Source organism: Parabacteroides chongii (assembly GCF_029581355.1).
Taxonomy (GTDB): Bacteria; Bacteroidota; Bacteroidia; order Bacteroidales; family Tannerellaceae; genus Parabacteroides; species Parabacteroides chongii.
Genome location: NZ_CP120849.1, coordinates 3374763 through 3605448, shown reverse-complemented (window position 1 = coordinate 3605448; position 230686 = coordinate 3374763). Strand labels below are relative to the sequence as shown.

The 230686-nt window shown below is 43.9% G+C and carries 186 protein-coding genes, 2 tRNA genes, 3 rRNA genes, 1 other RNA gene and 2 pseudogenes; 88 read left to right on the top strand and 106 right to left on the bottom strand.

What is annotated here, in order from left to right:
* Positions 1-430: 430 nt before the first annotated feature.
* The 7 genes from P3L47_RS13430 to P3L47_RS13400 all read left to right on the top strand — a co-directional run bounded on the left by P3L47_RS13430 (position 431) and on the right by P3L47_RS13400 (position 11093).
* Positions 431-4792, top strand: a complete 4362-nt coding sequence (locus P3L47_RS13430) for a T9SS type A sorting domain-containing protein (protein WP_277781100.1) — start codon at positions 431-433, stop codon at positions 4790-4792.
* Between the two features lie 11 nt (positions 4793-4803).
* Entirely contained in the window at positions 4804-5880 is a 1077-nt protein-coding gene (locus tag P3L47_RS13425; RefSeq protein ID WP_122362657.1) for an outer membrane beta-barrel protein, read from the top strand.
* Between the two features lie 143 nt (positions 5881-6023).
* Complete coding sequence (locus P3L47_RS13420; protein ID WP_122362658.1) at positions 6024-6950, top strand: hydrogen peroxide-inducible genes activator; 927 nt, start codon at positions 6024-6026, stop codon at positions 6948-6950.
* Positions 6951-7213: 263 nt separating this feature from the next.
* Entirely contained in the window at positions 7214-8059 is an 846-nt protein-coding gene (locus tag P3L47_RS13415; RefSeq protein WP_122362659.1) for a prephenate dehydratase, read from the top strand.
* Positions 8034-9224, top strand: coding sequence for a pyridoxal phosphate-dependent aminotransferase (locus P3L47_RS13410; RefSeq protein ID WP_277781099.1), 1191 nt, complete (start codon positions 8034-8036; stop codon positions 9222-9224). Before P3L47_RS13415 ends, P3L47_RS13410 begins: the two co-directional genes overlap by 26 nt.
* Positions 9225-9236: 12 nt before the next feature.
* Positions 9237-10304 carry a bifunctional 3-deoxy-7-phosphoheptulonate synthase/chorismate mutase type II gene (locus tag P3L47_RS13405; RefSeq protein ID WP_199715716.1) on the top strand — a complete coding sequence of 356 codons (1068 nt, stop codon included), beginning with the start codon at positions 9237-9239 and terminating at the stop codon, positions 10302-10304.
* A 15-nt stretch (positions 10305-10319) separates the two neighbouring features.
* Positions 10320-11093 carry a prephenate dehydrogenase gene (locus P3L47_RS13400; RefSeq protein WP_122362661.1) on the top strand — a complete coding sequence of 258 codons (774 nt, stop codon included), beginning with the start codon at positions 10320-10322 and terminating at the stop codon, positions 11091-11093.
* Between the two features lie 132 nt (positions 11094-11225).
* Here the strand turns inward: P3L47_RS13400 and P3L47_RS13395 are convergent, their stop codons facing one another.
* The 3 genes from P3L47_RS13395 to P3L47_RS13385 all read right to left on the bottom strand — a co-directional run bounded on the left by P3L47_RS13395 (position 11226) and on the right by P3L47_RS13385 (position 16849).
* On the bottom strand, positions 11226-13733 hold the full coding sequence (locus P3L47_RS13395) for a carboxylesterase family protein (protein ID WP_277781098.1): 2508 nt from the start codon (positions 13731-13733) through the stop codon (positions 11226-11228).
* Between the two features lie 104 nt (positions 13734-13837).
* On the bottom strand, positions 13838-15421 hold the full coding sequence (locus P3L47_RS13390) for a sulfatase family protein (RefSeq protein WP_277781097.1): 1584 nt from the start codon (positions 15419-15421) through the stop codon (positions 13838-13840).
* 18 nt (positions 15422-15439) lie between these two features.
* Positions 15440-16849 (bottom strand): sulfatase family protein, encoded by a 1410-nt coding sequence (locus P3L47_RS13385; RefSeq protein WP_122362663.1) that lies wholly within the window; start codon positions 16847-16849, stop codon positions 15440-15442.
* 156 nt (positions 16850-17005) lie between these two features.
* Between P3L47_RS13385 and P3L47_RS13380 the strand changes: the two genes are divergently transcribed.
* Complete coding sequence (locus P3L47_RS13380; RefSeq protein WP_277781096.1) at positions 17006-19069, top strand: DNA topoisomerase 3; 2064 nt, start codon at positions 17006-17008, stop codon at positions 19067-19069.
* Between the two features lie 8 nt (positions 19070-19077).
* On the opposite strand, the gene P3L47_RS13375 is transcribed toward P3L47_RS13380, so the two are convergent.
* Positions 19078-19356: a Txe/YoeB family addiction module toxin gene (locus tag P3L47_RS13375; RefSeq protein WP_277781095.1), complete on the bottom strand. Its 279-nt coding sequence runs from the start codon at positions 19354-19356 to the stop codon at positions 19078-19080.
* The gene (locus tag P3L47_RS13370) at positions 19353-19601 is read right to left on the bottom strand and encodes a hypothetical protein (protein WP_075556660.1); all 249 of its coding nucleotides are present in this window, start codon (positions 19599-19601) and stop codon (positions 19353-19355) included. Before P3L47_RS13370 ends, P3L47_RS13375 begins: the two co-directional genes overlap by 4 nt.
* A gap of 101 nt (positions 19602-19702) precedes the next feature.
* On the opposite strand from P3L47_RS13370, the gene P3L47_RS13365 reads away from it, so the two are divergent.
* Complete coding sequence (locus P3L47_RS13365; RefSeq protein ID WP_277781094.1) at positions 19703-20194, top strand: NUDIX hydrolase; 492 nt, start codon at positions 19703-19705, stop codon at positions 20192-20194.
* A gap of 339 nt (positions 20195-20533) precedes the next feature.
* Here the strand turns inward: P3L47_RS13365 and P3L47_RS13360 are convergent, their stop codons facing one another.
* The 11 genes from P3L47_RS13360 to P3L47_RS13310 all read right to left on the bottom strand — a co-directional run bounded on the left by P3L47_RS13360 (position 20534) and on the right by P3L47_RS13310 (position 32946).
* Positions 20534-22594, bottom strand: coding sequence for a VapE domain-containing protein (locus P3L47_RS13360; protein ID WP_277781093.1), 2061 nt, complete (start codon positions 22592-22594; stop codon positions 20534-20536).
* Between the two features lies 1 nt (position 22595).
* A complete protein-coding gene (locus tag P3L47_RS13355; protein WP_122362668.1) occupies positions 22596-23207 on the bottom strand; it encodes an HU family DNA-binding protein in 612 nt (203 codons plus the stop codon).
* A gap of 424 nt (positions 23208-23631) precedes the next feature.
* Positions 23632-25020 (bottom strand): phosphoglucosamine mutase, encoded by a 1389-nt coding sequence (gene glmM / locus P3L47_RS13350; RefSeq protein ID WP_277781092.1) that lies wholly within the window; start codon positions 25018-25020, stop codon positions 23632-23634.
* 12 nt (positions 25021-25032) lie between these two features.
* Positions 25033-25617 (bottom strand): BamK family beta-barrel-assembly machinery protein, encoded by a 585-nt coding sequence (gene bamK, locus P3L47_RS13345; RefSeq protein ID WP_122362670.1) that lies wholly within the window; start codon positions 25615-25617, stop codon positions 25033-25035.
* Between the two features lie 55 nt (positions 25618-25672).
* The gene (locus P3L47_RS13340; RefSeq protein ID WP_277781091.1) at positions 25673-26722 is read right to left on the bottom strand and encodes a DHH family phosphoesterase; all 1050 of its coding nucleotides are present in this window, start codon (positions 26720-26722) and stop codon (positions 25673-25675) included.
* Positions 26723-26766: 44 nt separating this feature from the next.
* Entirely contained in the window at positions 26767-28041 is a 1275-nt protein-coding gene (locus P3L47_RS13335) for a ComEC/Rec2 family competence protein (protein ID WP_345799076.1), read from the bottom strand.
* Between the two features lie 36 nt (positions 28042-28077).
* Positions 28078-28728, bottom strand: coding sequence for a ribulose-phosphate 3-epimerase (rpe, locus tag P3L47_RS13330; RefSeq protein ID WP_277781089.1), 651 nt, complete (start codon positions 28726-28728; stop codon positions 28078-28080).
* Positions 28729-28804: 76 nt separating this feature from the next.
* Positions 28805-28981 carry a hypothetical protein gene (locus tag P3L47_RS13325; protein WP_199715718.1) on the bottom strand — a complete coding sequence of 59 codons (177 nt, stop codon included), beginning with the start codon at positions 28979-28981 and terminating at the stop codon, positions 28805-28807.
* 119 nt (positions 28982-29100) lie between these two features.
* Positions 29101-29694, bottom strand: coding sequence for an RNA polymerase sigma factor (locus P3L47_RS13320; protein WP_122362674.1), 594 nt, complete (start codon positions 29692-29694; stop codon positions 29101-29103).
* Positions 29695-29896: 202 nt separating this feature from the next.
* Positions 29897-31504, bottom strand: a complete 1608-nt coding sequence (locus P3L47_RS13315; RefSeq protein WP_277781088.1) for an OmpP1/FadL family transporter — start codon at positions 31502-31504, stop codon at positions 29897-29899.
* An 89-nt stretch (positions 31505-31593) separates the two neighbouring features.
* Positions 31594-32946 carry a hypothetical protein gene (locus tag P3L47_RS13310; RefSeq protein WP_122362676.1) on the bottom strand — a complete coding sequence of 451 codons (1353 nt, stop codon included), beginning with the start codon at positions 32944-32946 and terminating at the stop codon, positions 31594-31596.
* Positions 32947-33318: 372 nt separating this feature from the next.
* On the opposite strand from P3L47_RS13310, the gene P3L47_RS13305 reads away from it, so the two are divergent.
* The 9 genes from P3L47_RS13305 (at position 33319) to P3L47_RS13265 (ending at position 42919) form a co-directional block, all read left to right on the top strand.
* Positions 33319-34512 (top strand): saccharopine dehydrogenase family protein, encoded by a 1194-nt coding sequence (locus P3L47_RS13305; protein ID WP_122362677.1) that lies wholly within the window; start codon positions 33319-33321, stop codon positions 34510-34512.
* Positions 34513-34517: 5 nt separating this feature from the next.
* On the top strand, positions 34518-35531 hold the full coding sequence (locus P3L47_RS13300) for a radical SAM protein (protein ID WP_233577200.1): 1014 nt from the start codon (positions 34518-34520) through the stop codon (positions 35529-35531).
* Positions 35532-35541: 10 nt separating this feature from the next.
* Positions 35542-36000 carry a thioredoxin-dependent thiol peroxidase gene (gene bcp, locus P3L47_RS13295; protein ID WP_122362679.1) on the top strand — a complete coding sequence of 153 codons (459 nt, stop codon included), beginning with the start codon at positions 35542-35544 and terminating at the stop codon, positions 35998-36000.
* Positions 36001-36005: 5 nt separating this feature from the next.
* Positions 36006-37049: a recombinase RecA gene (gene recA / locus P3L47_RS13290; RefSeq protein WP_122362680.1), complete on the top strand. Its 1044-nt coding sequence runs from the start codon at positions 36006-36008 to the stop codon at positions 37047-37049.
* A gap of 169 nt (positions 37050-37218) precedes the next feature.
* On the top strand, positions 37219-38172 hold the full coding sequence (locus tag P3L47_RS13285; protein WP_277781087.1) for a GNAT family N-acetyltransferase: 954 nt from the start codon (positions 37219-37221) through the stop codon (positions 38170-38172).
* Positions 38169-39470, top strand: a complete 1302-nt coding sequence (gene vimE, locus P3L47_RS13280; protein ID WP_277781086.1) for a UDP-2,3-diacetamido-2,3-dideoxy-alpha-D-glucuronate deacetylase VimE — start codon at positions 38169-38171, stop codon at positions 39468-39470. Before P3L47_RS13285 ends, vimE begins: the two co-directional genes overlap by 4 nt.
* Positions 39467-40552 carry a non-hydrolyzing UDP-N-acetylglucosamine 2-epimerase gene (gene wecB, locus P3L47_RS13275; RefSeq protein WP_277781085.1) on the top strand — a complete coding sequence of 362 codons (1086 nt, stop codon included), beginning with the start codon at positions 39467-39469 and terminating at the stop codon, positions 40550-40552. The genes vimE and wecB overlap by 4 nt, the downstream gene beginning before the upstream one ends.
* Positions 40549-41796 carry a glycosyltransferase gene (locus P3L47_RS13270; protein ID WP_277781084.1) on the top strand — a complete coding sequence of 416 codons (1248 nt, stop codon included), beginning with the start codon at positions 40549-40551 and terminating at the stop codon, positions 41794-41796. Before wecB ends, P3L47_RS13270 begins: the two co-directional genes overlap by 4 nt.
* The gene (locus P3L47_RS13265; RefSeq protein ID WP_277781083.1) at positions 41789-42919 is read left to right on the top strand and encodes a glycosyltransferase family 1 protein; all 1131 of its coding nucleotides are present in this window, start codon (positions 41789-41791) and stop codon (positions 42917-42919) included. Before P3L47_RS13270 ends, P3L47_RS13265 begins: the two co-directional genes overlap by 8 nt.
* 9 nt (positions 42920-42928) lie before the next feature.
* Here P3L47_RS13265 and P3L47_RS13260 read toward each other — a convergent pair whose 3' ends face one another.
* On the bottom strand, positions 42929-44323 hold the full coding sequence (locus P3L47_RS13260; protein ID WP_277781082.1) for a hypothetical protein: 1395 nt from the start codon (positions 44321-44323) through the stop codon (positions 42929-42931).
* 5 nt (positions 44324-44328) lie between these two features.
* Positions 44329-44742 carry a 2-amino-4-hydroxy-6-hydroxymethyldihydropteridine diphosphokinase gene (locus P3L47_RS13255; protein WP_122362687.1) on the bottom strand — a complete coding sequence of 138 codons (414 nt, stop codon included), beginning with the start codon at positions 44740-44742 and terminating at the stop codon, positions 44329-44331.
* Positions 44743-44931: 189 nt separating this feature from the next.
* On the opposite strand from P3L47_RS13255, the gene feoB reads away from it, so the two are divergent.
* Entirely contained in the window at positions 44932-47415 is a 2484-nt protein-coding gene (feoB, locus tag P3L47_RS13250) for a ferrous iron transport protein B (protein ID WP_277781081.1), read from the top strand.
* Positions 47416-47649: 234 nt separating this feature from the next.
* Here the strand turns inward: feoB and P3L47_RS13245 are convergent, their stop codons facing one another.
* The 10 genes from P3L47_RS13245 to P3L47_RS13200 form a co-directional block, all read right to left on the bottom strand.
* A complete protein-coding gene (locus tag P3L47_RS13245; protein WP_277781080.1) occupies positions 47650-48885 on the bottom strand; it encodes an O-antigen ligase family protein in 1236 nt (411 codons plus the stop codon).
* Between the two features lie 80 nt (positions 48886-48965).
* Positions 48966-50048, bottom strand: a complete 1083-nt coding sequence (locus P3L47_RS13240; protein WP_277781079.1) for a glycosyltransferase family 4 protein — start codon at positions 50046-50048, stop codon at positions 48966-48968.
* 28 nt (positions 50049-50076) lie between these two features.
* Positions 50077-50844, bottom strand: a complete 768-nt coding sequence (locus tag P3L47_RS13235) for a WecB/TagA/CpsF family glycosyltransferase (protein WP_277781078.1) — start codon at positions 50842-50844, stop codon at positions 50077-50079.
* A 27-nt stretch (positions 50845-50871) separates the two neighbouring features.
* Positions 50872-51846: an acyltransferase family protein gene (locus P3L47_RS13230; RefSeq protein ID WP_277781077.1), complete on the bottom strand. Its 975-nt coding sequence runs from the start codon at positions 51844-51846 to the stop codon at positions 50872-50874.
* Between the two features lie 510 nt (positions 51847-52356).
* Positions 52357-53685, bottom strand: coding sequence for a sigma-54-dependent transcriptional regulator (locus P3L47_RS13225; RefSeq protein ID WP_277781076.1), 1329 nt, complete (start codon positions 53683-53685; stop codon positions 52357-52359).
* Positions 53678-56008, bottom strand: coding sequence for a hybrid sensor histidine kinase/response regulator (locus tag P3L47_RS13220; RefSeq protein ID WP_277781075.1), 2331 nt, complete (start codon positions 56006-56008; stop codon positions 53678-53680). The genes P3L47_RS13225 and P3L47_RS13220 overlap by 8 nt, the downstream gene beginning before the upstream one ends.
* A 24-nt stretch (positions 56009-56032) precedes the next feature.
* Positions 56033-57154 carry an NAD(P)-dependent alcohol dehydrogenase gene (locus P3L47_RS13215; protein ID WP_277781074.1) on the bottom strand — a complete coding sequence of 374 codons (1122 nt, stop codon included), beginning with the start codon at positions 57152-57154 and terminating at the stop codon, positions 56033-56035.
* Positions 57155-57166: 12 nt separating this feature from the next.
* A complete protein-coding gene (locus P3L47_RS13210; RefSeq protein WP_277781073.1) occupies positions 57167-57712 on the bottom strand; it encodes a sugar O-acetyltransferase in 546 nt (181 codons plus the stop codon).
* 58 nt (positions 57713-57770) lie between these two features.
* The gene (locus tag P3L47_RS13205) at positions 57771-58979 is read right to left on the bottom strand and encodes an AraC family ligand binding domain-containing protein (protein ID WP_277781072.1); all 1209 of its coding nucleotides are present in this window, start codon (positions 58977-58979) and stop codon (positions 57771-57773) included.
* The gene (locus tag P3L47_RS13200; protein ID WP_277781071.1) at positions 58909-59433 is read right to left on the bottom strand and encodes a cyclophilin-like fold protein; all 525 of its coding nucleotides are present in this window, start codon (positions 59431-59433) and stop codon (positions 58909-58911) included. The genes P3L47_RS13205 and P3L47_RS13200 overlap by 71 nt, the downstream gene beginning before the upstream one ends.
* A 214-nt stretch (positions 59434-59647) precedes the next feature.
* Between P3L47_RS13200 and P3L47_RS13195 the strand changes: the two genes are divergently transcribed.
* Positions 59648-60547, top strand: coding sequence for a helix-turn-helix domain-containing protein (locus P3L47_RS13195; RefSeq protein WP_277781070.1), 900 nt, complete (start codon positions 59648-59650; stop codon positions 60545-60547).
* A 24-nt stretch (positions 60548-60571) separates the two neighbouring features.
* Here the strand turns inward: P3L47_RS13195 and P3L47_RS13190 are convergent, their stop codons facing one another.
* From P3L47_RS13190 to P3L47_RS13165, 6 genes and pseudogenes are all read right to left on the bottom strand, one after another.
* On the bottom strand, positions 60572-61513 hold the full coding sequence (locus tag P3L47_RS13190; RefSeq protein ID WP_277781069.1) for a relaxase/mobilization nuclease domain-containing protein: 942 nt from the start codon (positions 61511-61513) through the stop codon (positions 60572-60574).
* Complete coding sequence (locus P3L47_RS13185) at positions 61510-61872, bottom strand: MobC family plasmid mobilization relaxosome protein (RefSeq protein ID WP_277781068.1); 363 nt, start codon at positions 61870-61872, stop codon at positions 61510-61512. Before P3L47_RS13185 ends, P3L47_RS13190 begins: the two co-directional genes overlap by 4 nt.
* Positions 61873-62116: 244 nt before the next feature.
* A pseudogene (locus P3L47_RS13180) lies at positions 62117-62395 on the bottom strand (toprim domain-containing protein); the annotation flags it as partial.
* Between the two features lie 177 nt (positions 62396-62572).
* Positions 62573-63778 carry a primase-helicase family protein gene (locus P3L47_RS13175; RefSeq protein ID WP_277781067.1) on the bottom strand — a complete coding sequence of 402 codons (1206 nt, stop codon included), beginning with the start codon at positions 63776-63778 and terminating at the stop codon, positions 62573-62575.
* Positions 63779-64054: 276 nt separating this feature from the next.
* Positions 64055-64444 (bottom strand): virulence RhuM family protein, encoded by a 390-nt coding sequence (locus P3L47_RS13170; protein ID WP_277781066.1) that lies wholly within the window; start codon positions 64442-64444, stop codon positions 64055-64057.
* Positions 64441-65664, bottom strand: coding sequence for a site-specific integrase (locus P3L47_RS13165; RefSeq protein ID WP_277781065.1), 1224 nt, complete (start codon positions 65662-65664; stop codon positions 64441-64443). The genes P3L47_RS13170 and P3L47_RS13165 overlap by 4 nt, the downstream gene beginning before the upstream one ends.
* A gap of 302 nt (positions 65665-65966) precedes the next feature.
* Between P3L47_RS13165 and P3L47_RS13160 the strand changes: the two genes are divergently transcribed.
* Genes P3L47_RS13160 through P3L47_RS13145 form a run of 4 tightly spaced genes read left to right on the top strand, consistent with a single transcriptional unit; the run spans position 65967 to position 70745 of the window.
* Complete coding sequence (locus P3L47_RS13160) at positions 65967-67121, top strand: Coenzyme F420 hydrogenase/dehydrogenase, beta subunit C-terminal domain (protein ID WP_277781064.1); 1155 nt, start codon at positions 65967-65969, stop codon at positions 67119-67121.
* Positions 67105-68637 (top strand): oligosaccharide flippase family protein, encoded by a 1533-nt coding sequence (locus tag P3L47_RS13155; RefSeq protein ID WP_277781063.1) that lies wholly within the window; start codon positions 67105-67107, stop codon positions 68635-68637. The genes P3L47_RS13160 and P3L47_RS13155 overlap by 17 nt, the downstream gene beginning before the upstream one ends.
* Positions 68634-69776, top strand: coding sequence for a polysaccharide pyruvyl transferase family protein (locus P3L47_RS13150; protein ID WP_277781062.1), 1143 nt, complete (start codon positions 68634-68636; stop codon positions 69774-69776). Before P3L47_RS13155 ends, P3L47_RS13150 begins: the two co-directional genes overlap by 4 nt.
* 6 nt (positions 69777-69782) lie before the next feature.
* The gene (locus P3L47_RS13145; protein WP_277781061.1) at positions 69783-70745 is read left to right on the top strand and encodes a glycosyltransferase family 2 protein; all 963 of its coding nucleotides are present in this window, start codon (positions 69783-69785) and stop codon (positions 70743-70745) included.
* A gap of 51 nt (positions 70746-70796) precedes the next feature.
* On the opposite strand, the gene P3L47_RS13140 is transcribed toward P3L47_RS13145, so the two are convergent.
* Genes P3L47_RS13140 through P3L47_RS13125 form a run of 4 tightly spaced genes read right to left on the bottom strand, consistent with a single transcriptional unit; the run spans position 70797 to position 75284 of the window.
* Positions 70797-71852 (bottom strand): glycosyltransferase, encoded by a 1056-nt coding sequence (locus P3L47_RS13140; protein WP_277781060.1) that lies wholly within the window; start codon positions 71850-71852, stop codon positions 70797-70799.
* 8 nt (positions 71853-71860) lie between these two features.
* Positions 71861-72853: a glycosyltransferase family 2 protein gene (locus tag P3L47_RS13135; RefSeq protein ID WP_277781059.1), complete on the bottom strand. Its 993-nt coding sequence runs from the start codon at positions 72851-72853 to the stop codon at positions 71861-71863.
* Positions 72850-74460, bottom strand: coding sequence for a GumC family protein (locus P3L47_RS13130; RefSeq protein ID WP_277781058.1), 1611 nt, complete (start codon positions 74458-74460; stop codon positions 72850-72852). Before P3L47_RS13130 ends, P3L47_RS13135 begins: the two co-directional genes overlap by 4 nt.
* Before the next feature lie 8 nt (positions 74461-74468).
* The gene (locus P3L47_RS13125; protein WP_122362700.1) at positions 74469-75284 is read right to left on the bottom strand and encodes a polysaccharide biosynthesis/export family protein; all 816 of its coding nucleotides are present in this window, start codon (positions 75282-75284) and stop codon (positions 74469-74471) included.
* Between the two features lie 190 nt (positions 75285-75474).
* Here P3L47_RS13125 and P3L47_RS13120 point away from each other — a divergent pair, with 190 nt between their 5' ends.
* Entirely contained in the window at positions 75475-76329 is an 855-nt protein-coding gene (locus P3L47_RS13120) for a CvfB family protein (protein WP_122362701.1), read from the top strand.
* A 118-nt stretch (positions 76330-76447) separates the two neighbouring features.
* Here the strand turns inward: P3L47_RS13120 and lepA are convergent, their stop codons facing one another.
* On the bottom strand, positions 76448-78235 hold the full coding sequence (lepA, locus tag P3L47_RS13115) for a translation elongation factor 4 (RefSeq protein WP_122362702.1): 1788 nt from the start codon (positions 78233-78235) through the stop codon (positions 76448-76450).
* Between the two features lie 84 nt (positions 78236-78319).
* On the opposite strand from lepA, the gene P3L47_RS13110 reads away from it, so the two are divergent.
* Positions 78320-80488 carry a tetratricopeptide repeat protein gene (locus tag P3L47_RS13110; RefSeq protein WP_277781057.1) on the top strand — a complete coding sequence of 723 codons (2169 nt, stop codon included), beginning with the start codon at positions 78320-78322 and terminating at the stop codon, positions 80486-80488.
* 201 nt (positions 80489-80689) lie between these two features.
* Here the strand turns inward: P3L47_RS13110 and rrf are convergent.
* The 7 genes from rrf to P3L47_RS13075 all read right to left on the bottom strand — a co-directional run bounded on the left by rrf (position 80690) and on the right by P3L47_RS13075 (position 88803).
* A 5S ribosomal RNA gene (rrf, locus tag P3L47_RS13105) occupies positions 80690-80800 on the bottom strand.
* A gap of 102 nt (positions 80801-80902) precedes the next feature.
* A 23S ribosomal RNA gene (locus P3L47_RS13100) occupies positions 80903-83772 on the bottom strand.
* Between the two features lie 111 nt (positions 83773-83883).
* Positions 83884-83957 (bottom strand) — tRNA-Ala (locus P3L47_RS13095).
* Between the two features lie 21 nt (positions 83958-83978).
* Positions 83979-84052, bottom strand: a tRNA-Ile gene (locus P3L47_RS13090).
* A 147-nt stretch (positions 84053-84199) separates the two neighbouring features.
* Positions 84200-85725 (bottom strand): 16S ribosomal RNA (locus P3L47_RS13085).
* Together the 16S, 23S and 5S rRNA genes with 2 tRNA genes alongside form the textbook arrangement of a ribosomal RNA operon.
* A 496-nt stretch (positions 85726-86221) precedes the next feature.
* Entirely contained in the window at positions 86222-87082 is an 861-nt protein-coding gene (locus tag P3L47_RS13080; RefSeq protein ID WP_005641668.1) for a sigma-70 family RNA polymerase sigma factor, read from the bottom strand.
* Between the two features lie 143 nt (positions 87083-87225).
* Positions 87226-88803, bottom strand: a complete 1578-nt coding sequence (locus tag P3L47_RS13075) for a Do family serine endopeptidase (protein WP_277781056.1) — start codon at positions 88801-88803, stop codon at positions 87226-87228.
* A gap of 326 nt (positions 88804-89129) precedes the next feature.
* Between P3L47_RS13075 and rnpB the strand changes: the two genes are divergently transcribed.
* The 3 genes from rnpB to P3L47_RS13060 all read left to right on the top strand — a co-directional run bounded on the left by rnpB (position 89130) and on the right by P3L47_RS13060 (position 92240).
* Positions 89130-89486: RNase P RNA component class A (gene rnpB, locus P3L47_RS13070), an RNA gene on the top strand.
* Positions 89487-89529: 43 nt separating this feature from the next.
* A complete protein-coding gene (locus P3L47_RS13065; protein WP_122360537.1) occupies positions 89530-90906 on the top strand; it encodes a YihY/virulence factor BrkB family protein in 1377 nt (458 codons plus the stop codon).
* Positions 90903-92240, top strand: coding sequence for an MATE family efflux transporter (locus P3L47_RS13060; RefSeq protein WP_277781055.1), 1338 nt, complete (start codon positions 90903-90905; stop codon positions 92238-92240). The genes P3L47_RS13065 and P3L47_RS13060 overlap by 4 nt, the downstream gene beginning before the upstream one ends.
* Positions 92241-92309: 69 nt before the next feature.
* On the opposite strand, the gene P3L47_RS13055 is transcribed toward P3L47_RS13060, so the two are convergent.
* Positions 92310-92912, bottom strand: a complete 603-nt coding sequence (locus P3L47_RS13055; protein ID WP_122360539.1) for a riboflavin synthase — start codon at positions 92910-92912, stop codon at positions 92310-92312.
* Positions 92913-93033: 121 nt separating this feature from the next.
* On the opposite strand from P3L47_RS13055, the gene P3L47_RS13050 reads away from it, so the two are divergent.
* The 4 genes from P3L47_RS13050 (at position 93034) to P3L47_RS13035 (ending at position 95580) form a co-directional block, all read left to right on the top strand.
* On the top strand, positions 93034-94395 hold the full coding sequence (locus P3L47_RS13050) for a hypothetical protein (RefSeq protein WP_277781054.1): 1362 nt from the start codon (positions 93034-93036) through the stop codon (positions 94393-94395).
* A gap of 68 nt (positions 94396-94463) precedes the next feature.
* Positions 94464-94805, top strand: a complete 342-nt coding sequence (locus P3L47_RS13045; protein WP_122360541.1) for a TM2 domain-containing protein — start codon at positions 94464-94466, stop codon at positions 94803-94805.
* A gap of 11 nt (positions 94806-94816) precedes the next feature.
* Positions 94817-95188 carry a DUF2752 domain-containing protein gene (locus tag P3L47_RS13040; protein ID WP_277781053.1) on the top strand — a complete coding sequence of 124 codons (372 nt, stop codon included), beginning with the start codon at positions 94817-94819 and terminating at the stop codon, positions 95186-95188.
* 56 nt (positions 95189-95244) lie between these two features.
* Entirely contained in the window at positions 95245-95580 is a 336-nt protein-coding gene (locus P3L47_RS13035) for a TM2 domain-containing protein (protein ID WP_277781052.1), read from the top strand.
* A gap of 124 nt (positions 95581-95704) precedes the next feature.
* Here P3L47_RS13035 and P3L47_RS13030 read toward each other — a convergent pair whose 3' ends face one another.
* On the bottom strand, positions 95705-97351 hold the full coding sequence (locus tag P3L47_RS13030; protein ID WP_277781051.1) for a diphosphate--fructose-6-phosphate 1-phosphotransferase: 1647 nt from the start codon (positions 97349-97351) through the stop codon (positions 95705-95707).
* A 97-nt stretch (positions 97352-97448) separates the two neighbouring features.
* Positions 97449-98099, bottom strand: a complete 651-nt coding sequence (locus P3L47_RS13025; protein ID WP_075556902.1) for a DUF1349 domain-containing protein — start codon at positions 98097-98099, stop codon at positions 97449-97451.
* Between the two features lie 89 nt (positions 98100-98188).
* On the opposite strand from P3L47_RS13025, the gene P3L47_RS13020 reads away from it, so the two are divergent.
* Complete coding sequence (locus P3L47_RS13020; RefSeq protein WP_277781050.1) at positions 98189-98941, top strand: response regulator transcription factor; 753 nt, start codon at positions 98189-98191, stop codon at positions 98939-98941.
* 20 nt (positions 98942-98961) lie between these two features.
* On the opposite strand, the gene P3L47_RS13015 is transcribed toward P3L47_RS13020, so the two are convergent.
* The 4 genes from P3L47_RS13015 to P3L47_RS13000 form a co-directional block, all read right to left on the bottom strand.
* Positions 98962-100194, bottom strand: coding sequence for a phosphatase PAP2 family protein (locus tag P3L47_RS13015; protein WP_277781049.1), 1233 nt, complete (start codon positions 100192-100194; stop codon positions 98962-98964).
* Between the two features lie 64 nt (positions 100195-100258).
* Positions 100259-101329: a sensor histidine kinase gene (locus P3L47_RS13010; protein WP_277781048.1), complete on the bottom strand. Its 1071-nt coding sequence runs from the start codon at positions 101327-101329 to the stop codon at positions 100259-100261.
* Positions 101326-102000, bottom strand: coding sequence for a response regulator transcription factor (locus tag P3L47_RS13005; protein ID WP_277781047.1), 675 nt, complete (start codon positions 101998-102000; stop codon positions 101326-101328). Before P3L47_RS13005 ends, P3L47_RS13010 begins: the two co-directional genes overlap by 4 nt.
* Positions 101997-102413 (bottom strand): EamA family transporter, encoded by a 417-nt coding sequence (locus P3L47_RS13000; protein WP_277781046.1) that lies wholly within the window; start codon positions 102411-102413, stop codon positions 101997-101999. Before P3L47_RS13000 ends, P3L47_RS13005 begins: the two co-directional genes overlap by 4 nt.
* A 421-nt stretch (positions 102414-102834) precedes the next feature.
* Here P3L47_RS13000 and P3L47_RS12995 point away from each other — a divergent pair, with 421 nt between their 5' ends.
* The 3 genes from P3L47_RS12995 (at position 102835) to P3L47_RS12985 (ending at position 105497) form a co-directional block, all read left to right on the top strand.
* Entirely contained in the window at positions 102835-103449 is a 615-nt protein-coding gene (locus P3L47_RS12995) for an HU family DNA-binding protein (protein WP_277781045.1), read from the top strand.
* A gap of 77 nt (positions 103450-103526) precedes the next feature.
* Positions 103527-105089 carry an ATP-binding protein gene (locus P3L47_RS12990; RefSeq protein WP_277781044.1) on the top strand — a complete coding sequence of 521 codons (1563 nt, stop codon included), beginning with the start codon at positions 103527-103529 and terminating at the stop codon, positions 105087-105089.
* 27 nt (positions 105090-105116) lie between these two features.
* Positions 105117-105497, top strand: coding sequence for an MmcQ/YjbR family DNA-binding protein (locus tag P3L47_RS12985; protein WP_277781043.1), 381 nt, complete (start codon positions 105117-105119; stop codon positions 105495-105497).
* A gap of 51 nt (positions 105498-105548) precedes the next feature.
* Here P3L47_RS12985 and P3L47_RS12980 read toward each other — a convergent pair whose 3' ends face one another.
* The 3 genes from P3L47_RS12980 to P3L47_RS12970 form a co-directional block, all read right to left on the bottom strand.
* Positions 105549-107894, bottom strand: a complete 2346-nt coding sequence (locus P3L47_RS12980; protein ID WP_277781042.1) for a GH92 family glycosyl hydrolase — start codon at positions 107892-107894, stop codon at positions 105549-105551.
* 17 nt (positions 107895-107911) lie between these two features.
* On the bottom strand, positions 107912-109021 hold the full coding sequence (locus P3L47_RS12975) for a basic secretory protein-like protein (protein ID WP_075556743.1): 1110 nt from the start codon (positions 109019-109021) through the stop codon (positions 107912-107914).
* Between the two features lie 400 nt (positions 109022-109421).
* Positions 109422-113450, bottom strand: coding sequence for a hybrid sensor histidine kinase/response regulator transcription factor (locus tag P3L47_RS12970; protein ID WP_277781041.1), 4029 nt, complete (start codon positions 113448-113450; stop codon positions 109422-109424).
* Positions 113451-113599: 149 nt separating this feature from the next.
* On the opposite strand from P3L47_RS12970, the gene P3L47_RS12965 reads away from it, so the two are divergent.
* The 6 genes and pseudogenes from P3L47_RS12965 to P3L47_RS23895 all read left to right on the top strand — a co-directional run.
* Entirely contained in the window at positions 113600-114709 is a 1110-nt protein-coding gene (locus tag P3L47_RS12965; protein ID WP_277781040.1) for a TlpA disulfide reductase family protein, read from the top strand.
* 11 nt (positions 114710-114720) lie between these two features.
* Positions 114721-115167 carry an OsmC family protein gene (locus P3L47_RS12960; protein WP_277781039.1) on the top strand — a complete coding sequence of 149 codons (447 nt, stop codon included), beginning with the start codon at positions 114721-114723 and terminating at the stop codon, positions 115165-115167.
* 123 nt (positions 115168-115290) lie between these two features.
* Positions 115291-115983 (top strand): iron-sulfur cluster assembly scaffold protein, encoded by a 693-nt coding sequence (locus tag P3L47_RS12955; RefSeq protein WP_122360554.1) that lies wholly within the window; start codon positions 115291-115293, stop codon positions 115981-115983.
* Positions 115976-116167 carry a hypothetical protein gene (locus P3L47_RS12950; protein ID WP_129734696.1) on the top strand — a complete coding sequence of 64 codons (192 nt, stop codon included), beginning with the start codon at positions 115976-115978 and terminating at the stop codon, positions 116165-116167. Before P3L47_RS12955 ends, P3L47_RS12950 begins: the two co-directional genes overlap by 8 nt.
* A 7-nt stretch (positions 116168-116174) precedes the next feature.
* Positions 116175-117176 (top strand): GGGtGRT protein, encoded by a 1002-nt coding sequence (locus P3L47_RS12945; RefSeq protein ID WP_122360556.1) that lies wholly within the window; start codon positions 116175-116177, stop codon positions 117174-117176.
* Positions 117177-117340: 164 nt separating this feature from the next.
* Positions 117341-117448, top strand: a pseudogene (locus P3L47_RS23895) (putative polyvalent protein kinase domain-containing protein); the annotation flags it as partial.
* Between the two features lie 58 nt (positions 117449-117506).
* Here the strand turns inward: P3L47_RS23895 and P3L47_RS12940 are convergent.
* The gene (locus P3L47_RS12940; protein ID WP_122360557.1) at positions 117507-118115 is read right to left on the bottom strand and encodes a hypothetical protein; all 609 of its coding nucleotides are present in this window, start codon (positions 118113-118115) and stop codon (positions 117507-117509) included.
* 2 nt (positions 118116-118117) lie between these two features.
* Positions 118118-118636: a DsbA family protein gene (locus P3L47_RS12935; RefSeq protein WP_277781038.1), complete on the bottom strand. Its 519-nt coding sequence runs from the start codon at positions 118634-118636 to the stop codon at positions 118118-118120.
* A 111-nt stretch (positions 118637-118747) separates the two neighbouring features.
* Between P3L47_RS12935 and P3L47_RS12930 the strand changes: the two genes are divergently transcribed.
* Positions 118748-119971 carry a DUF763 domain-containing protein gene (locus tag P3L47_RS12930; protein ID WP_122360559.1) on the top strand — a complete coding sequence of 408 codons (1224 nt, stop codon included), beginning with the start codon at positions 118748-118750 and terminating at the stop codon, positions 119969-119971.
* A 260-nt stretch (positions 119972-120231) separates the two neighbouring features.
* Here P3L47_RS12930 and P3L47_RS12925 read toward each other — a convergent pair whose 3' ends face one another.
* From P3L47_RS12925 to P3L47_RS12880, 10 genes are all read right to left on the bottom strand, one after another.
* Complete coding sequence (locus P3L47_RS12925) at positions 120232-120693, bottom strand: hypothetical protein (protein ID WP_277781037.1); 462 nt, start codon at positions 120691-120693, stop codon at positions 120232-120234.
* Positions 120694-120701: 8 nt separating this feature from the next.
* Positions 120702-122435 (bottom strand): serine protease, encoded by a 1734-nt coding sequence (locus tag P3L47_RS12920; RefSeq protein WP_277781036.1) that lies wholly within the window; start codon positions 122433-122435, stop codon positions 120702-120704.
* Positions 122436-122581: 146 nt separating this feature from the next.
* Complete coding sequence (locus P3L47_RS12915; RefSeq protein ID WP_277781035.1) at positions 122582-123766, bottom strand: ABC transporter permease; 1185 nt, start codon at positions 123764-123766, stop codon at positions 122582-122584.
* Positions 123750-124943 carry an ABC transporter permease gene (locus tag P3L47_RS12910; protein WP_277781034.1) on the bottom strand — a complete coding sequence of 398 codons (1194 nt, stop codon included), beginning with the start codon at positions 124941-124943 and terminating at the stop codon, positions 123750-123752. Before P3L47_RS12910 ends, P3L47_RS12915 begins: the two co-directional genes overlap by 17 nt.
* Positions 124944-124954: 11 nt before the next feature.
* The gene (locus P3L47_RS12905; protein WP_277781033.1) at positions 124955-125965 is read right to left on the bottom strand and encodes an HlyD family secretion protein; all 1011 of its coding nucleotides are present in this window, start codon (positions 125963-125965) and stop codon (positions 124955-124957) included.
* A 31-nt stretch (positions 125966-125996) separates the two neighbouring features.
* A complete protein-coding gene (locus tag P3L47_RS12900) occupies positions 125997-127430 on the bottom strand; it encodes a TolC family protein (RefSeq protein WP_277781032.1) in 1434 nt (477 codons plus the stop codon).
* A 72-nt stretch (positions 127431-127502) separates the two neighbouring features.
* The gene (locus P3L47_RS12895; RefSeq protein ID WP_277781031.1) at positions 127503-128720 is read right to left on the bottom strand and encodes an MFS transporter; all 1218 of its coding nucleotides are present in this window, start codon (positions 128718-128720) and stop codon (positions 127503-127505) included.
* A 469-nt stretch (positions 128721-129189) separates the two neighbouring features.
* Entirely contained in the window at positions 129190-129732 is a 543-nt protein-coding gene (locus P3L47_RS12890; RefSeq protein WP_277781030.1) for an FHA domain-containing protein, read from the bottom strand.
* Positions 129733-130011: 279 nt separating this feature from the next.
* Positions 130012-130887 (bottom strand): NAD kinase, encoded by an 876-nt coding sequence (locus P3L47_RS12885; RefSeq protein WP_122360567.1) that lies wholly within the window; start codon positions 130885-130887, stop codon positions 130012-130014.
* An 87-nt stretch (positions 130888-130974) separates the two neighbouring features.
* Positions 130975-131634, bottom strand: coding sequence for a CBS domain-containing protein (locus tag P3L47_RS12880; protein ID WP_122360568.1), 660 nt, complete (start codon positions 131632-131634; stop codon positions 130975-130977).
* A gap of 85 nt (positions 131635-131719) precedes the next feature.
* Between P3L47_RS12880 and P3L47_RS12875 the strand changes: the two genes are divergently transcribed.
* From P3L47_RS12875 to P3L47_RS12850, 6 genes are all read left to right on the top strand, one after another.
* Positions 131720-132436, top strand: a complete 717-nt coding sequence (locus tag P3L47_RS12875) for a pyridoxine 5'-phosphate synthase (RefSeq protein ID WP_122360569.1) — start codon at positions 131720-131722, stop codon at positions 132434-132436.
* A 36-nt stretch (positions 132437-132472) separates the two neighbouring features.
* Positions 132473-133183 (top strand): MotA/TolQ/ExbB proton channel family protein, encoded by a 711-nt coding sequence (locus P3L47_RS12870; protein ID WP_007658773.1) that lies wholly within the window; start codon positions 132473-132475, stop codon positions 133181-133183.
* 79 nt (positions 133184-133262) lie between these two features.
* A complete protein-coding gene (locus P3L47_RS12865) occupies positions 133263-133673 on the top strand; it encodes an ExbD/TolR family protein (protein WP_007658774.1) in 411 nt (136 codons plus the stop codon).
* A gap of 5 nt (positions 133674-133678) precedes the next feature.
* A complete protein-coding gene (locus P3L47_RS12860; RefSeq protein ID WP_075556766.1) occupies positions 133679-134515 on the top strand; it encodes an energy transducer TonB family protein in 837 nt (278 codons plus the stop codon).
* A 32-nt stretch (positions 134516-134547) separates the two neighbouring features.
* A complete protein-coding gene (locus P3L47_RS12855; RefSeq protein ID WP_277781029.1) occupies positions 134548-135093 on the top strand; it encodes a DJ-1 family glyoxalase III in 546 nt (181 codons plus the stop codon).
* Between the two features lie 173 nt (positions 135094-135266).
* Positions 135267-136187 (top strand): DMT family transporter, encoded by a 921-nt coding sequence (locus P3L47_RS12850; RefSeq protein ID WP_277781028.1) that lies wholly within the window; start codon positions 135267-135269, stop codon positions 136185-136187.
* 431 nt (positions 136188-136618) lie between these two features.
* Here the strand turns inward: P3L47_RS12850 and P3L47_RS12845 are convergent, their stop codons facing one another.
* Positions 136619-137533, bottom strand: a complete 915-nt coding sequence (locus tag P3L47_RS12845) for a 1,4-dihydroxy-2-naphthoate polyprenyltransferase (RefSeq protein WP_277781027.1) — start codon at positions 137531-137533, stop codon at positions 136619-136621.
* A gap of 88 nt (positions 137534-137621) precedes the next feature.
* Here P3L47_RS12845 and P3L47_RS12840 point away from each other — a divergent pair, with 88 nt between their 5' ends.
* From P3L47_RS12840 to P3L47_RS12815, 6 genes are all read left to right on the top strand, one after another.
* Positions 137622-138020 carry a hypothetical protein gene (locus P3L47_RS12840; protein WP_122360573.1) on the top strand — a complete coding sequence of 133 codons (399 nt, stop codon included), beginning with the start codon at positions 137622-137624 and terminating at the stop codon, positions 138018-138020.
* 186 nt (positions 138021-138206) lie between these two features.
* On the top strand, positions 138207-138419 hold the full coding sequence (locus tag P3L47_RS12835; protein ID WP_122360574.1) for a hypothetical protein: 213 nt from the start codon (positions 138207-138209) through the stop codon (positions 138417-138419).
* A gap of 39 nt (positions 138420-138458) precedes the next feature.
* Positions 138459-138665, top strand: coding sequence for a hypothetical protein (locus P3L47_RS12830; RefSeq protein WP_122360575.1), 207 nt, complete (start codon positions 138459-138461; stop codon positions 138663-138665).
* 201 nt (positions 138666-138866) lie between these two features.
* A complete protein-coding gene (locus tag P3L47_RS12825) occupies positions 138867-139814 on the top strand; it encodes a calcium/sodium antiporter (RefSeq protein ID WP_122360576.1) in 948 nt (315 codons plus the stop codon).
* Positions 139815-139897: 83 nt separating this feature from the next.
* On the top strand, positions 139898-140599 hold the full coding sequence (locus tag P3L47_RS12820) for a nucleoside-specific channel-forming Tsx family protein (RefSeq protein ID WP_277781026.1): 702 nt from the start codon (positions 139898-139900) through the stop codon (positions 140597-140599).
* A gap of 10 nt (positions 140600-140609) precedes the next feature.
* Positions 140610-141905: an NCS2 family permease gene (locus P3L47_RS12815; RefSeq protein WP_277781025.1), complete on the top strand. Its 1296-nt coding sequence runs from the start codon at positions 140610-140612 to the stop codon at positions 141903-141905.
* Positions 141906-141989: 84 nt separating this feature from the next.
* Here the strand turns inward: P3L47_RS12815 and P3L47_RS12810 are convergent, their stop codons facing one another.
* Positions 141990-144035, bottom strand: a complete 2046-nt coding sequence (locus tag P3L47_RS12810; RefSeq protein ID WP_277781024.1) for a M13 family metallopeptidase — start codon at positions 144033-144035, stop codon at positions 141990-141992.
* 167 nt (positions 144036-144202) lie between these two features.
* Between P3L47_RS12810 and P3L47_RS12805 the strand changes: the two genes are divergently transcribed.
* Positions 144203-146530 carry a beta-galactosidase gene (locus tag P3L47_RS12805; protein ID WP_122360580.1) on the top strand — a complete coding sequence of 776 codons (2328 nt, stop codon included), beginning with the start codon at positions 144203-144205 and terminating at the stop codon, positions 146528-146530.
* A gap of 190 nt (positions 146531-146720) precedes the next feature.
* Here the strand turns inward: P3L47_RS12805 and P3L47_RS12800 are convergent, their stop codons facing one another.
* Entirely contained in the window at positions 146721-147731 is a 1011-nt protein-coding gene (locus P3L47_RS12800) for an AI-2E family transporter (RefSeq protein WP_277781023.1), read from the bottom strand.
* Positions 147732-147949: 218 nt separating this feature from the next.
* Between P3L47_RS12800 and P3L47_RS12795 the strand changes: the two genes are divergently transcribed.
* Positions 147950-148468, top strand: a complete 519-nt coding sequence (locus P3L47_RS12795; protein WP_122360590.1) for an HdeD family acid-resistance protein — start codon at positions 147950-147952, stop codon at positions 148466-148468.
* Positions 148469-148480: 12 nt separating this feature from the next.
* On the opposite strand, the gene P3L47_RS12790 is transcribed toward P3L47_RS12795, so the two are convergent.
* A complete protein-coding gene (locus tag P3L47_RS12790) occupies positions 148481-149383 on the bottom strand; it encodes a helix-turn-helix domain-containing protein (protein ID WP_122360591.1) in 903 nt (300 codons plus the stop codon).
* Positions 149384-149620: 237 nt separating this feature from the next.
* Between P3L47_RS12790 and P3L47_RS12785 the strand changes: the two genes are divergently transcribed.
* The 21 genes from P3L47_RS12785 to P3L47_RS12685 all read left to right on the top strand — a co-directional run bounded on the left by P3L47_RS12785 (position 149621) and on the right by P3L47_RS12685 (position 177066).
* On the top strand, positions 149621-150238 hold the full coding sequence (locus tag P3L47_RS12785; protein ID WP_277781022.1) for a TetR/AcrR family transcriptional regulator: 618 nt from the start codon (positions 149621-149623) through the stop codon (positions 150236-150238).
* Between the two features lie 33 nt (positions 150239-150271).
* Entirely contained in the window at positions 150272-151663 is a 1392-nt protein-coding gene (locus P3L47_RS12780; RefSeq protein WP_277781021.1) for a TolC family protein, read from the top strand.
* 39 nt (positions 151664-151702) lie between these two features.
* Complete coding sequence (locus tag P3L47_RS12775; RefSeq protein WP_122361063.1) at positions 151703-152725, top strand: efflux RND transporter periplasmic adaptor subunit; 1023 nt, start codon at positions 151703-151705, stop codon at positions 152723-152725.
* A 13-nt stretch (positions 152726-152738) separates the two neighbouring features.
* The gene (locus P3L47_RS12770) at positions 152739-155864 is read left to right on the top strand and encodes an efflux RND transporter permease subunit (RefSeq protein WP_277781020.1); all 3126 of its coding nucleotides are present in this window, start codon (positions 152739-152741) and stop codon (positions 155862-155864) included.
* Between the two features lie 124 nt (positions 155865-155988).
* Complete coding sequence (locus P3L47_RS12765) at positions 155989-156282, top strand: PG0541 family transporter-associated protein (RefSeq protein WP_122360595.1); 294 nt, start codon at positions 155989-155991, stop codon at positions 156280-156282.
* Between the two features lie 5 nt (positions 156283-156287).
* Positions 156288-156845, top strand: a complete 558-nt coding sequence (locus tag P3L47_RS12760) for an STM3941 family protein (RefSeq protein WP_122360596.1) — start codon at positions 156288-156290, stop codon at positions 156843-156845.
* A 19-nt stretch (positions 156846-156864) separates the two neighbouring features.
* The gene (locus tag P3L47_RS12755; protein ID WP_199715418.1) at positions 156865-157626 is read left to right on the top strand and encodes a DUF1295 domain-containing protein; all 762 of its coding nucleotides are present in this window, start codon (positions 156865-156867) and stop codon (positions 157624-157626) included.
* A 42-nt stretch (positions 157627-157668) separates the two neighbouring features.
* On the top strand, positions 157669-158895 hold the full coding sequence (locus P3L47_RS12750) for an NADH:flavin oxidoreductase (protein ID WP_122360597.1): 1227 nt from the start codon (positions 157669-157671) through the stop codon (positions 158893-158895).
* 2 nt (positions 158896-158897) lie between these two features.
* A complete protein-coding gene (locus P3L47_RS12745; RefSeq protein ID WP_277781019.1) occupies positions 158898-159749 on the top strand; it encodes an SDR family oxidoreductase in 852 nt (283 codons plus the stop codon).
* Between the two features lie 132 nt (positions 159750-159881).
* Positions 159882-160472, top strand: coding sequence for a 50S ribosomal protein L25/general stress protein Ctc (locus tag P3L47_RS12740; protein WP_122360599.1), 591 nt, complete (start codon positions 159882-159884; stop codon positions 160470-160472).
* 89 nt (positions 160473-160561) lie between these two features.
* The gene (gene pth, locus P3L47_RS12735; RefSeq protein WP_122360600.1) at positions 160562-161125 is read left to right on the top strand and encodes an aminoacyl-tRNA hydrolase; all 564 of its coding nucleotides are present in this window, start codon (positions 160562-160564) and stop codon (positions 161123-161125) included.
* Positions 161126-161131: 6 nt separating this feature from the next.
* On the top strand, positions 161132-161560 hold the full coding sequence (locus P3L47_RS12730; protein WP_277781018.1) for an RNA-binding S4 domain-containing protein: 429 nt from the start codon (positions 161132-161134) through the stop codon (positions 161558-161560).
* A 161-nt stretch (positions 161561-161721) separates the two neighbouring features.
* Entirely contained in the window at positions 161722-162705 is a 984-nt protein-coding gene (locus P3L47_RS12725; protein WP_277781017.1) for a tyrosine-type recombinase/integrase, read from the top strand.
* A gap of 414 nt (positions 162706-163119) precedes the next feature.
* Positions 163120-163425, top strand: a complete 306-nt coding sequence (locus P3L47_RS12720) for an HU family DNA-binding protein (RefSeq protein ID WP_277781016.1) — start codon at positions 163120-163122, stop codon at positions 163423-163425.
* Between the two features lie 24 nt (positions 163426-163449).
* The gene (locus P3L47_RS12715) at positions 163450-164037 is read left to right on the top strand and encodes a DUF3575 domain-containing protein (protein ID WP_277783698.1); all 588 of its coding nucleotides are present in this window, start codon (positions 163450-163452) and stop codon (positions 164035-164037) included.
* A 21-nt stretch (positions 164038-164058) separates the two neighbouring features.
* Positions 164059-165474 (top strand): DUF3868 domain-containing protein, encoded by a 1416-nt coding sequence (locus P3L47_RS12710; RefSeq protein WP_427910570.1) that lies wholly within the window; start codon positions 164059-164061, stop codon positions 165472-165474.
* Positions 165475-165514: 40 nt separating this feature from the next.
* The gene (locus P3L47_RS12705; RefSeq protein ID WP_277781014.1) at positions 165515-165955 is read left to right on the top strand and encodes an HU family DNA-binding protein; all 441 of its coding nucleotides are present in this window, start codon (positions 165515-165517) and stop codon (positions 165953-165955) included.
* A gap of 217 nt (positions 165956-166172) precedes the next feature.
* Positions 166173-168200 carry an Mfa1 family fimbria major subunit gene (locus P3L47_RS12700; RefSeq protein WP_277781013.1) on the top strand — a complete coding sequence of 676 codons (2028 nt, stop codon included), beginning with the start codon at positions 166173-166175 and terminating at the stop codon, positions 168198-168200.
* Between the two features lie 173 nt (positions 168201-168373).
* A complete protein-coding gene (locus P3L47_RS12695) occupies positions 168374-169495 on the top strand; it encodes a FimB/Mfa2 family fimbrial subunit (RefSeq protein WP_277781012.1) in 1122 nt (373 codons plus the stop codon).
* 13 nt (positions 169496-169508) lie between these two features.
* A complete protein-coding gene (locus P3L47_RS12690) occupies positions 169509-171191 on the top strand; it encodes a hypothetical protein (RefSeq protein ID WP_277781011.1) in 1683 nt (560 codons plus the stop codon).
* A gap of 1 nt (position 171192) precedes the next feature.
* On the top strand, positions 171193-177066 hold the full coding sequence (locus P3L47_RS12685) for a T9SS type A sorting domain-containing protein (RefSeq protein ID WP_277781010.1): 5874 nt from the start codon (positions 171193-171195) through the stop codon (positions 177064-177066).
* 457 nt (positions 177067-177523) lie between these two features.
* Here the strand turns inward: P3L47_RS12685 and P3L47_RS12680 are convergent, their stop codons facing one another.
* From P3L47_RS12680 to P3L47_RS12670, 3 genes are read right to left on the bottom strand one after another with little or no spacing between them, the layout of a single operon-like run.
* Positions 177524-177994 carry a toxin-antitoxin system YwqK family antitoxin gene (locus P3L47_RS12680; RefSeq protein ID WP_277781009.1) on the bottom strand — a complete coding sequence of 157 codons (471 nt, stop codon included), beginning with the start codon at positions 177992-177994 and terminating at the stop codon, positions 177524-177526.
* Position 177995: 1 nt separating this feature from the next.
* Positions 177996-179348, bottom strand: coding sequence for a hypothetical protein (locus tag P3L47_RS12675; RefSeq protein ID WP_277781008.1), 1353 nt, complete (start codon positions 179346-179348; stop codon positions 177996-177998).
* 35 nt (positions 179349-179383) lie between these two features.
* A complete protein-coding gene (locus P3L47_RS12670; protein ID WP_277781007.1) occupies positions 179384-182179 on the bottom strand; it encodes a TonB-dependent receptor in 2796 nt (931 codons plus the stop codon).
* A 164-nt stretch (positions 182180-182343) separates the two neighbouring features.
* Here P3L47_RS12670 and P3L47_RS12665 point away from each other — a divergent pair, with 164 nt between their 5' ends.
* Positions 182344-183609 (top strand): DUF3843 family protein, encoded by a 1266-nt coding sequence (locus P3L47_RS12665; protein WP_277781006.1) that lies wholly within the window; start codon positions 182344-182346, stop codon positions 183607-183609.
* Between the two features lie 193 nt (positions 183610-183802).
* Here the strand turns inward: P3L47_RS12665 and P3L47_RS12660 are convergent, their stop codons facing one another.
* A complete protein-coding gene (locus tag P3L47_RS12660; protein WP_277781005.1) occupies positions 183803-184828 on the bottom strand; it encodes a Gfo/Idh/MocA family protein in 1026 nt (341 codons plus the stop codon).
* Between the two features lie 29 nt (positions 184829-184857).
* Positions 184858-185583, bottom strand: coding sequence for a 2-phosphosulfolactate phosphatase (locus P3L47_RS12655; RefSeq protein WP_277781004.1), 726 nt, complete (start codon positions 185581-185583; stop codon positions 184858-184860).
* 237 nt (positions 185584-185820) lie between these two features.
* Here P3L47_RS12655 and P3L47_RS12650 point away from each other — a divergent pair, with 237 nt between their 5' ends.
* On the top strand, positions 185821-186411 hold the full coding sequence (locus P3L47_RS12650; RefSeq protein ID WP_122360605.1) for a DUF4251 domain-containing protein: 591 nt from the start codon (positions 185821-185823) through the stop codon (positions 186409-186411).
* Positions 186412-186466: 55 nt separating this feature from the next.
* Here P3L47_RS12650 and P3L47_RS12645 read toward each other — a convergent pair whose 3' ends face one another.
* The 4 genes from P3L47_RS12645 to P3L47_RS12630 form a co-directional block, all read right to left on the bottom strand.
* Entirely contained in the window at positions 186467-188461 is a 1995-nt protein-coding gene (locus P3L47_RS12645) for a glucosamine-6-phosphate deaminase (RefSeq protein WP_277781003.1), read from the bottom strand.
* A 204-nt stretch (positions 188462-188665) separates the two neighbouring features.
* Positions 188666-189832, bottom strand: a complete 1167-nt coding sequence (nagA, locus tag P3L47_RS12640; RefSeq protein WP_277781002.1) for an N-acetylglucosamine-6-phosphate deacetylase — start codon at positions 189830-189832, stop codon at positions 188666-188668.
* Positions 189833-189834: 2 nt separating this feature from the next.
* Positions 189835-191001 carry an N-acetylglucosamine-6-phosphate deacetylase gene (nagA, locus tag P3L47_RS12635; protein ID WP_122360608.1) on the bottom strand — a complete coding sequence of 389 codons (1167 nt, stop codon included), beginning with the start codon at positions 190999-191001 and terminating at the stop codon, positions 189835-189837.
* 155 nt (positions 191002-191156) lie between these two features.
* Positions 191157-193103, bottom strand: coding sequence for an ABC-F family ATP-binding cassette domain-containing protein (locus P3L47_RS12630; RefSeq protein ID WP_277781001.1), 1947 nt, complete (start codon positions 193101-193103; stop codon positions 191157-191159).
* A 517-nt stretch (positions 193104-193620) separates the two neighbouring features.
* Here P3L47_RS12630 and P3L47_RS12625 point away from each other — a divergent pair.
* From P3L47_RS12625 to P3L47_RS12600, 6 genes are all read left to right on the top strand, one after another.
* A complete protein-coding gene (locus P3L47_RS12625) occupies positions 193621-196686 on the top strand; it encodes a SusC/RagA family TonB-linked outer membrane protein (RefSeq protein ID WP_277781000.1) in 3066 nt (1021 codons plus the stop codon).
* Positions 196687-196709: 23 nt separating this feature from the next.
* On the top strand, positions 196710-198368 hold the full coding sequence (locus tag P3L47_RS12620) for a RagB/SusD family nutrient uptake outer membrane protein (RefSeq protein ID WP_277780999.1): 1659 nt from the start codon (positions 196710-196712) through the stop codon (positions 198366-198368).
* 99 nt (positions 198369-198467) lie between these two features.
* Entirely contained in the window at positions 198468-200027 is a 1560-nt protein-coding gene (locus P3L47_RS12615; RefSeq protein ID WP_277780998.1) for a DUF6057 family protein, read from the top strand.
* The gene (locus tag P3L47_RS12610) at positions 200024-201505 is read left to right on the top strand and encodes a TolB family protein (RefSeq protein WP_427910511.1); all 1482 of its coding nucleotides are present in this window, start codon (positions 200024-200026) and stop codon (positions 201503-201505) included. The genes P3L47_RS12615 and P3L47_RS12610 overlap by 4 nt, the downstream gene beginning before the upstream one ends.
* Before the next feature lie 51 nt (positions 201506-201556).
* A complete protein-coding gene (locus tag P3L47_RS12605; RefSeq protein WP_122360614.1) occupies positions 201557-202111 on the top strand; it encodes a DUF3332 domain-containing protein in 555 nt (184 codons plus the stop codon).
* Between the two features lie 98 nt (positions 202112-202209).
* Positions 202210-205590 (top strand): glycoside hydrolase family 2 TIM barrel-domain containing protein, encoded by a 3381-nt coding sequence (locus P3L47_RS12600; RefSeq protein ID WP_277780997.1) that lies wholly within the window; start codon positions 202210-202212, stop codon positions 205588-205590.
* Between the two features lie 133 nt (positions 205591-205723).
* Here P3L47_RS12600 and P3L47_RS12595 read toward each other — a convergent pair whose 3' ends face one another.
* From P3L47_RS12595 to P3L47_RS12580, 4 genes are read right to left on the bottom strand one after another with little or no spacing between them, the layout of a single operon-like run.
* Positions 205724-206593, bottom strand: a complete 870-nt coding sequence (locus P3L47_RS12595) for a TIGR01777 family oxidoreductase (protein ID WP_277780996.1) — start codon at positions 206591-206593, stop codon at positions 205724-205726.
* A gap of 49 nt (positions 206594-206642) precedes the next feature.
* Positions 206643-207269, bottom strand: coding sequence for a hypothetical protein (locus tag P3L47_RS12590; RefSeq protein ID WP_277780995.1), 627 nt, complete (start codon positions 207267-207269; stop codon positions 206643-206645).
* Positions 207270-207271: 2 nt separating this feature from the next.
* Positions 207272-208255 carry a TlpA disulfide reductase family protein gene (locus tag P3L47_RS12585; RefSeq protein ID WP_277780994.1) on the bottom strand — a complete coding sequence of 328 codons (984 nt, stop codon included), beginning with the start codon at positions 208253-208255 and terminating at the stop codon, positions 207272-207274.
* 11 nt (positions 208256-208266) lie between these two features.
* Positions 208267-209043, bottom strand: coding sequence for an EFR1 family ferrodoxin (locus tag P3L47_RS12580; RefSeq protein ID WP_277780993.1), 777 nt, complete (start codon positions 209041-209043; stop codon positions 208267-208269).
* 252 nt (positions 209044-209295) lie between these two features.
* Here P3L47_RS12580 and P3L47_RS12575 point away from each other — a divergent pair, with 252 nt between their 5' ends.
* On the top strand, positions 209296-210849 hold the full coding sequence (locus P3L47_RS12575) for a M28 family metallopeptidase (RefSeq protein WP_277780992.1): 1554 nt from the start codon (positions 209296-209298) through the stop codon (positions 210847-210849).
* Positions 210850-210856: 7 nt separating this feature from the next.
* Here P3L47_RS12575 and P3L47_RS12570 read toward each other — a convergent pair whose 3' ends face one another.
* The 21 genes from P3L47_RS12570 to P3L47_RS12470 form a co-directional block, all read right to left on the bottom strand.
* Entirely contained in the window at positions 210857-211057 is a 201-nt protein-coding gene (locus tag P3L47_RS12570; protein ID WP_277780991.1) for a hypothetical protein, read from the bottom strand.
* 35 nt (positions 211058-211092) lie between these two features.
* Positions 211093-211398 carry a DUF4491 family protein gene (locus P3L47_RS12565; RefSeq protein ID WP_075556547.1) on the bottom strand — a complete coding sequence of 102 codons (306 nt, stop codon included), beginning with the start codon at positions 211396-211398 and terminating at the stop codon, positions 211093-211095.
* Between the two features lie 83 nt (positions 211399-211481).
* Positions 211482-211895 carry a hypothetical protein gene (locus tag P3L47_RS12560; protein ID WP_277780990.1) on the bottom strand — a complete coding sequence of 138 codons (414 nt, stop codon included), beginning with the start codon at positions 211893-211895 and terminating at the stop codon, positions 211482-211484.
* A 377-nt stretch (positions 211896-212272) separates the two neighbouring features.
* A complete protein-coding gene (secG, locus tag P3L47_RS12555; RefSeq protein WP_277780989.1) occupies positions 212273-212653 on the bottom strand; it encodes a preprotein translocase subunit SecG in 381 nt (126 codons plus the stop codon).
* Positions 212654-212660: 7 nt separating this feature from the next.
* Positions 212661-213431, bottom strand: a complete 771-nt coding sequence (locus P3L47_RS12550) for a hypothetical protein (protein WP_277780988.1) — start codon at positions 213429-213431, stop codon at positions 212661-212663.
* A gap of 4 nt (positions 213432-213435) precedes the next feature.
* Positions 213436-213948: an LptE family protein gene (locus P3L47_RS12545; protein ID WP_277780987.1), complete on the bottom strand. Its 513-nt coding sequence runs from the start codon at positions 213946-213948 to the stop codon at positions 213436-213438.
* Position 213949: 1 nt separating this feature from the next.
* Complete coding sequence (locus P3L47_RS12540; protein ID WP_122361069.1) at positions 213950-215134, bottom strand: sigma-54 interaction domain-containing protein; 1185 nt, start codon at positions 215132-215134, stop codon at positions 213950-213952.
* Positions 215135-215234: 100 nt separating this feature from the next.
* On the bottom strand, positions 215235-216062 hold the full coding sequence (locus tag P3L47_RS12535; protein ID WP_277780986.1) for a lysophospholipid acyltransferase family protein: 828 nt from the start codon (positions 216060-216062) through the stop codon (positions 215235-215237).
* 7 nt (positions 216063-216069) lie between these two features.
* Positions 216070-216957 (bottom strand): CDP-alcohol phosphatidyltransferase family protein, encoded by an 888-nt coding sequence (locus P3L47_RS12530; RefSeq protein WP_122360632.1) that lies wholly within the window; start codon positions 216955-216957, stop codon positions 216070-216072.
* A 6-nt stretch (positions 216958-216963) separates the two neighbouring features.
* Positions 216964-217692, bottom strand: a complete 729-nt coding sequence (locus P3L47_RS12525; RefSeq protein WP_277780985.1) for an SDR family NAD(P)-dependent oxidoreductase — start codon at positions 217690-217692, stop codon at positions 216964-216966.
* A 9-nt stretch (positions 217693-217701) separates the two neighbouring features.
* The gene (locus P3L47_RS12520; protein WP_122360634.1) at positions 217702-218169 is read right to left on the bottom strand and encodes an FAD synthase family protein; all 468 of its coding nucleotides are present in this window, start codon (positions 218167-218169) and stop codon (positions 217702-217704) included.
* 178 nt (positions 218170-218347) lie between these two features.
* Positions 218348-219463, bottom strand: a complete 1116-nt coding sequence (pdxA, locus tag P3L47_RS12515) for a 4-hydroxythreonine-4-phosphate dehydrogenase PdxA (protein WP_122360635.1) — start codon at positions 219461-219463, stop codon at positions 218348-218350.
* A 13-nt stretch (positions 219464-219476) separates the two neighbouring features.
* Complete coding sequence (locus tag P3L47_RS12510) at positions 219477-220514, bottom strand: DUF4837 family protein (protein WP_122361070.1); 1038 nt, start codon at positions 220512-220514, stop codon at positions 219477-219479.
* A 56-nt stretch (positions 220515-220570) separates the two neighbouring features.
* Positions 220571-221602, bottom strand: coding sequence for a dual-specificity RNA methyltransferase RlmN (gene rlmN, locus P3L47_RS12505; RefSeq protein ID WP_122361071.1), 1032 nt, complete (start codon positions 221600-221602; stop codon positions 220571-220573).
* A gap of 120 nt (positions 221603-221722) precedes the next feature.
* Entirely contained in the window at positions 221723-223858 is a 2136-nt protein-coding gene (locus P3L47_RS12500; protein ID WP_277780984.1) for a peptidylprolyl isomerase, read from the bottom strand.
* Between the two features lie 97 nt (positions 223859-223955).
* On the bottom strand, positions 223956-225212 hold the full coding sequence (locus P3L47_RS12495; RefSeq protein ID WP_122360637.1) for a hemolysin family protein: 1257 nt from the start codon (positions 225210-225212) through the stop codon (positions 223956-223958).
* Positions 225213-225219: 7 nt separating this feature from the next.
* On the bottom strand, positions 225220-225885 hold the full coding sequence (gene lptC, locus P3L47_RS12490) for an LPS export ABC transporter periplasmic protein LptC (RefSeq protein WP_122360638.1): 666 nt from the start codon (positions 225883-225885) through the stop codon (positions 225220-225222).
* Between the two features lie 2 nt (positions 225886-225887).
* Positions 225888-227252 carry a tetratricopeptide repeat protein gene (locus tag P3L47_RS12485; RefSeq protein ID WP_122360639.1) on the bottom strand — a complete coding sequence of 455 codons (1365 nt, stop codon included), beginning with the start codon at positions 227250-227252 and terminating at the stop codon, positions 225888-225890.
* A gap of 30 nt (positions 227253-227282) precedes the next feature.
* Complete coding sequence (gene bamG, locus P3L47_RS12480; RefSeq protein WP_122360640.1) at positions 227283-228566, bottom strand: BamG family beta-barrel-assembly machinery protein; 1284 nt, start codon at positions 228564-228566, stop codon at positions 227283-227285.
* Complete coding sequence (locus P3L47_RS12475; RefSeq protein WP_233577001.1) at positions 228553-229281, bottom strand: type III pantothenate kinase; 729 nt, start codon at positions 229279-229281, stop codon at positions 228553-228555. Before P3L47_RS12475 ends, bamG begins: the two co-directional genes overlap by 14 nt.
* Before the next feature lie 101 nt (positions 229282-229382).
* Complete coding sequence (locus tag P3L47_RS12470; RefSeq protein WP_277780983.1) at positions 229383-230537, bottom strand: 6-bladed beta-propeller; 1155 nt, start codon at positions 230535-230537, stop codon at positions 229383-229385.
* Positions 230538-230686: the final 149 nt, after the last annotated feature.

Genomic DNA, 230686 nt, shown 5'->3' with positions numbered 1-230686 from the left:
GTTCTTAGACTGAACCCATCTATCTACATTTCAATTATTTATCTTCAGATGTCAACACATGCTAAATCTTACAGAAAAAAAACTCATAATCTGCGTTAATTGACGTAAGAGTAATTGTAAACAAAAAAAGTTTAAACTACTTTTGACATTTATTGCTATACCACTAATTTTTTTAACATGTTACGAAAGGACTTTATTTTATTGCTGTTACTTTATTTTATATATCGAAATCCGACAGAAGGTGACTGACAAAGCGAACTGAAAGTTCCGCGTGCACGGAATAAAAGAAAGGTAGTTACATAAATTTTTATTTTTATAGAATTAATATAAGTAAAGCGCCGGCGCTTTACTTATCTGCTTATAAGCAGATAAGTAAAGCGCCGGCGCTTTACTTATCTGCTTATAAGCAGGCTGAGAAAGGAGAGAAAACATGAAAAAAATTTTATTCGTACTATTTCAAATAGTATTATGTATCACAGCTCCTGCTGTGGCACAAACAAGCACGAATGTAAATTCAGTTGCAGAGTTACAAACGATGGTCAGCACAGCATCCACAGATTCCAAATTCACATTGACGGATGCCTTCGTGACTGATTTCAACAGTCAGGCTTCGGCTATAAACTTAACGATAAATTCATCAGCAAAAATCACGGTAGACGGAGCTAATTTAACACTGAAAGCAGCAGCGAATCAACGACATTTCACCATCGGTGGATCGGGCAATGGAACATTGACTATCCAAAATATGACTCTCACGGGATTAGTAAAAGATTCAGAGTTAACAGACGGAGAATACCCCAAAAACTGGAATCCGGATGCTTCTACTATTGGCGGAGGAATAACCGGAGGCTTCTCCGGCGAGTTACGAGTTATCGGTTGTTTTTTAACAAAAATGCGACCTGCATCAAGTAGTATAAGTGTTACAGCCAAAAAGGTAACAATAAAAGAATCCTCTTTCATTTCCATCGGAAAGATAAATATGGACGATGGCGGGTCTGTCATTTATACAGGTAATGTTTCTTATGAGATAGAAAATTGCACATTTGCCTATAATTTTGCCAGATCAATAGATGCATACGGTGCTGGAATCATTTATATAACCAAGAATCTGGCTGAGATTTTCTCAATCAAAAACAGCCGGTTGTATAAAAATACTACACTGACAGCAAAAACAGACGGAGCAGCAGGTGGAGGAGTAATCTCCTTGAAAGATGCTTATCCCAATACATTCATTATCGATAATTGTGAATTTACCGAAAACGAAGTAGACTCTTATAACGGTGGTTATACGGGAAATACAGCAGATGGCGGAGCTGTTTATTTCTATGCACATAATGGTGGAGGAAGCAGCAAGATCGAAGTCTTGAACAGTACCTTTATGAATAATACTGCATTCGACGAAGGAGGCGCTATTGCTTTTGTCGGTCAGTATCTGACCAATGTACTTGTCAGGAATAATACCTTTTATGGAAATACGGCAAGAGGCGATCAACGTAAAGGGACATATACAGCGGATGGTTTTGACGGAGGAGGAGCCATAGAAGTCGATACAAAAGCCGTAGTTACATTCGAAAATAACACAATTGTCAAAAATACTGCACTAAAAGGTACAGCTACTTCCGGAAATGCCGGAGGAGGTATTTCCGTATACGGCAGTGGAAAGGCTACTTTAAGAAACAACATTATCAGTGGAAATGAAAGTACGTATAGTTATTCCGGTGGATATCCTGATATATATCCAGCCATCACATCTACTTCATGGACATCTAAAACAGGTACAAATATCATCGGAGAACCCCTGATTAATATTTTCGGATTAACCGATCCGAAGCCAATCGCCTACGGCAGTAAAAAAGCTGGAGATCCGAGATGGAACGGAACAAATGAAAATTACTACGGCGTTATCAAAACAATACCGATACTGCCGAATGACAAGAGCCTGGCAGACATACTGCCGAGCGGTCTTGCCGACGATACGGTCGATAACTCTACTTTAAGCGATCTGTTAGGCAAAGACCAGAATGACAACACGCGTATCATCGCTGATGACGGTTTTTCCGATTCCGGAGCCGTTGAAATCCTTTGGGTACGTTTTAACGCAAACGGTGGAAACTGGGAAAATCTAGGAGAAAACAATTACGCCGGTACTGACTACTACAACCTGGAAGATGGTAAAACCACCTATTATTATAAAGTAACCAATCACAAGGGAAAAGTAGACAGTCCAACTACTGCTGCCGATAAACTTGTTCATCCCGAAGGAAAACAATTTCTAAAATGGGTAACAGACGATGCAGAAGAGAAAGACTGGGTAAGTTCGGATGCCGTCACTGAAAATAAAAAATATAAGGCTCTATGGAAAGAGGATGCTTTGGAGGTAACCTATCATTCTAATTTCGATCCGGATAAAACATATAAACAAGCTTACGACGGTGGGGAAGTTACTACTGCCACCTATCCTGCTACCAATTTGCCCAACCGTCCAAATTACATTTTCGTAAAATGGACAACCCATGCCGATGGCAGCGGTACAGTTTATCTGCCGGGAGCTATGTTTACAATCACTGAAAATATCGACCTCTACGCCCAATGGGAACCAAACTCAACACTGAAACTACAATGGTCTGTCTCTAAAACAACTGCCGACCTGTATGAATTCAATGATGTGGAAAACAATTCCACGACATCCGTCATGGTGGGTACACCTGTGTATGTGCAAATTCGTCCGACAGGTCTCGAACATATCGATTTCGACACCTGGACCATCGAATACTCTGCTACACCCGTTGACTATCACTATCCAATAGACGAAAGCATTGCTAAAACGGCACGTTATAATTTCAATAAGGGAGAGGCCCACACGCTTGAAGGTACTTATCACTATAATGTAACCAAACTGATCCTCTACAAGAGTGGAACGGAAGTCGCTACGTATATCTACCGTAATGCATCCTGCACACATACAGTAGTCATTCAGGATAAACCGGTCGTGATAGATCCTAAGCTACAATGGTCCGTTTCCACCGTTACCAGTGAACAACCCTATTTCAAGGACGTAAAGGATCAGACCACCACTTCCGTTAATTACGGGACTCCCGTCTTCGTACAGATACGTCCGATAAAACATGAAGGCATCGTCTTTGAACGCTGGGATATAGAATATTCCGTAACTCCGGCAGAACATTATTACGGAATGACACCCAAACTGAAGACCGAACGACACCATTTCAATAACCGGGAGGCTCACACTGAAAAGGGAACCTATATGTATGTTGTCACAAAACTGACACTATATGATATGTACGGCAACCAGGTCGTTAAAACTTACGACTATAACAATTCTCCGTACCGGCATACTATCGTGATCAGTGACAGCGAAGGACCTGGTCCCGGACCGGGAACAGGGGGAGGATTACAATGGTCCGTATCTACAACAACCAATAAGCCAGAGGAGTTTATAGATGTGGACAACCTGACTACAACATCCGTAAACAAAGGGACTCCCGTATATGTACAGATACGACCGGTCGGTTTCAACGATGTGACTTACGACAGTTGGGAAATCGAATACACTGCGACTCCAGTCAGCTACCATTATCCGTTGGATGAAACTGTTCCCCGCACCAAACGCTATACTTTCAACAAAGGAGAAGCCCATACACTGGTCGGGACCTATATTTACAATGTCTACAAACTAACATTGTATGACGGAGAACGTATCGCGACGGAAGAATACTATCCGCAACCCGCCTATAACCACACGATTATCATACGTGATGGCGTTTTGGGTGATATCGCACCGTATTGCGGTATAGAGGGTGAATTCAGAATTCCGATCCTGTTGACTGATCCTGATAATAGCCTCGAATATTCTGTCCGTTTCTCCGAAGAAGGGTTGAAAGCCGGCTTCAAAGATACGGATTACAGAGATGTAACGCCCCATTACCTCACGGTACCTGTCAACAACATTATTGCCAAAGGTATCTACACGGGGACCGTATACATACGCAGGAAAAGCGATCCGGACCTCGTCGAACTTCATCCGTTTGAAATAGAAGTATTACAAACTACCACGATCACCAAACAGCCACAATCGGTAAAGGTCTGTGACGGCGATGCATTCACCCTGACGGTCGAAGCGATCGGTATCAATCTGAGTTACCAGTGGTTCTTCAATAATGAAGTTATCATCGGAGCTACATCAGATACATATACGGCTGCTCTGACCCCGGACAAGGAAGGCAAATACCATGTCGACGTATACGGCGATTGCGGACTGGAAAGTAGTCGTGTAGTAACCGTGAACAAAAACGGTCTGCGTATACTGGTGAAATGGAATGAGTTCCTGTACATCACCAACCCTGACAACGAATTTGTGCGCTTCCAATGGTACAAGGACGGGCAAAAGATCGAAAAGAACGGCACTTCCATCTACTATTCCGTGCCGGAAGGTCTGTTGGGTACTTATTTTATTCAGGCATACCGTGCCGATGATACCTATGTGGTCAGCTGTCCGATCACGTTCGAGACATTGACCCAGTTCCCGATCACACGCGTTTATCCGACAATGGTGAAAAAGAGTGATAAAATCACGGTCAGCCTGGGAGTTCCGGAAGAAACATCTGAATCTGCCGTTATCGAGATCTATAACCTGAACGGTCAGTTGATAGAAAAAAAGACTACTATGACTACGGAGACCAAAATCTCTGCCGACATGGCATCCGGTAGTTATATCGTAAAAGTTACTACCGAATCAGGAAAAACAACAACTCATAAAATCATCGTAAAATAAAGAATATAGATATGAGCACAATAATTTTAAATATAAAGAAAACTATCATCGTGTTTGTTGCAGGTAGCCTTGCCTGCAACGTTTCCGCCCAGCAAAGAACGGGTAGCAGAGAACACAGCCAGCAACAACAACGTCTACAACGTGAGTACCGCAATGAATACAAGGAAGAGAAAAAAGACACGACAAAAACCTCTTACCTGACGGTTTCCGGAGGCGTGGGTTCTTCCACTTTCCGTTACAAGCTGAATTATCAGATCGAAGGGTTTGAAGAAAAAGGGAAACGGAATGCGAAACCGGGCTATGAGATAGATGTCCGCTACAGCTATTTCTTCAATCGTCATTGGGGCTTTTCTACGGGAGCAGGCATCTCCCGTTATGCCACTACCGGCAAACTAAAAGGTGATATGTCCAACGAAAAATATATGAAGCTGGGCAATATGATCGATGATGACGATTTCTCCGGGCATCCCCGTGAATTTGAGCTCCGTGCCCGACTGAAGAACCTGGAAGAGAAACAGACAGCTTTCCTGTTGGATGTACCTTTGATGGCGATGTATCAAACACGCTTCGGCGAAAAAGAAAACTGGGGATTGTATGCCGGACTAGGGATTAAGCTGCAGATACCAGTTAAGGCAAAATATAAAGTGCAAGGAAATACTGCCACCGAACTGAATGTGTCGGGATATTATCCACACATCCCTTCCGATGTAGGTTCACCATCTGAGTCACCTGTCCCTCACCATGGTTTCGGTACGATTAACGATCCGGGTAAAGAACTTGATTGGAGCGGCAAGAACAAACTGAAACTGGGGGTTGCAGGAACGGCAGAACTGGGTTTTATGGTTTCACTGAATGAGGATAAAGATATTGATCTGCTGCTGGGCGGCTATATAGATTACGGTTTTACCAACATGAAGAAGAAAAAGGCCCAGGGCTTACTCTCCTCTCCTGCTTCTTATCATCCCGAAGGAAATAAGATCGTCGGTCAAGGTATCCCGTACAACGGGATGTTGAATTCGAATGTGACCGATAAGGTAAAAGTGATGTCGTTCGGAGTAAAACTAGGATTACGATTCAAGTTGAATTAAACACTAGGAATATATCATTCATTAGTAAAATAAACAGTTAAAGCCGGGAGTCTCTTTCCGGCTTTTCTTATGTGACCTAACAAAAATTTTATATCTTTGTAATTGATTTTGGTAAGGATTAATATCATGAGAATTGTAAAATAATGAATATACAGCAACTAGAGTACATCCTGGCGGTAGACACTTACCGCCATTTTGCCAAAGCGGCAGAACATTGCAGAGTGACACAGCCTACCCTCAGTATGATGATCCAGAAACTGGAAGACGAACTAGGGATCAAACTTTTTGATCGTAATACACAGCCGGTATGCCCTACTCCTGCCGGACGTAAAGTAATCGACCAGGCACGCACGGTTCTTTACCAGGCTTCGTTGATCAAAGATATCGTTAATGAGGAAGAGCAGTCACTGAAAGGTACATTCCGCCTGGCAGTACTCCCGACCATTGCTCCGTACCTGCTCCCCCGCTTTTTCCAGCAGTTGTCGGAAAAACATCCGGAACTGGATATCCGTATCCTGGAAATGAAAACGGCTCCAACCATGTCAGCCATCCTGAACGGAGAAATCGATGCCGCTATCATTGCCAACCAACCGACAGAAAATCAGTTGCAGGGCGATACATTATATTATGAACAATTCTTCGGATATGTAGCCAAGAACGACCCGGTCTTCAAAAAGGACCTGATCCGTACGGCAGATATCAGCGACGAACATCTCTGGCTGCTGGATGAAGGACATTGCTTCCGCGACCAGTTGATGCGTTTCTGCCAGATGGAAAAAGTGAAACTACGCCAGGCGGCTTACCGTTTGGGAAGCCTGGAGACATTCATGCGAATGGTGGAAAGCGGCAATGGGGTCACTTTTATTCCGGAACTGGCGACACTGCAGCTTAGCGAAGACCAGAAAACACTGGTTCGTCCTTTCGCGATCCCCAAACCGGCACGCGAAATTGTCTGGATCACCCGTAAGGACTTTATCCGCCATACGATTGCCGGCATGCTGATAGAGAGTATCAAAAAGTCCGTACCGAAAGAAATGTTGACGCTACAACCCGGATTAAAAGTAGTCTGAACATTATTTTTAGGAGGCAGCACAAAAAAAATATCACTTTTTGCTTGTAGTTTCCAAAAAAGCGTTACTTTTGCTGCGTATTTAAAAACAAACGAGACAAATGAATCGATTTAGCTTTACATATTTCTTTTATTACTTTTACTTTAGCAAAGTGAAGGCAGGAATTTATATGTAAAGCGTTGATGATAGATAATATGTATCAATAATAATATGAAGTCCTGCCGGTTACGGTGGGACTTTTTTTATGACTTTAAGACAGAAAGATGAAAAAGAGAGTAGCAATTCAGGGAATAGCCGGTTCGTATCACGACATCGCAGCCCGTAGCTTCTATGAAGGTGGAGAAATTGAGATCGTTGGATGCAATACATTCAGAGATGTAATCACGACCATCAAGAAAGATCCGGCGATACTGGGTCTGATGGCCATCGAGAATACGATTGCAGGAAGCCTGCTGCAGAATCATGAGCTGATACGCGAAAGCGGTCTGCGGGTGATAGGAGAATACAAACTGCGTATTTCGCATTCGCTGGTTGCACTACCGGGTACGACGATACACGATATCACGGAAGTCAACTCCCACCCGATCGCGCTGATGCAATGTACCGACTTCCTCGATACCCTGCCGAATGTGAAGATGGTGGAAAAAGAAGACACTGCCATGAGCGCCCGATGGATTTCCGAAAATAAGCTGAAAGGACACGCCGCCGTCTGCGGTAAACTGGCCGCCCAGATCTACAATATGGAAATCCTTGCCGAAGGGATCGAGACAAACAAACGAAACTTCACCCGCTTCCTTGCCCTGGCAGACCGATGGACGGCTGAAGACCTGCTTGAAAAGGCAGACGTCAACAAATCCTCACTGGTATTCGCTCTCCCCCATACCTCCGGCAGTCTTTCCAAAGTGCTTTCCATCCTCTCTTTTTACGACATGAATCTTTCTAAAATACAATCGCTCCCGATCATCGGCCGCGAATGGGAGTATTTGTTCTATATCGACCTGACATTTACTGATTATACCAGATACAAACAAGCATTGGATGCAATCATCCCATTAACAAAAGACTTAAAAATTTTAGGTGAATATGCAGAAGGAAAACAAAGTGTGTAACATCACACCTGCCGACCGCGTCGGCAGCGTACAGGAATACTACTTCTCGAAGAAACTGAAAGAGGTAGCCGAAATGAATGCCGCAGGCAAGAATGTGATCAGCCTCGGCGTAGGTAGTCCCGACCTGCCTCCTTCGGAACAGACGATCGAGACGTTGTGCGAACATGCCCATAATGCCAATGAGCATGGTTATCAGCCGTATGTAGGTATTCCGGAATTACGTAAAGGTTTTGCTGACTGGTATAAGACCTGGTACGATGTGGAGCTGGACCCGAAGACGGAGATCCAGCCGCTGATCGGTTCCAAGGAAGGTATCCTGCATATCTCGCTGGCTTTCCTGAATCCGGGCGACGGCGTATTGGTTCCCAACCCGGGTTATCCGACTTACAGTTCGGTCAGTAAGCTGGTACAGGCAAACCTGATCCCCTATGAACTGAAAGAAGAATTGGGATGGCAGCCGGATTTCGAAGCTTTGGAAAAGAGCGATCTTTCCAATGTGAAACTGATGTGGGTAAACTACCCCAATATGCCGACGGGAGCCAATGCCAGCAAAGAGCTTTTTGAGAAGCTAGTTGCTTTCGGACGCAAACACGGTATTATTATCTGTAATGACAATCCGTACAGTTTCATTCTGAACGAGCATCCGTTAAGTATCCTCAGCGTGCCGGGAGCCAAAGACATCTGCATCGAAATGAATTCGATGAGCAAGGCGCACAACATGCCCGGATGGCGTATGGCAATGCTGGCTTCAAATGCACAGTTCGTTCAATGGATACTGAAAGTAAAGAGCAATATCGACTCAGGACAGTTCAAACCGATGCAACATGCTGCGGTGGAAGCCCTGAAAGCACCGAAAGAATGGTACGATAACATGAACCGTACCTATCGCAGCCGCCGTGACCTCGCCGGACAAATCATGCATACCCTGGGATGTACTTTCGATGAGAACCAGGTGGGAATGTTCCTTTGGGGAAAGATTCCGGCAGAAGCGGAAGGCAGCGAAGCGCTGGCAAACAAAGTGTTGTACGAAGCCAACGTCTTTATCACTCCCGGATTTATCTTCGGCAGCTGCGGCGAGCGTTATATCCGTATCTCCCTTTGCTGCAAGAACGAAGCGTTACAAGAAGCATTAAACAGAATCAAACAATTAGAAATAAACAAATAAAAGTATATCATCATGGAAATGGAATTAGAATCAATCTTATTACCCGGTGTGGACCCTCAGCGTCCCATCATCATTTCGGGACCGTGTAGCGCCGAAACAGAAGAACAAGTTATGGATGCAGCTACTCAGCTTGCTTCAAAAGGTGTAAAGATATTCCGTGCAGGAATCTGGAAACCGCGTACTAAACCGGGAGGATTCGAAGGTATCGGTGCAGTCGGGCTGCAATGGCTGAAACGGGTAAAGAAAGAAACCGGCATGTATGTCGCAACTGAAGTGGCAACAAAAGACCATGTATTTGAAGCGTTGAAAGCCGGAATCGACATTTTATGGATCGGTGCACGTACCACCGTTAATCCGTTCGCTGTACAGGAGATTGCCGATGCGCTGAAAGGTGTAGATATTCCAGTCCTGATCAAGAACCCGGTTAATCCGGATTTGGAATTGTGGATCGGTGCATTCGAACGTTTGTACGGAGCAGGTCTTCGTCGCTTGGGAGCTATCCACCGCGGATTCAGCTCATATGACAAGAAGATGTACCGTAACCTGCCGCTGTGGCATATTCCTATCGAACTGCGCCGCCGCATGCCGAACCTGCCGATCTTCTGCGACCCCAGCCATATCGGAGGCAAGCGTGAACTGATCGCCCCGCTTTCACAGCAGGCTATGGACCTGAGTTTCGACGGTCTGATGATCGAATCGCATCCGTGTCCGGATTGTGCCTGGAGCGATGCTTCACAGCAGATCACCCCGGATGTATTGGATTATGTTGTCAATTTACTGGTTATCCGCAACGAGACACAGACCACAGAAAACCTAGCCGAACTGCGTCGCCAGATCGATGGTATCGACGAACAATTACTTGAACTGCTGGCTAAACGTATGCGTATTTCACGCGAAATCGGTGTGTATAAGAAAGAGCATAATATGCCCATCCTGCAATCACCCCGTTACAGCGAGATCCTGGAAAAACGTTCGGACATGGGACAGACAATGGACCTGAATACCGAGTTTGTAAAGGAAATATTAAAAGAAATACATGAAGAATCTGTTCGTCAGCAGATGATCATCATGAATGAATAAAAATAATTATCTATAATGAAGATATTAATATTAGGTGCCGGAAAGATGGGTTCTTTCTTCACCGACTTGCTGAGTTTTGACCACGAAGTAGCAGTATTGGAAAATGATCCGAAGCGCATGCGTTTCATCTACAATGCCGTACGGTTACAAAAGCCGGAAGAGGTGGCAGACTTTGCTCCCGAACTGGTTATCAATTGCGTTACGTTGAATTATACGATCGACGCGTTCAAAACCGTTCTTCCTTATCTGCAACCGTATTGTATTATTTCAGATATCGCTTCCGTGAAAACGCATCTGAAAGAGTTCTACGAAACCTGCGGATTCCCGTATGTCTCCACTCACCCGATGTTCGGTCCGACTTTTGCCAATCTGGGAAATCTGGAAAAGGAAAATACGATCATCATATCGGAAGGTGACCATTTGGGAAAGATCTTCTTCAAAGATATCTATTCCAGCCTGCGCCTGAATATACGTGAATATACGTTTGAGGAACATGACAAGGTGGTTGCTTATTCTTTAGGTATACCGTTTGCTTCGACCATGGTATTTGCCGCCATCATGAAACATCAGGATGCACCGGGTACAACGTTCAAACGTCACATGAAGATTGCACGCGGATTGCTGTCTGAAGATGATTATCTATTGACAGAAATTCTCTTCAATCCGCGTACTCCGAAACAGATTGCTCGTATCCAGGAAGAACTGAATATTCTTCAGGATATTATTAAGGATAAAGATTCGGAAGCGATGAAAGGTTATCTGACCAAGATTCGTAAAAACATTGAATAACAGTTGTCACTACCCGCGCAGGTAGTCGTAATTACCCGCACGGCTGTTTTTTTATTCCCCGCGCAGCCAGTCGTCACTACCTGCGCAGGGATTTTTTATCTTTAGACTATATTTATCAGTCAAATCGCGATCTTATTCTGTAATAAAATGACCTTGCTTTACACTCCAGTCGTTACCGAAGAAACCGGATACTTCAACTCCATGAATACCATCTTTCAGGACATCCACATTGAAGATCAGTAGGTCGGGGAAACCAGTAATGCCGGAGATGTAATCATTCGGATAGGTTGCTTTCATTCCTTCAATCCCTGTTCCGGCTACAACACCTACACTGGCTGTACGGCTGTCGGGACGAGGATAAACAAAATAAGCACCCAGATTGTTACCTTTCAACACTTTACCTCCCATGCGGATCTCACCTTTCAGCACCTGTACCGGAGCATTCTTCAGGAGCTTATTCCAAGCTTTGTTGTTGGCTGCATTCCCGTAAAGGACCACATTGCGATCGGCATAAGCAGACGGGGTAAAGTCCTTGTCTGCAATCACGTCGATTGAACCGTTTCCTCTATAAAGGAAAGTCTCGGCATCGAAACGAGCCTTGTTCTGATACCAATTGTTTTCTTCCTTATTACCTCCTGTAGCATATACAAATACCACATTCTTGTCGAACGCCTGTTTAAAGCCTCCGTAACGAGACGGATATTTCTCTGTTGCAGGAATTTCATTCACCAATGTCCATTTACCGGAAACTTTCTTCAGCACAGCCGGCTGGGTACCATCTGCCGAAATTGTTTCATTGTCGATGGTGATGCTTGCTGCTGCCGGGAGTTTCAAGGCTGGCAGATCGAATGTCAGCGATGCCACGTTGGAAGTCGTACCCGAAATGCCATTATCCGTCTGTTTGAAAGAAACGGAAGAGAAAGCATAGGCCGTATCCTGCTGATTGATGGTTACCCAATAATCCTTAGCTGAGATAGCAGGGGAAGCAGTATGGAACTCCAGTTGCTTTACTTCGCCGTCTGCAGGTACTTTATGCCAGCGAAAATAATCGAAAATCGGTTTCCAGTCAACACTCTCATTACTGTACCAGTGCGACCCGCCCGGATATTCATAATAACAGAAGTCCGGATGGAATGTGCCTAATACTTCGCGCATCTGACGTACCTGCTGGATAGGAACGACATTATCCGAATCACCATGAAGAATATAGATACCCGATTGCAGGAAGTTCCTTTTCAAATCCAGCACACGTCCGGCATTGGCTGCCTGACAGATCGTTGTGAAATGTTTCTCGCCCACATTGGCTGCATCGGCATTCGGCCGCGAATAACGGGCTATATCCGGATAACTGGCACAAGGAGCGATAGCGGCAAAACGATCGGGATAGGTGACACCCAGGAACCAGGTACCGTGTCCGCCCATCGAATGCCCGGTAAGATAGGTGTGGGCAGGATCTGTTTTAAATACTTTCTCCGCTTCAGCCAGCACTTCCATCGCATCGATACGTCCCCACTCTTCCCAGTTAAAACCGAACGGGCGGCGGTTGGTCGGAGCGATGATGTGTCCCCAATCCTTCGGAGCATAAGCACGAGCCTGATTACGGGCTTCCACAGATGCTCCGTGAACAGACAAGAACAAAGCCTGATTATCACCTTGGGTAGTAGAAGGATTCACACTGTAATACTGTACACTCCCATCCACATCGCTGATGAAAGTACGTTCATGTATGACAGATGCGTCTTTTTGCTGCAAAACAATTTCCGTACGGTCGATCTCCTTGCCAGATTTGTCCTGCAGGATAACCGTTGCTTTCGTTGCCCCCGTCTTCGTCGACGTAGCAGCAGGGATACGGAATTTAACCTTGCGAACCATCATCGGCATGATATCATCCGTTGTCAGGGTGGCTGTTTCCCCATTTTCCAGTTTACATTGTATCTTTAATCCGGAAAGCGCTTTTTCCTGTGCATTCACGACACGGATAGCTCCCCACTTCTCTCCTTCTCCATTGATAATATCCGGAAGCGTCATATCCCGTTTGGTCAACATCACCGGTTTGGACGGAAGGATCAGTTTAGCGGCAACTCTGCCAAAACGTCCGGGCGTGAAAATAAATTCATTATTACCCTTCTGCATCCGGAAAGGGATCAACGTATAAGCAAAATCGTAATGATCTCCTTCGTGAGGCATACCGTTGATAAAAGTACGGGTGTTTCCGCTTGATTCGAGTAAGGCAATCTGAGGTTTATCGGCATTATATTCGGTAAAGACATAGGCACGGCGTAAAGCACGGTTGGCGAACTTACCGGTAGAATCAGCCTCGATCGGTGTCCATTGTACAGCTTCACGGGTTCGTCCGTAGTTGGTTGCTGTCAGGTTGTTTTCGGAAGGAGCCTTGAACTTACCGGTCGCAATCTCCCATCCCAGTCCGTCAGAGGTAGTGAATAAATAGCCGGAAGGAGCCGTTACCGGAACAAAATATCCCTGTTTGAAAGAGTGAAGTACGATACCTTCATCCATCCGTTCTACTCTTTCTTTTCCGAAATACTCGACAATATTACCTGTCTTCTGTTGTGCCGCCAACGGGCTTAGTCCCAGAAAGAGACTGGCAACAGTCATAATATAAACATTCTTCATTTCCATTATTTTAGTGGTTTATAATTGTTTAGAAACAAAAAGAAGACTGCGGCACGGGCTATCCAGTCCTTATGTCACAGCCTCCTTTTTTCAGTAAAAGCGTATAAACATTACCAGTAATACTGGTCCATTATTTCCTTCATCCGGGGTGTATCGGCATCTGTATCACCGACATCCGCACGGAGTTTCAACAGTTCCTGTTTCATCTCCTTGATCACATCGGCATATTGAGGATCGTTATACATGTTCTTGTCTTCTTTCGGATCGACCTGCAGATCATGAAATTCCCATGCCGGCGTAGTCGGTGTTTCTTCCGAGCCGGTTGCATTCAGACGGTCGCCATAGAGGAACATCAGTTTATAACGTTCGTTGCGGATACCCATATGAGCCGGGCGGATGGAATGATGTGTCCAGTAACGGTAGTACATCGCCTTGCGCCAGTCGGCAGGAGTCTCGCCTTTCAGGTTTTCACGGAAACTTTCTCCCTGCGATCTTTCCGGAGCTTTTATTCCGGCATAGTCGGCAAGTGTAGCGGCAAAGTCCACGTTCAGGATAATATCCTTATTGCGTGTTCCTGCAGGAATTTCTTTCGGATAACGGATCACGAACGGCATGTGCAGAGGTTCTTCATACATCATGCGTTTATCGAACATACCGTGTTCACCCAGGAAATATCCCTGGTCGGATACATACACGACGATCGTATTCTTGCTCAGTCCCTCTTCATCGAGCATCTTCAGCAAACGACCGATATTATCGTCGATCGTAGCACCGCAACGCAGATAATCCTTAATCATCTTCTGGTAAATCTTCTTACGGGCAGCCACTTTATCCATTCCCTTGGTAGAGAAAGGCAGTTCCGGATAACGACACCACCAGGCATCCGGGTCTTTCGAGGCAGTCTCCCAACGCCAGCCCATATTCTCCAGCTGCTGTCCTTGGAAAGCTCTACCCGATTCCTCCGGTCCGAACTCCATCATGCTCTCCGGTTCCGGGAAAACGACATCGTCATAGAGGTGCTTCATCCGTTCGGGGAAATCCCAGGGTTCGTGGGTTGCTTTGAAGTGGCAGCACATCATGAAAGGTTTCGTTTTGTCGCGGTTGCGTATCCATTCCATCGTCTGGTCGGTAACGATATCGGTCGAGAAACCTTTTACCTCAACGCCTTGTTTGCCTTTATCGTCGTCCACCCAGTTTTCAGCCGTCTTAAAAATAGGGTTAACATATTCGCCCTGGTCATGGAATACATTGAAATGGTCGAAACCGGCAGGTTGTCTCTTCAGATGCCATTTGCCGATCAGAGCTGTCTGGTAACCGCCGGCCTGCATCTGTTTGGCGATATTGTCGACAGCCGGATCCAGCCCGTCCTCCAATGTATACACTCCGTTGCGATGACTGTAAGCACCGGTCATGATAGCTGCACGGCTGGGAGCAGATATCGAGTTCGTGCAAAAGCAATTATCCAGCACACAACCCTCCTGGGCCAGACGGCGGATATTCTCATTCTTAACATAGTCAGCCAGGATACCTCCATAGATACCCCATGCTTGACCGGTGTGGTCGTCAGACAAAATAAAGAGGATATTCGGGCGTTCCTCCGCCTCTTTCTCCGTCTTTTTGTTCGAGTTGCAACCAATGATAGGCAGGCATGTTGCTAACAGACCAGCCTTCAAAATTAGATCAGCGTTTTTCATTACCTATATAATAATATATTATTTCAGTTTCCCCGGTTCACGACGTCCAGGACCTTTCACACGTGTCAGGTTATCTCCCAGATCCTTGCGCATATCATCGGCGATCTTCATCAGCTTGGCTGCTTCTTCCGGATATTGGGAAATGACATCGTAACGTTCTCCCGGATCACGGCGCAGGTCGTACATTTCAGCCTTTTTCAATTCCAGGTTCGTCAAATCACCCGGCTGACCGTCATTACCCGGCACGTAAGCACCATAAGTTACATACTTATGCGGGAAAACGAGTTTGAACTTGCCGTCTGTCACTGCTTCCAGATCATTCTTATGATAATAATAGACGAACGATTCACGCGGATTAGCATCCTTTTCTCCCTTGATTAACGGCAGGATACTTACACCGTCAATCTTACGCTGCGGCAGCGGAGCACCACTGATATCTGCCAGCGTAGGCAACAGGTCGATATTGGAAGCTAGTTTGTTGCAGGTTGTTCCCGGTTGGGTCACCCCTTTCCAGTACATGACGCAAGGAATACGGTTACCGCCATCGAAAGTGGTGGCCTTTGCTTCACGCAATCCTCCGGCAGAACCGGCATGGTTTCCGTAGTTAGCCCAGGGACCGTTATCGGAAGTGAGGACGATCAGGGTGTTTTCTTCCAATCCTTGTTCACGTAATGCTTTCAACACTTCACCGACACTCCAGTCCAGTTCCATCATTACATCACCGTATAACCCCTGTTCACTCTTTCCTTTAAACTTATCGGAAACAGCCAGTGGCACGTGCGGCATGGAATGCGCCAAATAGATAAAGAACGGTTTATTTTTGTTTTTCTTGATGAAGTTTACCGTACGATTCGTATAATCGGTTGTAAATTGGGTCTGATCGGTATTATAACCGACTATTTCGTTTCCATCGTAAGTCGGCAGATCCGGGAAATTGAACACTTCCCCCTGTTGCGGATGGAAAGGCCACATATCATTGGAATAAGGCAGCCCGTAATATTCATCGAAACCGTTCTGCAAAGGAAGAAATTGTTTGGCGTCTCCCAAATGCCATTTACCAAAAACAGCCGTACTATATCCTTTTTGTTTCAATAATTCCCCTATCGTCATTTCATCTGGACTGATACCATAATCAGAACCCGGTCCCGGTGCTCCGGCAAAACCGATACGGTTCGGATAGCAACCGGTCAGCAATCCGGCACGCGATGCACCGCTGATAGGTTGTCCGGCTAGGAAATGAGTGAAACGGACTCCTTCGGCAGCCATACGGTCGATGTTCGGCGTTTTATATCCGTAGGCACCGTTATAAGAGAAATCCCCATAACCTGCATCGTCGAGGTTGATGATGATAAAGTTGGTGTAGTTTGCGGCCACACCAGACATTGAAAATGCGGATGCAGCAGCCAGTAAGAATAGTTTGCTGTTCATGATATTATGTTTCTTGTTAAACTTTGCGCACCTTTTAGGCAAGACAAAGTTCGCAAAGTTTTCCAAAGAAACAAGTATCTGAACAGAACTTTCTCATGGAAATATCAACAGGAAAGCGTACATTTGTATGATTTTTACGAAAGGATTAGATTGCAGATGAAAGTATGTATTGCTGAAAAACCGAGTGTGGCACGCGAGATTGCCGAAGTACTGGGGGCTACAAAAAAGATGAACGGGTATATTGAAGGAAACGGATATCAGGTTACCTGGACATTCGGACATCTGTGTACACTGAAGGAGCCTCATGACTATGCCGACGAATGGAAACGGTGGAGCCTGAGTGCGCTTCCGATGATCCCGCCCCGTTTCGGTATCAAACTGATCAGTAACCCGACTTACGAGCAGCAGTTCAAAGTGATCGAAACCCTCATGCAGAATGCGGAAATGGTGATCAACTGCGGTGATGCCGGCCAGGAAGGGGAATTGATACAACGTTGGGTGATGCAGAAAGCCGGTTGTACCTGCCCGGTCTACCGACTGTGGATCTCTTCTCTGACCGAAGAGGCCATCCGCGAAGGTTTCCAGCATCTGAAGGAACAAACCGAATTTAAGACATTATACGAAGCCGGACTGTCACGTGCCATCGGCGACTGGCTATTGGGAATGAACGCTACCCGTTTATACACGATCCGTTACGGACAAAACCGCCAGGTCCTTTCCATCGGACGCGTTCAGACACCGACACTGGCACTGATCGTCAACCGGCAGGCAGAAATAGACAATTTCAAGCCCGAACCTTACTGGGAATTAAAGACGGTCTACCGGAATACGACGTTTTCCGCCACTAAAGGTAAATTTACCAAGAAAGAGGAAGGAGAAGCTTTTCTGGAAATCGTACAGCAGGAGGACTTCACCGTCACCGATATCTCCGAAAAGAAAGGGAAAGAATATGCTCCCCGTCTTTTCGACCTGACCTCGTTGCAGGTAGAGTGCAATAAGAAATTTGCCTTTACCGCCGACGATACGTTGAAACTGATCCAGTCATTATATGAAAAGAAAGTGACGACCTATCCGCGTGTAGATACCACATTCCTGAGTGAAGATATTTATCCGAAAGTCCCGAATACGCTGAAAGGTCTGGTGGACTATACCGAGCTGACTGCTCCGTTACTGAACGCCAAGATTCCTAAAAGCAAAAAGGTATTCGACAACTCGAAGGTTACCGATCACCATGCGATCATCCCGACCGGTGTTCCGGCCCGTAATCTGACGGAAAACGAACGGAAGGTGTATGACCTGGTTGCCCGCCGCTTTATAGCCGCCTTTTATCCGGATTGCGAAATATCAACTACTACCGTACTCGGCAAAGTGGGTAAGGTGGATTTTAAAGTGACCGGAAAGCAGATATTGAAGCCGGGATGGCGTGTCGTTTTCGGAGCGGAACAGAAAGACCCGGATGCCGAACCGACCGAAGAAGAAGGTGTTTTGCCTGACTTTACGAAAGGAGAGTCAGGTCCTCACAAACCATTGCTGAAGGAGACATGGACGACTCCCCCCAAGCCATATACGGAAGCGACCTTGCTTCGTGCCATGGAGACAGCCGGTAAATTAGTGGATAATGAAGACTTGCGGGATGCCTTGAAAGAGAATGGCATCGGTCGTCCTTCCACCCGTGCCGCAATTATCGAAACATTATTCAAACGGAACTATATCCGGAAAGAACGTAAGAACCTGTTCCCTACCGCAACAGGAAAGGAACTGATCGGTACGATACATGAAGAGCTGCTCAAAAGTGCCGAACTTACCGGTTTATGGGAAAAGAAACTGCGTCAGATAGAACGGGGCACATATGAAGCCCGGACTTTCCTGGAAGAACTGAAACAAATGGTAAACCAGGTAGTCATCAACGTACTGTCCGACCAGTCTACCCGCACGATCACCATCGAGGAGGCTGCCAAAGAAGCTCCGAAAGCAGAAAAAGGGACTAAAGAGGAGAAAAAGGAAAAGAAACCCCGCAAGCCACGTGCTAAGAAGGAAGAGAAACCGAAAGAAATAGAAAAACCTGTTTGTCCGATCTGTAAGAAAGGAAATATCCTGCGTGGCAAAACGGCATACGGCTGTTCCGAATATAAAAACGGCTGCACGTTCCGTCTGGATTATGCGACTTATGGAGAAGGGTTATCGGATAAGGAATTGGCGGATGTTATAAAAGCATTATAATGGCTCTATCATTTGTCATTATAATGCTCTTTCGCTTGTACTACCGTTACGATTACTTTGTCTTCCTCAACCGTATAAATTAACCGGTCTTTTTTATTGATACGGCGAGACCAATAGCCGGACCAGTTTCCCCGCAAAGCCTCAGGTTTACCGGTGCCGGTGTAAGGATGTTCACGTAATTCATTTAATAATGCATTCACTTTCTTAGCAGCTGCTTTATCACCTGTACTAGAGAAGGAAGCAATATCCACCTTAGCTTTCTCAGTAATAATCAGTTTATATTTCATAAACCAAGCAACTCTTTCTGAAGTTCAGGTGTCAACTCCACGACTTCTCCGTTTTCCTTCTGTTGCACAGATTTCCGGAAATGCGCCAAGTTTGCCGGGTTGGTAAAGAAAGGATCTTCTTTCGGAGTAGTAATACGTTTGATGGAGGCTTTTACTTTCTTTACTAAATCCATATCATCCAAGGCTAATACAATTCTTGCCAATTCAGCTTTTTCAGCTTCCAGGGCCATAGTTGATTTTGTCATAGTTATTTCTTTTTATTATGTCCTTTGCAAAAGTAATAATTAAAATCCATATTCCAACCTCCTTTATTCCTTATCTTTGCATGCTCAAAATATAGAAAAAGATGAAAGAAGAATGGTTCCCTCTGGTCAACGAAGAGGGAGAAACAATAGGTAAGGCGACTCGCCGGGAATGCCATAGTGGGAGTAAACAATTACACCCAGTCATCCACCTGCATATTTTTAATGATGCGGGAGAATTGTATCTGCAAAAGCGTTCGATGAATAAAGATATCCAGCCGGGTAAATGGGATACGGCTGTCGGCGGACATATCGATTATGGTGAAACAGTAGAGGATGCGCTTCGCCGGGAAGTTCGGGAAGAATTAGGTATAACCGAGTTTACACCACAATTCATCACCCGCTATGTTTTCGAATCGGTCATCGAAAAAGAACTGGTCAATACTTTCCGTACCGTTTATAACGGAGAAATCCAACCGGATGCCGAAGAGTTGGATGGCGGACGTTTCTGGCCGATGGAAGAGATAAAAGCCAATCTGGGGAAAAGCGTATTTACTCCGAATTTCGAGCAGGAGTTTCAGCGATTATTCTTATAACATATTAAAAATAGCATAAAAACCGTTCACCGTTCACCAATCCACATTCAACACATTGTAAAACAAGACACATCTCCGATAAACACTGGTGAATGGTTTCAAAAAGAGGTGAATGGTTAATAGTAAACCGTTCACCTTCATATTTTGTCAAATTTGAATGTAGTGTCGTTGGTAGGGGCGGTTCGCGAACCGCCCTTACAGGCGCCATCATAATGGAACAGGCAGGTTCGACCGTAGGGGCGGGGTCTGCCCGCCCTTCTTCACCGGTTGTTATATTATTGTCGCAAAGGGCGGGCAAACCCCGCCCCTACAAAACCTGTCATTTGGGTTCATTATTTTCTACACTTTCCTCACCAAACAATAATAATTCCCAGTCCTCGTATGTATCTTCCGAATCCCTGAGGCATTCAGCATTTTACCGAAACGACAAGCCGACGTATTACTGAACTTCCGTTTGGAGCGTTCCGAAATAATATCCAACAATTCGACTGACGTAAACCGCTCTTCCCGCTCCCCTTCTTCCGGCAAACGGAAATAACTGAACAGATATTGCATCTCCAACGGCTCGTCTTGAAAACCGGCATTACTCTGCGTCAACAGCTGCTCTTCTTCCGTATTCAGCCAATAACGTTCGCCCGAACGAATAGCATGGACTGCCTGCGCATACAACTGTTCGTACTCCAACGGAGAAGAAACATCGATCGGCCCCGTTACCTGTACACATACATACCGACGACTGCCGGTCGGATCGGTCAGCAACTCCATCGGATTGGCCGTAGCCGAAAAAGAAGCCAAACGCCTCATCTGCTGAAATGTCTTCTGATGCGGACGCCGTATCTTCACTTCCGGTTTCTGGATCAGGTGTTTCAAATCAGCCTGATACTTCCGGCTCAAACGGTCGAACTCATCGATCGTGATCAATACGTTCTGAGCCATCAGCAACTCCGCCTCACTCTTATTCTCCAAATTAATACTTTCCGCATGATAATCCCTTAACACAGGCGGCAGAAGCAAACGGAAAAACGTCGATTTCGAAATCCCTTGTCCGCCAACCAGTACCGGCACCAGGCTGTTCGCATACAACCGGTCTGTCTTTTGCCAATGCGCAACCATGCTGACAAACCAAACATAAAAACGATTCCTCCACTCCGGATCCGATGTCGGCACCGTATCCGCCAATGCACGTATCCGGTCCTTTCCGTCCCATCCCGGCAAATTGTATAGAAACTCCTCCAGCGGATTGTAGTTCGGTACCCGCGGTGAATAAATATAACGCCTCACATCTTTATCCCAGATATCGAGCCCTTCCTCCATCGCATTCAGACAGATCCCATTCAGCACCTCCGGCGTCACCGGTCGAAAACGAAAACAGAAAGAATGTTTCTCCCTGTACTCTACCTCCCCGATAATCTCGTTCTTCCGAAACTCATACCGCCGTTTCAGAAACTCCTCCATCCGTGCCAGCAGGTTCATCGGCTGCGGCAGGCAAGGTTTTTTCCCGAACGATTTACGCGAAAGATACACATTATGAACCGTCAGCCTCAGCAAAGGCTGATCGCCAAGACTCCACATCCGGAAATAAAGCCAGCGCACGACATCTTCCTCCGGAACACCCGAGTCGAAACAAAGCGCACTGACCGCCGCTATAAAATCTTTCGGTTCCTTCTCTCCCCAATCGGGACCCTGTTCACGATACACCTGATTCAGGCAAGTCTCGAAAAGCATTGCCATCTTATTATATTGCTCCACACCCGGCAAGATACGTGCCAGCGGATCATCAGAAACCCGTATCTGTTCCGTATATGCGGAATCTTCAGGCATCTTCAACGGCTGTTCCATCCGGACAGGCAACGACTCCGGATTATAAAAACACTCCGGATCGAACGACAAGCGGCATCCCCGGTCGAGCGACAGCTCCTTGAAATCGACCGGCCACTGTAATTGCGCCTGATAATGCAATACCGCCCTGCGATAGGCATGTGCATGAAAACAATCCGCCGCCTCTTTCTCCACCGGCAGCGAACCGTCCGGCAGCGTATAGCGAACCACGACCTTCACACTTAATCCGCTTGAACCGATAAAGGCCAATAAAGGCTGGTTATACTTCGTAATCTCATCACGCAACCGCCTGGCCTCCGCCCTGTTTGCCAAACGATTAAATTCCAGTAAAACCAAACCGTTATACTGCTTCCAAACCTGCTCCTTATAACCGGAAGCAAAGAGTACCACCGGAATTTTTTCCGCATCAGCCAACCGGCTTCCGGGCGAACAATAAGGAATCATTTCACGCATATCCCTCACCCGCCGGGCTTGATCCTCATCCTTTATACGTTCCGCGACGGTTTCCAGTGCCACCAGCTTGCCGGAACTCAGATTTCCTTTCAATAATGTAACTTTCATTTCACACCTCTTTTTTCTCCGCTAAAACATAAACAGCTACTTTCGGACCTCCCAGACGAACGATACGCCCCTCTTCTCTCAACAACTTCAGATCCTGCTGGGCTATATAACGGGAACAGACATTCACCCCCATGCAATCGGAACTGGTGACCTCCCTGTGATTCGACAGATAACGGAGAATACGTTCCTGACGTTGCCCGGGAATGTAGGCCACTTTTTTTCGATAATCCGTCGCCCTCTCGAAATGCATGGAGCTCATCTCCTTTTTCAGTTCCTTACAGGCCCGGAAAACAACTTTCGAAAACCGGATACTTTCCGCCCTGATCTCTTTGGGGTCACGTATAGGCGGACATTTAGCCGTAACATAAAACGAACCTATCCCATCGATCTCCACCGAGTCACCGTCTTTCAGTGCCCGAACCAACTCTTCTTTAAAAAAAGTCATTATACCTTTGACCTCTCCTTCATTGAAGGTACCGCGATCGGCAATTATCTCACATAACTTTTCAAAACGCAGCACCTGCCCTTCCACGACACGGGCATGCAATACGCCTTCTTCTTCTTCCTGTCCGGGAGAATGAGGATTTTTGTAAAACAAATACTTTGCTGGCATATATACGATTGTTTTTTCTACTTCCTGCCTCACTTGTAAGTAAGGAGTAAGTCAGTACTATTTAAGGCAAACCCTATAACTCTTTCACTTAACGACCGTGGTCGGCATGCTTAACCACCTCCGTCATCAAGCTTAACGACGGAGGTCGCAAAGCTTAACGACAGCCATCCTTTGATTTCAAAGTCGTATCTAAAGGTATAGTTTATTATTGGTTTTGTGGTAATATACAGGGAGAAAAGTGTTACTTATTTTAAGTGTGGGAAAATATGAAACTCAAAAGGTGAACGGTTTAAGCCAACCATTCACCTTTTAGAGAAACCGTTCACCCTCCATTCACCTACTTAAAGTAAAACAAACCAGCACTTTAAGAAGGAGAAGGTGAAGGGTGAATGGTTTATAAGTGTTTTTATATGTATTCTTTGGATTACTTGCACATCTCGTTGATCACCGCGATCAGTTCGCCGCCAATCTCTTCAGCTTCTTCCATAGTATGGGCTTCTGAATAGATACGGATGATCGGTTCTGTATTACTTTTACGAAGGTGAACCCATTTATCCGGGAAGTCGATCTTCACACCATCGATATCTGTAATATCATATTGAGCGAATTTCTCTTTTACTTTAGCCAAGATAGCATCCACATCGATCTCCGGAGTCAGTTGTACTTTCTGTTTAGAGATGAAATACGGAGGATAGCTGGCACGTAACTCACTTGTCTTCATTTTCTTCTTTGCCAGATGAGTCAGGAACAAAGCGATACCTACCAACGCATCACGACCGTAATGGCTGGCCGGATAGATCACACCGCCGTTGCCTTCACCGCCAATCACTGCATTGGTTGCTTTCATCTTCGTAACAACATTTACCTCACCTACAGCTGCTGCATTGTATTCGCAACCATGAGCACGAGTGACATCACGCAATGCACGGCTTGAACTCAGATTGCTGACAGTGTTACCCGGAGTATGACTCAAAATATAATCGGCAACAGCTACTAATGTATATTCTTCACCAAACATTTCACCGTCTTCGCAGATAATAGCCAAGCGGTCTACATCCGGATCGACAACGAAACCGACATCCGCTTTCGCATGCTTCATCAGGTCTGAAATCTCTGTCAGGTTTTCAGGGATAGGTTCCGGATTATGAGAGAAGTTTCCGTGAGGTGCACAATGCAGTTTAAAGATTTCCTTTACACCCAATGCATACAGCAAATCCGGCAAAACGATACCACCCACAGAGTTCACTGCATCAATAGCTACCCGGAAGTTAGCCGCCTTGATAGCTTCTACGTCCACCAAGTCAAGATTGAGTACACTCTCGATATGTTTCTGTTTATATGTATTGTCGACAATCACTTTTCCCAAATGATCGACATCTGCAAATTCAAAACTTTCGGAAGCTGCAATATCCAGTACCTCAGCACCTTCAGCAGCATTCAGGAACTCACCTTTCTCGTTCAACAACTTCAAGGCATTCCATTGTTTCGGATTATGACTGGCAGTCAATATAATACCACCGCATGCACCTTCCATAGCTACGGCTAATTCAGTAGTCGGGGTTGTAGCCAAATCGATATCGACAACATCGAATCCCATACCTGTAAGCGTACCCAAAACCACCTGTTTAACCATCGGTCCTGAGATGCGGGCATCGCGTCCGACTACGATTTTATTTGTTGTAACTGTCGTGTTTTTTCTGATGAAGGTAGCATAAGCTGCTACAAACTTCACTATGGCCAACGGATTTAGTCCGTCCTCCGGTGCTCCGCCTATTGTACCGCGAATACCGGAAATAGATTTAATTAGAGTCATAAGTAAATTAGATTATTTTTCAAATGTATATCTTACTTTTTTGAAATAAACCGGGAAATATTGGCTTTGAAAAGTATTTCCCATCCGCTTAAACGGAACAATCAGTCGAACGACAGCCCCTTCCCCTACATGATATAGAGGCGTTGCCAACCCTTCGCCGACAAATTGATCAGGGAAGTAATTTACATATTCTCCGGAATAAACATTATAACCGAAAACAAATTCAGTTGGATATCCATAGACATATGATGGTCCGTAAGTTAGGTTATTAGCCATTAAATAAGCTGTATCCGAATCCAGTATTCCATACGCTTCAAACCGGCAAAAGACCTTTGTTTGTCCCAATACCGCCCTATTCCCATTACCGGAATCTATCACGTTCAGATACACATCATTGTCCAACTTCACAAATTCATTTTCCTTAAAAACACCATCTGACGGATAGTTTTTAAGAATCTTAAATCCCTCATGATCAATCAACCGATCAATCGCTTTCCTCTCATCCTTCAAATGCTCAGTATACGACTTCGTTTTATCGCACGAAGCCACCAGCAGAGCCACACACAAAATCATCAGGATATTAAAACCTCTCTTCATCTGTTATTCTTTAATGTATAAATGAGCGACAAATGTAAATAATATCTGCCATATCTCAGGCAAGTTTCTCTATTTCTTCTGTTTTATTAGGATTAAATTCTTTCAATCCCTTTTCAAACGTAGCTACAGCATCCTCCAAAGAGCCGAAAAACTCTCCGCCGGAAGCATTTTTATGTCCGCCGCCATTAAAATACTGACAAGCAAACAGGTTACAAGGAAAATCACCTACCGAACGGAGTGAGACTTTAATATAATCTCTGTCTTCACGGATAAAGACACTGAATGTAACTCCCTCAATACTTAACGGCATATTGACAAAACCCTCCGTATCCCCTGTTTTGTAATGGAACCGATCCAATTCCTCCTTTGAAAGAGTTATCAGGGCCGCATGATGTTCCGGATAAATCTTCATCTTTTCATACAAGACATACCCTTGCATGCGCAGACGAGATTCAGAGTAAACCTGGAATACCTTACGATATATCAAGTCTTTATCGATCCCTTTCTTGATCAGTTCACTGATGATCGTATAAATTTCCGGTTTATTGGAATTATAAGTAAACGAACCGGTATCCGTCATCATCCCTGTATAGATACATGCAGCCGCCTCTTTCGTCATCAGGTCGAACATTCCCATACGGCAAATGAAACGGAAAACCATCTCGCTGGTCGACGACATTTCCGGATACGACATCGTTACCCGACAGAAATCGGCCGGATTCAGATGATGATCGATCATCACCTTACGCCCTTCAGAAGCGATAACGGCAGGAGCCAGCTTCTCGATACGCTTAGGCTCGTTAAAGTCCAGGCAAAAAATAACATCCGCATCATGGATCAGCTGTTCGGCAAAATCAGGATACTTCTCATGAATCACAATATCTTTTGCTCCCGGCATCCATCTGTAGAACGAGGGAAATTCATTCGGGACAACAACTGTTACATTATCTTTACCATACGTAGTAAGGAAATGGTACAACCCCAAAGAAGAACCAATAGCATCACCGTCAGGGGTGACATGGGTTACAATGACAAAACTTTCGCCTTTCTCAACGTATTTCTTGGCTTTCTGTATTTTCTCTTCGTGAATGATTTTTGTAATCATATATAATCTTGTTTACAGTGACAAAGGTAGTACTTTTTTGCGTTCTACCCAGTAAAAAAACGTTCAATAAGCAATTCAAAGAATATAAATAACAATAGAAGTAAACCTGCCAGAAGAAACCCCGGCCGCCTGGTTTTGACATACAATAAGAATGAGAGTATGGAAGAATATCCCAGCACGGTAAACCATACATCGATACGCCCCTGAAAAGTAACCTGCGTCACGCGGCTGAAAGCATCTACGATCCAAAACAAGGTATGCGTCAGCCTTTCTACAAACAGCTGCAACAATCCGTATCCGGGAATACCGGGAGGAAGCAAGAGCCAGACAAGCCCTGCCGGAATAAGAAAGGTCGACAGGAAGGTCAATGGCAGATTGGTGCATAGGAAGACCAGCGAGAACTGCCGGAAATAATAGAGGCAAAGCAAGGTCGTTCCCGCCTGAGCTGCCAGTGTGACGGTTATCCAGCCCCAGGGTATTGCCACCAACGGATTTCTCACGACGATAAGGTTCTGTAAACGAGGTTGTAGAAACAAGATCGCCAAGACAGCCAGATAGCTCAACTGAAAACCGACATCGAAGAGATACAACGGATTAAAGACCAACATGCAGAAAGCTGCTGCCGCCAATGTATTATACCCGTCAGTCCTCCGCCTAAGTACCTGCCCGGTCAGATAAAGCGTCAGCATCAAACCGGCACGAACAGCCGACGGTGCCAATCCGGTTACCACCACAAAACACCAAAGCAGGCAAAGCGTCGACAAATACCTCCCCCATCTACAGAAACCACTCTTAGGCAAAAAAGAGAACAGGAAAGACAGGAACCCGCAGACGACAGCCACATGAAAACCACTTACTGCCAAAAGATGGGCAACACCGGTGACGGAAAACCGCTTCCTCACATCACGGCTCATATCTTTACGATATCCCAGCGTAATGGTTGCCAGCACCGACTTCTCTTCTTTAGACAGATTCAGCCGGTCGAAAGGCTTCAGCAAGTCGGCTTGTTCCTGCCGGGCAAATTTCATTAATGAGGAAACAGCAGGTTCTTCCCTCCTGTCCTGCCAGTAAGCAGTCCGCTGTATCGAAAAGCTAAGCAATAAAGAAAGGAATACCACGCCCCATATCCAGCGTAATTCATAATTACAACCTTCCGGCTGCATGCCCGGAGCCAGCCAGGCAAAAGCGATGAAGATCATAGAAACTACGATCAGTAACAACGAGACGAGACTACAATGAAAGGAAGATTGCAGCAAGATTCCGGTTATCCAAATGAAAAGCGGCCTGACAAACGGCCGCTTCTGTATTTCTTTCAGGATCATACAAAGGTCGGTTTTGGTTGGTTATCAAATTCTCTACATCTCTTTCAGCTCTTTTATCGTTTGTATCGGATCAGGAGAGCTGAAAACAAAGCTACCGGCAACCAGTACATCCGCCCCGGCTTCAAGCAATCGTTTTCCTGTTTCCAGATTCACGCCCCCATCTACCTCGATCAGCGTATCCAGTCCCCTCTCGCGGATCATTTCTTTCAGACGAGCCGTCTTATTGACTGAATGCTCGATAAAACGTTGTCCGCCGAAGCCCGGATTAACCGACATCAGCAAGACCATATCCAAATCCTGTATAATATCTTCCAGCAGGCTGATCGGCGTATGCGGATTGAGCGTAACAGCCGCTTTCATGCCCGCCTCTTTTATCGCGCCGACAGTCCGATGCAGATGGGTACAGGCTTCATAATGAATATTCATCATATAAGCACCTGCAGCCGCCACCTCCTTGACAAACTTCTGGGGTTCGACGATCATCAGATGTACATCCATCGGTTTCTTCAGGATCGGTTTTACAGCGTTCAACACCGGAAAGCCAAAAGAAATATTCGGAACGAAAACACCGTCCATAATATCCATATGCAACCAGTCCGCCTCACTGTTATTGATCATTTCCACCTCTTTTTGCAGGTTCAGGAAATCGGCAGACAACAAAGAAGGAGCAATTTTATGTTTCATAATCTCAAGTCTTTTTGGCAAAGGTACAAAAAAAGGAAAGAGAACACGATGTTAGTGTCCTCTTTCCTTCAATTTCTTAGTTCATCACATAACCACAGAGTTCCGGTTGCAATGCAGGCTCTACGTGGTAGCTCCTTGCAAATTGAGAAAGGAAATCAAGCGTTTGTCTGCTTGGTGTACTTTTCTTCTCGTTCCGGTTCTTTTTAGTTCTATCTTTCAATCCATCCATACATTGTGTAGAAAATCTCTTCATAGGCATCCCCTTTTTATTCGTTTGATAATAAAACGGGAGATTATTCTACTTATTATATGAACCGGAGAATATTTTTTACCGGATGATAAAAATCACAATTGGCTCGTTTCGTGAACCGATCATGCCATAGATAACTCTATGCTGTTTTCTTCAGCCATACGGCGCATGTTCAGGATCGCATAACGCATGCGGCCCAATGCCGTATTTATACTGACACCTGTGATATCGGCAATTTCTTTAAAGCTCAGATCCTGATAATACCGCATCTCCAGCACTTCACGCTGACTGTCGGGCAAATGTTTTACCAGTTTCTTCACATCCGACAATACCTGGTGGCGTACGATGTTATCTTCAATCGTTCCGTCGCAAAGTTTTATATTATTGAACAGATCCACTTCCACTTCATCATTGGAAACCGTATTCTCACTGCGTTCCTGGCGGAAGTTATCAATGATCAGATTATGTGCAATACGTGTGATCCATGCTTTAAACTTACCGTTTTCTGTGTAACGGCCCTGCTTAATAGTCATAATCACCTTAACAAAAGTCTCCTGAAAGATATCTTCTGTCAATTCCTTATTGCGGACTATAAAGTAAATATAGGAATGGATACTACTTTTATGACGGTTCAACAACACATCAAACGCAGCATTATTACCTTGCGCATAAATGACAACCAGTTCTTCGTCGGTCATCGATTTTAAAGTCTTCATTACTTCTATGTTTTATAGTTTCTTTGAGTAATGTTTATGCTATAGGCAACGAGGTTTTAAATGTTAGACAATTTTGTTTTCGAAAGCAAAAGAACAAAAAGTATTTTAAACGGACAAATATTTCTGTTATTTTTATACAAAAATGTCCCCTGCCTGTACGTTTTATGTACAAACAGGGGACATTTGCTAACAAACTATATTTTTAGAACTTATACCCCAAGGTTAAAGCTACCTGCGTCGTTTTTGTCTTCAAAGAAGCAGGGTCGGATTTAACAAAAGATGTACCATCCGGCAAAAATGTGCTGGGGAAAGCATAAGCATCTTCCTTATACTCTCTGTACACACATGCTATATCCGTATAGAAGTTCGGTGTAAAACGATAGCCTAACCCAATCGAATAAGAATTAGTTCCCTTATCAATTGTATAATTAGGAATAGTACCGACAACCCCGACGGCATCTTTTAGATACTCTCCGCCTACCACTGGAGAAATACCGTCTTTCATATGCTTCTTCATCGGAGATGTTCTCCATAAAGTTCCAGCACGAACAGAAAACTGAGGAGTCACCTTATATTCCGCACCGACTTTCAAAGTTCCGGACATTCCAAAATCACTATCTATATCCTTCTGCTGATTCAATTCATATCCATCCAAGTCGTTCAGATTCATTCGCTTATAATTAGTCAATTCATAATCGGCACTGATCAGGAAGTTCTGTCCGACACCTGCCACACTGAATATCCAACGATCCGGAGTACGAAGATGATAATCTCCTGCCTGATATTCCGGTGTACTCACAGCATCCCATGCCTGATTATTGATGGTTGTTTGAGCTGTCCCACTAAAATAGTCGGTCAACTTATACCATGTCGGAGAATTATAGGCAACGCCAACACGCAGAAAATCTACCGGACGTACGATCGCTCCTATATTGAAAGCATAACCTGTTCCGTCCGTAGACAAACCATTATCCAGCCATAACTGACTCATTACAGAAAAGTCTTCTGTATACTTTGTCGTCATACTGAAATCGAGATCCGTTATAGCAACCGTTGCGCCCAGGAAAAAGCGATCGGAGATATTGGTTGCAAATGAAATATTATATTGACCGATAGATCCTTTCTCATTCACCAACAAATCGGCATTTTGAGGACTGTCAGCTTCCCAGCCGTTCGCACCCTGTTTCCCGAAAGCAGAATGATACTCGCTTCCTCCTTTTTCATAGGGATCGAAGAAACCTGCCTCGTAACCTAAAGTTGACAACCAGGGTACATCGGGGTTATTATAAGGGTCATAACCGCCATTCTTATCATAAATCAAATTACCTTCTTTAATACCATAAGTCAAGTCAGCCACATAATCAGCCAACGAGTAAGCCTGCGCCCCATTCATCCGGTAAGAACGGTTAAAACTCTTCACCCGATTATAGGAAATACCGAGATTCCAGCCTACAAGTCCTTCATCATTACCTGTCGGGAAATATCCCACATAAGCAATATTGTCAAAGTTAAACTTTGTCTTACTGGCATCCGCTTTAAAACCATTCCAGTTCGTATTTGCTTTTGACGTTGATAAACTTATCGTAGTAACCACTTCGGAGCTACGATATATCCCCAACCCGGCCGGGTTAGTAGACATAGACGATATATCCCCACCTAATGCACCAAAAGCGCCACTCATACCCAAATAACGGGCAGTCCCGTTCAAATCCGTCTGCGACAACCTGTATGCATCCATCTCACCTTGTGCATATGCGGCACCACCGGCCAGGAAAAATGCCGATATAAATAAGCACGTTATTCTTTTCATCGTTTCTGTTGTTAATACCTTTTAAATATATAAGGGCTCATGTAGGAATACAAGCCCTTATACTATAATTATATTATCTCTTTCATATTTTATCTGCGACCACCTGAACGACCGCCGCCTCCGCCGCCACTTGAACGGCTGCTACTGCTACCTCCACTGCTGAATGAGCTACTACGACTGCTGCTACTTCTGGAAGGAGCGGAATAAGTGCTCTGGCTTCTGGAAGGAGAAGAAGTGCTGAAACTTGAACGGCTGCTACTACTTCTTGCCGGAGCTGAATAAGATCCGGATGAAGACCTTGTACCTGAACCGGTATATTCGCTTCTACGAGTTGTCGTACTCGGACGGGTACGTACCGTAGATTCAGACTGTACGCGACCTGAAGAAGACGAACTTCTGCTAGAACGTATGCTACTATTGTTTCTTATGCTTTCTCCTCTCGTTGAAGAAGCAGACGACGAACGTGTAGAATAACGATCAGAACTCAATCCTCTTGCACTGCTTGCACGGTTGTTTTCACTTCTTAAAGAAGTTGCACGATTCGATGATCTGTAAGATGACGAACGGTTTGATGATGCAGAGCTATAGCGACTGGAAGAACTTCTTCCGGAAGTATAACGGCTTGACATTGCACGTCCCGACGATCTGTAGTTGTACGGGTTATAATAATGGTGGTGATGGTGTCCCCAATAGCCGCCACCTCCCCAGTAGCCGCCGCCCCAATAACCGCCGTACCAAGGACTGCTCCAGCCTGCATAGAAGCCACCCCAGCCCCAGCCGAATCCCCAGCGGGGACCATACCAGGAAGAGTAAGTCCACCACGGACTGTAACTATACCAAGGGTCATACCAGTTATTATACCACGGAGAGTTCCAACCGTACCAGCCTCCCCAGTTATTACCCACGTTAATGTTCACATTCACATTGGCATTACCGTCTGAGTAATCCGTATCGTAACCATAACTGTAATAACCGTCGCTCAGATACAGATCCACCTGGTCTGCACCGGCAATCGTGATCTTACTCGGAGAATGATAACGAACAATACGCTCCGTATATTCCGTATCCGAACGGCGTTCCGATTTCTTCGTTACCTTTTGGTTGTTATCCGGTAATTCTTCGATATAAGTTCCGTCCTCGTCATCGAAGTCCTCATCATAAGGTTCTTCCACGTCGACAGATGTATATCGCCTATTGTATTCATCTACGTCCCTGTTTTCTTCAAACGCCGGATGCGAATCCGAAGCCGATGCCAAAACGATTGCAGATGAAGATCCCGTTGCATCTTCTTTTTTGGGCTGTATAACCTTCTCTTCTGTTTTTTCTTTCTTTTTTTCTTTACTTGAAGAGAAATACACATCATCAAAGAACTCCTCCTGGGCTGCGGCACTGAAGCCAACCAGGAGCATCACCACTAAAGATGTTAATTTCATGGGTTTCATATTCGTTTCTCCTCTACATTAATATATTTATTCTACTGTTTAGACTCTGTTTCCATTGTCAGGGTTTAAATGCGTACTCTTAATAACTCTAAAAATCTCGCATTCTACATACAAATATAACGCGTTCCCAATAAGAACCAAGCATTTATATATACTTTAACTTTAATATTTATCCAGGCATTGCGTTTACATTAAATAAGATGCAGTTCGACTTACAAACGCTGCACCACTTCCCCTAAGAGAAAAAGACACGACTCACCGTCCGATTGTTTTTAGACTACTGTTTGATTTTTTCCAAAGATAAATCGTATATTTGTCCTTTGGTTTAAAACCTTGTAAACTGTATATTAACAAGATTAATTCTATTTGTAAATGGGAAGAGTATTAGTTATTGGTGCAGGGGGCGTAAGTACCGTTGCTGTTAAAAAGATCGCGATGAACGCTGATGTTTTTACCGATATCATGGTGGCCAGCCGCACGAAAAGCAAGTGCGACCAGATTGCTGCCGATATCAAGAATGTGAAGGTGAAGACAGCACAGGTCAATGCGGACAACGTGGACGAGCTCGTTGCATTGTTTAATGACTTCAAGCCCGAGTTGGTTGTCAACCTGGCTTTACCTTATCAGGACCTCTCCATCATGGACGCCTGCCTGGCTTACGGTGTCAGCTATCTCGACACCGCCAACTACGAACCGCTGGACGAGGCGAAATATGAATATAGCTGGCAGTGGGCCTACAAAGACCGCTTTGAAAAGGCGGGGCTGACGGCTATCCTGGGATGCGGATTCGATCCGGGCGTAACAGGAGTATATACAGCTTATGCAGCAAAGCATCATTTCGATGAAATCCAGTATCTGGACATCGTAGACTGCAACGCAGGCGATCACCACAAGGCATTCGCCACGAACTTCAATCCGGAAATTAATATCCGCGAAATCACCCAGCGTGGTAAATATTTCGAGGACGGGGAATGGAAAGACACCGATCCGCTGTCGGTACACAAGCCGCTGAACTACCCGAATGTAGGTCCGCGCGAATCGTACCTGATGTATCACGAAGAGCTGGAAAGTCTGACAAAGAACTTCCCGACCATCAAGCGTGCCCGCTTCTGGATGACGTTCGGACAGGAATACCTGACTCATTTACGTGTAATCCAGAATATCGGCATGTCGCGTATCGACCCGATCATGTACAACGGACAGGAGATCGTTCCGATCCAGTTCCTGAAAGCCGTACTGCCTAACCCGGGTGACCTGGGCGAAAACTATACGGGCGAAACTTCTATCGGCTGCCGTATCCGCGGTATCAAGGACGGAAAAGAACAGACTTACTACGTCTACAACAACTGCAGCCACGAAGCAGCCTACAAGGAAACAGGCGCACAGGGCGTAAGTTATACGACAGGCGTTCCCGCCATGATTGGTGCCAAGCTCTTCATGCAGGGAATATGGAAGAAACCGGGCGTATGGAACGTGGAAGAGTTCAATCCGGATCCGTTCATGAAAGAACTGAACGAGCAAGGTTTGCCCTGGCACGAAATGTTTAATGTAGACCTTGAGTTGTAAGAATAATGAGTAATATCTACAGGATACTGCGTCTTAGCACACGTATCAAAAGCAGAAGGATCAAGCTGTTAGGGATTTGGGCCTTTCACCTGCTGGGTAAAAGGTACATCGGCATTTTCCTCGATCCGGTACTGGCTTGCAACTACAGGTGCAAGATGTGTTATTTCAGCGATGAAGAAAAAAGAAAGACCTACCGTGGTATCCTGGGATATGAAGATATAGAAACAATTGCCGGCCGTTTGTTTCACCGGGCATTGAAGCTTCAGATTGGCTGCGGGGCGGAGCCTACATTATATAAAGACCTGGTAAAAGTCATTTCGCTGGGTAAAAAATACAATGTTCCTTACATCTCAATAACTTCAAACGGAGCTTTATTGACCAGGGAGTTATTGACGGAGGCAATCGAAGCCGGGCTCGACGAACTGACATTATCGGCGCACGGGGTCACACGGGAGACTTATGAATACCTGATGGCAAACGGCAAGTTTGACCGGTTCCAGGAGTTACTGGCTGATATTGCTGAAATAAAAAAGAAATATCCGGCATTCAAATTACGTATAAACTATACGATCAACAACAGGAATCTGAATGAGTTAAGCCGTATCTGGGAGGTGATCGGGGATGAAATGGACATTCTCCAGCTAAGGCCCATCCAAAAGATCGGGAATACCGAATACCAGGATTTCGACCTTACACAGATTTACGAGAAGTATGATACGATATTAGTCCCGTTGATAGAAGAATGCAAACGTAGAAATATTGTTTGCCTGGTTCCTCAGAAACAGAATCTTATCATACTCGAAAATGACGAGGTCGAGGACGACGGCATTGAAAAGGCTACTTACTGCTACGTCTCTCCCCAAGGCTGTTGGAAAGATGATTTCGATTACCGGACAGAGACATTCGAATCGTATGCATCCAGGGTACACCTGGGCAGGAAACTGTTCGGCAAAGTACTGAAAGGAGGCAACCACCGGAAAGTGGTAGTGACGCGTAAGATGAATTATAACATTAAATAAACTGAATAATATGGCATTACAAGTTGGAGACAAAGCCCCCGAAGTGTTGGGGACTGATCAGAACGGAAATGAAATAAAACTCAGCGATTTCAGAGGTAAGAAGCTAGCGCTTTACTTTTACCCGAAAGACAACACAAGCGGTTGCACGGCAGAAGCCTGCAGCCTGCGTGACGGTTACCAGGAGCTACAGGCAGCCGGTTACGAAGTGGTCGGGGTAAGTAAAGACAGCGCAAAATCCCACCAGGGATTCATTGCGAAGCAGAACCTGCCTTTCAACCTGATCGCTGACACGGACACAGCCCTGCAACAAGCCTTTGGCGTATGGGCGGAAAAGAAACTGTACGGACGTTCATACATGGGGACTCTCCGTACCACCTTTATTATCAACGAAGACGGTGTCATCGAAAAGATAATCGGTCCGAAAGAGGTGAAAACAAAAGACCATGCTAATCAAATCCTTAATTCATAAAAGGGATGGCAAAAGAAGACAATTTATTCGAAGAGGGAAAAACCCCGGAAGGTAAACCGGCTGTAAATGCCGACAAGTTAAAAGCATTGCGCGCAGCAATGGACAAGATTGAGAAGAACTACGGAAAAGGTTCTATCATGAAGTTGGGTGACGAAAGTATAGAAGCAATAGAAGTGGTTCCGACCGGTTCTATCGCACTGAACGCCGCTCTGGGCGTTGGCGGTTATCCGAAAGGACGCGTTATCGAGATATACGGACCGGAATCTTCCGGTAAGACAACCCTGGCGATTCACGCTATTGCCGAAGCACAAAAAGCGGGTGGTATCGCTGCCTTTATCGATGCGGAACATGCGTTCGACCGTTTCTATGCGGAAAAGCTGGGTGTCGATGTGGAAAACTTATGGATCTCACAGCCGGACAACGGTGAGCAGGCATTGGAAATTGCCGAACAGCTGATCCGTTCGTCTGCCGTGGATATTATCGTTATCGACTCTGTTGCGGCATTGACGCCGAAAGCCGAAATCGAAGGCGATATGGGTGACAGCAAGATGGGTCTGCAGGCACGTCTGATGTCTCAGGCATTGCGTAAGCTGACCGGTGCGATCAATAAGACAAACACGACTTGTATATTTATCAACCAGTTGCGTGATAAGATCGGTGTGATGTTCGGTAACCCGGAAACGACTACCGGCGGTAACGCGCTGAAATTCTATGCTTCCGTACGTCTGGATATCCGTAAGATCGGTACGTTGAAGGATGGCGACGAAGTGAAAGGCAACCAGGTTCGCGTGAAAGTAGTGAAGAACAAGGTGGCTCCTCCTTTCCGTAAGGCTGAATTTGATATCATGTTCGGCGAAGGTATTTCCAAGGCGGGAGAGATCATCGACCTGGGTGCAGAACTGAACATCATCAAGAAGAGCGGTTCCTGGTATAGCTACAACGATACAAAACTGGGACAGGGACGTGATGCCGCCAAACAATGCGTCAACGACAATCCTGAACTGGCAGAAGAATTATCCGGATTGATATTCGAAGCATTGAAAGGATAAGCTACGCAGATTATCAGAAAGCTATTACCGGACGCAGATTACGCAGAAAACGCAGACTTTCGCAGATTTATTTTTTTAACAAGTCTGCGAGATTCTGCGCTTCGTCTGCGTAATCTGCGTTCCCTAATATCAACTTTTGACACAGTTTTTATTTAATTCTCTTCCTATCATGACAAACAAAGACAAATATCGCTTTCTGTGCAGTAATGAAAGCAGCTTGCCGCTTTTTTCACGCGACTGGTGGTTGGATGTAGCCTGCGGAGAAACGAAATGGGATGTCTTGCTGGTCGAAGAGAAAGGGAAGATACTTGCCGCCATGCCTCTGTATATTCCCCATCAAGGAATCATATCGATGCCTGTCTATACGCAAACCATGGGTCCCTGGTTCGCTCCGGAACCTCCGGATGCCAAATATACCCGGACATTGGGGAAACGCCAGGCGATATGCAAGGAGTTCACAGACGCATTAAAGGCTTATCCGCATTTCCTGCAAAACTTCAATTACAGGATAACGGACTGGCTGCCTTTTTACTGGGAAGGATACAAACAGACGACACGTTATACGTATCTGTTGAATGCCATACAGGATGAGCCTGTCCTTTGGGAAAACATGAGTCCCAACATTCGCCGGAACATTACAAAAGCCAAAGAGAAATTCGGTATCACCATCCGGAAAGGAATATCCATAGCCGATTTCCTGAAGATACAATCGCTGACCTTCGAACGTCAGCATCTTGCCGCCCCCAAAAGGCAAGACACACTGAGACAGTTGATCACAGCCTGCCGCGAACGCAATCAGGGCGACTTATGGGGAGCCTATGACGACAAAGGACAACTACACGCAGTCGCTTTCATCGCCTGGCAGGAAAGCTGCGCTTATTACCTCGCCGGAGGAGGCGATCCGGCATTACGAGCTTCGGGAGCTCACAGCCTGCTCCTTTGGGAGTGTATCCGTTATGCCTCCCGATACACTACGACATTCGACTTCGAAGGTTCCATGATTCCGGGTGTTGAACGCTTTTTTCGTGAATTCGGGGCAATTCAGGCACCTTTCTTCACAATAACAAAAGGAAATCTCAGTTTATTACATAGAGCCTGGCTTAAGATAAAGGAACGGATATGAACAATCACGCTTTACATTATATAATACGCTTCCTTCTCGGAGAGGATATTCCCGGGGAAATTGTTGCTGCTATCGGATATACGAATAACATAAAACATTTTGAGCGTTATAGTATCGTGATCATACCTTCCGGATTCTTTTCCAGCCGCGTATACGGCACAGCTTCTTCCCTTCCGGAATTACCCTTGCAGGAAATCGAAGGGACTCCTCTCCTGTTCGGCTCGCCTTTGGTGGAGTTGGTTGGCGAAACACTGGTGATCCATGCGGATATCATTGCCAGCACGTACTTTCTTATCACCCGCTATGAGGAAATTATACAACGGAACGTCAGGGATGAACACGGACGTTTCCCCGGAAAGCAATCTCTTCCCTATCGGGCAGGGTTCCTTCACCGCCCGATCGTCGACGAATACCGCTTGCTCCTGCGCAAATGGTTGCAGCAATACGGTCTCCGCATACCGGATGTAAAGAAAGAAATACAGCATATTTACCTGACTCACGACCTGGACATGCCCACTCTTTACCGTACATGGAAAGGAGTTATCCGCTCGGTTCGGGATAAAAGAGGCATCCTGCAATCCGTACAAGGGAAATACGGACCGTTGGAAGAGGATCCGTACTATACATTTCCCTGGCTGTTTGAACAAAATAACGTATTACGGGAACAGGTTGGCAAAGATATTTGCCAGGCGATCCTTTTTATCCGCAGCGGAGGCAAAACCAAACAGGACAGACCTCGTTACAGCCTGCGCAGCAAAGACATAGGCCAGTTATTGGAGTCTGTTTACAGCAATGATATGGCTATCGGACTGCACGCCAGCTATCAGGCTGGTCTGTCACCGGACCTGATAAAAAAAGAGAAAGCCGTACTGGAAGAGCATACCGGAAAAAGCATCCGCCTGAACCGTCACCATTTCCTTTCCAGCCGTGAACCGGAAGATATGACTCAACTGGAAGCGGCCGGTATAACGGATGATTTTACGATGGGATATGCCGATGTTGCCGGATTCAGGTTAGGCACCAGTTATCCGGTGCGCTGGATCAATCCGGTCAGCCGTCGTTTGTCTTCCATCCTGCTGCATCCGCTCACGGTCATGGATTGTTCTTTAGAAGAAAAGAAATATATGGGATTGAATTACGAAGAAGCACAGGCATATAGCCTGAACCTTGCCGAACAAGTGAAAAATGCCGGCGGAGAACTGACACTCTTATGGCATAACACCAGTGCCCAAGAAAGCACTGATAGTTATTTACGCAAACTCTACAGCCATTTATTAAACGAACTCGCAAAGAAATGAAAATTGTCACTATTGTCGGAGCCAGGCCCCAATTCGTCAAGGCTGCCATGGTTAGCCGGGCGATTCATGAATACAACAAAAAGAATGAAACGCCGTATGAGGAACTGCTTCTTCATACGGGGCAGCATTATGATACCAATATGAGCGACATCTTTTTCAATAGCATGGGAATCCCCCAGCCCGCCTGGCAACTGCAATGCGGGAACGGGACGCATGGAGAGATGACCAGTCGTATGCTCATCGAAATAGAAAAAATATTACTGGATACTTTACCCGATTATGTGTTGGTTTACGGTGACACGAACTCGACACTGGCAGGTGCATTGGCTGCTTCCAAACTTCATATACCGGTAGTTCATGTAGAAGCCGGACTTCGCAGTTTCAACAAGCAGATGCCGGAAGAGATCAATCGCATCCTGACCGACCATATGGCAACGATCTTGTGTTGCCCGACTTTCGCTGCCGTCAGGCATTTGGCTAACGAAGGGATACAAGAGGGAGTTCACCATGTCGGGGATGTCATGTATGATGCCGCATTGACTTTCGGCAAATTGGCTGACACTTCCTCCGCTATACTCGACCGGCTGAAGCTGGCCAGCAAAGAGTTCAGAATATGTACGGTACACAGGGCAGAGAACACGGATAGTCCGGAGAGGATATCCGGTATCGTCGATGCAATCAAAGAAATATCGTCCCTTTCCTGCCCGACTGTTTTACCCCTCCATCCCCGTACACGAAATTGTCTGGAAAAGCAAGGTCTGTTACATTCACTGGAAAGTCACGAAGGGATACGGATCATTCCTCCGATCAGTTTCCTGGATATGGTCATGCTGGAAAAACATGCGGCAACGATCCTGACAGATTCGGGCGGCGTACAAAAAGAGGCATATTTCCATCACACTCCCTGTATAACATTACGGGATGAGACAGAATGGGTAGAGACGGTTGAAGCCGGCTGGAACCAGATTGCCGGATATAAAAAAGAGAATATCCTGCATTGTCTCGGGAAGCGGCCGGAAAGAAAAGAAATCCTGGAATACGGAACAGGAAGTGCTTCAAAAAACATTATCGATCTGCTATGAAGAAAGTACTGATCATCTGCGATCTTTTTCCACCGGCTTTCGGTCCGCGCATGGGATATCTATGCAAATATCTCGGAAGTTACGGATGGGAACCGGTTGTTCTGACGGAAGCCGTAGAAGAAAATACGTTTACATTCCTGGCAAATAAATGTGAAGTCGCATATGTGAATTATTATACAGCCAAAGGGCGCTTTACCCGAAAGTTACAATGGATCAGCACACTTTTGCTCGATCTTTGTTTCGGATATAAGGATATCCGTATGTATAAAGAGGCGGAAAAGCTGGTCAAAAGAAATAAGTTCGATCTGGTTTTATGCAGCAGCTTCCGGACATTTCCCTTGCCGGCAGCACGCAAGGTAGCCCGAAAACATCAACTGCCTTTAGTTGTCGACCTGCGGGATATCATCGAACAATATACCGGAAATGAATTTATATCTCACCCGCTCCCTTCTTTCCTGGGATTAAACAAATTGTTTGTTTCAGTCTTTAAACGGAAAAGTCTCAGGGATAGAAACCGGGTGTTAAGGCAGGCTGATTTTGTAACAACAATCTCTCCCTGGCATGTGAACATGCTGAAACAATATAATCCGAACGTTGAACTGATCTATAATGGGTTTGACTCTGAGTTGTTTTATCCGGAACAGAGAAAGACGGATCAATTCATCATCACCTATACGGGACGGTTGCTAAGTACAGCGATGCGTGATCCCGGGTTATTCTTGGAAGCATTACGGATCTTGTCTGAAGAAAAGGTATTGACCGTCAAGGATTGCCGGGTGTATTGGTATGTCGACGAAGCATCCTGGAAAATCATTACGGAAGAAGCTGAGAAACAGAACGTCCTTCCTTACATGGACTTTAAAGGATACGTTCCGGCATCGGATATTCCTTCCGTATTAAACAGCAGCTCTGTTTTATTATTGTTGACAAACCGTGCCACCGATTCCGGTCCCAAAGGCATCATGACAACCAAGTTTTTCGAATCGCTGGCTGTCGAGAAGCCGATACTCTGCGTACGGAGCGACGAAAGCCATTTGGCTGAAGCGATCAAAGAGACAAATGCCGGACTTGCCGCAACGAATGTAAATGAAGTATGCGATTTCCTTAAATCGTATTATCTGGAGTGGAAAGAAAAAGGATATGCTTCTTCTTCCATAAAAAAGGACAAACTGATCCGTTTCTCGCGGAAAGAACAGGCAAAGCAATTTATAGAAATCTTCGAAAAGGCTCAAATTCATGGATAAATACATCAATATAGTATCGTTCAATATTCCCTGGCCTGCCAATTATGGCGGAGTGATCGATGTGTATTACAAAATGCGGGCTTTACACAAGTGCGGGGTAAAAATCATTCTGCACTGTTTTGAGTACGAACGTCCTCATGCCAAAGAGTTAGCTTCCTTGTGCGAAAAAGTATATTATTACAAGCGTAAAACAGGGTTTTTATCCAATATAACCTGGTTACCCTACAATGTCTTTAGTCGCAAAGACCCGGAATTGCTCGATAATCTGCTGAAGAATGACTACCCGATCCTGTTTGACGGATTACATACCTGTTACTACATCAGCCATCCCCGATTGCAGGGACGGATGAAAATATACAGGGCATGTAATATCGAACATGATTATTACCGCCATCTTGCCAAGGGGGAAACAAACCGGATCAAAAAATGCTTCTTCCAAATTGAAGCCTGGCGGTTCGAACGTTATCAGGAGATTCTGAGACATGCCGATCTTATGCTGGCTGTTTCGACAACCGATACAGACTATCTCCGGAAGGTCTTCCCTGGGAAAAAGGTGGAATACATGCCCTGTTTTCATGTGAACGACCAGATAACCGTCCGAACAGGATCATCCGATTTTGTATTGTATCACGGAAAATTATCCGTCACGGAAAATTCGATTGCCGCCATCTATCTGATCAAGAATGTTTTCTGTAAACTACAGTATCCTTGTATCATAGCCGGCATGGATCCTCCTGCGGCATTATTGGAAGCCACGGCTCCCTATCCAAACATTACGGTTGAGGCAAATCCTTCCAACGAACGGATGGATTACCTCACCCATGAAGCGCAGGTACACATGCTGATCACTTTCCAGGATACAGGTCTGAAACTTAAATTGCTGAACAGTCTCTTCGGCGGAAGACATACGATAGCCAACCGGCAAATGGTTACAGGCAGTGGTCTGGAAGCTCTTTGTCACATAGCCGACACGCCGGAAGAATTGATAGCGACCTGCCATACATTCATGAAACAACCGATGACAGAAGAGCTGATCGCTCAACGAAAAGACTGGCTATTCCCTACCTTTTCAAACCAACAGCAGGGTGAACGTCTTTACAAGATGCTCTATCATCCCGAATAAGCAGAGTGGTCACTTTTCATCCAATGGTACATACAGCCTCAAAAAGATCAATCCGCTTTTCAGTTCTTTCTGAAGTTTCCATTTGGAATGAATGGCATTGATAGATTCATCATCCCAATTATACAGGTTTGAATAGATGATATACCGGCTCTTGTCCCAGTCGACAGGAGTAAACTGACGCTTATCCTCATTTATATCCAGATCCGCAAAGGGAGCGTTCAGAGGAAATGAAGCAGAAACATCATTCACGTCTATATGCTGGTCTTCAAGATATGTGATCATTTCCTGCCGTAACGAATAACAAGGCAGGTGGCAAAGGACACTATCCCATGCTTTAGACATTTTCTCGAAATAAACCCAAAAGTTGCCGCTGACCAATACCAGAAGCATCCCCACTAAAACGATCCGGATTTTCCTTGCCTCATACACTTTCGACAATAGCTGGGCGGTTATCAATGCCAACAGGATATATAATACGATAAAATAGCGATCACCAAAAGGATTCGTCACGGGAATTGTTACCAAAAACAAAGTGAATAGCACACTCAGGTAAATAATACTCAAGCGGGAATGCACGACAAAGGCGATAAAATTCTTTATACCCATCTTTATTATAGCCACCAGCAAAAACAGCCAGACAATGATCCTCCCCGAATCGAGCATTCGTATTGCCAAGCTCGCTATATTCTTAATGATATGGCTCAGGCTTGCCAATTCACGATGTTCCTGATATTCGAATCCCGGCTGATACAGAAAATATCCGGTTTCCAGTTTCCGGTAAAGAAACCATGCACCTAAAGCCAGTAAAACCGGAATAAAAGAAGGGAAAACATAGACAAACGCCTCCTTGAAAGATTTTTTTTCGATCACTTTCGCGATAACCAGGTACCCCAGTCCCAGTCCGGCACAAACAACAAATCCACGGATACTGACCAGTCCCAAGCAACATGCGGACACTGCCAGCCAGCCTCTCTTATTCTCCAGGAGCAAGTTTATACTTAACAAGGCAAAAAAGCACAAGATAACATCAGGAGAAATGAGAATCAGTTGGGTAGAAAGCGTTGGTTCCAATACTGCCAGCAAAAAGATATAAGGTGTATATTTTGTATTCAGCTTTTCACACAGACGCCAGACCTGCCAAATGACACCTACCGAGAATAAGGTGACAGATAAATGGGCCACCAGTAGATTTTTCCCTAACAGAGTCCATAATACAGCCAGATACATATGTGCCAAAGGTGGTTCCGAGACATAATTAACCGGATAGACAAAAGAGAAAAGGCCGTGTTCCAGTAAATAACTGGCGGGCATTGAATAACCGGCTACATTATCCCAGAAAAAACAATTATCTAATGTAAAGAACTTCAATACCAGAAACAGGACAAGTACAACGTATTTAGCCATACAATTTATTTATTCGGTTTATATTTTTCATGACCACCGGATTCGACCTCCTGCAGGAAACGGATTCCGGCTTTTACATACTCCCGTTGAAGATCTTCCGGCTTCAGAATAAGGTCGTTCCATTGAAGCAGGTCGATGTCGATAGGAATAATCCCTTCCGATTTACCGTTCGTCGTCCGTCCTAACGTCCTTTCCGTTTGTTTGAAAGCCGCGACCAGCCTGTCCGGCTCTTCCGAAGTAAAAGCGACTGCCACCCGATTCAGGAAAAGGGCTGGGTTATTCATGCCTACCGGCTCGGTATAAACGGCTGCGGAAAAACGGATCGAGACAAAACAGTCCTCTAACAGCCGGACGGCTGCTGCCATGTTCTTCTCTTTATCCAAGTTCGAACCAAGGCCGATTATCACTCTGTTCAACATATATCCTCCGGATTTGTTATTTTCAGACTTCAAAGATACAAAACATTCAGAAATAACATCCGATTCGACACATCTCCTCACGGGGACAATGCTTGCAGAAGTTTTTAAATACTGTCGCGCAGAATACCTAAAGTTAGGTATTGGTTTTGCAACCATTAAAATATACCTTTGCGGAAGATTTTTGAAAAAATGAGATTATCAGAACTTCATACCGGCGAGAAAGGTGTTATTGTTAAGGTAATGGGACGCGGAGCTTTCCGCAAACGCATTATCGAGATGGGATTTATCAGGGGAAAAGAGGTGGACGTTATACAAAATGCGCCACTTAAAGATCCTATTCATTATCGTGTAATGGGATACGATGTCTCCTTACGGCGAAATGACGCGGCGATGATCGAAGTGGTCAGCTCTGCCGAATATGCTAAAGCGCAAATGTCCCAACCAGACGAAACCCGTTCCGCGGACTCCTATATACAGCCTTCTACCGAAGATTTACAGGCAATCGCCATACATCGGGGAAAAACGATCAACGTTGCCTTGGTCGGAAATCCGAATTGCGGGAAAACATCCCTGTTCAACTTCGCCTCCGGTGCCCATGAACATGTGGGGAACTATAGCGGGGTAACCGTCGATGCCAAAGAAGGTACTTTCCAGCAAGATGGCTATACGTTCCGCATTGTCGATCTGCCCGGAACCTATTCACTGTCGGCTTATACTCCGGAGGAACTTTACGTACGTAAGCATATCAGCGAAGAACAGCCGGATGTCGTGATCAATGTGGTCGATGCATCCAACCTGGAACGAAATCTGTATCTGACCTGCCAGCTTATTGACATGGATATCCGGTCCGTAATAGCATTAAACATGTATGACGAACTGGAGCGGTCCGGCAATAAATTTGATTATAAGTCTCTTTCTCAAATGATCGGTACTCCGATCGTCCCGACTATCAGCCGGACTGGTTTTGGTATTGAAGATCTTTTCCGGCGGGTCATAAAAGTATATGAAGAAGAAGATCCCGTTATTCGTCATATCCATATAAATTACGGAGAGGTTCTCGAAAAAGGAATTAAAAATGTCCGCAGTGCCATCAAAGAAAATGGTAATGTAGCCAAAAGCTTGTCCAAACGTTACCTGTCCATCAAGCTGCTGGAAGGAGATCCTGAAATAGAGAAATTTATCCGGACATTACCGGGTTCTGACACTATCCTGGAAGAACGCGACCGAAATGTCGTCAAAATAGAAGAATTATTACTGGAAGATTCTGAAACCGCATTTACGAATGCCCGTTATGGGTTTATCTCCGGTGCTTTGCGGGAGACCTATGAACAGAATAAAATAAAAGAAGCTACCAGTACTCAGATCATAGATTTATTCGTGACACATAAGGTGTTGGGATTTCCCATATTCATCCTTTTCATGTGGATCATGTTCGAGGCGACATTCCGTTTGGGAGCATATCCTATGGAATGGATCGAAGAACTGGTCGGCTGGATAGGGAACTTCGTACGGGGGAATATGAGTGAAGGACCGCTGAAAGATTTGCTGGTTGACGGTATTATCGGTGGAGTCGGCGGCGTTATCGTCTTCCTCCCCAATATCCTGATATTATATCTGTTCATCTCCTTCATGGAAGACTCCGGGTATATGGCACGTGCAGCCTTTATCATGGATAAGATCATGCATAAAATGGGACTTCACGGTAAATCATTTATCCCTTTGGTGATGGGATTCGGTTGTAATGTGCCGGCCATTATGGCATCGCGTACAATCGAAAGCCGTAATAGCCGGATGATCACGATGCTGATCAATCCGTTGATGAGCTGTAGTGCGCGTTTGCCGGTATACGTTTTACTGGCAGGTGCATTTTTCCCCAATAATGCCAGTTTCATTCTCCTGTCGTTATACGTTTGCGGTATCCTGCTGGCGGTTGTAATGGCAAGGTTGTTCAAGCGTTTCCTGTTTAATGAAGAAGATGTTCCCTTTGTGATGGAGCTTCCCCCCTACCGCATGCCTACGGCTAAGTCGATCATGATCCATATGTGGGAAAAAGCCAAGCAGTATCTTCACAAAATGGGAGGTGTCATCCTGGTTGCTTCCATTATCATTTGGTTCCTGGGCTATTTCCCCCGTCATAATGAAATGGGAGATGCATTCGACCAGCAAATAGCAGAAGTTGAAAATGCAGAACTGGATTCTAAAGAAAAAACGGAAACAATTGCAGAGCTGGAACGGTTAAAGAATATGGAGCATCAAAAGAACTCCTATATCGGTACGATAGGACAAACAATCCAGCCGGTTCTTCATCCGTTAGGATTCGATTGGAAAATGAGTGTCAGCCTATTGACCGGTATGGCAGCCAAAGAGGTTGTTGTCAGCACGCTAAGTGTACTATATACCGGTGAAGAAGAAGACAGCCAGGCTTTGTCCGAACGTATAAAACAGGATTTGGATGAAGAAGGTAATCCGGTATTTACCCCTCTGATAGCTTTGAGCCTGATGCTGTTTGTTCTCATCTACTTCCCGTGCATCGCAACCATTTCAGCAATTGTGAATGAGTCGGGATCATGGAAGTGGGGTATATTCGTTATCGTATATACATGCGTTTTAGCATGGATCGTTTCGTTTGTGGTTTATCAGACGGGGAGTTTGATTATTAATTTGATAAATTAGGAGGTATTCTTATGTGGCAAAATATAGCTATAGGCATAATAGCCCTGCTAACCATAATATACATTGGAAGGAAAATATACAATCTATTCACAAGAAGCAAACATGCTCCTTCAGCATGCCAGGGATGCTGCGGATGCTCCTTAAGTAAAGAAAAAAATAAAACATGTGTGTAACACGAAAAGATTATGAATAAGATTCTGTTTTAGTAATACAGAATCTTATTCATGCTATATACTAATTTATCGGCACTTTAGCTGGATCATTCGGACCTTCAACAGATGTATTCTTATCTTCTGACATTATCAAACCGAGAAACATCATCATAAACAACCCCATACTACTTGTCAATGTTGCATTTGCCACATTCTCTATTGCCAAAAATCCAATTATAAGCAAAGACATGATCACTAATCGCGTACTATTCTTTTTTTGAAAATATCGAAATGCTTTTCTCAATATATAGATCCAAAACAAAACATATAAAAGAACCCCTACTATACCGAACTGAGCCAGTGACGGATAAAATGTATCGGTAATAAACTTATTATAATTCTTACTCAATCCCCAAATTCCATCGATGCCATATTCTGAATAAATAGGAGAATAACTAACACTTGAAGCATGCGTTGCAAAACTAGCCAAACCACTACCAAAAGGCATATAATCTTCAAAAATGGAAATTGAAGTAGCATAAAGAGCCAAGCGAGCCATTTCATCTTTTTCTTCCTCTCCTGTTATTCCTTGCACAAAATAGACATCTATCTTCTGCCAGGCAACTATGAGAATCAAAGTAAACATAAAAACAAAAGCAACCACATTCTTTAAATTAAATTTTAGATTTTTAGGAGAGCTAAAATAAAAAACAAGAACTATAGCACAAGCTAAAAAACCATAAAACTTTGATCGTGCAGACAATATACCTAGTGATAACATAAATATAAATATAAACTTATCTTTCAATGTATAATCACTACAATAAAGATAAATCAAAGAAGTTGCAACAACAGCTCCTGCAAAAACAGCTTGATGTCCAATCGAATAAATTAGAAAGTCCTGAATAAATAAACTTGGGAAACCAATCACACACAAAACACCCCACAACAAGAAAGAAGTATCCCTCAACAATTTTTTTTGAACTTTAGTAAAAGTTGGACTTAACTGATATACACAGAAAAAGGCCAAATAAGGTTTTAGCTGAATAAAAAAATCCATCAAAATACTCTTTGAGGTATTACTTTTTATGTAAAAAGAATATCCCAAATAAAAGAGAAAAATCAATAAAGTATATACAAATACTTTATTGATACGCCATTCTGATGTTTTGGATAGATAAAATGCATACATGGATATCAACAGAACTGCACATAATTCATCTATAAAATCCAATCCCAATTTTACATAAAAAATCGTTCCAAATATCCAAGTGATAAAAAACAACTCAAAAAAATGTTTATTTATAAAATTTCGCATACAAGCATTTATTTAACAAAAGTCATTATATTCCGCTAAAAATTATTCATTCACACAACGAGTAATAAACACACCAACGTTCACTTCTCTAGCAAAGTTTCATACACTTTTCTCAACATTCCAAACATTTTGTCCGGAAAATAAGGCTGAACCATCTCGTAAGCCTTTTTACCATAAATATCAATCAGCCCCGGATATTCAATAAAAAACAACAAAGCAGCCTTTATTTGTGCCAGATTACCAGGTTCTACTAAAATACCATTCTGTTTATTTTTTACCACTTCAGGAATACCTCCTACAAATGTTGAAATAATAGGGTGAGAATAACTCATCGCTTCTAAAATAGCAATAGGTAATCCTTCGTTATAAGATGGCAATACATAAACATCTGCCCAATTCAGACACTCAACTTTTTTATCTCCGGCAATCCAACCCTCGAATGAAGCAATATCTGATATATGATTATCCTGAATAAAAGCCTTTATTATATCCTCTTCCAAATTACCACCAATTCTTAATTTCATTTTTCCCCTGAATACAGATTGGTTGTTAATAATAACTTGCAATAAATCATAAATCCCTTTACGTTTACCTATTTCACCCAAAAACAAAAAATTAACTATCCCAGGGTCTTTCTTTACCTCTATCTTTATCGGAGGAGCTATTATGTTATTCATCACCACAATTTTATCAGGTTTAACCCCGATAGAAACAAAATAATCCTCCCAAGATTTTGAAAGGACAAAATAATAATCTACCATATTAATAGTGGATACAATCCAATTTTTCTTTTTGCTAGCATCATAATATGGGATAAAATCACATGCATGCATGTGAAAAATAATCTTCTTTTTAAATAAGGCTGCCAGTCGAATAAAAATAGCTTTTCTTTCAAAAGAGGCATTCGCTGCCCCTTGAATATGCACTATTTTTATCTTATGATTAAAAAGAAGCGTAATAATAAACTGGATAATAGAACTCAATGCATAATAAGCCTTAACCAAACGAGAAGATAAAGTCCAGGTGGTTATATACTGCATCTTTTCAAAATAAATATCATAAGCATTTACAACAGCAGACATTCCCCCTGGAACGTTCCGTTTAACCCCTACCATCAATATCTTTTCAGATAAACTACTGGGTATAAATTTCAATTGACTCATACTCTTTTTTCTTGATTCACAATAAAACTTAATACTTACTCGTCTTAAATGGATCCTTATAAAGACACAATAACTGTTTTCCGAAATAATAGAAAAACAACATATCATCTACAAAATAACGCTTAAACAAACGTCTAGGCTCTTTCAAAAAACGATAAAACCATTCCAATCCTATTTTTTGAAAAAATACAGGAGCACGTTTCAATACCTTTGCCTCAAAATCAATCGTTGCACCAAGTCCCATAAACAGGTCTATATTAGGCAATTCATTTCTATACTTAGCAATCCATATTTCTTGTTTTGGAGCCCCTACACCAACCAACAAAACATTGGCACCCGATCTACGTATGATGTCTATTATCTGACGACATTCTTCTTCATTCTTTTCAAAGCCAAAAGATGGCGAATGTGCTCCTACAACAATTTTTCGTCCCACCCAACCATTTATCTCCTCCATCGCCTTTAACGCAACACCTTCAGCCGCTCCTAATAAAAAAATCTTACAACCCGAATCATTTTTATGATACTGATAAAATGCCGTAAAAAAACTACTTCCAGGAATGGCCTGGGGCAATGAATGTTTTAATAGTTTAGACACCAGATACAAAATTTTACTGTCACAGATCACCCAATCAGCTTGCTGGTAAGCTGCATAAAACATCTTATCTTTTTGCAATTTAACCAAATGATCGACATTGGGTGTTACTAAAACTCCTTGCTTCATTCTAGATAATAAATCGCCTTGCGTTATTGACAATATATCAACATTCAATATTCTTACAATTTTTTCTTCCATGTCAAAAGATTTACCAACATCCTTATATCAATATAATTTCAATACCGCTCTCCAATTATAATCACCCTCACCAAACGTCTGTAAAAATACCCGAGAAAGACATTTACATAAATACGATGCCAGCAAAACAATGATTACCATTACAGGAAGATTTAATGGAAAAATACAATTCATTTTCGTAGTGAAAACACTATATTGAATAAGATAAGACTCTAGGCATAATCCAGAAACAGTCATAATGACTGCATATCCTTTATTGTTATCATATATTTTTTTCCAAAAACCAGCATTACACCACTTATAAAAATAGAAAACAATTCCCAATAAAGGTAATATTGTTAAAATCTGAAAAGGCGCAACAACCGGATATATCTTTCCTCCTAACTGGATACCATAAAACAAAATTAAGCAAGTCATAAGTAATAAAAAATCAACTACAGGCCTAAAATGTAAAAAAGGACGTTTTAGCCCCACATAGGCTCCAAGCATCATATAACCGAAATAGGGTATCCAACGAAAAAGCGTTGTAATACCATAAATACCCTGTTCTCCCAATTCATATTTATAAGGATACCACAACATATAAACTAACCAAGATACCATAAATATCAATACTAATATAACCAATACACAGTTCTTCAGATACTTGTTAATTCCATAAATAAGCATATAATAAACCATTATAGCAAGAATAAACTCACCGCCTCCCAATGTCAAAACACTCAATGTCCCATTCATCTGAAACAAGCATCCGACCAAAGCACATACAAACACAGATGGATAAATTCGATTAATTCTTCGCTTGTACCAATTATCAAACCTCAATTGTCTGCTACTCAACAACAAAGTGTAACCAGAACAAAAAAGAAACAATGCATCTCCAATTGCTCCTCCCGTAGCTAACATCTTAAATTTTGGATACAATGCATCCATGTGGCTGTTTATAATCAAGAAAACAGCAAAAAACTTCAACAGATCAACACTTACATCACGTTGCTTCATTATAATTCAGTCTTTCTTTTGAGCTTAAGACAACTAAAACTTGTTTTTAAATTAGTTTAAAATGGCCACTATATAACATTCGTTTCTCCTAAATCCGTGCAAGATATAAAAAAGCACATTACCGCGCAAGAAAGAAGACAAATAAATAGCAAACCATTCCTTAATTAAAAACGTAAACCACTTATCTATATTGTATAGAACAGAGATATACACTACATGTAGTATTCAGTAGCTCTCTTTCATGTCTTCAACGACAAAAGATATCCTAATAACTTCCTTATTCTATCTGAAATCAAAATTGCAAAAACCAACTATTTTTCGTAATTCTGGAAGACTTTTATAATCTCCTTAGACATAGAAGATTCGGGATAAAGGCAAAAAATGAGGTAATGATTTGGCAACCGTATCTATTTCTGCGCTTTGCTGTGAGTTGCTTTCATTGTCATTCGTCTTAGGACAAAGGTAGCAATAAAAATTGGAATACCTCGAATTGTGAGAAGACTTTTTGATTCATTTAAAAGTCTTCTCAACCTTTATCCCATATTCCGCAATCTTGGCGTACAGTGTTGACCTGCTGATGGCGAGAAGTCTGGCGGCAAGTATCTTGTTGCCGTTTGCCTGTTTCAATGCCCGTATGATTCGCTCCTTTTCCTCTTCTGCCGTCCGTAAGGCGAAACTAACCGTGGAAGAAGATGCGGATTCGTAACTTAGTTCCAAGTTTGAATCGGTTATCGTATCGCTCTCCGTATGTAGGACTGCCGTGAATATCTTTTGCTTCAATTCACGAACATTGCCCGACCATGTGTAGGTGAGCAGGGCTTTACGGGCGGAAGCGTCAAAACCTCTGACGTTCCGTCCAAGTTCGTCATTGGCTATCTCACGGAAGAAGTCAGCCAACGGCATGATGTCTTCCTGACAGTCACGCAACGGGGGAATGGTGATTACATATTCCTGCAACCTGTATAATAAGTCCTGCCGGAAACGCTTTTCCTTGACGGCATCATGCAGGTTCTCGTTGGTAGCAGCGATTATCCGCACGTTGGCGGTCTTTTCACCCTTTGCCCCGACAGGACGGTATCTTCTTTCCTGTATGGCACGAAGTAACATCTGTTGCATTTCCATCGTAAGATTGCCCACCTCGTCAAGAAACAGCGTACCGCCCTCGGCTTCCTGAAAATATCCGGTTCTGTTGCAGTCCGCACCCGTGAACGCTCCCTTGACATGACCGAAAAAAGCGGATGGGGCAAGTGCAGGTGCAAGTGAACCACAATCCACCGCCACGAAAGGTTTGTCGGAAAAGCGGCTTTGTGCATGGATGTCTTGGGCGATATGCTCCTTGCCCGTGCCGTTCTCGCCCAATATCAAAACGCTCATCCGAGTGGGTGCAACAAGGTGTACCCGTTTCTTGATGTTGCGGTACGCTTCCCCCTGCCGTATGAATATCGGTACTTGGCGTTGCCTTTTCTGTTCACGTTCCTTGATAATGGAATGGAGAAGCGGAACGAGTTTGTCCTCCACCAACTGTTTGGGAATATAGTCCAGCGAACCGAGCTTCATGCTCTCGACTGCCGTATGCACTTCGGCATAGTCGGTCATGATGATGAACGCCTGCCGTTTGTCATTGACACGCATCCATTTCAACAGTTCGATGCTTTCCCCGTCAGGCAGACGCAGGTCAGCAAGGACTATATCGTCATTGTCAGCCTTTATCAGAGCCTTTCTTGCAGATGACAGGTGATATACCTGTTCTGTCTTGAAACCTTCCTTTGCCAATATATTGCACACGAATGTATTATATACGGGGTTGTCCTCTACTACGATTATCTTCATCTTATCCATTATCGCATTTTCTCCTTTCTTCCTTTGCCTGTTCAATAATCATATCTCCTTTTTTCAATACGGCTTTAATCGCCTGTTGCAGTTCTGTGTCTGAACATTCCAATTGTATGCAGTTGTATAAATGCCATAAGGAATTGTCGGCACGGATAACCGCCCATGAACTCCGCAGACGGTGTGACAAATCCGCCAATGCCCTTCTATCAAGGTTTACTCCTGCCTTGCCTAAATCCTGCATGTCTTTTTCCGTTTCGGCAATCAGCCTGTCAAGCATCGCTCCACTGTCGCCATAAGCCAACAGGGATTTCAAATCGGGCAAATCATCATCGGGCTTTGTTTTCAAAGCATTTTCTGTGGCGGTAATCAGTTCCTCCAATGTAAAGGGCTTGAACAGGCATCCGGCAAAGCCTTTTGCCAGTAGTTGCTCTGTATCGCAACTGCCGGAAGCGGTAGCCACTATTACGGGAATGTCCTTTGCATTGCCGATATTTGAAGAACGCAACAGTTCCAATACCTCATAGCCGTTCATCTCCGGCATTTTCATGTCGGTGACAAGCAAGTCATAATTGCGCTTACGCATGGCTTCCAACATGTCGCCCACGTTATCGAAGGTATTACAACATACACCTGCATAGGCATACATTTCCTTTATCATGGAAAGCAACGTTTCATTATCATCAAGCACCAAGACGGAACACAGGGTTGGGATATGGCAGTTTGTCATATCCTGTGACTTAACTTCCGATACTGTTTCGGCAACAAACATCGGCAGTCTGACTGTGAAACGGCTGCCTTTCCCTTTTTCGCTCAGCAAGTCTATTGTACCTTTCAACATATCTACAATCCGTTTTACAACAGACAAGCCAAGCCCGAAACCGTCCTGTGCAGTGGCATTGGAAAGCCTTTCAAATGCGGTAAAAACCCGTTGTTGCTCATCTTCGGTCATGCCTGACCCCGTATCTTCAACAACAAGTGTCAGAACTCCGTTGTTATAGTCGGTTGTCATGGAAACACCTCCGTTTTCCGTGAATTTGATTGCATTGGAAAGTAGGTTGTTCCCGATTTGCAGGATACGGTTCTTATCACCCGTCAGCACAATATCCGCATTGTTTTCAATGACAAGACACAAGTTCTTGTTTTCAGCCATATTCTGAAATTCGACTTTCAATGTATGGGCAATGTCTTCCAATCTGAACGGAATGGAAACAAGCCGTTCCTTGCCGTTATCCAACCGGAAGAAATCCAGCAACGAATTGAGCATGGCAAGCATCCGTTGGGAGGACAGACGGATATGTTCCGAATATCGTCCGTTTTTTGAAGCATCTTTGTTTCTTTGGATTAGTTCTGCATACCCGTGAATTGCGGCAAGTGGTGTGCGTAATTCATGGGTAATGGTGTGCATGGCTTTCTTGCGTGAATTAATCAGTTCCTTATTCTGATTGACTGATTCCGTCAATTGTGAAATCAAGTCCTCCGTTTCACGTTTATATCGTTTGATACGTTTGCCGTCACGGTATATAATGATATAGGAAACAATCAACAGCAAAAGAACTAATCCCATCAAACCGCCCACATGCGTAAATGAACGTTCCCTCATGGCGGTAATCTCGTCTTCCCGTTTTTGCAGGTCGGTTTGCACCTTCTTTTCTATTTGGCGGATTAGCCTCCTCAACTGCCTGTTAAGTTCTGCATTGCGGGCAGCAAGACTGTCGGCTTGTTCCGACAATCGACGGCTCTGCGCTTTCTGTTCGCTGACCATGTTTCTATTGGGTGAACGAAGCATAGTCGTTGTTGTCGTTGACTTCGTTTTCTCTTTCTTGCCGAAGATGCCCAAGAAACCTTTTCGCTTCGGTTTCTTGGGCTGCTCCTGCACAATCTTCTGCACAATAACCGGTGTTTGACTGGCAATCCTTTTGTTGATGGATTGTTGTTCGTCAAGCATCAGCACAATCCAGCGCATCTGTCGTTCCTTATCCTCTAAAAGACTGCGCACACTGTCGATACGTCCAATTGCATGAGTTTCATTGAACAGGCACAATGTGCTGTCCAATGCGATACGTTGGGTACGGTAATTCTCCAAATCCGCTTCGTCCCAATCCAATACAGTTTCTCCCATCAGAGAGAACCCTATCAGGCGAATATGAATATCATTTACTTCAGCTCTAAATCTGTCTATTCGTCTGTTGCTTATTTCCAGTTTTTCAATAGCTTGCCATTCATAAAACCACAAATACATGATACCACCAGATAATAGGCATATCAACATGTAACCTACAGAAATCAAAATGCGAGAGATTTTTATTCTTATTATGCTATGTGGTTTCATTTCAATCAGTAATAAATATGATATTTATTTTATTGTACCCATATCAATTACATAGCGGAATTTTACTTTTCCGTTTATCACATTTTGATAAGCCTTGTCTATGGCAGAAGCATCGGCAGGGATAACGACCGTTTCGGGATAAATGTCGTGAGCCAGCGAGTAATCAACTACTTCCTGTGTTTCCTTGATACCGCCGATAATGGAAGTCGTGAGATAGCGACCTCGTAAAGCTGTCACACTGATATTAGGTGTTTCTTTAGCCGCAGGCATACCTACCACAGCTAATATACCACCCACTTTCAGGATATTTATATACATCATTGGATTATAGTTTGCAGGAATGGTGGAAAGAATGAATTTTAGCGTATTGTTAATACCCTGTAAATCTTCTTCACGTGTTACATTAATATATCGCTTTGCTCCCAAGCGCAGGGCATCTTCACGTTTTTCTTCGGTAATATCGAAAACGGTCACTTCCGCACCCAGACTGATAAGGTATTGTACTGCCATGTGTCCCAACCCACCGAAACCAGCCACACCTACTTTGTCACCAGCTTTGATTCCGCACTGCTTAATGGGCGACCAAGTTGTAATCCCAGCACACATCAGTGGTCCGACTTTCTCCAATGGAGCATTTTTCGGAACACAGATTGCAAATGCTTCATCCACTACCATATTGGTTGAATAACCGCCTTGTGTCATTTCTCCGTCATGATAGACATCTTTATTGGCATAGGTCAGCACACGTCCGTCAGTACAATATTGCTCTTGATTATCCTCGCAATATTCACAATGACGGCAAGAGTTTACCATACAACCTACTCCGGCAATATCGCCTACCTTGAATTTGCTTACGGCACTCCCTACTTTCACCACTTCGCCTACAATTTCGTGACCGGGAACTATTGGATATGTTTCCTCTTTCCAATCGCTATGTACTTGATGAATATCGCTGTGGCAGATGCCGCAGTATAGGGTGCGAATAAGTATGTCATGTTCACCTATGGAATGACGGGTAAACTCATAGGGTTGAAAACTTCCGTCCTTGCTGAATAGAGCATAGCCTTTAGACGGGATTCTGTTCTCTTGTGCTGAAACGTGCGTACACATAATGATTGTTGTTAAAATTAATATTATCTTTTTCATCGTTTCAAATAATTAAAGTTTTCTGATTACCCGACAAGGGTTTCCAACAGCTACACTATTAGCAGGAATGGAACGGGTAACGACACTTCCTGCCCCGATAGTAGTGCCTTCTCCGATTTCCACTCCGGGCAGAATGACTACCCCGCCACCTATCCACACCTTTGCCCCTATTTTGATAGGTCGTACCGATGCTTTTCCGGCTGTCCTTTCTTCGGGGTTGATAGGGTGAATAGTGGTATAAAACTTCACGTCCGAGCCGATATATACATCATCGCCAATCTCCACGCCGCCTGCGGGCTGAAAGGTACAATTGGCATTGATGAATACACGATGCCCGAAGCGGATATGATTGCCGCCATAGTTGCAGTGCATCGGCGGGGCAATACTGACATCTTCCAACGATTGTTGAAAAAGTTCTTTCAATACTTGTTTATCTCCACTTGTATTGAAACGAAGCATCGCCTTATGCGTTTCGTCCCTCAATGCTACCAGTTCTTTATCCCATGCCCGATATTCTCTTTCGGACAATAAATTCTTTTCGTTTCTATTTTCATTCATGGTTATTGTTTTTACGATGTTTTATATTTCAGATATACAATACTATTCACATATTGCTTCATATACATTTTAAGAGTTGATAATCTTCTTCATTTACCGCTTCCAACCATGTGTCCTTGTTCTTTTCGGGATTGGGAATGACAGAAAGGTGGCTGAACTCATGGCTTGCAGATGCCCCGTGCCAATGCACCACTCCCGGACGAATGACAACGACATCTCCGGTTTGTAATTCACGGGCTGCATGTCCTTGCTCCTGATACCAGCCTTTCCCGGCAGTACATAGCAATATTTGTGTCCCGGTATGAATGTGCCAGCGAGTTCGTGACCCGGCTTCAAATGTTACATTACTGGTTTGGCATTTAGTGATGCTATCACCCGATACTAAACGCTGGTTCCATACGGTTCCCGTGAAATAATCGGCGGTTGATATTCTGCCTCTCGGAAATATATCTTCGATAGGACAGCCCATTGAAAACTTACGTTCGTATGCGGCACTTATTACCTTATTGGCACAGTAGGCTTCTTTGTTGCCTACCTGTTCTTTCAGCACATCTACAATGTTCCAGATTTGCATTTCGCTCAATCCGGCATTGGTGGCATATCTCAAGTGGATTTTAATCTGTCCTTCAGTGCCTTCGAGTGCAGACAATGCGGATAGTGTAGCTATTTCACGGCTTGTCTCATCAAGATTGCCACGTCCGAAAAGATAGCCGAACAGATGCGCTTTCAGACAATAGTCTATGGCTGGTGCAAAATCCATTATACCTCCCTTTACAAGATGCCCGGATAAGCGAGTTTGTATCTCTGTCCCCAATTCATAGAAATTTTTATCTTCAAGGGATGAACTTGCATTTTCTCCTTCAATAATTTGTTTTCCATTAGCCTTGCGCTCTTCTATTACCGCCATAAACGATGACATTGAATTCAAACTACGGGGGAAACCCGTATAGGCATAAAGATGCGTGAGTACTTCTTTTATTTCGTTTACCGTTAATCCAGCATCAAGTCCTTCGTTGAGAGCTTTCGGCAAATGTTTCAAGTCCCCTTTTGCCATAAAAGCAGCAATGGGTATAATAGCCTGTTGTCTGACACTAAGCGTATCTACATTCTGCGCTTCTACTGAAAACATATCACTCGTACCAAGTGTGGCACATAGGGTAGTCATTGCTATTATTTTCTGCATTACATTCATCGCCTTAGTTATTGTTGTTATCACATCTTTCAAATCGAACATCAACATCGCCAATCCCAGCGAAGATGCCAACATTTTCCTTTATATTCCCAATTGACTGCATCTGGAAATGTTCTCCATTCTGTGCATACATTATGACAAAACTATGCATGGGAGGATAATAGACAATTTCACCCACCTCATAGCCTCGTGTCCGTGCATTATCCGTAGGCAATGCTTCTGGAAAACGATAACACATTTCCCGTCCATACAAATCCATCATAGGTAAGGTTATAGGCAGTTTAGCGGCAAAGGCTTGAGCCGTAACATTGTCTTCAAGTGAAGCGATTAATGTATGTGTTCCCACTGTAATCTTGATTTTTGTTGCCATATTATTCTCGTTCTGATTGTTGTCGTTATCATTATTACTGTTGTCTGGTTCTGTTGTTTCCTCTGGAATTACAGGTTCTTCCATTCTGTTGTCATGTTCACATGCTGATAGCGACATTATCATACACATCGCCACCGAAAAGATTAATGCTTTTTTCATTGTTTCTAATTTTTGATATTACCGATTTTTTTCTCAATGCAAAATTACCGCTGCTGTTATAAAGATTTGGTAATTAAAACTCTGTTAGTTCTACCAATTTCAACGGTCGTTGCTTGTTTGTAATACCAATTCTTCTTTTTACTACCATTTTCTACGATTCTTCTTTATTCTCATTGAAAATGAGTACCTTTGTAACAAATTAAAATACAAAGGAATGAGTGAACTGTTCAAAGCGAACAATATAAACCTATACAATGATTGGGCTGGAGTAGAAACACAAAACCCATTAGTGGGTTTTATTGACTTTTCTACTGTGAAGCCACTGCGCCATGTGCGAAAAGTATACGGTTTCTATGCCGTGTTTCTGAAAGACCAAAAGTGTGGAGAAGTACGCTATGGTCGCAGATACTACGATTACCAGAACGGGACACTGATATTCATAGCTCCCGGTCAGGTATTTGGCGCAGAAGATGACGGTATGGAGTTCCAGCCTGAAGGCTACCTGCTAATGTTCCATCCTGATTTGTTACGGAACACACCGCTCGGACGGATGATGGACGAATATTCGTTTTTCTCTTATGAAATTAACGAAGCACTGCATATTAGCACAGTAGAACGGCAAATCATCATGGATTGCTTCAAAAAAATCCAATATGAATTGAACCATCCGATAGACCGGCATAGCAAGAACCTAATCACGGATAACATTAAAACTTTTCTTGACTATTGCACACGTTTTTACGACCGCCAGTTTATTACACGCGATAATCATAATCACGATGTCCTTACAAGGTTTGAGCGACTTATTAACGACTATTTTAACGATGGGACAGCCAAACAAATTGGCTTGCCCACCGTACAATATTGTGCTGATAAATTGAACCTTTCACCTAACTATTTCAGTGATTTGTTGAAAAAAGAAACAGGTTTTACACCCTTACGCTTCATTCATAACAAGGCAATTGAGATTGCCAAGACCGAACTTGTTTCTACTGAGTGCACTATCAATGAGATTGCTTATAATCTCGGTTTTCAATACCCTCAACATTTCACTCGATTATTCAAGAAAGAGGTGGGTTGTACCCCTAATGAATATAGAATACAGTTATCTTGAAAGATAAGATGCAAAATTCCATAATCATAACCTCATTCCCCGTCTGCGCTTTTTCTTTCTACGCAATATTTCTGCCATCTCCTGATTGGCTTCCGCATCGGCAGCGTTACAGGATGAACCGTGACCGTTCAACAATCCCAATGAGCCTCTGAAAAGTTCACCTCTTACAGTGTCGGAAGTTGCACTTGAGGTATCTGTTGTATAAACTTTCGATTTCAGTTTCATGCATTCCTCATACCTGTTGCGCTGCAAGGTTGCATCAATCTTGGAGTAACTGAAACGCCTGTCCACTTTGGATCCGTTGAAGTGGTAGCCGTTCATGGTGAAGACCACACCCTGCACTTCATTTGTCTGTCCCTTGTGTTTGAAGTGGACTTCCACACCCTGACGGTTAAGGTTGGCGACAAGCACGTTCCAGTTGCCGCACCTGCCCACTTCCGTTTTCAGTATGTCGTACAGCCTGTATTTCGTCCTGTCCGGCTCTTTCAGACGGTTGCGCTTGACATTATCCTTGCCGTCAGCCATGTGCAGACCGTATTTCAAAGTAAGCTCCTTGCAGATACGGGTGCTGCGTAATCGGTCGTTTCTGTCCGAGAGTGTCCTGCCGTCATTGCCTATGCGGTTGAAGGCGATATGCACATGCGGATGCTCCTTGTCGAAGTGGCGGGCTATGAAGAACTGTGTGTTGCGCAATCCCATCCTCTCCATATATTCAAGCGCGATATGTGCCATGATATGGTTCGTCAACCGTGGCTCGTCCTCTTTGGAGAAGCTGAGGGCAATATGTCCGACAGGCTTCGCCACCTTGCCATTCATCTGCGACTGGATATTGAAACTCATAACGATGGTCTCCTTGCTTTCCAAAAACAAACCGTTGGCTGCGATTTTCTGCACTCCCTTGTCCTTGTCAAGGATGTAGTCCACCACACCCTTGAAGTCGCTTCCTTTTACGATTTTCGCCATCATATTCCTATCTTGGTTAAGAGTTCATGGATTCTTGCCACTGCCACCTTACAGTCGTTACGTTCCTCATAGAATCCCCCTGCATTCGCCTTGTGCGCAAGCTGGTTCAGGTTGTTCGCCATGCCGCACAGGTTCCGCACATGGGTGGCGTGTTCCTCCGACAGCCGTCCTTTCACATGACCGTTTCGGAAACACTCCCTCATGTATTCGCTACGTGACACTCCGGCATCATGCGCCCGTGTCAACAAGCGGAAGTAGTCGGCTGCCGCCAGTTTCACGACGACACGGTATTCCAGTTTCTCGGCAGTCCCTTTCTTCGGACGACCGCCCTTGTTGCGTTTCTTGTCTTCCTTATATTTCATTTTCAAGTATTGTCAGTATAGTTAATGTATAGACCAACGGGATGTCGCTCCTTTGTATTCGGGAGCGGGTGGCAAGGGGTTTCGGTCTGCCCGAAACATAAACTTGCTACCCCACGATTTTAACCGAATCAATTTCGAGCAACTCCCGTTTTTCTCTTTTGATGCTTTATAATCCAAGCCCTTTTTTCTTCGGTTTAACGATGTTTCGGGAAGGTGGATTGACGGTTAAATTCTGCCGCTTGCGTCCCCTGCCGATACCGAAGTCGCATGGGTTGAGTTCGGTGTTCACCTTGAACGAGGCTTTGGTTTCCTTTCTTAGCGGTGATTTGTACCACAGGCTTTCGCTCTGCTGTTTCACGGGCGAATAGCCCAAACTTTGCAGATAGTCTGCTATTCTGATTTGTTTTGCTTCATGTATTGTCATAATGTATATTTCTACGGATTTGATGATGGTTGATAAAACGATGTTTTGATGATTTATATATTTAATATATTGATATATAACATTATATACTCTCATCATACATTCATCAAATTGCTTGCGAAAAGAGAAAATCATCATTTGCGATGTCGGCATGGTCTGTCCGTACTGTTTTCTCTTTTCATCAGCATTTTATTCTTGATTAAGGTTTGATGATGATATATTCTACTGATATTCAACATTGTTATATTCTTATTCATCAATTCATCAAAAAAAGAATCATAGTGTTTCCAAAAACTCTCGTGTCACTGTATAGAACCGCCCTGTCGTACGTTTGGGCGCATAGCGGCACTCTCTCGTGTAGTCCACCTGATAGGTGGTATATGTGAGTGTGTTGTGGGCAGGTTTCAGTTTCCAACGCTCCTGCAATACTCTCCGCACTTGGTATCTTTCCGCCTTGACATGCGAGTTTGTCAACAGGACGAGGATGTCATCGGGGCAGAACGAGAAAGTCTCCGAACCTACCCTGTCCATAATGTCGAGGATAAGCTCGTGCATCTCTACCTCCAATCGGTTGCGGTTGCTGCGAATGATGCGCTGCAAGGCTTCGGTATGCAGCAGCGAGGGGGCGAACCACATACGGCTTTTCTTTTCGGTGGACAGACTGCGATGTTGCAGATGGTAGAGAAATGCGGGTATCTCCGCTTTCAGCTTTTGCAGGAAGTCGGTATCATCCGACTGCAAGCGGTCTATCTTGCGTACCCAATAGCGTGTTTCCCCTGCATCTATAATTACGGGCAGATACTCGTTGTTGGAACACAGCACGAACTTGGCGAAGAATGCTATCTCGTTACGGTCTTTTCCTTTGGCTTCCACCTTGTAGGATAGTGCCGTGCTTAGGTTCTTCAACCGCTCGCTGTCCTCCCTGCGGCTCAGCAGCACCTCGTCCACCATGATAAGGAGTTTCCCTGCCCAGTCGGAATTGAACTGGCTGCGGAAATCCTCGTTGGTGTTAAATGTTACATTGTTTTGAAACAGGGCTTTCAGAAAATTGAGGAAGGTGCTTTTGCCTGTGTTGCGTTCTTCCGATACCAACAGCAGGATGGGCAACTTCTGTATGGGTTGCAGGTAGAGCAGTTGCAGATAGTCCATCCCCAACTCGTATTGTTCCCCGAAGATATGTTCCACCAATGAGCGGATAGAGGGAAAATCACCCTCCATCGGCTTGTGGTCTATCGGCTTATAGAGGTTGAGGAACTTACCGACTACGGGTTGATAGTCCACGTGTTCGGGTACGGTACAGAAACCGTCATACTTCGGCACGGTGGCAAGATAGTGCTTGCCGTAATCCTGCCGGAGTGTCTCGTTGTTCCACACGATGCGTTTCTTCACATAGCCGCCGTTCAGACGGGGCTGGTTCACCAACTTGTAGAGGGTCGTACCCACTCGGATAAACTCCTCCTTTGCGATGTTTTTTTGTTTCATAAGCACTTCATTTTAGTTTAATCAGTGCAAAACTCGGCAATTCATATAAGACGGATATATGACTCACGTATGAGTCACGTATAATTTTTCTTGTATTTGGATCGGAGACATATAGACAAAGCCCGAAGAAACACCACTCCAATGGCTGTTTCTTCGGACTTATCGTATTCATTCACATGAATGGCAATACACCCATTTATTTATCCATATAAATAGATTGTTGGCAATGGGAATACGCAATGGGTTCATTACTTCATGTCGTCACATTGATAGATTTCATGCTTGATACTTAGATATTTCCATACTGTTAACACCCAGCGAAAAGAAGATATTTATTTTTTCTTTTCGCAAGTACACCCTTTCAAGAATGGCATTGCGCACTTGTTCCGCACCGAAAGTATTGATGCGGAAAGCAAGTGCTACCACCATCGGGAAGCTGAACACGTCGGCATGATAGCCGTTATCCAATCGAACATACTTCTGCGCCTCGTATTCTTTCAAGACTCCGCTTTTATACACGGCTCTAATGGCGGCACGGATTGTCGGGGCTATCACCCCGAACAGTTCCACAAGCTCCAACTCGCTCATCCAAATGTCAGCGACATTCTCCGGCATGATGATGTTGCCGGATTCGTTCATTGTTATGATACCTCTTTCCATGCTCATCCCATTAATATGTTGTTAAACGACTGGTTGAGTTTGTTGCCGAACCTTGTAAGGTCGTCATCTATCTTCTGTATGGTGATTTTTGCGTAGAGCTGGGTCGTGACAATATTCGTATGTCCCAATACACGGCTTACACTTTCGATTGGCATACCTTTACTCAGAGCCAGCGTTGCGAAGCCATGCCGACTGCAATGGAATGATATTGACTTGGTTATACCACATTCCTTTATCATCTTTTTCAGAGGTTTGCATACAGACCAATAGTTGAGATTAGGAAACACGAGGTTGTTTTCCTGCTTCGATTTGTAACGCTCGATAATCTGCAACGGAATATCCAACAGTTTCACTTGGAACGGTACTTTGGTCTTGTGTCGTTTGGATAATATCCACTTCTCGCCATTCACCTCCACAATATCATCATGGGTCAGTTCTTGAATATCCACGAACGAGAGGGCGGTGAAACTGGCAAAGACAAAGATGTCACGGATGTATGCGAGCTTGCTGTCTGCGAACTCGTGTGTCATTACCGCTTTCAATTCATCCTCCGTGAGATATTCCCGTTCCTTTACATTCGGGCTGATGTGGAACTGTGCGAAAGGGTTGCGTGGTATCAGTCCGTTGTAATGCGCTTTCATGACCACACCTTTCAGCCACATGCAGTTTGACCATATCGAACCGTTCTGCAATCCTGCTTCCGTTGAGAGGTATGCGGCAAACTCCTTGATGAAGTCAGGGGTAAGTTCCAGCATGGACATGTCGCTGCGCCTGTAGAACGACTTGATAAAGGCGGCTACATGGTTTCTTGCCCGTACCCTTGCCCGATAGGTTGCCAGCACCCTGTCTTTGCCCACACGTTTCTTGAACGTCTCGTTTTCCTTGTCAAACGCTTTCAACAGTGTTTCATACTCGCTGCCGATACCCTGATAGGCATTGCGTACCATTTCAGCCGTAACGTATGCCTCACGGTCTGAAATTCGCTGGTAATGCTTGATGATTTGCGCCTTGATGTTGTCCAAAGCGTGATTGATGTTTCGTGCTTCAACGCTCTTGCCTTTGGCTCGGTTGCCTTTCGCATCCCAAAGTGTTTTCGGGATACTCCGTTTGCAACTGAACTGCGCCACAGTCCCGTTGATTGTCACCCGTCCCATGATAGGGACAATGCCGTCCTTCTCCTTGCTGCCGTTCACGTAGAACAGCACTTTGAATGTACTTCTTGCCATACTCGTTTTTTGTTTGCAAAGTTAAATATCAACGAGTTAGACCTTGTAAGCCAATCAAAGCCATACGAAGTAAATATCAGTGTCATGTGTTAAAAATCACCTCTTACCGGGTAATGATTTGCAAACCGTTCTCCTGCTTAGCTCTGCTTTTCTTTGCTTTTTCTGCATTTTCGGTTTGGCATCACCTGACACCCTAACGGTATTGACATTAAGTCATTTAGTGCCATTTCTCCCATTTTTCGAGGTTATTCCAGAGATTTTTTGTAATTTTGTAAATATATAGAAGTTGCAATACGAAAAGCATGAGTATCTCTGAAAAAAATAAAGATATTAGTTGTGTCAAGCATCAATGTACCGGATGCGAAGCTTGTTTCAATATATGCCCCAAACAGTGTATCCATAAAAAAAAAGGGGAATTAGGACATATATACCCTGAAATTGACTATAATAAATGTATTAAATGTAGTCTTTGTTTTCAAATTTGTCCAGCTGTTCAAGTTATCAATTTTCACTATCCCTTAAAAGCTTATGCAGCCTGGAGTAAAGACGAAAACGATTATAAGACAAGTACATCCGGTGGTGCTGCTTCTGTCTTTTCACAAGTAATCATTCAAGAAGGAGGCATAGTTTACGGTTGTACGGCAGATGGATTAAATATCCATCATATCCGAGTAGCCAATTGTGAAAAACTACCTCTGCTAAAAGGTTCTAAATATGTCCAAAGCCAGATAGGAGACTGCTATAAACTCATTCAGAAAGATTTGAAAAGTGGCAAAAAAGTATTATTTATCGGTACCCCTTGTCAATGTTCCGGATTAAAATCCTTTTTAAGAAAAGAATATGAACAGCTTATTACTGTCGATTTAATCTGTCATGGAGTACCTTCCATATCTATTCTTGAACGACATGCTGAGAATAAACTACATTGTTCAAAAGATGAAATAGAAACCATTCGCTTTAGAGAGGGAGCAGAGTGTATTTTAACCTTAGCTAATAAAAAAAATATATACATCAGCAACTTATGGGAACAACGTTATGAAGATGCTTATTACAATGCCTTTATGGATGGCTTTTCCTACCGAGACAGTTGTTATCACTGCAAATTTGCTCAAATCAAACGTTGCACAGATATTACGATTGGTGATTTTTGGGGATTAGGGAAAAAAGTTCCATTCACTGTTTCACATCCATTCGGAGTATCTGTCTTATTGCCTTGTACACACAAAGGGTTAAATTTTATTCACAGTTTGAATAACTATCTTTTCTTGTTCGAAAGAGATATTAAAGAGGCTGAAGAGGGGAATGATCAACTACGTGGTCCCAAAAGAAAAGCAATACGAATTAGAATATTTCGTTACCTGTTCCGTTTATTCTCATTAGAGAATAGTTTCAGACTTGTGAATATAGATCATCTTATAAAAAAACACATTAAAAAGATATATGCTATCTTCAGATAATAAACGTATTGCTAAAAATGCTGGTATGCTCTATGTAAGAATGTTTTTTTTACTTCTTACAACCCTTTATACGTCAAGAGTAATATTAGCTTCCTTAGGCATTGTGGATTATGGAATACAAAATGTAGTTGCAGGAATAATAACTATGTTTTCATTTCTCAATACTTCTATGTCCACAGCAACCCAACGTTACTTAACTTTCACATTAGGAACAGGCAATCAAGAAGAATTAAAGCGTATTTTTAGTACCTCATTCATAATACATTGCGGCATAGCTATATTTCTTTTAATAATAGCAGAGTCTGTTGGTGTCTGGTTTGTAAATAATAAATTAAATATACCTTTCGAACGTCTAACTGCTGCAAACTGGATTTTCCAGTTCAGCATGTTAGCCATGACACTAACAATCATACAAATACCATTCAATGCATTGCTTATAGCACACGAAAAGATGAATATTTATGCTTATATGTCTATTTTCGATGTGTTAACTAAACTATTTATTGCCTATACAATTGCGTGGTTTGACGGAGATAGACTGATTCTGTATGGTTTTCTCCTATTCATTCAAACCTGTATTTCCACCAGTATTTATATATTTTACTGCTCGAATCATTACAAAGAGTGCCGGTTCCGTTTTTATTGGTATAAAGACCTATTTAAACAAATCACATCTTTTGCTGGATGGAATTTGTTTGGCAGTATCGCCTGGATTATTAAAAGCCAAGGTAATAATGTTGTCTTAAACCTATTTTTTGGCCCAGTTGTCAATGCTGCTTACGGTATTGCCTTTCAAGTAACTAATGCCATAAAAAATTTTGTCGGGAACATTCAAATGGCTTTCAACCCTCAAATAACCAAAAAATATGCAGAAAACAAACAAAAAGAAATGATCAGTTTAATCTTCCAAAGTTCTAAATATTCATTTTTTCTACTGTTTTTCTTATCTCTTCCTGTTTTTATGCAAACAGATTTCATTTTACATATATGGTTAAAACAAGTACCTGATTATGCTGTCATATTTACCCAATTAGTAATATTGGAAGCTTTAGTAGACACTTTATCCGGACCAATGATTACCGGATTGATGGCTACTGGAAAAATCAAAATGTATCAGATTATTGTCGGTTCATTATTAATCATACCACTGGGTATATCTATAATCCTTTTAAAGCAGGGATTCGGTGTGACAACCATATTCTGGGTATCTATCATATTTACTTGTATATCCATTGGAGCACGTACCTGGTTCGGAAAATTACAATTTGCATTATCGATTAAACGTTATATACGATTTGTTATTTTTCGTTCTGTTTGTGTTGCCATTCCTTCTGGATTACTCACTTACGCTGTTGCAACATCAAAACTTACACCATGGCTATTATTTATCACTACAGGTGTATGTAGTAGCGTTTCAATCCTATTTTTCATCTACCTGATCGGGCTAGAAGAAGAAGAACGTTTGTTAGTTAGAAATTTATCAAATAAATTTATTAGAAAAATAAAACATTCATGAACAAAAAAGTCGGAATTATCACCTATCATGCAGCCCACAATTACGGATCTATGTTACAGGCGTATGCCTTGCAGCAAACGATACTAAAAATGGGATTCGATTGCGAAATTATTAATTTCAGAACAAAAAGGCAGCGAGAAATGTACACTCCTCGTTTTATGAATGGAACAAGCATCAGAAAAATAATAAAATACATACTAACACTTGGATATATAAAACAAAGCTATCAACAATATCAACTATTTGAAGATTTTTTATCTACTCAATTAATACTCACAGATAAAGAATATACCACTCTAGAAGAGCTTGAACAAGAAACTTGTCTAAAATTCGATTACACCATATCTGGTAGTGATCAAATATGGAATACTTTCTGCAGAGATTTTGATTGGGCCTATTTTCTCCCATTCGTCCAAACAGGAAAACGTATAGCTTATGCTCCAAGTATGGGGAGAAAAGTGACTATCGAAATGGGGAATACATATGATAGACAAATTGAACTCCTTTTAAAACAGTATAATATACTAAGTGCCCGAGAAAAAATGACAGCTCAGAAAATAAAAGAAATCACAGAATATCTTCCTGAGGTTGTTGTAGATCCTACCCTACTCTATCCAAGTAGTAAATGGCGAGAATTAGCAGGCAATACACCGCTTATCAAAAAAGATTACGTATTCTTATATATGCCTTGGTTCGATCAAGAAACCTTTGATTTAGCAATAGAATATGGTCGTCGTAAACAATTACCTGTGGTCCTCACTCTTTTACCTAATCAATCGAGATGGGATGTAATACATTTATTGCGAAAAGGAGTACAAATCTATTGCTCGACCGGTCCTTTAGAATTTTTAAACATTTGCAAAAATGCAAAAATAATTATAGGTAAGTCTTTTCATGCAGTCATTTTCTCGATGATATTTGAACGTCCTTTTTATGCTGTAAAAGGAATTAGCGATGACAGAATTAATAATTTACTACAAAAAGCCGGTATACTGGAACAACATAATTTAGACTCAAATAACTTTGAAAAAGTTATACAAAATCAGATTCCTGATAAAAATAATTATGATAATGCTTTTCAGTCCCTCTCTCAAGAGATAGAAAATAGTTTCTCTTTTTTAAAAAAAGCTTTAAAATAAATATTGATGAAGTATTCCACTTTTATCTCCGTTATTGTTCCAATATATAATGCAGAATCCTTTTTGGACAAATGTATTCAGAGTGTTTTACAACAAAGTTTCATTCATTTTGAATTGTTATTAATTAATGATGGAAGCAATGATCGTTCTGGTGACATATGCGAGCATTATGCACAAAAGGACACACGTATTAAAGTTATTCACCAACCGAATGGAGGAGTTAGCAAAGCCAGAAACAAAGGATTAGAAATCGCAAACAGCGAGTGGGTTACATTTATTGATGCTGATGACTGGATAGAAAAAGATACCTTACAAACTTACATAAATCACCTAAAGCCGGAAATAGATATGATTATTATGGGATATAATTTTGTTACACAAACAAATAAAATCATAAGCTATACGAGTTCTAATTATTTGGAAACCTCCAATAAGGCCCAAGTTTTGATAAAAATGGAAAATTCGCATTATTACGGTTTCCTTTGGAACCGTATTTTTAAAAAAGAGATTCTGGAAAAAAACCATCTCAGATTTCAAGAAGATCTCACATGGTGTGAAGATCACCTGTTTACTCATCAATACTTAACTTCTACTAATAGTAAAACAATATTCTTACCTGATCATAAGTATAATCATACAATTGAGCTATCAGAAAGTCTTTCTTTTCGTTATAATCATCCTTCAAAAATATTAAAAGAAGCCATATTAGAACGAGAAACAGACCTTATTATATTAAATGAATATCCTCATGAAGAACTTGAATCAATTATCAATAGCACATTCAGGAGCAGAATCGATGTTGCATTATGTTCACTCAAACATAAAAATTGTCATTTAACAATTTATGAAAAAAAGGATATCTTCCAGTATGCAGGAAAACTATTGAAAACCAACAGTTACTTATTCTTCTTCAACCAACGAATAAAAGATATTATAATGAGAATAGGTACTTTCTTCAAAACAAAGTAAGTTTCTGATGAACACAATACTTTTTAGAAAAACAAGCCTCTGTCTAGCAAGTCATTCAGAAACATGCATAAATAGTGCCTTACACTTTTCTCCAAATATTTTTATTTTAAATAACCAATAAAGGGTTCTATAAGCTTTTTTCTCCAACAATAAGAAAAAGAAATAATGTTTTCTACACAACCGATGTATAGGATATATTCGCAACCTTTCTTGAACTTCTTTATTGGCAGATATTCTCTTTAATGCACATAACGCATCACTTTTATTGTATCTCACCTCAAACGAAACTGTATCCAGTGTTACCTTCAAAAGTAAATAATCCAAAAAGGTATCCATATTTTCCAATGAACTCGAAGCAACCATCTCCATGGAAGCTTTCCATAATTTCAAAACATCACCGAACCTGTCTTTTCTGTATGTTGTTGTCAATGAATTATCATTCAAACAATAATTATATAATAAGTCCGGTATAATAACAATCTTCCGGCACAAAGGAATTAGTGACAAATGAAATATCAAATCCTCAGAAATTAAATCCCTTTCAGAGCAGAAGCGGATCCCCCCCTCAGTGAAAAGAGTATTCTTATAAATGCCATGCCATACGGAATAATTATGACGATACGAATATTCGCTATCAGGATCAATACCGATCATTCCTCTCAACACATTATAACAATCTGGAGCTTCCATCACCATTTTCTGATCGACATCCTTATGTTCTGAAACACAAATATCATTTCGAACACTTTTATAGCCACACATAACATAATCAGCATTCTCTTCAAGAGCGACCTTCAATAATATTTCAAAAGCTGTTACACTTACAAAATCATCCGAATCAACAAAAGCGATATAATCTCCTGTAGCAATCTCCAACCCGGAATTACGAGCAAAACCTAAGCCTGCATTTTGCTTATGTATGACCTTTACCCTACTGTCTTCTTTTGCATACTGATCACACATCGCAGGAGAATTATCGGGTGAGCCATCATCTACCATAATAATCTCAATGTCTTTCAATGTCTGATTTAACAAAGAATACATACACCGATTCAAGTATTTCTCAACTTTATAAATCGGTAAAATCACACTAACTTTAGGCTTCATATTTCTACTCATTTTACAATCGACAATAATTTCTTTGCAATAAAAATCATATGAGGCATCCTCTTTTTAACAAGAAAGTGAAGTAAATCTTCTTTGGCAGAACAAGTTACAATTTCTTTATCAACAAATTCAACAATACAGTCTTTTATACTTTTTATAACTCTACCTTTTTGTGACATAGCAATATCTAAACTTACACGACAAAAATGATACATCAACCGCCCTTCTATAAAATGTCGTTTGTCTTTCGGCATTTCTATCGAAGATAGTAGTTCTTCCATCTTTTCTTGCCGTAATTGCAGTATTTCTTTATAATTTGCTGGTATCTTATTACTCAATGTCTTCCTCTTTTCATTCTCATAATGTACATATTTGTAAGAAGCATGAGCTAAAGACACAAAAGAAGAGGCATACATACAACAATCAAAATAAAACAATGAGTCTTCATGTAACGAAAATCTTTCATTAAATTTCAAAGAATGTTCTACCACTATATTCCTTCGAACAACAAGAGAACACATATACCCTAATAAATCAATTTTAAACAAAGCATATAGAATTTCAGACAATGTTTCATTATCATTATCCGAAATTTTAAACGGAGGTATACGCTTTTGAATTGAATGACCACCAAAAGTTACATCATCCAAACCTAAAAAAATAATATCAAATTTTCCAAGATAAGATTGTATCAGCAAAAAGAAATCATCTTGTATCCAATCATCAGAATCAATAAAGAGCAAATACTCACCTTTCGCTTCTCGAAGTCCCCTGTTTCTAGCACTGGAAACTCCTCCATTCACTTGGTGAAAAACATGAATTCGATCATCCTTTTGTTGATAATCATCGCAAATAGCACCACTCTTATCCGAGGATCCATCATCTACCAACAACAACTCAAAATCTTGAAAAGATTGCCTCAATATGCTTTCCAGACATACAGGCAATACTTTCTCAACATTATAAACTGGAACAATTATAGAGATTAACGGAATCCTCATTTACTCTGACTCAACTTCTTATATTCATCCCACAGTACAAAAATCTGTTCTTTGATAAAAAGATACACCGCAGGAACAATCAATGTAAATACGAAAATAAACAAAGCTGCATATATCATTCTTGGTGCTACCTTTTTTTGTTTCACATAAGCCATTTCCACAACCCGAGCCCGATCCTTGCTATCTCCTATTGAATGAATAAAATCTTCCTTTTTCTGTAATAAAATCAAATAAAGAGCTTGAAAAATTTCCTGCTGACGTCTAAAATCAATATATTCTCTTTCCAACGTAGGAACCACTCCCATCTTATCCAAAAGAACCTTTTCCTTTCCCTTTAAATCACCTAAAGTCAGAGCTAAACTCTTTTTAGCATTTTCAATGGAAAGAAACACACTTTCACGCAATTGATCTACCTGTAGATTGATCTGTCCAATCAAAGGGTTTTCAGTTTTTGTACTTTGCATCAACTTAATACGTTCCAGTAAAGCTTCATTATAAGTTGTCACTGGACTAGATGTACTCTCACCCGCTCCAGAAGCCAAAGTGATAGGTACCAAGTTATATTTATTTTTCGGATCTTTAATATAATCATCCAACAAACCTATTAAATGTCCTTGTGCTTCCAATTCGATGATTTTCACCTGCAACTCTTTCATTTGCTCAGCGTAAAACAAAACATCGGACTCAATGTTTGTCATTTTATTTTGCAACTTATACTGTTCAATCTTATACTCAACCCGCGATAATTCATCCTCTATTACCTTCAATCTTTCATCTAAAAAGCGGATACTCTTTCCACTTTCTGCCTTTTTCACTGAATCTTCCTGACTATTATAAAGTTGCACCAAAGTCGATAACAAATCAACCCCTCTCTTCTTCTCATAATCTGTACACGAAATCTCCAATACATTACTATTCTTTGAAAACTCTTCAAACTCCATCGACTCAGAAAGATTTTCTGCAACTGCAACTGCAGGAGATATAGATAAATCCAAAGACAGAGGTTTTATCTCATCTTCTCGATAAGACAAAACAAACGTACCTTCTTCCATCTTTATTACAGCAGGTAAAGATTGGAATTCAAATGTTTTTTCACTTATATCCGATTCTGTCTTTATTTTTACAAAACCGGCTTTGTTTATTTTTACGCTGAAATCAATAGAATATTCCAAATTATCTAAAGTTTTGGAATCTGCAGATAACAACAAAGGAACATCCTCATACATTTGATATTTATACGCATATGGCTTATAATAAGAGACATTCATCCCCAGCTTTAAAACGACTTCTTTCAACAAAGAAGTGGATGACAATTTAGCCCTCTCATCATCCAAACTAAAACCAGTTCCGCTGATTCCTCCCAAACCAAACGATTTCATCAGCCCTGAAGCATCCCCTATATTAAGTCCGGCTCCAGTAGTACCTTTATCCTCCAGCAACTGGACTTTTGTCATCATCTCGTATGTTTTAGGAGTAAGAAACAAGTATAGAAAAGCAATCAGCACCGAACACCCCCCTATTGAAAAAATCAATTTCCAATGAAGCAGATAATTGACAATGATATTCTTCAAACTAATAGTTTCATTATCGTGTTGAATAGATTCCATATATGCAATTATTTTCTATTTAAATTAACAATCGTGATTACCATACTCGTTATGATTGAAACAGAGCTTATTACAGAGGTCAAAAGAGACATTGTAAAAGAACGGTCTGAACTTGTTCTTGAACGTTGTTTTATTCTTATCGGCTCTACATAGACTATATCGTTTTGTTTCAAATAAAAACATGGCGACGCAAATATTCCCGGATCAGTTATATCCATCCGATAAGTTTCTTTCACACCGTTATTATCACGAATCACCAATATATTTTTTCGGTTTGCAGATAATTGCAAATCACCTGCCATACCAATTGCATCCAAAATTGAAACCCTGTCATTCTTTATAGCCAATGTACCCGGACGAGAAACATCCCCCATCATAGTAATCTTAAAATTAAGCAACTGCACGTTCACTAAAGGATTCTCGACATACTTGGATATCATCTCCTCCAATTTCCCCGCAACTTCCTGCCGTGTCAATCCTGCCACATGTACTTTACCTAATACCGGGAAATTAATATTACCGTCCTGATCGACCAAATATGTATATAAGTTCTGAGAAGAAGCTATAGGTTGTTCCCCCTGAGGAACTACAGAATAAGCAAAAACGGGAGGATTGAAAGGAGTCACAGCTGCCGGATCCCATGCCGTAACGTTGATTGATAATAAATCATCATTTGATATTTTTGTTGTATAAGTTTGGCTCATTTCTATAAGTTGCTCCGGTGTCAACTCATCAATACCCTGAAAATAAACAACATCCTGTGGTGCCTTACATGCACACATAAATCCGAACAAACAAACAAATAACCAATATTTCAATTTCATGCTGTTATATAAATATTTCTAAAATTAAAACTGCAAAGATATAACTTTTATAGTGACCAACCAGCAAAAGCGCCATTATAAAAATGTTTACTTTTATAACGATGCAAATTTTGATATATTGCTGCATCAAAACAAAAAAAATAGGATATTATGTCATTTTCGAGTACTTTTGTATCAAAAGAAAAAGATTATGCTTGAAATAGGAAAGTACAACACGCTTAAGATAGTAAAAGACCTGGATTTTGGAGTTTATCTGGATGGCGGCAATGGGAAAGAGATATTGCTGCCGGCTCGTTACGTTCCCAAAAACGTGAAACCGGGAGATGAAGTGGAAGTTTTTATCTATCATGATAATGAAGGCAGACTTATTGCTACTACAGCCCATCCTTTGGCTACCGTTGGCGAGTTTAAGTTTATGGAAGTCAAATCGGTAAATAATACGGGAGCATTTTTGGAATGGGGTTTAATGAAAGACCTGCTTGTCCCTTTCAAAGAACAAAAAATGCCGATGCGCGAAGGAAAATGGTATCTGGTTTATGTTCATATCGACCATATTACAGGACGTATCGTCGCTTCCGCACGTATTGACAAGTACCTGGACAATGTCATGCCTGACTATACTCCCAACCAGGAAGTCAATTTGCTGGTTGCCGATGAAACAGATATCGGCTACAAAGTCATTATAAATAATCTGCATTGGGGATTATTGTACTACAACGAAGTCTTCCGCCGTCTGGAAAAAGGAGAAGAACTGAAAGGCTATATCAAAGAAGTCAGGGAAGATGAAAAGATAGATGTCAGCCTGACACCATTGGGATATCAAAAAATAGATGGACTGGCAGGAGTGATCCTCGAATCTTTGAAAAGCCAAGGAGGATTTATCGCCGTACACGACAAAAGTGATCCGGAAGTCATTCAGTCACTTTTTCAATGCAGTAAGAAAAGCTTTAAGCAAGCTATCGGTGCGCTGTACAAACAGCATCTTATTACATTGGAAGATGGTGGCATTAGTTTAGCTAAAAATCAAGACCAAACAGCTGAATAGCACAATATCGAATTACATATCAACAATTTAAAGGTGACGTCGAATTGAGTTTACGATGTCACCTTCTATAGATTGATTTTTAATAGCTTCGATATATACACCTTTAAAGACGCAATTTTTAATCTAACTTTAATACAGCCAAGAATGCCTTCTGCGGAACTTCCACTGTTCCGATCTGTTTCATTCGCTTCTTACCTTCCTTCTGTTTTTCCAACAGTTTACGTTTACGCGAAATATCACCACCGTAACATTTGGCAGTTACATCTTTACGAACCGCCTTAATAGTTTCACGGGCGATGATCTTCGCACCGATCGCAGCCTGAATAGCAATATCGAACTGCTGGCGAGGTATCAGTTCTTTCAGTTTCTCGCACATACGACGCCCGAATGTTACACTGTTATCCACATGCGTCAAAGTAGACAAAGCATCTACCGGTTCACCGTTCAATAGAATATCCAGTTTTACCAGTTTACTCGGACGGAAATCATGAATATGGTAGTCGAAAGATGCATATCCTTTGGAGATACTTTTCAGCTTATCGTAAAAGTCAATCACAATTTCACCCAAAGGCATATCGTAATGGATCTCTACACGATCACCTGAAATATATTCCTGTTTCAGCAAAATACCACGTTTACCCAGACAAAGTGTCATGATCGGACCGATAAAAGTCGTATTGGTTATGACAGATGCGCGGATGTACGGTTCGTCAATATGATCGATCAGAGTCGGTTCTGGCAAACCGCTCGGATTATGAACTTCCAGGCAATTTCCCTTTTTATCATATACTTTATACGAAACGTTAGGCACTGTTGTAATCACATCCATATTGAACTCGCGATCCAGACGTTCCTGAACGATCTCCATATGCAACAATCCGAGGAAGCCACAACGGAAACCAAATCCCAAAGCTGCCGAACTTTCCGGCTGGAATGTCAGAGACGCGTCGTTCAATTGCAACTTTTCCAACGAAGCACGCAGATTCTCAAAATCCTCGCTGTCAATCGGATAAACGCCTGCAAAAACCATTGGCTTCACTTCCTCAAAACCAGCAATGGCCTCTTTAGCCGGACGCGCTACATGCGTGATGGTATCCCCTACCCGTACTTCACGGGAAGTCTTAATACCGGAAATAATATATCCCACATCACCGGTCCGGATCTCACTACGCGGAGACATTTCCAGTTTCAATACGCCGACTTCATCTGCATCATATTCTTTTCCTGTCGCGATGAATTTCACATGATCACCTTTACGGATCACACCGTTCACGACTTTAAAATAGGCTATAATACCGCGGAATGAGTTAAAGACAGAATCAAAGATAAGACATTGAAGCGGTCCTTCCGGATCACCCTTAGGAGCCGGAACCTTTTCTATGATCGCATCCAGTATCTCATAAACCCCTTCGCCGGTTTTTCCGCTTGCCCGGATAATATCTTCACGGGGACAGCCCAACAGTTCGACGATCTGGTCTTCCACTTCATCCGGCATCGCACTGGGAAGGTCGATCTTATTCATTACCGGAATAATCTCCAGGTCATTTTCGATCGCCATATACAGGTTGGATATAGTCTGTGCCTGGATTCCCTGGGCAGCATCGATAATAAGCAAAGCTCCTTCACAGGCTGCAATAGAACGGGAAACCTCATACGAAAAGTCCACATGTCCCGGAGTATCAATCAAATTCAGGATATATTCTTCACCTTTATAAGTATATTTCATCTGAATGGCATGACTCTTGATCGTAATGCCTCGTTCACGCTCCAGATCCATGTCGTCGAGGACCTGCGCTTGTAAGTCTTTCCCTTCGACAGTCTTGGTATATTCAAGCAACCGGTCTGCCAAAGTACTCTTACCATGGTCAATATGAGCAATAATACAGAAATTGCGGATATTCTTCATGTGCTAATTTATTTTAGGTGTGCAAAGATAGGAATTTTAGGTCAAAAACTATACTTTTGGCATACCATTTGTTGTTAATATTATATGACACTACAAGAAATAAATAAAGCATACAACCGTATAATCGGTTCATTAGATAGCAAGGAATTAAAGAATGCTTTTGATTCCATTCAGGCTCTCATATCCGGAAGTCGCGAATTATCGTTCCAGGATAAACTGAATGAATTGCAGGATACCTATAAATATATGTTACGTTATCGTATCGAAGGTGCTAAAGATCCGATGCAGGAGCAAATATATAACAAGATACAAACATCTTCGTACGAACTGGCCGACCGAATCAGGCACAAAGCACTGGCCGTCGAATCTCCTCTAGCCTTTTACAGCCGGCGCAGAAGTCTGAAGGTTCAACCGAATTTGACGTTCGAGAACTTGCATCTCCAGCTCAGCAAACATTATGCTACAGGCAACAATGCTGAATACGATGCCATACTGATGGTCCTGTTCAACAAAATATGGGTATCCGATCCTTTTACGGTCGAAGAAGCTTTTGTAATAAAGAATATCCTTTTCGATAACGAACTTCCGTTCACAACCGGTTGCCAGATCGTTTCATCATTGATGCTCGGACTTCAGGCGGCTTTCGATCTAGAAAAGCTCATGTTGCTGTTCGACGCTGCCGGTCATGAAAATGAAGAAATTAAAGTACGTGCATTAATTTCAATCCTGCTGACATTATATGTCTACAGAAAAAGGACGGCACTCTATCCGCAAATAATCAACAGACTGGATGCCCTTTCAGAGACTCCGGGCTTCACAAAAGCCATACGAACGATCACTTTGCGTTTCATCCTGGCCCGTGAAACAGAGAAGATCACTCGGAAACTACAGAACGAGATCATTCCTGAGATGATGAAGTTAAGCCCGAAGATCAGTAATAAAATAAATCTGAAAGATATTACACCTGAACAGTTGGGAGAAGAAATGAATCCTGAATGGGAAAATATATTCGCCGACAGTTCACTGGGAAAGAAGATGGAAGAATTCAGCGAACTGCAGCAAGAAGGTGCCGATGTGATGCACTCCACATTCGTTCATTTGAAAAGCTTCCCATTTTTCCGCGAATTAAGTAACTGGCTATTGCCTTTCACCACCGAACATTCATCGTTTGGTGACCGTTTCAATCAAAATAATGGGGAAAAACAGATGTTGGATTCCATGACTCTTGCTGCATTCATGTGTAATTCCGACAAATATTCATTGTATTTCAGCATGATGCAACTGCCTGAAGAAGCTAAGAAAATGATGATGAATCAATTTGACAGCCAGGCTTCTGAAATGATCCAGCAGAATAAGGAAGAACTGATCAGCAAACGGGGAAAACTGGAAACTATTACTGGACAGTATATACAGGACTTATACCGTTTCTTCAAAATATATCCGGGCCATTTGGACTTCAACGACATTTTCACAATGCCTTTGGACTTCCACAATTTAAGTATCTTGCGTCCGTATATTTCCGATGAAGAAAGTTTAAGCAGTATTGCTGAATACTATCTGCGTAAAAATTATTTCAGCGATGCTTTGACTATATTCAACCAGCTTGCTGAAACAAATCAGGAGAGTGATATTCTTTTCCAGAAGATAGGCTACTGCAAGCAGATGAATAATGACTTACAAGGGGCTTTGGAAGCCTACCTGCGAGCCGATCTTCTAAATCCAGGAAGCAAATGGGTTATCCGACGGATAGCCGGTTGTTATCGTTCTCTAAAAGAACCGGAAGAAGCATTAAAATATTATCGCAGATACGAAAAACTGAACCCCGACAATTTGTCAATTACGATTAGTATAGGACATTGTTATCTGGAACTCAGAAACTACAGTGAAGCATTAAAATGTTTTTATAAAGTCGACTATCTGGATAGTAACAATAAAGCATGGCGCCCTATCGCATGGTGCTCATTCCTGACCGGTAAATATGACCAGGCACGCAACTACTATAAAAAGATACTGGCCAACCAACCCAATACACAAGACCTGTTAAACGCAGGCCATACGGAATGGGCATTGCAAAACATAAAGGGAGCCATAGAGTTCTATAGGCAAGCTGTAGAAAAAGAAAACAGAGACTTCTATAAATTCCAGGAAGAGTTTAATCAAGATATTCCGGATTTGATTGTAGCCGGCATAGAAGATACTGAAATATCTTTGATGATGGATCAATTAAGATATGTATTAAGCGACTCTTTATAACATTCACTATAAACGGAAAAGTCCTATTCATTAAAGCATGAACAGGACTTTTTTATTAAAATTCGAATTGATATAATCGATAACCCGATTGATCTGTTTCGTATGGTCCTGTTGTTAGGAATACACATTTACATATAAAACAAAAAAGGAATCCACTCTTTCGAATGAACTCCTTTCTGTCTTTCAGCTTTCGCCTGAATAAAACGGCGGCTATCTACTCTCCCACTTTTACGCAGTACCATCGACGTGGTTGGGCTTAACTTCTCTGTTCGGAATGGGAAGAGGTGGATCCCCAACGCTATAACCACCTTAATTTCTTTTTAAGATGTTTGACTTGGACAACGTTACTTTAACGTAACCATAGAGCGAATCAATAATTGTCAATTCTTCAGATATATCAACCCTTTCTCCGGAAAAAGAAAGTCTCGGGCTATTAGTACTACTCGGCTTCGACATTACTGCCCTTACACCTGTAGCCTATCAACGTCGTAGTCTACGACGACCCTTGAGGGATATCTCATCTTGAGGCTGGCTTCGTACTTAGATGCTTTCAGCACTTATCCAATCCAGACTTAGCTACCCGGCGGTGCACCTGGCGGTACAACCGGTAAACCAGGGGTCTGTCCAACACGGTCCTCTCGTACTAGTGTCAGAGCCTCTCAAATATCCTACGCCCACGATAGATAGAGACCGAACTGTCTCACGACGTTCTGAACCCAGCTCGCGTGCCACTTTAATGGGCGAACAGCCCAACCCTTGGGACCCTCTCCAGCCCCAGGATGTGACGAGCCGACATCGAGGTGCCAAACCGCTCCGTCGATATGAGCTCTTGGGAGCGATCAGCCTGTTATCCCCGGAGTACCTTTTATCCTTTGAGCGATGGCCCTTCCATGCGGAACCACCGGATCACTATGCTCTAGTTTCCTACCTGATCGAGTTGTATCTCTCCCAGTCAAGCACCCTTATGCCATTACACTCTACGACCGGTTACCAATCGGTCTGAGGGTACCTTTAGAAGCCTCCGTTACTCTTTTGGAGGCGACCACCCCAGTCAAACTACCCACCATACAGTGTCCTCGCATACCGCGAGTTAGAACTCAAACAACCAAAGGGCCGTATTTCAACGGTGACTCCACAAACACTGGCGTGCCTGCTTCATAGTCTCCGGCCTATCCTACACATTAGTTGCCCAAATTCAATGTAAAGCTATAGTAAAGGTTCACGGGGTCTTTTCGTCCCATCGCGGGTAATCGGCATCTTCACCGATACTACAATTTCACCGAGCTCACGGTTGAGACAGTGTCCAGATCATTACACCATTCGTGCAGGTCGGAACTTACCCGACAAGGAATTTCGCTACCTTAGGACCGTTATAGTTACGGCCGCCGTTTACTGGGGCTTCAATTCAAAGCTTCTCTTGCGATGACTTCTCCTCTTAACCTTCCAGCACCGGCAGGTGTCAGGCTGTATACTTCATATTTCTATTTCGCACAGCCATGTGTTTTGTTAAACAGTTGCCTGGACCTATTCTCTGCGCCCTACCTTTCAGTAGGGACCCTTTATCCCGAAGTTACAGGGTCAATTTGCCTAGTTCCTTAACCGTGAATCACTCGAGCGCCTCAGTATTCTCAACCCAACTACGTGTGTCCGTTTACGGTACGGGTACTTTATAAATATGCTTAGCGGATTTTCTAGGAGCCTGTTTACATCCATATTACCTTGTACAAGTACTCGGTATACTGTCAGGTTCGACTCTCATGGCGGATTTGCCTACCACGATCGACATCTACACCCTTTAACCATCTATTCCGTCAGATGGCAGGACTGTCACTTCTCCGTCTCCACATCGCTCCATAAAGTAGTATGGGAATATTAAACCATTCTTCCATCGGAATCGCCGTTCGGCTTATCCTTAGGTCCCGACTTACCCTGATCCGATTAACGTTGATCAGGAAACCTTAGTCTTTCGGCGAGGAAGTTTCTCACTTCCTTTATCGTTACTTATACCTACATTTGCTTTTCCAGTTGCTCCAACAAGGGTTATCCCTTATCTTCTACGCGGCTGGAATGCTCCCCTACCATGTCTTACGACATCCATAGCTTCGGTAAACAGTTTATGCCCGAGTATTATCCACGCCAAACTCCTCGACTAGTGAGCTGTTACGCACTCTTTAAATGAATGGCTGCTTCCAAGCCAACATCCTAGCTGTCTCTGCAGTCTGACTTCGTTAGTTCAACTTAACTGTTATTTGGGGACCTTAGCTGATGGTCGGATTCTTCTCCTCTCGGACGCGGACCTTAGCACCCGCGCCCTCACTCCTTATCAATATATAGCACGCATTCGGAGTTTATCCGACTTGATAGGCGGTGAAGCCCGCATCCAATCAGTCGCTCTACCTCATGCTATACTAAATAAAGGCTGCACCTAAATGCATTTCGGGGAGTACGAGCTATCTCCAAGTTTGATTAGCCTTTCACCCCTACCCACAGTTCATCCGAAAGCTTTTCAACGCTTACCGGTTCGGTCCTCCAGTTAGTGTTACCTAACCTTCAACCTGACCATGGGTAGATCACTTGGTTTCGCGTCTACTCCCTCCGACTATACCGCCCTATTCAGACTCGCTTTCGCTTCGGCTCCGTGACTGAATCACTTAACCTTGCCGGAGAAAGTAACTCGTAGGTTCATTATGCAAAAGGCACGCCGTCACACTCGAAAGTGCTCCGACCGCTTGTAGGCAGACGGGTTCAGGGTCTATTTCACTCCTCTGTTCGAGGTTCTTTTCACCTTTCCCTCACGGTACTGGTTCGCTATCGGTCTCTCGGGAGTATTTAGCCTTACGGGATGGGCCCCGCTAATTCACACAGAATTCCTCGTGCTCCGCGCTACTCAGGATACCACTAGGCTTCGTCAGAAAGTCGTGTACGGGATTTTCACCCTCTCTGATCGCTTTTTCCAAAGCGTTCCACTTTCCTGATTTCTTGCCACGACGTGGTCCTACAACCCCGGTATTGCCTAAACAATACCGGTTTGGGCTCTTCCGCGTTCGCTCGCCACTACTTGCGGAATCATTCTTATTTTCTCCTCCTATGGGTACTTAGATGTTTCAGTTCCCCATGTTCGCCCCTCTTACGAGGTGACAGGCCTTCAACCTGCCGGGTTGCCCCATTCGGAAATCCGAGGATCAAGGATTATTTGCATCTCCCCCCGGCTTATCGCAGCTTATCACGTCCTTCATCGCCTCCGAGAGCCAAGGCATCCACCGTCTGCCCTTGCTTACTTTCTTTTTTCCGGTTACCATACGGTAAATCGGATTGATATATCTTCAGCTTGCTCTTGTTACTTTATTTTACGTTGTCCATCATGTCAAAGATCTTTTACTCATTGCTGAGTGATGTGGAGAATAACGGATTCGAACCGTTGACCCTCTGCGTGCAAGGCAGATGCTCTAGCCAGCTGAGCTAATCCCCCAGTACCTTCTTAGAGATTCTGTAGTCCCAGGCAGAGTTGAACTGCCGACCTCTACATTATCAGTGTAGCGCTCTAACCAACTGAGCTATAGGACTGTCAACTTTGCCTTGGTTGCCCTCAGCATCATTTTTCTCTCTTACTTACTTTTTATCGTAAGTATGATCTATATTTTATACATATTCAACCGTAGTACAAGTTAACTAATACCTTTAGCCAACTTGATAACGAATCCTTCGCTCCAGAAAGGAGGTGTTCCAGCCGCACCTTCCGGTACGGCTACCTTGTTACGACTTAGCCCCAGTCATCGGTTTTACCCTAGGCCGATCCTTCCGGTTACGGACTTTAGGTACCCCCAACTCCCATGGCTTGACGGGCGGTGTGTACAAGGCCCGGGAACGTATTCACCGCGCCATGGCTGATGCGCGATTACTAGCGAATCCAGCTTCACGAAGTCGGGTTGCAGACTTCGATCCGAACTGAGACATGGTTTGGAGATTAGCATCCTGTCGCCAGGTAGCTGCCCTTTGTCCATGCCATTGTAACACGTGTGTCGCCCCGGATGTAAGGGCCGTGCTGATTTGACGTCATCCCCACCTTCCTCACAGCTTACGCCGGCAGTCTCTTTAGAGTCCTCAGCACGACCTGTTAGTAACTAAAGATAAGGGTTGCGCTCGTTATGGCACTTAAGCCGACACCTCACGGCACGAGCTGACGACAACCATGCAGCACCTCGCAAATGGCTATTGCTAGAAGACCTCTTTCAAGGCCGGTCCAAATGCGTTCAAACCCGGGTAAGGTTCCTCGCGTATCATCGAATTAAACCACATGTTCCTCCGCTTGTGCGGGCCCCCGTCAATTCCTTTGAGTTTCACCGTTGCCGGCGTACTCCCCAGGTGGATTACTTAACGCTTTCGCTGTAGAGCTTACTGTGTATCGCAAACTCCTAGTAATCATCGTTTACTGCGTGGACTACCAGGGTATCTAATCCTGTTTGATCCCCACGCTTTCGTGCTTCAGTGTCAGTTATGGTTTAGTAAGCTGCCTTCGCAATCGGAGTTCTGCGTGATATCTATGCATTTCACCGCTACACCACGCATTCCGCCTACCTCAAACATACTCAAGTCCTCCAGTTTCAACGGCAATTTTATGGTTGAGCCACAAACTTTCACCGCTGACTTAAAAAACCACCTACGCACCCTTTAAACCCAATAAATCCGGATAACGCTCGGATCCTCCGTATTACCGCGGCTGCTGGCACGGAGTTAGCCGATCCTTATTCACAGGGTACATACAAAACCGGACACGTCCAGCACTTTATTCCCCTATAAAAGAAGTTTACGAACCATAGATCCTTCATCCTTCACGCGACTTGGCTGGTTCAGGCTCTCGCCCATTGACCAATATTCCTCACTGCTGCCTCCCCCGTAGGAGTCCGTCCGTGTCTCAGTACCAGTGTGGGGACCTTCCTCTCAGAACCCCTATCCATCGTGGACTTGGTGGGCCGTTACCCCACCAACTATCTAATGGAACGCATGCCCATCTATCAGCGATAACTCTTTAACAAATATCCCATGCGGGACCCCTGTTTTATGCGGTATTAGTCCGACTTTCGCCGGGTTATTCCCCTCTGATAGGCAGGTTGCATACGCGTTACTCACCCGTGCGCCGGTCGCCGGCAAAGTATTGCTACTCCCCGCTGCCCCTCGACTTGCATGTGTTAAGCCTGTCGCTAGCGTTCATCCTGAGCCAGGATCAAACTCTTCGTTGTTTAAATTGTTTTATATCTTTGCTCAGAATCCGTTAGTTTATTTTCAAGTTTTTGACGGTATTAATTTTTAATACTTGTACTACTTGTTGATATGTAAATCTTTCAAAGAACTCTTTTTGTTACACTCGCTAGATTTTTAGCGAACGTGGATGCAAAGATAAGGACTTTTATTTTATACTTCCAAATGTTTTAGGAAGTTTTTTCTAAAAGTTTTTCATCATGTTTTGCAGTGCCGTTCTCTCTCGAATGCGGATGCAAAAGTAGTGCTTTACAACATACGCTCCAAACTTTTCATGCTTTATTTTTCATAGAGAGTCGCCACATACAGAGTATAACACTGAGATACTGGTTATTAAGTACGAAAAAAAAATATTCAGCAACCTTTAAGTATTTTCTTAACAACCTGTATTATCTATATTATAGTATATATAAAAAACAAAAGCCCCGTATCCCTTTGGATATGGAGCTTTGTTTACCTCTTTGGTTTTACCCGAGGTCAACCTAAATACGATTTGAGGAGCTTGCTACGTGTTCCTTGTCTTAATCTTCTGATTGCTTTTTCCTTGATCTGGCGGACACGCTCTCTAGTGAGGCCAAATTTGTCGCCAATCTCTTCCAATGTCATTTCCTGACAGCCAATACCGAAAAACATTTTGATTATTTCGCATTCTCTTTCGGTCAGTGTAGCAAGTGCTCGGTCAATTTCTTTTGCCAATGACTCGTTCATCAACGATCGGTCAGCGATAGGAGCGTCGTCGTTCACAAGCACATCTAAAAGACTATTGTCTTCGCCCTCTACGAACGGTGCATCCACTGAGATATGTCTTCCGGATACCTTTAGAGTATCTGAAATCTTATCTACAGGAATATCCAGTTCGTCTGCCAATTCTTCGGGAGAAGGTCTACGCTCATTTTCCTGTTCGAATTTAGAGAAGGCTTTGCTGATTTTATTCAACGAACCTACCTGATTCAACGGAAGACGAACAATTCTAGACTGTTCTGCCAAAGCCTGCAAAATAGACTGACGAATCCACCATACTGCATAAGAAATAAACTTAAACCCTCTGGTTTCATCAAACTTCTCAGCCGCTTTAATCAATCCCAGGTTACCCTCGTTAATAAGGTCAGGTAAACTTAACCCCTGGTTTTGATATTGCTTAGCTACAGAAACGACGAAACGCAGGTTAGCTCTGGTTAATTTTTCCAATGCTCTCCGGTCGCCTCTTTTAATTGCCTGTGCCAATTCAACTTCCTCTTCCACTGTAATAAGATCTTCGCGGCCTATTTCCTGAAGATACTTATCAAGCGAAGCGCTTTCGCGATTGGTAATGGACTTTGTGATCTTTAACTGTCTCATCCAATGTTTTTAATTGAGAAATATCAGGGTGCAAAGATAATATTATTTTTATTGACAAAATTGGTCGAGTGCACCCTACACCCGACCAATTATAAACCTTTAACAATCTTCCCGCCAAATAAGACGAATATAACTTTATTTTATTATTCGGCTAGATCAATAGCATATACTTTTGTACGTCCGTTCGGATAAAAACCTTTTACTACGATGTAACGATCGTCTGCATTTCCTTTCAAGACCTTATCTACCAACTTCTCCAGTTGTTCGGGTGTAGAGATCTTCTGGTCATTGACAATCATGATAACGAAGCCTTTCTGGATTCCGGCATCTTTTAATTTACCTTTCAATAATCCTGCTACTTCAACACCATAACTTACACCAAGTTCACGTTTTTGTTTATCCGTCAACGCTTTAAAAGCGGCACCAAGAACATCTGCACTGTTATCACCTGCGCTCTTCACAACAGATGTACTACCCTGTGCATTACGAAGTTCTACATTAAATGTCTTACTGCTACCATTACGGTCTACAGTGACCTGAACTTTATCACCCGGGCGATATTTGCTAATTTGTTCCTGCAATGCATTAGCATTTTTAACTTTCGCTCCATTGACAGCAATAATCACGTCACCCTTCTCGATTCCAGCTTCTTTCGCAGAACTTCTATCAGCAAAATCTGATACACAAGCTCCCTCAGAAACTTTAATCTTCGATTTCAGTTCAGTCAACTCTTCTTTCAATTTACTATCCAAATTCGGATAACTCAACTGATCGGCAATATCGCCCACACTCATCATCAACACTCCAAGAACAGCACGCTGAACAGTACCATATTGTTTTAAATCGCTTGCCACCTTACCCGCAATACTGATAGGCACTGCAAATGAATATCCGGCAAAATTTCCTGTTTCAGAATAGATAGCTGTATTGATACCAACCAGTTCACCTTTCGTATTCACCAAAGCACCCCCACTGTTACCCGGGTTTACGGCTGCGTCTGTCTGAATGAATGATTCGATTTTACTTCTATCGCCTCCCATGGATATACCGCGTCCTTTTGCACTAACGATACCAGCAGTTACAGTCGATGTCAGGTTGAAAGGGTTACCTACAGCCAGCACCCACTCTCCTACTTTCAGTTTTTCAGAATCTCCAAACGGAATAGTCGGCAGATCTTTGGCATCTACTTTAATTAATGCAATATCTGTAGTAGGATCTGTTCCGATCAGTTTTGCTGAGAATTTACGGTTATCATTCAATGTTACTTCCAACTCATCGGCACCATCAATCACATGGTTATTTGTGATTATATATCCATCTGTAGAAATAATGACCCCCGAACCAGCTCCTACGCGAGGCTGCGGCTGTGGACGCTGGAAACCTCCCCGTCCTCCAAATCCGAAGAAATACTCAAAAGGATCCATATACTGCTGTTGACCTCCGCCACCCGCAGACTGTTTAGCATTCGTCGTTGCCTTGATATGTACAACTCCGTGCACCGTACTTTCCGCAGCTGTAGTAAAATCTGTATTTTCTGCAGCTACAGCATTCAGACCAGTCAACCGGTAAGGCTGATTAAAAGTATTCGCCGTTGTTGAGTTAGAGGCATTATATACGGATTGATTTTTATTCATAAGATAAGCACTCGTCCCAACTGCCGCTCCTGTACTAATAACAGCTACAAGAACAAATCCAAGCACATTTTTCCACATTTTTCTCATACTCTTTTTATTTTATCAAACATTTAAATTTAACACTTTTCTTTCGACAAAGAAAACTCAAAAAACGTGCGATTATTCCATTTGACCTTCATTTTTTATCACTTTTAACGGCGAATTATACAGGGTTAACTGCACTTAACAGTACTGTGTATTGCAAAGTACCTTTTTAACAATCATTCCCCGGTCAAATGGTCATGCTTTCAGTAATATAACAGAAAGAATGGCAGAAAGTTCAATCAAGTTGGCAGTTGACAAGTGACAATTGAGACAAAATTCTCAACCGTCTACCATCAACTGTCAACTAAAATACCTATCTTTGTCGCATTGCAGCCTGCCGGTCTGTCGCTCATCTTCGGGTGAGAGGAACGTCCGGGCAACGCAGAGCACCATACTTCTTAACGGGAAGCTGTCCGTAAGGGTAGAGTAACGTAACAGAGAATAACCGCCGGACATGTCCGGTAAGGGTGAAAAGGTGAGGTAAGAGCTCACCGGATGCCGTAGTAATACGGGATGCCGTACGTCTTATGGGTTGTAAGGTCATGTATACCGGCGCATGTAGGATTGCTCGTCCGATGCCGGGGGGTAGACCGCTAAAGCTTATCGGTGACGGTAAGACAAGATAAATGGCAGACGCTTTCGTGCAAACGGGAGTACAGAACCCGGCTTATAGGCAGGCTGCATTTTTTATTCATCAGGCAAACACCTTTTGCCCCTACAAATCACAGCATGAAGAAGAAGACGGATAAAAAGACTGCTGATAAAAAGCCTTTGATTGAACGGATCAACACCTTGCTGACAAGAACCATTCGTTTTGTAACTTACGACATTTGGAGAATCACAGAGAATGAAGTAAGCGGTCTGAAAGAGCTTTATATCAACACGATCAAAACAATCATACTTGCTGTACGCGGATTCAACAGCGAGAATCTGCAAACCAAAGCTTCAGCCCTTACCTACAGTACTTTTCTGGCAATTGTTCCTCTTTTGGCAGTATTGGTCGGGATAGCCAAAGGATTCGGATTCCAGGCCACTGTGAGGAAAGAACTACTTTATTACTTTCCCGGACATGAAAACGAACTGAACAAAGCCTTTCAATATGTGGAAAATTATTTGGCACAGGCACAGGGCGGCGTTATCATCGGAATCGGTCTTGTTCTGCTATTCTATACGGTCATCAACCTGATTTCTTCCATTGAAGATACTTTTAACGATATCTGGCAAATAAAGAAATCACGACCCTGGTATCGGAAAATATCCGACTATCTGGCTTTGTTCCTCATATTACCGATATTGATGACGGCCTCCAGCGGGCTTTCCATCTTTGCTTCTACGCTTCAAAATTCATTCTTGAGCAACTATCTGTTTTTCACTCCGATCGTGGAACTTGCTCTGAATGTAGTACCTTATATTATTACGATCATGGCTTTTACCGGTTTATACCTGTCTCTTCCCAATACAAAAGTCAGGTTCATCAACGGTTTGGTTGCAGGAGTGATTGCCGGTTGTGCTTTCCAGTTCTTTCAGTTCATATATATCAGCGGACAGATTTGGGTAAGTAAATACAATGCCATTTACGGTAGCTTTGCCGCTTTGCCTTTATTGCTGCTTTGGTTACAACTATCCTGGTTGATATGCCTTTTCGGAGCGGAACTGTCTTATGCCTCACAGAATGTGAAGAAGTTTAGTTTTGAGCGCGACAGTAAAAATATCAGCCGCAGATACAAAGATTTCCTGACCTTGCTTATCTCTTCCTTGATCATCAAACGGTTCGTCAATGGAGAGAAACCCTATACGGCCGATGAGCTGTCGGACGCTTATCGCATTCCCATCCGTCTCACGACAGACATACTTTATCTACTTACCGAACTCGGAATCATCATCGAAGTAAATTACGGCGACGATGAGCGTGTAGCCTACTATCAACCGGCCATCGACATCAATAAGATAACAGTCGGTTACCTGTTTGCAAAGATGGATGAATATGGTTCCGAAAATTTCAAGATAGATACTTCCAAACTTTTTACCAAAGAATGGCATGCATTACTGAAAACCCGGGAAGATATGATCAAAGCAAACGATAATATCCTGCTCAAAGATCTATGAACACCTCAGACCTGACACACGGTTCCGTATGGAAAGTGATCATTCGTTTCGCTTTGCCGCTGCTTATCGGGAACTTACTGCAACAGCTCTATAATATTACGGACAGTATTATCATCGGGCAGTTCTTGGGAAAAGAAGCACTAGCTGCCGTTTCCGCCTCTTTTTTCATTTACTATTTTATTATATCATTGGTTATCGGTGTCGGAAGCGGTACATCCGTTGTCGTTTCGCAATTCTTCGGAGCCAAACAATATGATAAAGTGCAGCGGGCATTCTCTTCCTTTTTTATATTTATGCTGGTGGCAGGCATCGCCCTTTCCATCGCCGGAATCATATTTGCAGAACCGATCTTCCGTCTGACCAATACACCGGAAGAAGTCATACCGGGTGCCGTTGCTTATTTCAGGATTTATATAGGAGGAACTTTCCTGTTTGTGACATTCAACAGTATTATCTCCATATTAAGGGGTGTAGGTGAATCGATCCGTCCGATGATCTTCATTTTCATCACGACAGTACTGAATATCGTCCTGGATTTACTTTTTATCGTAGGCTTCGACTGGGGAATCGAAGGAGCAGCACGTGCAACCGTCATCGCGCAGGGCATTGGCATGTGTGTCGCTTTGGGATATGTAAACAACACGCATCCCCTGCTCTCCATCAAAAAACAGGATTTACTGTTTGATATGAAACTCTTCAAGGAAGGTTTGAAAATAGGATTGCCGACCAGCGTCCAGCAGTGTGCAATCGCATTAGGGCTGATCGCACTCCTCGGAATAGTAAACAGTTTCGGTACTGATACGCTGACGGCCTATGGTGCTGCAGGCAAAATAGATACCATCATAACACAAGCCGTTCTCACCCTGTCCGGAGCACTGGCTGCCTTTTGCGGACAAAATATCGGAGCCGGTCGTTTCGACCGTGTTCGCCAGGGACTTCGTTTCACCATGCTGGTCAATGTTATATTCAGCGTGATCACTTTTGCCGCCGTTTACTTTTTCGGAGAGGAGATGATGTGCGCATTCACCAACGATCCGGCTGTTATCGCTATCGGGAAAGAATATTTACTGATCATCGGAGGATTCTTTATTGTACACGGTGCTTTGAACATATACAACGGAGCACTCCGTGGTGCAGGCGATACCATTTTCACGATGATTACCAGCCTGCTCTGTCTGTGGTTGATCCGTATTCCGCTGGCTTACCAACTAAGTGCCTGGTACGGGCGGCAAGGGATCTGGTGGGCAATCGGGATCAGTATTGCCATCGGGTTGCTTATTACCTATATATATTACAAGATGGATATTTGGAAGAAAAGATGTGTCGTGAAATGAATCGACAAAACGAAACCGGGTCGAATGCCCGGTCGCTCTGCCGTTGTCTGGCTTATGAGAGGAAATCTTTCATTTGAACTGCATCATTTTGCTGATGTACTTGCCTACAATATCAAATTCCAAATTGACTACCGTACCTTTTTCGATCTGGCAGAAGTTCGTATTATCATGTGTATAAGGAATAATAGCCACTTCAAAACTATTTTGCTGTGAGTTGCAGACAGTCAGGCTGACACCGTTCACGCAAACGGAACCTTTTTCCACCGTCATATACCCTTGTTGCGCCATTGCTTTGTCAAATGTATATTCAAATGTATAATACCAGCTACCGTCAGCCTCGCGTACATCTTTACATACAGCAGTCTGATCCACATGTCCCTGTACGATATGACCGTCCAGTCGACCATTCATCAGCATGCTTCGTTCCAGATTGACCAGATCACCCACTTTCAGCAATCCCAGATTAGATCGGTCCAGAGTTTCCTGAATGGCTGTCACCGTATATGTATCGTCAGTCAGACTTACAACTGTAAGGCATACGCCGTTATGTGCCACACTCTGATCAATTTTCAGCTCATTTACAAATGAACATTTCATTGTGATATGCAGGTTTCCCTGATCTGTGTTCAACGCAACCACCTGAGCTGCTTCTTCTACAATTCCTGAGAACATAGTCTATTTATTATTTAAATTAATATTTTCAACACCAAAGATAGATAGAAATGGTGTACTTTCCCTTAAAATGGGTAAATTTGTGCAGACAACCTTTTAAACTCATTTAATTACAGTCATTATGTCAATGCACGAAATAGAAAGTCTGGTAGAATATTCAGTGAAAACAGTCGCTACTGCATCACCCGTTCCGCCTTTAGCCAAGAGCATATGCTTCAGTCTTTACCAAATTCAAGATCTATTCGATTGCGGATACACCCTGCTACGGGTACGTGATGAATTAGTACAACTTGGATACCTCTACCTTCTACCACCGGAACTACTACCGGACCCAGAACGTAGCCAAGCAATGAAATTCAAGAAACGAAGTGGCTTTTTCGCCAAAGGAACATACTTTGACCACAAGACAAACCGCTGCTGCATCACTGCCGGTTCGAAACTATGGAAAAAACTACTGTCGCTCGGTATCCTGCCGGCAGAGGACCCACAGGAAGTCCGAGAGCTCTCTCCTTTTGAACTGATAGAAACCATTGTACCATTGGCTTCGGAACGATTTGCCCAAGGTGACCAGACTGCCGTTGATACACTGGGACTCTGGTATGGACTTTTTCCCATCATTTGTATTATGACAGGATACGACGAACAGCCGGAAGCTGAAAAGCTTGAGAATATGCTCAGCCTCGTTGCCTTCCCCGAAGCCTTTAAGGCCGCAGAAGAATATGTCAGAGATATGGATTTCGAAGATTTTATCGACGAGGAAGAGATGCCTTTCCTGGAGGAATGGAGTGCACCGTATAAATTATGGAAAGGACTGAATGATGAAGACGACTACGAAGATGAAGATGACGAAACGCTATGTCCGGAGTTTTACAGGAACCTGGTGTACGAGTGCATGAGCAAGAATGAGTTTGCAGAAGCCGATCGGTATGCTTCCTACATGGGAGATGAAAAGGATCCCTCATGTCTGCTCCATCGCTGTATGATAAGTCTCGCCTGCCACCATTGGATAAAAAGACAGACACCGCGTCCTCTGCCACCGGAAAGCCTTCTCACTATTGCCGAGACAAAAGCGGGACTTGAATATCTGATCGAACTACCGGTACCGGAACAAGAACGAACTTTATGCCGTATGTTTGTGTTGCAGACACTGATATTATCGGGTGATTATCCGGCTGCCGTCGAAATGCATCAACAGATGTACATCGAAGCGATTGCCGCCTTAAAAAAACGTCGCAATGGATATGCAAAACAAATGCAAGAGATTGCGTTATCCATCAGTTATTTCCAATTGCTCCAAGATAGCCTCCCGGACGACTATCTCCCGAAAAAAGAACTGATAAAAAGCGGCTTGCCGGGATTAATGAAACTGTCCGCCGCCAGGGAATTAAGTTGTAAATTACTCGACAAAAGACCGCAAGAAGCAGAGACATTACATGATTACCTGGAACAGTGTGATCTCCTGATGCCGTATATCGAAGAATAACATCCGCTGCATGCCTCAGTATAATATAAAATATTATATTTGTCACTAGTAAATCAATCTACAAAATTATGGACGCACAAAAAGTCGATATGTTCCTCATGACGAACAGTAGCAAATTGCCTGCCAGTCAGATGCCTTTTATCAGAGATCGTTTGTTAGCCTTAGATGAATCCAAGCTGATTTATTTACAAACCTGCGATTTTAAAGATCCGACAACGATACTTATCATTTCCGTCTTCCTGGGATCACTGGGTATAGACCGTTTCCTGATAGGTGACATAGGTTTGGGAGTCGGTAAATTAGTGACCCTGGGGGGCTGCGGAATCTGGTCGATCATCGACTGGTTCCTCATCATGGATGCTACTAAAAAGAAAAATCTGGAACAGCTACAAAACGTATTAATGCTTTAATCCTGTTTCTTGTGGGAATAAGAAATAAATATGTATATCCTGCCATAGTTATTATGGTGGGATATGCTTTATTATCAATCCCATGTATCTTCCATACCATTACCGGATATCCCTGTCCGGCATGCGGCACGCGACGTGCCTTACTCAGTCTGTTGAAAGGAGACATTTATACTTCTGTCCTGATCAATCCTTACGGATTACTATTGGCATTACTGGTTATTTTTTACACAACCGGACTTATATCCGATTTCGTACGAAAAAACCGCCAGTTCCGTGACTGGCTAAAAAGATCAGAACAGCTTCTTGCTAACAAATACATTCTCATGCTGATAATCTTACTTATGCTCCTGAATTGGATGTGGAATATCCATAAAGGTCTGTAGAAGACAGGAGAAATAACTATCTTTGCAAAACATTTATAATCTACTAACACGATCATATGGAAGCTAAAAAAGTAGACCAGTTCCTTCTGGCCAATGAACATAAATTTCCGGAATATGAGATTCCTATCAATCATCTGCTAAATCTCACCCCGGAAAAAGAATGCCTTTTAATGACAACTCCTTTTAAAAGTCCGGGTAAAATACTTCTAGCTTCTATCTTCCTCGGAATGTTTGGTGTGGACCGTTTCCTGGTCGGTAATATAGGGAAAGGGATCGGTAAACTTCTCACCGGAGGCGGATTGGGGATTTGGTGGCTCATCGACTGGTTCCTGATTACCGGAGTAACAAAAAGGAAAAATATGGAGAAACTCAATCTGATAGTCAACAACTAACCATCTAATGCATAGACGCACTGAACGCCATTGTCGTAATCAAGAAAAATAAAAGAGACTGTCAAAGTCTGTAGTAATACAAACTTTTGACAGTCTCTTCTTTTATATCATGCGCGGAACGCTATTACTTAGCCTGTTCCAACTGCAACGTCTTAGTCGGTTCGTCGCAAACTTCTGTCGGACCGAAGTACTGGATCGGACCCGGATAAACATAGCTTGTAGTCAATGCCCATTCGTCGCGGTTGGCAGCGAACTTCTTGAAAGGAGCACCGTCCAGTTTCACCAAAGCTTTCTGGATAACCGGTTTCATTTCGCCATGACGTTTTTCCATGTTCATCATCATTGTTACAGGAATACCACCGGCAATCCACTTGTCAGCAGGAGCAGTCGTATTACGTACAGATGACATATAACCAGTCTTACCAGAAGCGATCAGGCAAGAAGCAGTGTAACCCAAAGAATAGCAGTAGTCAGCATCGTAGTTAGACGGAGCAGCGCAACGACCTTCGTAACCGAAGAAGTGGTGCTGTGCAGCAAACTTACCGTTATATTTACCTTCTGCCTTCCACTGAGCCAGCTTGTTGCCAACCATTTCAGACAGCAGTTTTTCTGTTTCGATCAGAGAAACCTGAACGTTTCCGTGCGGGTCACGATCCAAAGAAAGCTGACGTGCAACGCCTTCCGGCAGAGAAGCATACAGGTCAGAGTTTTCTTTTGTCAGCTTGCTGATGATATAAGCACGCTGTTCGCTCTTCTTGATCATCTTAAATTCTGCATCGTGTTTAGCCAGGAAGTCGTTCAATTCAGCGATCAGACGCTTCATAGCCGGAACGAATTCAATCAGACCTTCAGGGATCAATACAGTACCGAAGTTATGTCCTTCTTCAGCACGTTTTGCAACGATACCTGCTATATATGTAACAATATCATCCAAAGACATGTTCTTTTCTTCCACTTCTTCAGAAATGATACAGATGTTCGGCTGAGTCTGCAAAGCACATTCCAGTGCGATGTGAGAAGCAGAACGTCCCATCAATTTGATGAAGTGCCAGTATTTCTGAGCTGAGTTACAATCACGTTGGATGTTACCGATCACTTCTGAATATACTTTACAAGCAGTATCGAAGCCGAAAGAAGTTTCAATCTGTTCGTTCTTCAAGTCACCATCGATCGTCTTCGGACAACCGATAACCTGTACACCTGCGTTGATAGCTTTGTAATATTCAGCCAATACGCAAGCATTTGTATTTGAGTCGTCACCACCGATAATAACCAGAGCAGAGATACCCAGTTCTTTCAGGATTTCAAGACCTTTGTCGAACTGTTCTTTTGTTTCCAGTTTAGTACGACCTGAACCGATCATATCGAAACCACCTGTATTACGATATTCATCGATAATATCAGCTGTCAGTTCCATATATTTGTGATCGATCAGACCACCGGGACCCAGGATAAAGCCATACAGACGAGAGTCTTTGTTTGTAGCTTTTACACCGTCGAAGATACCGGCAATCACGTTATGACCACCAGGAGCCTGACCGCCTGACAGGATCACACCTACATTGATAGCAGGCATATCTTTCTTTTCGCTGCTCTTTTCGAAAGTAACGATCGGCATCCCGTACGTGTTAGGGAACAGTTTTTTGATATCTTCCTGATCGGCTACTGATTCTGTATACTCGCCGTCAACGGCTTTTACAGCACCTTTCAATGCAGCGGGTACCTTAGGCTGGTAAGCTGCTCTTGCAATTTGTAATGCGCTCTTTGTCATTTCTTAATCTGATTTATATAGAAATTATCTGATTTACTCCTAAAAGCGGTGCAAATATAGAATTTTTTCTTTAATCGTGAAAGAGGAACACAGAGGTTTATTCCGCATTTTTCTTCAGCCACTCCAATCTGCGCAAATCGGGCAGATGCTTTACCTGAAAATGTTCGAACTTTACATTAAAACCGTTTCCGTCGGGACAAGCCCCCATAAAGCCGACCTTTACCGGTGTATTATCCTGTAGCCAGGCATTTCGCATCATGGTGTAGGTCTTGTCGTCGAAGGAGTAGAATATTTCGACGGCATCCAACCGTCTGACCGCCTTAATCCAGATATAAGGGACAGGTTTATCCAGCGTTATCACACTCCAGTCGCTGGTCTTATGGGTAACGACCGTGCTCAGATTGAATTTACCGTCTACAAATTCGATACCGGCCTTGATATAATTCTCATGGTCTATACGCAGCATCAGTCCCGCCTGGTCGAAACGCTCCTTATAATCGCCCGTGATCTTCACTTTGGCTTCAAACTCGCCGCCATAAGTCGCATAATAGAAAGGCGCATCATCGACGGTAAATCCATAATGAGAGATACGCCAGTAATCGCTTTGCGGGGTAACGAACATGGACAATGTCTTGTCCTTGATCTCCCATTGTGCTGGTTCGTTGAACCACTGCATCTTTTCGAGTGTCTGTGCCGATGTTGTTTCCATTGCCAGTAAGGCGAATACGCCTAAGATTATTTTCTTCATTGTTTTCATACATTTTATTTATCTTTGCAAAGGTAGACGCTTGCCGATAAACATGCAATACTGATTAATAACCATTCTACCCGTCAGATATGGATATCGTAAACAAACTGAACGACGAATTACTGAAACAGACATTCACAGAAGAGCAACAGTTATCGAACCGGCTCAATGAATGTAAACTGATCGCATCCACGTATGCACAGATTGAAAATTCGATCGCAGTACTAAGTGACATGAAAACGAACACGAGCCATATCTACTACGGAGGAATGGCGGAGAAACTGGGATTGACCGAACGAGGCTCCAACAAAACGATCCACTCGATCTGGGAAGAAGAGATCTTCAGCCGTATCCATCCCGACGACCTGCTGGAAAAACACCTCCAGGAACTCCGGTTCCTGGACTTTCTGAAAAGTATTCCGGAAAAGGAACGTGCCGACTATCATATTGTCAGTCATATCCGGATGCGTGATAATACCGACAAATATATCCATGTATTACACAGAATGTTCTACATCGCCAGCCAATCCAACGGCAGCATCCGGTTGTCTTTATGTCTTTACAACCTGACAGCCGATCCATCTTTAGACAGTGCCATCATCAACTCCGCCAACGGACAAATCCTGGAACTGCAGAAACAGACTTATAACGATATTTTATCCGTAAGAGAAAGAGAGATTCTACAACTAATAGAACAGGGCATGATGAGCAAAGAGATTGCTTCCACCCTCTCGATCAGCATAAATACGGTAAACAGGCATCGGCAGAATATCCTGGGAAAGCTGCACGTAAGCAATTCCATCGAGGCATGCCGGATAGCCAAAGGGCTGAAACTGATCTGACGGCACCGATCTCTCCCTGATTAAAACGTTACCGAAATAAAACTCCCCACCGTAAGGATCTGTGTACACTTCTTATCGGACGGGGCAGCCACCGGCGTCAAACTGTAATCCAGAAAGAACTTTACCCCTAGATTCTGTTTAGCCAGGAACGTCATCGAACCGCCCGTTTCCATACTCATACCGCCCCTATTACCGATCGTCACGGTCGACAGGTCACACGCGGAATAGTGACCGTATCCGGCCAGCAACTTACTACCGACCAACAGACGGGAAGCCAACGGATAAGAGAAGTATGCTCCGGCATATCCCGCTATCCAATCCAACGACTCGTCTTCGGCTACCTCATTCAAGATCACAGACATATTCGCTGCCGTAAACTTTCCGCCGAACCCGACATACGGGTTGATGAACCAGGCACCCTCGACACCCGCACTGCTACCGGAAGAAAAACTCATCCGGGAATGATCATTTAAGCGATACTCACCGGGAATAACACTAAGCCCCAGATGAAGCCCCAAAAATGAAGGAACATGGAAACGATCGAATGTCTCAGAAGAAGCGGAACGATTCAGCCCTTTCTCTTTGAATATCAGGTCAGCAAAGAAATATCCCAACTCCGTCGACAGGATACCGAAACCTGCCCCTGCTAGGATATCGCTCAGCCAATGCTTGTTGTTTGCCATCCGCGTAAGCCCGGTTGCAGTGGCCACCGAATAAGCCCCGATACTATACCACGGACTTTTGAAACCATATTCTTTGCTCATCATTGTCGCCGTCATAAATGCCGTTGCCGTATGGCCGGACGGAAAAGAATGATCGTTGGAACCATCAGGACGCATCACTTTGGTATGAACTTTCAACTGCCCCACTACCGTCGACATGATCACAGCGGAAAAAGCATCCGAAACCAGCATCCGTCCCCACGAACTTCGACTTTCCACACCTCCTGCTTTCATTCCCAGCATCACGGCAGCCGGAAGATATTGGGTATAATCATCGTAACGGCGGCTGAACGCAGGCAGGTAAGCATTCCTCAACTGCCGGAAATGATCGTCTTCACTTTTCACGATCAACCCTCCGACAACAAGCGGGACAACGATATAAGTCATCTGATAAGCCCGCGAAGAAGTTACCTTGTTTATAGTCCGCTGAAAGCCACTCTCCCGGGGAAAGATCTTTACAGTATCGACCTGTGCATGCACACCCCAAGAGACAGATAATAAGAATAAAAAGAATAATTTGCTACGCATCATTGAATACAACTATGAATGACGGCAGCAAAACTAGAAAGCAATTTTGTAGACAATTTGAATTTGGTCAGCCTACTTCCTTCTTGTCGAAAGATACGGTAAACCGATGCAAACCTTCCTTATATATATAATGTATATGCCAACCATGATATTCACATATAGCCTTTGCGATAGCCAACCCCAAACCGTTCCCCTGCACCTTCTCCGAAGGACGGTAAAAACGGCTGAACAACAACTGCTCGTCCAAACCCGCCTCCGCCGACGTATTCGCGATGGTCAGCCGGCGATCCGTTACGGAAATAAAGATTTCCCCGTCTTTCACATTATGACGCACAGCATTTATAATCAGGTTATTTATCAGGCTTTCTAATAACGTCCGGTTAGCCTCTACCTGAACCGGAAGAGCTCCGAGATCCGTATGCACCGTTATCCCTTCCGTCAGCTTTTCCAGTAAAGGCAACATTTCTTTCAAAGTCCGCGCCACATCCATCTCTTCCATCTGTTTATACTGATCGTTCTCGATACGGGCAAGCAGCAACAGGTTTTTATTCAGGCGGGACAGGCGGCGCGTCACTTCATACAGGCTCTGGACGATCTCCGCCTGTTCTTCCGTCATATCGGACTGCTGCAACAATAGATCCAGTTTGCTTTGAAACACAGCTAAAGGGGTTTGCAGTTCGTGCGAAGCATTCTCCGTAAACTCCTTCTGCAAACGGTAGCTCTCCAGGTTCTTTTTCATCAGCTGGGTAAGGGAGGCATTCAGCCGGGTAAACTCCTGTGTGTCATTCGGCATAAACCGGGGAATATTTCCTCCTTCGAGAGAAAATCTTTCTATACGCCGGAGCGTATCGTCGAAAGGTATCCACAGACGCTTGGAAATAAGCCTCATCATCAGGACAAGGGCAATACTCAACACACCGGTGATCAACACAAACTGCAGAACGACTCCGACCAGCAGATCCCTCTCCAGATCCATTGCCGGCAACGGATTTCCCGCTTCTACCGCCTCTATTATATCTATCAGATCCTCGGCATAAAATTGCTTCGTCAGATAATAGAACAAAGGAGTAGCAAGCAGCAACAACACAGCTGCACAGACGATAAACTGCGTCAGGCTTTTATGTAACAGACTTTTCATTCGATCCATTTATATCCGGTTCCATACACGTTCTTGATACAATCGTCCGCACCGGCTTCCGCCAACTTGGCCTTCAGGTTCTTGATATGGGCATATACAAAATCCTGGTTATCCAGCATATCGGCCATATCACCGCTCAGGTGTTCGGCAAGGGCACTTTTAGAGATCACCTTGTTGCGATTTCCGATAAAGAAAAGCAACAACTCATATTCTGTCCTGGTCAGAATCACTATCCTGTCTTTTACATGGACTTCCTTGCTTAACAGGTCGACGCTGATATCGTTGCTACACAACGTATTACTGCTTGAAAACTGCCTGCGGCGGATAATAGCATAAATACGCATGCTCAGTTCAGGCAGATGGAAAGGCTTGGCCAGATAATCATCAGCCCCGATCTTCAAACCGTTCACCTTATCATCCAAAGAGTCTTTCGCTGAAACGATGATCACTCCGGCCGGATTGTTCTGCCGTTTTATCTCCCGCAGGACATCCAAACCGTTGCCTCCGGGCAGCATCAGGTCCAGCAGGATACAGTCGTAATCGTATAAATTGACTTTCTCCATCGCCTCCCCGAAAGTAAAAGCCTGCTCACACAAATAGCTCTCGGAATTGAGGAAGGCGGCAATGCTGCCGGACAATTCCCGTTCGTCTTCAATGATCAACAGTTTCATTTCACAATCATTAAAATGCTTCCACCGGTTATCAGCAGTCCGCCGATAATCACTCTCAAACTTACAGGTTCCTTCAGAAAGAGGAAAGAAAGACAAATCGTGAGAACAACACTCAGCTTATCGATCGGAGCCACACGTGAAACATCCCCTTCCTGTATCGCCTTGAAATAAAACAACCAGGACAGCCCCGTCGCTATCCCCGACAGAATAAGGAAAATCCATGTATGCCGGTTGATCTCTTTTATCTCACCGACATGATTACCAAAGAATACGATCCCCCACGTGATCAACAAAATAACCAACGTCCGGATAGCCGTTGCCAGGTCTGAATTAATTCCTTTGACACCCACTTTCGCAAATATAGCCGTTAAGGCAGCAAAGAGAGCCGATAGAAGCGCATAATATTTCCACATAATACATACTGATTAGGATATGACAAATTTACATATTTCCTGAGAGAAACCAGCCAACCTCCTGAACGAAAGCCGGCAACTGCAAAACTAAGAGTGAATATTGAAGACATTTTGAAGATGACGATGGAAAGATTCCCTCATTTACCGCGACCTGACAAGAAATGTCTGCATCTTAACTCAAATAAGCCTTGAGTTACTTGCTTTTCATCCCCATGTTTATTATCTTTGGAAGGCGGGGAAGTTGTTGCCGACGCCCTCGGCAAAATAAACGACGCCCTCGACAGCTTTGCCGACGTCCTCAACAATATTGCCGAGAGCGTCGGCAACAACTTACATCGGCAGAAAAACACGATAAGATCGGACATAATCAAAGATAAGTCCGAGTAATTATAGATATAGATAACGATTAATTGACACTAGTATGGGGAGAATAAAATTCGGAGTATATAAGACTCCTAAAGGGAATGGGACAGAGCAACAGGCTTGCGCCCGGCTTATATCCAAAGGGACCATGAGAATGGAAGAGATTTGTGAATATCTTTCAGATTCAAGTTCGCTTACCTCAGCGGATATAAAAGGAGTGATCGAAGCATTGACCACTTATATAGGTAGGAATTTATCGCATGGATATTGTGTGGAACTGGAGGGGTTCGGGCACTTCTCCCCTGCCCTCAAAACGTTACAGAAAACAGATGAGAAAGGCCGGACTGTCTTCTTTGCGAGGGCTGACGGGGTAAACTTCCGTTGTTCCAAACGATTGAAAACATTGGTCAACAAGGAGCGACCGATAAAAGTCAAAAGGGAAAATGTAACTTCCAACGAACAGGAAGACCGGAAAAAGAAAATGCTCAGATACCTGCAAAACAATCCGTATATCAATCTGACGGATTATGCCTCGCTGAACAGTTGCAGCCGTTACCGGGCTACGGAGGATATGAAACAGTTTACGAAGGATGGAATAGTGATCAAGATGGGATATCGGACACACAGGGTGTATTCGTTGCCATCGCAGGCAGAGGAAATATCGCCCGCATAGACAAATGCGCCGACAGCAACCTGCGGCAGAATTCAAATTAAATAACTATATTTGCTACTTTATAAAGCAGTACGACTATGGCTAGATCAATCTTACGCAAATTCCCGATCGGGATGCAGAGTTTCAAAAAGATCCGCGACAATCACTTCCTGTATGTCGACAAAACAGCCCTTGTTTATGAACTGGCCAACAGCGGAGGCTCTTATTTCCTGAGCCGTCCGCGGCGATTCGGCAAAAGCTTGCTGATATCGACTATCGAAGCCTACTTCAAAGGACAAAAGGAGTTGTTTGAGGGACTTGCCATCGAACAGCTGGAAAAAGACTGGATCACCTATCCGGTATTGCACATAGATCTGAATGCCGAAAAGTTCGACGCTCCCGAACAGTTGGACGCCCTGCTCAGCAACCAGCTGACACAATGGGAAGAAATCTACGGAAAAGGGGAGGATGAAACAACCCTTTCCCTCCGTTTCAAAGGGGTGATACGCCGTGCTGCCGAGCAAACAGGCCGTCCCGCCGTTGTCCTGGTCGACGAATACGACAAGCCGCTATTGCAATCGCTACATAAAGAAGCACTCCATTCAGCCTACAAGGATACCTTGAAAGCGTTCTACGGCGTACTGAAAAGCGCCGACCAATATCTGAGATTCTATCTGTTGACAGGCGTCACCAAATTCAGCCAGGTCAGCGTCTTCAGCGACCTCAACCAGCTGAACGATATCAGTATGGACAAGCGTTATAACGAGATTTGCGGCCTCACCTGGCAAGAGATAGCCGACAATTTCGAACCCGAACTGAAAGAGTTGGGCGAAGACAACGACCTCACTCCCGAAGAGACGCGCGAAACCATGAAACGCCTCTACGACGGCTACCATTTCATGTTTGGGCAGGAAGGCATCTTCAACCCCTTCAGCGTCTTGAATGTGTTGGATAGAAGTCAATTCGACAACTACTGGTTTAAGACCGGAACCCCGACCTTCCTCGTCGAGCTGCTGCAAAAGACAGATTATGATCTGCGCGACATCGACGGCGTACAAATGGCAGTCGATGGTTTTGCCGATTATAGAGCCGACGTGCAACGTCCAATCCCGGTGATCTATCAAAGCGGTTACCTGACGATTAAAGGGTTTGATCCACGTTTCCGACTATATACGTTAGGCTTTCCTAACGAAGAAGTAAAATACGGATTCTTGAATTTTATCGTGCCATTCTATACTGCTATCCCCTCTACCGAGAGTTCTTTCTACATTGGAAAATTTGTTCGTGAACTGGAGTCGGGCGACGTAGATGCCTTTATGGAACGCCTGCGTGCCTTCTTTGCCGATATTCCCTACGAACTGAATGACAAGACCGAACGCCACTATCAGGCCGTCTTCTATCTCGTCTTCAAGCTTATGGGACAGTTCACGGAGGCCGAAGTGCGCAGTGCCCGCGGTCGTGCCGACGCCGTGGTGAAAACCCGCGACTACATCTACGTCTTCGAGTTCAAACTCGACGGTACCGTAGAAGAAGCCCTCCGCCAGATCGACGATAAGGGCTATCTCATCCCTTACCAGTCCGATGGCCGCCAACTAATCAAAGTCGGAGCCAATTTCAGTGCCGAAGAGCGCAATATCGAAAACTGGATGAATGTAAAATGAATATGAAAATTACCTTGACATGTTGATATGAATATCGAAGAGTTCAGAGAATATTGCCTTTCATTAAAAGGAGTACATGAAAAGATGCCGTTTCCCAATGTGGCGGATAAATACAGTCGGGATCTCTTGTGTTTCTATATTGCGGACAAATGGTTTTGCTTTGTGAATATCGAGGTCTTTGATTTCTGTTGTATCAAATGCAATCCGGATGAATCGGGGGAACTGCAAGGAAGGTATGCAGGCATTACGCCGGGGTGGCACATGAACAAGAAGTATTGGATCAGTGTCTATTTCAATCAGGATGTGCCGGATCAGAAGATTAAAGAGCTGGTGAAGAAATCGTATGAGATCGTAGTCGGGAGTCTTCCGAAAAAGGAAAAGGAGAAACTGCAAGAAAGGGATACATGATAAAAAGAACACGCATCCCTATTCCTTCTGCCGTTGTTTTAATTCTAATAATTACTGATAAGTAGTTGACAATGAATAAGGTTTGTCAGCTTCATCAAAGACACGCTTCTTGTTTGGAGCAGATGTCATTTCGAAGGTCAGCTCTCCCCCGTTCATTATATCTTGTTGAGTAATATATGCTTTGGTATATGGTTTCCCGTTCAGTTTTACGGATTTGACGTAACGGTTCTTGTCGCTTACCTTGTCGGCTCTGACTTCGAATGTCTTTCCGTTTTCAAGAGAGACTTTCATGTAAGGCAGATAAGGGGCACCCAATACATATTGGTCGGTTCCCGGACAAACAGGATAGAAGCCCATCGCCGACAGGATATACCAGGCAGACATCTGGCCGCAATCATCGTTACCGCACAGGCCGTCGATATTGTTGCGGTACATCTTGTTCATGATCTCACGTTGCCAGTACTGGGTTTTCCAGGGTTGTGTAGTCCACATATACAGGAATGGGATATGATGGCTCGGTTCGTTGCCATGTACGTAACCACCCAGAAGACCTTCTTTGGTAACATCTTCCGTTTCGGCGAAAAATTCGTCGGGCAGGTGCATAGTGAAGAGAGAGTCCAGTTTAGTGATGAATGACTTGTCGCCTCCCATCAACCGGATCATATTGTTTACATCCTGGGGAACATAGAACGAATAGTTCAGGCCATTGCCTTCGATAAAACCTTCGCCGTGTGTGCTCAGCAGGTTGAAGTTCTCTTTCCAGCGTCCGTCGGAATAACGGGGACGGGCATAACCGATACTGGTGTCGAATACATTGGTATAGTTCATAGCCCGCTTCTTATAACGGTCGGCCACTTCACGATTTCCTGCCAGAAGGGCTGTATTGTAAATCGTCCAGTCGTCGTAGGAATATTCCAGTGTCAACGAAGCGGCACTGCCACTACGGTCGAGGGAGACATATCCTTTCTCCATCAATTCTTTCGTCCCGTCATAATAAGGAATGGTAGAGCTGCTGACCATTGCTTTCAACACTTCCTCCTTATCCAGCGGCAAGCCTTTTGCCACGGCATCAGCCAATACGGATACGGAATGATAACCGATCATACACCAGTTCTCGTTTGCCATATGGCTCCATACAGGCAACGCCTTATGTACACTTTGTTCGCAATGTTTCAGCATGGAACGGGCGATATCGGTATTCACCTGGCGATTGATAATATTGAACAGCGGATGCAAAGCCCGGTAGGTATCCCAGACAGAGAAGACCGTGTAATTAGTGAAATCGTCTGCTTTATGAATATTACCATCCAGGCCACGATACTGACCATCTACATCGGTGTAGACACAAGGGTTGATCATCGTATGGTACAAAGAGGTATAAAGCATCGCCATCTGATCGTCAGAACCTTTCGCATCGATAATAGAAAGCTCCTTATTCCAGGTATCCGCAGCACGTGAGGCCAGTTGGTCAAAACTATATCCGGTAGCCTCGGCATGCAGGTTTTTCAAAGCGCCATCGGTGCTTACACCGGAAAGGGCTACTTTTACTTCCAGTTCATTCGAAGAAGCAGGATCGAAATCGAAATAAGCAACGATCTTCCGTCCGCCTATATCCGGGAAGTTCTCTTTCATATTGAACTTGCCGTAACCGCCGCGGTAATCGACTTTTGCTTTTTCATCGCAGCCGTAATGGATAACCGGTTTGGAGAAAGACATGGCGAAATAGGTGTAATTGGCTCGTGCCCAGCCGTTGGTTATACGATATCCTGTCACTAACGTATCATTTTCCACACGTATACTTGTCCATAGAACCTTTCCGTCGTAGTTGTAAATACCATGTATCATATCCAGGATAATACGCTGATTCTCCGTTTCTTTCGGGAAAGTATATTTATGTATTCCTGCCCGTTTGGTTGTAGTCAGTTGTGCTTTCACACCGTAATCGGCCAGCATCACTTCATAATAACCGGGACGGGAGATCTCTGTGTCGTGTGAGAATCGGGAACGATAGCCGCCGTCGGGATCGGTTGCTGTTCCGGGATTCAGTTTCAGGCAACCGGTAGTCGGCATAATCAGGATATCACCCAGGTCGGAGTGTCCGGTTCCGCTGAAATGGGTATGGCTGAAACCGACGATGCTGCTGTCTTTATGCTGGTAACCGGCACAATATTCGTAAGCGCGGGGTTGATATTTGCCGTCCACATTATGCGGGATCGTATCGGTATCCGGACTCAACTGTACCAGTCCGAACGGTACGCATGCTCCCGGAAAAGTATGTCCCATCCCGTTCGTTCCGATGATCGGGTTCACAAATGAGACTTTATCCTGCTGAGCAAATAAATTTCCTCCTGCCAGTAAAGCAGACAGAATTAAGGCTAAACATGTTGAAGACTTCATAATATATAATGTATTTGTTATTTCGTCAGGAACGCCTGGTACTCATTCCACATCCCTTCGATGCTGCTATCTTCACCGAAGACACTTTTTATCGCTTTATCGAAACTCCAGACTTCCAGGTCGCGGACAGTCAGATGGAATTTACGTATAGCATCCGGATCTTTGGTTTTCAGCCATTGGATAAAGAAACCCGTTGTGCGGTAACCATCCATCCAGTTACCTCCGGGCTTGCGTGTATTCATATCAAAAAAACCGGCTTCTGCCCGCACAGCATCAGCCATTCCTTCGATACAGGCCCAAAATTCCTTATTGGTGGAATAACTCCCGATACCTCTCGGTTCGAACTGATAAGCATGAACCAGCTCATGGTATAAGACGCCACGTGTCTCAAAATCGAGTTTATACAACGACTCGTTGGCTGACTTCTCTATGTGTTGTGTACTGTATTCGATGGAAATAACAGGGGGATTGCCGGATTTGGCAGATACACCGTCGTAGTCTTTCAGTGTATATTGAATGGTCTGCACGTCATTCATCGTATCCTGGGCGGTATAAAAAAGGATTTCCGCTACCTTTTCGGCATGGTATTTTATGTAAGCGTCCGGATCCTGCACCAGGTCGGCATAGATGGACGCCCCCTTTGTCTGAGGATCGAGCACCTCGAAGTCTACTTCGGGATATCTGAAATCTTTCCAGTCTGTCAGGAGGTTCTTTTCTGAGAAAGAGACATCGCCTATTATCAATATATCATTTCCCTCAGTGGATGCTTCCAGCATATACTGTTTATAATTTGAAGGATTAGCTATCGTGCAAAGTATCTCCTGATAGCGGGAGCAGAAACGCTGGTCTTTGCGTTCGTCAATCACCACCCATTTCGTTCCGTCGTACGAACCTTTTAATGTCCAGGTTGCCGGATCGTGTTCCGGCGTTTCTCCCGATGAGTAGAGTTTGTAACTTTGGATAGGAATGCTGCATTGAGTATCAAAAACGATTTTATTTAAGCCCTGCGCTCCCGTATAACAAGTGGTAGGATCTCCGTCCGATAATTCCGGGACATTTACAGAGATATTTTCCCTACATGCAGAGAATAAGAGTAAGCTAACTACTACAATTACATATTTATTCATAACAACACAACTTTACTGTTAACTCAATAATGCATTCACTATCCAAAGAAAACAACTCCCCAAAAACGCCTTTGTCTGAAAATGCCGATCAAACAAGGGCGGTGATAAATCACGAATGCAATATTAGTTAGTTTCCATTTCCCTTGGTTATTCCTCAAATACCAAAAGAGTGTCATAATCTGCCGGATGTAGATTATGACACTCTTTTGGTAATCCGGGACACTGATGGTTTCTTACAGGAAATGTCGAATGCTTCGGTTCGATGTCGTCGAGACGGTCGCTTCGACGCCATCGAGACGGTCGCTTCGACGCTATCGAGACGGTCGGTTCGACGCCATCGAGACGGTCGGTTCGACGCCATCGAAAGGATCGTCTCGACACCGTCGAAAAGATCGAGGGGTTAATTCTTCCGATATTCACCTGGTGTTTGGTTATACTTGGAGGCGAATTCGCGGTAGAAATAGGATTTATTTGAGATACCTACTTTATAGATGATCTCCTGTACATTCAGATTGGTCGTTACCAGCAATTGGGCAGCATACGTCAGCCGGTAATCCTTAATAAAGTCGGTCGGAGTAAGCGGAGATATTTTCTTGAACCGACGGTAAAGCGAACGGGTATTCATACCCATTTTCTCTGCAATCAGCTCGGGACGCAAAGTTTCCTTATCCAGATTCTCTGTGATGATAGCAATGACTTCATCCATAAATTCCTTGTCTTCCTGATGGATCAACTGTCCCCCGGATTGCTCGTAAGCACTTTCCGGTGAGTAGTAGTAATCTTTCAGTTCCTTCTTGCTTGTCATCAGACGATTCACCACCGAACGGAGCACAACCGACGAGAACGGTTTAGTCAGGTAAGCATCAGCCCCCAGGTCCAATCCTTCAGCCTGATCGCTTTCGGAGATACGGGCGGAAACGACGATCAACGGGATATGCCGGGTAAACTTATCCGACTTCACACGACTAATCAGCTCCAGACCGTCTATATCCGGCATCATTATATCTGTAATAATAAGAGCCGGTGTTTGTTTCTCCATCAAAGCGAGTGCCTCTTCTACACTGAACGCTTCTTCTATCGTATAAGCCGGGGATAAGGATTCTTTGATAAGCCAGACAATATCTTTATTGTCGTCTACCACAAGGATGCAAGGTTTGTCATCCGCAGATACCGGTACCCCTATCTCACCCTGATCCGGAGAAGTCGCTAAAATACAGGTATCAGGTTCTTCGTTATCTTCCACCGTATCGTCTTCATCTACTTCCAGATGTGGTAACCGGACGATAAATTCAGCAAATTTACCTTCTTCACTTTTCACTTCTATCGTACCACGCAAAGACTGCACCATACTATGACAGATAAACAATCCCAAACCGTTTCTGGAAGTCATTTGGGTATAATTGTTTCCATCCAGATCACCCAGTATACGATATCGGTCAAAGATTGTATTCAGGTCTGCTTCCGATATTCCTTTACCTGTATTATATACGCTGATGATTAACGAATCATCCTCTATCGTTGCCGAGATACGGATGCTACCGGCCTCGTCCGTATATTTGAAAGCGTTGGATATCAGATTAACCAAAATCTTCTTCAGACCGGTAGGATCGGTATTCCAATTAAGAGAGTCCGGCAGAGATATCGTAAAGTTTATTCCATTCTGCTCAGCAATAGGGGTAAAGGAGTCGTATTGCCTGCGGATAATATCGGAAACGGAAGTCTTTTTAATACTGAAATAGTTCATTCCTGCTTCCTCAATCTTGCGGAAGTCGAGGATTTCCTGGATCAGTTCGTTAAGGCTTACTACGTTATCCCGCAATATACGGATATATCTTATCAGTTTATTATCCGAAGTATTCTCCGCATAAGTATGGATATAATCCCCCACCCCGTTGATCAAAGTAAGCGGAGTGCAAAGTTCATGTGTGATATTGGCGAAGAAATTCAGCTTTGCCTCATACAGCTTTTCTTTTTGTTCTTCCCTGATCTTCCGTGCAACGAGTTGTTGCTTTTCTGCCATTCTCCGGTTGAAACGGTAAAATAACCCCGTTAATAAAAGAAGAAATGCAAACACATATAATACGATTGCCCAGGTTGAACGATACCAGGGAGGAAGTACCTTCAATGGTAAAAGGTATTCGCGGGCATTCGAGTCGTACACATCGTTTTTGTAGCGGACTTTCAGTACATAGTTACCGTAAGGAAGTTTGGTGAACGATATTTCGTTATTCTTCTGTAATTCCGTCCAGCCGGTATTATAATTCTGCAACAGGTAAGAGTATTCATAGTTTTCTCCATGAATATAATCTGTTGCAACAAACGAGATATTAAACGTCGAGATATCCGGAGGAATCACGAGCTGGGCAGACTCTGCATCCGTATAGTCGTAAAGACTGACCGTCTCCCCTCCCATCTTCAGTTCAAAGAAATGAAGGTCCGGCCGAAAGTTTTCCAACTGGTCATTTTGGGGGTCGATCCAGACGAGACCATCGATACCACCGAAAAACAACCGTCCGGTATATTCGCATATCCAATAGGCGTCATCCGAAAATTCAGTAACTTTCAACTCCTGATGCCCATAGTTATGAAAGAAACTGTTACGGGGATTATATTTCGTCAATCCTTTATTGGTACTTAACCAGATACATTCATCCCGGTCTTCCAGTATACCGTGGATCATATCGTTGCTGATACCGTCACTCCTGTCGAACTGCCTGACATCACAGGTACCTGATGAATTACATTTCATACGGGTCATTCCGGAACTGGCACCCAGATAAAAGGTCGAGTCGCTACTATAATATAGGCTTAATACGTCACCAATTGCCTGGTTGGATGAATTATTCATCGACATAAAGTCATATTCCCGGGTAAGCAGGTCAAAACATGCCATCCCGTATCCGCCGCGACTACCCAGATATATAGTCGATTTTCCGTCGTAATACATCGAATAGAATTCGTTACAGACTTTTCCATCCTTCTCCAGTTGATAGGAATCAATGTATTCGACGACCAGACCCGATTTACTTTTCTCCAGAATAACCTCGATCAATCCATCCCCTGTCGTGGCTACCCATAAAGTAGAATCGTTTACCTCACAGATGGAATGCACATATCTTAATTTTGTATCGATCTTACTGGGAAGTGTATGCACCTTCCCATCTTCATACGAATAATAGGAAAGCCCCGGACCATCCGTTCCGATCCACACCAAAGAATGATACCGGCTCTTATAAAAACAATATACACGGTTATTAGAAAGTCCGTTGGCTGTGGTATAACGGGTTATCTTATCGGAAGGTATCTGTTTTCCCTTATAAGAATCATACTCCTTTATACGAACAAAGCCATCGCCTTTTGTTCCGAACCATAACGTTTTATCTTCGTCGGTATAAACCGAACGTACAGGATTACGCATCACAAAAGGCAAATCTTCCAGCAACAACCCGTCAAAACGCTCTGACTTATCGTAAAACATCCTGACACCTTGTCCGTCCGTTCCGATCCAAAGAATATTCTGTTTATTGTCTTTAATCATACTAAAAATACCGATATTCAGATCGAAAGCTCCTTCCGGATCATCCAAATCCATCAATAAACCATCCCTGAACGCCAGGTATTGTTTCGACTGAAAAGAAACAATACGGGATATATCCCCATATTTCTTCATCCATACGGAAAGATCAGACAAATATTTTATCTTTTTATCCTTCATTCCATATTGATACAATTTGTTCTCAGTATCCACATAATAGAGAACACCTTCTTCATAAAAAGCCTGCCTTATCTCTTTATCATGTATTTTGCTTTCTTTTATCTGTAATTTAAGAGGTAAAGTAGAATAATCCGGAATGATCTTTTTCAGAAAGCCGTCAGACGAAAGAATATAAAAGTCCCTTTGCTCATCGGTAAACAAGGCTTTTACTGCATCCGGAGTTATCCCTTCTGTATAAATATCCTGAAAAGAACCAGCCCGGGCGGTATAACAAGAAATAAAATTCTTCCGGCTTACCAATAGCGTATTTTCCAGAGAGTCAGCAACAATCAGGCGGCATTCGGGATATTCCATATACGACTCCGTCACTTTGCGTTCTCTCAATGAAAACCGGTTCAGTCCCATCGAGGTCGAGATCCATAGATATTCTCCGCCACCTCCCGAAATCTTATGAATAATATTGCTGCAAAGTGTATTTTTATTATCAGGTTCAAAACGGTAAACATAGGTATTCTTCCCATTATACAAGTTCAATCCGTCATACGTTCCAAGCCATATATAACCATGAGTATCCTGGTAAATATCTATTATCGCATTATTCGACAAATCAATATTATTCGCTTTATGGAACGCCATCGATGCCGCTCCTTTAAAAAAAGGACACAGCAGGAATAAGCCCAATAATAGAAATCGTATTGATAGGAATCGAGTCATTATTATATTTATTATTGATCAGACGACAAATATAATCCATCTTTTCCGTAATATTAAAACTTTTTAAGCTTAAAGGAATAAAGGATTATTAATAAAGCGATAACTTCGCATATTCGAAGGTGATAATATCGTTTTAACACATATAATATATGAAAAAGTATCTACCTCTTGCTGCTTCCGCACTGCTTCTTGCTGCCTGCAGCGAAAAACCGGGTTACGAAATAACCGGTACAGTATCAAACGCCGATCTGAATGGAAAGTATGTATACCTCTATGAGTACGGAAATCCGGATGTCCCACCTTTGGACAGTGCATTAGTGGAAAACAACACTTTCAGATTTCAAGGGACACAAGAGGGTTCGCTGCTTGCTACTCTTCAGTTCTCGACGGATGTTGTTCCCGAAGAACGTGGCAAACCCAATTTGTTTAAAACAACCTTCACCCTTGAAAACGGAAAAATCATCGCCAACCTCGATACATTCTCTGTTGTGACCGGAACACCGGCCAATGATGCAGAAAAGGCATTGAAAGATGAGATCGCTCCGATTTATGATGAAATGGGTAAACTGGGGGATGCAATCCGTTCTGAAGATAAAGATATAGCCAAAGCCGCTGAAAAGAAGTATGACGAATTCAGTGAAAAGATCACACGGGCAATCTGTAACTATATCCTGGCCCATATGGATCAAAAAATGTCTGCTAAATATACGTTTGACAACCGTTACAATCTGAGTGAGGAACAACAGAGTGAAATCATCGCACAGGCTGACTCAACTTTCAAGGCATTCCCGGGTATCGACAAAATGATGAGCCGCCTCGAAATACTGAAAAATGTAGCTGTCGGCAAACAGTTCGTAGATTTCGAAATGGCTGATCCTAAAGGTGAAGTTCACAAACTGTCTGAATTTGTAGGTAATGGCAAAGTTGTCCTGATCGACTTCTGGGCCTCCTGGTGTCCTCCTTGCCGTAAAGAAACACCGCATTTAGTCGAACTATACAAACAATACAAGAATAAAGGTTTTGAAATCGTTGGTATTTCATTGGATAGTAAAGCCGATGCATGGGCAAAAGGTGTAAAAGACCTGAACATTACCTGGATACAACTATCTGACCTGAAAGGCTGGCAAAATGCAGGTGCCGCTCTATACGGAGTAAACAGCATTCCTCATACAGTTCTGGTCGACAAAGACGGAACAATCATCGCCAAGAACATTCACGGAGAGGATATAGATATTAAGCTGCAGGAAGTTATTAAATAAAAAGTTACGATATGCCTGCCCAAATAACCCTCGACTGGAAAAAAGATTCAGTCTTTGAGACACAGATGGATGGCCATACGGTAACAATCGACACCAGCAAAGAAGACGGCGGCACCGGTTCAGGTGTCCGCCCGAAAGCTTTAATGCTGGTTGCTATGGCCGGTTGCAGCGGATTAGATGTAGTCTCTCTTTTCAAAAAAATGAGAGTCCGCTTCGAGAAATTGTCGATCGACGTCAAAGCAGAGACATCCGATACCATCCCTATGCTCTATACAGCATTCGACGTAACATATCATGTTACAGGAAACGCCGACGACAGCGCCCGGATAGGAAAAGCGATCCGCCTCTCACAGGAAAAATACTGCGGTGTAGCGCTTATGATGAAAAAGATAGACCCTATCACTTACCGGATACTGCTTAACGGTACCGAACTTAATATTCAGCCAACCGAGAAATAACGAACTTTCCGTCTTGCATGGCTGAATTAAAAATTTTATCTTTGTGCGGTCTTTTAGAAAGCGATATTACATAGAAATTAGCAAAAAGTTTTATTATCACTTTAATATAATAAATTAGCGATTATGATTTATTCACATGAAGTTCAACACATGTGTGTTGTAAAGAAGGGAGCCAACCATCCTTGTGCTCCGATTCCTGAAGAAGGAAAATGGGTTAGATCTACTCAGATCACTGACATCTCAGGTTTGACTCATGGTGTGGGTTGGTGTGCTCCTCAGCAAGGTGCATGTAAACTGACACTGAACGTAAAGGAAGGAATCATTCAGGAAGCTCTGGTTGAAACAATCGGTTGCTCTGGTATGACTCACTCTGCTGCGATGGCATCAGAAATCCTTCCGGGCAAAACTCTTTTGGAAGCATTGAACACTGACCTTGTTTGCGACGCTATCAATACAGCTATGCGCGAATTATTCCTGCAGATCGTTTACGGACGTACACAGTCTGCTTTCTCTGAAGGAGGTCTGCCTATCGGAGCTGGTCTGGAAGACTTAGGAAAAGGTCTGCGTAGCCAGGTTGGTACTATGTTCGGTACTTTGGCTAAAGGTACTCGTTACCTGGAAATGGCAGAAGGTTACTGTACCCGTATGGCATTAGACGCTGACGATCAGGTAATCGGATATGAATTCATCCACCTGGGTAAATTCATGGAAATGGTAAAGAAAGGTATCGATGCTAACGAAGCATTAGAAAAAGCTAAGGGTTCTTACGGTCGTTTCAAAGAAGCTGTAAAATATATCGATCCTCGTAATGAATAAGAAAACACTGACACGCGTCCTGATCGGGCTAATTATCATAACTGTTATCGCGACGGTAATCACCTACTTCGTCATGAAGCCGGACCGTCCCTGGATGGCATTTTATATGGCCTGTTGCGGCGGTGTACTTGTTTTCAACTTTCTAATATCTTTATTCCTGGTAAATAAGAATTTAAAAAAGTAAAAATAATATGGCTTTATTTGAAAGTTACGACCGTCGTATCGATCATATCAACGCGGTTTTAAAAGAATATGGTATCAACGGTATCGAAGATGCAAAAGCTATCTGCGACGCTAAAGGTATCGATCCTTATACAATGTGTAAGGAAACTCAACCTATCTGTTTCGAAAATGCTGCATGGGCTTACGTTGTAGGTGCTGCTATCGCTATCAAGAAAGGTTGCACAAGCGCTGCTGACGCTGCCGAAGCTATCGGTATCGGTCTGCAGGCATTCTGTATCGCAGGTTCTGTTGCCGACGACCGTAAGGTTGGTATCGGCCACGGTAACCTGGGTGCACGTCTGCTTCGCGAAGAAACAAAATGTTTCGCATTCCTGGCAGGTCACGAATCTTTCGCTGCTGCTGAAGGTGCTATCAAGATCGCTGAAATGGCAAACAAAGTTCGTAAAGAACCGTTGCGTGTTATCCTGAACGGTCTGGGTAAAGATGCTGCTATGATCATTTCCCGTATCAACGGCTTTACTTATGTTCAGACTCAGTTCGACTATGCAACAGGTGCTTTGAACGTGATTAAAGAAACTCCGTATTCAGAAGGTCTTCGTGCAAAAGTAAAATGCTACGGTTGCGACGACGTTCGTGAAGGTGTTGCTGTAATGCGTGCTGAAGGTGTTGACGTATCTATCACAGGTAACTCAACTAACCCGACTCGTTTCCAACACCCGGTAGCCGGTACATACAAGAAAGAATGTATGGAAAATGGCCATAACTACTTCTCTGTTGCTTCAGGTGGTGGTACAGGCCGTACTCTGCACCCGGATAACATGGCTGCAGGTCCTGCTTCTTACGGTATGACAGACACAATGGGCCGTATGCACGGTGACGCTCAGTTCGCTGGTTCTTCATCAGTTCCTGCTCACGTAGAAATGATGGGATTCCTGGGTATGGGTAACAACCCGATGGTAGGTGCTACTGTTGCTGTAGCTGTTGCTATCGAGGAAGCGATGAAGAAGTAATCTGATAAATTACTTATATATGAACTCCTGCAATCTTTGGGTTGCGGGAGTTTTTTGTTTATGGAAATAACTTATATACTTCTCCTTTTTGGCTAATAAAAAAATACTTCTTATTTGATTTCTTCAATTGAACATGTATCTTTGTGGAAAACAATACCAATAAAGAATACCATAATGAACAATATGAAATTTTTGATGCAGTTCCCAATAATGTGCTTTATGGTATTGATGACAAGCTATATTTCATTGACACACAAATAAGATTGAAATAAACATTTTACCACAAAAGTCACTCTCTCACAAAAGTTGGAGAAATAAATATTCAAATTATTATCTTCGTCCTCCATTTCTTCCACCGGAATTTGTACGGCTGTTTGTTGTTCTTTTATTTTCCGTACGGTTGCTTGAACCGGAATTGGACGGGCGGGTTACTTCTGCCGGTTTTGTCTGAGGGCGGGTTGTTGTCGGACGGCTACTCTCAGGACGACTCGATTCGGGGCGACTCGGTCTGTTTGATTCGGGACGACTCGGACGATTCGATTCAGGACGGTTGGAACCCGGGCGATTGGGACGGTTCGGATGACTAGGATGATGATCCGGCGGATAAATATAGATAGGCCGTCCATAATCAGGAAATACCATTGGAGGGGCTACAGGCGGAATGTAAGTTACATCATCATACAAATATTCATACCCTGTCAGATAGTTATCCCAAAATTCCAGCGCATACACCTCATTACGGGCTGTCCGGTATTCCAGCACTTCTTGTATATAACCATCTTTCTTGTTGACAGCCAAGACCCGGTCAGGAGCCCCCATCAGGTTCTCCACCTCAGCGACAGTCATACCAGTAGTCAGCATACCTAAGTCTAGATATTTGTATGCTCCGCAAGCCACTAACAAGAAAGAGGTCAATAGGATCAAACTTATTTTCTTCATCTTTATTCTGAAATTAGAGACTCCAGATATTCGATAAATTCGGAAGTCATCCAATTCCCGTCAAAGGCTTCACCATTGACAAAGAAAGTCGGAGTTCCTTCCACTTTATTTTCCAATCCGGAATCATAATCATCTTTTACTTTTTGGTAGAAACGGTCTTTACCGAAATCCGTTTCAAACTCAGCAGTGTTTATTCCCAGTTTCCTGGCATATTCCAACAGGTAATAATCATCCAACGCATTCTGATTTTCAAAAAGAAGATCATGCATCTCCCAAAACTTACCGTCGGAAGCCGCTATCTCCGCAGCAATAGCGGCATGCAAAGCGTGCGGATGCAATTCCGTAAGCGGGAAATTACGGAAAACGAATTTAACCTTGTTCCCGAATTTCTTCTGTATATCCTTTACTATATAATATGCTTTCCTGCAATAAGGACACTGATAGTCTGCATACTCAATTAATTCTATCGGTGCATTGACCGGACCTTGAACATGATCGTTCTTATTTACTTCCAAATACATATCTGTTACTATATTGATTTCTAAATAATAACACCACAGGTATTTCTTTTGTTGTTCATATTAGTACTTCATTAACTGAATTGATTTTGTTTTTTATCTATCTTCGCATCTATGAAACGAGGTACAGCTGATTTGCCATTACATTACGGAACAGTCCCGCCCTGGCTGGCTCAACGTATGAGTTTGCTAGGAGGAGCCATTGCCGAAGCAATTATTATCGAATATGGTCGTCCGGCCTTATTACGACGGCTTAGTGATCCTTTCTGGTTCCAGTCGTTAGGATGTGTATTGGGTATGGACTGGCATTCGTCAGGTATTACGACATCCGTCATGAATGCCCTGAGAAAAGCGATCAATTACAGGTCGGAAGAACTGGGCGTTTATATTTGCGGAGGAAGGGGTAAATTTTCAAGAGAAACACCTAATCAACTCCTGGAAGTAGCCGATAAAACCGGATTGAACGGAAATGAACTGGTAAGATGCAGCAAACTGGCGGCCAAAGTCGATAATACAGCCGTTCAAGATGGTTTTCAACTTTATCTACATACGTTTATCGTCACCAAAGAGGGCGACTGGTCTGTCATACAACAAGGCATGAACCCGAATGAGCGTATGGCCCGGCGTTATCACTGGCTGTCGTCTTCGCTTCGTTCGTTTATGGAGGAGCCTCATACTTCCGTTTGTGGCAGAAACCAGGGATTGATACTCAACTTGACGGATAAGCTGGCCGCTCCTACTAAAGAGGGGATCGTCGAACTGACAAAAGAGACGCCCGACAAGCTGATGCGTGAAGTTTCTATCATTCTCCCTAATCATCATGAGGTAAGAGAGGAAGATGTTAACCTGAAACGCCTAGGGGCTGCACTATTGTTAGCTCATGAGACAAATGTGTCCGACATGGAATCATTGCTTTTACTGGAAGGTGTCGGGCCACGTACACTGCAATCGCTCACATTGGTCAGCGAAGTGATACACGGTACTCCATCCCGCTTCTCTGATCCAGCCCGTTTTTCATTCGCACACGGGGGAAAAGACGGACATCCGTTTCCTGTCCCGACAAGTGTTTATGATGAGACGGTTGAAGTATTCGACAAAGCCATACGACAGGCTCGTCTCGGGGATAAAGAGAAATCGGATGCTTTGAAGAATCTATCCAAGATATCACAGGAAATAGAAAAAGGATATACGCCAAGCAAATATTTTGATGATTGGGTACAGCACGAACGGGATACGTCTTATAAATATGGTGGAAAGACTGTTTTTGGTGATGCTAAAAAACCTGTAAAGAAAGAGGATAAGGGAAAGGGAGGAATACAGCTCAGTTTATGGGATTAAAAAATCAAATATTGTCAAAAGTGAACTATCTTGTCCCCATATCGGGCACGGGAATGGGATAGCCCAACCTTTATACCAAACAGTAGTTAATTTACTAATTATCAATAACTTTACATAAACAACCAACCAAAGAGCCCAAATCTCGTTTTAAACGAGCGAAAACTCGTTTTAAATGAGCTTACAGTCCGTTTTAAACGAAAAAAAACTCGCTTTAAACGAAGTGAGGGTTCGTTTAAAACGAGTTTTTAGGGAATCTATACCTATCGTCGCACCAACATATATTTATACGCCGTCTCCGAACAATCCTGGATAAACAAGGTATCGCCGTTTATAGACAACGGATAAGCCGGATTGGTAGCATAGAAGACATCCATCAGATAAGCATCGTATCCTGCGCCTGTATCAGCTTTTCGCCAGTTCAAATCACCGGGTTCGTCTTTGCCGTCTTCTGACCAGATGTATTTATCGCCGTCAAATGTGATGAAAGTATTTTCGAACTCACAAAGCTGGCCGGTATTCTGACCGCTGATCAATTCCCATTTCCCATCAACAAATTCTTTGATCTCGGGAAGCGATTTATCAAAGAGAGTCGCCCGAAGCGTTGTCTGGGATTCAATTTTGTCCGACGCTCCTCCCTGTCCAGACTTGCCTTTACAACCGCTTGTGCCGATCAGGCAAAAGCTAACAACTACCATAATGAAAATACTTTTCACACTCTTCATATCCGGTCTTATTTACAATGTTCTTTTATCAGTCTTTCTGCTAACGGATCCCCCAGTTCTTTTGCCTTGTTCAATGCTTCGCAGGCTTCCGCTTTCTTTTCCATACGCACATAACAGATACCTTTCAGACGATAACAAGCAGCAAAATCCGGAGCCACCTTCAAAGCCGCGTCAATACATGTCAGCGCTTCCGTATAATTTTTCAAACGAACATATACAGACGCTTCTTCTGCACGGTAATCAGGAATATCCGGACTGAGGCGAACAGCTTCTTTGATATCGGCCAGTGCACCATCCATATCTCCGGCACGGAACTTTGCCTGCTCGCGATAGAAATAGAAATCACTACCCACACTGCCGTTCATTGCCTTATAATACAAATTGTAATCTTCTATTGCTTCGGCATACTGTGACAAACGAAGCTTCCAGTCTATCCGTTCCAAAATATACTGACCGGCTTCAGAAGTAAGAGGTAACCCGCACTTTTCTACAGCACCGTCCAACAGGGCAATTACATCGCCGATATTGAATCCGGGTGTATTTTCTTTAGCCTTAGCCGCCCAATAGTAAGAAGTAGGCGATGCCAGGTCACTGTTGTTTACGATCATGTATTCATTATAAGCCTGGTCATATTCTTTCAGGAAGAAATGAATATCTCCCGCTAACTGATGATAAACAGGAAGATCCTCTTCACCGATAGCTTTCTGAATAGTCTCCATAGCAGACTGTACCGTCCACGCCGGGTCAGTCAAAGTCGTATCCGTGACAGCTACGCTATAGATCAGTTTCGCCTGGTTGTAATAAACATCCCCTTTTTTATCACTGTATTTGGAGGCTGTTCCAATATCATCCAACGCCAGTTTCAGAAATTTTTCCTGTTCGGCCGGAGTAGAAGCCAGCTCGGCACGCCGTCCGGCATAATGGCTGGCACGGTTCAGATAACCGTCTGCCGAATTCGGGAAAGTCGCGATAAAATCGTTCAATGTTTCCAAATATGTTTTGGCATCCTGTGTACTGCTTTTCAGGAACAAAGCAACCTGAGCCTGTTCCACATCTGCCGGCCACGCTTTCTTTATAGCTATACTATTATATACGGAATTTAGAAAATCGGTAGAAGTTATAGCCAAATTGTTCACATAAGATGCTGAAACAGCATACGATATATCCTTCTTTCCGGAAGCGTCCGCCTGCGCCAAACCGAAAACCTCTCCCTCGGCATTCAATATCGGAGAATTTACGTGGGCGTCTTCCAACGGAATGGATAATTTGTAGTAACTATACGGATCTTTCAGCTTGCTCACTTCCGTGATCGTTCCCTGTTCGAAACTGACTTTCTTTTCTGTTGTATAAGGCAACAAATAGGCAACTGCCCCTACTGCCAGCGGATCTGCTACTACAGGTAAGAACTGAACTTTCTTAGGCGTTTCCGCTTTTACCTTTATGACATCATACAACTCGTCTGCACCGACAATATGTGTAACCGGATAAGTTTTTCCTTCCATGTCCGTCACCGTAGCCTTCTCCGCCCCTTCGAACAGTTCATAGGCGGTGAGAACATCTCCCGTTTCGGAAACAAAGATACCTGTCCCCGAAGTCAGTTTAGTTCCGTCTTTTCCGTATGTAGTGATTAAAACAACGGCCTTTTTACTTTTTTCCATCCATTTAGGAGCGGCGTTCTTCTGTGCAGTTGCCGGTAATAAGTGGCAACAAATTAAAATAAGTAGTAATAGTGTTTGTTTCATTTCTTTTCTCATGTTATCAGATATGCCGACAAATGTAATACTTTATTGTCTTTGTACATATTGTCTGCGTATAAATTTATCGTCAGCTACTGTTATAGTTCTGTTTAAGTAGCTGACGATTGACACATAGCGTATCATTGGCACTTTCAATGATATGCTTTCCTTATATTATAGCGATAAGCTAAACATGCTAACCCAAAATATACTGCGCATTGAATCCACAAAGTAACATACTCCGTATGAATCTCAGCCATAGAAGCTCCCATCGAATTCAATTTGACATACGCCAGGGTTGCCGGGGCAGCCGGGATCAGGAAATGCGATAATTTCCAGTACCAGGGCATCAGTTCCAAAGGATAAGATACACCGGAAAGGAAAATCAATCCTACGGAGAAAAAGGCGATCATCAACAAAGGAGCATCCGAATCAGTAAAGAAAACGGAAGCCGCCAAGCCAAAGAAGCTGGTCGCCATCAGGAATGGGATGAGCAACATGGTGATATTCAACACATCCCCTATATCCGGCAGGTCGAAGATCAACGGGATCAATCCCAACAGGAATAGCGAAAAGATAGCATATAGCATCATATAGACAAACGTCTTTCCGGTCACCAATCTTGCCGCCTGCCCGAACGAAGGACGATTTCCCTGCAACAGCCGGAATTGACGTTCTTCCCCGCTGACCATTCCGATCACCATCAATAACGTCTGGAACATAATGACGATCAGCACGGCAGGTATCAGGTACGTTCCGTACCCCTCCGTATAATTGTACAAAGCAGTCCCAGCCACATTAATCGGTTGGGTAACCGAAAGTTGTGCCGCATCCTTGCTTGGAAGAAAGACTATCATCTCAGGACGGAAACGATCGTTGAGTGCCAGCATCGAACCTGCCGACGCTTCCTGTATCGACAGATAATAAAGGAAAGCACTGGTCGTTTCATACATGATAAAGATCGATTCGTCACCACGCGAAACCCGATCGGTAAAGTCGTAGGGCAAATACAGGATACCGGCAGCCTCATCACGTTTCATCAGTTCCTGCGCCTGAGGGAAATCCTCTCCGGTGGCTATCACATCGACCTGGGGCGTTGCATTCAGCAGGCGGATATATTCGCGGCTCAACTCCGTTTTCGAATTATCCACCACTACGACAGGTACATTACGCACCACGTCGGGAGCATACATATAATTATATAGCAGACCGTACATGAATATACCTCCCATCAGCACGAGAACGATGGCAAAGCTACCGGAAATGGTCTTGAACTCATTCAGGATGATGGAAGATATATTACTCAGACCTGCTTTTATGTTATTTGATGTTTTCATACTTATGACTTAAAATTGCTCTTTTTAAATGCGGCACCATCAGGAACGCTACCAGGATGAAACAGAATAAGGCACTGAAATTCCACCAGGTATAGGCAAACCCATAGTCGCCGTACAAAAGATTCTGATTGATCTCCACAAAATGACGTACCGGAAATAGGAACGAAGTGTAATAAACCGGAGCATACATAGATGGGGCCGGAAAGGTTACGCCCGACAAGGTTGCCCCTAACGATCCGACCATCGACACAATACTGATAATGATACTGATTGCCGGAAAGAGGGAAAAAAGGAATACAGCCAAAGCCTGCGAAGCAATCACAAACAGGATCGAAGTCAGATTCAAAGGCCAGAATCCGCACGAGAAAGGAATATTCATTATACCGAACATGACATAATTTCCCAGGATACTCATCAGGGAAAAGATAATCGTATAAGGAAGTAATTTCCCAAAAAGAGCCGTTACCATGTTCATCCTTGCCGTTGCCAGCCATTCATCGCCGGTACGGAACTTTATTTCACTTCCCACGGCATAGACTGTCGTAAGCAAAATGATCACCTGGAAGAAAATAAAGAAGAACGGATTACTCAGATACACTGAATAATCCAAATCCGGATTGAACAACGGATGGTTCTGTGCCTGGATAGGAACCAGGAAAGTGGATACCTCTTTCTGACTGATCCCCATAGCGGTCGCCTGCACCACGATCGGAACCATTGAAAACGTGCGCAGCAGACTTTCAAAAGCTCCCCGGACCTCTCCACCGACACTTAGCAATGCATAATGATAGTAATAAGATAAAGTAGCCTGCCTCCCACCCGTCACATCTTCTTCAAAACGGTTCGGGATAACCAGATAGCCATATATTTCTTTGGCTTGTGTCGCTTTCCGGGCTGTTTCGGCATCTGCATAATGATGTGTGACACGGAAAGTCGGGACAGCTTCGACCTGACGGGTCAATTCACGGGATAAAGCAGTCTGGTCCTGATCGACAATACCTACCGGAATGTTCTCCATCTGCCCGTTACCGAAGATCGTAGACATAAAAAAGATACAAAACAGCGGCAACACGATGCAGACTCCGAAATAAAGCCTGCGTGAAACCATCCGGCGTAGCTCGCGTTGAACAACGCGAGCCAATGGAGAATTGAAAATTGAGAATTGAAAATTCTTCATGCTCATCATGCTTAATTTTCAATTTTCAATTCTCCATTTTCAATTCGCACCAGCACCGACATGCCCGGACGCAATCCGTCAACCGGTTTTACCGGAAGGGCGTGTATCTCGAAGGTTCTCAAATCATAGCTGCCTGTCTGCTTGGTCGATTTCCAAGTGGCAAAACTACCCAGAGGACTGACGTAGTTGATCTTGAACTCAATATCGTTTGTGGCAATTGCCGGGACATCGGCACGGAAAGTTCCGCCCATCTTAAACAAAGGCAAGCGGTCTTCGCGAACATTCAGTACCACATGCACATCATCCATGACCACCAGATTCATGATCGGCATACCTGCACCGACCAGCTCTCCGCGTTTCGGGAAGATGGTCGATATCTGACCGGATTCGGGAGCCACCAGGCGGGCATCCTGCAGAAGGGCTTCCACTTCATTAACGGTTCCCTGAGCGGCAGTTACCAGTGAGCGGGCGCTTTCCTTATCTTGTATCTGCGCACCGTCAAGAGCCATCTCATATTGGCTATGGCAGGCACGTTCGTTCGCTACGGCAGCATTGTAAAGGGCTTCCACTTCGTCTTTTCGCTGGGAAGTGACTACGCTGTCTTTATAAAGGGCCTGGATGCGGTCGTAGGTCGTTTTAGCCAGTTGCAAGTCTGATTTTGCTTTGTTCCAGAGTTGTTCGACAGTGGCGATGATTTGTTTGCGGGTACCGTCGTCTATCTTTTGATGCTGGTATTTGGCAATATCTTCGAGGGCATTTACCTGCTGGTATTTAGCCTGTGCTTCGGGGCTGTTAATGATAACAAGCGTATCGCCCGCTTTCACGTTTTGTCCTTCTTTTACGAGGAACGTATCTATTCTACCGGGCAACTTGCCGGAGATTCGTATTTCGGTTGCTTCAATCTGTCCCTGCAGGATAACCGGCTTCTTTTTCAGCAACAGCATGCCGACGGCAGATATGATTATTACGGCGATCAGCACCACAACAAAGGAGATCGTCAGGTATTTTTTAGTCTTGTCCATAATTATTATTTGTGTTTATTGTTGATTCTTTCTATATAATCTCTGTTGTCCCTTCCAGGCGATATTGCTGGAACGATTCCGGTATGCCGCAGATCGACAGCAGGTTGATCAATGCGACATCATACTGGTAATAGGCGAGCAGGAAAGCTGTCTTTACTTTTGAGAGCATGACTTCAGCATCGACCACTTCCGTTGAAGTAGCCATTCCCTCCTGGAACGATTTCTGACGGATACGGACCAGTTCCTCACTCATTTCCAAGGTCGTATTCAGTGCCTTTACATTATCGAGTGCATTCTGTATTTGAGTATAGTATTTATCGACACCGACTTTCAACTCGGTAACGGCTTTATCCTTCCCGATCGCCAATGTCTGGCTGGTCAGTCGTGCCTGCCGGATTTTCTTCTCCCGGTTCAAACCATCAAAAATATTCCAGGTAAAACCGACCCCGATCATCGTACGGGGCATAAGATATTTATCTACGCCATTCGAATACAGTGTCTGTTTTCCGAACAAGGCAATAGTAGGAAGGTATCCGGTACGCCCGATCTTCAGCTCGTTGCCGGCAATATTCTCCTGTAACTTTAACTGATTTACCATATAGTTATTGACCGGAACCAACTCCCTGAAATAATCGGCTGAAGGAATATTTTCATTGATAAAAAGAGCGGTGGTCGTACTGATCTCCTTGTCTGCATCCATATCTATCAGGCTTTTCAACGCCTGTTGTGCCACTTCCAGGTCTTTGCGTGCCGATTCAAGTTCGCGTTTGGCTTCATCCATGCTCACCTGGGCAAAAAGACGTTCCGCCCGGTTGATCATCCCGTTCTGTTCCAGTTTAAGTGCCTGGTCATAATGGGTTTTCAACGAATTATAAGTAGCCTCCCTCACCGTTAAGACCCGCTGGCCCAAACGCAAACCGAAATAACATTCGATCAATTTCGATTGCTGGTCGGCGTTGACCTGTTCACGGTTCACTTCAGCAATACCGACCATCGTTTTTCCGATCTTACTGGCGAAGATTCGCTTCCCTCCGGTAAAGACCGGCCAGGTCACACTGGCGTCGATAGAAGTAATGTTCTGTGAAATAAGCGGAAGTGTCAGTGTATTTTGGCCGATTTTATCCAAAATGGAAGAGATAAACTGGTCGTCGGGCAGAATGGAATGAACAAAATCCTTGGCAGGATCGGTAAACTGGTCCAAAGGCTGACGAACCTCGACCGGATTCGACATGTGAACAAAGGCACCGGCTGCACCCACTGACGGATACCAGAACGAGTTAAGTTTCTGATGCTCGTTTTTTGCCAGTTCAACCTCCTTCCCTGCCATCCGAATACTCCGGTTTCCTTTTTGAAGCAACTCCATCGACTGTTCCAGACTGAGGTCGATCGTTGTTGTCTGAGCAGAAGTCACGGCAGGAAAAAGAAGCAGCAAGCCAATACTGAAATGCGTTAAGTTATTAATCATAAATGCGTTTAAATTTAGTTTGAGCGAAATTTATGATTAATAACAACCCCTTCTCCGGGATTGTTCAGCGGGCTAACTTCCTTTTTGGGTCGCTTTCTTTAAGTCAGGCAAGAACCAGGTGACCAGTCCGATCAGTGGCATATAGGCACAAACATTATAGACCGTCTCAATACCATAATGGTCCGCCAGATTACCCAGTACAGCCGAAGCGATCCCTGCTACTCCAAAAGAAAAGCCAAAGAACAAACCTGAGATAAGTCCCAATTTATAAGGTAATAACTCTTGGGCATACACTAAAATAGCCGGAAACGCAGACGATAAAACCAAACCGACACAAAAACTCAGAACCGCAGTCAGATACAAACTATCTACGTGAGGCATTAGCAAAGAAAAAGGAGCCGCCCCGAGAATGGAAGCCCAAATAACATATTTACGTCCAACTTTATCTCCTATAGGACCTCCCATCAATGTACCAATAGCAGTTGCTATCAGGAAAATAAATAAAAACAACTGGGAGGATTGAACACTGACCCCAAACTTCTCTATCAGATAAAAGGTATAATAACTGCTTAAACTTGCCATATAAATATATTTGGAAAAGATAAGAATCAACAAGATAGAAATGGAGAATATTGTTTTTCCCAGTGACAAAGGCATTTCGACATGTCGTCTGGCTACCCCCATATCTTCCTGTTTAAACCGTAAAAGCAGCCCTTTATACCAGCGCCCCACATATGTCATGACAAGAATAGCGATAAAAGCCAGGATAGAGAAAAAAGCAATGTTACTACGTCCGTAAGGAGCTACCACAATAGCCACGAGCAACGGTCCCAGCGATCCCCCCAGATTTCCCCCGACCTGAAATAACGATTGTGCCAGTCCTCTCTTTCCCCCTGATGCTAAAGAAGTCAATCGGGAAGCCTCCGGATGGAATATGGACGATCCCACACCAATCAAAGCTACAGAACATAAAATTCCGGGGAAACTATTGACCACAGAAAGTGAAAGCATCCCTATCAGCGTAAAAGTCATTCCGATAGGTAATGACCAAGGAGACGGACGTTTGTCAAAATATAATCCGGTAAGCGGCTGAAAAACAGATCCTGCTAACTGAAATACCAACGTGATCAACCCGATCTGCGCAAATGTCAACGCTAAATCATCTTTAAATAACGGATAAACGGCTGTTATGACGGATTGCAACGAATCATTTATACAATGTGAAATGCTTAACGCTACCAATATCCGGAAAGTAATGCCACTGACCGGTTCTACTCTATTTTGTCCCATTTGTTAACCTTATTGCCTGATTGGACCGCAAAATTACATATAAAAACAACGGATTGCTAATATCGCTACTTTTTATTTACAGGGGGATTTGTCGGGGAATAGTGTATTTTCTTTCTTTTTGGAGTTGTAAAAATCTATCAATTAACATTTACATTTGTTTCCATCCATTTCACACAAGACCTATGTTTCATAATCCGACTTTCAGTTCGGCACTCTTTTAACAAAACTTTTCTTTCAGTTCTTTTTGATTCTTTACGTAAATTGCCGTGAGCTAAATAGCCTTATGGTTGTTTTATCGTTGAACAACTAAACAAAAAACATGAATAATGAGATTTAAACTTTAGAGCTGCGCCGGAGATGAAAGGTAATCTTGTATCCATCTCTCCCGAAACCTACGCCAATTCCCCCTATCTCCCTTATCGCCCTGATGTAAGAGATCATTCACTCCGGGGCAGTATCTAAGTTTAATTTAAAAATCTTCCTCTTCTTCCCCTCCCGGAACATGAAGTATAAAAGTAGTCGCACCGATCGTCACAATAGCTCCTTCCCCGATACGCACCTGTTCTTTTTTTCCTAAAAGTACACTGCGAAGGAATGTACCGGTCATACTCTCATTATCACGCAAGGTATAAATCAATTTTCCCTGCTTATCTTCTTTTACATTAATAATACAATGTTTGCGTCCCACACTCGGATCACTGGTAATGATAGGCACATCCACACCTTCCGTATCTTTATTCCTTCGTCCTATCATATTATCGCCCATCACAAGCGGCAGTTCCTGTTTAAAACCAAACGTATTTTCGATCACAGTAATATAACCGCAAGAAAAATCAGGTTCCTTCACCTCTTTTTCCTGGCCGGACTCCGTACGGACCGTCTTACGTCCCAGCTTTATCTTGAACTGCGATCCGCATTGCGGACATACAAAAGCCAAAATCTTTCCATCCGGATATTTGGTTTCATCGAACGATAACTGATTATCACATTTGGGGCAGAATATTCTTTTCATATCTTTATTTGAAGCATTTACGTTTAACAGGGGTACAAAGATAAGTTTTTTCTACGGATATAAAGACCGATAGGCTATAAACGAAAAAAAGGCTATCCATCACGGACAGCCAATCTTCATTGTTAACCTTAAATCTAATACCATGAAAAACACGATGCAAATATAGAGGTTTTATGTTATGCAGCATAATATTTCACTTGGAAATCTCATTTATTTAACCAGGTTTAACAAATACATGCTATAAAACATCTTTCTAGAACAGTTTGACCTCTTCTAACGCTACTTCATTCTTGCATCGGCTCCCCACATCAGCTTCTCACGAAGTGTCTGATAGAAGGTATGATTATATCTTTTTATCACCTTCGTGGTATAATCGGCTTTTGTTATCGTCAACTGGATACCTGCCGGAAAAACTTCCGAACGACCGTCCAGGGAGATCAGAAAGGATTTGTTACGACTTTCTACCCCTAGCGTGATCGTATAGTTATCCGGTATGATCAGCGGACGCACATTCAGGGAATGGGGCGCAACAGGACTCAGTACCAGATTTTTGCTTTGGGGAATGATGATCGGACCGTTCACACTCATGGAATAAGCAGTCGAACCTGTCGGCGTTGCGATCAACAGACCGTCAGCCTGATAAGATGCCAGGTATTCATCATTCAGGGAAGTATGGATCGTGATCATCGAAGAGGTATCGCGCTTTAGGATCGCAATCTCATTCAAGGCATAATTGTAACCGCGAAATACCCGCCCTTCCGTATAAAGCCTCAACAGCGTGCGTTCTTCTATCTTATAATAGTTCTTGAACAATTCGTCCAGCGTATCCTCTATATCATTACCTCCCACATCGGCAAGAAATCCCAGCCGTCCGGTATTAATACCCAGTATAGGGATATCCTGACGGTTCACACGTGCCGCCGTCCGCAGAAACGTACCGTCGCCACCGACGCTCAGAGCTACATCGAGATCAAAATGATCGTCCGTCAGCAATCCTGCAATGGGAGGTTCATAATTCAGGCCATCAGCCAGAAAATTATAAAAACGGACATCCACATAGATCTCCGCCTCCTGCGATATCAGCTTTTCAAACAACCGTTTTATCTGACTTTGTTTCTCGACCTGATACTCGCTGCCAAAAATACCTACCTTCATATAATTGAAAATTGAAAATTGAAAATTGAGAATTAAGAGCTGAACACATTACTAATTTTCAATTCTCAATTCTCAATTTTCAATTTATTAAATGTTCATATAATGCAACAACTCGTTCATCCGCTGCTGCAACAGATCATCCACCATCCCTTTTTCCATGAAATAATAGAGGACGGTATAATTGAAACGCTCGAAACTACGGATCACCGGCGAAGCATCCTCCAGGTCGATCTTAATAATAAGATGTAACCTTCCGGTATCTTTATCCGTGTACGAAAGCAGATTCAATACATGCGCATTATTCGATTCGATCAAACGGGCAATATCCGTCAGTGAATAATCCTGCGGCATCACCTCCAGGACAAACACACTGCCCGAAGTTTCGGCATTACACAATTCCGAAAGAATATCGATCAGTTTCTCTCTTGTAATCGCCCCCTGATACTCCCCTTCCGGACTGACCACCGGCAACAGGCTCAACTGGTAGCGGGCGATCAGCGCAAGCGCCTCGTGGATATGCGTATTCTCCATCACACTGGGAGCAAACAGAACTGGCTCGCCAATCGTTGCCGCAGGATCAGGCATAGCCATCAGATCCTTTTCCGAAATCAGGCAACGGTATATCCCCTCGCTCAACAAAGGCAGATGTTTTAACTTAAAATCATCCATCAATGCCAACGCGTATTCCCCTGTGTCAAAACTTTTTAACACGGGAAGTTCCTTCGTTATGAAATCTTTCACCAACATTATTCTGTTAATTCCCTTAATTCTGCTAAATTTGCCGATACTTTTGTGCAAATGTAATGAAAGAAAAAAGATATAACGATATACGATGACAAATTTAAGTGTAAACATTAACAAGGTTGCAACCATCCGTAACGCACGCGGAGGTAACATGCCTGACATTTTAAAAGTAGCTCAAGATTGCGAAAATTTCGGTGCACAAGGAATTACAGTCCATCCACGTCCGGACGAACGACATATCAAATACAGTGACGTGTACGCGTTGAAACCTCTTATCAGGACAGAATTTAACATTGAAGGGTATCCTTGTAACAATTTTATAGACCTGGTATTAAAAGTAAAACCGACACAGGTGACACTGGTTCCGGATGCACCCGATGCCATCACCTCCAATGCCGGTTGGGATGTAAAGGCTAACTTCGACTTGTTGAGTGAACTGGTCGATACGTTCACGGCTCAGGGAATCCGCACTTCTATCTTCGTTGGAACCGACCTGGCCAACATCGAACTGGCGGCAAAAACAGGTACCGACCGCATCGAACTGTACACAGAGCCTTATGCGACCAATTACCCGGTAAACAAGGAAGAAGCCATCGCTCCTTTCGTTGCTGCCGCACAACTGGCAAAGAATCTGGGAATGGGAGTCAATGCGGGCCACGACCTGAGCCTGGAAAACCTGGCGTGGTTCAGTCAGAACATACCCTGGCTGGAAGAGGTTTCCATCGGTCATGCCCTGATCTGCGACGCGTTGTATCACGGATTGCAGGAGACCATTTCATTATATAAAGCATGCTTGCAACAATAAGAACGAACTAATATTAACGAATAAGTATACAAATCTATGAGTATTTTACTTTCCCTACAGGCAGTAGGGGCACAGACAGCAGAGCAGATGCCGGATCTGACGGCAGTAACAGTCCCCACTGAAGCAGAGATCAATGTAATAGACCTTGCATTCAAAGGAGGGTGGATCATGGTTGTACTATTGCTGTTATCACTAATGGCAGGCTACATCTTCATCCAGCGTTTATTAGTTATCCGCCGTGCGGGTAAAGAAGATCAGAATTTCATGAACCGTATCAAAGACTATATCCACGAAGGGAAAGTGGACTCGGCGCTGAACCTGTGCCGTAGCACCAACACCCCTTCCGCCCGTATGATCGAAAAGGGTATCACCCGTCTGGGACGCCCGATGAACGATGTACTCGTTGCCATCGAAAACGTGGGTAACCTGGAAATTGCGAAACTCGAAAAAGGCTTTCCGCTGATCGCTACGACAGCTGCCGGAGCTCCTATGTTGGGTTTCCTCGGAACGGTAACCGGTATGGTACGCGCCTTCTTCGATATGGCGAATGCCGGAACGAACGTTGACGTATCCTTATTGTCCGGAGGTATTTACGAAGCACTTGTAACCACCGTCGGCGGTCTGGTAGTCGGTATCATCACCCTGTTTGCTTACAACTACCTGGTTTCACAGGTCGATAACGTAGTGAACAAGATGGAAGCCCGCACCATGGAATTTATGGATTTATTGAACGAACCGGCTAATTAATTAAAAATGGAAAATTGAAAATTGAAAATTATCCATACACCTAATTTTCAACTTTCAATTTTCAATTATCAATTACAAAATGGCACTAAAACGAAGAACAAAAGTAAACGAAGCCTTCAGCATGGCCTCCATGACCGACGTCATATTCCTGCTGCTGATCTTCTTTATGGTCACCTCTACGGTAGTCATTCCGAATGCCATCAAGGTAACATTGCCGCAGGCGAAGAAGCAGACGGCAGCCAAACCGCTCACGCGGGTTACCATCGATGCCAACCTGAATTACTACGTAGCATTCGGTAACCAGCGGGAAACGCAGGTCACGTTCGACGAGATCACCCCGTTCCTGCAAGACAGTTACGCAAAAGAGCCCGAAATGTTCGTCGCCCTTTATGCAGACGAGACAGTTCCTTATAAAGAAATCGTAAAGATCCTGAACATAGCGAACGAAAACAAATTCAAGATGGTGCTTGCCACCCGTGCGCAGAAATAACAGATATGAAATTCAACAAAGATGACATATACAGTATAACCGGTTCGGTCGCATTTCACCTGGCGATCTTCCTGATCCTGTTGTTCACGGTACTACGTACGGAAATTCCGGAAGAAGACGGGGGTGTCCTTGTCAACTTCGGGAATGTAAACTCCGCCGCCGGTACCTTCGAACCTAAATACACCGGACAGGAACTGCCCCAGGAGACGACCACTCCTCCACCGCCACCCACTCCGCCGGTAGAAACACCGAAAGAGGAAGTGATCACGCAGGACATCGAAGAGAGTGTTGCCATAGCAGATGCTAAAAAGAAAGAAGAGCAACGCAAGAAGGAAGAAGAGCGTAAACGGAAAGAGGAAGAGGATCGCCGCAAACGGGAAGAGGCCGAAAAGAAACGCCTGGAAGAAGAACGTCGCAAGAAAGAGCAGGCCATCAGCAACCGTGTTGCCGGAGCATTCGGTATCGGCGGTGCTGAAGGAAACAGCCAGGGCGATGCAGAAAGCGGTACAGGTAACCAGGGAAGTCCGTTCGGCAACTCCGACCACGGAGCCAACGAAGGCGTAGGCGGATACGGTTCATTCAACCTGAACGGTCGTTCTATCGGAGCCGGAGGCTTGCCCCGCCCCGCTTACACGATCCAGGAAGAAGGAAAGATCGTGATCAACATTACAGTAGACCCGAAAGGGAATGTAATATTTACAGAAATAGGTAGAGGTACCAACATCGACAACGCTTCCATGCGTAAAAGTGCGTTGGATGCCGCCAAACGTGCTAAGTTCAATAGCATCAACGGGGCAAACAACCAGAGCGGTACGATAACCTATGTGTATAAACTTAAATAAGTTGACAACTGTCAACTAAAAAAGGAGGTAATATGAAGAAAGCAATTGTATTTTTAGCCAACGGCTTCGAAGAAATGGAAGCCCTGGGCACAGTCGATATCCTGCGCCGCGGAGGTATCGAAGTGACAACTGTTTCCATCACAGACAATCCTGTTGTAACAGGAGCACATAATGTTCCGGTTACCGCTGATACAACGCTGGGAAAAGCAGACCTGGCCGGAGCCGATGCACTTGTACTGCCCGGCGGTATGCCCGGAGCAGCCAACCTGAATGATTCGGAGCCGGTAAAAGAAGCCCTGTTGCAGCAATACCGTGAAGGAAAGATCGTTGCCGCCATCTGTGCAGCTCCGATGGTACTAGGCGGATTGGGATTGCTAAAAGACCGTAACGCTACCTGCTATCCGGGCTTCGAACCGAAACTGATCGGAGCTAATGTAACCGGTGAAGCTGTTGAAGTTTCCGACAATGTGATTACCGGCAAAGGTCCCGGATTAGTTATGAACTTTGCCCTTGCCTTAGTTGCAGCTATTAAGAGCGAAGCTGTGGCTGAAGAAGTGGCGGCTGGGTTGCTGTTATAAAAAACAAAGACTATATTAGGGAACGCAGATGACGCAGAATACACAGAGGTACGCAGATTAATTTTTTCTTTTAAATAAAATATCTGCGAGCTTCTGTGTATTCTGCGTCATCTGCGTTCCCTAATATTTTCGTATATTTGCAGCCGTTTTAGCAATCAGAAAAAGGTAAAAAGATGAACAGCAATTTGAAAGGATTCGTATACGGCATTGCCACTTCGGCTACATTCGGTTTGATACCATTATTTACATTGCCGCTGATGGCGAAGGGGATGCAGTTCGATTCGATCCTGTTCTACCGTTTCCTTTTTGCATCGATTGCCCTTGTCGGTATCATGGCGGTGAAAAAAGAATCCATGCGTATCGACAAAAAAGATATTCCCGTACTGATATTGCTCGGCTTCTTTTACACGGCATCCGCCATGTTCCTTTTCTGGGGATATAATTTCATGTCGGCAGGGATAGCTACAACATTACATTTCACCTATCCTATATTCGTCACCCTCCTCATGCTGGTGTTTTTCCGCGAAAAGACATCATGGGTCACGTTGATGGCGATTTGCCTGGCGATCTGCGGGGTTGCCCGTCTGTCTATCAATGAAGGGGAAATGAAACTGAGTGCATTGGGCGTTTTTATCGTGTTGCTTTCAGCCGTCGGTTATGCACTTTACATCACCACTGTCAACAAATCGAGGGTACATACTATGACCGGCAGGAAACTGACTTTCTACGTATTCATCGTCAGTACCCTCCTGTTCGCCATCAAAGCAAGTACCAACGAAGGCATACAACCCATACCCGACGCTATGTCGGTTATCAACCTGATACTGCTTGCCATTGTTCCGACAGTCATCTCCAACATTACGCTTGTTCTGGCAGTACACAATATCGGCGGTACACTCACAGCCGTACTCGGAGCAATGGAACCTGTCACCGCTGTTTTTGTAGGTGTGTTACTGTTCGGCGAACCATTCACTTTCAATCTGGCTATCGGTATCCTTCTCATAATCATTGCTGTCACAATGATCATTTTGTCAAAAACCATACAAAAAAGACTGAAAGAAACCCGTAGAAAACTCTTACATTACAGGAGATGACAACATTAAGTTTTACACAAGCAGCGTCACCATCCTATTTATTTAAGATAAACAAGTAATTACCAGCCTATTAAAAGGTGACACCTATGATTAAAACAGCGTCACCCATATTCTGATGCTTTTTAGGTCATATCCTATCGACTTCTTTACTTAAAGTTAGCGCTTTCTGACATAAAACTCACTATCTTTTAACCTTTCGACCTGGGGCAACTACATATTCGACCTGGGTAAAACCTACGGTTCACCTAGGTCAAATTCATAGTTGCCCCAGGTCGAATATATAATATATTACTTATTAGGCTATTAAAAGCTATGACTTTCATACTTATATACAATATAGATCGACTTTTTCAATTTATAGAATAAAAAACCACCCGTGACGCCACCAAAGAGTTCCGGCGTCACCTATATATCATCTGAATAACAACACACTAACCTACATATTCCGGTTGATGAAGCCAAAAAGACAACAACAATAATGACAGTAGTAAAGTAAAGAGGAAAACATTTCTGGCAGTATGTGCCAACGTCTTATTCAATTCTTTTCCCTCAAAATGGTATAACTCCCTCCAGGTTTTAATAAACAAGGTAAAGAATGCTGCAAAAAGAAGTAACACCCATGTAGAAGCTTCAAACAATAAAGGCATAGCCAACAAAAAAGCTACTATTCCATTCATCAGATAAAAGATCCGACCGAAGCCACGACCGAAAAGCACAATCGTAGTCCGTTTGCGAGCAGCTTTGTCCTGCACATAATCCCTATAGTTATTGACTACCAATATATTCGTAGAAAGTAATCCCAGCGACAGCGACAACAGGAAAGACAGCATGGAAAAAGAACCTGCCTGCACATAATAAGTAAAACATAGTGGGATAACCCCGTAAAATAATATCACACAGACATCTCCCAACCCATTATAAGCCAAAGGAAAAGGTCCGGCAGAATAGGCCAGCACACAAAGAGCAATGGCAATTCCGACCGGTATAAGCTCCCAGCCGGCATAAAACAAAAGCATACAACCACATAAACAAGAAAAGCCTAACGTTATAAACGTAGCTTTCAGCATCGTTCCAGGGGTAATCCATCCCTGAGCCACCGCACGCTCAGGGCCTAAACGGTCCTCCCTGTCCGCTCCTTTCTTAAAATCAAAATAATCATTAGCAAAATTACTGGCAATCTGTGCCAGCAAAGCCACTCCAAAACACAAAATAGCAGGTATCAACCGGAATACCCCTTCACACCAAGCTAAAACACAAGCTAACAACACCGGACTTAATGATGCCGGCAGTGTTTTAGGACGCGCGGCCTCTACCCATGATTTTAAAAGACTCTTCTTCTGTTCCATCTTTTCACGTTCACAATTCACGGACAAAAGTATAAACAAAAAGCACAATCATTTGTTTTTTTATTAAGAATTCGTATATCTTTGCAGCATGAAAAATTTTCTATTCATACTGACTCTGCTTTTCGGCTTCTTGCTTTTCTCTCCCCAAGAGGAGATCGAAAGCAACGATATCGCTGTGTCTCAAAAAGAGGCTGTCATGAAAGAAAAAAGTTCTGCAGATGTACAATACTACCTCAATGTATTAAGTACAGACCTGAAAGAAAGCAAAGGTCTGAATGCCCGCAGAACGGTTCAACTGACTAATAATACATTTCACTTACGCACGCTGAAAATAGCGGAGAAAGCTCTTCAGGATATCCGCCTGAAAGAAATGAATGTACAACGTAAAGTGTTGGAAAATGTATCGGAATGTCAAACTATAAATTTGTCTACACTTCTTTGCCGTACGGCACAACATGTGTTTGCCCTACGGAAACTCATTATTTAATTTTTAAAGGATAACTCCGTCTAATCGAATTCAGACTGGTTCGGCTTATGGGCGATGAAAGTAACTGTTCTCCTCTTGAGAGAGGATAAGGGAATGTTATGTTCTATAACGTTACTATCAGCTGCTACGAAACAGTTCAAAAAAAGCAATTTTACATTTATTTATCCATTTAAAAATTAAAATATTATGTCTACTAAAAAATCAAATAAAACACGTATTTATCTGTCGGTTATTATCACAATCATTGGTTGCGTATTAGCTTGTAGTTCCATCATTCCTAATGACTATATTAAGTTATTGGTTGTAATGTTTGCTTTGGGATATGGTTTGTTCGGTATTATGAAAGGCCTGAGCGGCACCGATTCTACTGAAGAAACAGCTGTCGAAGAAAAAAAGTAAAAATAATTGAACAAAAGTAACCTTTAATAAGTTAATAAAATGAAGATAAATAAGGACCTGGTAGACGCTGTCATGATGGTATCGTTTATCATATTGGTATTAATCGGTACAACCGATTTTGACAATGCAGTCACTAAAGATGTAACAATGGGAGTACTGGGGTTTGTAACAATCTGTATGGTCGTACTTCGAGGCATACAGTTGAGACAAGCGGCTAAAGAGCCAAAGGAAGAATACGAATATTAAATCACTAATACGAATATTCCTAACAACCCTAACTAAAATGTCTAGTAGCTTCCTGCTGTTACTCCGTAGTGATCCGGGGTTATCCAAGGTACGTTTTTCTGCCTAAAAAATAACTTGCTGTTTACTTGGTTACGATAATCTTTTGATTATCGGACAACAGGAAGCCAGACATTGTAATAAAAGATTAGTAAATTTGCGGCCATGATAACAAGCGTTACATTATTAATTCTTTCACTGTTTGCTCTCTATATCGGAGCGGGCTGGTTGGTTAAAGGGAGTTCTGAGTTAGCCCTGAAAGCAAAGATATCAAACCTGGTGATCGGTCTTACGATCGTTGCATTCGGAACAAGCGCACCGGAACTGGTGGTCAGCCTGAATGCCACCTTATCGGGCCAAGGGGATATATCAGTCGGTAACATCATCGGCTCCAACATTTTCAATATAGCAGCTATTCTCGGTATTTCTGCCGTTATCCAGCCATTGCAGGCCAAACGCCAGCTTACACGCCTGGACATTCCTATCCTGATCGTAGCCACTGTTGTTTTCACCCTGCTGTTCTGGAACGGAACGCTTGGAAGATTGGAAGGTTGCCTGTTCTTAGCCGGCATCATTCTTTATACGATTTTCAGTCTGTATTACTCACGCAAGCATGAAAAGAAAGTGGAAGAACTGGCGGGAGAGCTGGAAAAACAGCCTGAAGCCTGGTATAAAGATGTAATGTATATCGTAGGTGGCCTGGTTATTCTGATATTCGCTTCCAACCTGCTGGTCAATAATGCCGTATCGATAGCCCAGGAACTGGGTGTCAGCGAAGCGGTGATCGGATTGACTATCGTTGCAGCCGGGACAAGCCTGCCGGAACTGGCAACATCGGTCGTATCCGCACTCAAGAAAAATCCGGATATTGCCATCGGAAATATCGTTGGTTCCAACCTGTTCAATATCCTGGCAATTGCAGGAACCAGTTCGATGGTCAAACCTATCGTTGCAAAGAACGTAAACTATGTCGACCTGCTGGTCATGCTGGGGTTAACACTGCTTCTGCTACCGCTGGTAAAAAGCGGACAGAAAATATCGCGTGCCGAAGGGTGGGCACTGATTGTGGTGTACCTCTGTTATCTCGCCTGGTTACTCAGGGATCTGATCTGAGAATCTCAAAGCAGGACTTTTTGAAGGTCTTGCTTTTTTTATACCTTTGTGACTTCCATACATATTTATTTTAAACGATCAGCATGAGAAAGTTTTTTACTCTGGCGATTTTATTGCTCGCCGTTTTCTGTGGGAAAGCGCAAAACATTCAGTTACACTATGATTTCGGAGGTGCTCTCTATGACAAGGATCTGGACGGTCGCCCGGCACTGACTTCCACCGTGGAAATGTTCAAGCCTGACAAATGGGGAAGCACCTATTTTTTTGTAGATATAGATTACAAAAGCAGCGGAGTTGCTTCGGCATACTGGGAGATTGCCCGCGAACTGAGTTTCTGGCAACCGCCTTTCTCCGTCCATATAGAGTATAACGGAGGTTTGATGAAAGGGGCTTCCTATAATAATGCCTACCTAGGAGGTTTCACCTATACATATAATAATAAGGATTTCTCCAAAGGGTTTACTTTTACTCCTATGTACAAATATATCCAGAAACATCGTAGCCCGAACAATTTCCAATTGACGGGTACCTGGTATGTTCATTTTGCTAAAAACGGGTTGTGCACATTCAGCGGGTTTGCCGACTGGTGGCGGGAGAAGAACGACCACGGGAACTTCATTTTCCTTTCCGAACCGCAGATATGGGTGAACTTAAACAAGCTGAAAGGTGTTGATGATAAGTTCAAGCTGAGTGTCGGAAGTGAAGTGGAACTGAGTCATAACTTCGGCGGTCGCAACGGTTTTTATACCATTCCGACGCTGGCGATAAAGTGGACATTCGATTAATCCAAAATATATGATACAAAAACTATTAGGGTTTGACAAACAGACCATGACAATCCGTACGGAAGTGATCGCAGGAATAACGACCTTCCTGACAATGAGTTATATCCTGGCCGTCAACCCTTCTATCCTGGGCACTACCGGAATGGACAAAGGGGCTGTCTTCACAGCAACGGCACTGGCTTCCGCTATTGCGACTTTCCTGTTGGCTTTTATGGCCAAACTTCCGTTTGCACAGGCACCGAGTATGGCATTAAATGCATTTTTTGCTTTTACCCTGGTGCAGGGAATGGGGTATTCCTGGCAGACGGCAATGACGGCGATGTTTGTCGAAGGGGTGATATTTATCCTGATCACTTTCCTGAACATCCGGGAGATTATTCTCAACAGCATCCCGATGAACCTGCGATATGCCATCTCGGTCGGGATCGGTATGTTTATCGCTTTTATAGGGTTAAAAAATGCAGGGATCATTGCCCCGAATCCGGCAACGTTCGTTATGTTCGGGGAGTTCACGCCGTCTTCCGTCCTGGCAATGACGGGTATCCTACTGAGCGGAATCCTGGTTGTAAAGAAGGTGAAGGGTGCTTTATTTTACAGTATCCTGATTTGTACGTTGGCCGGGATACCGCTGGGAGTAACGGAAATACCGGAAGGTTTTCTTCCAGTCTCCATGCCTCATTCGATAGAGCCGACTTTCTGCAAATTCGATTTCTCCGAGTTCTTTACTTTGGATATGGCGATCGTTATTTTCACCTTATTGTTTATGAATATATTCGATACGGTAGGGACACTGGTCGGCCTGGCTTCCAAAACCGGGATCATGGGGAAAGACGGACATATTCCACATGTGAAAGAGGCGATGATGTCTGATGCGATAGGTACAACGATCGGGGCGATGATGGGTAGTTCAACCATTACCACTTATGTGGAAAGTGCTTCGGGCATTGCTGAAGGAGGACGTTCCGGTTTTACCTCCCTGGTAACAGGATTGCTGTTTATCCTGGCTTTGTTCTTTGCTCCGTTGTTCCTGCTTATTCCCAGTGCGGCAACAAGCGGAGCTTTAGTGCTTGTCGGGGTATTTATGATGGACTCGGTATCAAAGATCGATATGGATGATATATCCGAAGCACTCCCGGCTTTCATCACCATTATCATGATGGTACTCACCTACTCTATCGCAGACGGGATGGTCTTGGGATTACTTTGCTATGTATTGGTCAAATTGTTCTGTGGTAAACACAGGGATATAAGTATTACCATGTATATACTAGCAGCTCTGTTCCTTTTGAAATTTATATTTGCCTGAACAACTGTTTCAGGTATAAAAAAGCGGGATAATCGTAACGACTATCCCGCTTTATACATTATATATACTATCTGTATTCCAGCATTACCAAATCACTACGCGTTCAGCCGGCATCATATACATCGGATCACTTTCTTTAATATCGAAAGCCGAATAGAATGTATCGATATTACGCAAAGCGGCATTCACACGCCATTTACCCAAAGAGTGCGGGTCTATCTTCGTCAGACGCAGGATTTCTTCCGGACGGATATTCTGTCCCCACAGGGTTGCATATCCCAGGTAGAAACGCTGTTCATTCGTAAACCCGTCGATCGGAGCCGGAGTTTCCTTTCCTTTCAATGAGTTCAGATAAGCCAGATGAGATACCAACAAACCACCCTGGTCGGCAATGTTTTCACCTAAGGTATAGCGGCCATTGGCATGAACGCTGTCGATGACAATGATATTATCATATTGCTGTACCAGACGGTCGGCACGTTCTGTAAAACGAACGGCATCTTCGGCAGTCCACCAGTCAGTCAGGTTACCGTCCTTATCATAGTTACGTCCCTGGTCATCGAATCCGTGAGTCATTTCATGACCGATCACGACACCGATAGCACCATAATTGACAGCATCGTCGGCATCCGGATTAAAGAAAGGAGGTTGAAGGATCGCTGCCGGGAAACAGATTTCGTTTGTAGTCGGGTTGTAATAGGCATTCACTGTCTGCGGTGTCATTCCCCAACGGGCTTTGTCAACCGGCTTGCCTGCCTGTTGCAACATATAGTCCATCTCGAAGATATTCGAACGGCAAACATTTGCCCAGTAAGAGTCGTCTTTGATTTCCAGAGCCGTATAATCACGCCATTTATCCGGATAACCGATCTTTACGATAAAGGCAGACAATTTTTCCTGTGCTTTAGCCTTTGTCTCATCACTCATCCATTCAAGGCCGGCAATACGTTCGGACAATGCTTTCTGCAAGTTACCGACCAGCTCCAACATCTTTTCTTTAGACGAAGCCGGGAAATATTTTGCAACATACATCTGACCGACAGCTTCACCCAAAGCACCGTTGACTGTAGACAGGGAGCGTTTCCAACGAGGTTGCTGTTCCTGCTTTCCTGACATTGTCTTTCCGTAAAAATCAAATTCAGCAGCTACAAAATCATCACTCAGATAAGGGGCTGCCGCATTCAGAAGGTTAAATGCCAGATAATATTTTTGTTCGTCGATAGATACGTTTTTCAGGAATTCACCCAATGCTTCATAGAACGGAAGCTGTTTGGCATCCAGATATTCTATTTCCATCAGACCCATGCTCTCAAAATAGACATCCCAGTCCAAAGGATTATTCTTCGCCTTGAATTCATCCAGTTTGATCTTATTATAGTTTTTCTGCGTATCGCGTAAATCCTCACGGCTGAAAGAGATTTCAGCAATACCGGTTTCGATCTTCATCACTGCATTTACAGCAGCATCGGCTTGCTCCGGAGATGCTCCAGTCAATGTAAACAGTTGTCCGATAAATTGTTTGTAAGCATCACGCACTTTTAGAGTCGCATCATCGTCCAGCAGGTAATAATCGCGGTCACCCATACCTAAACCAGCCTGATACAATTGAACGATATTCATCGAGCTGTTCTTCTCATCCGCATCGACAAACAAAGCGAAGAATGGAGCCATTCCTTCTTTGTGCAAAACAGCGACCATTTTAGCAACATCAGCTTTTGTTCCCAGACGCTGGATAGCATCCAGTTGTTCTTTTACAGGAGACAGGCCATCCTTATTCAGCTTGACGCTATCCATACCCATTTCATACAACATTCCGATTTTCTGGGCTACACTTCCTGCTTCCTGCGAAGTAGTTCCCAGCTCATTGATAAGCGTACGTAATTGCTCCTGGTTGTTTTCACGCAACTGATCGAATGTTCCGAAACGTGAATATTCCGGTTTCAGAGGATTACTCTTGATCCATCCCCCGCAAGCATATTCATAAAAATCAGTACCGGGAGCGACTGTTGTGTCTAAATTTGCCAGATTGATGGCGTCCACTTTTGCAGTTTCCTTCACAGGTGATTTACTGCACCCCGCCATTGCCATCATGCCGACGGCTACCAACGGAATTACTATTAACTTCTTCATTTTTGTTCAACGTTTACTTGAATTATGCCGCAAAGGTACATAAATTCAGAAGAATAGAACCGATTTTAGTCCAATATGAACTATTATTATACCGATAATATTCACAAATTTATCTACTTTTACCATCCGAAAGTATTTATAAACTTAATTTTATCAAGAATCACCTTATGAAGAACATGACAATTCTGATGACCTTACTCCTTTTTCTGTTAGCCGGTTGCAACAGCAGCTCCGGAGAAAAAGGAAAATTCGAGATTGGAGACAAGACTTTTCTCCTGAACGACAAGCCTTTCACCATCAAGGCTGCCGAGATTCACTACACCCGTATACCAGTCGAATACTGGGAACACCGAATTCAGATGTGTAAGGCTTTAGGCATGAACACGATTTGTATCTATGCCTTTTGGAACATCCATGAACAGAAACCCGGAGAGTTCGATTTTACCGGACAAAATGATATCGCGGCATTCTGCCGTCTGGCTCAAAAACACGGTATGTATATCATGCTACGTCCCGGTCCGTATGTTTGCTCGGAATGGGAAATGGGCGGTCTCCCCTGGTGGTTGCTGAAGAAAGAAGACATACAACTGCGTACCAACGATCCGTATTTTATTGAACGCGTGCGTTTATACATGAATGAAATAGGGAAACAGCTGGCTGACATGCAAATCAGCCGCGGTGGTAATATCATCATGGTGCAGGTTGAAAATGAATATGGTGCATATGCTACCGACAAAGCCTATATTGCCAAAAACCGGGATATTCTGCGTGAAGCCGGATTTACCGATGTTCCGCTTTTCCAATGCGACTGGAGTTCCAACTTCCAGAACAATGCACTCGACGACCTGGTATGGACCGTCAATTTCGGAACCGGAGCCAATATAGAAGAACAATTCAAAAAACTGAAAGAAGTACGTCCGAACACTCCGCTCATGTGTAGTGAATTTTGGAGCGGATGGTTCGACCATTGGGGAAGGAAACACGAAACACGTGACGCGGAAACAATGATTGCCGGATTGAAAGATATGCTGGACCGGAATATCTCTTTCTCTTTATATATGACTCACGGAGGTACCACTTTCGGACATTGGGGAGGTGCAAACAGTCCTGCCTATTCAGCGATGTGCAGCTCGTATGATTATGATGCACCGATCAGCGAAGCCGGATGGACAACTCCGAAATACTACAAATTGCGTGAGCTTCTGGCCAAATATATGGAACCGGGTGAAGTTCAATCGGAAGTACCGGAAGCATTTCCTGTCATTGAAATCCCTGAGTTTGAAATGAAAGAGACAGCTTTGTTATTCGACAACCTGCCGGAACCCAAAAAGACTCACGACATCAAGCCTATGGAAGAGTTCGACCAAGGTTGGGGTTCAATCCTGTATCGCACGACCTTACCGGCAGTCAAAGCCGGAACAACCCTGTTAATAGACGAGGTGCACGACTGGGCACAGGTTTTCATTAACGGTAAACTGGTCGGTCGCCTGGATCGGCGCCGCGGAGAAAACACGATCAAACTGCCAGCCTCTGCAGCCGGAGCTCAGTTGGATATCCTTATCGAAGCGATGGGACGCGTCAACTTTGACAAGGCAATCCATGACCGGAAAGGTATTACGAATAAAGTAGCGCTGATCACCGAGAACTCTGCAGAGGAACTGAAAGACTGGACGGTTTACAACTTGCCTGTAGACTATTCATTCGTTAAAGATAAAAAATATGCACCCGGAACAAAAGTAGACGGACCGGCTTATTACCGGGCAACTTTCAATCTGGAAACTCCCGGCGATGTATTCCTGGATATGCAGACATGGGGAAAAGGTATGGTATGGGTGAACGGAAAGGCAATGGGACGTTTTTGGGAAATCGGTCCTCAACAGACGTTGTTCATGCCGGGCTGCTGGCTCAAAAAAGGAGAAAATGAAATTATTGTTCTCGACCTGAAAGGACCGGAAAAGGCATCTGTCAAAGGTTTAAAGACCCCTATCCTCGATATGTTGCGACCGGAAGCTCCGCTGACAAACCGGAAGGAAGGACAAAACCTGAATCTGAAAAATGAAAAACCGGTCGGACAAGGTTCCTTAAAGCCTGGTAACGGTTGGCAGGAAGTAAAATTCGATACACCTGTACAGGCTCGTCATTTCTGTCTGGAAGCACTCAATGCACAGGATGGTAAAGACATTGCTGCTCTTGCTGAATTCTATCTGCTGGACGAAAACGGCAAACCTCTCTCCCGTCAACATTGGAAAATAGTTTATGCAGACAGTGAAGAGACTTATGGTGGTAATTTCACAGCCGATAAAATATTCGACTTGCAGGAATCTACTTACTGGAGTACGGCGAGAAAGGCGAAATATCCTCACCAGGTAGTCATAGACCTGCGTGAAAATGTAACTATCTCCGGATTCCGTTATCTGCCGCGTGCCGAAGAAGGTTATCCCGGCATGATCAAAGACTATAAAGCGTATGCTAAAATGACACCGTTCAGTTATTAGTATCAAAGAGGCTGTATCAAAATAGCAATTACTGAACGCAGACGACGCAGAATACGCAGAGTTCCGCAGACTATGTTTATTAAAATCAATATTGTCTGCGTATTCTGCGTTCTTTAATACAGACTTTCGATACATCGCCTTTAATGCAATTCATTCTGTACGCAAACTGTCAACTGTCACTTGTCAACTATTATCTGTCCTTATCCAGATACTCTTTCTTAAACATGCTAAAGCAAAGTATAAAGACAGAGATCAGTAACGGTCCGAATATTATCCCCATAAAACCAAACAGGGACAAGCCGATAATTACTCCAAAGATAGTGATCAATGGATGGGTATCCGCCATTTTCTTCTGCAGAACGAAACGTATCAAATTATCCACATTGGTAATAACGATCAATGCATAAGCCATCAGAGCCAGCCCATTCACCCAATCACCGGTCAGCGCCATATACACCACCAGCGGCAACCAAACCAAAGCAGTTCCAACAACCGGGATAATCGTAGCAAAACAGGTTAGAAAACCGAACAGGAACGGGCTCGGGGCATTAAATATCCAATATCCTACCATCGCAATAGCTCCTTGAATAATTGCCAGTAAAGGAATACCGATAGCATTGGAAGTTACGATCATGTTGATCTCTTTCAACACTTCACGTTTGTTCTCCTTACTGAAAGGAAGGATCTCATAGAGATATGTTTCCATCTTACTTCCTCCAATCAACATAAAATAAAGAATAAGGACAAGAACTGCCACATTTACAGCAAAACCACTGATACCTCCCATCAAAACCTGACCTACCTTAGGCAATACAGATACAATGGAGGCTATATTATCTTTTTCAAGTACATCAAACCCGGTCTTCTCACGGATCAGGTCGGCAATATGCTCAAAGGAACTCACCAGCTCGGATGGGTTCAGGTTTATATTCTGCAATTTATTAACGAACAGCCAGACTGCCAGCGACAACGGAATAAGAAAACAAAGAATGGTTTCCAGCAATAACAGGATAGCGACCAGACTTCGGTTCAGCCGTTTCTTTTCTGTCAGGTATTGTAATTGCTTCCGCAATAAGATATAAATGGTAAAAGCTCCCAGTATCCCTCCCAGGAACGGGATAAATTCAATAAAAAGTATTATCCCCATTACCAGAATAATAATTATCAAGGAATATTTCCAGTACGATTCTTTCAAGCTCATATTTGTTTATAATATAAATTTCAACTTCCTATTTTGTAGTATGTCTTACGACCATTTTCTTATAAAACAAAATAAAGGGAAAGTTGTTAAGATTATATCATGTTTTTTATAGTTTTATATTCGCTTCTTCCAAATTAAAGCGAATACTATTTTATCGTAAAAAGAAAATGAGGTATCTTCGTTGTTATATATAAAAAGAACTACTAAAAGATATTCAGATGAAAAAAATTAACAACTCAGTTTTACGAAGTGCATTTGCTATGATTTTAGGATTTGTACTGGTCTTATGGCCGGAAGCTGCCATTACCTATTTGGTTATTGCCATAGGTATCTGCTTCATCATACCCGGCCTGTTTTCTTTGTTGAACTATTTCACACGGGAGAAAGTGGAAGGTGAACCCTCTCCTATGTTCCCTATCGACGGCGCCGGAAGTATTTTATTCGGAGCATGGCTTGTGATCATGCCGGAGTTTTTTGTCAATATATTAATGTATATCCTGGGAGCGTTACTGGTTATTGCCGGAATTCAGCAAATAGCCATGCTGGTATCTGCCCGCAAATGGAGTACAGTGCCGTTTGGTTTCTACATCATGCCTGCATTGATTTTATTGACAGGTATTATGATCATCGCCTATCCGTTCGGAGCTGCGGCGAACACATTTGTAATCTTTGGCGTAGCCAGTATCTTCTATGGAGTTATAGAATTGATCAACTGGTATAAATTCCGCCAAAGATAAAAGAGGAAAATATTAAGACTTGCGGTATTCCATCGGAGAAATACCCATATGCTTTTTAAAGAATTTACCAAACGTAGACTGATCGGAAAAATGAAGAATGTCTGCGACTTGCTGTACCGTTGCCTGCGGAGCTTTCAACAAGATCTTCGCCTCAACGATCAAAGCATCGTCAATCCATTTATTAGCAGATTTTCCGGTCAGTTCCTTTAAGATCAAAGACAGATATTGCGGAGTGATAAAAAGCTTCTCTGCATAGAAAGTAACCACATGCTGCTCCTTACAATGTTCAAACAGCAATTGAAGGAACTGTTCGAAAAGTTCTTCTTTGCGGGAAAGAGCCGGCATTAACAGACCATCTTTTTTTCCCATAAATATATTGGCTATCTCCAGAAGGAATCCGACAAAAGAGTTCTGCATCACTTCTTTCTGAAAAAAATGAGCCCGGTTCTTTATTTTACTCCTTAACAACTCGATGTAATTGTCTACCAACTCAGTTTCCTGTGGTTCAAAAGTAGTGCATGGATTTTTCCTCAGTTGCATATAATTAGCCATCGATGGACTACGTTTCGCCGTATTGCACTCATCGAGAAACTCACGCGAAATAACCAGTAATTTCCCTTTAAAATCCTTACTAATCTTACTAAGCTGTATCGTATGCGTCGGCATAATAATAGTAAAACTATTGCTTTCTATAGTATAAGGTACATAGTCCAGCGCTATTTCAGAAGATCCTTCCAGCACTAAGACCATCAATAATGCATCCAACCGCATCGGCATAGTATGTTCATACACTTCCTGGTCGTCCACACCCTGATTGCCATCAATATCGGCTATCAGAAAAATATCCTGGAAACTATCGCGGATTATTATACCCTTATTTAACTCAGCAAACTTTATCAAAGGGAGATTTTCCATAATTTTATATTTTACTCATCATTATAGTCTGCACAAAGATAGACATTTTTATATTCGATCAAAGAAGTTTGTTTCATTTTTCACCAATTCACACAGTTTTCCTCCCTATATAGCCCAAAACAGAAAATACTCCTTTCGTTTCAAACCAATCCTGTAACAGAATAAACCTTTTGAGTTTTCTAAATTAGGCAGATCTTTGTCACCGAGCATAATGGCAAGTGATTCAAAAAAATAAATATGACAAAAGAACAAGTTATGACGACGGCATTGGATCTGTTCTCACAATACGGTATCAAGAGTGTGAGCATGGACGATATTGCCCGGAATATCGGTATTTCAAAACGTACGATCTATGAATTCTTCGAAGACAAGGAAACATTATTACAGGAAGCTATTAAATCCTATAATAATAGCATGCGAAGCACACTTGCCGAACTGGAAAAAGGTCCATACACGGCTCTCGATGTTTTCGTCCTGTTCTACGAAGATTTTATGAAACGCCCCCGTTGGTACAATAAAAAATATTATGATGATCTGAAACGTTATCCGAAAGCATTGGAACAAGCTGAGAAAGACAAAGCGGATTTCACTAAAAGATGTATCAAGTTACTCAATCGGGGAGCTAAAGAAGGTGTTTTTCAGAAAGATGTAAATATCGAAATATTAGCTTTGCTGGCAAAAGAACAATTGAAAATGATCCGCCCGTCGAAAACATTTCTGAACCATTCGGTGGCAGAAGTATTCCAGACGGTATTGTTTACCTTCCTCCGGGGTATATGCACAGAGAAAGGCCTGACGATTTTGGAGCGTTATGCTTTGAAACACTCGCAGGACATATTATTAAGTGAAGAGTAATAGGAATTTTATTCAAAATCAAATCTAGTTTAAATGAAACGAGTATTAATTACTAAGAAGATGATGTGGGTAGTCATGATGTTGCTGCCTTCTTTGGTCTTTTCTACGGTGAAAGCACAGGATGTCCTGAAGCTCGACCTGGAAAAAGCATTGGAGATAGCATTGAGTGAAAACCCGACCGTGAAAGTCGCAGACAGAGAAATAGAAAAGAAAAAGTATGCACAGAAAGGCACCTATGCCGCTCTGTTCCCTCAGATTAATTTTACAGCCGATTATACCCGCACATTGAAAAAGCAGGTGATGTATATGGATGGTTTCGATATGGGTGGCGGCAGTGACGAATCGACGCCCGGTATGGAAGGTATCGATATGAGCAAAGGTATTGAGGTTGGCCGTGATAACAACTGGACTACCGGCTTCAATCTATCGATGCCCCTTGTCAACGCTACATTATGGAAAAGCCTCAGCATATCCGCCCTCGACGTGGAACTGTCTATAGAGCAGGCACGGTCATCCAAAATATCGATGGTAAACCAGGTAAAGAAAGGTTTCTATGCCGTTTTACTGGCAAACGATTCTTATCGTGTTTTCAAGGAAAGCTATGACAACGCGATGGAAAACTATCTGGATATCAAAAAGAAATATGACCAGGGAACGGTAGCCGAATACGATCTGATCCGTGCAGACGTGACCGTAAAGAACAGTGAACCGAATATGCTCCAGGCAGAAAACTCGCTGACATTGGCTAAATGGCAATTAAAGGCACTCCTGGGAATGGATCTAGAAATGGCTATCGACTGCGAAGGAGAACTGGCCGATTTCGAATCAGTCCTGTTTGCGGACTATATGGCAACCGATACGACATTGGCAGGCAACACCGATTTGAAACAGATCGATCTGCAGATGCAACAGTTGAAAAAGACTTTGACCATGCAGAAGTTCGACTATCTGCCTACATTATCGCTCACAGGTATGTACCAGTGGAATGCCATGAACAATGATTTCAAGTTCAAGAACTATAACTGGACTCCTTACTCGATTGTCGGTGTATCGCTTACGGTCCCTATCTTTTCCGGAGGCAGCAAATATCATAAGATCAAGCAGACGCAGGTATCCATGCATCAGATGGATTTACAGCGCGACGATACGAAACGCAACCTGCAGTTGGCTATCAAACAATATCTGGATAATATGAAAACCTGCGTGAAACAATTCGATGCCGCCCAGAAAGGTGTCGAACAGGCAAACAAAGGATATAAGATCGCCCAGAAGCGCTATGACACAGGAGCCGGAACATTGCTTGAAATGAACGATGCGGAACTGGCACTGACACAAGCGAAACTGAATCTGAACCAGTCCATCTACAATTATATGGTAGCTAAATCGGATATGGAAAAAGTTTTAGGTCAGGAACAAACGAATTAAGAAACAAGAATGAGAACAAAAATAAAAACAGTTTACAATATGAAAACACGTGAAATGCTGAAAGTTGTACCGCTCGTAACATTAGCCCTGCTGATGTCATGTACAGGTGAAAAGAAAGACTCTGAGGCAGATACCCATGATGAAAAAGTAAAAGTGAAGATTGAGCAGGTATCGGCTCAGGATGTAGACCAGCTGGCGGAATTTACTGCAACCGTAGAGGCAAACATAAAGAACAACATTGCGCCTCAGTCTCCGGTTCGTATTGAGAAGCTGTTCGCAGAAGTGGGTGACCATGTAAAAGAAGGCCAGGTACTTGTCAAGATGGACGAAACAAACCTGAAACAGGCCAAAATACAATTGGACAATCAGGAAATTGAATTCAAGCGCATCGACGAATTGTATAAAGTCGGCGGAGCTTCCAAATCGGCCTGGGATGCCCAGAAAACACAGTTGGACGTAAGCCGCGCAAGTTATAAGAACCTGCAGGATAACACTCAGTTGCTAAGTCCGATCAGCGGTATCATCACTGCCCGTAATTACGACAGCGGCGATATGTACAGCGGTGGTGATCCTATATATACAGTAGAACAGATCCGCCCGGTCAAACTGTTCGTGAACGTTTCCGAAAGTTATTTCACACAAGTGAAGAAAGGCAATGAAGTAGATATCAAGCTGGATGTATATGGCGACGAAGTATTCAAAGGCAAAGTAAGCCTGGTCTACCCGACCATAGATTCTTCCACCCGTACTTTCCCGGTAGAGATTAAGATTGCCAACACCGACGAACGCGTACGTCCAGGAATGTTTGCACGTACAACGATGAATTTCGGTACACGTAACCACGTAGTTGCACCGGACCAGTCCATTGTAAAACAATCCGGATCGGGTGACCGCTACATCTATGTTTACAAAGATGGAAAAGTATCCTACCAGAAGGTAGAACTGGGACGCCGCATGGGAAACAAATATGAGATCGTATCCGGCGTAGAAAATGGCGACCAGGTAGTAATAACCGGTCAGAACCGTTTGAGTAATGGAATGGAAGTAGAAATTGACAAGTAAGAAATAATACTATATGAGTTTATATGCAACAGCGGTAAAAAAGCCGGTAACCACCGCCCTCGTATTCGTGGCTGTGGTGATTATGGGACTTTTTTCCTTAACCCGATTATCAGTCGACTTGCTCCCGGAGATCGAGACCAACATGATCATGGTCATGACGGCCTACCCCGGAGCCAGCGCCACCGATATTGAAATGAACGTATCCAAACCATTGGAGAACGTATTGAACAGCGTGAGTGACTTGAAACACATCACCTCACAGTCTCGCGAAAACATCTCTATCGTTACACTGGAATTTGAATATGGTACCGATATCGATGTCGCGACCAACGACGTCCGGGATAAACTGGACATCGTAGAATCGTCTCTGCCGGATGACGTGGAAAACCCGATCATCTTTAAGTTCGGTACCGACGATATTCCAATCCTGTTGCTTTCGGTAACAGCAGAGGAAAGTACCAACGCCCTTTACAAAATCCTGGACGATAAAGTATCCAACCCGCTGGCACGTATCAGCGGAGTAGGTGCCGTATCTATTTCCGGTGCTCCGATCCGTGAAGTACAGGTATATTGCGACCCTTACAAATTGGAAGCTTACGGGCTGACCATCGAGGGAATCTCCTCTATCATTGCACAGGAGAACCGCAATACGCCGGGTGGTAGCATAGATATCGGTTCAAACACCTATACGCTCCGTGTACAAGGTGAATTTACCAATGCCAACCAAATGCTGGACCTAGTGGTAGGAAGCAATAACGGTAAGAATGTGTATCTGCGCGACGTTGCACAGGTAAAAGACTATATCGAAGAACGTGCCCAGGAAACCTTCAACAACGGAGGTAAGGGGGGTATGATCGTTATCCAGAAGCAGTCCGGAGCAAACTCGGTGAATATCGCTAAGAAAGTTCACGAAAAACTGCCGGAAATACAGGCCAGTTTGCCATCCGACGTACAACTGGGTGTGATCGTCGATACCTCGACCAACATCCTGAATACAATCGACAGTTTGCAGGAAACGATCATGATCACTTTCATTGTCGTTATGTTGGTGGTATTCATCTTCCTGGGACGCTGGAGAGCGACATTTATCATTATCCTGACGATCCCGATCTCACTGATCGCCGCATTCGCCTACTTGCTGGCATCCGGCAATACACTGAACATTATCTCGTTAAGTTCATTGTCTATTGCAATCGGTATGGTGGTGGATGACGCCATTGTGGTATTGGAGAATGTCACGACGCATATTGAAAGAGGTAGTAAACCGAAGCAGGCAGCCGTACACGCGACCAACGAGGTAGCTATATCCGTAATTGCTTCCACATTGACTATGTTGGCAGTATTCCTGCCATTGACAATGGTGACCGGTATGGCCGGTATCCTTTTCAAACAGTTAGGCTGGATCGTTAGTATCATCATGATCGTATCGACAGTCGGAGCTTTGACTTTGACACCGATGCTTTGTTCGCAGTTGTTACGTCTCGATCCGAAGAAAGGACGTCTGTACGTTTTGTTCTTCACTCCTATTGAAAAGGCACTGAATGCACTGGATGTTGCTTATGCACGTTTCCTGGACTGGGCAGTACGTCATCGTAAAACAGTTATTGCCGGTGCCTTCCTGATCTTTGCAGGCAGCATGATGATGATCCCTATGATTAAGACTGAGTTCTTCCCGACCCAGGATAATGCCCGTATCGGTATCACGATCGAAATGCCCATCGGTACCCGCCAGGAGATCACACGCGATCTGGCTTTGCGTATCGACAAACAGTTCCGTGAGAAATATCCGGAAATTCTGGTACTGAACTTCACCGAAGGACAGGCTGATACGGATAACACATTTGCCCAGTTGAGCGACAACGGTTCGCACATTATTGAAATGAATGTCAACCTGAGCAGTGTCGGCGACCGTGAAAGAGGATTGATCGAGATTTGTGATATAATGCGTCAGGATTTGGCTGAATACTCCGAGATTAAAGAGTACAAGGTTTTGGCCGGCGGCCAGTCCGGCTCTATGGGTGGTGAGAACGCTGTGGATATTGAAATCTACGGTTTCGACTTTGCCAAGACCGATGCTGTTGCAGCAGATCTGTCAAGACGTCTGGAAGGATTGAAGGGATGTTCACAGGTTAACATCAGCCGTAAAGATTATATCCCGGAATACCAGGTAGACTTCGACCGCGAAAAACTGGCAATGAACGGCCTGAACGTTACGACAGCCTCTTTATACCTGCGTAACCGTATCAACGGTTCCACCGCTTCCAAGTATCGTGAAGACGGTGACGAGTATGATATCAAAGTACGTTATGCTCCCGAATTCCGCCAGTCTATCGAAGATATCGAAAATATCATGATCTATAACAATGCCGGACAAGGGGTTCGTATCCGCGATGTAGGTAAAGTTGTAGAACGTATGACACCGCCGACTATCGAACGTAAAAACCGTGAACGTCTTATCACAGTATCTGCCGTTGTCGGTCAGGGTGCTGCATTAAGCGACCTGGTGTCTGCCGTTCAATCCGAGCTGAAGAAGATGGATATCCCGTCTGATGTAAGCTGGCAGCTGGGAGGTACATTCGAAGACCAGCAGGATACATTTACCGACCTGGGTATATTGATGGTATTGATCATCATCCTGGTATTTATTGTGATGGCAGCCCAGTTCGAATCGTTGACCGACCCGTTCGTGATCATGTTCTCCATCCCGTTCGCCTTTACTGGTGTAATTCTGGGATTGGCAATCACACAGACACCACTCGGGGTGATGGCTTTGATCGGTGTAATCATGTTGATGGGTATCGTTGTAAAGAACGGTATCGTACTGATCGACTACACGATCCTGTGCCGCGAACGCGGAATGAGTATTCTTACTGCTGCAGTTGCTGCCGGTAAATCCCGTCTCCGTCCGGTATTGATGACCACCCTGACTACCGTACTCGGTATGATCCCGATGGCTATCGGTACAGGTGAAGGTGCTGAAATGTGGCGCTCGATGGGTATGACGGTTGCATGGGGACTTTCAGTATCCACTTTGATCACACTGGTTATCGTACCGACGGTATATTGCGTATTTGCCGGAAACGGTGTAAAACGCCGCCGCCGTAAGATCGCAAGGTTGAATCATCTGGAACAATTATAAAATAACAGAACCGGGAGTGACAATCTCCCTTATCAGGGAATAGGTATTTCCCAGATAAGAGAGACAGCCACTCCCTAAGCTGGGAACCGGTTATTCCCGAATATAACATTAAAATACAAGAACAATGAAAGCTATATTCATATCATTCAATCAGGCTTACTACGAAATGATCCTCAGTATTATGGATCGCAGCAACATTCGCGGATTTACTTTCTGGGAAACAGTGCAGGGACGCGGCAGCCAAAAAGGCGAACCTCATTACGGTAGCCATGCCTGGCCAACCCTCAACTCAGCCATACTGGCCATGGTAGACGACGAAAAAGTCGATCCTTTCCTGGACCTGCTCCACAAAATGGATATGCAGACAGAAGCCCAGGGACTACGTGCATTCGTATGGAACATTGAAAAATCAATTTGACGGTTATGGAAGCACCTTCTACAATCACATTCAAATTGAGCAGGCATAAAAAGAGAGGATTGTTCCTGACAACGCTCCTCTCTGCCCTGATCGGTGCCGGAGCTTTGTATGCTGCTCATGACCTCAAATACGGGGAAGGACGTTTTGTCTTTATCTTCATCGGTGTCTTTGCTTTACTCACGACATTCTTCTGCTTAATCAGCTATTCATTCCTAACCCGCGAAAGTTTCAAGGCGATCTATATCTCCGACGAGGGGATCAATGATATATCGACAGGCAACCGGATAGGCACAATTTTGTGGAAAGATGTTGACAATATCAAAATAATGGACGACCTTAGCAACCTGAAACGTAAATATATCGTGCTGAAGGTAAAAAATCCGAACGAATATATTGACCGGGAGCCCACACGTAGCAAGAAGCGTTCCCTGGAACTGAAGCTTCAATACTACGGATCGCCTATTTGTATCTCCGACCGTGCGTTGGATTGTACATTTAAGGAACTCGAAAAGGCTGTATTCGAGAAATACAACCACTATAAAACATTACATAAAGAAGCATAATCTTATTACTCGATTTAAAATGACCCTTGATGAGTTTAATATATTGCTGATTATAATGGCGGTCATTGCCGCCATTGTTTTTGTTACCCTTTACTTCGTAGAAGCCGGATACGGCATGTTATTCGACAAAAAATGGGGTATCCCTATTCCAAACAAAATAGCCTGGATCTGTATGGAAGCACCTGTCTTTGGGGTGATGCTCTTCCTCTGGAGCCAGTCCGAACGGCAACTTGAAACCGTTCCCCTACTCTTCTTCCTCTTCTTCGAACTGCATTACCTGCAACGAGCATTTATATTCCCCTTACTGATCAAAGGTAAGAGCAAAATGCCTGTGGGCATTATGACAATGGGGATTGTCTTCAACCTGCTGAACGGTTACATACAAGGCATGTGGATATTTTACCTCGCCCCCGAAAATATGTATTCGAGCCAATGGCTGACCACTCCGCAATTCATTATCGGAACACTGATGTTCTTCAGCGGCATGTGGATCAACTGGCGGTCTGACTATATCGTCCGCCATCTCCGCAAGCCGGGCGACACCAATCATTACCTACCTAAAGGAGGTATGTTCAACTACGTAACCTCCGCCAACTATTTTGGCGAACTGGTGGAATGGTGTGGTTTTGCCATCCTAACCTGGAGCGCCAGCGGAGCATTGTTCGCTTGGTGGACATTTGCCAACCTGGTTCCGCGTGCCAATACGATCTGGCACAAGTACAAAGCCATGTTCGGCAAAGAAGTCGGGAACCGGAAACGAATTATCCCATTTATTTACTGATGTGATTATACAAAATACGACAACAAATAACTGGTTATTAATATGAATAAAGAATCTATGCTATTCACCCCGGCCTCTATCGGCCCGCTCACGCTCAGAAATCGTACGATCAGAGCGGCCGCTTTCGAAAGTATGTGCCCGGGGAACGCTCCGTCGGAAATGTTATATAACTACCATACCTCTGTGGCAGCCGGCGGAATCGGCATGACTACATTAGCCTATGCCGCTGTAACACAAAGCGGACTTTCATTCGAACGTCAGTTGTGGTTACGCCCTGAAATTATACCCGGTCTGAAGAAGATCACAGATGCCATCCATAAAGAGGGTGCTGCCGCTTCCATACAGATCGGACATTGCGGAAATATGTCTCACAAAAACATCTGCGGATGCACTCCTATTTCCGCCTCTACAGGATTCAACATCTATTCTCCGACTTTTGTTCGTGGGATGAAACAATCAGAGATAGCAGCCATAGCAAAAGCCTTCGGCCAGGCAGTTCACCTCGCCCGCGAAGCAGGAATGGATGCCGTCGAAGTACATGCCGGACACGGTTATCTGATCAGCCAGTTCCTCTCTCCTTATACCAACCGCCGGAAAGACGAATATGGCGGAAGCCTGGAAAACCGGATGCGTTTCATGAAGATGTGTATGGAAGAGGTAATGAAAGCAGCCGGTTCGGATATGGCAGTCCTGGTAAAGATGAATATGCGCGACGGCTTTAAAGGCGGCATGGAACTCGACGAGACGTTGGAAGTCGCCCGTACCCTGCAAAACCAATGCGGCGTACATGCCCTGATACTGAGCGGGGGATTTGTAAGCCGTGCTCCTATGTACGTCATGCGGGGAGCCATGCCTATCCGTACAATGACCCATTACATGCCAAACGGCTGGTTGCCCATTGGCGTTCGGATGGCAGGTCACCTGATGATACCTACCGAACCATTCAAGGAAGCATATTTTCTGGAAGATGCACTGAAGTTCCGGGCAGCCCTGAAAATGCCCCTTGTATATGTCGGCGGCCTTATCTCCCGTGAAAAGATAGAGGAAGTGCTCGGCCACGGATTCGAGTTTGTCAGCATGGCACGTGCACTGCTCAACGACCCGGCTTTCGTCAACCATATGAAAGAAGACGAACAGGCCCGTTGCGACTGCGGTCACAGCAACTATTGCATTGCCCGTATGTATTCACTGGAAATGGCTTGCCATAAACATATACAGAATCTACCTAAAAGTATTGTCAAAGAAATAGAAAAACTGGAGTATAAATAATAATGGAAAAAGGAATAGCCATTATAACCGGTGCCGACGGGGGCATGGGACAAGAGATCACCCTGGCACTGGCCAAAGACGGTTTTCAGATCATCATGGCGTGTAAAGAACCGGAGAAAGCATATCAGGTCTGCGAACGTATAAAACAAGAAAGCGGGAATAAGCAAATAGAGGTCCGCGGGATAGACCTCTCCTCTTTATCATCCGTCCATGCTTTCGCACAAAAGATACTGGCGGAAGGACGCCCGGTCAGCCGGTTAATGAACAATGCCGGAGTTCTGACCACCCATATCCGTCCTACAGTAGACGGATTGGAAACGATTGTCAGCGTTAATTACGTCGGTCCGTATCTGCTCACCCGGTTACTGCTTCCCCTGATGCATAAGGGAACCCGTATCGTCAATACAGTATCCTGCACGTACGCCATCGGTAAAATAGAATCCGACTTCTTCACGAAAGGGAAGAACGGACGCTTCAACCGGATATCGGTGTACGGAAATACCAAACTGGCCTTATTGCTCTTTACACGCGAGTTGGCGGAAAGGGTAAAAGAAAAAGGAATTACCGTCAACGCCTCCGACCCAGGTATCGTCAGTACGAATATGATCACGATGAATGCCTGGTTCGACCCGTTGACAGATATCCTGTTCCGTCCTTTCATCAAAACACCGCTGCAAGGAGCGGCAACAGCCATACACCTTGCTCTGTCGGAAGATGTGAACGATAAAAGTGGTGCATGCTACGCCAACTGCAAAGAGAAAAAGCTGTCGGAACGTATCCGAAACCATCCGGCACAAGTCAAGCTCTGGGGCGATACGGAGACATTGCTTCGTTCCCGTAATCTACTGGATTAAAAAAATATACACGGGACAGTTGGAACGTATTAATAAAAAACATACCTTTGCACCGCTTTTAACCCCCGTACGTGTGATGGGAAAATTAGGAAGCATAAATACTAATTTTGAGTAACACAAAAAATTAAAGAAATGAAGACATTCCAATTAGAAGGAAAAGGAAGAGAAGTAGCTGCTACTTCTTCTGATCAGAAAAGAGCTTTGAAAGCTATGCGTAAAAATCAGGAAATCCCTGCTGTATTATACGGTGGCGAAAAAGTAACTCACTTTACAGTAACTGTCGACAGTGTACGTAAACTGGTTTATACTCCGGAAATCTTCGCTGTTGAACTGAACATCGACGGAAAAAAGACTATGGCTATCGTTAAAGATATCCAGTTCCAAGCAGTAACCGATGCTATCATACACATGGACTTCATGGAAGTTTCAGAAAACAAACCGGTAACAATGGAAGTTCCTGTTGTTCTGACTGGTCACGCCGAAGGTGTTAAAGCCGGTGGTAAGCTGACATTGCGTATGAGAAAGCTGAAAGTAAAAGCTGTTTACACTCAGATCCCTGAAAAACTGACTATCAACGTTGATCACCTGGGCTTAGGTAAGTCTATGCAGGTGGGTGCTTTACACTTCGAAGGTCTGGAACTGACCAATGCAAAGAACGCTGTTGTTTGCGCCGTTCAGTTGACTCGTGCCGCTCGTGGTGCTCAAGCTACTGCTGGTAAGTAATCTGAAAAAGAGAATACCAAATAACGTGAGGGAGGAATGTTCAGGAGAATGTTCTTCCCTTTCTTATATTATATAATAATGCAAAAATCATGAAATATCTGATAACCGGACTTGGTAATATAGGCTCTGAATACTGGGGTACGCGGCATAATATCGGTTTCCGTGTCGTGAATGCTTTGGCTGAAGAAGCCGGAGTGCCTTTCACGGAAGAGCGTTACGGAGCAGTTGCCCGGATGCGGGTAAAGAACTGCGAGCTGATCCTGCTCAAACCGAATACATTTATGAACCTGAGCGGAAATGCTGTCCGCTACTGGTTACAAAAAGAGAACATTCCTGTAGAGAATCTGTTGGTCGTAGTAGACGACCTGGCTCTCCCCTTCGGTACTTTACGCCTGAAACCGAAGGGCAGCGACGCTGGTCACAACGGACTGAAAAACATCCAGCAGCTCCTGGGCACACAGGAATACAGCCGCCTGCGGTTCGGTATAGGCAGCGACTTTCCCCGCGGCGGACAAATAGATTACGTTTTAGGCAAGTTTCCGCCTGAAGAACTGGAACTGATGCCGGAAAAATTGAAACGGGCCATCGAGATCGTCAAGAGCTTCTGCCTGGCGGGAGTACAGATCACGATGAACCAGTTTAATAACAAGTAAAAAGTTATGAACGAAGTAAGAATAGACAAATGGATGTGGGCAACCCGCATCTTTAAAACTCGGACAATCGCAGCGGAAGCCTGCAAAAAAAGCCGGGTCATGATAAACAATGTCACCGTAAAACCGTCCCGCATGATCAAAGTCGGCGAAGTGATTCAGGTGCGCAAGCCGCCTGTAACTTTCTCTTTCAAAGTACTGGCACTGACGGAACGCCGGATGGGAGCCAAACTGGTTCCGGACTACCTGGAAAATGTCACGACACCAGACCAATACGAAATACTGGAAATGAACAAAATCTCCGGCTTCGTAGACCGTGCCCGCGGCTTGGGCCGCCCGACAAAGAAAGACCGTCGCGAACTGGAACAGTTCACTGATCCGGGAGTAATGGACGACGGCTTCGACTTTGATTTCGATTTTGATTCGGAAGAGGAATAGAAAGAATACGGCACACAGATGCTTTTAAGTTATATGCATTCCTGTGTGCCATATTATAAATGTTTTGCAAAACAGAACACACCTACTCTTTTTTCCCTCCCAAACAATCCCCATCCCAAAAAGGTTTATATCTTAGTAATTTCTGATATAAACAACTGCGTATGGAAACAACAAAAGAAAGCAACCCTAAGAAAAAAAGTATTTTACTACATGAGTATATCAAACAGCGAGCAGAAAGCAAGCGGTTGATAGGCAAAGACAGCACTGCTGATCTCTATCTGGCAGTAGCCCGGCATTTCGTCACATTCCAGGGGAACAAGGATATCCCAATCTGCGACATCACCCCTACCATGGTGAACGATTTCCAAACCTATCTACAGGCCAAACAATTAAAAATCAACTCTGTCAACAGCTATCTGAGCAGTCTCCGAGCCGTATACAATGCAGCCGTCGGCGAACAACTCTTCAAAAATAAGACCCAGCCGTTTCAGAAATTGAAACTAAAGAGGGACATAACAGTCAAAAAGCCTCTGTCAGATCAACAAGTGAAAAAAATGGCGACAGTCGATTTTCGTGACCGCCCCGAATTGGCTTTGGCAACAGATTTGGCTCTTTTCAGCTTTATGGCATACGGCATGCCTTTTGTGGACATAGTGCATCTGACCCGAAAGAATATACATGGACAAGCCATCGTGTATAACCGCCATAAGACCGGTATCGGGATACGCATCGAAATCACCTCCGGCATGTGGCAGATCCTCCGTAAATACGAATCATCCGACAGGGACTACCTTTTCCCGATAATGTTTCCTTCTGCCACTCACCACCAGTATAAGTCTATGCTGTCTGCCCATAACGAAACCTTGAAACAGGTGGGCCGGTTGTTGGATATTCATACAAACCTGACATCCTACGTAATGCGCTATACCTGGGCCTCCGAAGCTCGTCGTCAGCACGTGGATATAGCCGTGATCAGTCAGGCACTGGGACATACGAACGAAAAAACGACCCGGGGTTACTTCAACCGACTTGACCAGCCGGAACTCGACCTGGCCAATCGAAAGATCACGGATCCGATTTGTGAGATACTGAGGAATAAACCGAAAAACATAGATTGGAGAGGGATTGAAGGAACTTATTTATGAAATAAGAATAATTGCGTAATAAACGTTGATTCTTATTGTATTTTGCCTAATCATCTAATAGTTAGGCACTCACAAAGGTAAAAAGAAAAGAATAAAGAAAGAAAAAATCGATACTTTTTTTGTGTGTATCGGGAATAAATAGAATAGGGTATTAGTTTTTGACTTATGATTTACAATTTTTAGCCGGTAATAATCGTATTTGCTTCAATAAGAATATGACCGGTCAGTCTTTCTTGTGTTTTAACAGCTGTTATATGAATATAACAGTAGATTTATACTCTTTTAAACACAATCGAAAGATAAAATAAAAGAAAAAACCGTCTCATCGTCTCCTGTTTTTCCCCTTCAGTGTGGTTTTTCTCGTAGTAGAAAAACTTATTTCATAAATAAGTTTTAATAAAACAACACACTAGTATGAATAAAAGAACCCTTGAATCCAAAGTGTCTGAAAAGTTAGGGATTCCCCAATACAAGGTCAACCTATTCGTCAACACCTTGCTTGAATCCATCACGGAGGTACTGGAACAGAATGAAGAAGTATCCATCCGTGGTTTCGGTACATTTTTACCCAAGAGACAAAAGCCCCGCCCTGTACGCAACCCTCAGAACGGAGATCCCTGTATACTCGATCCCTCTCTCACTGTCAAATTCACCGTCGGCAGCGACCTGAAGAAACGGCTGAACGAAAACGACCGGACTCCGGAATATCAACAAATATAAAAACCCATAAATAACAGCTATATGATGAAGAACTTCCTCTTACTGATTTTCAGCTTCCTGGTCTCTACTCTTTCAGCTCAGACACTAGTACCCGAAAGCAAGGCGCCGGTAGTTGGCATCAAAACAAACCTCCCTTATTGGGGAACAGCCACCTTCAACGCCGGACTGGAATTTCGCCTGGCCAAGAAATGGAGCCTCGACATCGAAGCCGGCTTCAACCCCTTCGACGGCAAAAACGACGACGGCACTTACGACCGCTCGCTCAAGCACCTGCGCATTCAGCCCGAACTGCGCTACTGGTTCTGCGAAGCAAACAACGGACATTTCCTCGGTCTGCACGTCCCCTACTATTTATATAATGTAGCCGACGTGAAACTGCTCGACCTCGAAGGCGAACGTCGCGAAGGTTGGGGAGCAGGCGTAGGCCTGAGCTACGGCTACCAGTGGATGCTCTCCAAACACTGGAGCCTGGAGGCTACCGTGGGCGTAGGCTACATCTACTTCGAATACGACCGCTACCCCTGTGCCGAATGCGGCAACCGCGAGACGAACCGACACAAAAACTACTTCGGACCCACGCAGGCAGCACTCAACTTCATTTATCTATTCTAACAACAAACAATGAACCGTATGATGAAAAAGACTATAAGCACTCTATTGATGGGATTGTGCGCAGCCTCAGCCCTGCAAGCGCAGTCGCCCGTCACCGTCGAACGCCAGTCCGTGCAACGCTCCGGCAACGACCTGGTGGTGAACATGCATATCGACATCAGCCAGATGCAGCTGGGCAGCAACCGCACCGTGGTCTGCACCCCTCTCCTACAAAAAGGCGACAGCCTGCTCGCACTGCCCCCACTGGTAGTCAACGGTCGCACCCGCCAAATAGCCTACGAACGCCGCGACGGTAAAGCCCTCGTGCAGCCCGGCGAAGTGGTAGTACGCCGCAAAAACAACGCCGAGCAACAGGTAGACTACCTCGTGAAAGTGCCCTACCGCCCATGGATGAACCGCGCCGACGTGTCGATGGTGACCGACCTCTGCGGCTGTGGCTGGAAGAACCTTCAGAACGAAAAGGCACACCTCTTCGTCGTCAACCTGTCGATGCCCGAGGTCAAGCCTGTCCCCGCCTTCATCGCCCCGGCAGCCGAAGCCGTGAAACGCCGCGCCCTCAACGGGCAAGCCTATTTGGACTTCCCCGTCGGCAGCACCGCGATCCGCCCCGAATACCGCAAGAATCCCGGCGAACTCGCTGCCATACGTAACACCATCGAGACAGTCAAAAGCAATAGCAACGCCACCATCACACACGTGGCAATCAAAGGCTTCGCCTCACCCGAAGGCGCCTACGCCAACAACCGGCGCCTGGCGGAAGGACGCGCCCAGGCCCTGCTTGCCTACGTGAAAGAGCTGTACGACTTCAGCAACGTGCCCTGCGACGTAACCTCCGTGCCCGAAGACTGGGAAGGATTGGCGACCCGCCTCGCCGCCTCCACGAACGAAGGCCGCGACGAAGCCCTCGCCATCATCCGTGCCGACCAACCCGCCGACCCGGACGCCCGCGAATGGAAGCTGAAGCAACTCCCAGCCTACAAGCAAATCCTGGCAGACATCTACCCCGCCCTGCGTCATTCCGACTATGTGGTGGAATACAACATACGCAACTTCACCGTCGACGAAGCCCGCGACATCATCTACCGCGACCCTTCGCAGCTCAGCCTCGAAGAGATGCACCGTGTGGCGCTGACCTATCCGGCGGGAAGCGACGAATTTAAGGAAGTGTTCGAAATAGCCGTCCGCATGTATCCCGACGACCCCGTTTCGAACCTCAATGCCGCCAACATCGCCCTGCAAAACCGCCAGGCCGACAAGGCGCGACGCTACCTCGCCAAAGCCGCCCCTTCCGCCCAGAAGGAGCTGGCCGAAGCGATCCTCTTAATGCTCGACGAACGATGGGCCGATGCCGAAACGGCACTCAGTCGCCTCACCTCCCAACCGGAAGTGTCCGAAGCCGCAACTGCCAACCTGGAACTCGTGAAGCTGATGCGATAACAATCAACTTTTTAATTAAACAACGAAAACAACCTGAATCATGAGTGCCAAGTACAAACTGGTGAAGCGCAAAGACTTCTCCAAAGACGCACCGGAAGATGCGGTCAAGTATTTTGCCCAACTGGTGAACAACGGAACTGTCGGTTTCGAAGAACTCTGTGAAGGCATTGCCGAAGAAACGGCGCTGACAAGTGCCGATGTCAAATCCTGTCTCGACCGCTTGCCCAGGCATATAGCCCGCCACGTGAAGGAGGGCCGTACGGTGCAAGTCGGCGAGCTGGGCACCTTCCGCCCCACCGTGGGCAGCAAGGGAGCCGCCACCGAAGACGAGTTCGACGCCGCCACGATGATGAAGAAGCCGTCCGTCTCATTCCTTCCCGGCAAGGTGATACAAGCTGTCCGCAGCGCGATGACCTTCACCCGCGTAAAGAAAGACAACACGACAAAAGAAGAAGAGGACGACCGCCCCGTAATCGAATAGGCGAATCCCTCGAATGGCCCTTCCGAGGCCTGCCGCAGCGATGCTCCGACATCTGCAGCAGATCTGTTCTGACATCTGCCGCAGATCTCCGGGCACATCTGCGGCAGATGTCAGAACACTACTCCGGCAGGTCTCGGCGCACTGCTGCCGCACATATCGGAGTACACTATTAACAACTTAATTATCAATACATAAATAAACTTTAAACAACATGAATATGAAACTTAAAAGTACATTATGGGCACTCGCTTTCGCTTGCGCAGCGGTGTCTTGCTCGGATGATTTGGATGAGTCGGGCAAAGGAAATGGAACTGAAGGTAGTGGAGAAAAAGGCTACGTGAAAATTGCCATCAATAACGGAGTGGAGACAAAGGCCGATAGTGATCCTGCTGTCCCTCCCACTGCCGGAGAAGATGGTGATACCCCGAATGGAGAAGAAGGTACTGCAAATGAATACAAAATAAATAATGTAACCTTGATTCTTTTTAAGAATACAAGTGCCACCACTGGAAATGAATATAAACTGGTGAAAACCTCTACTATTGTAGGAGCCGGTTATGCAACTGCCGGCGCAGAGACAAATGGAGATGATGATTGGCATAAACACGGAGTGATGGTTGAAGTGAGTGTTACCCAGCAGGGAGAATCTTTCGACGGCAATACCTACGGAGTAATTACTGTGGCTAATATGGGTGAGACTTTATATAACTTGGTGACTAAACAAGGAACAACAAATCCCCAAATAACAACCGGTGAGGTCCTTGCCAACTATTTAGTGGATAAAGCACACACTAGTAATGAAAACTTTATCATGTCTTCCCATAAGGAAGAAGGAGAAAAAGTCACTTTACACGCAAACGAGAGTGCTGCAGAAGAAAGAACTACCGCTCTCCATGTAGAACGCTTGGCTGCAAAGGTGAGATTGAATCCGATTACTACTCCTACGCAGGATGGTTATGATTTCTTTTATACACATAAAGTAGGTACAGATGGCAACACTGAACTCGGTAAAGCCCGCCTGGACCACGTAGCTCTCATAAACAATCTGAGCAGTGGCTCTTATTTGCTGAAACGAGTAACAGGTGGTGATCAGGATGATGAATTAGGAGATGATGACACCAATGATATTTATTTGGGAGACGAAGAAGGTTCAGCCAATGCAGCAGAGAATTATGTAGTTGATCCTTGGACAAGAGGGAAAAAAACTACTGGGGCAGGCGATGCAATAGCTTTACTAGAGTTGGATCAGATCCAGGCAGCAGGCGTTACTCAGCCGATTGGGAGTGCAACTAAGACGTTAACATATACCAACTACTTCCAAGGTGGAATTACTTATGATATTTTGTGGGGAGGAAGAGCAGCAGATCAAGCAACAAGTACAGGCGCGGTAACCGCATTACAGAATACAATAGCTCTTGCCCAATCATCAGAAACTACAATACCTAGTCAAATAACCCTCGGCTACCCGATGGAAAACATTGCTGATCAAACCCTTTCTAAAAAAGGATATGTTACCGGTGCTTTGTTTAAAGCTGTTTATTTCCCGAAAGTGTGGGTGAATAATGCTGGCACGGTTGGTCAGACGGTGGTGTATGACGCTGGTGGAGATAGTGGTAACGGTTATGCAGATTTGGATAAAGACAGCGATGGTACAACTTTCTGCGTCTACCAAGGCAATGTCTACGAAAGCGAACAAGCTATCTTTAATCAAGTTATGACAACTGAACAGGTAAATAATATTACATATGAAACATTCAAAGCGGAAGCTAAGACCATCCTGTACTCCAATATAAAAGGCGCTTTAAATGTTGCTGACCCGTTCGGGTATATCGCATATCTAAATAAAAAGATAGACGAATACAACGCTGTAGACGGTCAGCAAGTGGAAGAGAATACAACACTTGAGACTTTAGGAGCCTCAAATCTTCCTGATTACTTGAAATCAGCTGAAGGAGCAGCCATATTCAACAAATTAGTAAGCGTATTCGAAGATGGCGTTTGCTACTATCCTTACTGGATTAAGCATGCTAATAACAATGATGTTAGTAGCGTAGGTATTATGGAGTTTGCAATCGTTCGTAACAACATCTACGACTTGACAGTAACTAAGGTTGGCAGATGGGGACTACCGGGTTCAGAAGTGACAGACCCGCCAGTAGATCCGGAAAGCCCGACATTCTACTTCAACGTAAATGTTAACGTATTGAACTGGAAAGAGCGTAAGAACGACAACATCGTTCTCTAACGACCGCTCCAATTTAAACATTTCATATACCTCATCAGATACCCGTGCCCCGACAGAGGCCTCCGGGTATCTGATACCTGACTTCTTTACCAAATTATCTTTGGCAGAAAACAAAATAAGTTTAACGAAACATGAGAAATATAGCAACAAGATTTACAAAAACAATCGGAACGATGATGATAGCAGGCATGGGGTTGACAGCCTGCGATTACTTCTCCGACGATTCGCTCAAACCTTGCGAATACCGGCTGCACTTCGTCTACGATTACAACATGAAATTTGCCGACGCTTTCCAGCATGAGGTCGAACGGGCCACATTGTTTATCTGCGACAACAAAGGTAATTACATCATGCAGCAAGACTTCAACGGCAACGCCCTGAAAGCAAACAATATCAAGCTCGACCTCGAACCGGGTACCTACTACACCGTCACCTGGGCAGGCCTGAGCGAACAGTCCTACTCCATGCCGGAACTCACCCCCGGCACGACCACGCTACAGGATCTGCGCCTGCGCACCCTACGTGAAGCCGATGCTACGCAACGGGACGAACTCTCACCCCTGTGGCACAGCCTCGACACACTGGTCATCACGCGCGACAAACACGAAGACAAAACCATCAGCCTCGCAAAAAACACAAACAAACTGCGCTTCGTCTTGCAGGACACCGACGGCAACTGCATGGACGTACGCGATTTCACTTTCGAGATCAAGGCAGACAACGGATATATGGACTACGACAACAGCCTGCTCGAAGACCCTGTAATCACCTACCTCCCTTACATGACTAAAAACGTCAACATCGCCGAGGGCGACAGCATCATGGGCAAGCCCGCCATGCAGACCGTCGCCGTAGCAGAAATGAACACCATGCGTCTGATGGCAGGCGAAAACTACCGCCTCATCGTGCGCCACAAAGACTGGGAAAAGGACGTGCTCAACATCAACCTCAACAATTACCTGCTCCTTACCCAGATGGAGGGCCACGCCATCAGCGCACAGGAATACCTCGACCGCCAGGACGAATACTCCATCGTCTTCTTCCTGACCCCGACCTACTGCCCGGATTGCCCCGACCCCAAACCGGATCCCGATCCTGAGGAGCCTGATCCTGGTCCCGAAGATCCCGACCCGGAAGACCCGGACCCCGAAAATCCGGACAAACCGGATCCCGAACCTGATCCGGACCCTGATCCGGACCCTGTACCGGATCCCGACGTCCCCATCGTACGCTACACCTGCCTGAAAGTCCAGGTGAAAGACTGGGTCATCCGAATCAACCAAGGTGAACTATAAAAACATTATCATCATGAAACATAACATATATAAAACCGTAAAAGCAGTAGCCCCCACGCTACTGCTCTTGCTATTTCTGCTCCCCTCCTGCTCGAAGGAGAATGGCGGCGAGCCGGAAATACCCGAAACAAAGTACGCGAAGCTGACGATTACGCTGGGCGGATTAGACAACTCCACCCCCAGCTATACGCGAGCCGACGGCGATGCCGACAATGACATTTCCGGCGAAGAAGACGATGAGGAATATGAACGCCATATCGATGACTGGTGGATTGTTGTCGTGAATGATGGCAATAAGAACAAGGATAAGGTCGAACAAGTATTGTCGAATACCTTAGGAGATGTTGGTAAACAATTAGATGACAACAACAATACGCATGAAGTAGGCGTAGAGCTATTGATTGGCGAAACATACCGGTTTTATGCGTTTGCTAATTTGAAGCATTTGCAGAATGGGGAGACAGTTATCGAGGAACTGGAAAGTTTAGTTACAGCAAGCAAGACATTCTCCGACTTCAGAGATACGGAAGCAACACTGCTAGCACTCACCGAATATACCAATAACAAGCAACAGTACATCCCCATGAGCAGCTACATGAAGTCTAAAATCGTCTCCGACAAGGAAACCGATAACAATGTTTCCCTCTCACTAATCCGTCTGTTGGGCAAAGTGAAGGTGGAGGTAACGAATGCCACGGGCAACAATGTTACAATAAATAACATAACAATGGGCAAGTTCCGCCAATCAGGAAGCATTTGGCTGTTGCCTTATGATGCGGCAGAGGACGATCCGGAGAAGGAAAACCTATTGATACAACAGGGAGAGAGCGACCAAATGTTGATGAATCCTAAATTCCCGCCTCAGACACCTCCAGTATCCGGAAGTGATTATGTATATACTCCAACCGAGCAGGAAAAAACAATAGCATCCACTGCCATCCCTACCCCCTACACCTTCTACATCAACGAAACCGATCAGGCAAGCGTAGGTGACAACGGAGCTTATATGACAATTGCTCTCGACGTGCTGGAATTTGAGACAGAGAAGAAAGAGCCTAAAATAACGGATTTCTCCTTCATCCGCCGCAACGACCTGTTGAATATACCTATCCTCATCTCCGATGCTGAAGTAAAGATTGGGTTCGAGCAGAAGCATATGCCGATTGGGGGAGTGCCGAAGCGATATACATTTTTAGAAGGTATAGAGATCGCTTCACGCACTTTCGTCACCAACCATGCAGGAGAGGTAACGATTACGTATAGCTTGGAGAAGTTGAATAATAACACAAACGACTGGTCTTTGAAATATTACAAAACACAAGACGAAGGTGGAGATGGCGAAGTCGAAGGAACAGACCATTTCTGTTATGCCTCACTGGAAGAAAACACAAAGGATCTGAATGGCAACGGCTATTTGATAGAACCGGAAACGAAAGATCAGGACCCTTTATCGTGGTGGGAAAAAAGTGCGAATGGACACCAACAACAACCGGATTGTGCATTTCCCTTACACCCAGCAAGCGGTGCAGAGTCCACTACCAAAGGCTCTTTCACCATCAACCTGCAAGAGCTAAGCAACACGGCCAGCGCAACAATCAAGCTGGTGCTAGTGGCAGAGAAGGACGGGGCCGAAGTGGTGTTGCCTTATACATTGGTTGTGACGAATAAAGAAGTAAAGATAGAAGGAGGTGAATAATATGAAACACTATACATTATATAATATACTAATCCTCACTTGCCTGATGTTGATGGCAGGTGCGGGGGACGCTTGGGGGCAAAATGATTTCTATTCGGTGAAAGCGGATCATACGATTATGGATGTGCTGTATGTAGATCCGGGTGAGCCAAAGACAGTAAGTTTTCAGGAGACCGGTGAAAGTACAGGAATGGATGGTTATGTCAGATGGTATGTCATAGATAAAGATAATAATACAGTGGAGATAGACGACCGTTTAGAACCAACAGTAAACTATAATTCTAAATTAACCCAATATGGTAATAGTTATGGATGGTATGCCACGAATAATAATCAAAAGCTCGGAAACGCAGCAAGTATAAGCTGTACATTCAGTGCAGAAGATATACGCAATGGAATGAAACTTGTTTACGAGGTCAGTTCGGTAGCGGCAGATAGAACACAATCAGGCAATGGCACGCTTGTTCCTCTAGTTATCGGTGTCCGCCATGTGTATGAATTAAGGAATGCAAATGAAAGGGCAACGTTATTAAAAACAAAGCTAACAGAATTCGAGTCATTAGGCATTAAAGAGAATAGTAATGATCTTACACCATTAAGGAAAGAGCAAGGAAAAGAATCAAACTATGTATTAAATGCCTATGACATATATATGCCAAAAGGTAAAGCATCTAATTTCAGATTACCGGAAGATTTAGACAATTATTATATTCAAGATGATAATGAAAATACGGTAAAAGCGACAGAGATACGTTGGAAGATAAATACGAGTAATGATGGCATTAACTGGGATACAAGGTCTCCTTATACGGGCAACCAGCCTAATCAGAACAATCCAGATGTCAAATATTCTACTAAAACGAATAATATTATTAACTACGAATTTACAACAAATGTCAAGAAAGCATGTATTTTAGCAGAGGTTCGTGGGGGAAATAGCACCCAAACATATACAGATTGGTATCCAGTATCCTTCCTGAACGTCACCATGGTTGATGATTCCGGAATTACTGAAGATGACTTAGAAGCAAATACAACCTTATATAAAAGATTGGCACGTATCTCTTTTGAGACAGAAGACGAGATTTTATACAACAATGAGCAAAATATAGTGAATCTATTAACAAATGACCCACTAAAAAATGTCAAAACAGAAGTCTTCACTACAGAGATAGAAGGAGAAGAAAGAGAGGTAGAGTCTTATTACGCCTTTGCCCATCCGGAGATGTATCAATATAGATATGGTAATGACTTAAAAGTTATGAAAGGCGAATATGCTTTATATCGAACGTTGAACTATCCGAATATTTCATATTCTACAGAAGGACATGGACGTAATGATCCAAACTTACCTACTATCCGATATAATCGCGAAGATGGTGAATATTCCGATTATTTTCCAGCACAATACGACCAATGGGTCACCGACCGCCTATGGGAAAAGGAAAACGGTCAGCAATCCGGATATTTCATGTACGTTGATGCCTCTGAAACCCCTGGTGTCATTACAAAAATACCAATTAGCGGACTTTGCCCGAATACAAGCTTGATTGTAAATGCATGGGTTTGTGATGTAACATCTGGCACCGGCAGAACCCCTGCCAATATAGGATTTACCCTGAAAGGAAAAGGAGAGAATAACACAGAAACCATCCTTGCTAAATATTATAGTGGGGCTATAGGGACAAAGGATAATGGTGATTTTGCCGCTTGGCAACGAGTCTCTTTCAAATTTTCCTTCTCGAAGACAGACATCAAGGATACGGATAATTTTATCCTGGAGATATCCAGCAATTGCGAAAGTTCCAACGGTGCCGACTTCGGTATCGATGATATCTCCGTCTATAGCACACTTCCTGCCATCACCGCCCAGCGAGAAGACGCTTGCGATGCCTCCGTATTGATGGTCAGCACCGACTATCAAACACTACAGAGCAATATGACGTGGGATATTTCTTCGGATGTGATTGATAAAGATCAGCTACAAGACTTCAACTACAGAAAATACCGCTATGGCTTGATGGGTAACGACCCCTACGCAGCCGTAGATGATATTATGCACCCGAACATTGGTAATGTGTACTTCGCATTTACCGAGATACAAGAAAACGGAGATGTAGGAAACTGGATTTCAGTCAATAAAGACTTGGTTGATCATACACATGACGATGAGTTAGTCAAGCCAGAAGAAGATACAGAAGTACTGAACAGACTACAATATGTCATGCGTGTAGCTGCTCAAACGGATATGAAAAAGTATACCGATGGAGATGGAAGATTATGGGTTCCTAAAACTCAGGAAGAAGCCAAGAAACTTGAAATCACAATGAATGTACATGCCATGAATGACTTCTTGGAGGATTTGAAGCGAAACTCAGATCTGAACGAGAGGTTTAAAAATGATCCACATGTGGAAGACTTGGAAAATATCATAAGTAACTTATGCAAGCGAGACGGGAGTACCTCCACAGATGCGGCAACTATTGGTAATCCTCTGTTGGTAACAGAAGTGTATGTGGATAAGATCATGAATCCTACTAGCACAGAATATGCAACATATGAAAAAGCAGCCCGCGACCTCTTCATCTGTTTAGGCATCCCCCGTATCCGTTGCCCTTGGCGAAGTGGGGACAATGCAATGTTATACTTAAGCGAAATAGACGTGCATAATACCGACTTGCGTTTCGCTGGCGAAATCTATAAGGATGAAGATGGCAATACGGTGGAACCGTCTGCGTCAGGAAGATATTATGTGGTATTATTCAGCGCAAAACAGATCGCAGAGTCAGAAGATCCTAACAAACCGAGCGAGCCTACCGATCCTGATGCCCCAGCTGTAGAAGATGTACTCGGCTTAAATACCCCATGTGCCTTAAAGAAGGTCATCTATGTAAGTCCCTCCATCACAATCAAAGTCGATACAGAAACATCGGCAACCGGCGTTACTTGTGAAGGTTCTATCCATACCTTAAATGCAAATCTGATGGTCACTCCGGTAGACAAAGTTGGAAATGTGACGGGTGAAGAGATGGTTGACTTTGATACATGGTATGAAAAAGAGGAATATAAATACACCTTTGATTGGTATTTAGGCTCAGAGAAAGAGGCTAACGAGCGAGTAGAGAACACTGGGCATAATACATTACAAGCACTTTTGAAAGCATTCCGTGATGGACTAGGCAACACAGCTGAAGAGAAAGTTGCAAACTTTACAGTCGAAGATGTGGAAAAATCTAAAGCTATTGATGATGATGCAAAAGCAATCTTAAAAGATCTGATAGGCAGCAGTACGGAAGAACCGAAACTCGTATTTGGTAAATCTCCCTCTTTCCGTTGGGTAGCCAAAGTAACGGCTATGCCTTACGTGGGTAGTGATGGTAATGACCTAGATCTACCAGCGGAAGGAGAAACCAAGAAGTTGTTCTGTACAGAACCTCAGGAACTTGAATTGGCTGCGGAATCGAATGTGCCTACACTAAATGTTGGTTTCGGAAATATAGACTATCCGAAGGATATACCATTAAATACCGTACCGCTACGTTTAGGACTTGCACACATAGAAAACAAAACGACATTGACTGTTCCGATTCAAAAAGAGATTACGTTCGGAATGCCTGAGCAATCTGATAACGAAGAAGATGCTTCAATGAAATATGTACTAAAAGCACTAGAAAATAACAAAAATGTTTACTTAAGAGATTATAACACGTATCAGGTAATTGGAACATTAAACTCTTTGATAGCGCAACAGGATAACAAAAACAATTCTTTGTCATTAACTTTTACTTTGGAGGAGAAGGATATACCAACCTACTTCAAAGAAGGGGGAATTTATGATCTTTATTTTCCTTTCGGGGAATATCAATATGCTTCCACAGAAGATATTGAAGACGCAGAATTGATACCTAATTCCTGCGAGGGCTACGCTTACCTCCGAATCAAGATCGTTCCCGAATACCTCACATGGTCTCCTAGCAAAGACAACCCTGTTTGGTATAACGATAAGAACTGGTATGCATCCACCAAAGACGAGTTGTATAGCGATCAGATTGGAGTTGGCGAAACGAAAACCAACCAACTCTCCCCCCTATACTTCACCAAAGTAACCGTGTTGGAAGATGAAGAGTTGGCTCTTGAGGATGATGAAGAATTGACAGAAAAAGACAATGGTGTATTGAAAATTACAGATTCAAATAGCACAATTCAATACGACATGGCTGTCAACAACACGGGAGAAAATGGTGCAATAGTAGTAAAGCCTTACTACATTAATAGGGTAGACCAAATCTACTTCAAGCCCAAAGCAACGTTGATGAACCAGCATTTCTTGGATTATCAAACAGCACGCGTAGAGTTTGAAATGAAAGAAAGCCAGCCTTACTGGCAGTCGTCTCCATTATATGATGTGTATGCGGGAGATATGTATGCTCCGAAACAAGTTGGTAATGATCTTAGTACAGCAGGAAAACAAGTTACTCCTGCTTTTGAAGATATCACATATAATCAAACAGGAGTCACCAACAGCCGTTGGAATCCAGCTTTCTATCAAAAGGCTTGGGATAAGTCGGTAGCTTATCAAGATCATGAAAACAAAACCGGTAGTGCAAACGCCGTCAAATCTAACTGGAGCATCGAATATAACGATGTTTGGGTTCCTTACGCGTTGGGTACAGGTTTCTATGCCCGCGTAGAAGAACAGAATGTTTTGGTGCGTCTGCCAAAAGCAGATAAGACCTACAACTACGAAGAAGCGGAACCACAGACTCGTGCCGGACTTTCTCCTGCTCCAACAAGCCGAGAAAAGTATGGTAAAATGGCAGACAAAGCAGCAGTGGAAGTTACCTTCACTCCTGAAAAAGATAGCGACGGCAACCACTTCTTGGTCGGTAATCCGTATATGACTTATTTGAATATGGAAGAATTCTTCAAGCAAAACAGTTCTTTAAATAGGAAATACTGGATTATAGATACAGAATCAAACACTACACAAGCGATTGTTGGCACTCCGGATATACCTTGGACTGGCGCAACGGAAAATGGCAACAATATGACCGGCTTGATTCTACCTATGACTGCTTTCTTTGTTGAACGCGCTGGTTATAATGAAGGAGAGGAAAAGCCGGAAGAAACACAAGCGGAAGAAGAAGAAACAAACAAAGAGGAAGTAAAGATTACATTCACAACCGACATGATGGCAGCCAAACCGTCAGCCAAAGCAACTCCCTCTACCCGCTCCCACGCAGCCACCGCCCCCGTGCTCACGCTGACTGCCGAACGTGACGGACAGAAAGGTCGCTCGGTAATCACCCTGCGTGACAATGCCGACAACGCCTATCAGCCGCAGGAGGATGCCGTGGTATTGCTCGACTCCGAACTGGATGCACCGGTAGCCTACTCCGTTGCCGGTAACCGCACCGCACAGGTGAATGCCCTGCGCAGCATCGACAACATCCCGGTAGGTGTCTACAACAGCCGCAAGGGAGACGTAAGCCTCACCATCGAAGGTATCTCCCAACTGGCCGAACCGCTCTACCTCTACGATAGCTACACCCGCAGCAGCACCCTGCTGGAAGGCGACAGCTATACGCTAGACCTCTCCGGCGAAAGCCACGGACGCTACTATCTACGCAGCTCTGCCACCGGAAGCATCGACACGAACGCAATCGCCATCTACTCCGTCAAAAACGGTAAAGTGATTGTCTCCTCAACCGAGGAAGTACGCAACATCAAGGTCTACTCTCTGAATGGCTCGCTGGTCAAAGAGATGAAGGTCAATACAACACAACATACTTTCAACCTGCCGAAAGGTATCTACATCGTCCGCGCCAAAGGCAATGCCGATGCAGTCAAGACCGAAAAGGTGATGGTGCGCTAAGCGATTGCTCGCTCCATAATCGAGGGGCATGTTATAGTTTTCCCATTTGGGACTATAACATGCCCCTTCTCTTATTCAAAACATAGGTATTTTAAATAATTGTCCGGCAGCCTTTGCAAAAAAGGTAGGCAGCTTTTTAGAAAAAGGTAGGCAGTAGTCTGACAATGGGTAAGCAGCCATTTGAGAATGAGTAGGCAGCCATTTGGGTAAGGCAAGACAGCAACCTGAGAAAGGCAAGACATCGCTTTAACAAAGGCAAGCCACTCACCTATTATCCGCTCACTGATAAATGTTTTGTTTTATCGGAATCACCACCTGTCTTTTTCACATCTAAACACTGATATTCAAACCATAAACTGGTGACGCCAGCTATAAAAACGGCGTCACCCTTCCATAGCAAGAAAATCAATGCATACATTCTGTATTTTGAAAGGTGACGCCGTGATTGATATATAAATTATTGCTTCTCTTCCGTCAGCAACTTCCCCTCTTCATCCCAGGTTCGCCAAACGCCGCTTTTCTTGCCGCGCGTATAGAACATTTCGAAACGCATGATGCCTTTGTCGTTCCAGATGCGCCAAGGGCCATCCTTCTCGCCCTCTTTGTAAGAGGCCAAGCCGATTAGCTGACCGGTCTCATTGTATGTTCGCCATTCCCCGTGGAAGATACCATGATAGTATGAGCGGACCTCGGCAATCTTTCCGGACGGATAATAGATAACATAGGTGCCTTCCGGGCGGCCGTCCTTCAGATACAACTCCATTTTCAGCATACCGTCGTCGTAAAACTCCGTATAGCGGCCGGTGTAAGGTGTCGTCTGCGTTTCGTCTGTATAATATTGTCCTTCGCTAAGCACCAGGTCCTGCGCCTGAATGGCTAAGGCGCTTCCGGCAAGCAATGTGGATGTTAATAACAATCTTTTGATCATATTAATAAGCTGTGTTTTGCGGGTCCCAGTTTACCCAGCCTTTTGTCCAGTCGTTTGTTCCGTCGAAGGCACCTTTGTAGGAAACCTTTTCGAAGAAGCCGTCAGACAGGACAACGTCGGAGAAGTCGGCACCGGTGATGTTGGCAGTCACTACCGAAGTGTAGTCTGCATTCGTAGCAATCAAGTCGTTGCTGGAAGCATACACCAGGTTGTTCAGCCCCTCTGTTTCGAAATAGCTCTTGCTTGCATCGTCTTTGAAATTTTCCCACATACCGGCGAAGATGACGTTCTTAACCGTAGCAGCCGAGTTGGCATTCTGTAAGTACAGACCATACGGCCAGCCGGTGAAAACAGAGTTATACACATTCAAAGCCGAGTTACGACGGATATGCATGGCAGCCTGGAACTGGCCGCCTTTAGCGCCGTTGGCCGCATCGTCTGTAGTGTAGAGAATATCGCTTTCAGCTTTACCTGCAGACTCGCCATAGAGCGGGCCGATCAGAGTGACGTTGGAAAATATCGGGTTGGTCAGCGGCTCATTACCCGAACCGTTCGCATCGTTATCAGACTCGAAACCGTTTGATTTAGATGTATCGGCATGTTTCGGATCACGAACACCCAACAGATACTGCAGTTTACCCTGGAAACCATAATCCGTATCGAACTCATCATCCCAACCTTTGTAAGCAATCAGGTGCTTTGCATTCACCGTACCACCGAACCATTCGAAAGAGTCGTCACCACAGAAAGCTACCTGGATATATTCAAGTGTCGTACCACGACCCACACCGCCACAAGTCAGACCGTTGATTTCCTTGTTCGGTTCCAGCGGATAGCCGGCAAACTCGATACGTACATACTTCACAACACCAGAATTATCTTCGGGATTGTCACCACCATAGACTGTACGTGGGCCACCTTCAATCTGCGGCTCGTTGGCATTCACAGGAGCGTTACCACAGAGGATCAAACCACCCCAATCGCCATAATCACGCGAACCGGCTGCCTGGTCGGAAGTAAAGACGATAGGCTTTTCTGCCGTACCTTCGGCAATGATCTTACCACCCGGTTCAACGATCAATGAACCCTTCGTTGCTTTCTCCCCTTTGATCACCGTACCCGGTTCGATAGTCAGGGTTACTCCTTTCGTTACATAAACAAAGCCTCTCAACAGATTGTTATCTGTTGCTTTCAAAGTCATATCCGAAGTAATTTCGTTTTCCAGTACAACGTCCTTGCTTTCTTCCGGAGTTTCACCTCCTTGTACAGGATCATCGTCGCTACAAGCTACGTTTCCAAACATCGTGGCCATACACAACATGGCAGCCACACCTTTCAATAAAAACTTGTTCATAATAAAACTAATTTAGTTTGTATAAGTGATTTCAATTAAAACTTAACGGATACTCCCACGTTGACCGTCACTCCCGGGCGGTAGCTGCGGACCAACTGTTCCACTTCGCGTTTCGCTCCGGCTGCATCTGTCAGCTCCAGGAATTGTTTATACTCGATCTTCGAGTTCAACAGGTCTTTGACACCGGCTTTCAGTTCCACATAGTTACCCAGCTTCTTCGAGAAACTCAGGTCCAGCGAGTTGCGAGGCATCTCATAGATATCGGGGATATCGTCGTTCGGGTTCTGCGCCGGTACACCCACCGTTTCGATACGCTTGCCGATCCGGTTGTAGAGAACCGAGGCCGACAACCCTTTCGTGTCATTCTGATAGAAAAGCCCTGTGTTGATCAGGTAAGGCGACTGTCCCTGCATAGCCCGGTCGCGTTCGAAAGAACCTTCAGGGAAATAGACCTTACTATGGATATAAGCACCGTTGAACACGAAGCTCAGGTCTTTCAGCCCGATAAAGTCCAGGTGCTTCTTAATATCCACTTCCACTCCGAACGCTTTGGCATGATCGGCATTGTGATAGGTATACTGCAAACCCGAACCCGCCTCACGGTAGGTCTGCTCGATCGGATCGGCAAAGTATTTATAGAAACCGCCTATCGTCACCGTCTCGCCCGGGGAAGGATACAGCTCGTAACGCAGATCCACACTATTGGTATACGCATTCTTCAAATCTACATTTCCGGTGATATTGGCATCGAGAGCAAAGTCGTAATACACATAGGGGACTACCTCGCGAAACTCGGGACGGTTCACCGAGCGACCATACGCCACCCTCACCTGCTGCTTGTCCGTCAGGCTGTAAGCCACATTCAGGGAAGGGAAGAACTCGGTCGAATTCTGGTCGAGGTGCACCGGTTTAATGCCATCCGACTCGTAACCGTCCAGCTTCAACTGGTAGTACTCCATACGGACACCGACATTTGCATTCAATTTCTCCCCGTAATTCAGCTTCGCAGACACATACCCCGCTCCCAACAGATTATCGGAGGTATAAGAGTCGCTTTTGTTTGTACTCTCTTTCATATAAATACGGTCGGCAGAGATATTCTCGTCCGAGAAGATCGAACTGTAATCCCATTCGGCAAAGCGGTTGTAACCGTTACCCAGCAGGTTGTAGACAAAACGACGGGCATCGAAATTACGTTTCTTATATTCACCGTATACACCGGCATTCAAGGTCGGTTTGAACAGATCGGACACGGTAAAGATATACTCGTAGTTGGTTGCCAGGGAAAAGCTGTTATCCTTCAGATCCTGATAGTAACGGGTGGGGTCGGATACGTAATACATCAGTTCGCCGTCCTGTTTGCGTTCCATCGACTTCACCACTTTGCGGTCGGGTTCATTGTAGGCGGCATAGGCATAACCGACCGTCCAGTCTACCTTGTCGACGTCGTCGTTCCAACGGTGCTCACCGGCCAGCTGACCGGCATAGGTAGTACGTCCGGTGTAGAGCGATTCCCATTTGCGGATATTTTCTTCCGAATAATAGTCCGTACCCTGGCGTTGCGTCAGGGAAGACGAACCGCGCTGATTAAAGAAGTTACGGAACTCATATTTCGTGTTCCCTTTCAGGAAAGACCAATTGAACAAAGCGCCCAGCTTAGTCGTATTCTTATATTGCACATCGTCGTATTTATAACGGTAAGACGACTGGTCGTTCGTCATATCATACGAGAGGTAGTTGTTGTTCTTCAGTTCGTAATAATCGTATCCCGTACTATAATTCACGTTAGTGATATTTCCGATCTTCCAATCGCCGATATTGAACAGGCGGTTCATGGTAAAGGTCAGCTTCTGTTCCGGCAGTGCGGTGAAATGGCTGATGTCCCAGCCCGTATTCACCCGGCGGGTAAAGGCGGCGGCATCCGAAGTGCTTACATCGTTCAGGTGGGCAGGCGTACCGGAAGGCAGCGCACGTTTACCGGCACCGAAACCCAGATAGTCGATCGCATGTCCTTTCGTCAACTGGAAATCACGGAAAGTAGCATTCGTATTAAAGCCCAGTTGGTAAGAGATATTGAAAGTATTTCCCTCTGGGACATTCTTCGTCATCAATCGTACGAAACCACCTGAGAAATCGGCAGGCAGTTCAGCCGACGGACTTTTATAGACCATCATATTATCGATCAGCGACGAAGGCAATACATCGAAGGAAAAGGCACGGCTATCCGTCTCACTCGACGGGGTGGTGGCATTGTTCAGCCAGACATTATTATAACGCTGCGCCAAGCCGCGAACCACAATGAAACGGTCATCCACGATCGTGATACCGGGAATACGACGAAGTACCTCGGCAGCATCGCTGTCCTGCGTCTTGCTGATCTGCTGGGCGGATATTCCGCTTACGACGGGAAGACTTTTGCGGACTGTGTTCAATACGGCAGTCTCCGTCCCCAGTTTCCGCTGGGCGACTACCACCACGTTTTGCAGTTGGAGATCGGCATCCGACAGTTCGATGCGTACGACTGCTTCCTGATGGGCTACTACCGCCACATCTTTTATATTTTGCGTTTTATAAGATACGTAAGATGCAACCAGCGTATACTTATCCGGCTGTACTTTTTCAATACGGAAATTTCCGTCTATATCCGTTATGGCTCCGATTGTCGTTCCTTCAATGGATACGGTTGCCCCGATCAATGGTTCTTTAAATTTAGCATCCGTTACAGTCCCGCAGATAACGCCTGTCTGTGCCTGGGCCGTCAGCGCAAGAAAACTTCCGAACAGCAGGAGGACCAGCATCAACAGCCCTCTCTTTTCACGCTTATTTCTCATTCTTTTACTTGTTGTTACATTTATTTGCCGCAAAAGTAGAGGTGGAATATTTCAGTTAAATTTAGAAGGGATGACAATACGGTAACGAGTGTTACGATTTGTTGACAAATAAATTTACTACATTTGCATCTTTATTAATCAAAAGCGTAAATGACGATTATAAGATGAAGAACACAAAGATTTTCCCAAAAGACTGGCTGCAACTGCATCCATATAAACAATCCGGACCAACCGACCTTTATTATACCCGTATCGCCAATCAGATACACGATATAATGTTACATACCGATCTGGCAAACTCGTTCGACAAAGAAGATGTTATCCAGATCAGTATGCGTATGGCGGCTTATTTCGAGGATGTAATCTCCGGCCTCAACATATGGCATTCTTTCATCACGGAATATAAGAAACAGACAGGCAACTATCTCCCTTTCTATACCGTCAGTGACCATTATTACGATGACGAAGCTAACCTCGAAGATGTCCGTTTCCTACTCTGGCACTACACCCAGCAGTATCACGGAGCCAAGAAAGGAACTTTCGTCAATCCGGATAACCCGGCGAACGAAGAGACAGGCCGCCTGATCTACCAGCTATTCTGCCAGGAGTGGACTACCGCCCCGGAAAACAGTAAGATGCAGGCTTTATTCGCCTCGGAAACGTCCTATGAGACAGCGGAAGAATATGAAATATTATTGCACTGGTTCCATTACGATTCGTATTTATTCACGGACACGAAATATAACCTGAGCGAAACGATCAAGGAGTTTTGGCGTCAGAACCCGGGCAATAAGGAGAATACGGAGGCAATCATGACGATCCATAATTCTCTGGCCCATATTGATCGTACGGCATTCCTGGCTTATACTTCACCCAAATGGCTGTCACTCATCCTGCCGGAAACGCATACTGCTCACGCTTTCTTCGCTGAACAGGCAGAGCAAGCAGAAAACTTCATCGACCCGGCCATCAAGGAAAGGGAAGAAAGCAACAAGGCTGCCTACGACAAATTCACCGCAGTTGCCGACGGTAAGTTGTTATTCTATATGAAGAGCAAGCAGGAGTTCATCGATTTCGCCTCTCAGCAGTTGAAACTGGAAGAAAGCGAATATACTCCGTTGGCAAACTGCATCGAATTCGACAAGTTTGCCGTATATGCGTCTCCCAAAGAGGGCCTGCAATTAATTGTGGACGGTATCGAATACATCAAAGACGAACAGAATCCTTTCTACAATGAGAAAAAGGCATCCGAACAGGCACTTGCTTTCTTCATCGTTAAACATTGTAGCATGGACTTGCTGAAAGCCCTAGAAGAACGTGGTATGCTGGCAGATGCACAGACGAAGAGCCTGTACAGCCCGGAACGCGGAAAAGAGATTATTCATGGGAACTGGGAGTTCCTGGCGAAGTATTTTATAAGAGAGGTGTAAGAATAATTATTAGCAAGATATGAGCTATCTATCCAGTTTGTATTAAGGAACGCAGATGACGCAGACGAGCGCAGATAATATATTGTTTTAAAGAAAATAAAAAGTCTGCGAGCATCTGCGTATTCTGTGTCATCTGCGTCCCCTAATACGATCTGAATAGGTTCAAAATTGACAAATAGTGAATCCCCCTCCACTACTTGTCAGCCGGATAAACAATCCCCAACTGCCTCCGTATCTCGTCGATAATCTCCAGGGTAATCAATGAATTGTCATGGCTATTAATAGACGACTCGCGTTCTCCGGCCTGTATAAGATTCAAAAACTCTGCCACTTCATAATAATATTCATTTTTATCTGTCACCGCACTTATATCTATCGGTTCAGAAATAGCTGTCTTTCCTGCACCCGCCGGGATGCGGGGGGTATAAGTAACCTTTCCTATTATATTTATACGATCCAGATTGATATTTCCCTCCTCACCCTGTATCTCCGTAGGCAGATAGGAATTAGCAATCTTTGAATAAAGGATAGTCGCATTCATCTCATCATACAGGAAATTCACCGCCCCTTGTCCGTCTGCTCCGGAGGAAAGTACAATACCCGTTGCTTCCACTTTCTTCGGTCGTCCGAACAGGACCACCATCGGATAAAGCGTATAGATACCTATATCCATCATCGCCCCGTTCGACAATTCCGGCTTAAAGGCATTCAATACGATCCCTTCCTTATACTTATCATAACGTGAGGAATACTGGCAATAGCAAGAGAAATAACGGCGTATCGTTCCCAAACGGCTCAGATTATCACGGACGGCACGGAAGTTCGGGGTCAATGTCGGCTTCATCGCCTCCATCAACGTTACGTTATATGTATGGGAAGCCTCAATCATCTTTTTCGCTTCCAGCGCATTCGAGGCAAAAGGTTTTTCACACAAGACATGCTTGCCGTATTTCATGCAAAGGATACTCTGTGCCGCATGCAAAAAATTAGGAGATGCAATATAAACAGCATCGATCAGCGGACTTTGTGCCATTTCCTCCAAAGAGGTAAAAGTATAAGGAATCTGATGTTTGGCAGCAAATTCATCCGCCCGCTCCTGTGTTCGTGAATAAACGGCCGCCAACTCAAAACGTTCATCCTGCCGTGCCCCGGCAATCACCCAGTCTGTTATAAAATTCGTTCCGACTACACCGAAACGTATCTTGTTATTCGTTGTCATTGTTCTTATCTTTCAATCGTTTATCAATATCAGTATTCTCTGGTTCTCAAAACTAAAACTCCTCCTTCTATCGTCAACTCCGGCACTACCGCCGCACTGTTCAAAGTCAGGCAATAAGGAACCGAATCTGCCAAATGATTTGCTTTCAAACGAGCCATATGATCCGTCGGATCGATATAAGCCAATAAGTTATCCCGGTTATTCGTCCACATATCGAGGGCAATGATCGCCGCATCGGTAGCCGGTTCATATTCACCGGTAGCAACAAGGGCATCGACCAAAGCACCTCCGAACAAAGTATCTTCTATATTCACCTTATCCTGCCAGCCGGAACACAATACGACAACATCTCGTCCATGCTTCCGGCAAAAGTCCGCCACTGCCTGCAAATTGATAAATGCTCCGGTGATAACACGATAAGCCGATTTAGCGATCGTTATCGCTTTGGTTCCGTTGGTCGTCGTAAAGATTACATCCTTTCCGACCACTTTCTCCGGCGTATAGTCGAACGGTGAATTTCCGAAGTCGGCAAAATCACATCGTTTCACATTGCGTTCGGCTCCGACCAACCAGCCTTTTCTCTTATATTCCATCGCTTCCTCCACGGAGGCAACCGGGCGGATACTACTTATTCCATTCTGAAAAGCCGCTGCCATCGTCGTCGTCGCACGGAATACATCCACCACGACAACGATCGCCTCCGGGTTATGATATACCGGATACAGCACCGGCGAAAAACAAACATCAATATTCATAATCATTTCGTTTTTATCATCCTATATCATTCACAAAAGTACTGGATAATTCGCTGAATACCTAATTCGAATACTCTGCAACTACCTATAATATAAAAGATTCTATAATAAAAATGAGGATTAACCAAATTACCCTGATAAAATGTTATAGTATCTACAATCGTCTATTTATTAGAAACCTTTTCATCATCCGCTTGTTTTTTTACTACATTTTGAAAACGTTTTAAACTAAATCGTATGAAAAGAATTGTATCTTTTATCGTCGTTTTCACTCTTGTTATAGGGGGAATGACACATGTACAGGCTCAGAGTAAAGCCGCAGAAAAAGCAGAGAAAAAGTTAGAAAGAGAAGCTAAAAGAGAAGCCAGAGAAGCTAAGGATGCTATCATGGATGAGCAGGAGTTCAACACAGCCATGCAAGCTATCAGCGACCAGTCTTTCGTTTTGGAAGCCAACTCCGTACAACCTATGAACGGAATGGTTTACTATGTGAACTCAAACACCAACTTCGTCTCTTTAAACAATGGCCAGGCAATGGTACAGATCGCATCCAACTCTCCGTACCCAGGTCCTAACGGCTTAGGTGGCGTAACAGTTCAAGGTAGCGCATCAAACATTCAGACCAAGCAGGATAAAGACGGGAATGTCTATCTGTCTATGAGTGTTCAGGGTATCTTCATCTCTGCCACAGTAAATCTGACACTGATGAACGGCAGCAACAGAGCAACCGTAACGGTAGACCCGAACTTCTCAGGAAGAGACTTGACAATGACAGGCACATTGCTCCCATATTCTCAATCAAACATTTTCCAGGGAACAACCTATTAATTGAAAAAGAAGGTATCCTTTTCAGGATACCTTCTCTATTTTTAGAATACTATTCTTATTTATCAAATGGGATCATATACTGAACGAATGCTTCGATCGCTTCATAAGAAGCCAAACCAAGTTCCTTGTACAACTCGGCTGTAGCACGGTTACGGTCTTCGGCACGTTGCCAGAACAAACGTTCGTCGTCACCCAGGAACGGTGCGCTTTCTGCCTGTGACTGGTGTTTCAAGATCGCATTACGTTTGAAGCGTAATTCTTCCGGACTGATAGGAACTGCCATTTCGATGTGGTCCATTTCCCATTCTGCCCATGCTCCGCGATACATCCAAACGCGGCAATGTTTCAGCCATTCTTCGTCTTTCAATTCGTCGATAGCAGCCAATACAGCATCCAGACAAACCTTATGTGTCCCGTGCGGGTCAGCCAGGTCACCGGCAACAAACATCTGATCCGGTTGGATATCCTGCAGCAATTTCTTAACGATAGCTACATCGGCATCTCCCAGGTCGTTCTTCTTCACAAGACCTGTTTCGTAGAACGGCAGATCCAGGAAGTGAACATTTTCATCTTTCACACCCGAATAACGGCAACCATGACGAGCTTCTTCACGACGAATAGTACCCTTCATAAACAGAACGTCTCTCTTTTCCGGCTCCCCGTTTTCCACTTTCTCGAAGCGCAGGTATTTGATGATCTCTTCCGCCTTATCCTTAACGGCTGTATCATTCGGAGAATATTTGTCACAAACATCACGCAGGTATTCGCAGTAACGGATTACTTCGTCATCACCAACAGCGATGTTACCGGAAGTTTCATAAGCCACATGCACGTCATGATGCTGGTCGCACAAACGACGCAATGTTCCACCCATAGAGATCACGTCATCATCCGGATGCGGGCTGAAAACAATCACTTTCTTTGGATACGGAGTAGCACGTTCCGGACGGTTGGAATCATCGGCATTCGGTTTACCACCCGGCCAGCCGGTAATGGTGTGCTGAATATCGTTGAAAATCTTGATATTTACATTATAAGCAGAACCGTACAGAGCCAAGAGTTCGCCCAGGCCATGTTCGCTATAATCCTTGTTTGTCAATTTCAGGATCGGTTTACCCGTCAACTGGCACAACCATACGATAGCACGGCGGATCAGTTTGTTATCCCAATCGCAGTTGGTAACCAACCAAGGATGACTGATTCTTGTCAGTTCATAAGCAGCAGACAAGTCGATAACCACTTTTGCATTCATATGATTCTGAAGGTAAGTAGAAGGAACTGTTTCGCTCACTTTGCCTTCAACCGTATTAGCTACGATATGTGATTTATCCTCACCCCAAGCCATCAGAATTACATTCTTGGCTTTCATGATGGTTGATATACCCATCGTGATCACACTTGCCGGAACATTTTCAATTGATTTGAATGTACGGGCAGCTTCTTTACGAGCATCGTTATCCAGTAATACAAGACGGGTACCTACATTTACAGAAGAACCCGGACCGTTAAAGCCGATATTACTTGCATGACCTACACCCAGCAGTATATAATCGATACCACCAAAACTCTGGATATGTTGTTCATATTGTCTGCAGAATTCGAATATATTATCCTTCGGCATAGAGCCGTCAGGAGAATAGATATTCTTCGGATCGATATCCACATGATTCAACAACGACTCTTTCAAATAAGCGAGATTGCTGTTTGTTGAAGCACTTAGCGGATAAAATTCATATACATTAAATACAATCACATTACGGAAGCTCAGTTGCTCTTCCTTGTGCATACGGATCAATTCTTTAAAAACACTCTGAGGAGAACGGCCTCCGGACAAAGCAAGAACAAAAGGCTCTCCGGCTTCCTGTTTCTTACGTATTTGTGATGCCAGTTCCTTTGCTATCGCGAAGGAGCCTTCATTTGCCGATTCGTAGATGTTTGTCGGAATCTTTTCCAAACGGGTTAAAACAGATTGCTCATAAGCGTTTTCCGGACGATAATACCGGGTCGGTATGCGCGTCAGGGTAATTTGAGAACTAAGGTTCGTCTTCATGTTTAATTACGATTTAGTACAACTTTTTTACTTGAATTACAAATATAACAATTCTTCGTCAAATAAAGATTAAAGAACCCTATCAAAAATATCTATTTACCTATAGGTTGGTATAAAAAAAGAAAAACTTTAGTTCCTTCCGAGAGAAATTTCCATTTCATTCGGAAGAAACTAAAGTTTCATTCGGAAGAAAAAAAACTCCTATTATGCCAGCGTATTCGTTCCTTCCACCAAATCTCCCATCGACCAAACAGAGCGGACATTCAACTTACGGTCCAGAATAACAATATCGGCATCTTTACCACGCTGCAAAGAACCCTTACGATCGTCTACACCCATCAGGCGGGCAGGGGTTTCGGAAGCCATACGGACTGCGTCAGCCAAAGGTACTCCGGCTTTTTGCGCCATCGTACGAACCAGAACATCCATCGTGGCAATACTTCCTACCAATGAAGAATGGTCGGCCAACTTACAAACGCCGTCTTCTATGATGATACGGGGATCATCTACCGGCTTTCCTTCGTTAGCAGCATAAGCCAATGCATCGGTAGACAAACAAGTACGTTCCACACCTTTCAACTTATAAACCAGACGCAAGATCGTTGAAGGCAAGTGGCGACCATCGGCTATCACTTCTACCGTCATGTCATCTTCCAGGAATACACTTTCTACCGTTCCTTCATATTTATATTCACGACGCTTGTGGAAACCGGGCATCGCATTATAGAAATGGGCCGCATGAGTGAAACCTGCTTCATAAGCCGCTTTAATATCGTCAAATTCAGCTTCCGTATGAGATACGGCTGCCAAAAGACCTTTTGAACGGACATAACGGGCAAAATCCAATGCCCCCGGCAATTCAGGACTCGCATCCCAACGTTTAATGCAAGTCGTACTTTCCAGTAATGATTTATATTCATCCGGATCCGGATTTTTCAACGCATCCGTCAATAAGCTACCCGCCATCTTCGGATTCAGGTACGGTCCTTCCAGTTGCAATCCCATAACAGGACTGTTTTTTTTAGCCATTACGCTTTCACATAAGGCTACAGCTTTCTGAATTTCTGTCATTGGGAGCGGAGACAACGTCGGAAAAATAGAAGTTGCACCATATTTCATGTGGGCGTTCACTGCCCCGTTGAAAGCTTCTTCCGTACATTCTTTAAAATCATATCCACCGCCACCATGTATATTCATAGCAACGAAACCCGGAATAATATACATACCTTTAGCATCCACCACAGTAGCCCCTATCACAGCCAGGTCGCTATTTGTTACTTCCAGTATTTTACCATCACTGATCAGGACTGAACCGTCTTTTAACCAGCCTTGCGGTGTCAGTATCTGTCCGTTTATTATTTGTGTCAGCATAATCAAAACAGTTTATTCGTTCCTTCAACCAATTTACCCATTGCCCAAACGGCACGTACATTCAAGTCTTTGTCCAATACCATCAGGTCGGCATCCTTACCACGTTGCAAAGAACCTTTCCGATCGTAAACCCCCATGATACGGGCAGGCGTTTCAGAAGCCATACGAACAGCATCCTCCAAAGGAATTTCAGCTTTCTGCACTACAGTACGGATCAAACGGTCCATAGTAGCTACACTACCGGCCAGCGCCGAACGGTCAGCCAGTTTACAAACTCCGTCTTCAATAATTACACGCGGATCGAAAGCCACCTGGCTGTCACTTGCCGCACAAGCCAGTGCATCCGTGATCAAACAAGTACGTTCCACACCTTTCACTTTATATACCAGGCGGAGGATCGTCGGAGGAACATGAATACCGTCAGCCACCACTTCCACTGTCATATCGTCGATCAGATAGATACTTTCTACTGTACCTTCATATTTATACTCCCGACGTTTATGAAAACCGGGCATTGCGTTATAGAAATGTGTAGCATGCGTATAGCCGGCTTCGTAAGCAGTTTGGATATCTTCATACTCAGCCTGTGTATGACCGACAGCAGCCAGTACGCCTTTAGAAGTGATATATTTACCGAACTGCATAGCTCCCGGTAATTCCGGTGCAGCATCCCAGCGCTTGATACAATTCGTTTCTTCCAGAAGAGGGATGTATTCCTCCGGATCCGGATTCTTGATATTTTCCGGAAGCTGACCACCCGCCATCTTCATATTGAAGTAATGCCCTTCCAGATGCAGCCCCAGAACAGGACTGTCTTTTTCAGCCATCAGCTTTTCGGTTGTAGCTGCCGCTTCACGGATCATCGGGATTGTTGAAGAAGATAATGTGGGGAATATACTGGTAGTCCCGTGTTGCATGTGAGTTGCTACAGCAGCACGGAATGCCTCTTCCGTTCCTTCCATAAAGTCACGTCCACCACCACCGTGAACATGGATTTCCACTCCACCGGGAACGATATACATTCCCTTGGCGTCAATCAGGTTTGCACCAACTATGGCCAGGTCACAGTTAGTCACTTCCAGAATCTTGTTATCGCTAATCAGAACAGAGCCATCTTTCATCCAGCCCTGTGGTGTCAGGATACGACCGTTAATAATTTGAGTCAGCATAATATTTTGTCTATATAAATTAGGCGTTTGTTATTTATCGATCGGCTCTAACTCATGGTATAATAAGCCAAAGTTTGCCACTGACAAAAGTAAATACTTTTTATTTAATGCTATCCCTCTTTAATCAATATATTTCAAAAAAAAGCGCCACCGGATTACCGGGACGCTTTCTCATTCAATTCTTCCAACTCTATGGTCAACTCTGTCCATGTATCCATCGTGTCGGACAACTCTTTCTTCAATGAAGAATAATCATTATATAAAGAGCTATCGGATGCACCTTCCGGAGTAGCCAGCCTGGCTTCGATAGCAGCAATGGAGTTTTCCAGTTCAGTTATTTTATTTTCGGCTTCAGCGACAGCCTTTTCTACTTTCTTGATCGCTTTACTCTGCTCCTTACGGGCTTCATACGATAACTTGTTCTGCGTAGGCTGGGCTTCCGTATCCGCTGTAGAAGAAGCAACCTGTGCTGTGCGTTCCAGTTCACGCAAGCTATCCATCTTCTTTCTTTCCAGGAACTCGTAGATGCCGCCCAGATGTTCTACGACACGCTGGTTTCCGAATTCATAAACCTTATCTACCAGGCCATCCAGAAATTCACGGTCATGGGAAACGACGATCACAGTCCCGTCGAACTCACGCAGTGCATCCTTCAACACATCTTTCGAACGCATATCCAAATGGTTGGTCGGCTCATCGAGAATCAGGAGATTGACAGGTTCCAGCAAAAGACGGATCATAGCCAAACGACTCCGCTCTCCACCGGACAATACCTTCACTTTCTTATCAGATGCTTCACCACCGAACATGAAAGCCCCGAGTATATCGCGAATCTTCGTACGTATATCTCCTTCTGCCACATAGTCAATCGTATCGAATACCGTCAGGTTATCGTCCAGCAACTGTGCCTGGTTCTGTGCAAAGTAACCGATCTTCACATTATGTCCCAACTGCAACTTACCCTCATAGTCGATCTGATCCATGATACATTTCACAAGCGTAGATTTACCTTCTCCGTTCTTACCGACGAAAGCAACCTTGTCCCCTCTGTTTATAGTCAATGTCACATCTTTAAATATCAGATGATCACCGTAGCGTTTTGCCACATTCTCCATGATTACCGGATAAGAACCTGACCGGGGAGCAGGCGGGAACTTCAGGCTTAACATCGCCGTATCGACCTCATCGACTTCGATACGTTCTACCTTTTCCAACTGCTTGATACGCGACTGTACCTGAACGGATTTTGTAGCCTTGTAGCGAAACCGTTCAATAAAGGCTTCCGTATCTGCCAGTTTCTTCTGCTGGTTCTCAAAAGCACGAAGCTGTTGTTCGCGGCGTTCCTTACGGAGCTCCACGTATTCTGAATATTTGACTTTATAATCGTAGATGCTTCCCAGTTCGATCTCGATCGTCCGGAAAGTTGTGTTATCGATAAAGGCACGGTCGTGTGAAACCAGGATCACCGCATTGGCACGGGTAGCTATAAAATTCTCCAACCATTGGATAGATTCAATATCCAGGTGGTTGGTCGGCTCATCGAGCAACAAGACATCCGGCCGACGAAGCAATAATTTCGCCAACTCGATACGCATACGCCATCCACCGCTAAATTCGGATGTCGGACGGTCGAAGTCAGTACGCTTAAATCCCAACCCGATCAATGTCCGCTCCAGTTCCGCATGATAGTTGCTTCCTCCCATCAGCTGAAAATGTTCGGAAAGATGCGTTACTTTATCTATCAGTTTTTGATATGATTCAGTCTCATAATCGGTCCGTTCAGCCAGTTCCATATTCAGCCGTTCGATCTCTTTTTCCATTTCCTGAATATGACCAAAAGCCTGTTCCGCTTCTTCGCGAACCGTACGGCTATCTGTCAACTGCATCTGCTGTGGCAAATAACCGATCGTTGTTTCTTTAGGAACACTCACCGTACCGGATGTCGGAGTTTGCAAACCTGCAAAAATCTTCAACATCGTAGATTTCCCCGCCCCGTTCTTTCCGACCAGCGCGATACGATCTTTCTTATTTACTACAAACGATACGTCATCAAAAAGCGTAAATCCGCCAAACTCAACTGTTAGTCCTTCAACCGAAATCATATTTATTTTGTATTACGGGCACAAAGATACAATTTCTATTTTGACAATATGTTAACCAATCAATGCTCTTTTCCTCAAATTGATTTGTTAAAATATATTACCCGGTATACTAATTCAAATTACTCGGTATATTAATCTCAAATACATGGCATGCTAGTGACATTTTGATAATCGGATGTTTTGAAATACTATTGTTTTTTCAAATCGACGAGAAATAAAAAGGAAGTCCAGTAATTGACTTAGTTCCTGCAGAACTATTTAATAATTACGTTGCAAATATAGCGCTTTTTTAATATATATGCTATAAATATTTAAAATTTAGATTCTTTCTTCAGAAAAACATATTCAAACGTTAAATAACCACGCATCATTTAACTTAACCTGCTTTAACTAAAGAACGTACCAAAAACATTAAACCACTAAATAACAATAATTTAACCAATACATAAAGGATATAGTTCTGCAGGAACTCCATACTAATTACGCAGTATTAATATTAATCATAATTAAAAAACGCATGAATTACAGGTCTTTTTTGAAGCAAAACAGATTCCCTTTGCTTTTAATTGCACTTGCTTTTCCTGTTTCGGTAACCACTTCTGCCTTGTACGCCAACGCAACAGAAGTATCTATTACACAACAGACAAAAGCCATAAGTGGAGTAGTCTTTGACGGTGGTTTGAATGAGCCACTTATCGGCGCCAACGTTGTCGTGAAAGGTACGACAAACGGAACAGTTACAGATCTGGATGGTAAATTCACCTTAGATGCTAATCCTAACGACATTCTGGTCATCAGTAGTATTGGTTTCAAAACACTTGAAATTAAAGCCTCGGAAGCGGCAAATGGAAAAATCGTTCTGAAAGAAGATTCACAAGCACTCGATGAAGTGGTTGTAGTAGGTTACGGTGTACAAAAGAAAGTCAACCTGACCGGTTCCGTATCTACAGTTAAAGCTGAAGCATTGGAATCAAGACCCGTATCCAGTGTATCGGCAGCATTGGCCGGACAGATGCCGGGTGTTACCAGTATTCAAAGTTCCGGACGTCCGGGTAGCCAGACTGGTACGATTACAATCCGCGGTAAGAACTCTGTGAATGCAGCCAGCCCACTGGTAATCGTTGACGGTGTGCCGGGTAGTATGAATACAATCGACCCGTCTGATATTGAAACGCTTTCTGTATTGAAAGATGCTTCTTCAGCCGCTATCTATGGTGTACAGGCTGCCAACGGTGTTATCTTGATTACAACTAAAAAGGGTAAAAAAGGAGACCGCACACGCGTAAACTATTCAGGAAGTGTGGGTTGGTCTACTCCAACAATGCGTCCTAAATTCCTGGGCTCTGCTGATTATGCTATATTATATAATGAAGCAACCCTGAATGATAACCCCAATAACCCGGTTCGTTTCTCAGACAACGATATCGAACTGTACCGCAATGGTACCGATCCTTACGGTCATCCCAATACCGACTGGTATGAAGAAACTATGAATAAGAATGCGATTGAAACCATGCATCACCTTTCAATCAGCGGTGGTTCTGAAAAGACCAGTTACAGCGCTTCTGTCGGTTACACACAACAGAACGGTTTGATCGATGCGAACGACTATAAACGTTTCAATGCCCGTACAAGCATTGATTCACAGATCAACAAATGGTTCTCTGCCGGTTTGAACGTATCTGGCTACAGAGGAACTCTGATGGATGGTTGGAACACTGTGGCAAGCATGACACAATTTACCAATCGTGCAACGCCAATAGAAGGTGTCCGCGATGAAAACGGCGACTTCCTGTATCATGGTAAAGACAATCCCGTAGCCTTGTTAGGACGCGACGGATTCAGAAGAACCATGGATCAACAGGCAAACGGAACGTTGTATGGACAGGTAAATATATTGCCTAATTTGACAGCAAAAGCCTTATTCTCCGTACGTAATGACGAAAGAAGTGAAGAAGGATTCAAAGCACAAGTCGAATATGGAAATAGTGGTGCTAATCTGCGTGAAGCATTCGAAAAACAGACTTGGTGGAACTGGTACACTACACAGGTATTGATCAACTACAACGAAACATGGGGCAAGCATGATTTAGGATTGTTAGGTGGTTTCGAACAGATCGATTACCGTTACAAACATCTGGAAGCAGAACGTAAAGGCGGTGGCAATAATGAGTTGCAGGAGTCACTCAGCACATTGGATGCCTCTTCTCAAACCAATAAAGAATCCAGATATGAAATAGCTCACCGTTCTTATTTCGCCCGCGCTCAATATGGCTTTGCCGATAAATATCTGCTTGAAGCTAATGTGCGTATCGACGGTTCTTCTCGCTTCTCTTCAGACAATCGTTGGGGGGCTTTCCCGGCTGTATCTGTGGGTTGGAGAATTACAGAAGAAGAATTTATGAAGAATGCAGATATTACTTGGTTGAGCAACTTGAAACTGCGTGCCGGATGGGGACAAACCGGTAATGAGGAGTTGAGCGAAAGCGAAGCTTACCTATACATCCCTTCGTATGCATACGAAAGCTATATGTTTAACAATACGCTCTATTCAACTGCTTACGAAAGCCGTTATGCAAACACCGATTTGAAATGGGCGACTGTAAACAGTATTGAAGGTGCTATCGAAGCCTCTTTCCTGAATAATAAAGTCGGATTCGAACTGGCCGGTTATAAAAAGACAACCAATGACATGTTGCTGTATCTGCCGGTGCAGGGTGTTTTAGGTATGGATGCTCCGCGTCAGAATGCCGGACAAGTTCAAAACACAGGTTTTGACTTGAACATCTTCCACAACAATACAGTCAGCAAAGATTTCCGTTACGACATCAATTTCAACGTTGCGTATGTTCATAATGAGCTGACTGACTTGAAAGGTACGGAAGGTAAAGAACCTGGCGACGGACGTGGCAATTTCTGGTTCCTGGAAGGTCATCCTATCGGTTCTTACTACGGATATGTAGCTGATGGTTTCTATAATACAGAAGAAGACCTGAAGGGTCCGAAACGTTTGGGAACAGAAAAGTTGGGTGACATCAAATACAAGGATTTGAATGGAGACGGCAAAATCGATGCTGCCAACGACCGTACCGTTATCGGTAAAGAGTTCCCGAGCTGGACAGCCGGTTTAGGCGCGAACCTGTATTACAAAGATTTCGACTTATCTTTCTTCTTCCAGGGTGCATTCGATGTGGATGCATACGTAAATGGTGAAGCAGCTTATGCTTTCTTCAATGGTGGTAAAGTATTGGAACGCCATCTGGATCGTTGGACACCGACTAACCACGATGCTTCTTATCCACGTATCACGATTGCCGACCAGACAAACTACGAGTTCTCGTCCTACTGGCTGGAAGATGCTTCTTACGTACGTCTAAAGAACCTGACGATTGGTTACAATGTTCCGAAAGCCCTGTTGAGCAAGGTGAATCTGGATCGTGTAAAGATCTTCCTGACAGGTGAAAACCTATTTACTATTACCGGTATGACAACACTCGACCCGGAATCGGCACCAAGCAACTCACGCGGCGGACTTTACTCTAACGTTCGCAAAATATCAATCGGTCTTAAAGTTGGTTTTTAAATAACAGATTATAAATCAGAAATATGAAAAAGAAATTTATCTATATAACAGCAATTCTAGCTACAACACTTTTGAGTTTCAGTTCTTGTAGCGACTTCCTGGATCGTATTCCGGATGACGAATTGTCTGACGGCAGCTTCTGGAAAACACCGGAAGATGCTAAAATGTTTATCGCCGATGTGTATCGTCAGACATTGCCCGGAGGTGATACAGGAGATATTGATAGCGACATCAACTCCGACAACGCCGTTCATGGTATCAAATGGGCAGCCGGTAACGTATCCAAAGGTATCTACGACCCGGCCGATATGGGATGGAGTGGCGACTACAAGGCTATTCGCGCCTGCAACGTCTTGATTAATAAAATCGAAGATATTCCCGATTACGACCAGGCAGACAAAGAAGCAACCATTGGGGAAGCCCGTTTCCTGCGTGGGTATCTTTACTTCGGACTGATTCAGAGTTACGGTGGAGTTCCCTACGTGGACCAGCCGCTCGATCTGAAAGAAATGGGTGAAATCACCCGCACACCGGTGGAAGAAGTGTATGACAAAGTCATGGAAGACTTCGATTACGCTATCGCCCATCTGCCTGCACAATGGGGCAGCAGCGACTACGGACGTGCTACTAAAGGAGCAGCCAATGCCATGAAAGCACGTGCAGCCCTTTATTTCAAACATTATGACACAGCAGCCGATGCTGCTAAAGCGGTAATGGATTCCGGAGAATATGAACTGTTTGACGCGGCTAATACCGGACAGTATGCCAAATTATTCTGGGAAGAACAGGAAGCTTGCAAAGAAGCCATTTTAGTTCGCCAGTTCAACGCACCTACGCTGACTAACTACATCATTGGTTGGGGATGTTTCCCGACAAAGGGATGGGGCGGTATCAACCCGACTCAGAGCCTGGTAGATGCTTTCGAATGTACAGACGGAGCGCCTATCACCACTTCTCCTTTGTATGACGAAACAGATCCATTTACAAATCGTGACCCGCGTCTGGAAGTTTGCGTATTGCACGACGGCGAAGAGATGTATGGCGTAACCATCAAGACTGCTCCGATGAAATCAAGCGGTAATACAGGTGTCGCACAGCATAATGACGCTACGGCAACCGGTTATTATAACCAGAAATATCTGGATCCGAGCATCGACCCGTCATCTGATGGTTGGGATATGGGAAAAGACTGGCATGTCATCCGCTATGCGGAAGTATTGCTGACATACGCCGAAGCTAAAAATGAAGTGACAGGACTGGATGCTTCTGCCTTCGACGCTGTCAACCAGGTACGCCGCCGTGTCGGTATGCCGGATCTGCAAAACACGGATGCCAGCAAACCGACCTATTGCGGCACACAGGATGCACTACGTCAGCGTATCCGCAACGAATGGCGTGTTGAATTTGCGATGGAAGGAGGCAAACGCCAGTGGGACATCCGCCGCTGGGGCATCGCCAACGAAGTGCTGAACGCTCCGTTCCTGGGTATGAAATACACAATTGTTGACGATCCGAATGCTCCGGCAGAAGATGAAGGTAAGAGATGTATTTTATATCAAGGCGAAAACATCAAGCTGACCGGCAGCAAGTATGAAGAGCATAACTATCTGTATCCGATACCGCAGACTGAAATCGACTTGAACAAGGCGTTGATTCAGAATCCGGGTTATCCGACAAAGTGATCCTTATTTTAGATCTATAATACATCTGCAAGAGGTGTGTCAAACTCTCTCCCGGGTTTGACACAACCTCTTTCCTTCCTTTAAATAACCTCGTACAAAATGAAGTATATCCAATATATCATTTTCAGCCTGCAGCTTTTTATCTGTTTCCTTTTACTGGAAGGACCCATGTTTCATATTCCTTATTATCATGAACAGCATCATCTATTTCTTTTTAACCAGGCTTATCTGGAAAAACACCTCTCCCATCCAGGTCAGCTGTTGGACTATCTGACCGATTTCTGTATTCAGTTTTTTTACCTGACGCATATCGGCAAACTGGTCTTTGCGCTACTATTATCCCTTCCTTTCCTGTTAAATACGCTTACTGTTAAAAATCTAATACAAAAACAAGATTTGTTCTTCTCCGGACTACTGTTGCCGCTTTATTTATTGGTGCGGCATGTGTCGATTGATTTTCCACTGACGCATTCGGTCGGTCTGGTATTTTGCCTATTGCTTTTCTATCCGGTCAGTCTGATTCGCAACCGGCGGTGGAGATATTTATGGGTGGCGATGGCCGTCATCGTGTTGTATTTCATTTGTGGATGGAAATATCCGGTCGTAGCATTGGGCTATCTGGCTGTTTCGTCGGCATTCGCCTTATTGACCGATCGTTATATAGCAAAGAAAATCATGCAACTGTCGGTCATGACCGTTTGCCTGATCATCTATGCCGGCACGACATTTTATTTCTTCGTGACCTCTTACAATATGCGCGAACGACGCATTATCGAAGCTGAAATATATCTGAAAGCCGGAGAATGGGAAAAGGTGATGGACTGCTGCCGCCGCTATCGGGGGAATAACCAGCTCGTCCTGTACTTCTATAATATGGCACTCTATCATACCGGCAGAATGCCATACGACCTGTTCGAAATACAACAGACCCTGGGAGCGGAATCCCTTTATCTACCCTGGAAAAGCGACAGCCGCCAAAGTGAATACGGCCATTATCTGTATGAGCAACTGGGACATATCAACGAGGCACACCGCTGGGAGTTTGAAGCGATGGTCGTATTCGGTGAGACAGCCCCTCATCTGATCAACCTGACCCGCTATAACATTGTGAACCAACGCCCCAAAGTAGCCATGAAGTTTATCCGCCAACTCCGACAGTCGCTCTTCTACCGCAAGCAGGCAGAAGAACTGGAACAGCAGGTTTCATCCGGCAAACTAGCGGGACTCAAAGCATTGCCTCATGACACGAACGAGCCGGTACGCTTCTCCAACGTATTCAATATCCTGCCTGAACTCTATTATTTAAGCTACCGCGATTCGACCAACCGGATGGCTTTCGAATACCTGATGAGCGACCTGCTGCTCAGTAACCGGTTGATACGTTTTGTAGAAAACCTGGACAAGATACACGCTTTCAACTATCCCGACCTACCGCGTATATACGAAGAGGCTCTTTATATCTATCGCTTGGGAACGGATGAAGAAACTTTCCAAAAATGCGGATTCACCATACGTCCGGAGACGGAAGAAAAATTCAAAAGATATTACTCACTCCACCAGCGGAACGATCTGAAAGAACTGAAAAGACAGTTTGGCAATACTTATTGGTATTACCTCCACTATATCAGCCCGCATGGTAATAAAATAATAGACAAATGAACAAGATGAGCCTTATACAATCTATACATTATCTGCTGATTGCCATCCTGCTGCAAAGTATGATGTGTAGTTGCAGCCATTCAGCTATCACGCCGAATGCACAATCCAACAAACCGGTGGCACTATTTCCCGACTATACCGGAGTCACCTTCCCATGCAACATCGCACCGCCCAATTTCAGAATCACGGAAGAGGGAGAAGCCTATTACACCGAAATCGGGAGCGGCAACCGGACATTCATCACCGTCCGTAGCCAGGCCTCTTCCGTCATCCTTCCGCCCGACAAATGGGAAAAGCTGCTCAAACAGGCTGCCGGCAGTAGCATCTATATTCGCATTTGTATCCTTCAGAACGGAAAATGGATACAATTTCCGGAGATTACAAACATTATATCCTCCTCTCCCATCGATCCTTATCTGATGTACCGACTTATCTATCCGGGCTATGAGCTTTGGAACGAAATGGGTATCTACCAGCGCGACCTGACCACTTACAAGGAAACTCCGCTAATTGAAAACCAGTCGGTCGAAAAGGGTTGCCTGAACTGCCATACCTTCTGCCAAAACAATCCGGAGACCATGATGATACATATCCGAGGAGCAGTAGGCGGCACGCTGATACACCGCCAGGGACAGACCAGCCGACTGGACATCAAGACACCGGACATGAAAAACGGCGGGACATATGCCGCCTGGCATCCGACAGGACGCTATCTAGCCTTCTCCGTCAACGAAATCCAACAATTCATCCACTCAACCGGTCCCAAAGCTGTTGAAGTATCCGACCTAGAATCGGATATAATCGTGCTGGACACGGAAACCAACCGGTTGCTCACCTCACCCGCCATCTATGGAGAAGAATGGATGGAGACATTCCCCTCCTGGAACCCCGATGGTAATATGCTCTATTTCTGCCGAAGTAAGGCAGTCGATCCGCAAACGCCTCTGGACAGTATCAGATATGATCTTTACCGCATTGCCTTTGACCCGGAAAAAGCCACTTTCGGCACGCCGGAATGCATCTATCCGGCTTCCGAAAAAGGGAAAAGCGTCTCCTTCCCCCGGATTTCGCCGGACGGCAAATATCTGATGTTCACCTGTTCCAATTATGGAAATTTTTCCATTTGGCATCCGGAAAGCGAACTGTATCTGTTAAACCTGGAAAGCAACGAAATACGCAATATGAAAGAGGTAAACAGTGCGGATGTAGAGAGCTTCCACACCTGGTCGTCTACCGGCGAATGGTTCGTGTTCAGCAGCAAGCGGATGGACGGTCTGTGGGCACATCCCTATATCGCGAAGTTCGACTCTCAAACGGGTACAGCCGGCAAGCCGTTCGTCCTGCCTCAGCAAGACCCGGATTTTTACCTCACTTTCACCCGTACATTCAACTTGCCCGAACTGCTCACCGCACCTGTAAAAAACGGGGATGAGCTGATTACCGCAAGCCGAAATAATAAAAGAACAGTAAGCAAATAAACAAATTATTATTATCTTCGTAGCCAAATAACTATTAACATTATATCACTCATGAAGAAAAAAAGTTTAACATTATTAGTGGCTACAACCTTGGCCAGCAGTGTTCTATTTTCATCTTGCATCGGATCATTCGGACTGACAAACAAACTCCTGGACTGGAACAGAAATATCGACAGTAAGTTCGTCAACGAATTGGTATTTGTCGCTTTCTGGATTGTCCCCGTTTATGAAATCTCTGCTCTTGCAGATATACTGGTTCTGAACTCTATCGAATTTTGGAGCGGAAACAATCCTGTTGCAGATGCAGGAACCGTAAAGACAATCAACGGAAAAGACGGTGTATACACTGTTGAAACCAAGAAAGACGGATATCATATCCAAAAAGAAGGTGAAGAAAAAGCAATCGACCTTGTATTCGACGAGACAGACAAGAGTTGGAGCGTAGAAGCTGACGGTGAAGCAACTAAGCTGTTAAAGTTCACCGACAATGACGAAGTTGTCATGTATTTGCCGGACGGTAAGGAAATGAACGTTGAATTGAATCAGGCAGGCGTTCTGGCATTCCGTCAGGTAGTTGAAGGCTACTCTTTCTACGCTGCTAAATAAAAAACAACACTTAAAATGGGAGACTGGTAATTGGTATATGCACATAATTACCTGCCTCCCATTTTTCAATAAGATACTACCAACCTAAATAAATACAAATGAAACACTCTATTAAGAAAGCAATGCTCACCGGAGCATTCGGTTGCTTCCTTCTGGGTTCTGCTTTTGCCGCTCATGCGACAGACTCACCGGATACGAAGCCGTACTGGCAGGACGTTCAGGTCGTTGCCGTAAACAAAGAACTGCCGCGCAGCTCGTTCATGACGTATGGCGACCGTTCGACAGCTCTCACTTCCAGTTTTGAAAAGAGTCCCTACTATTCATTACTGAACGGAACCTGGAAATTCTATTATGTCGATTCATACAAGGATCTTCCGGCAAATATCACTGACCCATCCACCAGCACTGCATCCTGGGATGATATCACCGTACCGGGGAACTGGGAACTTCAGGGACACGGCACAGCCATCTATACCAATCATGGCTATGAGTTCAAACCACGTAATCCGCAACCTCCGCTATTGCCTGAAGCCAATCCGGTAGGTGTTTACCGCCGCGACTTCGAAATCCCTGCAAACTGGGACGGACGCGATGTGTATCTGCATATCTCCGGTGCTAAATCGGGAGTTTATGTATATGTCAACGGGAAAGAAGTCGGCTACAGCGAAGATTCCAAGAACCCGGCAGAGTTCCTGATCAATAACTATCTGCAACCGGGAAAAAATGTATTGACACTGAAGATATTCAGATGGAGTACCGGTTCTTATTTGGAATGTCAGGACTTCTGGCGCATCAGCGGAATTGAACGTGACGTATTCCTGTGGTCACAGCCCAAGATTGCGGTAAACGATTTCCGCGTGATCTCTACCCTGGACGATACGTACAAGAATGGTATCTTCAATCTGGCTGTAGACATCAAAAACCATACGAAAGAAGCGAAAGACATCACCGTATCTTATGAACTGCTGGATACAAAAGGTCAGACTGTTGCTACAGCAGATAATAAGCTGTGGGTCGGAGCCAACAGTATCAAGACAGCCTCTTTTGAAAAAAATTTAAATGACGTAGCTACCTGGAGTGCCGAACATCCGAACCTTTACAAGTTATTGATGACTGTAAAGGAAGATGGCAAAGTAACAGAAGTCATCCCGTACAACGTCGGTTTCCGCCGTATCGAGATCAAACCGATCGACCAAATCGCTGGTAACGGCAAACCGTACACCGTACTGTTGTTCAACGGACAGCCGATCAAGTTCAAAGGGGTGAATATCCACGAACACAATCCCCTGACTGGTCATTATGTGACAGAGGAACTGATGCGTAAAGACTTCGAACTGATGAAAAAGAACAACATCAACTCGGTTCGTTTGTGCCACTACCCGCAGGACCGTCGGTTCTATGAACTTTGCGACGAATACGGGTTATATGTGTATGATGAAGCAAACGTGGAATCACACGGTATGTATTACAGCCTGAGCAAGGGCGGTTCACTGGGTAACAACCCGGAATGGTTGTTGCCGCACATGGATCGTACAATGAATATGTATGAACGCAACAAGAACTACCCGTCAGTAACTATCTGGTCGCTGGGTAACGAAGCCGGTAACGGATATAACTTCTATCAGACCTACCTTTACCTGAAAAACAAAGAAAAAGGTTTGATGGACCGTCCGGTCAACTACGAACGTGCCCTTTGGGAATGGAATACGGATATGTATGTTCCTCAGTATCCGAGTGCCGGATGGCTGGAAGAGATCGGTGCAAAAGGCAGCGACCGTCCGGTTGCTCCGTCCGAATATGCTCACGCAATGGGTAACTCGACAGGTAACCTTTGGGGACAGTGGAAAGCTATCTACAAATATCCGAACCTTCAGGGGGGCTGGATCTGGGACTGGGTAGACCAGGGTATTCTTGTAAAAGATGAGAATGGAAAAGAGTATTATGCTTATGGCGGTGACTTCGGTAAAGATATGCCCAGCGACGGAAACTTCCTTTGCAACGGTCTCGTCAATCCGGACCGTACCCCGCATCCGGCAATAGCAGAAGTGAAATTTACGCATCAGAATGTCGGTTTCGAAGCTGTTGATGCAGCAAACGGCGTATTCAAGATCACAAACCGTTTCTACTTCACCAACCTGAAAGATTATATGATCACCTATACCGTAAAGGCAAACAACAAAGTAATCAAGAGTAATAAAGTGTCACTCGACCTGGCTCCGCAGACTTCGCAGGAAATCACTGTTCCTGTAGCAGGTTTGAAACCACAAGCCGGTACCGATTATCTGGTTGACTTTGTCGTTACTTCTACCAAACAGGAAGGTGTTATCCCGGCCGGTTACGATATCGCACAGGATCAGTTCCGTTTGCCGATCGAAGCCGAAAAGGTAGCTTATAAGGCAGGTGGTCCTAAACTGACTGTATCTGAAGAAGGAGATAATGTAAAAGTAACTTCTTCTAAGGTTAACTTCGTATTCGATAAAAAAGCAGGTGTCGTTACTTCTTATAAAGTAGGCGGAACAGAATACTTCAACGAAGGTTTCGGTATCCAACCGAATTTCTGGCGCGCTCCTAACGACAACGATTACGGAAGCGGTGACCCGAAACGTTTGGAAATATGGGAACTATCCAGCCGCAACTTCAACGTAACGAATGCTTCTGCCGAGATCGTCGACGGTAATGCAATCGTAAACGTCGACTATAAATTACCGGCCGGCAACCAGTTCCTGATCACTTACAAGATCTACCCTGATGGTGTTATGAACGTGGCTACTCATTTCACTCCGACTTATCTGGATGGAAAGAAGATTGAAATTTCTGAAGCGACAGCCACTGCTACATTCTCCCCGGGCCGTGATAAGGTAAGCGACCGTGACAAGATGGTCGTTCCCCGTATCGGTGTTCGTTTCCGTCTACCGGTTACAATGGATCAGCTGGAATACTTCGGACGTGGTCCGCTGGAAAACTATTGGGACCGTAAAGCCGGTTACATGATCGGACAGTATAAGAGTACGGCTGAAGATCAGTATTTCCCCTACGTTCGTCCGCAAGAAAACGGTCACCATTGCGATACCCGCTGGATCACTTTAGGCGGCAAAGGCAAGAACCTGTTGATCGTTGCCGACGATGAAATGGAATTCAATGCAATGCGTAACTCTGTGGAAGATTTCGATGCCGGAAAGGCGACTCACCGTCCGTACCAGTGGAACAACTTCACACAAGAAGAGATCGATAACCGTCCGAACCTCGGCCCGTACGACAAACCCCGCCAGACACACATCAACGATATTACTCCGCGTAACTTCGTAGAGGTATGTGTCGACCTGAAACAACAGGGTCTGGCCGGTTACGACAGCTGGTATTCGCGTCCGGAACCTGAATATACATTACCTGCCGACAAAGAATACAAGTGGGGCTTCACTATCATTCCGGCAGCAAACGCAAACAGTGCACAAAAGAAAGCTGGCTATAGCTACAAATAAATAAGTGCCAATACATAAAAGAAAGCGATCTCCAAATGAACGGGGATCGCTTTTTTATTTACCGCATCAACAATGTAAAGCAAAGCCTCGTCAATGAAGAAACAAGATACATTCAAACAACAAAAGTTTAAGATTACATCATGAAGCTATGTAAAGCCAAGCGTATATCCGAATAACGAAATATATATCCGGCAGAAAGTAGCCGGGCAGGATAAGCCTGTTGTCCTTTGGTGATCACCTCCGCGCCTTCCCCATATACATATTGGAAAACTTTCCGGGGAATAGTCAGCCATGCCGGCCGATGCATCACCTCAGCGGTAGCTTTTGTAAAAGCCCGGTTCGTCAAAGGCTGGGGAGCAACGAGATTCACGACTCCTGATAAATCCTTATGATCGATAATAAACTGGATGGCATGCAATACATCTTCTATGTGTATCCAGGAGAATCCCTGTTTTCCGGAAGCGATCTTTCCACCGACAAAGAAGCGGAACGGCAATAACATTTTAGGCAACGCCCCTCCGTCTTTTGCCAGAACAACCCCGAAACGTGCAATGACCAGCCGGATATCTCTCGACAGCTTCTGTGCCTCATCTTCCCAACGGACGCATACATCAGCCAGGAAACCTGTTCCCTCCGACGTACTGCTCTCGGAATAAATACCCTTATCCGGATAAACGCCTACGGCAGAAGCAGAGATGAATACTTCCGGCTTCACCTCCATCTCATTAATGATCGAGACCAGTCGCCGGGTCGTATGAATACGGCTGTTCAGTATTTTACGCTTGGCTTTCCGGGTCCAGCGCTGATTGATAGTAGCTCCCGCCAAATTGATCACGACATTACATCCTGCCAACGCTTGCCTCAGCTTCTCATCCGACCTCGAACGGAACATCGAATGTTTCAAAGGGACAACAACATTTCCTCCGGCAGATAAAAACTCCGTCAGATGCCGTCCTATAAAACCTGAATTACCGCTGATTGCAATTCTCATCTCCTTCTTCATCAATTTATTATTCAATAATAAAACAAGAAGAGAGGTTTGTTTGTTGTAACTACCTGGATGACAATTGTATTAAAGGTTGTAATTCTTGTTCAAAAATATCTTTACTGATGATACGGTAATGCGGAGAGTAAGTCTCTTCGAACACTTTACTGTGATGACCGACATATTCACCCCGGTTCAAACGGTCGTCGATCTCTTTCCTGTCACTTTCATAGTCCGGCAAAGTTAGCTTCATCGAACGGATAATTGCTTCAATCCGGTTCCATTCTTTTTGCCATTCGGCAACGGTCACAGGACGGATTCCGTTCACGCTACGGACAAAAGCATCAAAAAAGGTTTGGTAAGGAATTTGCCCGTTCTTTATGACGGACAGGTTTACCCGGTAGAAGTTACCTTCCCAACCCGTCGGCTCTGCCAGTTCACCTTCTGTTTCCGTATAAGAAGCCATTTCACGGCGCAAATAATTTCCGGCAGCAGTCGTATCGCTGATAATATGTCCGGGACCGAACTTATCCTGAAAGAAATTCTTATACAGGTCTTTCAAGGTAGATTTCGGATAAAACTGCATCTGCCGCTCGACAGCCGTACGGACGGCTTTATCAAAATCAACCTTCTCCGCAGCGGAAACCCACAGGCAGAGAAGGCAGAAAAAGGATATAAGCAGATTTCGTTTCATGCTTATTTGATTACGTCTTTTAAAGTATTATGCAATTCTTCACCTGTGATATTCTTGGCTATGATCACACCGTCAGGATCCAGCAAGACATTAGCCGGAATGCCACGGACACCATACAAGGCCGGTATTTCCGAATCCCAGTATTTCAGGTCGGATACATGCGTCCAGGTCAGGTTATCATCAGCGATGGCCTTCAGCCATTTATCTTTATTATTATCCAGGGAAATACCGATGATCGTGAAGTTCTTATCCTTGTAATCCTGGAATGCTTTCACGACATTCGGATTCTCGCGACGGCAAGGAGGACACCAGGATGCCCAGAAATCCAACAGAACATATTTACCACGGAAGTCGGACAAGGAAACAGCCACTCCAGCCGTATCCGGTAAAGAGAAGTCAGGTGCCGTCTTACCGATCTGTACGTTTTCCAATTGACCGATGATACCATCCAGATCCTTCACATAAGGACAGTCAGCCAAAGCCGGAGAGATTTTGGAACGAGTAGCCTTCAACTGATCCAGCGGTAGCTGATACGTAAAATACCGGTACAGATAGAAAGCTGCAGCCGGTGAGTCAGGATATTTGCTAATCAGGCTATCGATATCGAACCCGTTCTCAAAGACCTTACTCTGGTTCTCCTGGAAAATCACATTAACAGGAGAATTCTGCACGATAATTGTCTCGCCGTCATTACCGATCGTTACGTCCATAGTAGCGTTCTCAACAAAGAGTTGTACCGGATAATTCATATCCTCGGTAGCCAGACCATACAACAGAGGCTGGTCTACTTCACCTTTGAACGTAAATTTCCCATCCTTAATCTCGGCGGTATCCACGTCAAAGAACATTTTATTGCGGAAAGATTTCAGATAGATCTTGCCGTCAGGCATATTCTCCACTACTCCGTTTATTACATAACCTTTGGGCGTTTCCTGACAGCTTGCCAACAGGAACAACGCCATAGCCATCATTACAAATTGTTTCATTTTTGCTTTGTTTATTGTTTAGTATCGGGATGATGATATCTTCCTTTCTTCAGGGTTATCTTACCATATTCGATGGCACGAACCGGACAGCGATGGATACAGGCGACACATTGTACACAAGTGTCCGACCATACCGGTTTGCCGTCTGCCAGGGTGATAGTCCCGGTAGGACAAACCCGCTCACACAGACCACATGATATGCAACCGTCTGTTACCCGGAAGGAGTTTTTCCCTATGGCAAAGTTAGCAAAAAGAGGATATATACAGTAGCTCTTCAATCCGGGCAGGCTTCCTTTCTTATATATATTAACTTTTTTATTCTCCCGGATAGCATCGGCTATAGCTGCCACTGCTGCAGGAGCTTCCTGCAGTTTCTGCTCTTCCACCTCCTTACTGTCCACATCGAAGCCCGGCAACAGTATATAGTTGTTAGGCATAATGACCGAATAGCCTTCAGTCAGGTTTATTCCTCTTTTATCCAATTCTTTACGCATCATATCTGCTGTATAGCCGCATTCATCTCCGCAAGTGGATACGGAATAAACCGGTTGTTTATCGTATCCCGTCAACCTCAGCTTTTCGATAAAACGAACGACAGGAACAGCCGGTCCCCATGAATGTACCGGATAGACAAACAGCACTTTCTCATCTTCCCTGAGCGGGCAGACAATTTCCTTTTTACCTGTTTTTAACTCTTCCGCCATCGAGACAACGGGTTCACCCAAAGTGATCCCCAAAGCATTCGCTACCCAACGGGAGTTCCCGGTTCCTGAAAAGTAAAATATCATACGTGTATTTCTTATTTGGTCACAAATGTAAATATAATTCAGAATTAATGTCTTATCTTTTTCAGATAAGAAAACCTAAAGCAAGCAATTATGACTACAATGGAATTAAATTTACGGAAACAATGTTTCACCGAGTTCATTCAGGCTACACGCACCGCACCTTTATTAAATTATTCTGTCATTATTTCCCGTATTTCATTTGGTACACGTTGATTTTATCCATTAATTTGCAATACTTAAACAAACACTGATATGAAAAGGACTATTCTTCTCTTTGCAACCATGGCCTGCATGACCATTTCATTCCTCCCGGCGCAGGAGGCTGCAGTAAACAAAATCATAGAAACCGGACGAACGGACAACCGGGTCATGAGCCATCTGGATATTCTGACCAACCGTTTCGGCGGACGCCCGATCGGTTCCGATGCCTATGATAATGCCACCGAATGGGTCGCCTCCAAATTTAAAGAATGGGGACTGGAAGTCGAACTACAGGAAGCTGGCACATTACCGGTCGGATTCAACCGAGGACCGTGGTTCGGCAAACTACTCGGTGAAAACGGTATGGACCTCCATTTCGTTACCCCCTCTTATACCTCCGGCACAAAAGGTCTTCAACGGGGACACGTGCTGCTCGAACCGCTTACACAGGATGAGTTCGACCGGATGAAAGGTCAACTGAAAGGAGCGTGGATATTAGTCAGCGGGACGAATGTCGGATGGCCGATAGCCCACTCTGCTTCGGCCGATTCCAGCCGCGCCGCGATTATCGCCGAGAATAATGAAATAGCCAAAAAGAACCGTGAAATAATGACCGACAACTGGGTAAATAAGAAGAATACCCCGTTGCTGCCTCTTAAAGAAGATGTACCGGCATTGTTCTACAAGGAGATGTGCGAAGCCGGTGTCTTAGGCTTTATTCAATCGGCCCCTGTTCCACTCCGTGCACTTTATGATAAGAACGTCGTATTCGATCAGGAAATGACAATAGAAAAACTCCCGACAGTTCCCGATATTAAGCTGGATGAACATCAATATGCCACCATTAAGCAGATGGTGAAAGAACGGCGTTCTTTCATGCTCGAATTCGATATACGTAACCACTTCCGTCTGGGACCGGTAAAATATTACAATGTAATAGGTTCCATCAAAGGGAGCAAATATCCCGGAGAATATGTCATGTTAAGCGGCCATCTCGACTCTTTCGATGTAGGAACAGGTGGTGTGGATGACGGTTCGGGCGTTACCCCCGTTATGGAAGCAGCCCGCCTGATCGCAACATCCGGAGCCAAACCCAAACGTACCATGCTATTCTGTGCCTTTGCCGGTGAAGAATTTGGTCTGCTGGGTGCTACAGCCTGGGTGAAAGGGAATCCGAAGAAACTGGAAAAGATATCCAACCTCTTCAACCGTGATGGCGGTCCTACTCCTCCGATTGGAATCAGTGTACCTAAAGCAATGTACGATGATTTTGTAAAGATATGCAAACCGATCCAAAAGATCGATCCGGAATATCCGTTCGAAGTCAAAGAAGCAGCTCCCCGCAAACAGCCGAAAACACCAGGTGGTACGGATGCTTCAGTCTTCGCCATCGAAGGTGTTCCGACCATTGGCTTTATGGAAAAGGATATCAAGGGATACAACTTCAGTTACGACGAAATATGGCATACGGAACGTGACTTATACACTAAGAGTATTCCTGAATACCAGGAACATGCTGCGACCGTTATGGCTATCGTCGGACTGGGAGTAGCTAACCTCGACCATCAATTGTCACGCGAAGGATTATATATAAAAGAAGAATAAAAGAAAATCAAGCAACCCTGTTAATCAAGTAAGGCAGACGCCCCTGGGCATCTGCCTTATCTCTTTTGCGATTATAAACCTTTTTCGATACATGCACCCGGTTATGACTTACCGGACGTCCGTGATTCTCTATTTCCGCTTCCCGGCTCCCTTTACGGTTCGCCTTGATGTACTCGTCCAACGGAGAGACTTTCTTTTTCTTCTTCATAGCTGTACTATTTAATTACAGCCACAAAGGTACAATTATTTTTCCGGATATTGTCTTTTCGGATTTTTCGGAAACCAACCTTTCAGTACACGCTCTTCCTGTTCGAATACTTCTTTGATCGTCCAAAACGAAGAGAAAGCGAAAACTCCACAGATAGCAGAGACAAAAACACTCTCGATCAGTAAGGAAGCAACCGTTCCGACAATCCCCAAAACGAGGAAGATCCACCAACACTTGGTCCCCCAATAATATTCAGCCTTCACAACTACCGGGTGGAACAACCCGATTATCAGAAAAGTAGCGATCCCGATTAATAGACCGTCGAAATTTATCATATCCATACTATTGTATTATTTAATATAAAACAGTTTGATCTGTCCCAACAAAGATACAAAAATCAACTGTCATTCCTCATAAAATATATCTATATAGCTATTGGTAAGAAACCTTTTAATACGGATACTTGCAATGTAGGGTGTAAATGTAAATCAACTTCATCAATCAGTACTGTTCCAATTGTCTTTTCGCAAGCCTGACTGCCATAATAACCAAAAGAAGGTTTATGGAAGTATTGCTTAAATCTCTTTTCTTCCAATTTTCTGTTACTATGAATATCTTCAGTAGTAAAACTGGCAAATAAAGGCAATGGCTTAACTTGTCGTTTATTCTCTATATCGAATAAACTATGTCGGCTCCCATCACAAATAGCTGCCGACCCATTTGAAATAACTCCGGCAGCTATTTGAAATAACTCCGGCAGCCATTTGAAACAGGTGCGGCAGCCATCTAATATAGGTACGGCAGCAACCGGATCATCATCTGCACACGATAAAAACAATTTTACCCTTCACCTGTCACGGCCTTCAACTTATTATGCATCAAAAGAATACGGTGAAACGTCTTTTGATCGGTTGAAAAAGACCGGTGTTTTTAAATGTTAAGACCAGTGTTTTAGAATCAAAAGTCCGGTCTTTTGATTGCAAAAGATATATGTTTTGAAAGCACGGCTTTGCGTGTTACATTTATTAAGATTTGGGCGTTTGGTGTTGTGAAACGTCTGGTGTCACAGGAATATACAGATTGACAGCAAGTTGCAGGAGTGTGAAAGGTGAAGCCTCTCGCTTTATATTGGCTGTAGAGTGTGTTTTTCCATAAAAAAAGCATCCCTTCCGGAATGCTTTTTTATATACATTTAAATATCTGATAAAATCAAACTTATTGTGCTTGTGCAGGTTCTTCAGCCGGAGCTTCTTCTTCAACCGGAGCATTAGCCGATGGCTGAGCCGTACCGAAGTTAGGAGCTACCGTATTCGGATCGATTGTAACAGCTTCATTTACCTGTTTTTTGATTTCAGATTGTGTAGTAGTTGTTGCTCTAGGGATAAATGCTGTAATAACGATACTACATACAATAACAAAACCAGCCAGGCCCCATGTTGCTTTTTCCAAAAAGTCTGTGGTTTTACGTACACCCATAATTTGGTTAGATGAAGAGAATCCTGAAGCCAGACCTCCCCCCTTTGAGTTCTGTATCAATACTATCAGGATCAAAAGTATTGAAGCGATCAGGATTAGAATAGAAATAAATACGTACATTTTAGTTTTATTTTTTAGTGTTAATAATCAATTTTTCCAAAAATCTAATTTGGTCTGCAAAGTAAGCATTTTTTTCTGGATAATTCAAATATAAGTTTTTAATAATTTGCAATGCCTTCTCATACCGTTTCTGTTTAACATAAATATGGGCCAATGTCTCGGTAAAATAAGAATCATCGTCCAACGAACGGGGGTGCTCACTCTCCTGTTCTTTTAACGGAGCCTGAGAAGATGCGGCATCCGGCTGCAAAGTCAGCGACAAACCGCTACCCGGTGCACGTTGTTCATCATTTTTAATGAAAGAATCGATCAGATCATGATGCTGAAGCCTGGCCGACGGTTCTTCTTCAGCCGGTGTCTCATCTTTGGATAACGACCAATAAATATAATCGGATGATACGGAAGGCTGAAATAATAGACTTTCATCGGTCGCCTGTTGCTCCCCTTCCCCCTCACGATCAGCCAGGAAAGCTTCGATCAAGGAGAAAGAATCTGCTGCCGATGCACCTTCCTCACCTGTAGCTGCCTTAAACGTCATACCGTAACGCTCTCCCTCGATCAGTGCAAATAATTTTCTTCTGTCCGGTATATAAACTGCCATTCTTTTCAACTCTGCGGCAAAACGTATATCGTTCAATACAGCCAGATTCTTCAGATAAAGCATTCGGGCTATATGAAAATAAGGATATTCATCCACTATCTGACGTAACGGGGAAAGTGTTTCCTTCGTCAGCAGAGAGGGATCTTCCATCAATAGATATAAGTCTGCAGCTTTCATAATTTTACCAATTGGCTACGGTTGCATTATAAATCTGATCTGTCAACTCATCGACGATCTCGGTACACAACTCTGCCTGCACATCCTGCAACATCCGGCTTGCATCGAACTCACGATAAGCAGAGAAACTCTGTTCGAAATCTTCATCCGGATTCGTCCGGTTGGAATAACGGACACGGACGGTGATCGTCAGCTTCGTCTGGGACGACCAGGCATCTTCCTTGACTGCCATCGGTGTCAGTTCGTAACCGGTAATTTCCCCTTCCAACTCCAGGTCTCCGTTGTTATTGACCATTTGGAGACGAGTCTGACGGATATAAATATCCTTCAACGCTTCGGTAAACTCCTGCGATAACGGAGGATACACCAAAGGAGCCTGGTTCGGAAAATCCTTGACAGTAATTGTTTTTACTTTTGTATAGTCAATCGAAGCTCCGTTGAACTTATAGGAAATAGAACAAGCCGTTACTATTACGCTTATCAGCAGACAGAGCCAGATCACATTCTTTCTCAACATATTATTCCAAATTATATTCTTTAATCTTTCTGTAAAGAGTACGTTCCGATATTTTCAGATCAGCAGCCGCATTCTTTCTGCGTCCGTTATGTTTCTCCAATGCTTTACGGATCATATCTTTTTCGACCTCTTCCAAAGAAAGTGTCTCTTCTTCTTCCACCGCTTCCGCTTCCTGGATAGGAGCCGAATGAACCGGATGGATCGGATGTGCATAAGCAGTCTCATCGGTTACCGGCATAGGCATCTTCCCTCCCATGATATCATGAACCAGCTTTTTCAGTTCATTGACATCTTTCTTCATATCGAAGAGGACCTGGTAAAGTATTTCGCGTTCACTGTTGAAAAATTTCTGGTCGTTTTCCTGCTGTTTGACCAGGACCGGATATTTCTCCACATTCAGATCCGGAAGATACAAACGCAGTATGCTGGCAGTGATATCCCGGTCTTCCTCGATCACTGAAATCCGTTCCGTAATATTCTTCAATTCGCGGACGTTTCCCGGCCAGCGGTAAGAAGTCAGCAACTGGCGAGCTTCTTCATCCAGGCGGATCGGCGGCATACGATATTTCTCGGCACAGTCTCCGGCAAATTTACGGAACAACAGGATAATGTCATCCGGACGTTCACGCAAAGGAGGTATCTGGATAGGTACTGTATTCAAACGATAGTACAGATCTTCACGGAATTTTCCGTCTGCCACCGCCTGCACCAGGTTCACATTAGTCGCAGCAACAATCCTCACATTCGTCTTCAGTACTTTTGATGAACCGACTTTAATAAATTCACCGGTCTCAAGAACACGCAACAGACGGGCTTGTGTCGGAGTAGGCAATTCCCCGACTTCGTCCAGAAAAATAGTTCCTCCGTCGGCTACTTCAAAATAACCTTTCCGGTCTGCCAATGCCCCTGTAAAAGATCCTTTTTCATGTCCGAACAACTCGGAGTCGATGGTTCCTTCCGGGATAGCACCACAGTTCACGGCTATATACTGACCATGTTTACGCGGACTGTTCTGATGTATGATCTGAGGAAAAGTTTCTTTACCGACACCACTTTCTCCTGTAATAAGCACAGACAAATCAGTCGGTGCCACTTGAAGAGCGACATCGATCGCCCTGTTCAGGCCAGGGCTATTTCCTATAATTCCAAAACGCTGTTTTATTTGCTGGACGTCAACCTTAATCATCATATCTATTGAATATCTGTAATTATTTCAGTTTGTCTGCCAAAATTACAAATCTTAATTCAAATTCCAGCTATCAAGAGCAGATTCTATCAGCGGTTTCTTATTTTTTAGCACCATAAGTACGGTTGAATAAAAATTCTGCCAATGCCGTATCATCCGTAAAATTCTTTATTTCGTCAGGCGAGATGGGCTCACCGACATATACATCGACTGTCTTTCCCCGTTTGTTGAAAGCTTCGGCTGGAATACGCAGAGTACGTATCTTCCAACTGATACTACCCAGCCAGTAAAAGAAGCGGGAATTCAAAAAATCAAAATAAACAGGATATATCGGAACATTGGCTTTGCGGATCAGACGGATCACGCTGTGCGTCCAGGGCAGGTCACGGATCACCTTGTCTTCTTTATTGTAGAAAGAAATCGCCCCTGCCGGGAAAAAGCCCATCGGATGCCCTTCTTTCAGGCGCTGCAATGAATAACGTACACCGTTTATATTGGCCGGGTTCGGACCATTACCGGTTGAATCGGGCAAGACTGAAACAAAATTATCCTTCATGGCACCGATCTTTACCAGGATCTCGTTCACCATCACCTTAAAGTCCGGACGGCGCGCTGCCATGATATCGATCAGTATGATCCCATCGACCGAACCGATAGGATGATTGGATATTGTTATAAATGCCCCTTCAGGCAAATGATCCAGTATTTCCCCATTATGCAGATGATACTTGATGTCGATCAAAGGATCATTCAGTAAGGCAGTAGTAAACGCTGCTCCACGCAAATGGCAATTATTGGCATGCACTTTGTTTACTTTGTCAACACTTAGCCATTTAATCAGTAATTTGCCAAGGAAGGTGCCTACACGGCTTCTGAAGAACGGGGCAGCTTCCTGCAAATCATTAATGTCTACTACGCTCTTTTTCATATTTTATTTATTCAATAAACGATGCACACATTTTTTCGTGCTTGCGCATCGACATCAGCAATACAAAATTCAACACGATTATTTCATACAGGAAATAAACCCACACTTCACCTACCAACACGACAACGAACATGACAATTGTACGCCCGTTAAATGTCAGCAGATCTATATAACGCATCAGGTCACGACTTTGTTTACGAAAAGCGACCCGTACATTCTCCGGAATATCATCCCCGTATTTAGCATGAAGGCTCTGCAACATATGCTGCAAAGAGGGAGTCGCTTTTACCTGGAGTAAAGTATATCCTCTGTAAAGAAAATAAAATGCTTTGTTGATACCCAGCTTCATCTCTTTATGACGGGCTATTACCTGTTCCAGAGACTGAAATTCTGCGCCTTTATCCTTACTGATGAAATAAAGGTGCAATGTTTTATAATAATCGGTTATATTCGCCTGCACCAGATGAGACAAGCCGGAGATAACGGCTAAAGCGAAAAACCAGTAAGTGCCATATTCATGGGATAAACGGAGAGCAAAACCGACATAGATGGAGGCAAACCAGATATCACCGGCAAATCCGTCAAGTATTCGTCCGATAGCCGACTTGATACCGGTCAGACGAGCCAGCTGGCCGTCTACACAATCGAGTATATTGGCAAAAACCAATAATAAAATACCACAGATATTATACACCAGATTGTCATGATAAAACATGTAGCCGGCACCTGCTCCTACAAAGATAGAAATAACCGTCACCATATTCGGGGTAATCCCCGTGCCACGCAGCATACGAGCGATACGAAAACCGATCGGACGGTAAAACGCCCGGTCCACTACATTTTCTGTTTCTATCGATTTTAGTGATGCTTCGTATTCTTTATCCAAATTACTCATGATCTATTATTTATACGAATATCCGCCGTCTACAACGACCACTTCGCCATTAAAATAACTATTTTCAATTAACATCTTATACACTTCGGCCAACTCTTCCGGATCACAAAAGCGTCCTAAAGAAACCTTGTTCTCTATATTTTTTCGTATCTCAGCCGGTTTGGTCTTCTGCCATTCGGTATCGACAAATCCGGGAGCGACTGCGTTCACACGCAACTCATAAGGAGTCAGGAATTTGACCATATTCTTAACAAGAGCATGCACAGCACTCTTCGTCACCCCATAAGCCAGGGAAACCGAATGAGGCTGAATACCCATCAAGGAGCCGGTAAAGACCACACTCCCCCCCTTATTGATCAATTGAACAACACGTTGTAATAAGAATACCGGGAAATGTATATTTGCAAAAAAGACCCGTTCCCAATCCGTGAGTGACAAATCCTCAAACGAATCACGACAAGTCAGTCCCGCATTAAAGATAACAGTATCCAACTGCAAATTCTTTTCCCGCAAATAAGCATCTATTTTATCAATGGATTCCTTTTTAGTAATATCAGCCTGTAGTACAGAGACTTTGATTCCAAATTGCTGTTGCAAACCATCACGTGTCTGTTCAGCCTTTTCCGAATCTGAAGCATATGTAAGCACAAGATCATACCCGGCTTTTCCCAAACAGAAAGCCACCGCTTTACCTATACCCTTCGTACCACCGGTAATTAAAGCACATTTTTCCATGAGTTCTTTTTATTCCTCCCCTTTCCCCTTTACAGTAGCAGGTTTAGCATGTCGTTGATATTTCAGGTTCTCTTCGTAAGAATCATGAATCGTCTTCTTCAAATTAGATGAAGAAACGCCGGTTCCGTATGGGAAATAAAAAACCTGTACACCTAAATCTTTCAGATAATCGTATTTACCGTACCAGTCGTCACCAACCACGAAAGCATCGATATTCAGCTTCTTCACAATCTCTGTATGATCGAGTGTATGCTGCGGTATGACAATATCCGGAGTTTTCAACGCTTCAATGATCTGAAGACGCTCGTTGAACGGGATAATAGGATTTGCTTTATAAGAAGAAACCAGTTCGTCCGTGCTTACTCCTACGATCAGGATATCAGCCAGGCTACGGGCATAATTGATCATCCGGAGATGATTATAATGAAACATATCGAATGTTCCGGAAGTATATACGATCGTTTTATCTTTAAACATAATTCATGTTGCAATTTTGAACCACAAACTTACGCAAACTTTTCCTATCAAAAAAAGTTTGAAGTCAAAAAGCGCAATATTGACCATTTTATTATAAAAAACAACAGGTATAAAGAACCGTTATTTATAACAAATATCCCCCGGAAACAGAGTTTTCCGAGGGATATTTCTTTATTATTTATTGAGAACAAACCTCTGCATCATCATCTTTGGTAAGATCCAGTTTTTCATTGTCGCCGCCCTTATCGAAATATTGTTTTCGGAGCGGATTTGCCGTCGCCTCACGATAGATCAACCGGTTACGGTAAATATCGAGAGCGGCATACAAAGCCTGGCGAAACGATTCTTCAGATGCAACATTCTGTCCGGCGATGTCATAGGCAGTCCCATGTGCCGGAGAAGTTCGTACGATCGACAGGCCGGCCGTATAATTAACACCGTCATCCATTGCCAGCGTTTTGAAGGGTGCCAGGCCCTGGTCATGGTACATGGCCAGTACTCCGTCGAACTTATCATACATTTGAGAACCGAAAAATCCGTCTGCCGCATACGGCCCGAAAGACATCACACCTCTTCTTTCAGCTTCTTCCATAGCCGGCAGTATGATCGTTTCCTCCTCTTTTCCCAACAAACCGTCATCGCCTGCATGCGGATTCAAGGAAAGAACGGCAATACGAGGTTTCACAATCCCAAAATCCTGTTTGAGCGATTGATTGAATATACGCAGCTTCGACACAATATCCTCTACGGTTATTTTTGAAGGGACCTCAGAAAGTGGAATATGCCCGGTCACCAAAGCGACACGCAAACCATCTTTCATCAGGATCATCAAGGCTTTCCGTCCTACACCGCCAAAACGTTCTTCCAGATATTCGGTATGTCCCGGAAAATGGAACTGATCATTCTGAATATTATGTTTATTGATCGGAGCTGTCAGCAAAACATCCACCGCTCCCCTTTTCAAATCGGTAACGGCTGCTTCCAATGCCAGGAATGCAGCTTCTCCTGCTATCGATGTCGACTGCGATAATTCTACTTTTGTCTCATCATCCACACAGTTAATGATATTCACCCGGTTAATTCCGGCATCTTCTGCCTGAGAGATGATATTCATATTCACAGGAGGCAACTCCAACGCTTTCCGGTGATAAGCTGCGATCTTCGACGATCCGTATATGACCGGAGTACAAAGTTCAGCAACCCTGGCATCTGAAAATGTTTTAAGTATCACTTCATATCCGATACCATTTATATCCCCGTGGGTAATGCCCACCTTTATCAATCGTTCTTCCATGTATTATGTTTGTTTATTTCTTACTTTCCGGAATGTCAAGCTTTTCTTCTACTGATTTATCAAATTCACCCGGCAGGCGAAGAGTATATAAAGCAGCTTCGGCACGGCGGATAAAGTTACGTTTATCTGTTTCAGGAGCAAAGACAAACCCTTCGGCAACAACTACGCGGTTGTTCTTTTCATCGAGACGGACATGACTGACAAACGGTCCTCCCATCATATCGCCAACCATCTTCCACAAACCACGCAACACACCGCAATACTTTCCATTCACCGTGATCGGCGTGTACTCAACGCCAAACCGGGATTCTGTCGTCATATATGAATCGGGAAAAGCACCCGGCAGATTCGCTTTCAGCACCGAGTCACGTTTCGCCACCAAATAATCGGCAGTGAACGTATTCGGGTCCGTATAAGGGAAAGTATATACAATCAAATCCGTACGTCCGGTATTGGCATTATTGGATGCCCAGAAAAAGTCTGTCGTATCCCGATAGTAAGTCATGTTAGCCGGAGCATTCAGCATCAGGTCGTACTTATCCTTCAAGTTCTCCATAACCACCGTACTATAATCTTTTTCCAACTGAGCTACAGCCCGGTTCATTTCGACTTTTACAAAGAAGTCTACAAGCGCTCTCGGATGTGCCTGTGCATATTCGATGATTGCTTCCGGAGAAGGAGCATTCAAGGTAACAACCACCTGGCCTTTTGCCCAGCGATCATTTTCATAGCTCAGCGAAGCCTTCGTATAAATGGCAGGATCTATGTTTACGATCAGGATATTGCGGACATAAGTCAACAACCCGTCAAATTGAGAAGGATCTACATAAGTTATTTTTAATGCAGGTTCAGATTGAGGAAGACCTGGGACATCTGATGTCAGTTCTTGCTTAATAGCCTTTCCCGAAGGGCCATCCCAGTTTGCTTTTTTCATTACTACAACAACCTCGTAAGCGAGGCCAGTGGCCCGTTTTCCAACCGGACCTGAGCTACATGATCCCAGCAATACCAGAAACATACATAAGCTAATCAGTAAAGAAATCTTTTTCATACCCATTCGTTTTTTATTACACAAATATAGTTCTTTTCCATTAAATGATCTGCCTTCTATCCATTTTGTTGCTTTTTTGCCGTTGACAGCATCCCACAAGCGGCAAATATATCTTCTCCTCTTGAAGCCCGGATTGTACAAACGAGCCCGGCATTATTCAGGGTATCACGGAATATTTCCATTTTCGCCAAATCCGAACTTTCCAACGGGACATTGGGTATAGCATGAAAACGTATCAGGTTCACCCGGCATTCCATTCCTTTTAATAAACCAATCAAAGCCTTAGCATGTTTCGGACTATCATTTAAATTTTTAAAAACTATATATTCAAAAGAAACGCGACGCTGATGGGAAAAGTCATATTGTTTAATCAGATCAATGACTTCCTGCGCCGGATACGCCTTTTCTACAGGCATCAAAGACAAACGCTCCTCATGGAAAGGAGAATGCAAGCTGACTGCCAGGTGGCAATCACTCTCTTCCAGAAAACGTTTCAGTCCTTTTATAACCCCAATAGTGGAGACGGTTATCCTTTTGGGACTCCAGCCATATCCATAAGACGACGTGAGGATTTCAAGTGCTTTGAACAGTTCGTCAACGTTATCCAAAGGTTCTCCCATCCCCATAAAGACCAGATTGGTCAACGAATCCGACTCCGGAAGAGACTGAATCTGATTCAATATCTGATTGGAGGTAAGATTGGTTGTGAATCCTTGTTTGCCTGTCATACAGAACAGACAATTCATCTTACAGCCTACCTGCGAAGAAACACATAATGTTGCCCGGTCGTTAGTCGGAATATAGACCGATTCGACAAAATTGCCGGGACCTGCGGCAAATAAATATTTGATCGTTCCATCCACCGATTTCATACAATCGACCGGAGGAACCGCGCCTATCTCAAAGGACTCCTCCAAAAGAGTACGTTTGGCTACGGCAATATTAGTCATTTCCTTAATGGCAGTCACTTTCTTCTTATACAGCCAATCTGCCATCTGCTTCGCTGCATAACCGGGCAAGCCGACCTGTGCAGCGACTTCTTTCAGTTCGTCCAGCGTCATGCCTAACAATCGTCTTTTCTCTTGCATTGTATTTTGTTCTATAACGATTAATTCAGTACAAAGATAAAAAAAGCTGCCGGACTTTTTTGAATAAGTCCGGCAGCTTTCACTGAAAAGGATCAAGTATATCCTTTATATCTTATTTGTTTAGAAGAAACGAATACGGTTATCTTCTACATCTGCCTTGTTTACCAATGACTGAATAGCCTGGAATCCGAAACGATAAGCATTTGAAGCATCTAACGTCTTGATCTCATCCGCTTCATTATATTCTTTAGCATCTTTGTTTCTGTCATATACTTTGAATACATATACGCCATTGTTTCCGACAACCGGTTCGCTTACCTGACCTACTTCAGCAACAGAAACCATTGCATTCAGTTTAGGCTCTACACCGATACCGGCGATACGACGAGTTCCGAAGTTGATAAACTTAACTGAATCTACTCTTGATCCCATAGCATCAGCATAAGACTCTACAGATGTCAGGTTCTTTGCTTTCAGATCAGCAGATATCTTTTCACCTTTCTTCTGAGCTGCAATTTCAGCTCTCAAAGTAGGAGTTAAAGAAGCAAGAGAACGGTAACCTTCTTTCAAAGTACCTTCAATACCTGCAATAACAAATTTATCGTCACATTCGAAGATTTCAGAGATTTTGCCTTTATCATTCTGGAATGCCCAACGGATAACCGGACGAGAGTTCTTGATACTTCCCAAAGTCTGATTATCTGCAGTAACAGTTACGCCTGAGATCAGGTTATAACCCGCTTCTTTAGCAGCATCATCCAATTTTGCCAAATCGTTATTTTTAGAAATGAACTGATTCAACTCGTTATAAATATTGCTATAAGTCTTGGAGCTGGGAGATACAGTCATGTCAATGTCAGCTACTTTATACTTGTTCACATTGGCTGTTTTTTCTGTAACCTTTACCAGGTGAGTTCCATATAAAGATTTAACTTTCACTACTTCATTAACCGGAGTTGAGAATACAGCGTTCTTGAAATCTTCGTTTACACCTCTCAGGGCTGTAATTTCAGTAAACCATCCCAGTTCACCGCCATTTTCAGCAGCCTGGTCAGCAGAGAATTCTTTTGCCAGTTCAGCAAAGTTTCCGCCATTCTTCAAAACGTTCATCAAACTATCAGCCAAAGCTGTTGTACGTGCTTCGTCACCGTTAGCCAACATGATATGACTTACCTTCACAGAGTCTGGAGCCATCTTTTTGTCTACCAACTTGAACATTCTGTATTTGTCATTGTCAAATACCGGACCATATACGGCACCCACTTCAGATGTTGTTGCGAATTGTTTCATTTCCGGATCGAATGCATTTTCTGTAAAGAATGCATCCATATAAGGTACTTCTGAATTTTCATTCACAATATCAGCGACTTTTTCTGATGTTGCAAATTCTTCTTTCAAAGATTCGATGTCTGCACTAGCCTTATCATAGTCTTCCTGGCTCGGGCGAATGTCTACAGCGATATATTTGATAACCTTACCTTCTTTTTGCTTGTAAAGCTCTTTACGCTGGTTGTACAGCTTCTCGATTTCGCTCTTGCTTACTTCAACCGTTGAATCAGGAATACTTGCATATGACTGCATAGCATAAACGATATCCGAATTTTCAGCTGCAGCATCAAATGCTTCTTTCGCATCCAATACATTAGCTGAAACTGCTTTGCTCAGCAAGGTTGTATATTTCTGTTCCAAACGCTGACGTTTGATGTTCTTTTCCCAGAACAACCAGAAATTACGAGCCTGAATCAATTGTGCCTGCTGATCAGCCGGATAGCTGGCAATATTGTCGTCATCAATTGTTTTAAGAAAGTTCAACAGAGCAGTCTTGTCGAATGCACCTGTCTGCGGATTAACAAACATCTGCATCTGCTGGATCATCGGTGAAATGTTTTCACCCTGAACCATGTCGAACAATTCTTCCGGGCTTACCCCCATACCTAATTTAGCTGTTGCTTCGTCTAGTACGACTTCCTGTACCATAGCGTCGAATACCGACTGACGGATTTGATTCATGTATTCCTCGGGAAGATTATTCTGACCGGACTGCATTTTATACATCTCAGTCATTTCATCAATACGTCCCTGATAATCCTGAATTTTAATTACTTCCCCGTCAACCTTAGCAACTCTCTCCTGAGTTTGTCTGAAATAAGTAGAACCGGAGTTCAAAAAGTCTCCAATGATAAAAGCGAACAATGCCAAACCCACAACGAGTACAAGCAGTCCAGCTTTGCTTCTGATTTTTTCCAGCGTAGCCATTTATCGTTATTTATTTTTAAAGTTTATATTTTACAGTTTAAGGGCACGAAGATACGAAAAAAAGGATTTGTTACATCTTTTATTCCATTTTTTTTCATCAATTGCCTACTTTCATTCGCACAAGTTCTATTTTCGTTGCCGTTACTTTTATTATTTTGAAAGTATATTTATCAATTACGATTGATTCATTCAATTTAGGAAATTTTTGGTAGAAATGCAATATGTAGCCGGCGATCGTCACATAATCGTCCGACTCCGGCAGCTCCAGATTAAACTTCTCATTCAAGGTGTCGATCTCCATACGACCCGATACGAGGTATTCATCCTCCGAAACCTTACGGGCTACATATGATTTCATATCATGTTCATCCTCAATCTCTCCGAATATTTCTTCCACCAAATCTTCCAATGTCACGATCCCGGCAGTACCGCCAAATTCATCCACTACAACCGCCATGCTCTTTTTCTCCTGCATCAGCACCTTCATCAGTTTATTGGCAGCCATTGTTTCGGGAACGATCGAGACAGTCTTGATATTCTGTGTCCAGTCTTCCGGATTCTTGAAGAGCTCCGATGAATGGATATATCCTATGATATCGTCGATATTCTCATTATATATCAGAATCTTTGACAATCCGGTCTCGATAAATTTAGAACGAAGTTCGTCGATACCGGCAGTCGTATCACAAGCAACGATCTCCGTACGGGGAACAATACAGTCACGCAAACGTACATTGGAGAAGTCGAGCGCATTCTGGAATATTTTCACTTCGGTATCCATGTCCGAATTCAAAGGTGCATCTTCAATACTTTGCTGAATAAAAAAGTCCAGATCGACTTTTCCCAAAGTACGCCTGCTCGACTGGGTGATATTCTTCACTCCCACCAGTTTCAGGATCAGATAGGATATCAAAGCGGAAAACTTCGATATCGGATATAATATAATGTATATGATCAGCAACGGAACCGAAAATAAGTTCAAGGAGAAATTCGGATTCAGCTTGAATATCGTTTTCGGAATAAACTCACCTGTAAACAGAATCAACAGTGTTGAGATAATCGATTGGATAAGAACGATCAAAGCCTCATTCGAAACGAACCGGGCAATAAACGGTTCCAGTATAATTGCCATTTGCAGACCGTAAACGACCAATGCGATATTATTACCCACCAGCATCGTAGAAATAAACTGGTTGGGATTCCGGTAAAAGATATCCAATATTTTACCGGCTATATTTTTATTCTTTTTATCCAGTTCATGCCGCAATTTATTGGAAGAAATAAACGCGATCTCCATGCCTGAAAAAAAAGCGGAAAAAGCTAATGAAATCAATATGTACGTTAATGCATTCACATCAATTCTATTTTATTGAATCTGTCTTTGTTATATCCACAACAGTCGAGTCTGTGGGAGTCACATTTACTCTTGACGAATCACGGGGAGATTCGCTTACGGGGAAAGTACCCTGTGAATTGAAAATCTTATATTTTGTCATATTTTGATTGGACTCGAAACCAATACCGGTGATAATCTTCTCTCCTTCCTGCAACTCAAAATATTGATCCGTATGAATCTTGTCCTCTTTTTGGTCAATAAACAATATCGAAGTATCCAGTTTCTTTCCTTCCAGGCTCAATACGCTCACATGGCCTATCAGCTTATACAATCCTTTCTTATCCCAATAATAAGCAGTATCTGCTTTTACACTAGCCTCTACATTAAAAAGAGAGTCAAACTTTTCCACATAAACACCCTGTGGCAAGTAATTATAAGGCTCTTTAGCCTTACCGAACATCAACCATTCTTTCGCATTCACCCGGTAACGGGTAATACCGGAGTCTGAGATCAGACTGGTCATGTCGGTCGTTCTCATAGTATACGTATTTTCCGGATCGAACTCAACCTCGACCACCTCTTTATTCTCCTTACCACAAGAAGCCATAAATAAAAGAAGCATAACAACTACCGCGAGGATAGTTGTTATGCCGTATTTGTTCGTTTTACCAGGAAAACGCGTTTCAGTCATAATTATCTGATTCTTGTTGTCTCACCGATCCAACCACCTACAGTAAACGCTTTACCTTTTTCCAGATCCGGATGCATAAAGATTTCTTCTGTAGAAGGTAAATGAGCACGGTAAGTACCGATCAACTTGTTAGCCTCGTCTTTACAGCTTTCATCAACCTGTTTTGCCTTTTCCCACTGGTCGATCGCTACGTTATAAGCTGCTCTTGCCAAAACGCCGTCATTCGGGAATACGTTCTTAACTGTCGCAGCATACATCTGTCCGATCAGGATATAAGGAGCACCATAGCTTCCGTTGATAGAAATAGCTTTCTTTGCATATTCTCTGGCTTTTGAATAACCTTTCTGGTCGAAAGACAACAGAGCCATCATATAATAATCTTCAGCTTTTGAAGAAGGATCTGTTTCCATATTGGCGGCTTCTTCAAAATATTTGATAGCCTTATCATAATCCTTGTTCTTTACAGCCTGTTTGGCAATACCGATAGCAGCATCAGCACTCGGTTCCAACTGATAAGCATAACCTGCAGCAGCAAAGAATGCATCGATTTCCTGACAACGTACACGTCTCAATAATGCAACGATTTCTTTCAAAGCAGCTAAATCGCTTTTACTTTCTTCCACTTTAGGAGCATACAAGTTCTGCAATGTTTCGCAGTCGGCAGCACCACTATTGGCAAACGCACCATTCACACTTGTTTTAAACGTAGTCAGGTTGTTTACTTCTTTTTCATTGTTTGCAGCCTGTGCAGCCTGCAACTGAGTATCCAATATTTTAGAAGCTTTCAGATAATCTTCTACATACTGTCCTTTGTGATTAGGATCATCAGCCATCTTCTGATAAGAAGCAAACATATACAGAGAAACACCTAATGCTTCCGTATTGTCACCATATTCGTTGATGATATCACCCAGCCAGCTATATAATTTATTGTAGTCGGCCTTTTCACCCATCTGCTGGATATAATCCTGGGCTTTACGAGAAACGATCCAGTCTTTACCGTAACGTTTATCATCACCGAAGTATTTCACACGTTTGTCATACACAGCCATCAGGTCATCAATCAAAGCAGCCTTCTTAGCCGGATCTTTCTCATTGGCAATCTTCCATGCCATGATCTTTACACCATGCAGATAAATATCCTTTGTAGCAGCAGGACATTCGTCATAAACAATTTTCCAAAAATCATATGCATCTTTAAAGTTCCCGGCCTTTGCATAAGGAACGAACAAGCTGATATTGGTTACACAACGGATACTGTCTTCACCTGATCCAAACTGTGTTCCATTATCTACTCCTTTCTGTGCATACGCGCCGAATGCTCCCATGGAACATGCAGCTGCAATTAACAATACCTTTATTTTCATATCTGTTTTAATTTAAGTTAGCAATTTAAATTAATCAACTTTTTTCTTCCAGAACCACATTTCATTGAATGTATAATTAACAGTAAAACGGAAATACTGTTCATCAATCATGTTTTTTCCACTAGGATTAATCTTCGTGTATTCAAAAGATATATTTACTAACGAACGGTTATCAATCAACGGCAATCCCATACCAACACTCACACCATATTCATTATATCCATTACCTTTATAGGCCGCATCATCCGTATTATTTATCATCAGATAAGAATTACTGTAATGAGCACCGGCACGGTATCTTATGCGACTAAAAAAGTTACGATTCTGATAGTTCGGAATAATTTCTCCACCGGCAGCTACCCGCACACGATTTTTGAAACTACTCTTTTCATCCGCATAAAAGGCTTTATCCCATGTTTCGTACAGTACGTCCGCCGCTAATGTCAGTTTATCTCTCTTCACATACGATGCACCGAAACCGATTGAATTCGGTATATCAAATGCCATATTTTTCGTTGTATCCGACGCAACCACTTCAGCTGAACCGGAAGAGGTAGACTTATACGTTGTATTAATATACGTCGAATTCAGACGATTTTTAGGAGAAAATACCAATCCCAATGTAATCTCTTCTCTTTTGCTGATCGGGTGAGTATACTGGACACCGAAATCAAGCTTTATATCCCGCACTTCCAGATTCTGATTCCGGATCGTATTGTATTCCGTACTGCTACCGACAATAGAAGTCTGCTCGTGCTTGATGTTGCCAAAAAGATATCCGACATTTGCTCCAACTGAAAGACGCTTCTTCCATATATCTATAGACAAACCAGCATACAAATCGTTTAATCCGCCGGAACCATTAAATGTTTCTACGTAATTGAATCCGCCTTCAGTCGTTCTCGGAGCGCCAAAGCTATATCCGACATAAGAATAAGGTAAAATCCCCACACTCATGGCAATACGTTTATGGATAGGGAACTGCAACGCAATGTATTCCACATTTCCATTAACATTATGTTGCTTATTAACTCCGTCGTCGAACCAGGATAATTGCCCTGAAACGCCAAAGTCAAAAAGGAATGTCAACGAATCCATGCAGCTATAAGATGCAGGGTTCATCGGGTTGATCTGTTTCGGCGATCTCAATCCGAAACCGATGCCACCCATTGCGCGTCCTGCTCCAAATGAGCGATCAGCCAATTCACCGTAACCGAAGCGGGTATATGGCGAGTTAGTGTTATTTTGTGCCGCTAGCGACAACTGTGTCAATATAAGAATGCTTGCTATTAGTAGCTTATTAATCTTCAACATTATACTCTAAGATTCTGTTTAATCCTGTCAACACTAAATTAATGTCTGCAAAGATGGAGTTTTTTAGCCGTCTTTCAAAATAAAACGAATGACCACCTGTTAAAAAAACCAAAAGATTAGGATATTTTATCCGTAGCTTCTCGATATATCCATCCATCTCGTAGACTATTCCATTTACTACTCCTGCTTGAATAGCACTCTCAGTATTTGTTCCCAACAAAGGGATCTCCTCCTGTTCCGTCACCAAAGGTAGTTTTTTGGTATAAGAATTCAAAGCTTTGAAACGTGTAGTCATCCCCGGAGATATATTTCCTCCCAGATAAGTACCCGAAGCTTCGATCAGTTCATAAGTGATTGCTGTGCCAGCGTCGATGACCAGCAGGTCTTTTCCCGGTTCCAGGTAATTAGCCCCGACTGCCGCAGCGAGCCGGTCTTTTCCCAAAGTTTCAGGCGTTTCATATTGAACCGAAATAGGCAACCGGATCGTTTCATCCAAAAAGATGAACCGCTGAAGTTTTCCCCGCAGGTAATCATTCAGCTCTTCATTCCGGCCTATCACAGTCGACAATATTCCATGTTCAAAATCGTATTTCCCAAAGAGAGACTCCAATTCATCAACATCGAATTTCTTGTATACAAAAGAGGCTTCCATATGCTTCTCGCTGTATACCGCAACTTTTGAAGAGGTGTTTCCTTGTTCTATAATTAAATTCACGTGACTGAAATTTTCCGCAAAGAAAAGCAAAATTGGTGAAATAACAGGCATAACTAAGGTACAACCTGCAAAATAATCAGCAAAAAAACTTTCAGATACTCCTATTTCTTTTGCTTTACCAACATAATCACCGGATTGTCTTCTTCATCCAACTTCGAGACAATTTCTTTCAATTTGCCATCTTTCAGTTGGCCTTTCTTGTAAATCTCAACAAGCCGGGATGCATTTAAACTAGTGGCGTTTTCGATTTCGCGATTAATCGACTTAGCAGTCATAGCGACAGTCCTTTTTTCAGCATAGTCGTCATTGCATACGGCTACTTGAAACATTGCTTTTTCTTCCCTGTCGTACACCAGTTCATCCGTATAGAATCCGTTTCCCTTTTCAAAGTTAAATACATTTTTAAGGGTTTGCATAAAATGATAGCGGTCGGTAGAAATACCCATATAAAGAAAAACTTCAGGCTGCATGGTATGTGCAGAAGGGGTTCTTACAATGAAGGGGATTAATGTACCATCCGGTGCATAGTGATACAATGTATCGGCAGATGTATCCACCAGTGTCCAAGCGTCGTGGCTCAGACGTATTGGATAAGAATAGCTTGCTATAAATTTATCTCCATCAACCACAATCGGCGTGTTAATCGTTTTGAAAGGAATAAAAATTTCCCGGGTAACACTTCCATCTTGTTTGGATATAATAATATGGTATGATTTGCTTCTATCCTTTCCCTTACTATGATAATCAGACATATCATAGCAAATTAAATTATTTTTGTCATAATCGAAAACAGATGAAACCTCCCGACCTAGATTCAAACACCGCTTGAATCCTCCGTAAAGATCATACACTAAAATTTTATTTCCCTGTGACTTTACGAATATTTCCCCATTACTTTCATCAAGAATAACGTCATTCATCCTTGTATATTCTTCCGCTCCTTGCCCCTGCCGGTTTATCTTCCTTACTCCTTTACCGGTTTTTCGGTCAAAAAGGAAAATATCCCCATCATTATTTCTATTTGTCGCCAATAAGTATTCTTTTCCTACATCTCGTACCAAACCTTGCGTAAGAAACTGGTCAGTGGTTTCCAGCGCAATATATTCCACATCCATAAAATCCTGAAGAACCAGTTCTTTTTTAGGATAGCTTGTTGTGACATCAACAGTGATGAGATCATCTGCCTGTTGTTTATTTTTTTCACATCCTGCTACTACTAACAGGATAAAAACTAAAATTAAATTTTGATTCTTCATATAAGTAGGAATGTTTTCTTTTAAACGTCCGAAAGTTACATAATATTACGAATATATCGTAAATAAAAGGATAAAAATATTTAACCATATAACATTTCATACTTGAACAACAAGAATACCGCCAACCATTCAATATAAATAAAAAACAT

What these genes read in the sequence shown, in the direction of transcription:
- P3L47_RS13430 (WP_277781100.1), top strand. Translation starts at nt 431, where the DNA reads ATGAAAAAAATTTTATTCGTACTATTTCAAATAGTATTATGTATCACA.
- P3L47_RS13425 (WP_122362657.1), top strand. Translation starts at nt 4,804, where the DNA reads ATGAGCACAATAATTTTAAATATAAAGAAAACTATCATCGTGTTTGTT.
- P3L47_RS13420 (WP_122362658.1), top strand. Translation starts at nt 6,024, where the DNA reads ATGAATATACAGCAACTAGAGTACATCCTGGCGGTAGACACTTACCGC.
- P3L47_RS13415 (WP_122362659.1), top strand. Translation starts at nt 7,214, where the DNA reads ATGAAAAAGAGAGTAGCAATTCAGGGAATAGCCGGTTCGTATCACGAC.
- P3L47_RS13410 (WP_277781099.1), top strand. Translation starts at nt 8,034, where the DNA reads ATGCAGAAGGAAAACAAAGTGTGTAACATCACACCTGCCGACCGCGTC.
- P3L47_RS13405 (WP_199715716.1), top strand. Translation starts at nt 9,237, where the DNA reads ATGGAAATGGAATTAGAATCAATCTTATTACCCGGTGTGGACCCTCAG.
- P3L47_RS13400 (WP_122362661.1), top strand. Translation starts at nt 10,320, where the DNA reads ATGAAGATATTAATATTAGGTGCCGGAAAGATGGGTTCTTTCTTCACC.
- P3L47_RS13395 (WP_277781098.1), bottom strand. Translation starts at nt 13,733, where the DNA reads ATGGAAATGAAGAATGTTTATATTATGACTGTTGCCAGTCTCTTTCTG.
- P3L47_RS13390 (WP_277781097.1), bottom strand. Translation starts at nt 15,421, where the DNA reads ATGAAAAACGCTGATCTAATTTTGAAGGCTGGTCTGTTAGCAACATGC.
- P3L47_RS13385 (WP_122362663.1), bottom strand. Translation starts at nt 16,849, where the DNA reads ATGAACAGCAAACTATTCTTACTGGCTGCTGCATCCGCATTTTCAATG.
- P3L47_RS13380 (WP_277781096.1), top strand. Translation starts at nt 17,006, where the DNA reads ATGAAAGTATGTATTGCTGAAAAACCGAGTGTGGCACGCGAGATTGCC.
- P3L47_RS13375 (WP_277781095.1), bottom strand. Translation starts at nt 19,356, where the DNA reads ATGAAATATAAACTGATTATTACTGAGAAAGCTAAGGTGGATATTGCT.
- P3L47_RS13370 (WP_075556660.1), bottom strand. Translation starts at nt 19,601, where the DNA reads ATGACAAAATCAACTATGGCCCTGGAAGCTGAAAAAGCTGAATTGGCA.
- P3L47_RS13365 (WP_277781094.1), top strand. Translation starts at nt 19,703, where the DNA reads ATGAAAGAAGAATGGTTCCCTCTGGTCAACGAAGAGGGAGAAACAATA.
- P3L47_RS13360 (WP_277781093.1), bottom strand. Translation starts at nt 22,594, where the DNA reads ATGAAAGTTACATTATTGAAAGGAAATCTGAGTTCCGGCAAGCTGGTG.
- P3L47_RS13355 (WP_122362668.1), bottom strand. Translation starts at nt 23,207, where the DNA reads ATGCCAGCAAAGTATTTGTTTTACAAAAATCCTCATTCTCCCGGACAG.
- glmM (WP_277781092.1), bottom strand. Translation starts at nt 25,020, where the DNA reads ATGACTCTAATTAAATCTATTTCCGGTATTCGCGGTACAATAGGCGGA.
- bamK (WP_122362670.1), bottom strand. Translation starts at nt 25,617, where the DNA reads ATGAAGAGAGGTTTTAATATCCTGATGATTTTGTGTGTGGCTCTGCTG.
- P3L47_RS13340 (WP_277781091.1), bottom strand. Translation starts at nt 26,722, where the DNA reads ATGATTACAAAAATCATTCACGAAGAGAAAATACAGAAAGCCAAGAAA.
- rpe (WP_277781089.1), bottom strand. Translation starts at nt 28,728, where the DNA reads ATGAAACATAAAATTGCTCCTTCTTTGTTGTCTGCCGATTTCCTGAAC.
- P3L47_RS13325 (WP_199715718.1), bottom strand. Translation starts at nt 28,981, where the DNA reads ATGAAGAGATTTTCTACACAATGTATGGATGGATTGAAAGATAGAACT.
- P3L47_RS13320 (WP_122362674.1), bottom strand. Translation starts at nt 29,694, where the DNA reads ATGAAGACTTTAAAATCGATGACCGACGAAGAACTGGTTGTCATTTAT.
- P3L47_RS13315 (WP_277781088.1), bottom strand. Translation starts at nt 31,504, where the DNA reads ATGAAAAGAATAACGTGCTTATTTATATCGGCATTTTTCCTGGCCGGT.
- P3L47_RS13310 (WP_122362676.1), bottom strand. Translation starts at nt 32,946, where the DNA reads ATGAAACCCATGAAATTAACATCTTTAGTGGTGATGCTCCTGGTTGGC.
- P3L47_RS13305 (WP_122362677.1), top strand. Translation starts at nt 33,319, where the DNA reads ATGGGAAGAGTATTAGTTATTGGTGCAGGGGGCGTAAGTACCGTTGCT.
- P3L47_RS13300 (WP_233577200.1), top strand. Translation starts at nt 34,518, where the DNA reads ATGAGTAATATCTACAGGATACTGCGTCTTAGCACACGTATCAAAAGC.
- bcp (WP_122362679.1), top strand. Translation starts at nt 35,542, where the DNA reads ATGGCATTACAAGTTGGAGACAAAGCCCCCGAAGTGTTGGGGACTGAT.
- recA (WP_122362680.1), top strand. Translation starts at nt 36,006, where the DNA reads ATGGCAAAAGAAGACAATTTATTCGAAGAGGGAAAAACCCCGGAAGGT.
- P3L47_RS13285 (WP_277781087.1), top strand. Translation starts at nt 37,219, where the DNA reads ATGACAAACAAAGACAAATATCGCTTTCTGTGCAGTAATGAAAGCAGC.
- vimE (WP_277781086.1), top strand. Translation starts at nt 38,169, where the DNA reads ATGAACAATCACGCTTTACATTATATAATACGCTTCCTTCTCGGAGAG.
- wecB (WP_277781085.1), top strand. Translation starts at nt 39,467, where the DNA reads ATGAAAATTGTCACTATTGTCGGAGCCAGGCCCCAATTCGTCAAGGCT.
- P3L47_RS13270 (WP_277781084.1), top strand. Translation starts at nt 40,549, where the DNA reads ATGAAGAAAGTACTGATCATCTGCGATCTTTTTCCACCGGCTTTCGGT.
- P3L47_RS13265 (WP_277781083.1), top strand. Translation starts at nt 41,789, where the DNA reads ATGGATAAATACATCAATATAGTATCGTTCAATATTCCCTGGCCTGCC.
- P3L47_RS13260 (WP_277781082.1), bottom strand. Translation starts at nt 44,323, where the DNA reads ATGGCTAAATACGTTGTACTTGTCCTGTTTCTGGTATTGAAGTTCTTT.
- P3L47_RS13255 (WP_122362687.1), bottom strand. Translation starts at nt 44,742, where the DNA reads ATGTTGAACAGAGTGATAATCGGCCTTGGTTCGAACTTGGATAAAGAG.
- feoB (WP_277781081.1), top strand. Translation starts at nt 44,932, where the DNA reads ATGAGATTATCAGAACTTCATACCGGCGAGAAAGGTGTTATTGTTAAG.
- P3L47_RS13245 (WP_277781080.1), bottom strand. Translation starts at nt 48,885, where the DNA reads ATGCGAAATTTTATAAATAAACATTTTTTTGAGTTGTTTTTTATCACT.
- P3L47_RS13240 (WP_277781079.1), bottom strand. Translation starts at nt 50,048, where the DNA reads ATGAGTCAATTGAAATTTATACCCAGTAGTTTATCTGAAAAGATATTG.
- P3L47_RS13235 (WP_277781078.1), bottom strand. Translation starts at nt 50,844, where the DNA reads ATGGAAGAAAAAATTGTAAGAATATTGAATGTTGATATATTGTCAATA.
- P3L47_RS13230 (WP_277781077.1), bottom strand. Translation starts at nt 51,846, where the DNA reads ATGAAGCAACGTGATGTAAGTGTTGATCTGTTGAAGTTTTTTGCTGTT.
- P3L47_RS13225 (WP_277781076.1), bottom strand. Translation starts at nt 53,685, where the DNA reads ATGGATAAGATGAAGATAATCGTAGTAGAGGACAACCCCGTATATAAT.
- P3L47_RS13220 (WP_277781075.1), bottom strand. Translation starts at nt 56,008, where the DNA reads ATGAAACCACATAGCATAATAAGAATAAAAATCTCTCGCATTTTGATT.
- P3L47_RS13215 (WP_277781074.1), bottom strand. Translation starts at nt 57,154, where the DNA reads ATGAAAAAGATAATATTAATTTTAACAACAATCATTATGTGTACGCAC.
- P3L47_RS13210 (WP_277781073.1), bottom strand. Translation starts at nt 57,712, where the DNA reads ATGAATGAAAATAGAAACGAAAAGAATTTATTGTCCGAAAGAGAATAT.
- P3L47_RS13205 (WP_277781072.1), bottom strand. Translation starts at nt 58,979, where the DNA reads ATGTTGGCATCTTCGCTGGGATTGGCGATGTTGATGTTCGATTTGAAA.
- P3L47_RS13200 (WP_277781071.1), bottom strand. Translation starts at nt 59,433, where the DNA reads ATGAAAAAAGCATTAATCTTTTCGGTGGCGATGTGTATGATAATGTCG.
- P3L47_RS13195 (WP_277781070.1), top strand. Translation starts at nt 59,648, where the DNA reads ATGAGTGAACTGTTCAAAGCGAACAATATAAACCTATACAATGATTGG.
- P3L47_RS13190 (WP_277781069.1), bottom strand. Translation starts at nt 61,513, where the DNA reads ATGATGGCGAAAATCGTAAAAGGAAGCGACTTCAAGGGTGTGGTGGAC.
- P3L47_RS13185 (WP_277781068.1), bottom strand. Translation starts at nt 61,872, where the DNA reads ATGAAATATAAGGAAGACAAGAAACGCAACAAGGGCGGTCGTCCGAAG.
- P3L47_RS13175 (WP_277781067.1), bottom strand. Translation starts at nt 63,778, where the DNA reads ATGAAACAAAAAAACATCGCAAAGGAGGAGTTTATCCGAGTGGGTACG.
- P3L47_RS13170 (WP_277781066.1), bottom strand. Translation starts at nt 64,444, where the DNA reads ATGAGCATGGAAAGAGGTATCATAACAATGAACGAATCCGGCAACATC.
- P3L47_RS13165 (WP_277781065.1), bottom strand. Translation starts at nt 65,664, where the DNA reads ATGGCAAGAAGTACATTCAAAGTGCTGTTCTACGTGAACGGCAGCAAG.
- P3L47_RS13160 (WP_277781064.1), top strand. Translation starts at nt 65,967, where the DNA reads ATGAGTATCTCTGAAAAAAATAAAGATATTAGTTGTGTCAAGCATCAA.
- P3L47_RS13155 (WP_277781063.1), top strand. Translation starts at nt 67,105, where the DNA reads ATGCTATCTTCAGATAATAAACGTATTGCTAAAAATGCTGGTATGCTC.
- P3L47_RS13150 (WP_277781062.1), top strand. Translation starts at nt 68,634, where the DNA reads ATGAACAAAAAAGTCGGAATTATCACCTATCATGCAGCCCACAATTAC.
- P3L47_RS13145 (WP_277781061.1), top strand. Translation starts at nt 69,783, where the DNA reads ATGAAGTATTCCACTTTTATCTCCGTTATTGTTCCAATATATAATGCA.
- P3L47_RS13140 (WP_277781060.1), bottom strand. Translation starts at nt 71,852, where the DNA reads ATGAAGCCTAAAGTTAGTGTGATTTTACCGATTTATAAAGTTGAGAAA.
- P3L47_RS13135 (WP_277781059.1), bottom strand. Translation starts at nt 72,853, where the DNA reads ATGAGGATTCCGTTAATCTCTATAATTGTTCCAGTTTATAATGTTGAG.
- P3L47_RS13130 (WP_277781058.1), bottom strand. Translation starts at nt 74,460, where the DNA reads ATGGAATCTATTCAACACGATAATGAAACTATTAGTTTGAAGAATATC.
- P3L47_RS13125 (WP_122362700.1), bottom strand. Translation starts at nt 75,284, where the DNA reads ATGAAATTGAAATATTGGTTATTTGTTTGTTTGTTCGGATTTATGTGT.
- P3L47_RS13120 (WP_122362701.1), top strand. Translation starts at nt 75,475, where the DNA reads ATGCTTGAAATAGGAAAGTACAACACGCTTAAGATAGTAAAAGACCTG.
- lepA (WP_122362702.1), bottom strand. Translation starts at nt 78,235, where the DNA reads ATGAAGAATATCCGCAATTTCTGTATTATTGCTCATATTGACCATGGT.
- P3L47_RS13110 (WP_277781057.1), top strand. Translation starts at nt 78,320, where the DNA reads ATGACACTACAAGAAATAAATAAAGCATACAACCGTATAATCGGTTCA.
- P3L47_RS13080 (WP_005641668.1), bottom strand. Translation starts at nt 87,082, where the DNA reads ATGAGACAGTTAAAGATCACAAAGTCCATTACCAATCGCGAAAGCGCT.
- P3L47_RS13075 (WP_277781056.1), bottom strand. Translation starts at nt 88,803, where the DNA reads ATGAGAAAAATGTGGAAAAATGTGCTTGGATTTGTTCTTGTAGCTGTT.
- P3L47_RS13065 (WP_122360537.1), top strand. Translation starts at nt 89,530, where the DNA reads ATGAAGAAGAAGACGGATAAAAAGACTGCTGATAAAAAGCCTTTGATT.
- P3L47_RS13060 (WP_277781055.1), top strand. Translation starts at nt 90,903, where the DNA reads ATGAACACCTCAGACCTGACACACGGTTCCGTATGGAAAGTGATCATT.
- P3L47_RS13055 (WP_122360539.1), bottom strand. Translation starts at nt 92,912, where the DNA reads ATGTTCTCAGGAATTGTAGAAGAAGCAGCTCAGGTGGTTGCGTTGAAC.
- P3L47_RS13050 (WP_277781054.1), top strand. Translation starts at nt 93,034, where the DNA reads ATGTCAATGCACGAAATAGAAAGTCTGGTAGAATATTCAGTGAAAACA.
- P3L47_RS13045 (WP_122360541.1), top strand. Translation starts at nt 94,464, where the DNA reads ATGGACGCACAAAAAGTCGATATGTTCCTCATGACGAACAGTAGCAAA.
- P3L47_RS13035 (WP_277781052.1), top strand. Translation starts at nt 95,245, where the DNA reads ATGGAAGCTAAAAAAGTAGACCAGTTCCTTCTGGCCAATGAACATAAA.
- P3L47_RS13030 (WP_277781051.1), bottom strand. Translation starts at nt 97,351, where the DNA reads ATGACAAAGAGCGCATTACAAATTGCAAGAGCAGCTTACCAGCCTAAG.
- P3L47_RS13025 (WP_075556902.1), bottom strand. Translation starts at nt 98,099, where the DNA reads ATGAAGAAAATAATCTTAGGCGTATTCGCCTTACTGGCAATGGAAACA.
- P3L47_RS13020 (WP_277781050.1), top strand. Translation starts at nt 98,189, where the DNA reads ATGGATATCGTAAACAAACTGAACGACGAATTACTGAAACAGACATTC.
- P3L47_RS13015 (WP_277781049.1), bottom strand. Translation starts at nt 100,194, where the DNA reads ATGATGCGTAGCAAATTATTCTTTTTATTCTTATTATCTGTCTCTTGG.
- P3L47_RS13010 (WP_277781048.1), bottom strand. Translation starts at nt 101,329, where the DNA reads ATGAAAAGTCTGTTACATAAAAGCCTGACGCAGTTTATCGTCTGTGCA.
- P3L47_RS13005 (WP_277781047.1), bottom strand. Translation starts at nt 102,000, where the DNA reads ATGAAACTGTTGATCATTGAAGACGAACGGGAATTGTCCGGCAGCATT.
- P3L47_RS13000 (WP_277781046.1), bottom strand. Translation starts at nt 102,413, where the DNA reads ATGTGGAAATATTATGCGCTTCTATCGGCTCTCTTTGCTGCCTTAACG.
- P3L47_RS12995 (WP_277781045.1), top strand. Translation starts at nt 102,835, where the DNA reads ATGGGGAGAATAAAATTCGGAGTATATAAGACTCCTAAAGGGAATGGG.
- P3L47_RS12990 (WP_277781044.1), top strand. Translation starts at nt 103,527, where the DNA reads ATGGCTAGATCAATCTTACGCAAATTCCCGATCGGGATGCAGAGTTTC.
- P3L47_RS12985 (WP_277781043.1), top strand. Translation starts at nt 105,117, where the DNA reads ATGAATATCGAAGAGTTCAGAGAATATTGCCTTTCATTAAAAGGAGTA.
- P3L47_RS12980 (WP_277781042.1), bottom strand. Translation starts at nt 107,894, where the DNA reads ATGAAGTCTTCAACATGTTTAGCCTTAATTCTGTCTGCTTTACTGGCA.
- P3L47_RS12975 (WP_075556743.1), bottom strand. Translation starts at nt 109,021, where the DNA reads ATGAATAAATATGTAATTGTAGTAGTTAGCTTACTCTTATTCTCTGCA.
- P3L47_RS12970 (WP_277781041.1), bottom strand. Translation starts at nt 113,450, where the DNA reads ATGACTCGATTCCTATCAATACGATTTCTATTATTGGGCTTATTCCTG.
- P3L47_RS12965 (WP_277781040.1), top strand. Translation starts at nt 113,600, where the DNA reads ATGAAAAAGTATCTACCTCTTGCTGCTTCCGCACTGCTTCTTGCTGCC.
- P3L47_RS12960 (WP_277781039.1), top strand. Translation starts at nt 114,721, where the DNA reads ATGCCTGCCCAAATAACCCTCGACTGGAAAAAAGATTCAGTCTTTGAG.
- P3L47_RS12955 (WP_122360554.1), top strand. Translation starts at nt 115,291, where the DNA reads ATGATTTATTCACATGAAGTTCAACACATGTGTGTTGTAAAGAAGGGA.
- P3L47_RS12950 (WP_129734696.1), top strand. Translation starts at nt 115,976, where the DNA reads ATGAATAAGAAAACACTGACACGCGTCCTGATCGGGCTAATTATCATA.
- P3L47_RS12945 (WP_122360556.1), top strand. Translation starts at nt 116,175, where the DNA reads ATGGCTTTATTTGAAAGTTACGACCGTCGTATCGATCATATCAACGCG.
- P3L47_RS12940 (WP_122360557.1), bottom strand. Translation starts at nt 118,115, where the DNA reads ATGAAGAAAATAAGTTTGATCCTATTGACCTCTTTCTTGTTAGTGGCT.
- P3L47_RS12935 (WP_277781038.1), bottom strand. Translation starts at nt 118,636, where the DNA reads ATGTATTTGGAAGTAAATAAGAACGATCATGTTCAAGGTCCGGTCAAT.
- P3L47_RS12930 (WP_122360559.1), top strand. Translation starts at nt 118,748, where the DNA reads ATGAAACGAGGTACAGCTGATTTGCCATTACATTACGGAACAGTCCCG.
- P3L47_RS12925 (WP_277781037.1), bottom strand. Translation starts at nt 120,693, where the DNA reads ATGAAGAGTGTGAAAAGTATTTTCATTATGGTAGTTGTTAGCTTTTGC.
- P3L47_RS12920 (WP_277781036.1), bottom strand. Translation starts at nt 122,435, where the DNA reads ATGAAACAAACACTATTACTACTTATTTTAATTTGTTGCCACTTATTA.
- P3L47_RS12915 (WP_277781035.1), bottom strand. Translation starts at nt 123,766, where the DNA reads ATGAAAACATCAAATAACATAAAAGCAGGTCTGAGTAATATATCTTCC.
- P3L47_RS12910 (WP_277781034.1), bottom strand. Translation starts at nt 124,943, where the DNA reads ATGAAGAATTTTCAATTCTCAATTTTCAATTCTCCATTGGCTCGCGTT.
- P3L47_RS12905 (WP_277781033.1), bottom strand. Translation starts at nt 125,965, where the DNA reads ATGGACAAGACTAAAAAATACCTGACGATCTCCTTTGTTGTGGTGCTG.
- P3L47_RS12900 (WP_277781032.1), bottom strand. Translation starts at nt 127,430, where the DNA reads ATGATTAATAACTTAACGCATTTCAGTATTGGCTTGCTGCTTCTTTTT.
- P3L47_RS12895 (WP_277781031.1), bottom strand. Translation starts at nt 128,720, where the DNA reads ATGGGACAAAATAGAGTAGAACCGGTCAGTGGCATTACTTTCCGGATA.
- P3L47_RS12890 (WP_277781030.1), bottom strand. Translation starts at nt 129,732, where the DNA reads ATGAAAAGAATATTCTGCCCCAAATGTGATAATCAGTTATCGTTCGAT.
- P3L47_RS12885 (WP_122360567.1), bottom strand. Translation starts at nt 130,887, where the DNA reads ATGAAGGTAGGTATTTTTGGCAGCGAGTATCAGGTCGAGAAACAAAGT.
- P3L47_RS12880 (WP_122360568.1), bottom strand. Translation starts at nt 131,634, where the DNA reads ATGTTGGTGAAAGATTTCATAACGAAGGAACTTCCCGTGTTAAAAAGT.
- P3L47_RS12875 (WP_122360569.1), top strand. Translation starts at nt 131,720, where the DNA reads ATGACAAATTTAAGTGTAAACATTAACAAGGTTGCAACCATCCGTAAC.
- P3L47_RS12870 (WP_007658773.1), top strand. Translation starts at nt 132,473, where the DNA reads ATGAGTATTTTACTTTCCCTACAGGCAGTAGGGGCACAGACAGCAGAG.
- P3L47_RS12865 (WP_007658774.1), top strand. Translation starts at nt 133,263, where the DNA reads ATGGCACTAAAACGAAGAACAAAAGTAAACGAAGCCTTCAGCATGGCC.
- P3L47_RS12860 (WP_075556766.1), top strand. Translation starts at nt 133,679, where the DNA reads ATGAAATTCAACAAAGATGACATATACAGTATAACCGGTTCGGTCGCA.
- P3L47_RS12855 (WP_277781029.1), top strand. Translation starts at nt 134,548, where the DNA reads ATGAAGAAAGCAATTGTATTTTTAGCCAACGGCTTCGAAGAAATGGAA.
- P3L47_RS12850 (WP_277781028.1), top strand. Translation starts at nt 135,267, where the DNA reads ATGAACAGCAATTTGAAAGGATTCGTATACGGCATTGCCACTTCGGCT.
- P3L47_RS12845 (WP_277781027.1), bottom strand. Translation starts at nt 137,533, where the DNA reads ATGGAACAGAAGAAGAGTCTTTTAAAATCATGGGTAGAGGCCGCGCGT.
- P3L47_RS12840 (WP_122360573.1), top strand. Translation starts at nt 137,622, where the DNA reads ATGAAAAATTTTCTATTCATACTGACTCTGCTTTTCGGCTTCTTGCTT.
- P3L47_RS12835 (WP_122360574.1), top strand. Translation starts at nt 138,207, where the DNA reads ATGTCTACTAAAAAATCAAATAAAACACGTATTTATCTGTCGGTTATT.
- P3L47_RS12830 (WP_122360575.1), top strand. Translation starts at nt 138,459, where the DNA reads ATGAAGATAAATAAGGACCTGGTAGACGCTGTCATGATGGTATCGTTT.
- P3L47_RS12825 (WP_122360576.1), top strand. Translation starts at nt 138,867, where the DNA reads ATGATAACAAGCGTTACATTATTAATTCTTTCACTGTTTGCTCTCTAT.
- P3L47_RS12820 (WP_277781026.1), top strand. Translation starts at nt 139,898, where the DNA reads ATGAGAAAGTTTTTTACTCTGGCGATTTTATTGCTCGCCGTTTTCTGT.
- P3L47_RS12815 (WP_277781025.1), top strand. Translation starts at nt 140,610, where the DNA reads ATGATACAAAAACTATTAGGGTTTGACAAACAGACCATGACAATCCGT.
- P3L47_RS12810 (WP_277781024.1), bottom strand. Translation starts at nt 144,035, where the DNA reads ATGAAGAAGTTAATAGTAATTCCGTTGGTAGCCGTCGGCATGATGGCA.
- P3L47_RS12805 (WP_122360580.1), top strand. Translation starts at nt 144,203, where the DNA reads ATGAAGAACATGACAATTCTGATGACCTTACTCCTTTTTCTGTTAGCC.
- P3L47_RS12800 (WP_277781023.1), bottom strand. Translation starts at nt 147,731, where the DNA reads ATGAGCTTGAAAGAATCGTACTGGAAATATTCCTTGATAATTATTATT.
- P3L47_RS12795 (WP_122360590.1), top strand. Translation starts at nt 147,950, where the DNA reads ATGAAAAAAATTAACAACTCAGTTTTACGAAGTGCATTTGCTATGATT.
- P3L47_RS12790 (WP_122360591.1), bottom strand. Translation starts at nt 149,383, where the DNA reads ATGGAAAATCTCCCTTTGATAAAGTTTGCTGAGTTAAATAAGGGTATA.
- P3L47_RS12785 (WP_277781022.1), top strand. Translation starts at nt 149,621, where the DNA reads ATGACAAAAGAACAAGTTATGACGACGGCATTGGATCTGTTCTCACAA.
- P3L47_RS12780 (WP_277781021.1), top strand. Translation starts at nt 150,272, where the DNA reads ATGAAACGAGTATTAATTACTAAGAAGATGATGTGGGTAGTCATGATG.
- P3L47_RS12775 (WP_122361063.1), top strand. Translation starts at nt 151,703, where the DNA reads ATGAAAACACGTGAAATGCTGAAAGTTGTACCGCTCGTAACATTAGCC.
- P3L47_RS12770 (WP_277781020.1), top strand. Translation starts at nt 152,739, where the DNA reads ATGAGTTTATATGCAACAGCGGTAAAAAAGCCGGTAACCACCGCCCTC.
- P3L47_RS12765 (WP_122360595.1), top strand. Translation starts at nt 155,989, where the DNA reads ATGAAAGCTATATTCATATCATTCAATCAGGCTTACTACGAAATGATC.
- P3L47_RS12760 (WP_122360596.1), top strand. Translation starts at nt 156,288, where the DNA reads ATGGAAGCACCTTCTACAATCACATTCAAATTGAGCAGGCATAAAAAG.
- P3L47_RS12755 (WP_199715418.1), top strand. Translation starts at nt 156,865, where the DNA reads ATGACCCTTGATGAGTTTAATATATTGCTGATTATAATGGCGGTCATT.
- P3L47_RS12750 (WP_122360597.1), top strand. Translation starts at nt 157,669, where the DNA reads ATGAATAAAGAATCTATGCTATTCACCCCGGCCTCTATCGGCCCGCTC.
- P3L47_RS12745 (WP_277781019.1), top strand. Translation starts at nt 158,898, where the DNA reads ATGGAAAAAGGAATAGCCATTATAACCGGTGCCGACGGGGGCATGGGA.
- P3L47_RS12740 (WP_122360599.1), top strand. Translation starts at nt 159,882, where the DNA reads ATGAAGACATTCCAATTAGAAGGAAAAGGAAGAGAAGTAGCTGCTACT.
- pth (WP_122360600.1), top strand. Translation starts at nt 160,562, where the DNA reads ATGAAATATCTGATAACCGGACTTGGTAATATAGGCTCTGAATACTGG.
- P3L47_RS12730 (WP_277781018.1), top strand. Translation starts at nt 161,132, where the DNA reads ATGAACGAAGTAAGAATAGACAAATGGATGTGGGCAACCCGCATCTTT.
- P3L47_RS12725 (WP_277781017.1), top strand. Translation starts at nt 161,722, where the DNA reads ATGGAAACAACAAAAGAAAGCAACCCTAAGAAAAAAAGTATTTTACTA.
- P3L47_RS12720 (WP_277781016.1), top strand. Translation starts at nt 163,120, where the DNA reads ATGAATAAAAGAACCCTTGAATCCAAAGTGTCTGAAAAGTTAGGGATT.
- P3L47_RS12715 (WP_277783698.1), top strand. Translation starts at nt 163,450, where the DNA reads ATGAAGAACTTCCTCTTACTGATTTTCAGCTTCCTGGTCTCTACTCTT.
- P3L47_RS12710 (WP_427910570.1), top strand. Translation starts at nt 164,059, where the DNA reads ATGAAAAAGACTATAAGCACTCTATTGATGGGATTGTGCGCAGCCTCA.
- P3L47_RS12705 (WP_277781014.1), top strand. Translation starts at nt 165,515, where the DNA reads ATGAGTGCCAAGTACAAACTGGTGAAGCGCAAAGACTTCTCCAAAGAC.
- P3L47_RS12700 (WP_277781013.1), top strand. Translation starts at nt 166,173, where the DNA reads ATGAAACTTAAAAGTACATTATGGGCACTCGCTTTCGCTTGCGCAGCG.
- P3L47_RS12695 (WP_277781012.1), top strand. Translation starts at nt 168,374, where the DNA reads ATGATGATAGCAGGCATGGGGTTGACAGCCTGCGATTACTTCTCCGAC.
- P3L47_RS12690 (WP_277781011.1), top strand. Translation starts at nt 169,509, where the DNA reads ATGAAACATAACATATATAAAACCGTAAAAGCAGTAGCCCCCACGCTA.
- P3L47_RS12685 (WP_277781010.1), top strand. Translation starts at nt 171,193, where the DNA reads ATGAAACACTATACATTATATAATATACTAATCCTCACTTGCCTGATG.
- P3L47_RS12680 (WP_277781009.1), bottom strand. Translation starts at nt 177,994, where the DNA reads ATGATCAAAAGATTGTTATTAACATCCACATTGCTTGCCGGAAGCGCC.
- P3L47_RS12675 (WP_277781008.1), bottom strand. Translation starts at nt 179,348, where the DNA reads ATGAACAAGTTTTTATTGAAAGGTGTGGCTGCCATGTTGTGTATGGCC.
- P3L47_RS12670 (WP_277781007.1), bottom strand. Translation starts at nt 182,179, where the DNA reads ATGAGAAATAAGCGTGAAAAGAGAGGGCTGTTGATGCTGGTCCTCCTG.
- P3L47_RS12665 (WP_277781006.1), top strand. Translation starts at nt 182,344, where the DNA reads ATGAAGAACACAAAGATTTTCCCAAAAGACTGGCTGCAACTGCATCCA.
- P3L47_RS12660 (WP_277781005.1), bottom strand. Translation starts at nt 184,828, where the DNA reads ATGACAACGAATAACAAGATACGTTTCGGTGTAGTCGGAACGAATTTT.
- P3L47_RS12655 (WP_277781004.1), bottom strand. Translation starts at nt 185,583, where the DNA reads ATGAATATTGATGTTTGTTTTTCGCCGGTGCTGTATCCGGTATATCAT.
- P3L47_RS12650 (WP_122360605.1), top strand. Translation starts at nt 185,821, where the DNA reads ATGAAAAGAATTGTATCTTTTATCGTCGTTTTCACTCTTGTTATAGGG.
- P3L47_RS12645 (WP_277781003.1), bottom strand. Translation starts at nt 188,461, where the DNA reads ATGAAGACGAACCTTAGTTCTCAAATTACCCTGACGCGCATACCGACC.
- nagA (WP_277781002.1), bottom strand. Translation starts at nt 189,832, where the DNA reads ATGCTGACACAAATAATAAACGGACAGATACTGACACCGCAAGGCTGG.
- nagA (WP_122360608.1), bottom strand. Translation starts at nt 191,001, where the DNA reads ATGCTGACTCAAATTATTAACGGTCGTATCCTGACACCACAGGGCTGG.
- P3L47_RS12630 (WP_277781001.1), bottom strand. Translation starts at nt 193,103, where the DNA reads ATGATTTCGGTTGAAGGACTAACAGTTGAGTTTGGCGGATTTACGCTT.
- P3L47_RS12625 (WP_277781000.1), top strand. Translation starts at nt 193,621, where the DNA reads ATGAATTACAGGTCTTTTTTGAAGCAAAACAGATTCCCTTTGCTTTTA.
- P3L47_RS12620 (WP_277780999.1), top strand. Translation starts at nt 196,710, where the DNA reads ATGAAAAAGAAATTTATCTATATAACAGCAATTCTAGCTACAACACTT.
- P3L47_RS12615 (WP_277780998.1), top strand. Translation starts at nt 198,468, where the DNA reads ATGAAGTATATCCAATATATCATTTTCAGCCTGCAGCTTTTTATCTGT.
- P3L47_RS12610 (WP_427910511.1), top strand. Translation starts at nt 200,024, where the DNA reads ATGAACAAGATGAGCCTTATACAATCTATACATTATCTGCTGATTGCC.
- P3L47_RS12605 (WP_122360614.1), top strand. Translation starts at nt 201,557, where the DNA reads ATGAAGAAAAAAAGTTTAACATTATTAGTGGCTACAACCTTGGCCAGC.
- P3L47_RS12600 (WP_277780997.1), top strand. Translation starts at nt 202,210, where the DNA reads ATGAAACACTCTATTAAGAAAGCAATGCTCACCGGAGCATTCGGTTGC.
- P3L47_RS12595 (WP_277780996.1), bottom strand. Translation starts at nt 206,593, where the DNA reads ATGAAGAAGGAGATGAGAATTGCAATCAGCGGTAATTCAGGTTTTATA.
- P3L47_RS12590 (WP_277780995.1), bottom strand. Translation starts at nt 207,269, where the DNA reads ATGAAACGAAATCTGCTTATATCCTTTTTCTGCCTTCTCTGCCTGTGG.
- P3L47_RS12585 (WP_277780994.1), bottom strand. Translation starts at nt 208,255, where the DNA reads ATGAAACAATTTGTAATGATGGCTATGGCGTTGTTCCTGTTGGCAAGC.
- P3L47_RS12580 (WP_277780993.1), bottom strand. Translation starts at nt 209,043, where the DNA reads ATGATATTTTACTTTTCAGGAACCGGGAACTCCCGTTGGGTAGCGAAT.
- P3L47_RS12575 (WP_277780992.1), top strand. Translation starts at nt 209,296, where the DNA reads ATGAAAAGGACTATTCTTCTCTTTGCAACCATGGCCTGCATGACCATT.
- P3L47_RS12570 (WP_277780991.1), bottom strand. Translation starts at nt 211,057, where the DNA reads ATGAAGAAGAAAAAGAAAGTCTCTCCGTTGGACGAGTACATCAAGGCG.
- P3L47_RS12565 (WP_075556547.1), bottom strand. Translation starts at nt 211,398, where the DNA reads ATGGATATGATAAATTTCGACGGTCTATTAATCGGGATCGCTACTTTT.
- secG (WP_277780989.1), bottom strand. Translation starts at nt 212,653, where the DNA reads ATGTACGTATTTATTTCTATTCTAATCCTGATCGCTTCAATACTTTTG.
- P3L47_RS12550 (WP_277780988.1), bottom strand. Translation starts at nt 213,431, where the DNA reads ATGAAAGCTGCAGACTTATATCTATTGATGGAAGATCCCTCTCTGCTG.
- P3L47_RS12545 (WP_277780987.1), bottom strand. Translation starts at nt 213,948, where the DNA reads ATGTTGAGAAAGAATGTGATCTGGCTCTGTCTGCTGATAAGCGTAATA.
- P3L47_RS12540 (WP_122361069.1), bottom strand. Translation starts at nt 215,134, where the DNA reads ATGATTAAGGTTGACGTCCAGCAAATAAAACAGCGTTTTGGAATTATA.
- P3L47_RS12535 (WP_277780986.1), bottom strand. Translation starts at nt 216,062, where the DNA reads ATGAAAAAGAGCGTAGTAGACATTAATGATTTGCAGGAAGCTGCCCCG.
- P3L47_RS12530 (WP_122360632.1), bottom strand. Translation starts at nt 216,957, where the DNA reads ATGAGTAATTTGGATAAAGAATACGAAGCATCACTAAAATCGATAGAA.
- P3L47_RS12525 (WP_277780985.1), bottom strand. Translation starts at nt 217,692, where the DNA reads ATGGAAAAATGTGCTTTAATTACCGGTGGTACGAAGGGTATAGGTAAA.
- P3L47_RS12520 (WP_122360634.1), bottom strand. Translation starts at nt 218,169, where the DNA reads ATGTTTAAAGATAAAACGATCGTATATACTTCCGGAACATTCGATATG.
- pdxA (WP_122360635.1), bottom strand. Translation starts at nt 219,463, where the DNA reads ATGGAAGAACGATTGATAAAGGTGGGCATTACCCACGGGGATATAAAT.
- P3L47_RS12510 (WP_122361070.1), bottom strand. Translation starts at nt 220,514, where the DNA reads ATGAAAAAGATTTCTTTACTGATTAGCTTATGTATGTTTCTGGTATTG.
- rlmN (WP_122361071.1), bottom strand. Translation starts at nt 221,602, where the DNA reads ATGCAAGAGAAAAGACGATTGTTAGGCATGACGCTGGACGAACTGAAA.
- P3L47_RS12500 (WP_277780984.1), bottom strand. Translation starts at nt 223,858, where the DNA reads ATGGCTACGCTGGAAAAAATCAGAAGCAAAGCTGGACTGCTTGTACTC.
- lptC (WP_122360638.1), bottom strand. Translation starts at nt 225,885, where the DNA reads ATGACTGAAACGCGTTTTCCTGGTAAAACGAACAAATACGGCATAACA.
- P3L47_RS12485 (WP_122360639.1), bottom strand. Translation starts at nt 227,252, where the DNA reads ATGAAAATAAAGGTATTGTTAATTGCAGCTGCATGTTCCATGGGAGCA.
- bamG (WP_122360640.1), bottom strand. Translation starts at nt 228,566, where the DNA reads ATGTTGAAGATTAATAAGCTACTAATAGCAAGCATTCTTATATTGACA.
- P3L47_RS12470 (WP_277780983.1), bottom strand. Translation starts at nt 230,537, where the DNA reads ATGAAGAATCAAAATTTAATTTTAGTTTTTATCCTGTTAGTAGTAGCA.